Below are 219,834 nucleotides of genomic sequence, written 5' to 3'. Positions count from 1 at the left end.
CGTAGGCCTTCAGGACGATGTCGCGCACCATCTGCTGGTCGTTGACGCTGTGCCCGAAGGTGACCCAGCCGCCCAGCGACACTTCACTGACCCTCAACCCGCTCCTGCCCAGGTTCCTGTATTCCATTCGGCCAATCTAACAGCCGCTTTGCGGGCCTCAGCGTGGGGCAACGCAAGGTTGTGCGCCCAGGGGCTTTATGAGACCTTTACCCTCCAGCGCTCTTTCAGGGTCGGGGTCAGGATGTAGCCGGCGTCCAGCGTTCCGAACAGCTCGCAGCGCTCCGGGAAGCGGTGGGCGTACAGGGCGATGTAGGCGCACATCACGGCGTCCACCTGATCCTCGTGATTCTTGAGCTGGCGGCCCTTCAGGGCGGCCGGGTCGTGGGCCAGCAGCGGCTCCAGCCCGCTCAGTGGCGGCTCGGCGCGGTCCAGCCGGGCCAGGTGGGTGTGGTACGTCGCCCAGTCCTCGTGCATCCGGGCCAGCTCCTGCCGCTTGCGTTTGTATTTCAGGGTCCGGGTCAGCCCGAACAGCGCCACCATGGCCGGGTGCGGGTAGACCTCCACCACGGCCCTGGGCTCGTCCTGCTGCACCTGGGCCGGGTCGTGGACGAAGCCCAGCCGGGCCAGCCGCTCCACCAGCACCTCGCCCCGGATCTGGCCACCGTTGTAGCGGGTGAGGTGCTCGCGGTTGGCCGGGTGCGCCCCCGCCTGATAACCCCCGAACACCCGGGCCAGCGCCAGCTCTCCCGGCCGCTGGGCCGTCAGGTTCGGCACCGCCAGCGGCGCGTCCACCGCGATCAGGCACGGCCCGGCCGGCGCCTGAGCCGCCACGAAGTCCAGCACCTCGTCGTCGCTGCCCAGCAGCCGGGTTTCGGTCAGCACGGCTCCGGTACGGTCGCCGCTCAGTACGGCGGCTCCGGTGGGATTCTTGGACGACCACGCCAGGTCCAGTCCGATGTACTGCATGGGCTTCAGTCTGACCTGGACTCGGCGGGTTTGGGCCTCAGACCCTTCCGAGCGGCTTCATCTGTGCACCGACCACCTGACCGGCCTCCAGCTGCAGGTGGTCGGTCAGCCCCGGCACCACGTCGCTGTCCCGGTGCGCAATCACCATCAGGTGGGTGCCGCCGGCCATCAGGTCCGGCAGCAGGGCCTGCAGACGCCGCTGCGCCGAGCGGTCCAGAAAGTTCAGTCCCTCGTCCAGAATCAGCAGGCGCGGCCGGTGCACCACCGCGCGGGCCAGCAGCAGCCGGCCCAGCTGGCCCTGGGAGAGCGTGTCAGCCGATCTGGCCAGCAATGGGAGCACCCCCAGGTCGGCGGCCACCTGCTCCACCCGCTGCTGCTGCTCTGGCGTGACCGGCTCCGCGAAACCCTCGGTGCCGCCGAACGCCGAGGCGATCACCTGCTCGCCGGTCCAGCCACGCCGGCCCCGGATGCCCAGCTCCGCCCCCACGATGCCGATGTGCCGCCGCCGCTCGCTCAGCAGGTCGCGCGGCAGGAAGTGCCGCTGCACCGTGCCGCCCCGCGCCGGGAAGAAGTCTCCGGCCACCAGCCGCGCCAGGGTGCTCTTGCCGGCCCCGTTCGCGCCGGTCACCAGCCAGTGCTGCCCCTCACGCCACTGCCAGCTGAGCGGCCCCAGGGCGTGGTGGCCGTTGCGGTACACCGACACCTGATCAAGCGTCACCAGCGGCGAGCCCAGGACCGGGGCAGCTGGGGTCGGGAGGCGGCGCGCCCGGGCTGCCTCCGGCGTAGCCTCCCCTGCCCCGCCCAGCTCCAGTGTCCGCCACGCCAGGGCTGGGGCCTCCCGGGGGTGGTGGGTGGCCAGCACCAGCGCCACACCGCGCGCCGCCACCTGCTCCAGCAGGGCCCCCAGCTCCGCGCGGGCCGCGGGGGACAGGCCATCGGTGAACTCATCCAGCAGCAGGGCCAGAGGGTGCGGCATCAAGGCGCGCGCCAGCAGCACCCGCCGGCGCTGCCCGTGCGAGAGGGTCCGGAAGTCGCGCTGCAGCAACGGGGCTACGCCTGTCAGATCCACCACTTCCGACAGCCGTGCCAGCGCCGCCGCGTCCGGCTCCCACAGCCGCAACGTGTCGCCCTCCCAGGCGGCCAGCAGCACGTCCTGCACCGTCTGCACCCAGTCGCGGGTCAGAAACCACGCCTCCTGGTCCGGGCTGACCGTGGCCAAGGCCCGCCTGGCCCGCACGGCCGAGGTGCGCCACTGGCCGTCCAGAAAGTAGCGGCGCTCGCCACTGGCGGGACTGAGCGTGCCGGCCAGCAGCCCCAGCAGCGTGCTTTTGCCGCCTCCGTTGGGCCCGGTCAGCAGCCAGGCGTCTCCCACACACAGCTCGAATGTGAAAGGACCGACGCGCTGCTCTCCCCGCCGTACCGTCACCTCCTGCAATTGCACCAGCACCTGACTCACCCGCGCAGCATAGCGGGCGACATGTGGGGCGGTGCAGACTCCTGCCGGCTTTACAGTCAGTCCATGGCGGATCAGGTGCTGAGTTATCTCGAGATGTGTCAGCGCGAAGGCATCAGCCTGCAACGCGGGATGAATTTCCAGGTGCGCGGCGGCCACTCGGTGGTCCTGATGTCGCTGCAGCCAGGCGCGCCGTACCGGGACCGGCGGACAGATGACGGCACGGTGCTGCTGTACGAGGGACATGACGCGCCCCGCAGGCACGGCGCACCGGACCCCAAGACCGTGGATCAGCCGGGACAGGTTCCTGGCGGTCGGCCCACGGAGAATGGGAAGTTCTACGCGGCGGCCATGAGCGCCCGCCATGGTCTGACACCTCCGGACCGGGTGCGGGTCTACGAGAAGCTGCGGGCGGGGGTCTGGGCCTACAACGGTCTGTTTCACCTGATGGATGCGGCGCTCCAGCATGACGGAAGGCGCCACGTCTACGTCTTCCGGCTGGAACTGGCCCCGGAGGAGGAACCCGGCGACGTCCAGCCCCGCCTCACCGAACCGAGGCGCATCATCCCCACCCACGTCAAGGTGGAGGTCTACCAGCGCGACGGTGGCCGCTGTGTCGTGTGTGGCAGCACGGTCAACCTGCACTTTGACCATGTGCTCCCGTATGCCAAGGGTGGCTCCTCCGACACGGCCGCCAACGTCCAGTTGCTGTGCGCCACGCACAACCTGGCCAAGGGCGATCGCCTGCAGTAACGGGCGCGGCTCAGGCCCCCAGCTCCAGCCGCCGGGTCGCCACCCGCTCCACCAGCCGCCGGTCGTGGCTGGCCAGCAGCACCGTGCCGGGAAAGTCCAGCAGCAGCTGCTCCAGCGCCTCAATGGCGCGCACGTCCAGATGGTTGGTGGGCTCGTCCAGCAGCAGCAGCTGGGCGCGGGTCACGCCCAGCCGGGCCAGCGTGAGCCGGGTGCGTTGCCCGCCCGACAGGCCGGAGAGCGGAAAGGTCGGGTCGGGCGGCAGCCCCACCTGGGCGGCGATCTCGTACAGCTGGTGCGGCGTGAGCTGCACATTGGCGTCCAGCAGCGCGTCCGCCAGGGTGTGCAGGCCCGCCAGCTCCTCCCCGTGCTGACCGGCCCAGGCCAGCTGCAGACCCTGGCCCAGCTGCAGCTCGCCGCCATACGGGAGCGCGCCGCGCACCGCCGCCAGCAGGGTGCTCTTGCCGCTGCCGTTGGGCCCCACCAGCGCCAGCCGCTCGCCTCGGCGCACATCCAGGCTCAGCCCATTGATGACGGCCCTGCCGCCGCGCTCCACCATCAGGTTCCGGATCCGCAGCACCTCGGCCGGCCCCGGCAGTGCGTCCGGCAGGTCCAGCCGCAGCCGGCGGTGGTCGTCGAAGGGCTTCTCGATCACCGTGAGCCGCTCCATCCGCCGTTCCAGCGCCCGGGCCTGACTGGCGTTCACGTTCTGGGTGACCTGGGCCTTGTGGTTGGCCAGAAACTTGTCGTTGTCGCGCGCTCGCTTGGGGTTGAAGGTGTTGGCGCTGTGGGCCTTGCTCTGCCGGCGCCTCGCCTCTTCCTCCAGCGCGGAGCGTTGCCGCTGGTAGGCCGCGTGATCGCGGGCCTGGGCCGCCCGCAGGGTGGCCTTCAGCTGCATGGCCGCCGTGTAGGTGCCGGGGTAGAGCGTCAGCTGACCGCGCTCCAGTTCCGCCACCTGCCCCGCCACCGCGTCCAGAAAGGCCCGGTCGTGGCTGGCGATCACGAAGGCCGCAGAGGACGCGCGCAGCCAGTGTTCCAGCCATTCAGTGGAGGCCGCGTCCAGGTGGTTGGTGGGCTCGTCCAGCAGGTAGAGGTCCGCCGGGGCCAGCAGCAGCCGCGCCAGCATCAGCCGCCGGGCCTGCCCGCCGGACAGCCGGGCCGCGTCGGCCTGCGGGTCCAGGCCCAGGCCGCTGAGCACGCTGGCCGCCCGACCCTCCCAGTCGTAGCCGCCCAGCTGCCGGTACTGTTCCTCGGCCGCCGAAAAGCGCTCCAGCGCTTCTGGAGTGCCAGTCGCCAGCCCTTCAGTGGCCCGGGCGAAGGCCACCTGAGCCCCGCGCAGGTCCGGCGGTGTCACGGCCTCCAGCAGGCGCCCACGGCCCGTGTCGTTGGTCTGGGTCAGCAGCGCGGGGCGGCTGTCCAGGCGTACCGTGCCAGCGTCCGGCAGGTCCAGACCCGCCAGCAGCCGCAGCAGGGTGCTCTTGCCGCTGCCGTTCTCGCCGATCAGGGCCAGCCGCTGGCCGGGAGCCAGCTCCAGGGAAACATCCTCAAAAACCACATCGTCGCCGTACCCCTTGGCGACACCATTCAATATCCAGCTCACACACCCTCCGACAGGTCAAGGAAGCGGCCCGGTAGACGGGGCCGTCAACGCAGAACGATCTGATCAGAGGGTGGGACGCACGCTGGACTGCACTCCTTGAATGGGGGAAGGGCCGCACGCCAGGCATTCCGGGCGATCAGGACCAGCGTACGGTGACGCGGCCGCCCCGGCATCTGCCATCTGGCGGATGGGCGGCTCCAGGGCAGCCGCTTACACTTCCAATACACCCTTCGCGGTGGTGATTCACCATGTCAATTCTCCTGCGCTGAGCGCCTCTTCCCTGTTCCAAGGTCCGTCCGGCGGGCCGCCGGTCGTCTGCCGGCGCGCCGCCTGACCGCTCTCTTCGCATCAGCCACAGGAGTGACATGCTGTTTCAGACCACCCCGGTCCGGGCTTACCTTGCCCTGACCTCCATTCAATCGCTGGCGTTTGCCCTCGCGTTTACCCTGCAGGGCCTGTATTTCATTCAGGTGGCTCACCTGACCCCCCTTCAGCTGCTGCTGGTGGGTGCCGTGCTGGAAGGCGCCGTCCTGCTGCTGGAAGTCCCGACCGCCGTGGTGGCCGACCGCTTCAGCCGCCGGCTGTCCGTCATCCTGGGTTGCCTGTGCCTGGGCGTGGCCATGCTGCTGGTGGGTGCGGTGCCCGTGTTCTGGGCGCTGCTGCTGGCCCAGCTGGTCGCCGCCGCCGGCTACACCTTCCTGTCGGGGGCCGAGCAGGCGTGGCTTGCCGACGAGGTGGGCGAGGCCCCGGCCGCCCGCCTGTTCCTGAGCGGCAGCCAGTATGGCCGGATGGCCGGCATCCTGGGCGTGCTGGGGGCGCTGGCGCTCTCGCGCTGGGGCCTGCAGTGGCCGGTGCTGGCCGGCGGCCTGCTGATGCTGGCCCTGAGCGCCGCCCTGGCGCTGTGCATGCCGGAACGCGGCTTTGCCCCGGACCCGCACGCCGGAGAGGGCCAGTGGCGGGCGATGGCCTCCACGCTGCGCTCCGGCGTGCGCGAGGTGCGGGCCAGCCGGGTGCTGACCGTGCTGATTGGGGTGGCGATGCTGCACGGCGCCAGCAGCGAGGCCATTGACCGGCTGCGGGAATACCAGCTGATCGTGACCACCGGGCTGCCGGGTGGGCTCAGTGGCCCCACCGTGTTCGTGCTGCTCAGCTTGGCCGGACTGGTGACCGGGATGATCGTCACCGAGCCGCTGCGCCGGCGGCTGGACCCCAGCGATGCCCGGCAGCTGCGGCGCACCCTGAGAACGCTCAGCCTGCTGATGCTGCTGTGTCTGCTGGCCTTCGCGCTCGCGCCGGGCTTCTGGTGGGCGGCCTCGGCGCTGCTGGCGCTGGGCGTGCTGCGCGGGCTGTACGGCCCGCTCTACAGCGGCTGGCTCAACCAGGGCCTCGCCTCCGGAACCCGCGCCACCGTCAACAGCCTCGCCGGGCAGGCCGACGCGCTGGGGCAGGTGAGCTTCGGGCCGCTGTTCGGGCTGCTGGGCAATCTGGCGGGGGTGCGTACGGCGCTGGGGCTGGCCGCGCTGATCCAGCTGCCGGTGCTGTGGCTGCTGAGGCGACCGGCACCGGACCCCGCCCCCGACGCGCCCGCTAGCGCGCCGTGACCGCCCAGATGCCGGCATAGCCGACCAGCTGGCGGTCGCCGCGCTCCGGGGTGTAGATGGTGCTGATGCTGCCGTCCAGGTACAGCGCGTCCGGGCAGCCCAGCCGGTCCCGGAAGAACACCGCAAAGTCGTGGAAGTTGACCGGCGCCTCACTCAGCACGAACTTCACCGTTCCGCCGGCACACACGCCCACCCCGCTGCGCAGCTTCAGGCTCTGGCTGCCCGCCCGGAACTCCGGGTGCAGCCGCCCGTGCTGCACCAGCAGCGGCCCAGACTGGGTGGCGTACCGGGGCCGGCGCCCGCTGCGCTCGAAGGCCCGCGACTCCATCACGCCCGCCTGCGCGCCGTCCAGCCAGAACACCCCGTTGGGCAGCAGCGCAAAATTCCCGCCGGAGCGCGCGCGGTTCAGCGGCACCAGCGTCCGCCCCGCCTCCACGTGCAGGCCCAGCGGCCGGAAGCCCGGGGCGTAGATGCCGCTGTTGGTGGCAAACAGCAGCCGCTCGCCGCGCCGGGTCAGCTCGGCCTTCAGCGCGGCCACCGTGCCGTACGGCTGGCCCTGCGCGTCCTGCCAGTACAGCCGCAGCTGCTCCTGGGCCGGGTTCAGTGTCACCACCGTGTAGGCGGCGTTGCGGTAGGTCAGGGCGTCGTCGCGGACCGCCTGGGTCGGGGCGCAGGCGGTCAGCAGGATCAGGGCAGCGAGGCGGCGCACAGCTCGATGATGCCCGAACCGCATGAGGGAAGGGCCGCCCGGCTCCTCAGGCTAGACTGGCGGGCATGCGCCTGCTCCTGCCGCTTCTGCTGCTGTCCGCCGCCACCGCCCAGGCCGCGTGGGTCACGGTCCCGCCGCTCACCGACCAGCCGGTCCGCTCGTTTCTCGGACCGAAGTGGGTCATTGATCCGGCGAAGCACTACCACGCCGTGCTGACCACCAGCAAAGGGACCGTGACGGTGGAGCTGGACGCAGCCGCCGCGCCCACGACCGTGAACAGCTTCGTGTTCCTGAGTCTCAACCGCTACTACGACGGCACGCCCTTTCACCGGGTGGTGGAAGGCTTCGTGGCGCAGGGCGGCGACCCCACCGGCAGCGGCACCGGCGGTCCCGGCTACAGCTACTACACCGAGGTGACGCCGGACCTGACCTTCAATGCGGCGGGGGTGCTGGGCATGGCCCGCAGCCAGAACACCAGCAGCAACGGCTCGCAGTTCTTCATCACACTGGCACCGGCGCCCTTCCTGAACGGGCAGTACACGGTGTTCGGCCGGGTGCTGAGTGGACAGGCGGCGGTGAATGCGCTGACCCGCACCGAGAACGGCGCCACGCCCGACACCCTCACCCGCGTGACCATCCAGGTGGACGACGGCAAGTAACCGCGCCCGTACTGCCTGCCGCCACAGAAGCGGCCCTTCCCTATCCGCTAGCATCGGCGCATGACCGTTTCCAGCGACCAGCCGATCATCGACCTCAGAAGCGACACCGTCACCACCCCTACCCCGGAGATGCGCCGGGCGATGGCCGAAGCGCTGGTGGGCGACGACGTGTACGCCGAGGACCCCACCGTCAACGAACTGCAGGCGGAGGCCGCTCAGCTGCTCGGCTTCGAGGCGGGCCTCTTCATGCCGTCCGGCACCATGACCAACCAGGTGGCCATCGCGGTGCACACCCAGCGTGGCGAGGAGGTCATCTGTGCCGAGGGCAGCCACATCTACGAGTGGGAGCTGGGCATGATGGCCACCTTCAGCGGCGTGGTCCCGCGCTTCGTGCCGGCCCCCGGCGGCGTGCCGGACCCGGAGCAGCTGCGGCGGGCGGTGCGGCGCAGCATCCACCAGTCGCCCAGCGGCCTGATCAGCCTGGAGAACACCCACAACAAGGCGGGCGGGACGGTGCTGCCGCTGGAGGTGATCCGTGGCGCCCGTGAGGTGGCGAGCAGCGAAGGGCTGCCGCTCCACCTGGACGGCGCCCGCGTGATGAACGCGGCGGCGGCGCTGAATGTTCCGGTGCGCGAGATCACCCAGCACTTCGACTCGGTCAGCCTGTGCCTCTCCAAGGGGCTGGGCGCCCCGGTGGGGAGTGTGCTACTGGGCAGCCGCGCTTTCATCGGGCGGGCGCACCGCTACCGCAAGATGATGGGCGGCGGCATGCGGCAGGCGGGAATTCTGGCCGCCGCCGGCCTGATCGCGCTGCGCGAGGGGCCGGCCAAGCTGCAGGATGACCACCGCCGGGCGCGGGTGCTGGCCGAGGCGCTGCTGAACGCGGGCCACGACGTGGACCTGAACACCGTGCAGACCAACATGATCTACGCGACCATCCCGGACGCCCAGACGCACGTGGACCGCTGGGCGGCCCAGGGGCTGCGCTCGTCGGCCCTGGAGCCCGACCGGGTGCGCTTCGTATTCCACCACCAGATCACCGATGAGCTGCTGGAGCGGGCGGTGGCCATCGTGGGCGGTCAGGCCAGCTGAGCCGGCCGCCGAACAGCTTCACGTCAGCTTCTCCCGGTACGCTGGAGCCATGCGCCGCTCTGCCGTGCCCCTGCTGCTCGCCAGCCTGGGGCTGACCGCCTGCGCGCCCGCGGCCCTGCGGGGCCAGCCGGGTGCCCGTCTTCAGCTGTCCACCACCTTCCCTGTGCCGGAGGTGCGCCCCGGGTACTTCCGCCGGCCCGGTCCTGTGGCCGTGCAGGCCACGTCCAACGCGGACGCCTACGTGTACGGCCTGCTGCTCCCCGAGCACGGAGCCACCCAGCTGCTCGCTCCTGCGGATGGCCCCTTCACCCGCGCGGGCGTGCAGCGGCAGCTGGCTCTGCCCCCGCTGTCCGGCTTCACCCAGCTGTTCACGGTGGCGAGTCAGCAGCCGCTGGACCTGCAGGGCGCGGTGGGCACCACCAGCGTGAGTGCGCTGGGCGCGGCGGTGGCGGCGGCCACCCGCACCCTGCCCGCCGGCAGCTGGAACGTGGCCACCGACGTGTTCCGGGTCAGCGACTTCGGAACGCTGAGCGTGACCGGCTCACCGCTGGACGCGCGGGTCACAGTGAACGGCGAGGTGCTGGGCCGCACCCCGCTGACGGACGTGCCGGTGCCGGCCGGCAGCGTGACGGTGCGGGTGGAGCGTGACGGCTACGTCACCTTTACCCAGACCGTCACGATTAACCCGGACCAGCGCCTGACCTTGACCCCGGCGCTGCGCCCGGTGCCATTGCGGCTGGGACGGCTGGTGGTGGAGAGCAGTGTGCCGGCGAGCGTGGCGCTGGATGAGGTGCCGCTGGGGGTCACGCCGCTGCTGGTCCAGGTCAAGGCCGGCAACCATACTCTGCTGATCAGCCCGCTGGACGGCCAGCCCGGCCAGCGCCTGCCCGTGAGCCTCCGCAGCGGGGCCACCCTGACGGTCGGGTGCGACGCGGCGAGCGGCAGCTTCACCTGCACCCTGCGGTAACACGGCACAGCAAGGGGGCCGGACCACGGTGGTCCGGCCCCCTCCCCTTTTGGCTTCAGTTGCCGGTGATGGCCTTGAGCGGGTTCACCAGGCCGTAGCCGTAGTAGTTGTCCTTGCCGGCCGCGCCCAGGTCGGTGGCGGTGCTGGTCAGCTGGGTGGTCAGCTGGGCCGGCGTCAGGGTGGGCTTGGCGGCCCACACCACGGCGGCCGCGGCGCTGACGTGCGGGGTCGCCATGCTGGTGCCGTCGAAGTACTCGTAGTCGGCGGCGGTCACGGCCACCGTGCCGGTGGTCGGCAGCTTGGCCAGGGTGGCCTTGCCGTCGGTCTGGGTGATGCCCACCACCGGGATGCTGTAGCTGTTGGTGAGGCTCATGCCCAGCGCTCCGGCCACGTTGTTGTAGACCATGACGCCCTTGGCGCCGCTGGCCACCGCGTTGGCCACCTTCTCCTCGAAGCTGCAGGTGCCGCGCCCGATCAGGGCGATGTTGCCGCTCAGCGCCGTGTTGCGGGTGCTGGTGCCGCAGAACTCGTTGCTCCCGGCGGTGCCGGTGCCGGCGCCGGCGGCCACGATGTTGCCGCTGAAGGTGCCCCTGCCGCTCTTGTCCGCGCCGCTCACGTCGGTGAAGGCCGCCACGCCCGTCGCACTGGCCGAGGCTGCGCTGCCCTGGCCCAGCGGCACGCTGGAGAGCACGTGCACGCCCGGTCCGACCAGCGCCACCTTGCTGCCGAAGTTGCTGAAGCTCGCCACCGTGCCGGTGTCGTCAATGGCGCCCACCGCCAGCACGTTGGTGTAGGCGGCCGGGTAGCTCACCGCCGCGCCGTCGTTGCCGGTGGCCGCCACGATCAGGGCGCCTGAGTTGTAGGCGGCGGTGTAGGCGCGCTGCTCGGTCTGGCTGGCGCTGCCGCCGCCCAGCGAGAGGCTGATCACCACGTGAGCCTCGGTGCCGCCCTTGCTCTTGAGCTGCGCCGCGCACCAGTTCACGCCGTTAATGATCTGGCTGCTGCTGCCGCTGCCGGTGTCGCCCAGCACGCGCGCCATGTAGAGGTGCGCGCCGGTGGCCACCCCACCCACCCCGTTGCTGCTCTCGCCCGACTGCAGGCCGCTGGCGCCGGTGCCGGCGCCGTACTGCGCGAAGATGGTGCCGGACACGTGGGTGCCGTGGTGCGACACGTCGTTGAGCTGGTAGGCGTCGTTGCGGTTCGTCTCGCTGGTCACGAAGTTCTTGAAGCCTTGGAGGCGGCGCTGGAACTCCGGGTGGTTGCCGTCGATGCCGGTGTCGCCCACGCAGACCGCCACGCCGGCCCCGGTGTAGTTGCTGCTCTGCAGACTCGGCACCCGCAGGGCCGTGTCGCCCCAGGTGGTCTCGCCATTGGCCGTCCACAGCGGGGTAGACGAGGTGCTGACGGGGGCAGGGGTGGGAGCGGGAGCTGGGGCCGGCTTGCCTTTGGCCGCCTGCGCGTCGGTGGCGCCGCTCCGCATGCCCAGCGCGTGCCGCTGGTAGTCCGGCTCCACGTACTCCACGCTGGGATCGGCCTTCAGCTTCGCCACCTGTGCCGGGGTCAGCCGGGCCGCCACCGCCGCGAGGTTGCCCCACTGTGCCCGCACCTGGCCGCCCGCCTGCTCCACCCGCTGCGCCTGGGAGTTCACCGAGAGCGCGGCGATGCCCCCCTGCCGGAAGCCCACCAGGTAGGCGTCCGGCTCGGCGGGGTCAGTGGTGGCCACCGGCGCCGGCGTGCTGGTGCTGGGCTGCGGGGCAGTGGCGGAGGGAACAGACGGAGTGCTGGGCTGTCCGCAGGCGGCCAGGATCAGGGCAAGGGTGGTCAAGGCATAGGGCAGGGAACGGGCGTTCTTCATGCAAACCTCCGGGCGCGTGCTGGCCGCTGTCACGATCAGCTGATCTGAATTGATTGGCCGAATGTAGAGCAGCCGTTATGCATGAGCCAGGACCTGTCTAGGCAGATTTATGTGGATTCAGGCCGTACTCTCCACGTCGTGAAAGAGATGTGACACGCGTGCTCACCGCTGAATCCTCGCTGTCACTTGAAGCGATCAGCCTTCTACGTCACGTCTTCACAGATCTTGAATCCTGGTGAAGCAAGGTGCATACCTCATGAATAGCAGCGCATATCACAGACGGGCGGCCCTCGAAGGGGCCGCCCGTCCGCTGTATTCGCCGGAGGTCAGAAGCGCTCGGTGACCGCCTTGAGCTGCATGAAGTTGCCCAGGTACTCAGGGCCGCCCGCCTTGCTGTCGGTGCCACTCATGTTGTAGCCGCCGAACGGCTGCACGCCCACGATGGCCCCGGTGATCTTGCGGTTGAAGTAGAGGTTGCCCACCTCGAACTCGGCGCGGGCCTGCTCCAGCCGCTCACGGCTGCGGCTGCACACCCCGCCGGTCAGCCCGTACTCGGTGCTGTTGGCGATCTCCAGCGCGTGCGCCCAGTCGCGGGCGCGCAGCACCGTCACCACCGGCCCGAAGATCTCCTCCTGGGCAATTCGGGCCTGGCTGTCCACATCCCCGAAGATGGTGGGCGTCACGTAGTACCCCTGCTCGCCCTTCAGCTCGCCGCCGGTCAGCAGCTTGCCCTCGCCCTTGCCGATCTCGATGTAGCTGGCGATCTTGTCGAAGCTCTCCTGGTTCACCACCGCTGTCACGTTGGCGTTCTCCTCGCCGGTGCCGATCTTCAGCGCCTCGGCGCGCTCCACGAAGCGGCTCACCACCTCGTCATACACGGCGTCCACCACGATCAGGCGGCTCATGGCGCTGCACTTCTGGCCGTTGAACCCGAAGGCCCCCTGCACGGCGGCGGTCACGGCCACGTCCAGGTCAGCCGTCTCGTCTACGATCAGCGCGTCCTTGCCGCCCAGCTCCATGATCACGCGCTTGATCCAACGCTGACCCGGCTTGGGCTTGGCCGCCACCTCGTTGATGTGCAGGCCCACGCCGCGGCTGCCGGTGAAGGTGATGAAGCGCATCTTCGGGTGCTGCACCAGATACTCGCCCACCTCCTCGCCCACACCCGGCAGGAACTGCAGCACGCCGGCCGGCAGCCCCGCCTCGCGCAGGATGTCCACCATGAAGCCGGCGATCATGCCGCTGTCCTCGGCCGGCTTGGCGATCACGCAGTTGCCCACCACCAGCGGCGCAGCCAGCATGCCCACGAAGATGGCGCACGGGAAGTTCCACGGCGAGATGCTGACGCCCACACCGAGCGGCAGGTACATCAGGCCGTTCTCCTCGCCGGCGTACCAGGTGGTCTCGGCGGCCCCGAAGCCCTCGTACTTCATCGCCTCGCGGGCGTAGTACTCCAGGAAATCAATGGCCTCCGCCACCTCCACGTCGGCCTCGGCGTAGTTCTTGCCCACCTCGATGCTCATCAGGGCGCACGCTTCCAGCCGGCGGCGCTTCAGGATGGCGGCAGCCTTCAGCAACACGCGGGCGCGGGCGTCCATGGTCCAGCGCTTCCACTCGGGCCACGCGGCCCAGGCGCCCTGCAGCGCGTCCTCGGCGTCCTGGATGGTGGCCTGGGCGGTACTGCCGACCACTTCCCGGGTGTCGCAGGGGTTCAGGCTCTCGATGCGCTGCGGAGTGTCGCGCTCCTGCCCGTCAATGATCAGCGGATAGTGCTTGCCGAGCAGCTCCGACCGCACCTTGCTGAGCGCGACCTTGTAAGCCTCGACATTCTCGGGGCGGGTGAAATCGGTGAAGTCCTGCGGGCGGTACTGTTCAATTTTCAGCATGGAAACATCCTTTGTCAGCAATGGTCATAGAGGCGGAGGGTGTCTTGGTTGTCATACGTCCATTCAACGTTCTGATATCCGCTCAGGGCGTGCTGCCTGCCCGAAGAAAGCCAGTCGTAGAACTGTAGGAACAGCTCAGCCGGATTGTCCGATAAGGTGATCTCTCGGTCATATAAAGAAGCGGTTCTGAGGTTGATGCCCCGTAGCCAGATCTCGTCCGAATCAACGACCATAGTCATGGCCAGGGCGTCAAGGATAAGAATCTGCTGAAACGTATTGAACCTGCTGAAGGCAGGGGCGAGGCCTTTTGCATAAAACAGTTCAACACTCGATTGGTTCGACAAGCTGAACACGTCGAAGAAGGTTTCTTCCCAGGGGTCAAAACGATACTCTTTCCGGCGACTCAGCCAGTCATGAGCAGAATCCTCAGCCCAATCAACAAACTCTTTCAACCAGTACAGATTGACGTAGCCGAGTGGATTCACTCCTTTGCTTCAGCCCTTGAGCATGCCGCGCAGCACGAACATCACGTTGGCGGGGCGCTCGGCGATGCGGCGGCTGAAGTAGGCGTACCAGTCGCGGCCATACGGGATGTAGGCCCGCACGGTGTAGCCCTGCTGCGCCAGTTCGCGCTGCAGGTCGCGGCGGATGCCGTAGAGCATCTGGAACTCGAACTGCGTCTTGGGAATGCCGTGGGCCAGCACGAAGTGCTTGACGTCCTGGATGATGCTCTCGTCGTGGCTGGCCACGTTGGTGTAGTTGCCGGCCTTCAGGTGCGCGTACACCAGCCGGCGGTAGCTGGCGTCCACGTCCGCCTTATCGGGCATGGCGACGCTGGCCGGCTCCAGGTAGGCCCCCTTGACGATCCGCAGGTTCGGCTGCAGGTCGTCCAGGCTGGCCCGGTCTGCCTCGGAGCGGTAGAGGTAGCTCTGCAGCACGGTGCCCACCGTGTCGTGTCCGAACTCATTGACCAGCACCCGGAACTGCTCCAGCGTCTGGTCCACCCGCGGATGGTCCTCCATGTCCAGGCACACGAAGCCGCCCAGGCGCTTCGCCTGACCCACGATGCGGCGGGCATTGGTGAGGCCCAGGTCGGCGCCTTCCACCGTCTGCCCCTGGCCCACGCTGCTCAGCTTCACCGAGACGTAGGGCCGGATGCCGGCTGCCGCCGCCTGCGTCTGGAGCGCCAGCACCTGCTCTGCGAACGTGTTGGCCGTCTCGGGGCTGCTCACGAACTCGCCCAGCAGGTCCAGATTCCCCAGGATGCCGTCCTGGGCCAGCTCCTGCACGGCAGCGATGGCGGTGCTGCTCTCCTCGCCGGCCACGAAGCGCTGTGCCACTCCCCAGGCCCGGGTGCGGACCAGCTGTTCAATCGGCTTGCGCCCGGCCACGCCGAGCACGGTGGAACGGTAGATACGGTCAATCATGAGGGTCTCCTTGGCTGAGTGGTGGGGTCATCGCTGCGGCCGGCTTCCAGGTTGCCCATCACCAGACCGGCGAAGGTCCGGACGTGCAGGGCAGCGGCGGCGCGGGCCGCCTCCGGGTCGCGGGCCAGCACCGCCGCCAGAATCGCGTGGTGCTGCGCGCTGGTCTGCGGGTGCTGGTTGTAGACACGCGTCTGATGCTTGATCAGCGCCACCCGCTGCTCCAGATCGCGCGCCAGGTCGTTCAGGGCGCTGTTGTGGGCCGCCTGGGTCAGGCGGCGGTGAAAGGTCAGGTCCAGGCGGGTCTGCTCGCGGTAGTCGTCGTCGGGGGCAGCTTCCAGTTCGCTCAGGGCGGCCCGGAGCTGCGCGGCGTCCTGCTCGGTGTGGGCCAGCGCCGCCAGCGAGGCGGCCAGCCCGTCCAGCGTCTCGCGCACCGTGTAGGTGTCGCGGGCCTCGCCGGCGCTCACCACCCGCACCCGCACGCCCCGACCCGGCAGGCCCTCCAGCAGGCCCTCCTGGGTGAGCCGCTGAATGGCCTCACGGATCGGGGTGCGGCTCACGCCGAGGCGCTCAGTCAGTTCCACCTCGCCCAGCCGCTCCGCCGGCGCGAACTCACCGTTCAGGATCGCCTCGCGCAGATGGGCATACACGCCATCACGAATCAGGGTGGGTCGCTCGAACATTATGGATATTGTATACAAAAAATTGCCAGGATGTGGAGCGAAGCAGGCGACGACTGTATTTAGTCGTCGCCTGCCCTCCCTCTTCGTTCTGACAGCTGCTGCCTCTCTACTCCGGGCTGCCCACGCCGCCGCCCATCACCCGCGCGGCCAGCGCTTCCAGGCCGTGGGTTCCGGCCCGGCGCTGGCAGTGCTCGGTGTTCAGGCAGAGCGTCAGGTACATGTACAGCCGTTCGCCGCTGCGGGCCCGGAAGATGCCCACATCGCTGCGCGAGCGGGTCACGTGACACAGGTCGCAGTGGGCGGCCTTGCTGCCGCGCTGCTCCAGCGGCTCCAGCTCGGCCAGCTGCCCGCCGCTGATCAGGGCCATCCGCCCATCGGCCACCGGGTACAGGCCCAGGGTGACGCGCGGCGGTTCGTGGTCTCCGAACAGCTCCCTGGCTGTTCCCGGAAAGAGTTCGCGCAGCACGTCGCGCTCGCTGTGGTCGCTCATGGAGGCCAGTGTACCGGGTGGGCCCGGGGCCAGCCGCCCAGACCGTCACAGTTCGCCGGGACACCCCGCCCTGACCTGCCCGCTAGACTGCCCGCATGAAGTGGCTGACCGCAGTGCTGCTGGCGCTGGCCGCCGTGATGGGCGGGGTGCTGGCTTGGCGCACGTATGGCCCGCACGAGCTGCATGGCACAGCGCTGGAACGGCCCCGCGTCATCAGCAGCGTGCCGCTGACCCGCGACGACGGCCAGCCGCAGGACCTGCACAACAGCCAGGGTCGGCTGCGGCTGGTGTTCTTCGGGTACACCCGCTGCCCGGACGTGTGCCCGGCCACGCTGGGCATGCTGGCGCGCACCTACGAGGCGCTGAGCCCGGCGCAGCAGGCGCGGCTGCTGGTACAGCTGGTCACGGTGGACCCGGCCTTCGACACGCCGGCCGTGTTGCGCCGCTACCTTGCCAGCTTCAACCCGGACTTCCAGGGGCTGACCGGCAGCGCCGGGCACATCCGCGCCGCCGAGCAGGCGCTGTACGTGTACGCGGCACCCGGCGACACGCCCATCAGCATGGTCCACGGCGACGGCGTGGCGCTGGTGGACCGCGCCGGGCAGTTTATCCGGGTCTACAACAACGAGGCGGTGGCGCGCGGCGACCTGGGCGCCGACCTGCCCACCCTGCTGCGCGAGTAGAGCTGCTGGTGTTTTTTTCGTAAATAGCATAATATAGACGGCATGTCTGCTCCCGAGACCACCGATGCCGCCCTGCGCCCCAAGACCCTGGCCGAGTATGTCGGTCAGGTGCGGCTCAAGGAGAAGCTGAGCGTTTATCTGCAGGCGGCGCGCGGCCGCAAGGAAGCGCTGGACCACACCCTGCTGTTCGGGCCTCCTGGCCTGGGCAAGACCACCCTGGCGCACATCATCGCGCACGAGCTGGGCGTGAACGTGCGCGTCACCTCCGGGCCGGCCATCGAGAAGCCGGGCGACCTGGCCGCCATCCTGACCAACAGCCTGGAAGAGGGCGACGTGCTGTTCATTGACGAGATCCACCGGCTGGGCCGGGTGGCCGAGGAGCACCTGTACCCGGCCATGGAGGACTTCAAGCTGGACATCGTGCTGGGCCAGGGACCGGCCGCCCGCACCATCGAGCTGCCGCTGCCGCGCTTCACGCTGGTGGGCGCCACCACCCGCCCGGGCCTGATCACCGCCCCCATGCGCAGCCGCTTCGGCATCATCGAGCACCTGGAGTACTACACCGCCGAGGAGATCGGCGTGAACCTGCTGCGCGACGCCCGGCTGATGGGCTTTGGCCTGGACGAGGAGGCGGCCATCGAGATCGGGGCCCGCTCGCGCGGCACCATGCGCATCGCCAAGCGGCTGCTGCGCCGCGTGCGCGACTACGCCGAGGTGGCCGGTGAGCCGCACATCCACCTGCCGCGCGCCCACGACGCCCTGGACAAGCTGGGCCTGGACACCGCCGGCCTGGACGACCGCGACAAGAAGTACCTGGAGACGCTGATTCACCGCTTCGCCGGCGGTCCGGTGGGCGTGGATACCCTGGCGACCGCCATCAGCGAGGACGCGCTGACGCTGGAGGACGTGTACGAGCCGTACCTGATCCAGCTGGGCTTCATCAAGCGCACCCCCCGGGGCCGCGTCGCCACCGCCCACGCCTATGACCACCTGGGCCTGCCGGTGTCGGGCAGCGCGGAGCAGGAACTGGGGCTCGGCAGCTTCAACTGAAGAAAAGTCACTCCACAGGAGGCCGGTGACCGGCCTCCTGTCTTTTTGCCTATACTCGGTGCAATTCCAACCTGAGGGGGCGACACATGGACGCAGTGGTGTGCAGGGCCTGGGGACCGCCGGAGTCGCTGACCGTGGAGACGTTGCCGGACCCGGTGCCGGAAGCCGGCGAAGTGGTGCTGCAGGTGCGGGCCGCCGGGGTCAACTTTCCGGACGTGCTGATCGTGCAGGGCAAGTACCAGATGAAGCCGGAGCTGCCGTTCACCCCCGGCTCGGAGGTGGCCGGCGTGGTCACGGCGGTGGGCGAGGGCGTGCGGCACCTGAAGCCGGGCGACCACGCCATGGCCTTCCTGAACGTGGGCGGCTTCGCCACCCATGCCAAGGCCCCGGCCAGCATGGTGCTGCCGATGCCGGAGGGCCTGGACTTCGACACGGCCGCCGCCTTCACGCTCGCCTACGGCACGTCGTACCACGCGGTGGTGGACCGGGCGCGGCTGCAGGCGGGCGAGACGATGCTGGTGCTGGGCGCGGCGGGTGGCGTGGGACTGGCGGCCATCGAGATCGGGAAGCGGCTGGGCGCGCGGGTGATCGCGGCGGCCAGCACGCCGGAGAAGCTGGCCATCTGCCGCGAGCATGGGGCCGACGAGACCATCGACTACAGCCGTGAGGACCTGCGCGCGCGGCTCAAGGCGCTGACCGGCGGCCAGGGGCCGGACGTGATCTACGACCCGGTGGGCGGTCCCTACGCGGAGCCGGCCTTCCGCAGCATCGGCTGGGGCGGGCGCTACCTGGTGGTGGGCTTCGCCGCCGGCGACATTCCCAGCCTGCCGCTGAATCTGGCGCTGCTCAAGGGGGCGTCGCTGGTGGGCGTGTTCTGGGGCGAGTTCGCCCGCCGCGACCCGCGCGCCAACCTGGCCAACCTGCAGACGATGCTCGGCTGGATCCGTGACGGCAGCCTGCGCCCGCTGATCTCGGCGCGCTACCCGCTGAGCGCGGTGCCGCAGGCACTGAACGACATGGCGGAGCGCCGCGTCACCGGCAAGGTCGTGATCATTCCGTAGCGGGCGTGGGGGCCTCGCCGGCCCCCTCCTCCACCACGGTCAGACTCCGCAGTGTCTGGCCCTGGTGCCAGCCGTAGCTGGGATTGTGCAGGTCCAGCACCGCGGCGATGGCCTCGGCGGCCTCCATGGTCGGTTCGCCCTCCAGCTGGAACAGCAGGAAGCGGCGCCCGCCCGGCGCGATGCGGATGAACAGGTCGTTCGGGAGCTCCACCTGCTGGGTGCGGCCCCGCTTCGCGGCCCGCTGCTGGGCGAATTTGAGGGCCTCGCGCACCTTGTAGGTGGCGGTGGGGTTGCTCATGGTGGTCATGGCTGGCTCCTCAGGCCGTCCAGCAGCATCTGCCCGAACTGGTCCACCACCTGCCCCGGCGTCAGCGAGCCTCCGGGACGGTACCAGGTGTAGGCCCAGTTCACGGCGCTCAGCACCAGATAGGCGCTCATCTTGACGTCCAGGTCGGCGCGGAAGTCGCCACTCCGGATGCCCTCCTGAATCAGCTCGCGGTAGAAGTGGTCAATGGTGTCGCGCCAGGCGGTCACGCGCTGGTAGGCGGGCGGGCTCAGGTGCTTCCACTCGTGGAAGAACACGGTGGCGCTGTCCATGTTCTGCGCCACCACCTCCAGGTGCCGGCGCATCGCTTCGCGCAGCTTGGCTTCCGGCGGCAGGTCGGCGGCGCTCAGGCTGAACAGCGCCTCGTCGAACTGATGGGCGGCCCGTTCCACCAGTTCCACCAGCAGCTCCTCCTTGCTGGCGATGTGGGCATAGAGGCTGCCGCCCTGAATGCCCAGCCGGGCGGCCAGATCGCGCATGCTGGTGCCGTGGTAGCCGCGCTCGCTGAACAGCTGCCCGGCCACCTCGTAGATCTGTTCGCGGCGGGTCTTGAGCGGTGTGGTCTCGGCGTCTGGGGTTCTGGGCATGAGTGGGAAGGCGCGGAGCCTGTTCGTCTATGGTACACCGGCCACCGGCCGGTCCGGCCTGCGGGGGTATCATGCGGCCCATGACCGAGGCTGCCCTTCCCTCCCCCCTGCTGGGCGGCGTGCGCGACGCGGTGCGCGCCACGCCCGCCTATCCGTTCACCCCGATTGACGCTCCCATCAAGCTGGATCAGAACGAGAGCCCCGAGGACTTCCCGGCCGAGCTGAAGCGGCTGGCCGCAGAGCGGATGCTGGCCCGCGAGTGGAACCGCTACCCGGACCTGCACGCCGACACGCTGCGCCACCGCATCGCCGAGTACGAGGGCTGGGACCCGGAGGGCGTGGTGGTCACGCCCGGCAGCAACGTCATCATCAAACTGCTCACCGAGGTGGGCGGCATCGGGCAGCGGGTGCTGCTCAGCCAGCCGAACTTCTCGGTGTACGTGTTGGAAGGTCAGCTGCTGGGCGCGGCCCTGACGCAGGTGCCGCTGCGGCCCGACTTCGGCCTGGACGTGCCGGCCATGCAGCGCGAACTGCGGGCCGGCGGCCCCGGCGTGCTGTACCTGCCGCAGCCGCACGCGCCCACCGGGTTCCTGGACAGCGCCGCCGACCTGCGCGCGGTGGTGGAGGCCGCCGGCGACGAGTGGCTGGTGGTGATTGACGAGGCGTACCACCAGTACTCCGGCAGCGACTTCCGGACCCTGGTGCGCGAGCGGCCCAACCGGCTGAGTCTGCGCACCTTCAGCAAGGCCTGGGGGCTGGCCGGGCTGCGGCTGGGCTACGCGCTGACCAGCCCGGAGCTGGCCAGCAACCTGCAGAAGGTGACCAGCGCCTTCAACGTGAACGCGCTGACCCAGGCGGCGCTGGAGGTGGCGCTGGAACACCCGGCATACGTGCAGGAGCGCGCCCGTCAGACGGTGCAGGAGCGAGGGCGGGTGCTGGCGGCGCTGCAGGACCTGAAGGTGCTGCACGCCCACCCCAGTCAGGCGAACTTCTTCCTGCTGCGTACCCCGGACCCGGACCGCGCCTACCGCTTCCTGCTGGAGCGGGGGCTGCTGGTGCGCCGCCAGGACAAGCAGCCGATGCTTCAGGGCTGCCTCCGCGTGAGCATTGGCACGCCGGAGCAGAACGACCGGCTGATTCAGGCGGTGCTGGAGCTGGACCGGGCCTAGGCGGGCAGGTCCGCCAGGGCCAGCAGCCGGTCCACCACTTGCGGCACCGTCAGGATGGAGGTGTCCAGCTCCAGTGTGGCCCGGCGGCGTAGCAGCGGCTCCACCCAGCGGACGTGGTCGGTGATCTGCTGCCGCTCCTCAGCGCTCCTGCCGTAGGGGTTGGTGGTGCGGGCGGCCACCCGCTCCAGCAGCAGCTCCAGCGGGGCCGTCAGCAGCACCACCGCCTCGAAGCGGTCGTAGAACTGCCCCTGGTTGCTCTTGCAGCCGCTCACGAACAGGGGGTCTCCGGGCGGCGCGGCCAGCAGCCGGGCCATGCGGTCCTCGCGCCAGACCCAGTCGGGGCCGTCCTCGCCGGTCTGCCACACGCTCCAGTCGTCGGTGTCGGTGTCCAGGGCGCTCAGGCCACGCCCGGACAGCGCCTGGATCACCGACGACTTGCCGGTGCCGGACATGCCGGTGATCAGCACCCGCTTCATGCCCGCAGCGTACACGGAAGCGGCCCGCCGACCATGGTCGGCGGGCCGCGTCTGAAGGTCTGCCGTTACCGTCTCGGGGCGTAGCGCTCGCCGGCCGTGACGCCCTTGGGCGCGATCTCGTCCAGGTGACGCAGCTCGTCCTCGCTCAGCTGCACCTGCAGCGCGCCCAGGTTCTCCTGCAGGTACTTCACGCGCTTGGTGCCGGGAATCGGGGCGAAGTCCTGCGGCCCCTGGGCCAGCACCCACGCCAGCGCCAGCTGCGCGGTGCTCACGCCCTTCTGCCGGGCCAGTTCCTCGATGGCCGTGACCACCTGCAGGTTCTTCTGGAAGTTCTCGCCCTGGAAGCGCGGGTTGTGGCGGCGGAAGTCGTTCGGCTCGAAGTCGTCCGGCGACTTGATCTGCCCGGTCAGGAAGCCGCGTCCCAGCGGGCTGTACGGCACGAACCCGATGCCCAGCTCACGGATGGTGGGCAGGATCTCGCCTTCCGGGTCCCGGCTCCACAGGGAATATTCGGTCTGCAGCGCGGTGATCGGGTGAACGCTGTGCGCCCGCCGGATCTGCTCGGGGGTGGCCTCGCTGAGCCCCAGGTAACGCACCTTGCCCTGCTGTACCAGTTCGGCCATCGCGCCCACCGTCTCCTCGATCGGCACGTTGGGGTCTACCCGGTGCTGGTAGTACAGGTCGATGGTCTCGATCCCCAGCCGCTTCAGGCTGCCCTCCACCGCCTGATGCACGTACTCGGGCCGCCCGTTGATACCCAGGAAACTGCCGTCCTGACCGCGCATGTTGGCGAACTTGGTGGCGATGATGACCCGGTCGCGGACTGGTCTCAGCGCCCGGCCCACCAGCTCCTCGTTGACGAAGGGGCCGTACATGTCGGCAGTGTCGAAGAAGGTGACGCCGCCGTCCAGCGCGGTCTCAAAGACCCGCAGGTTCTCGGCGTCGTCCGAGGCGCCGTAGAACTCGCTCATGCCCATGCAGCCCAGCCCCAGCCGGCTGACTTCCAGACCCTGCCGTCCCAGTGTGATGGTATCCATTCAGTTCACTCCCTCGGTCCGCCCGGTAAGGCGGTCGTAGATCTCCAGCTTGCGCCGGATGGCCCCCAGGTCGTGCTGGAGGGTGCGGATCTGCTCGGTGACGGCCTGCTGGTGTTCCAGCAGCAGGGCGCGGCGCTCCGCCACGGTCCCGTCGCCCTGGCCGACCAGCCGCATGTAGCGCCGGATCAGGGCCATGGACATGCCGGTGCCGCGCAACGCCAGCAGAAAACGCAGCCGCTCCAGCTCCTGTGGACCGTAGCGGCGCTGGGCGCTGTCCAGGCGCGGTACGCTCAGCAGGCCCTCGCGCTCGTAGTAGCGCAGGGTATGCACGCTGACGCCCAGCTCAAGGGCTGCCTCCCGGATGCTGTAGCCGATTGCTGTTGCTGCCGTCACCCCATCACCCTAAGACTTCGAGCGCGCTCGAAGTCAAGCGGGAGGGGCCGTCACCCGGTCCCTCCCGCCGGCCGACCTTGCCTCACATGCCCAGGTAGGCGCTCCGCACCCGGTCGTCATGCAGCAGCTCATCGCGGCTGCCCTGGATCGTGACGTGCCCGCCCTCCATCACGTAGGCGCGGTGGGCAATACTCAGGGCCGCGAAGGCGTTCTGCTCGGCCAGCAGCACGCTCACGCCCGCCTCGTTCACCTGCTGCACCGCCCCGAACACCTGATCCACCACCAGCGGGGCCAGCCCCAGGCTCGGCTCGTCCAGCAGCAGCACCTTTGGCCGCGCCATCAGGGCCCGCCCGATGGCCACCATCTGCTGCTGCCCGCCCGACAGGCTGCCGGCCGGGTCGTGGCGCTTGTCGGCCAGGATCGGAAATAGGCTGTAGACGCGCTGCAGTTCCGACTCGTTGCCCCTGGCCTCGCGCCGGTGCACGAACGCGCCCAGCCGCAGGTTCTTCTCCACGCTCAGCTGCGGAAACAGCAGCCGGCCTTCCGGACACTGCGCCACCCCCAGCGCCACGCAGCGCTCCGGGCGGCCCAGCGTGAGCGGCTGGCCGCCGTACAGCGCGTCGCCGCTGCTGGGCCGCTGCAGCCCCGAGAGCGTGCGAAACAGGCTGCTCTTGCCGGCCCCGTTGGCCCCCAGCAGCACCACGATCTCGCCGGGATGGACCTCCAGGCTGACGCTGTGCAGCGCCGTGTAGGCCCCGTAGCGCACCGAGAGCCCGCGCACCTCCAACGTCTGCCCCTGGCCTTCACTCATGCGGCGCTCCCCTTCCCTGCAGCGCGGCGGCGTCCTGCACCAGATCGGCGCGCAGCTCGTCCCGGATGTGCGGCGCGGCGTGGCCGCCCAGGTACGCCTCGATCACGGCCGGGTCGCGGCTCACCTCGGCGGGGCTGCCCTCGGCGATCTTCTGGCCGTGGTGCAGCACCATGATGTGGTCGGCCAGCGTCATGACCATGCTCATCTTGTGTTCGATCAGCACCACCGTCAGCCCGGACGCCGCCAGCTCACGGATGGTGCGCGTCAGGTTGACCGTCTCCTCCGGATTGATGCCGGCGGCCGGTTCGTCGAGCAGCAGCACCTTCGGGCCGGTGGCCAGCGCCAGCGCGATGCTGACCCGCTTCTGGGCCTCCTGGGTGAGCGAGCCGGCCGGCAGGTGCGCCTGTCCCTCCAGCCCCACCCGCGCCAGCGCGGCGTGGGCGGCCTCCAGGCTGGCCCGCGACTCGCGGCGCTCGCGGCCACTGCCGAGCAGCGCGTCCCACAGCCCGGCGCGGGTGCGCACCCGGTGGCCCAGCAGCGCGTTCTCCAGCACGCTCAGCTCCTTGTAGATGGTGGTGGTCTGGAAGGTGCGCGCCACCCCCTGCGCCACCACCCGGTGGGTGGGCCAGCCGGTGATGTCCTGCTCCCCGAAACGGATGCGCCCGCTGGTGGGCTTGTAGAAGCCGCTCAGCAGATTGAAGAAGGTGCTCTTGCCGGCCCCGTTCGGCCCGATGATGGCGGTGATGACGCCCGGCTCGATGCGCCCGGTCACGCCCTGCACCGCCTGATTGCCGCCGAAGCGGATGCCCAGGTCCTCAAATGCCAGCATCCTGCACCCCCTTGCCCTTGCGCGCGGCAAACGCGGAACGGCGGCCCTGCAGCTGCCCCCACACCCCGGCGAGCCCCGCCGGGAAGAACAGCACCAGCAGCACCAGCAGCGGCCCGAACACGATGTACTGGTAGTCCTGCAGGCCCTGCACACTCTGCTGCAGCACCCGGATGATCAGGGTGCCGAGCAGCGGTCCGGCCAGCGTGCCCACGCCGCCCACCAGCAGATACAGCAGGATGGTGAAGGTGGTGGTGGGGCCGGTGATGGCCGCCCCCAGAAAGCCGATGTACACGGCGTACAGCCCGCCCGCAAACCCGGCCAGCGCGGTGGAGAGCATCATCACACTCAGCTTGTGGGTGTACACGTTGATGCCGGCGCTGCGGGCCAGGTCCTCGCCGCCGCGGATGGCGATCAGCGAGCGCCCGAACAGCGAGGCGCGCACCCGCGCGACCAGGAACACCGTCAGCGCCAGACTCAGCAGCGCCAGATAATAGAAGGTGCCGGACTTGCCGAAATCCAGGCCCGCCAGCTTCGGCACCGCCACCCCGTTGAGACCGTCGTTGCCGCCGGTCAGGGCGTCCCACTTGTTGATCACCTGGGTGATGATGACGCCCACCCCCAGCGTGAAGATGGCGAACACGTCGTCGCGGGTGCGGAACGCCACCAGCCCCAGCAGCAGGCCCAGCACCGCACACAGCGCCACCCCGGCCGGCCACGCCAGCCAGAAGTTCCAGCCGGCCTTCAGGGTCAGGATGCCCACGGTGTACGCCCCGATGCCGAAGAACCCCGCGTGCGCCAGCGGCAGCAGGCCCGCGTAGCCGAGCATCACGTTCATGCCGTAGGCGGCGATGGCGAAGATCATGACGTTGATGGCGATGTCGAAGAGGTAGCTGCTGTGCACCACCAGCGGCAGCAGGGCCGCCAGCACCAGCAGCACCAGCCAGGGCCAGCCGCGCACCGGCAGCGCCTTCACGCGGTCCTCCGGAACAGGCCCTGCGGCCTCAGGGCCAGCACGATCACCAGCACCGCAAAGCCCACCACGTCCGCAAAGTTGGCCCCCACGAACACGCCGCCGAAGGTCTCAGCGAAGGCCAGCAGAAAGGCCCCGACAATGGCCCCCGGCACGCTGCCCATGCCGCCCAGCACGATAATGGCGAACACCTTGAGGTTCATCACCTCGCCCATGCTGGGCGACACCAGACTGGTCGGCGCGTACAGGGTGGCGGCAATCGCGGCCAGCGCGCCCGAAATGAAGAAGGTCAGGCTGGCGACCCGGCTCACGTTGATGCCCACCAGCCGCGCGCCCTCGCGGTTCTGCGCCATCGCCTCGATGGTGGCCCCGGTGGTGGTGCGCTTCAGGAAGTAGAACAGCGCCAGCATCACCACCACCGACGCCCCGATGATCAGCAGCCGCTGTCCGGTGATGCTGACCCCGCCGAACGCGACATTGGTGGTGATGGGCGACGGCAGGATCTTGAAGTCGGCGCCGAACACCTGCGGGTGCGCCACCGCCGCCTCCAGAAAGAACAGCACCCCGATGGCCGCGATCATCGGATGGATGTGCGGCGCGTTCCGGAGCGGATAGAACACCACCCGCTCCAGCAGCATGGCCACCAGCCCCAGCGTCACCGCCGACAGGCCCAGCGCCAGGAAGTACGGCACGCCCAGGTTCGTCAGCAGCGCCCAGGTCACGTAGGCGCCCAGCATGTACAGCCCGCCGTGCGCGAAGTTGGGAATTTTCATGACGCCGTACACCAGCGTCAGGCCCAGCGCCACCAGGCTGTAGGCTCCGCCCAGCGCCAGGGCGTTCAGAATCTGTTGCAGATAGATGGTCAAGGCAGCGCCTCCAGGGTGGCCGGAATGCTTCAGGCCGCGTTCCCCACTGGACGGAGGAGCGCGGCGCAGAAGTCAGGGGCGAGGACAGGTGGGCATTCCGTCCGGTTCCAGACCTCCGTGAACGGCACCCGGAGGTCTTCCATTTCCCGGAACGCGCGGGGGGCCCGCTCGCTCCGCTCGGGTGGCGTCCAGGCTGGCCCGGACGCCACCGGAAGAGGCCTTACTTCAGCAGCGTGGTGGGCAGCCGCAGGCGGGTGAACTTCCCGCCCTTGACGTAGGCGGCCAGCACGTCGGCATCCACGTGGCCCTGCGGCGTCACGCTCTTGATGGCGAAGATGCTCTTGCTGCGCGGCAGGGTGGCGGCTGCACCGGCCAGCTTGCCTCGGATCGCCACCGGGTCCTCGGTGGTGCCGGCAGCGGTCATGGCCGCCGCGATCAGGTTCATGCCCATGTAGTTCAGGGCCGCCTCGCTGGTGGGAATCTTCTTGTACTTGCGGCTGTACTGGTTGACGAACACCTGGGTGCCGGGGAACTCGGCAATCGGCAGCACGCCCACTGCGCCTTCCAGGTAGCTCTGCGGCACCACCTGGTTCATCTGCTCGAACTTGGCCTGATCCATCACGATGAAGCCGCCCTTGAAGCCCTGCTCGCGGGCGGCCTTGACCACCAGCGCGGTCGGCTGGCTGGGCCCGCCGATGAACAGCACGTCCGGCTTGTCCGCGAGCGCCTTGGTCACGGCCGAGGAGTAGTCCACGGTGGTGCTGTAGTCCACGCCGTTGTCGGTGCCCACCGTCCCGCCCTGCTTCTTCCACTCGGCGCTCACCACATCGGCCCAGGCCTTGCCGTAGGCGCTGGTGGTGCCCACCAGGCCGAGCTTCTTGCCGAAGGTGGTCATCTCCTGCTTCACGAAGGGCGCCACGTAGTTGTCGTAGCGCGGCGGCAGCATCAGCGTCAGCGGGTTGTTGGCCTCCAGGATCTTGGGCTCGGAGCTGTAGGCCACCAGCAGGAAGTTCGGGTCACGGCCGGTGAGCGGCTGCACCGTCAGGATACCGCCCGCGTGCGGCACGAAGATCACGTTGATGCCCTGGCTGGTGAGGCGCTTGACGTTGGTGGCCGTCTCGTTCGGCAGGTAGCGGTCGTCGAGCGAGGTGAGTTCGAAGGTGACCTTCTCGCCCTTGACGGTGATGCCGCCCGCCGCGTTGAGCTCGTCAATGGACATCTGGATGCCGCTCTGCACATCCTTGCCGTAGAACGCCGCGCCGCCGGACAGCGGGCCGGAGTACCCGATCTTGACCACACGCGCCTGGGCGGCACCGGCCAGGGTCAGGGCAGCCAACGAAAGCATAAGGAACCGGGCTTGTTTCATAGCAGCCTCCAGGAACATCCGTAGTCTCTCCAGCCACACTGGAGAGCAACCAATTGAAAAGTTGTGGTGCGGCCAGAATGGCATGCGCTAAAGATGGTGTCAATCCAAAATTTTCCGGCCGGCTGTTCATGAACCGGCCGGTCAGATCAGGCGCGGAGGCGGAGGGGCGACCAGGCCCTTCCCTCAAGAGCGGCCCGCTCGGGTCACGTCTTCCCTCGTCAGGCCAGCAGGTCGCGGGCGATGATGACCTTCTGAATCTCGCTGGTGCCCTCGTAGATGCGCAGCAGCCGCTGGTCACGGTAGAAGCGCTCGATCGGGTACTCCTTCATGTAGCCCATGCCGCCCGCGACCTGCACGGCCTTGTCGGCCACCCGCGAGAGCGCCTCGGTGGCGTGGTACTTGGCCACGCTGGCCATCCGGCGCACGTCCTGGCCCTGGTCCACCATCCAGGCCACCTTCTGCCACAGCAGCCGGCTGGTCTGGATGTCCACCTCCATCTCGGCCAGCATGAACTGCACCGCCTGGAACTCTGCAATGGGCCGCCCGAACTGCTCGCGCGCCTTGGCGTGCTGGATGCACAGGTCCAGCAGCCGCTGCATGGCTCCGGTGGAGCGCGCCGCGATGCCCACCCGCCCGTTGGTCAGGATGCCCAGCGCCTCGCGGTAGCCCAGGTCCAGCGGCCCCAGCAGGTTTCCGGCCGGAATGGCGGCGTCCTCGAAGATCACCTCCGACGACAGGCTGCCCTTCTGCCCCATCTTCTCGTCAATGCGGCCCACCCGCACGCCGGGCGTGTCCATCGGCACCAGAAAGGCGCTCATGCCCCTGGTGCCCTTCTCGGGCGAGGTGATGGCGATGACCGTGAGCAGCCCGGCAATCGGCGCGTTGCTGATGTAGTGCTTGGTGCCGTTCAGCACGTAGTCGTCGCCGTGACGCGTGGCCCGGGTGCGGATGTTGGCCGCGTCCGAGCCGCTGGTGGGCTCGGTGATGGCAAAGCCCGCGATGATGTCGCCGGCCGCCATGCCCGGCAGGAACCGCCGCTTCTGCTCCTCGGTGCCGAGCCGCACGAGGCCGCTGGTGCCGATGCTGGCGTGGGCGCTGACCATGCCGCCGAAACCCATGTGCCCGTGCCCCAGCCCCTCGTAGGCAGCGCAGCGGCCCAGGGTGCTCAGGCCAGTGCCGCCGTATTCCTCGGGAATGCTCAGCCCGAACAGGCCGAGTTCGGCGGCCTGCCGCGTTAGTTCCGGCGGAATGCGGTTGGTGTCCTCGATCTCGTGTGCGCGCGGCTCCACCACGTCCAGCATGAAGCTGCGGATGGTGGTCTGGATGTCCTGCAGATCGGCGCTCAGCGTGAAGTCCATAGCTTGCCTCCAGGTGCGGTGATGGTGAGGCGGCCAGTCTAGCGGCTCGGCTCCGGGCATGGCGCCTCCGCCGGACCCTGACTGCCGGATGAAGCCCTTCACGGCCCGCCACTCAGCCGGGCATTTATACTGAGTCCACCCACAGCGCAGGACCCGACAACCCACCCGATCCCACACGGTATCTGCCAAGGAGGCTTCCATGACTGCCACTGAATCCACCCCGTCCCAGCGCTACTGGCCGCCGAACAAACCGCAGACCCTGGCGGTGCCGCGCACCAGCCTCTACGACAACCTGCAGGTCTCGGCCCGCCGCTACCCGGACAAGCTGGCCATCCGCTTCTATGGCCGCACCCTCACCTACCGCGAGCTGCTGGAGCAGGCGGACCGCTTCAGCGGCCACCTGGCGGCGCAGGGCATCGGGAAGGGCGACCGGGTGATGCTGTGCCTGCAGAACAGCCCGCAGTGGGTGGTGGCCGCCCACGCGATCTGGCGGCTGGGCGGGGTGATCATTCCGCTGGCGCCGATGCTGGGGCCGAAGGAGTTCGGGTTCTTCGTGCAGGACGCCGGCATCAAGGCGGGGATCGTGGCGGCCGAACTGTACGCCCACGCCAAGGCGGGCGGGCTGCAGCACGCGGTGGCGGTCACGCTGGCGGACGGTGTGGAGGGCGGCCTGATTCCCTTCCCGCCGGGCATGCACGTTCAGCCGGAGCTGCAGCCGGGCGACGTGACCTGGGATCAGGCGCTGCAGGCCGAGCCGGCTCCCCTCTGTGAGGTGGGCTTCGACGATCTGGCGGTCATGCCGTACACCAGCGGCACCACCGGCTTCCCGAAGGGCTGCATGCACACCCACGGCACGGTGCAGGCCAACGTGGTGGGCGGGGCGGTGTGGAGCGGCAACAGCAACAACGAGCAGATTCTGGCCACCCTGCCGTACTTCCACGTGACCGGCTTCGTGAACAGCATGCTGATTCCGCTGTACGGCGGGAGCACCATCCTGATGCTGGCCCGCTGGGACCGCGAGTCGGCCCGCATCCTGATCCGCGAGTACCGGGCGACCGTCTGGACCAACACCGCCACGATGGTGGTGGACCTGCTGGCCAACCCGGAGCTGCAGCCGGACGACCTGAGGAGCCTGCGGATGGTAACGGGCGGCGGCGCGTCCATGCCGGAAGCGCTGGGCCGGCGCTTCAGCGAGATGAGCGGGACCACCTTCCTGGAAGGCTACGGCCTGTCCGAGACGATGGCCCAGAGCCACAGCAACCCGCAGGAGCACCCCAAGCTGCAGTGCCTGGGCATTCCGCTGTTCGGGGTGGACGCGCGCGTCATCGACCTGGACACGCTGCAGGAGCTGCCGACCGGGCAGACCGGCGAGATCGTGATCCGGGGGGGGCAGGTGTTCAAGGGCTACTGGAACCGTCCGGAGGCGAGCGCGGAGGCGTTCACCGAGCTGAACGGCCAGACCTACTTCCGCACCGGCGACCTGGGCTACGTGGACGAGGAGGGGTTCTTCTTCTTCGTGGACCGGCTGAAGCGGATGGTGAACGCCGCCGGCATGAAGGTGTGGCCTGCCGAGGTGGAGAATGTGCTGCACGCCCACCCGGCGGTGCAGGAGGTGGTGGTGATTGCGGTGCCGGACGAGCGCAGCGGCGAGAAGGCACGGGCGCTGGTGGTGCTGAAGCCGGGTGAGGCGCTGACCGAGGCGGAGTTCATCAGCTGGGCGCGCAACCAGATGGCGCACTACAAGGCCCCGCGCGAGGTGCGCTTCGTGGACAGCCTGCCGCGCAGCCCCACCGGCAAGGTGGCGTGGCGTCCGCTGCAGGAGGCGGCGCGGGCCGAGTACGAGGCGGGCCGGGCCTGAAGCGGGGGTGCAGCCTGGGTGCTGACGCCCACTTGGAACCGGCGGAATTTGTTATACTCAGTTCAAGTTATTGAACCCAATTCACCCCGGAGGACCAGCCATGCCCAGTTATAAAGCCCCGCTGCGCGACATGAAATTCCTGATGCAGGACGTGCTGCAGGCCGAGCAGACCCTTGCCGGCATCCCCTTCTACGCCGAGAACGAGACGCACTCCGCCGATCTGGCCGAGCAGATTCTGGAGGAGGCGGGCCGCTTCGCCAGCAACGTGGTGCAGCCGCTCAACATGAGCGGTGACGCCGAGGGCTGCACCGTCCAGGACGGCGTGGTGACCACGCCCCAGGGCTTCAAGGAAGCGTACCGGCAGTTCGCGGCGGCCGGCTGGACCGCGCTGGACGGCGATCCCAAGTACGGCGGCCAGGGTGTGCCGCACGTGGTGGGCAACGCGGTCAGCGAGATGATGATCTCGGCCAACATCGCCTGGAGCATGTACCCGGGCCTGTCGCACGGGGCCTACACCGCCCTGCACGCCTACGGCAGCGACGAGACCAAGGACATCTACCTGCCGAAACTGCTCTCCGGCGAGTGGACCGGCACGATGTGCCTCACCGAGCCGCACTGCGGCACCGACCTGGGGCTGCTGCGCACCAAGGCCGTGGACAACGGCGACGGCACCTTCAGCATCACCGGCACCAAGATCTTCATCTCGGCCGGCGAGCACGACTTCACCGACAACATCGTGCACCTGGTGCTGGCCCGCATCGAGGGCGCGCCGCAGGGCACCAAAGGCATCTCGCTGTTCCTGGTTCCGAAGTACACGGTGAACCCGGACGGCTCGCTGGGCGAGCGCAACGGCGTGATGTGCGCCAGCCTGGAACACAAGATGGGCATCAAGGCCAACGCCACCGCCGTGCTGAACTTCGACGGCGCCCAGGGCATCCTGGTAGGACAGGCCAACAAGGGCATGCAGGCGATGTTCGTGATGATGAACGGCGCCCGCCTCGGCACCGGCATGCAGGGCCTAGGCCTGGGCGAGGTGGCGTACCAGAACGCGCTGGCCTACGCCAAGGACCGCATCCAGATGCGCCACGAGCCGCGTGTGGTGGCCTCCGAGCCGGCCGACCCGATCATCGTGCACCCGGACGTGCGCCGCATGCTGCTGACCGCCAAGGCCTACACCGAGGGCGCGCGCGCCCTGACGCTGTGGCTGAGCCTCAACCTGGACATCGAGCACCACCACCCGGACGAGCAGGCCCGCCAGGACGCCGCCGACATCGTGGCGCTGCTGACCCCCATCGCCAAGGCCTTCATGACCGACAACGGCTTCACGAGCACCGTTTTGAGCCAGCAGGTGTACGGCGGCCACGGCTACATCAAGGAATGGGGCATGGAGCAGTTCGTCCGTGACGCCCGCATCGGCCAGATCTACGAGGGCACCAACGGCATCCAGGCGCTGGACCTGCTGGGCCGCAAGGTGCTGGGCGACGGCGGCAAGAAGCTGCAGAAGCTGGCCGGCATGCTGGAGCAGTTCGTGGAGGAGAGCCAGGACATCGAGGAACTGGCCCCCTACCTGGAGACGCTCGGCAAGGCCGCGCAGCAGGTGGGCACCCTCACCATGGTGATCGGTCAGAAGGCCATGCAGGACCCGGACGAGGCCAACGCCGCCGCCGTGGACTACCTGCGCTACGTGGGTCACGTGACCTACGCCTACCTGTGGGCGCTGATGAGCCGCGCCGCGCTGCGGCAGATCGCGTCCGGCAACGACCGCGACGGCTTCTACAAGGCCAAGCTGCAGACCGCCCGCTTCTACTTCGAGAAGCTGTTCCCCGAGACCCGCGCCCTGGCCGCCACCATCAAGGCTGGCAATGCCCCGCTCGCGGTGGACGACGTCGCGGTGTTCGGCTTCGAGCAGAGCCTGGTGAACGCCTAAGGCAGTCAGTTCCAGTCTCTGTGGTGCCCCGGGCCTGAACAGGCCCGGGGCATTACTGTGGCTCCACCAGCCCCCGGCACAGGGCGGTGAGGGCGTCCTGCAGGGTCGGCAGGAACTCCAGCCGCAGCGCTTTCAGCTGCGGGTCGTCCAGCACCTGCTGCACGCTGGCCGCCGGGTCGCTCATGGGCTGCAGGCCGGCAATCAGCGCCTGGGTGTAGGTCAGCAGCCGCCACCCGGCGCCCGGCGGCAGTCCTGGCAGTGCCTGCTCCAGCAGCGTCGCCAGCGTACCGGCGCGCTCCACCAGCCAGTGCTTGTAGTCGCGGGCCCGCTCCACCCCGATGTTGCGCTCGAACAGCATCGAGAGCAGCGGCATCAGGACCATCAGCTCAGGGCGCTCCCGCAGCAGCGTGACCATCAGGCCCGCCAGGCTGCCCGGAGTATGGCGGGCCCCCAGCCGCAGGTGCTGCTCCAGCGCGGCCAGCCACTCGCCCAGCACCTGCTGGGTCAGGCTGAGGAACAGCTCCTCTTTGGTAGGAAAGTACGCGTAGAGGGCCGGCTTGCTGAGCCCGACCTGCTCGGCCACCTGCTGCAGCGTGAGGTCCGGATAGCGCACGGTGGTGGCCAGCCGGCGGGCCTGGGCCAGAATCTCGCTGCGCCGCTCCAGCTTGGCCTCCTCGCTGCGGGCGCGCACCTGCTTAACCATGGGTCAGTTATAGCACGCAGCCACACGCAGCGTTCTCTTAGCGCCTATCCGGCATCTCTTGACTTACTTACCCTCGGTCACTTACTCTGAACTGACCGAGGGTAAGTTAACCCCGTCAGGAGACCCCATGACACAGCCCGCATCCGACCCCCGTCCCACCGCCCTGATCACCGGAGCCAGCGGTGGCATCGGTGAAGCCATGGCCGTTCAGCTGGCCGCCCGCGGCATTCACCTGCTGCTGGTGGCCCGCTCGGAAGGGCGCCTCCAGACGCTGGCCGACCGCCTCTCGGTCCAGCACGGCATCCGGGCCGACGTGGTGGCGCTGGACCTCTCAGACCCGCAGGCCCCCGCCCGGCTGCAGCAGACGGTGGAGGAGCGCGGCCTGAAGGTGGATTTCCTGATCAACAACGCGGGCTTTGCCAGCTACGGCGAGTTCTGGACCCTGGAGCGCCAGCACGAACTGGACATGATCCAGCTGAACATCACGGCCCTTACGGAGCTGACCCACCGCTTCCTGCCCGGGATGCTGGAGCGGGGCCGGGGCCGGGTGCTGAACGTGGCGAGCACCGCCGCCTTCATGCCGGGGCCGCTGATGGCGGTGTACTACGCCAGCAAGGCCTATGTGCTGAGCTTCTCGGAGGCGCTCAACGAGGAGGTGCGCGGCACTGGGGTGGCCGTCACGGCGCTGTGCCCCGGCCCGGTGCAGACCGGCTTCCAGGCCCGGGCGCAGATGGAAGCGTCCCGGCTGCTCTCCACCCCCAGCCGCAACCCGATGCTGCTCAGCGCCGAGGAGGTGGCGCGGCAGGGCCTGGACGCGATGTTCCGGGGGCAGGCGGTGCAGGTGACGGGCGCCGCCAACCAGCTCCTGACCGTGCTGCCGCGCTTCGTGCCGCGCCGGGTGGTGCCGGGGCTGGTGCGCCGCGCCCAGGACCGGCAGGCGTAAAACCACACCGGGCCACCCTGGAGGGGTGGCCCGGTACCAACACTACTTACTCGGCGTTGCCCAGCCGCGAGGAGCGTTCCAGCTCCAGGTCGTCCTTCGGCTCCGGCGGGCTGCCGTCCAGGTGCAGCCGGCGCAGTTCCGGCACCTTGGCGGCCACGATGCTGACCACCCCCAGCGTCACCAGCCCGCCCAGCCATACGCTGCGTACCGTGCCAAGCCAGCCGGCCGCCAGCCCGCTCTCGAAGGCCCCGATCTCGTTGCTGGACCCGATGAACAGCAGGCTGACACTGGCCACCCGTCCGCGCAGGTGATCGGGGGTCCGCAGCCGCAGGATGGCCCGGCGGATCACCATGCTCACGCCGTCGAACGCGCCGCTGAAGAACAGCGCGGCCAGGCTCAGGTACAGGTTGGTACTGAGCGCGAACACGATGATGCTGACCCCGAAGCCCGCAATGTTCAGCAGCAGCGTGCGGCCCGCGTTCCGGACCGGCGGCCGGTGGGTGGCCCACAGCATCACCAGCAGCGCGCCCACGCTGGGCGCGGCGATCAGGAACCCCAGGCCCCTGGCCCCGACATTCAGGATGTCGCTGGCGAACACCGGCAGCAGCGCCACCGCCCCGCCGAACAGCACCGCGAACAGGTCCAGGGCCATGCTGCCCACCAGCACCGGATCGCGGGTCACGAACTGCACCCCGGTGCGGATGCTCTGCCCAATCGGTTCCTGCTCGCCCTCCGGTTGCACCACCGGCTTGGGCGCGATGCGCTGCACGCTCAGCCACGCGATCAGCTGGAAGGCCGCGATCAGCAGGTACGCGCCGCGCACCCCCAGCAGGTCGAAGGCGAAGCCGCCCAGCGCCGGCCCCACGATGCTGGCGCCCTGCCACGCGCTGCCCAGCCACGATGAGGCGTTTACGTACGCCTGCATCGGCACCACCTGCGTCTCGAAGGCGCTGGCGGCCGGGTCACCGAAGCCGCGCGCCAGGCCGGACGCGAAGACCAGGGCGTACAGGCCCAGGATGTTGGGCGTGGCCCCGGAGAGCAGCGCCATCAGCACGGCGCTGATGATCAGGATGCTGCGGGTGATCAGCAGGATGCGGCGGCGGTCGTGCCGGTCCGCGAAGTGCCCGCCCACCAGCGCCAGTCCCAGAGCCGGCACCGCCTCCACCAGCCCCAGCCAGCCGAGCGCCAGCGGATTCTTGGTGATCTGGTAGATCTGGTAGCCGATCACCACGGCCAGGGCGCGGCTGGCAAAGGTGCTGCTGATGCTGGAGGCCAGCAGCCAGCGGAATTCCGGAAAACGCAGGGCCGAGGTCTGGGCAGGGGCACTCACCGCGCCACTCTACCGGGGCAGCCCCCCGCCGTCGGTGCCCTGCACCCTAATGCTTTCAGATGAAATGACTGGCGGCCGATCCTAGCGCGGCCCGGCCAGCCAGTCGCGGGTCAGCAGCAGGTCCGTCTGGGTCAGGTCGTGGCCGGCGGGCAGCGTCTGGGCGGTCACCTGCGCGCCCAGGCCCTGCAGGTGCGGCGCGATTGCGGCCCCGGCGGGCCGGAACGGATCACGGGCGCCGTCCAGCAGCAGCACCCGCTTGCCCTCCAGCGGCGCAGCCGGCAGCGGCTGGAGCGGCACCACCGGACGCAGCAACACCGCTCCAGCCAGCGCGTCCGGGTGCAGCAGCAGCAGCGCCAGCCCGATGTTGGCCCCGTTCGAGAAGCCCAGCGCCGTGACCTGCTTCGCCGCGAAGCCGTACTGGGCCGCCGCGTCCTGCAGGAAGGTGGCCAGCGCGGCCGACTCGCTGCGGATCTGGTCCTGGTCGTAGGTCAGGGCATCGAACCGCCGGAAGAAGCGGGGAAACCCCTCCTCCAGGCTGCGGCCCCGCACGCTCAGCACGTTCCAGCCAGGGGCCACCTGGGGGGCCAGCGGCAGCAGGCTCTGTTCGTTGCCACCGGTGCCGTGCAGCAGAAACAGGGTGGGGGCGTCCGGCTGACCCGCCTGATAGATGTGGTGCCAACCCAGCTCCGGGGTGACGGCCGTCACGTCGTCACCTCCAGGGGCGTCAGGGCCGCCTCGATGCGGGCTCGCTGTGGCTCCAGGAAGGGCGCCAGCACCAGCCGCTCGCCCAGGTGCGCCGCGTCCTCGTCGGTGGCGAAGCCGGGACCATCGGTGGCCAACTCGTACAGGATGCCGTCCGGACCGCGCCAGTACAGGCTACGGAACCAGTGGCGGTCCACCTCACCGCTGGTCTGCAGGCCCAGCGCGTCCAGCCGGGCGGTCCAGGCGTGGTACTGGGCCTCGTCCGGAATCCGCAGCGCCACGTGGTGCACCGCGCCCGCACCCTGCCGCGCCCGGGGCAGGTCCGGCCGGATGTGCACGTGCAGCTCAGCGTCCGCGCCGCCCTCGCCGGCCTGGAACACCCGCACCTCGTGCTCCGGGCTGTCCGGGTCCGGGTAACTCCCCGCCTCCTGCAGCTGCAGCACCCGGATCAGGGCGTCCCGGGTGGGCGCCGGGTCTGGCACCGTCAGGTGCACCGGCCCCAGGCCGCGAATCTGATGCTCCGCCGGCACCGGGCTCCCAGCCCACACCTCGCCGGGTCCCCGGCCACCATCCGGCACCAGCGCCAGCCGCTGGCCTTCCGGGTCCTCGAAGTTGAGCACCGGGCGGCCGTACTCCTCCCGGACCGGCTGGACCGCTGCGCCCGCCGCCTGCAGGCGCTCGGCCCACCACGGCAGGCTGCTTTCGCTGGCCACCCGCAGGCTGGTGCGGCTGATCTCGTTGTTGCCTCGGTGCTGCCGGGCCGCATGCGGCAGATCGAAGAAGGTCAGGTCGGTGCCGGGGCTGCCCGCCGCGTCGGCGTAGAACAGGTGGTACATGGTGGGCGAGTCCTGATTGACGGTCTTCTTGACCAGCCGCATGCCCAGCACCCCGGTGTAGAAGCGGTGGTTGCGGTCGATGTGCGCGGTCAGCGACGACACGTGATGAATCCCGGTCAGCTTCATGCGTTCTGCTCCTTCAGTGAACGGGGGTCATACTTCAGCGGGGTCAGGCCCGCCTCGATCTGGGCGCGGTGCGGCTCCAGGAAGGGGGCCATCACGACCTTCTCGCCCAGCGTCTCCAGCGGCTCGTCGGTGGCGAAGCCGGGGCCGTCGGTGGCCAGCTCGATCAGGATGCCCTGCGGCTCGCGGAAGTAGATGCTCCGGAACCAGTGCCGGTCCACCTCGCCGCTGGTGCGCAGCCCCAGCCCCGACAGCTTCAGGTGCCACGCGCGGTAGTCCTCGTCGCGCACCCGCAGCGCCAGGTGATGCACCGCGCCCGCGCCGGACTGGGCCGGCTTCAGGTCCGGCCGCACCCGCAGGTGCAGTTCGGCGTGCGCGCCGCCCTCCCCCATCTGGAACACGTGCACCGTATGCGCAGGGCTCTCCGGGTCCGGGTAGCTGCCGGCCGCCGTCAGGCCATACACCTTGCTCAGCACCTGGGAGGTGGGAAACAGGCTGGGGATGGTCAGCTCCGACGGCCCCAGGCCACGAATCTGGTGCTCGGCCGGCACCGGGCTCAGGTCCCAGGGGTGGGCCGGGTCACCCAAGCCCCCGTCCACCACCAGCGCGAGCCGCTGGCCCTCCGGGTCCTCGAAGCGCAGGGTGGGACGGTCCAGGATCTCAGTAATGGGTTCGGCCTGCACCCCGTGCTGCTTCAGCCAGGCCGCCCACCACTCCAGGCTTTCCTGGCTGGCCACCCGCAGGCTGGTGCGGCTGATCTCGTTGTTGCCGCGCTGCTGGCGCGGCAGCCGCCACTCGAAGAAGGTCAGGTCACTGCCGGGGCTGCCCACCCCGTCCGCGAAGAACAGGTGGTAGGCCGACACATCGTCCTGGTTGACCGTCTGCTTGACCATGCGCAGGCCCAGCACGCGGGTGTAGAAGTCCAGATTGGCCTGGGCATTGGCGGTGACGGCGGTGACATGGTGCAGGCCGTGGGGGATCAGGGTGGTCATACGTTCACTCCTTTGAATCGGTGGGATGCAGGCGGCGCAGCAGGGCGGTCAGCTGAGCCTGTTCTTCAGGGCTGAGGGCGGCGAACTGGCGGGCGTGCAGGTCGCCCTGCTGGGGCGCTGCCCGGTCGTGGATCGCCTGACCGGCCGCCGTCAGATGCAGGGTGTTGGAGCGTCCGGCGGGCCGCCGCTCCAGCAGGCCGCGCTCCTCCAGCTTGCTGACCTGATAGGTCACGTTGCCCTGGCTCACGAACAGCCGTGAGGCCAGGTCCTGCTGCGTCAGGCCGGGCCGACCGGCGACGTGCGCGAGAATGTCGAACTCCATGCCGCTCAGGCCGTGGTCCCGCACGCTGGCCTCGGTCTGCAGCAGCAGCGCCTGATAGGCACGCCCCAGCCGTGCCCAGGCCAGCACGGCGCGGCGACGCTCGGAATCAGTGGTGGGAGGGTGAGGTGCCGTGGTCATGTCGCCAGTTTAAATTTAAATTCAAATTTAAAGCGTGATGTAGCTTACATGGTGGGTCAGTTCTGCGGGGCTCTAGACCCGTTCCAGCGGGACCCACGGCTCGGGCGGCAGCGTGACCTGAACTGCGTCGCCCGGAGCCACCGTTCCGCCGGCGCAGACCACGCCCATGATGCCCGCCTTCCGGATCCAGCGGCCGTCCGGTGCCTGCTCCAGCACGGCGGCCAGCAACCCCGGCTGGAACGCCTCGATCTGCCCGCAGGGATTCCGGAGGCCAGTGACCTCCACCACCGCCGACGCGCCCAGCTGCAGCCGGGTGCCGCGCGGCAGGGCCAGCAGGTCCAGGCCACGCGTGGTGATGTTCTCGCCCAGGTCGCCGGGCCGTACCGTGAAGCCGCGCTCGTCCAGCTCATCGAACAGCTCGGCATGCATCAGGTGCACCTGACGCAGGTTCGGCTGATCCGGATTGACCGCCACCCGTGAGCGGTGCTGCACCGTGACGCCCGCATGGGCATCCTGGGCCACACCCAGGTGGGCCACCAGCTCCACCGACGCCACCGGCACCTTGCTGAAGTGATGCTCCCCGCTTCTGGCCACCGCCGTGACTGTTCCCTGCATGGGCCCATGGTAACCAACACCGCCGGATACCGGCACAAAAAATCCGCCCTCTCAGGCGGTGATAAAAATAATATAGCGTGCTATGCAGCGGCAGTCAACCGTATGCAGGCTCCGCGTCCCCGAACAGCGGCGGCTGACTCACCCGGCCCGGCAGCTCCAGCCCGGCGGCCGTGAGCCCCACCAGCCGCACGGCCCGGCCGCCCAGCAGCTCCGGCTGGACCAGGGCGGCGCCGTAGCGCTCCAGCTCGTCCGCATGTCGAAGCGGCTGAGGCACGGTCAGGCGGCGCGTCTGCAGCCGGAAGTCGCTGAACTTGACCTTCAGCACCAGCACCCGGCCGGCCACCCCGGCGCGGGCCAGCCGCTGCTCCAGCGTGGCGGCCAGCGGCGGCAGCACCGCCCGCACCGCCTGGACCCCCCGCAGGTCCTGCGCGTAGGTCTCCTCCACCCCGATGCTCTTGTGCGGGCGGTCCGGCTCCACCGGCCGGTGATCCTGCCCGCGCGCGATCTGGTAGAAGTGCTCCCCGGCCCGGCCGAACCACCCGACCAGCGTGTCCTGCGGCACCGCGCGCAGGTCGGCCCCGGTGTGGATGCCGTGCTCCTCCATGCGCGCGGCGGTCACCGGCCCGATGCCGTGGAACGCCGACACCGGCAGGCGGGCCAGCAGCTCCGGCGCCTGTTCCGGCCGGATCACTGTCAGGCCGTCCGGCTTGTGCAGCCCGCTCGCCAGCTTGGCCAGGAACTTGTTGCTGCTCACGCCGGCCGTGCAGGTGAGCCCGGTGGCGTCCCACACCTCGGCCCGGATCTGCTGGGCCAGCCGGCCCGCGCTGAACGGCACGCCCGGCGGCGGCGTCACGTCCAGGTACGCCTCGTCCAGCGACAGCGGTTCCACCAGCGGCGTGTGCTGCCGCCACAGCGCCCGCAGCTGCCGGCTCACCTCCTGGTAGGCCTCGAAGCGCGGCGGCACCACCAGCAGCCCCGGGCACAGCCGCAGCGCCCGCCGCAGCGGCATGGCCGAGCCCACCCCGGAGGTCCGCGCCGGATAGCTGGCGGTCAGCACCACGCTGCGCTCGCCACCCCAGGCCACCGCCACCGGGCGCCCGCGCAGGCGGGGGTCGTCGCGCATCTCGACCGAGGCGTAAAAGGCGTCCATGTCGATGTGGATGATCTTGCGCGGCGGCACGTCCATGTTGCTTCTGTCTGAAGCGTAACACGGACCGCCCTGGAACGGTGTCCGCATCCGAGGGGACCGTCGCCCATGAAGCGCCCTCTGCGGCTGGCCGTGCTCCTGCGCGGCCGCGCTACTGGTCGTAGACCTTGACCTCCACGTCCAGCACGCCCCGGGTGTTGCCGTGGTAGTGGCCGCTGATGGGCGACACATCGCTGTAGTCGCGCCCGTGCCCGATCTTGACGTGCGCCTCCACCACGGCCGTGTTGTTGGTGGGATCGTACCCGGTCCAGCCGCTGCCGGGAATGAACGCCTCCACCCAGGCGTGGCTGGCCTCCGCCCCCACAAAATCGGCGCCGGCGTAGATGTATCCGCTGACGTAGCGGGCCGGAATGCCCACGGTCCGCAGGATGCCCAGCATGGCGTGGGCATAGTCCTGGCAGACCCCGCGCCCGGTGCCCGCAAAATCCGAGAGCGAGGTGCGGACGTCGGTGGCGCCGGGGGTGTACTGGAACCGCCGGTACAGGTAGCGGGTCAGGTCCAGCAGGAAGGTGGGCAGGTCGTCGTCCGGCTGTGGCCGCCTCGCCCCGAACACCTCCGGCCAGCTGCCGGTCGGCACCCGCGGCGAGGCCAGCAGGTACTCCACGTGCGGCTCACGGTGCGGCGTCAGGCTGGACACCGGCGCTGGGGTCGGCGGCCGGGACGGGTAGGTCACCACCAGCGTGCGGGCCTCGATGCGCAGCAGGGTGTGCGGCTCGTGGACGTGCACGTGGTGGATCAGGCCGCCGAAGTAGTCGCGGTGCACCGTGACCGGCACGTCCGGGGTGACGCGGATGTCGAAGGCCAGCACGTTCTGCCGCTCGTCACGGGCTGGATGCAGCCGGATTTCATTGAACGAGTCCCAGACGGGCTCGGCGTACCTGTACTCTGTGACGTGCCGGATCTCTGCGCGCATACCTAGGGGCTCCGGAGTTCAGGGTAGCGCCCTAAGCCTGCCGCAGACCTGACAGGCCGCCTAAAGGAAGCGTGCATCAAACCGTGAAGTAGGCGGCGTGAATGGCGGACCCCAGCGCCGCGAAGTCGCTGAGCAGCGTGTCCAGGCCCTGATGGTCGCCGCCCAGCACCTCGTCGATGCTGGCGTGCTGCAGCCGGGCACACAGCCACCGCGCCTCACGGGTCAGCTCCGGGTGAATGCCGGGGTGTGCCCGCTCGATCTGGGTCAGGGCGTCCAGCAGGTTCTCGGCACTGTAGGCCACGCTGCGCGGAAACGCGGTCTCCAGCACCAGAAACTCCGCGATGGTGCGCGGGTCCAGCCCGCTATGGCGGCGTTTGCGGTAGGCCTCGTAGGCGCTGACCGTCTTGAGCACCGCCACCCAGCGGTGGTTATGCACCGCCAGCTGCGGCAGGTCGCCGCTGCGCTGGCGGTAGCGCACCTGCATCAGCCGCAGCACGTTGTCGCCGCGCTCCAGCGTCTGCCCGGCCCGCAGGAACGACCAGCCCTCGTCTCTGGGCAGCGTGGCGAAGGCGATCCCGAAGAACAGGTGGCTGGCGTCGCGGGCGGCCACGCAGTACTCGTGCAGCTCGTCGCGGTCCAGCACGCCGGCATCCTGGAAGCACAGGCCCAGGTAGGCCCGGTTGATCGCCTCCCACATCTCGCTAGGAATCCGGTCGCGCAGGCCGCGCGCGTTCTCGCGGGCGCGGGCGATACTCGACACGATGCTGCCGGGGTTGGCCCGCTCGAAGGCCAGCCACGCCGGCACGCTGCGCCCGTCCGCGCGGCCCATCTGCTCGCGGAACCCGTCCTCGCTGCCGCAGATCGAGAGCAGCGGACTCCACTGCTCCGACACCACCCCGGCGGCTTCCAGGGTGGCGTAGTAGTTCACGTCCAGCAGGCGGGCGGTGTTTTCGGCGCGTTCCACGTAGCGCCCGATCCAGAACAGCGACTCGGCGACCCGGGAGAGCATTACTTGCCACCTGCCTTTTTGCGCGGCTTTTTGGCCGGGGCGGCCGGAGGGAGAGCGTCCACCTTCTTGCGCGTGCCGGAGGTGGTGACGCCGGAGCGGCCCACCCGTCGTGCCCCCTGCCCCTCGGCCTTGCGCCGCCGGGCCGTCTGCACCACCACCTGCGCGATCTCGTCCGGGTCGGTGAGCCCGGCCGTCTTGCTGGCCAGCTCGTCGGAGGCGGCCATGTCGGCCTCGGAGGCGCCCGGCTGGTTGATGGGGGCAATGGGCGGCTCGTCGGTGTCCAGCACCCAGGTGTCCTTGCTGCCGCCCCCCTGCGAACTGTTCACCACCAGCGAGCCGCGCGTGAGCGCCACCCGGGTCAGGCCACCGGGAATGATGGTGATGTTCTGGCCCACCAGAATGTACGGGCGCAGGTCCACGTGGGCCGGCTCCAGCCGCCCGGTATCCGGGTAGAAGGTGCCGTGCCGCGATAAGGCCACCAGCGGCTGCCCGATGTAGTTGCGCGGGTTGGCGCGGACCTTCTCCAGAAATTCTGTGCGCTGCGCCGCCGTGGCCGCCGAGCCGATCAGCATGCCGTAGCCGCCCGCCTCGCCCACCGCCTTGATGGCCATGCTCTCGGCGTTCTGGACCATGTGCTCCAGGTGGTCCGGGTTGCTGCCCAGGTAGGTGGGCACGTTGCGGATCAGCGGGCGCTCGTTCAGGTAGTACTCGATCATCTGCGGCACGTAGGCGTACACCGCCTTGTCGTCTGCCACCCCCGCCCCGATGGCGTTGGCCAGCGCCACCCGCCCCTGGCGGTACACCTCCACCAGCCCCGGAATGCCCAGCGCGCTGTCGCGGCGGAAGGTCAGCGGGTCCAGGAAATCGTCGTCGATGCGGCGGTAGATCACGTCCACCTGCTGCCGCCCGGCGGTGGTGCGCATCCACACCCGCCCCCCCTCCACGAACAGGTCGCGGCCCTCCACCAGTTCGATGCCCATCTGCTGCGCCAGATAGGCGTGCTCGAAGTACGCGGAGTTGTAGATGCCGGGCGTCAGCAGCACCACCGTGGGCTCCACGTCGCGGGGGCTGAGCGAGCGCAGCAGCTCCAGCAGGGCGCTGGTGTAGTGCTGCACCGGCCGCACCTCCTGGCACTCGAACATGCCGGGATAGATGCGGGTCATGGCCTGCCGGTTGGCTAGCAGGTAGCTCACGCCGCTGGGCGAGCGCAGGTTGTCTTCCAGCACCAGATACTCGCCGTGCTCGTCGCGGATCAGGTCGGTGCCGACGATGTGGGTGTACAGGCCCAGCGGCACCTGCACCCCATGCACCTCGCGCCGGAAGTGGCTGCTGGTGTACACCAGCTCCCGCGGCACCACCCCGTCCTTCAGGATCTCGCCAGGGCCGTAGATGTCGCGCAGGAAAGCGTTCAGCGCCAGCACCCGCTGACGCAGGCCGCGCTCCAGGTGCGCCCACTCGCTGGCCGGAATGATGCGCGGCACCGGGTCGAAGGGAAACGTCCGCTCGGTGCCGGATGCATCTCCATACACCGTGAAGGTGATGCCCTGGTTGCGGAACGCCAGGTCCAGCAGCGCGTGGCGACGTTGCACCTCCGCCGCGCCCAGCCGGTCCAGGTACGCCTGCACGCCGCGGTAGTGCGGCCGGACTGTCCCGTCCGGCAGGTAGATCTCGTCGAAGAAGGCGGCGTCCGGAGTGTAGCTCAGCATCGGTGGTCCTCAACCCGCTCTGTCAGCCTGCCTGCCATGCATCACGATAGCGGAAGGCGAAAATATATGCATCACCTGAGGGTGACCACCCGTTCTGGCACTCAAAAGAAAGCAGGAGGCCCCGGTGGGAGGCCTCCTGCCCTGAGCCGCCGGGACGGTCACCCGGCTGGCTGACCGCCCTTCAGTCGGCCGCCTGCTCCTGCGCGCCCTCGGCCGGGTAGACCTCCAGCACGCCGGCCGCGCCCATGCCGCCGCCGATGCACATGGTGACCAGACCCTTGCCGCCGCCGCGGCGGCCCAGCTCGTAGATCAGGCTGGTGGCCAGCTTGGCGCCGCTGCAGCCGAGCGGGTGGCCCAGCGCGATGGCCCCGCCGTTCACGTTGGTCTTGCTCTCGTCCAGACCCAGCGTGCGGATGACCGCCAGGCTCTGCGCGGCAAAGGCCTCATTCAGCTCGATCAGGTCGATGTCGTCGAGGGTCAGGCCGGTCTGGGCCAGCACCTTGGGAATCGCCTTGACCGGCCCGATGCCCATCAGCTCCGGCTCCACGCCCGCCACCGCAAAGCCCACGAAGCGGGCCAGCGGCCTCAGGCCCAGTTCCTGGGCCTTCTCGGCGCTCATCATCAGCAGGGCGGCGGCGCCGTCCGAGAAGGGGCTGCTGTTGGCCGCACTGACGCTGCCGCCCATCTTGAAGGCGGGGCGCACCTTGGCCATGTCGTCCAGGTTGGCGTCGCGGCGGATCAGCTCGTCGTGCTTGAACGGCACCACCGTGCTGGTGACCTTGGTGCCCTTGAGCTTGTCCACCCGCACCGGCACCGCCACCGTCTCGGCGTCGAAGCGGCCCGCGTCCTGGGCGGCGGCGGCGCGCTGGTGGCTGCGCAGCGCGAAGGCGTCCTGGTCCTCGCGGCTCACACCGTACTTGGCCGCCACGTTCTCGGCGGTCAGGCCCATGCCGATGTAGGCGCCGGGCCGGTCGTCCACCAGCTCCGGGTTGGGGCTGGGGTTGTGGCCGCTCATCGGGACCATGCTCATGCTCTCCACGCCGCCGGCCAGCATCACGTCGGCCTGCCCGGTCTGGATGGCGGCGGCGGCCATGGCGATGGTCTGCAGGCCGCTGCTGCAGAAGCGGTTGATGGTCACGCCGCCCACCGTGTCGGGCAGCCCGGCGCGCAGCGCGGCCATGCGAGCCACGTTCAGGCCCTGCTCGGCCTCGGGAATGGCGCAGCCCATGTACACGTCTTCAACGAGCGCGGCGTCCACGCCCGCCCGCTTCACGGCCTCGTCCAGCACCAGCGCGGCCAGATCGTCGGGGCGGGTGTTGGCGAGCGTGCCCTTCACACCCCGGCCCACCGGGGTCCGGACCGCAGAAACAATTACAGCGTCACGCATTCTGATTCTCCTTGTTGCTCGGGGCGGCCTGGGGTTCGCGTCCACTGCCGGAAACGTCCAGCATGCGGCGCACAAAGCGCTCCACGGCCTCTTCGTAGCGGGGGGGGTCCATGTTCCAGGTGCGCACGTGCTGCGCGCCCTCGAAGCGGTGATACTCCACGATGTCCGGGCGGGCCTGGGCGAAGGTTTCCACCTGGCTCACCGGCACCGTCTTGTCGATGGAGCCGTGCATCAGCAGGATGGGCGTGTCAAAACGGTCCATCACGCTCAGGTGATCCACGGCGTTGAAGTCCTGTTTGGCCTTGAATTCCGTCAGCCACTCCACCACCCGGGCCAGCACCACCGGCAGGCGGTAACGCACCGCGTGGTGCTTGATCAGGCTGCGCCACTCCAGCGCGGGCGAGTCCAGCATCACGCCGGTCACGCGCCGGGCCAGCCGGCTGTAGCGCAGGAACGCCAGCGAGATACTGCCGCCCATGCTGAAGCCGAACAGCAGGATGCGCCGCGCGCCGTGCTGCTCGGCGTACTGCACCGCACATTCCAGGTCCTGCCACTCCTCGGCGCTCAGGCGGTGCACCTTCTCCGGGGTGCGCGGCGCGCCCTCGGCGTTGCGGTAGGTGATGGTCAGGCTGGTGAGGCCCAGCCGCTGGAAGGTGGGCAGAATCCGCAGGGCGTCCTGCCGCAGTCCGCCGTAGCCGTGCGTCACGATCACCCAGTCGGTGCCGGACGCGGCGGCCAGGGTGTCACCGCTGGCCGGAATCAGCCACGCGGGCATCGGGCCGTGCTCGCCCGGCACCGTCACGTCCAGCTGGGCCATGCCCCGGTCGGCGGGCGTGCCCAGGCCGATGGTGCTGGCCCGCACCGTCAGGCCCACCGTCAGCGGCACGTCCGCGTGCCGCAGCGCCCGGGTCACGCTGACCCGCGTCTGTGACAGCACCGGACCCAGCTGACCGCGCTGAATGCCCGCCGGGCTGTCCCACTCCAGCGTGATGATGCCGGGGCGCAGGGTGGTGGGCGTGCGGGTGAGCGTGACGTGCTGGCTGCCGTCCGGCTGCTGCTCCAGCCGCTGGATGCGGGTGGGCCACACCGGTCGGCGCACCGGGCGCACGTGCACCAGCCCGTCGGCGAAATACCAGCCCACGGCCAGCAGGGCCGCCAGCCCCAGCCCGGTCCCGGTGAGGGCGAGCTGGAGAGCGGAAGGTCGGCGATTGCGTGCAGCGGGTTTGGTCATGGGTACCTCGGAAGGGGGGCGGGAAGGGCGGTCACGGACAACAGCTGTAATACGGCTGCAGGGCCGCGCGCGTTCCTTCCCGGCTTCAGTTCCGCAGCGGCTTGCCGGTCTTGAGCATGTGCCCGATGCGCTGCTGGGTGCCCTTCTTGCCGAGCAGCGTCAGGAAGGCCTCGCGCTCCAGGTCCAGCAGGTGCTGCTCACTGACCTTCGCGGTGCGGTTGTTGCCCACCCCGCCCGACAGCACCCGCGCCAGCTGCTCGCTGACCACCAGGTCGTAGTCGGTGATGTAGCCGCCCTGGTGCATGCCGTACAGGGCGCTCTTGATGGCCGCGATGGCCGCGTCACCCATCACCGGGATGTCCTGGCGGGGAGTCGGCTGCACGTAGTCGGGGGCCAGGGCCAGCACCTGCCGCTTGGCCTCCTCCAGAATGCGGCTGCGGTTCATGGCGATGGTGTCATGGTCACGCAGGAAGCCGAGCGAGCGGGCCTCGGCGGCGCTGGTGCTGACCTTGGCGGTCCCGATCAGCTCAAAGGCGCGCTGTACGGCCGGCAGCAGTGGCTGTCCCGCCTGCAGCTGGTCGGTGAAGCGCAGCAGCATTTCCTTGGTGCCGCCGCCGCCGGGAATCAGGCCCACGCCCACCTCCACCAGCCCCATGTACGTCTCGGCACTGGCCACCACGTGGTCGGCGTGCAGCGTAAACTCGGCGCCGCCGCCCAGCGTCAGCCCGAAGGGCGCGACCACGGTGGGGTGTGGGCTGAAGCGCAGGCTGGTGGTGGTCTTCTGGAACTCCTTGATGGCGGCGTCCAGCTCGTCCCACTCCTCGTCCTGCGCCTGCGAGAGCACCAGCGGCAGGTTGGCCCCGGCGCTGAAGTTCTCGCCCTGGTTGCCCACCACCAGACCGGCGTAGCCCATGCTCTGCACGGCCTTGTGGCCTTCCTGGATCATCCGCAGCTGGTCCTCGCCCAGCGCGTTCATCTTGGCGTGCCACTCCACCAGCAGCACCCCGTCGCCCAGGTCCAGCAGGCTGGCGCCCGGCTTCTTCTTGATAACGCGGGTGGCGTCTTTCTTGAGGTCGGTGAGGATGAAGTACGGCGCCTGGTAGGCGGTGGGCTGGCCGGCGGGCGTGACCGTCTCGGCACCCTGGTAGAACGCCTCACGGCCGCTGTCCTTCATGGCCTGCAGCAGGGGCGGCAGGGTGCGGCCCTCGGCCTCCAGGTTGGCGATGACCGTCTGCACGCCCAGCGTGTCCATCGTCTCGAAGGGCCCCTGCTCCCAGCCGAAGCCCCACTTCAGGGCGTTGTCGATGTCCTGCAGGCGGTCGCTGACCACACCGGCCATCTTGCTAGCGTACCAGAAGCCGTCGTTCATGACGCCGCGCAGGAAGTCGCCTTCCTTGCCCTGCGCGGTGTACAGCGCCTTCACCCGGGCGGCCAGCGGCTGGTTCTTGACCGCCTCCACGGCGTCCACCTTCACCTTGCCCCGGTCCTCGTACTCCAGGGTATCGAGGTTGAGGCTCAGGATCCTGGTCTTGCCGCCTTCGCCCTTGGTCTTCTTGTAGAAGCCGCTGCCGGTCTTGTCGCCCAGCCACTTTTTCTGCTCCACCAGCGTGCGGAACGTGTCGGTGAGGCTGAAGTCCTCGTCGGGCGGCGTCACGGCCCCGATGTCGTTGGCGACGTGGTAGATGATGTCCAGGCCCGACAGGTCGGCGGTGCGGAAGGTGGCGCTCTTGGGGCGGCCCAGCACCGGCCCGGTCAGCTGATCCACCTCATCGGGGGTCAGGCCGGCCTGCTGCATGTGGGTCATGGCGCGCACCATGCCGTACACGCCGATGCGGTTCGCCACGAAGCCCGGCACGTCGTTGGCCACCACGATGCCCTTGCCCAGCCGGTGATCCCCGAACTCGCTGAAGGCCTTCACCACCTCGGGGTCGGTGTGGGCGGTCGGAATCACCTCCAGCAGGTGCAGGTAGCGCGGCGGGTTGAAGAAGTGCGCGCCCACGAAGCGCCGCTGGAAGTCGTCGCTGCGGCCCTCCACCTGCAGGTGCATCGGGATGCCCGAGGAGTTGCTGCTGATGATGGCGGTCTTCTTGGCCACCTGCTCCACCCGCTGCCACAGGTCGCGCTTGGCGTCCAGCTTCTCGATGATCGCCTCGATGATCCAGTCGGCGTCCTTGAGCTTGCTCAGATCGTCTTCCAGGTTGCCCACGCTGATCAGGGACGCGAGCTTGGGGTCCATGAACGCGGCGGGGCGGGCCTTGAGGGCGCGCTGCACGCCATTCTTGGCGGCGGCGTTGCGGTCGGGGTTGCCGTCCAGCACGATGTCAAGCAACAGCACGGGCACGCCCGCGTTGGCAAGTTGCGCGGCGATGGCGGCACCCATCACGCCCGCGCCGATGACGGCAGCTTTCTGAATCTTCATTGGGCCTCCTGCGGCAGCATAATTGAACCGAGTTCAATTTTAGACGCCCCCGGCAGGTTTGTCCAATCGGCCTGCTATTCCAGCGCGTTCAGGCCGGTGATGTCGCGGCCCACGATCAGGGTGTGGATGTCGTGGGTGCCCTCGTAGGTGTCCACGGTTTCCAGGTTGAGCATGTGCCGGATCACCGGGTACTCGGTGGTGATGCCGTTGCCGCCGTGCAGCTCACGAGCCAGCCGTGCCCCTTGCAGCGCCACCCGTACGTTGTTGCGCTTGGCGAGGCTCACCTGCCCGAAGTTCATGTGGCCACCATCCTTGAGGCGGCCCAGCTGAACGGCCAGCAGCAGACCGGTGGTGTGGTCGGTGATCATACGGACCAGCTTGTCCTGCACCAGCTGCCGCGCCGCAATCGGCTTCCCGAAGGTGCTGCGCCCGGTGGTGTACTCCAGGGCCGCCGTGTACACCGCCTCCAGCGCCCCCATCGCGCCCCAGGCGATGCCGTAGCGGGCGCTGGTGAGGCAGCCGAGCGGGCTCTTCAGGCCGCCGGACCCGGGCAGCAGGTGGTCGGCCGGAATGCGGCAGTCCTCCAGCACGATCTCGCCGGTGAGTGAGGCGCGCAGGCTCATCTTGCGCTTGATGGCCGGGGTGCTGAAGCCGGGCGCGTCCCTCGGGACGAGAAAGCCGCGCACCACACCCTCCTCGTCCTTGGCCCACACCACGGCCACGTCGGCGGCGGGGCTGTTGGTGATCCACATCTTGTTGCCGTTCAGCACCCAGTCGCCACCGTCGCGCCGCGCGCGGGTGAGCATGGCGCCAGGGTCGGAGCCGCCGTCCGGCTCGGTCAGCCCGAAGCACCCGATCAGCTCGCCGCTGGCCAGTCCCGGCAGGTAGGTGCGCTTCTGCTCCTCGCTGCCGTACACGTTGATCGGGTGCATCACCAGCGACCCCTGCACGCTGGCGGCACTTCGCAGCCCGCTGTCACAGCGCTCCAACTCATACATCATGGCCCCGTAGGCGCTGTAGCTGGCCCCCGAGCCGCCGTACTCCTCGGCCACGGTCGGGCCCAGCAGGCCCTGGGTGCCCAGCTGACGCATCACCTCGCGCACCGGCAACTGCCCCTCATCCCACCAGTCCGCAATGTGCGGCATCAGTTCGCCGTCCACGAAGGCACGTACACTCTGCTGCACCAGCAGTTCGTCGGGGCCGAGCAGGCCCGCCGCCTGGAAATAATCGAGCATGATGGCCGCAGTCTAGCGGGGAAGCGGGTGAGGAGGCGGGCCGGAAGGATCGGAAAACGCCGGCGTCTGCGGCAGAGGGAGGCGCCGGTCGGTTCAGCTGAGCCGCAGGGTCCGCGACGCCATCAGGCCCTCTGTTCACGCCTCTGGTGCATGACGCGCGCCTTCAGCTCCGCTTCTATGCTCTCTGCGTTACCAGCCCTCGATCTGTCGGCCGGCCTCGAACGCGGCGATTCCGGCCGCGACCGCCAGGTTCAGGCTGCGGCCGCCGCCCGGCTGCGGCAGCTTCAGCTTCGGCAGGGCGTCGCGCAGCCACACCGGCAGCCCCCGCGACTCCGGCCCGAACAGCAGGTAGTCGCCACGCTGGAATCCGGCGCGGGTGTGCAGGTCGGTGGCGTGGGTGGAGAAGGCCCACACCCGGGCACCCGTCGGCAGGGTGGCGGCAAACGCGCTCCAGCTGGCGTGCTCCGTGAGCGTCACGCCCTCCAGGTAATCCATCACGGCGCGCCGGAACTCGCGGTCGTGCAGGCGGAACCCGAACGGCCGGATCAGGTGCAGGTCCGCGCCCAGCACCGCGCAGGTGCGGGCCACGTTGCCCACGTTGCCCGCCTTCTCCGGCTCGAACAGCACCACATGCAGCAGCGGAGTGGGTTCCGTCATTGGCCGCTCTGGTGCCCCAGCAGCACCGTGCAGCGCACCTGCACATGATCCGGCGCCAGCCCTTCGCTCGTCTTGAACGACACGCCCACCTCGCTGGAGGCCAGCCCCAGCAGCGAAGCCAGCGCCTGGGCGATCTGTCCCCGCCGCACCCCAAGCTTGGGCTGATCCAGCGTGACCACCACCGCCACGTTCAGGGGCCGGTAGCCCTGCTCGGCCACCAGCTCCAGGCAGCGCTGCAGGATGTGGCCGGACGCCAGCCCGGCCCACTGCGGGTCGGTGTCGGGAAAGTACTGGCCGATGTCGCCCAGCGCCAGCCCGCTCAGCAGCGCGTCCGACACGGCGTGCAGCACCGCGTCGCCGTCCGAGTGGGCCACGGAGCCGCGCGGCGCGTCTTCAATCTCGGTGGCGGCCAGGATCAGGGGCCGGCCCACCTCCAGGCGGTGGGCGTCCTCGCCGTAGCCGATCCGGAGAGGCAGCAGAGCAGCAGCAGTCATGCCGGAAGTCTAGAGCAGCCGCCCGCCTCAGGGCTGCTCCCCGGACGCGGTCCGTCCGGCGGTGAGCTGCTCGGCCTCGTCCACCTCGCGCGCCTCCACCCGGCCCTCCTCACTGCCGTCCTCGAACAGTTCGCGGCGGGCCCTCAGCTTGGCGGCCGGCTGCAGCAGGCGCTCGCCTCCGTCGCGGCTGACCCGCTGGAAGAACACCAGCGCTCCCACCGCCAGGGCCAGCGACGCTCCGAAAAACAACGTCGCCTGGGGGTCCTCCCAGGCGACGAAGTGCTCCAGAAACGTGACCGACAGAATGACGATCACCACGCTCACGACCTTCTGCTCCAGGTCCGCGAGGCTCTCCACCCCCAGCGAGGACGCGAGGTTGAGCGGCGCGATGAACAGGCTGTAGAGCCCCAGGCCGATGAGGTAGAACACCACCGCCTTGAGCATCACGCTCACGATCTCCAGGAACTGCACCGCGACCTTCTGCCCCACCACCTGCTCGGTGTCCTGAATGCCATCCACGATGTCGCGCCAGGAGGTGTAGATGGCCAGCACCGCCTGCAGGGTGCCCTGCAGGAAGAGCGAGAAGGCCACCAGCAGCACCGCCACCACGGCCACCACCACCACAAACCGGGTCCGGCCGATGAACTGCGTGAAGAAGGACGGGCTGGCCGGTGGGGGCTGAGGGGCGCGGCTCATGGCTGCATGGTGGCAGAGTGCCGCGCCCCTGCGGCAGCGGCTCAAGGCCGTCTAAATGCGGCGTTACTTGTAGGTGGCGGTCTTGGCTGAACTGCTCACCACGAAGCCGATGTACTGCCCGCCCAGGCCGTGCCCCGGCACGCCGCACACGATGTTGTAGGTGCCGGCCTTGCTGGCCTTGAAGGTCACCTTCTGGGCCGACGATCCGCCCGGCAGGCCGTCGGTGAGGTGGGTGGTGTAGGCCTTGGCGAACGCGGCGTCCTTGGCCGTGATGGTGGAGGGGGGCGTCTTGCCGGCCGTCACGATGGCGCTGTGCGGCATCATGCCGACGTTCTTGAACTGCATCTGTACCGTCCAGCCGGCCGGCACGGTGAACTGCGTTTTGGCATGGTCGCTGCCGTTGAAGTTCAGGCCACCGTTGTCATTGCCCTCGCCGGCATTCACGATGATGGTCACGGTCTTGTGGGCCGCGTCGTTCTTGACATAGCTGGTCGGCGTCTGCGCCGCAGCGCTGCTGATCAGGGCCAGGGTGGTCAGGGTAAACAGTATTCGCATGTCAGGTCTCCAGGGGTCCAGCCGCCCTCAGCGGTACCGGCTGAACTGAATCGGCAGGGTGAAGCTCTTGCCGGTCGGGTCGTTGAAGTTCAGGGTGGCGCTGCCGCGCAATTCGGCGGCGCTGGGGTGAAACAGATAGGTGACGGTGCCGACGAAGCGCTCCCCGATCTCCCCCGGCGTGTGCGGGTACTGCGAGAGGTCGGTGCCGCTCTTCTGCACCTGGCCCGGCAGCAGGGTCCGGCCCGGCAGCACCAGCCTGACGCCGGTGAAGCCGTTCAGGAACTCCTGATCGGCCGGTTTGCTGCCGTGGGCGAAGATCAGCACGCTGACCCAGCCGTCCGGCAGGCGGGCGCGCTCGCGGGCCTGCGCCGGGGTGAGCGTCTCGTCGCCGCTGGCCGCCAGGAAACTCTGGTAGCGCGTTCGGTCGAAGGGGGTGCCCACCACCACCGCGTCCACGTCCCCGTTGGCTGGTTCCAGCAGCAGCGAATCCTGGGTGTGGTAGAGGGTATAGGGGAGCAGCGGATAGCCACCCTCGGGGTCCTTGGCCAGCTTCACCCCGCCCTGATACGCCTCCTGCAGCTGCTGAGCGGTGAGGCCGGGCAGCACCGCCAGCACCGGCGCGCCGCCGAGCGCCAGCACCGTGGTCAGGAACCAGCGGCGCGTGTTCACTGCTTCAGCCCGAACACTTCGATGGTGGCGGCCCCAGTGGTCTTCCAGATGCCGCGCGACGCGTTGCCGCTGGCGACCGCGACGTACTGCTTGCCGTCCACCGCGTAGGTCGAGACGCCGCCGCCGACCGCGCCGCCGGTGTTGAAGGTATACAGGGTGTGGCCGTCCTTGGCGTCCAGCACCAGGAAATTGCCGTTCTGGTCGCCGGTCATCACCACGCCGCCCGCCGTGGGCGTCACGCCCGCGACCATCGGGGTGGCCATCTGACGCGCCCAGACCTGCTTGCCGCTGGTGGCGTCAAAGGAGCGCAGCCAGCCGCTGGCCTTGCTCAGCGGGTCCTGCGAGAAGCTGCCGCCGCTGTAGGCGCCGCCCTGAATGTAACGGGCCTCGCCCAGCTTGACGGTGCCGCACCACTCCACCGAGTTGACGTACAGCCGGTTGCTGTCGCTGTCCAGCGCCGGGCCGTTCCACTCCGCGCCCCCGATGGTGCCGGGGCAGGCGTGCCGGGGCGTGGTCGAGGACGGGATGTTCTCGTTCTCGTGTGTGGAGATCTCGCTGCGCTGCACCAGCTTGTGCGTCACGCGGTCGTAGACGTACAGCCAGCCGCCCTTGGTGGCCACCGACATGTACTTGCCGCCGTTCAGGTCGTAGACCACTGGAGCGGCCGCCGTGTCCCAGTCGTGGGTGTCGTGCGCCACCTGCTGCACGTACCAGCCGAGCTTGCCGGTGTTGGCGTCGAGCGCCACCACCGAGTCGGTGTAGAGGTTGTCGCCCGGGCGCATCGCGCCGTTGAAATCCGGGGCCGGGTTGCCCACCGAGGCGTAGATCAGGTGATTGGCCGGGTCCAGCGTCAGGGTGGTCCAGATGGAGCCGCCGCCGTACTGCGAGCCCTTCTGCCACGTTTCGGCGCCCGGCTGCTTGCCGGTCGGAATCAGGTCGAAGGTCCACAGCGGCTTGCCGGTCTTGGCGTCGAAGGCGCGCACGTGGCCGTTGGCGCCCCAGTCAGCGCCCGCCTCGCCCATGAACACCTTGCCGTCGTAGGCGATCGGGGCCGCCGACAGGAAGTAACCTTTGCTGCTGTCGGCCACCCAGGTATCCCAGATGGTCTTGCCGGTCTTGGCGTCCAGCCCCAGCAGGTGCCCGTCGCCGGTGCCGCGGAACACCATGCCGTCGTACAGCGCCACGCCACGGTTGTTCGGGAACGGCTCCGGTCCGCTGGCCGAGTACGTCACCGACCACTTGGTGCGGCAGGTGGCGGCGTTCAGCGCGAAGGTGCTGCTGGGCGTCGTCACATACATGGTGCCCTGGTAGATCACCGGCGAGGTCTGGAACGGCCCGGTTTCACCCAGCTGAATCAGACAGACCGGCTGCAGGTTGGCGGCGGTATCGGTGGTGATGTCCTTCAGGGCGGAGAAGCGCTGGCCACGGTAGTCGCGGTTGTACATCGGCCAGTCGCCGTCCGCCGGGGTCATCAGATCGTCGTTGCTGGGGCCGGTGCCGGTGGTGGCGGTGGTGGCCGCCTTGACCACGCGCGGCAGCGTCCCGACCGCCTGGGTCTTGCCGGCGCTGGACCCGGCCGCCCCGGTGCTTCCCGGGCTGCTCAGCTTGACCTTGATGGCCTGGGCATCCAGCGGTTTGCTGCCGGCCGCATACCCGTTTTTGGACAGCACGTACGCCGTGATGGACAGGTACTGCTGCTGCGACAGGCTGCCGGGTGCATTGAGCGGCATCTGCTTGGAGATGACGGTGTACAGGTCGCTGAGCGGTTTGCCGTTGGCCCACTTGGCCAGGAACTTGCTGCCGGCCAGCGCCGGGCCGGCCCCACCCTGCAGGTTGGCGCCGTGGCACCCGGCGCAGTTCTGGTTGTAATTGGACTGCCCCTGCTGCGACTGCCCGCTGGTGAACTGCGGCCCACTCCCACTGCTGGTGCCCGGTTTGCTGGTGGTGGGGGTGGCCACGCCCAGGCCCACCGTGATGACCAGCAACCCCAGACTCGACCCGGCCCAGACCATTCCTCTACGTTTCGAACTCTCCATGCTGCCCCTTTCCGTGTGCCTTGAAACGGGGTGCCGTTCGGCTGCCGGTAGCAGCGAACGACAGAGCGTATTTGGCCTATTCGTTATAGGCTCGTGACCCGACATCTGCCAGAGACGGAAGTGCTTCCTAAAGGAAGCCTGAATTAATTAATAGTGCCACCGTGTAATCAATATGTTCCCGGTAAAGACGTTTATCATTTCCCCTATACGCTAAGCGCTCAAAAGAAAAGAGAGGCCACTTGGCCTCTCTTTTCTTTTGACCTGCTTCGAATCCAGCTGTTATTTCCCCTGTTGGCTGAGGCGCAGGTAGTACGCGCTCGCCTTGTCGTTCGGGTCCAGCAACACGGCCTGAGTGTAGGCTTCGGTGGCCCCAGTGTAGTTCTGCTGCTCGTAGCGGCTGCGGCCCAGCCAGCTCCAGGCCTTGGCATAGCTGGGGTTGGCGGTGGTGGCCGCCAGGAAGCCGGCCTCGGCACCCACCTTGTCGCCCGCCGCGTACTTGCTGTAGGCGTCGCGGAACGCCTTGACCGCCGGCAGTCCCACCACCGCCCCCTCATCCGCCACGCTCTGGTTGTAGCGGTCGGCGGCACTGGCGCCCGGCAAGGCGGCTGCGGCATCGTAGGCGGCCTTGGCGCTCGCCGCGTTGTTCAGTTCCAGCGCCAGCCGACCCTGCTCACGCAGCGCCTCGATGAAGTTCGGGGCCGAGGCGGTGGCCGCCTCGAAGCCGCTCAGCGCCTCCTGCTTGCGGCCGGCGTCCAGCGCCTGATACGCGCGGCTGAACGCGGCGGTGGCGGCGGGACCGTACTTGCCGGCGTTCTGGGCCACACCCAGGAAGTACGGGGCCACCTTGTCCGACCCGTTCAGCGCCACCGCCTGCTGATACAGGTTCACTGCCTCCGGGAAGCGGCCGCTCTCCAGCGCCACCCGGCCGCCCCACAGCGCGCACTGGAACTGTTTGGGGTCCAGGGTCAGGCAGCGGGTGAAGTTGGCGGGCGCGCTCCCCAGGTCACCCCGGGCATACGCGGCGTACCCCAGGTTGTACTGGGCGATGGCGGCCTGACTGCGGGCCGCCGCATCATCCGGGGCCAGCTTCAGGTACGCGTCCCAGGCGAGTTCCGCCTGCTTCCAGAAGCCCACCTCGGTGTAGATGGTGGCGCGCAGCCGCAGCGCCGGCTGGCTCTGCGGGGCCGCCTGCACCGCCGCCTCGGCGGCCGCAGCGGCCTGCTTCCAGCGCGCGTCGTCGATGTTGCGGCTGGTCGTGGCGCGCGCCTGCTGCTCCAGCGTCTGGGCCTGTTGCAACAGCGCGGCGGGGTCGGCCGGCGTGGAGGGCGTGGACGGGGTGGTCTGGGCCTGGGCCGCGCCGAGAAGCAGCGCAGAGACGGTCAGCAGGGCGGCTCTATTCATGCCTCCACAGCACCACACCATGATGAGAGCGGCCGGGCGGCCGTGTGACTGCCGGATTTAGACTGCGGACGAAGTGAAGCCCTGGCCCTCACTTGAGGGTGATCGGTACACTCACCAGCGTGGGGTTCGGGCTGGCGGCCTCGGTGGAATAGCGCAGCTCGTATTCGCCCGGCTCGGCCGGCAGCTGCAGCTGTCCCGGGTTGCCGTCGCGGGTGTAGAAGTAGGTGGTGTAGGTGCCCACAGCGGCCCCCTTCTTCACGATGGTGACGTACTCGCCGGGGGTGTTCGGGCCGGTCCAGCGCACCTGGATGGTGCTGCCCGCCTTGGCCTCCCTGGGCGCGTCCAGGCTGTAGCGGCCGGCCGTCAGGGTGATCGGCACGCTCGCCAGCGTGGGATTCGGGCTGGCGGCTTCGGTGGAGTAACGCACCTCATACTCTCCGGGCGTGAAGGGCAGTTGCAGGGTGCCGGGATTGCCATCACGCGTGTAGAAGTAGGTGGTGTAGGTGCCGACCGGCGCGCCCCTGGGCACCACGGTTACATACTCGCCGGGGTTGTTGGGGCCGCGCCAGCTCACCTGAATCCGGTTGCCGGCCACGGCGGTGGCGGGCGCCTGCACGCTGTAAGTGGCCGCGCCCACCTGCAGCGGCCGGCTGACCACCACCCGGTTGTTGGCGCTGACGTAGCGCAGCTCGTAGTCGCCCGGCTGCACCGGCAGCTGCACCGTGCCGGGATTGCCGTCCCGGGTATAGAAGTACCCCAGGTAGGCCCCCGGATCGGCCCCGACCGGCACCACCGTCACGAAATCTTCCGGGTTGTTCGGGCCGGTCCAGCCGACCTTCAGGGCCGAGCCGGCCAGCGCCGACGCGGGCGCGTCCAGGGTGGCGGCCACCCGGCGCGGGGTGAAGGCGGCGCTGCGCCCGATCACCCGGCTGCTCCCGTCCGGGTTCGCCTGGTGGTAGCGGGCCTCCAGCGCGTTCTCCTCGTCCGGCACCCGCAACGTCAGGGTGCCGGAGGCGGCGCGGGCCGGGCTCCAGTCCAGGTACACGCTGTCCGGGTCGGTCTTGCGGGCCAGTTCCACCCAGTCGTCCTTGCCGCCCGGCGCCCCGCTGTACGTCACCTGCACGCTGCTGCCGGCCACCGGCGCACTGGGCGTCACCTGCAACGTCACCGGCTGGGCGCTGCCGACCTCAAAGGCGTAGCGGTTGGGCTGTCCGGCGCTGACCGTCAGGCCGCTGAAGGTCTGGGTCCCGCTGCTGGTGCGGACGGTGGCGGTGTAGGCCCCCGGCAGCAGGGTGCCCTGGTACACCCCGTTCTGGTTCTGAAGTGCCTCGGCGCTGCCGCTCCCGAGGCTGCTCTGGAACGACACGGTGGGGCCGCTGGCGAGCGGCTGGCCGCCGCTGGTCAGGGTCACGCTCACCGGCAGCCGGGTCTGGCTGGGCGGGGCCACCTGCTGCACCGCCTGCCCGAGGGCCGCCGCGAGTTCACCGGCGCTGCGGGCGTTCACGAAATGCCCCACCCCGGCAAATGACGCCTGGGCCCGCGCCGACAGATCAATGCCGACAATCTGCAGGTCCACCTCGATGCCCCTTGCCCGGAAGGCGTCCAGGGCGCTCTTCAGGTCGCCGCCACACGACTCCTGCCCGTCGGTGACCAGCACGATGACCTTGCGGCCTGCCGTGGCGGGAAAGTCCTGAGCGGCCTGCTGCAGGCTGTACACGATCGGGGTGGCCCCACGCGGCCGGGTGCGGTTCACGGTGCTGAGCAGGTCCTGACGCGCCACCCCCTTCATGGGCAACACCAGCGCGCTGTCCTGACAGGCTTTGGCGTCGGTGGCATTGGTGGTGGCGCCGTACACCCGCAGCCCCACATTCAGGTTCGGGTCGTCCGGCAGCCGGCCGATCAGGTCTGTGAGCACCCGCTGCGCCACGGCAATCCGGGTTTCGCCGCTCTCCAGCCGGGTGTACATGCTGCCGGACACATCCAGAATCAGCTGCAGCGACGTGGGACCGCTGCCCTGGGCCACGGCAGGCGTGGCCAGCAGCGACATCAGCAGACAGGCGGACACGAACCGAAGCGGGCGGAACGGCACTGGCTTCATGAGGTCTCCTTCCAGCATGCCGGCATGAGCGCTGGGTGTGGCCTGCCTGGATGTTCTGATGGTACCTGTTCATGCCCCGATTGACCACAACCGGAGAGGCGCCGCTGCTCCACCCATGTTGGGTGAGCAGCGGCGCCTCGCTTTTTTCGTTACTGGAGGGTGCGCTTGAGCAGCGTCACGTTGACCGTGACTTCCTTCTTGTTGCGCCAGACCTTCAGCGCCGCCACCTGACCGGGGCGCTTGGCCGCCACCGCCCGGATCACGTCGTAGCGGCTGGTCACGCGCCGGCCGTCCACCGCCACGATCACGTCGCCCAGCGGGCTGAGCAGCTGCCCCTTGCTGTTGCGCAGCGAGCCGCGCAGGCCCGCCCGCGCCCCAGCGCTGGCGGCCGGCACCTCGTCCACCAGCGCGCCCTCGTTGCTGGTCAGGCCGGCCAGCTGACGCAGCGCCGGGTCCAGGTCGTCGAGGTTCACCAGCGTCACGCCCAGGGTGCCGCGCTGCGGCACGCCCACCTTCTCCAGGTCCGAGAGCGACTGCTTGGTCAGGTCGCCCGGCACCGCCGCGCCGATCACGCCCGGCAGCAGGCTGTTGGCGCTGGCGTTGGCGTCCGCGATGCCCACCACCGCGCCGCGGCTGTCCAGCACCGGCCCGCCGCTGCTTCCCCCCTGAATGGTGGCGGTGGTGAGCAGGTAGCTGCCCACCTCGTCCCCCAGGCCGTCCGAGCGGTCCAGGTCGCGGGTGGTGGCGCTGAAGATGCCGGTGCTGATGAAGTTGTTGTACTTCAGCGGCGTGCCGATGGCGATCAGCTTCTGCCCCGGAATCAGCCGGTCGCTCTCACCGAAGGCCAGCGTCTTGGGTGCACTGACCCCCGACACCCGCAGAATGGCGATGTCGATGCCGGGGTCCACCCCCTCGATCTTGGCCGTCACGCGCTTGCCGTCGTAGAGCGTGACGGTCAGGCTCTCCTGATATTGCACCACGTGGTAGGCCGTCACGATCAGGTTCGGCTTGTAGAAGAAGCCGGTGCCGGTATCGTTCGGGTCCTCACCCGGCTGCAGCTGGTCGCGGCGAATGCGCACGTCCACCCGCACCACGGCCGGCAGGGCCTGACGCGTCACCTCCACCGTGTTGATCTCGTCGGTGGTGACCAGGGCGCGCTGGGCGGTGGTCCGGCCGGTCAGGTAGGCTGCGCCCAGGCCCAGCGTCAGCAGCAGCCCCAGCACCGGCAGGCGTCGCCCAGCGGTCCCGGTCACTCTCCGCCCTTGCCGGACGATCCACCGCTGTCGGAACTGCCACCCTCGCTCTTGCGCGAGTCGGTCACATAGAAGCCGCTGCCCCGGAACGCGATGCCGGGCCGGGACAGAATCCGTTTGATCGGTTGTCCGGTCTCGGGGTGGTGGGTGAAGGGATCGTCGCGCATTCCCTGCTTGAATTCGTAGAGTTCGCCGGTTTCGAGGTTCTTGTATTGATATGTCGGCATGCCTAACGCTCCAGATACAGAATTTATCAGACGGGCTGTGCCGGATGTGAGCCCCGTCTCAACCGTTCGCGGCCGGGGCGCTTCATGAATTTGCAGCGGCCCGCTACAGTCAGGCATGACTTCTGCTCCTGATGCCGCCGTGCTGGAGGAAACGCACGGCCCGGTCCGGCTGCTGCGCCTCCACCGCCCCGACCAGCGCAACGCCCTGTCCGCCGACCTGATCCGGGCGCTGCGGCAGCGGCTGGACGCGGCGGCGCAGGACCCCTCGGTGCGGGCGGTGGTGCTGGCCGGAGACCGCAAGGCTTTCAGCGCGGGCGCGGACCTCGCGGCCCTGCAGCAGCTGCAGCACGCCAGCAGCGAGGCCAACCGCCAGGACAGTCAGCTGCTGGCCGACCTGTTCCAGCAGCTCTACACCGGGCCACTGCCGGTGATTGCGGCGGTGGAGGGCGCGGCGGTGGCCGGCGGCGCCGGGCTGGCCTGCGCCTGTGACCTGACGGTGGCCGGTGAGAGCGCCCGCTTCGGGTACACCGAGGTGCGGCTGGGCTTCGTGGCCGCCATCGTGATGGTGTTTCTGCTGCGGGCGGTGGGCGAGAAGCACGCCCGCGAACTGCTGCTGACCGGGCGGCTGGTGAGGGCCCAGGAAGCGTGGCGGATGGGCCTGATCAATGAGGTGGTGCCGGACGGCGAGGCCGAGCGGCGGGCGCTGGACCTGGCGCGCGAGATTGCGGGCGGCAGCCGCACCGCGCTGGCCACCACCCGCGAGATGCTGAGCGTGCTGCCGGGTATGGGGCTGCAGGAGGCGCTGCGCTACGCGGCCGGCGTGAACGCCTGGACCCGCACCACCCACGACCTTCAGGAGGGCGTGGCGGCCTTTCTGGAGCATCGTCCGCCCCGCTGGACTGTGGACGACTGACCGCCCCCCTGCTCAGGGGAGTATCGTACTCACCCCCCGGCGGCCCGCGCCTGTTACACTGCTGCCAGACCGGCCTGCCGGTTCAGGGAAGCGCAAGGCCCGGTTCCGCCGCTGGCGGCCGGGAGACGAGGTGGAGGTCATCGAAAGCATCTGCGGATGCCTCCAGGGTCGGCTGGACCCTCCCGGAGCGGTTATGCGCCGCTCAAGCAATGCCGAAAAGGCGGGGCAACCCGCGGACAAGGCAGCGCACAGACACCAAATCACGAGGAGCGCGGCCCGGCGGGTCGCTGGCCAACATGGCCGGCCCGGCCCCAGGCCCTGCTCCCAGGAGTCTGTTATGTGTGGAATCGTCGGATATATCGGGATGCGGGATGCTCAGGACGTGTTGCTGTCGGGGCTGGCCAAGCTGGAGTACCGGGGCTATGACAGCGCCGGCGTCGCGGTGCGCGGCGTGGAGCAGATCGAGGTGCGCAAGAAGGCCGGCAAACTGGCCAACCTGCAGGGCGAACTGAGCGGCGCGCCGCTGCCCGGCACCCTGGGCATCGGGCACACCCGCTGGGCCACCCACGGCCTGCCCAACGACACCAACGCCCACCCGCACGCCACCGAGGACGGCCGGCTCGTCATCATCCACAACGGCATCATCGAGAACTACCTGTCGCTCAAGGCGGGGCTCCGGGAGCGCGGGCACGTGTTCCGTTCCGAGACCGACAGCGAGGTGCTGGCCCACCTGATCGAGGAGAAGTACGACCTCACCGGCGGCGACCTGTACGAGTCGGTGCGGCTGGCGCTGGGCGAGGTGCGCGGCGCCTACGGCATCGTGGTGACGCACGTGGACCACCGCGAGATCGTGGCGGCCCGGACCGTCAGCCCGCTGGTGATGGGCGTGGGCGAGGGCGAGATGTTCCTGGCCAGCGACGTGCCGGCCCTGCTGCCGTACACCCGCCGGATGGTGTTCCTGCACGACGGCGACATGGTGGTGCTGCACGACGACGGCTTCCGGGTGACGGACCTGCAGGGCAACACCCTGACGCGCAGCATCGACACCATCGAGTGGGACGCCGAGGCGGCCGAGAAGGGCGGCTACGACAGCTACATGCTCAAGGAGATCTACGAGCAGCCGCAGGCGCTGACCAACACCCTGATCGGCCGACTCCACGACGAGACCGGCGAGGTCAACCTCGACATCAACCTGGACCCAGCCAGCTTCAAGCGCATCAGCATCATCGCCTGCGGCACCGCCTATTACGCCGGGCTGGTGGGCGAGTACCTGATCGAGCAACTGGCGCGCATCCCGGTGGAGGTGGACGTGGCCAGCGAGTACCGCTATCGCGACCCGATCGTCTCGCCCGAGACGCTGGCCATCGTGATCAGCCAGAGCGGCGAGACCATCGACACGCTCGAGGCGCTGCGCGAGGCCAAGAAGGGCGGCGCGCGGACCCTGGGCGTCATCAACGCCAAGGGCAGCAGCATGACCCGCGAGCTGGACGACACGCTGTACATCCACGCCGGTCCGGAGATCGGGGTGGCGAGCACCAAGGCGTACACCAGCATGGTGGGCGCGATGCTGATGCTGGCCCTGTGGCTGGCCCGGGCCCGCGGCACGCTGAGCGAGGAGGCGGGCAAGGAACTGCTGCACGCCACCCGCGAGCTGCCGCGTCTGGTCGAGGAGGCGCTGAGTGAGGAACGCGTGTCGCGCATCCGCGAGGTGGCCGAGCGCTACGCTCACGCCCGCGACTACCTGTTCCTGGGCCGGGGCGTGAACGCCCCTACCGCCTTCGAGGGTGCGCTGAAGCTGAAGGAGATCAGCTACATCCACGCTGAGGGCTACGCCGCCGGCGAGATGAAGCACGGCCCGATCGCCCTGATCGACGCCAACCTGCCGGTGGTGGTGGTGGGCACCGAGAGCCGCCTGCTGGAGAAGACCATCAGCAACGTGCAGGAGGTGCGGGCGCGGGCTGGCCGGGTGATCCTGCTGCTCAGCGACGGCGACACCGAGAACGCCCAGCACGCCGACGACGTGCTGTACGTCCCCAGGAGCCACGAGATGGTCAGCCCCATCGTGAACGTGGTGACGCTGCAACTGCTGAGCTACTTCACCGCCACCCACCTGGGCAAGGACGTGGACAAGCCGCGCAACCTCGCCAAGTCCGTCACGGTGGAGTAAGGCGAACAGGAACAGGCCTGCTGTAGAGCGGTACAGATGCGTCCCCTGGCTACTCCAGGGGACGCCATTCTGGTGTTCGGTCCGGGTCTCGGCACCACACTGAGCGGGAGCCTGCCACTGCTTGGCAGGCTCCCGCTTGCCCCTGGCTTCAGGCGCTCTGGGCGGCCTGCTCCAGCACGGCCAGGTCCAGTTTGTTCATCTGCAGCATGGCATTCATCGCCCGCTGCGCCCTGGCGCGGTCCGGATCGCCCAGCAGCCGGCCCAGGCCAGCCGGAACCACCTGCCACGACATGCCGAACCGGTCCTTGAGCCAGCCGCAGCGGCCCTTCTCTCCCCCATCGGACAGCCGCTCCCACAGGTCGTCCACCTCCTGCTGGGTGTCGCAGCTGATGAACAGCGAGAACCCGGAGGTGAACTTGAAGTGCGCGTCCCCGTTCAGGATCATGTACTGCTGTCCGCCTAGCTCGAAGGTGCCGGAGAACAACACGCTGCCGTCCGGCGACTTCTGAGCGTTGACCATCCTGGCGTCCGGAAACACGGACATGTAGAACTGCAGCGCTTCTTCCGCGTTGCCACCGAAGGTCAGAAAGGGACTGATGCTGGTCATCTGGGCTCCTGTCGTGAGAAGGGGCGGATCATTGGAGCGCGCGGCCTTGACGGTGAACCGGGCGGAGGCCGACCGACCGCGCACGCGGCAGTCCGGCTCCTCATGTTCTACGTTATTTACAGTATCACATCCACATGTTTTTGACTGCCTGAAGTGATCGGCGGCATGGAACGCCCGCACCTCCAGCGGTTCCACCCTCTCCCAAAGGTGCCGGAACCGCTCTGTGCGGGGCCTGCAGGCGCTAAAATCTGCAGGTGAGTTCCCGGACAGCCAACCGCAGCGGCATTGTGATCCGCCGGCACGTCACGCCGGCAGGCGACATCATCGTGACGCTGCTGACCCCGCAGGGCAAGATCAAGGCCATCGCGCGGGGCGGCGTGCGCGGTCCACTGTCGAGCGCCCTCAATCTGTTCCATCACGTGGCGGTGCAGCTGTACCAGACGCCCCAGGCGGACCTGGGCACGGTGCGGCAGGCAGCGCTGGAAGGCGCGCTGCCCACCCTCAGCGAGCCGGAGCGCTACCCCTACGCGCACCTGCTGGCCGAGCTGAGCGACCAGCTGTTTCAGGAGGGTGAGTTCAGTGAAACCGCGTTCGACCTGTTCGCGGGCGGGCTGCGCGGCGTGTCGCGCCACCCGGACCCGGAGTGGGTGGGGCTGGTGATGAGTTACAAACTGCTGGGGCTGGCCGGGTTCGTGCCGCGGGTGGCCCGCTGCGCCCACTGCGACGAGGCCGATCCGGCGCATCCAGACCCGCTTGGAGGTCAGCTGCTGTGCAGCCGCTGCGCCAGCCAGCCGCCGCACAGCGAGCCGGTGCTGACCTTTATGCGGCAGGTGCTGCGCCAGAGCGTCCGCGCCCTGATGGAACACCCGCTGGAGGACGCCGACCGGGACGCCGCGTGGCGGGCACTGGAGCGCTTCGTGGCGGTACAGGTGGGCACGGTGCGCTCGGCCGCCGGCTGGCGCAGCCGCCTGCAGGACGGTCTGCGCGCCCGCGCCTGATGTCCCTGAACGGCGGCTACACCTACCGCGAACAGCTGGAGCCCAAAGCACAGGGCCAGACGGTCCTGTCCTACCTGAGCGCCCGCCACCGGCATTCGTCCGCCGAGGTGTGGCAGGCGCGGCTGCAGGCGGGCGAAGTGCAGCTCGATGGCCAGCCGGCCAGCGGCGGGGAGCGGCTGCAGGCCGGGCAGTGGCTGGTCTGGCAGCGCCCCCCCTGGGCCGAGCCGGCCACCCCACAGACCTATCAGGTGCTGCACCTCGACGACGCTCTGCTGGCCGTCAACAAGCCCAGCGGCCTGCCGACCCTGCCGGGCGGAGGCTTTCTGCAGCACACCCTGCTGTGGCTGGTGCAGCAGGACTACCCGCATGCCGCGCCGCTGCACCGGCTGGGCCGGGCCACCTCCGGTCTGGTACTGTTCGCCCGCAGCTCGAAGGCGGCCCGGCCCATGCTGCAGGCCTGGAGGGAGCATAAGGTGCAGAAACGCTACCGGGCGCTGGCGTCCGGGGTAGTAGCACAGGACCGCGCCACCATCACCACACCGATCGGGCCGGTGCCGCACCCCCGCCTCGGCACCATCCATGCCGCCAGCCCACGCGGCAAACCGGCCCACAGCGTGGCGCAGGTGTTGGAACGCCGCGCAGACAGCACGCTGCTGCAGGTGGACATCCAGACCGGCCGGCCGCACCAGATCCGCATTCATCTGGCCAGCCTGGGCCACCCGCTGGTGGGCGACCCGCTGTACGGCCCGGGCGGCCTGCCGCTGGAGCAGCCGGGGCTTCCGGGCGACGGCGGCTACCTGTTGCATGCCGAGCGGCTGCGCTTCCGCCACCCGCTCAGCGGCGCGGCCACCGACCTGCACGCCCCGCCGCCGCCCGCGCTGGAGGCTACAGGTCCTTGAGCATGTCCAGGTAGACGTCCTCCACCTTCTTGCGCGCCCAGGGGGTGCGGCGCAGGAACTTCAGGCTGCTGTGCACGCTGGGGTTGTCGGTGAAGCAGCGGATCGGCACGCGGCGGCCCAGCTCGGCCCAGCCGTACCGGTCGGCCAGCCGGGTCACGATCTGCTCCAGCGTCACGCCGTGCAGCGGGTCAGTGGGTCGGGAAGAGGTCATGGCTCCAGTATGCCGGGCCTGCTCACCCGTGCCGCTCCGCCAGCAGCCGGTCCACCATCAGGGCGCCGCCCAGCACCGCCGGCAGCCCCCCACCCGGATGCACGCCCGCGCCCACCTGCCACAGCCGCGCCTCCAGGCGATACGGCTGCGGATGGAACGGCCCGCCGCGCCAGGGGGCCAGCGCCTGTCCGTAGATGGCCCCGCCGGGAGCGCCACCCTGGGCATAGAACTGCGGGGTCAGCACCGCGGTGGCCTGGGCCGAGGCCAGCAGCCCCGGCACACCCAGCGTCCGCTCCACCCGCTGCACCTGCGCCTGCACCCAGGGGTGCGCCAGGGTGTACCGCTCACCGGTGGGCGGCGCGGTGAGCAGCAGGGCCAGCCGTCGCCCGTCCGCGTGCACCAGCGCCAGGGTGTCGGGCGGCAGGGCCGGGACCCTCATGGCCGCCCGGAACGTCCGGTAGCTCTGCGGCGTGATCACGCTGGTGGCCGGCAGGGTGGAGGCCTCCGGCAGCGCCGCGTAGATCGCCACCCCGCTCACGGTCAGGGGCGAGCGTTGGACAGTCCGGCCCCGCAGCCGCGCCAGCCGGGCCGGGTCCAGGGCACTCACCAGCAGGTCGTGGGGCGGCAGCTGCGACAGCCGCTCGACGGGCGTTCCGGGGCGCAGCTGCACGCCACGCCGCACGCAGAAGTCCACCAGGGTGTCCAGCAGCGCCCGCATCCCTCCGGCCGGTCGCCAGACATCCCCGGCGATCAGGGCCGGCAGCAGCGCGTACAGGGCCGGCGCGTCCTGGGGCGAGAGGCCGGCGTTGAGCGCGTGCACCTGCAGGGCATGGTGCAGGGCCGGGGGAAAATGCCGGGCGGCCAGCCAGCCAGCGGCGGTGAGGTGCGGCGCAGTCAGCCGGCCCAGCACCGCGCTGGCCTGGAGAAAGGCGCGGCTGGTCAGGTGCGGTGGCGTGGTCAGCAGCGTCTGCAGGTGCGGGCGCAGCGGGCCCACCTCCTGCACGTAGCGCTGCCAGTGCGGCCACAGCGGATGGGAGGTCGGCACCGGCAGCGGCACGGCCCCGTAGGGCGTGTGGTGCAGGCCCAGGCCACCCGGCAGCGGCCTCAGGTCCAGCGGGTCCAGCTCGTTCAGGCGCTGCAGCAGCGCCCGCCATACACCGGGAAAGGTGAACAGGCTGGGGCCGGTGTCCATGCTCAGGTCGCCCACCTGCACACGCCGCAGCTTGCCACCCAGCTGATCTCGCTCGTACACGGTGACGTGTGCGCCGCGCTCGGCCAGCAGCGCCGCCAGCGCGAGCCCGGCGATGCCGCCGCCCAGAATGCCAACGCTGGCGTTCAGTAGAGCCCCCGCACCAGCAGGTACACCAGCTGCACCCCGCTGACCGCGCCCACCAGCCACGGGCTGAGGATGCTCAGCCGGTACAGCCGCCCGGCCTGCACCAGGGTGGGGCGCCGCAGCAGCGCGGCGGCCATGCCACCGCAGACCAGCAGCAGCGCCAGCGCCGACAGGCGGCTGAGTGGCCACAGCAGCGCGGCAGCCACGGTAAACCAGCCGAGCGCGTACAGCGCGGTGCCGCGCACCCCCAGCCGGGTGGCGGTGGTGTGCAGGCCCGCCGCGCGGTCGGAAGCGATGTCCTGAACCGCGTCGAAGGCGTGCTTGCCGACCGCGTAGGCGGACACCGCCAGCAGGGCCAGCAGCGGCAGCGGCCGGCCCAGCAGCAGCGCCGGCAGCACCAGCGGCAGGGCGTAGGCCACGTTGCTCAGCCCGTCCAGCACCGGGCGGGCCTTGAAACGCAGCGGGGGCAGGCTGTAGCCGGCGAACAGCAGGGCGCTGAGCAGCAGCACCAGCAGGGCACTGCCCGGTAGCAGCAGCGCCAGCGCCAGCAGCAGCGGTCCGTTCAGCAGGAGCATCCAGCCGAGCAGCGCCGCGTCCTCACCGCCGCGCAACCGCGCGCCCTGCCAGCCCCCCTTGCGCGCCGAGTGGGCGTCCTCGGCGCGGTCCGAGAGGTCGTTGAGGCCGTAGATCAGCAGATTGTAGGGCAGCGTCAGGTACAGCAGCAGCAGCCACCAGCCGGGGCGGGTGCTCCACAGCTCGCCGGCCAGCCACAGTCCGGTGACGGCCACCCCCACCGTGTTGATCCACAGGGCCGGACGCGAGACGAGCAGCAGTTGCCGCCAGGTCAGCCGGTTTTGCGCGGCCCGCACCCGCTTGCCTGAGTAGCCGCTCCCCTCCATCTGCCGTCCAGTGTAGCGGGCCGTCCGGCGGCGCTTGTCCCGGCGCTCTGCACCCAAAAATACGGTCTTCTCCAGCCGGGCATGGCCTACTCTCTACAGGACACCATGACAGACGCCGCCACTGAATCTGCCCTGTACACCGCCAGCGAAGTCGAGGCCCGCACCGGGGTCCCGGCCACCACCCTGCGGCAGTGGGAACGGCGCTACGGGCTGCCCAACCCCCGGCGCAACGCCAGCGGCTACCGCCTGTACGGGCAGCATGACCTGGACTGCATTCAGTACATCCTGCAGCGGGTGGACGAGGGCGTGGCGGTGGGCCGCGCCGCCGAGCTGGCCCGTGACCACTTCGCCGCGCCGCTCAGCCCGCACCAGACGCTGGTGGACGACCTGACGCGGGCCCTGCTACACCCGGACCATCCACAGGCCGTGCGGCTGCTGGACCACGCGCACTCGCGGCTGAGCGTGGAGGAGGTGCTGATGGGCATCATCCAGCCGGCGCTGGTGCAGATTGGGACACGCTGGGAACGCGGGGAGATCACCATCGCGCACGAGCATCAGGCCTCGGCCTTTCTGCGCGCCCGCATCGGCCAGCTGCTGGACATGGCCGGCAGCAGCGCCTTCGGACCGGTACTGGTGGCCGCGTGCGCGCCCGGCGAGTTTCACGAGCTGGGCCTGATGGTGCTGAGTCTGGTGCTGCGGCGGCGCGGCCTGCAGGTGCATTACCTGGGCGCCAACACGCCGCTGGCCGACCTGGCGATGTTCGCTCGCCAGATGGGCGCGCGGGCGGTGCTGGTGACGCTCAACACCGAGGAGCCGCTGGAGGCGTTCCGGCAGCAGCAACGCGACCTGGCCGGGCTGAACATGCCGGTCTTTCTGGGCGGCCTGCTGATGAACCGCCGGCCCGAACTGGCGCCGGAACTGGGCGGACGCTATCTGGGGCCGAACGCGGTGGAAGCGGCCGAACAGTTGATCCGGGCGCTGCATCTGCCCGGCATACAGGGAGGAACAGCGTGAGTGGAGTGGCCAGCAAACAGCGATTCCGGCGCGGCGAATGGGTCTTCCAGCAGGGTGACCCGGCGCCGGTGTTCTATCAGGCGGAGACCGGGCTGGTGCGCCTGATGCAGAGTACCCTGCGCGGCCGGACCCTGACCGTGCGGCACGTGCTGCCGGGCGATTACTTCGGTGAGGCGGCGCTGGACCCGGCGCCGGCCACCCACCACCACGCTGCCGAGGCGCTCACGCCCGCCACCATCCGGCTGCTGCAGCCGGAGCAGCTGACCGCGGCGACCCTGCTGGACATCTCGCGCAACCTCAGCACCCAGCTGCGCCGGGCGATGCTGCACGAGGTGCACCTGCAGTCCGGCGACCTGCGGCAGCGGCTGGTGCGCTACCTGCTGGAGCTGGCCGACACCCCGCTGGGGGCCGAGGACGCCCAGGACCACCTGTACGTCCGCACCACCCACGAGCTGCTGGCCGAGGGCAGCGGCAGTACCCGCGAGAGCGTCAGCAAGGTGGTGACCGAGCTGCGCGACCTGGGCCTGATCGAGACCGGCTACCGGCACATCACGCTGCTGCACCTGGAGGGGCTGCGCGCGCTGGCCGGTCCCGCGCCGCTTGACCGGCCGGACGTGGCGGAGACCTTCAAGGAGCTGCGCTGATGCGGGTGCTGGTGACGGGCGCCAGCGGCTTCGTGGGCCGCGCGCTGGTAGCGCAGCTGCGGCAGCAGGGCCATGACGTGCGGGCGGCGTCCCGGCAGGGACAGCCGGTGGAGGGCGCGCCGGGCGTGGCGATGGATGTGACCGACCTGGGCAGCGTGCAGCGCGGCTTCGGGATGGCGTTCCCCGGCGCGGAGCCGGAAGCGGTGATGCATCTGGTCGGCATCATTGTGGAGAAGGGAGCGCAGACCTTCCAGACGGTCCATGTGGACGCTACCCGGCACGTGCTGGCCAGCACGCCGCGCGGCGCCCGCTACCTGCACATGAGTGCGCTGGGCGCGGACCCGGCCAGTCCCAGCGGGTACAGCCGCAGCAAGGGCGAGGCCGAACAGCTGGTGCAGGGCAGCGGGCTGGCCGCCACCATCTTCCGCCCGTCGCTGATCTTCGGGCCGGGCGACGACTTCTTCGGGCGGGTGCTGAAACAGCTGGTGAGCCTGCCGCCGCTGGTGCCACAGATCGGCAACGGGCAGTTCCCGTTCCGGCCAGTGGGCATTCTGGACGTGGTCACCGCGTTTGCCGGCGCGCTGCAGCGGCCGGAGACCGCCGGTCAGACGTACGCGCTGACCGGCCCGCAGGAATACACCTTCAGCCAGCTGCTGGAGCTGGAGCTGAGCGCCCTGGGCAAACGCAAACTGATCGTGCCGGTGCCGCTGCCGCTGATGGACCTGCTGGTGCCGGTGATGCAGGTGCTGCCCAGCCCCCCCATCACCCGCGACCAGTACCTGATGCTGAAGGCGGGCAACAGCGCTCCCAACGAACCGGCCCGCACGGTGTTCCAGCTGCCGATGCAGCGGCTGGAGGACGCCCTGCCCGGCATCGTGAACGCGCCATAGTGGGGCGTGCCTGACGTCCTGACGGCTCTGCTGCGCCGAAATGGTCTCCCTCGTGCCGCCCTGAAGCGGCTGGCCCGGGGAGCGACCTCCGAGGTGTACCGGGCCGGCGAGGTGGTGGTGCGGCTGGGTTCACCGTTCAGCAGCTTCCACGCGGACGTGGCCATCCGGCGTCTGCTGCTGGCGGCGGGTCAGCCGGTGGCCGAACCGCTGGACCACGGCACCCTGCCGGACGGCCGACCCTACGCGCTGGACCGGTTCGTGCCGGGTGGGCCGCTGGAGCCCGCAGGCACAGCCCAGGCCCGGCAGCTGGGCGCGCTGCTGGCCGCCCTGCAGCGGCTTCCCTGCACCGGCTACGGCCTGCTGCACCCGGACCGTGACCCGCTGGTCGGGCAGGCGAGGACCCCGCTGGCCGGGCTGCAGACCCGGCTACAGGACGTCTGGCCACTGGGCGCCTCCACCCTGGAGCAGCACCCCCTCACCGCCGGCCAGCCGCGCCTGTGGCCAGAGCTAGAGCGGCTGCGGCCCGACCTGCTGGCCCTGGCCGACGCTCCCGCCGTGCTGAACCACACCGATCTGCATCCGGCCCAGCTGCACTGGGACGCCGACGGCCGGCTGCTGGCGCTGCTGGATTTTGGGGACGCGGCCCGCGGGCCGGCCGGCTGGGACGTGGCGTCCTTCGGGTACTTTCACGGCTGGACGCTGGTGCCGGCCCTGCTGGACGGCCTGGAGGCTCCTGCCGGCCTGGAACGCGAGGCGCAGTTGATGGGAGTGCTGCTGGCCTTCCACCGGGCCAGCCGCGCCACCGCGCAGCGCCGCCCGCCTGCCCTGGAGCATGCCCGCCACGTTCTTCGCCAGATGCTGCGCCTGCTTCATGCCCCGGAGCCACGGCACTAAAAAACCGGACACCTTGCGGTGTCCGGTTTCAGAGGTACTGATCGCTCAGGCGACCTGACGCTTCTTGGTGGTTTCGGGCTTCTGGTCCAGCAGCGCCTGGGCCTCGCGCAGCCGGAAGATCACCAGGCTGCCCACGAAGGTGCAGGTGATCATCTTGTGGGCGTTCAGCAGGCTCAGGGCCGCCATCACGTCCTCGCGGGTGCTGCGCAGTTCCTCGGCCATGTGCAGGGCGCTGTCGGCGCGGCCCTCCAGGTAGGTCCGGACCTTGCGGGCCAGCGGGGTGAGCGGGGTGGCCGGCACGTCGGCGAGGCCGGGGTCGGCCAGGCCATACACCGCGCGGGTTCCGGTGCCCGGCAGACGACGCACGCGGCCCTGGTCCAGCAGGCTCGCCAGCGCGGCGCGCAGGTGGGAGAGCGCGAGACCAGTGGTTTTGGCGAGTTCCGTCTCGACCCATTCGGGCTTGCTGTCCAGCGCAGCGAGCACCAGCTTCTCGTTGGCGCGGCGGGTTTCCTGAAGGTCTTCAACGGTGGGGGGGTTGAACATTCGATTGCCTCCGCACGGCAACTGGGCCGCAGCCCAGGGAGTTATTGATCAGCAGGCTCACAGTGAGCGCAACTTTCCTATTGTTACATACCGGCGGTGAACCTGGGTGAGACAAGTCTTCAGGCGACCGTCATCCAAACCGTGGCGGCCGTCAGAAACCAGTGGTGGTCAGTAGCCGTGATGTGTCAGGACCGCTCCCCGGCGCTGCAGTTCGTCCGCCACCGCACCCACCGCCGCCTTGACCCCGGCGGTGATGACCGGCCCACCGAATTTGGCCAGCCGCACCAGGGTGCTGCCGTCCCGGCGGCCCGTCACGTTGACCAGCACCTCCTGAATCAGCTCGCCCTCCTCCACGTGCGCCAGCACCGTGTACTCGTCGCGGCGCAGGCTGCGGTAGGCGTCCAGCAGCACCACCGTGTGGTGCTCGCCGCGCACGGTGACCCGCTCAAAGTCGCTGAGGTCAAAGGGGTCGGGTAGGGTCATGATCGCGTGCGGCACCTGGGCCTCCTGATCCGGGTAGGGGGTCACGGCGTGCAGCGGCACGGCCGGGTGGGCGGTGGGAACAAAACGGGCATGCTGGGCCTCAATACCCAGGTCGCGCCACTTCAGCGCGTACTTGGTGGCCAGCGCGGCAGCCGGCGGCGGCTCCAGCCGCACCTCCATCACGCCACTCGCCTCGGCCTCGCGGCAGGCGAACTCGAAGTACTCCTGATGGTCGGTGGTGAACAGCACCGCGCCGCCGGGCTTCAGGCGACTGGCGGCCAGCCGGAAGAACGGCGCCCGCAGCAGCCGCTGGTCCAGATGGTCGGCCTTGGGCCAGGGGTCCGGAAAGTTGACGATGATGCCGCTCAGGCGGCCCGGCGCGATCACGCTCTCCAGCATCACGGTGGCCGGCAGCTTGGCCACGTGGGCATTGCGGAGGCCGGCCGCCCTGAGCCGCCGGGCCGCCTTCAGCAGGCTCACGCCCGACAGCTCGACGCCCAGATAGTTGGGCACGTCCGGCAGCCCCTCCACGAAGGCGGGCCAGAAGCGGCCGTCCCCGAAGCCGATCTCCAGGTACAGCGCGCGGTCCGGCGTGTCCGGGAACAGCCGGGCGGCCTCCTCGGGGAAGTGCAGGTCCTGCAGCCGCAGAATCATGAGGCCCCCAGCTCGGCGGCCAGCCGGGCCGCGTCCTGCAGCACCGAGGCGTAGCTGTGCACCCCGCCCACCATCTGGCCCAGCGCATACACGTGGTCGAAGCGGCGCACCGCGAATCCGTCCAGCTCGCCCGCGCCCAGGCTCAGGTAGCGCACCTCATACCCGGGCGTACCCGGCCGGGCCGCTGCGCTGGCCTCGGCCGGCATCAGCCACAGGCCCTGCGCCTGCAGGTCGTCGGCCAGAAAGTCGTAGGCCACCTCCGAGAGCCGCCCGGCATCCTCCATGGTGGTGCCCAGCAGCAGCCGCGCTTTCAGGAAGGCCCCCACCGCCAGCACCGCCCGGCCCGCCTGCAGGGTGGGCCCTTCCCAGGTGGACAGCTGCACCCGGCCGGTCTCCTCCGAGATCGCCGTCACACAGCTCTGCAGCAGATGAATGCCGCTGGTGGCCTCCAGCCGCTGCTTGAGCGCCCGGTGAAACACCCAGCCGTCGGTGTGCGGCTGGATCTCCTGCGCCACCTGGGCGAACAGGCTGCCGGCCGGGAAACTCACGCCCGCGAGGTCCGGTTGGTACAGGTTCCCCAGGTGATCGAGGGCCTGCGACACCAGCAGCACGTCCTGGCCGGCGCGGGCCAGCCGCCAGGCGACCTCGCAGCCGGCCAGCCCGGCCCCCACCACCGCCAGGTCGTAGAGGTGGCCCGGCTGCGGCTGGCTGCGCGGAGGAAGGTCAGGCGTGAACATCGGGGCGGATGATAAAGCATTTGGAGGGCTGCGGTGCGCGGCTCAGCCCGGCTGCTCTCCGGTCTGCACCGGGCGGGCCGGGTCGCTGACCCAGTCGCTCCAGCTGCCGGCGTACAGCCGGGTCTGTGGCCCCGGCTCGCGGCCCACCACAGCCAGCGCCAGCAGGTTGGCGGCGGCGCTCACCCCGGACCCGCAGTACAGGATGGCCGGCTGCTCCCCCAACCCCAGCCGCTCCCGCTGCTGTTCTGTCGGCAGCCAGTGGCCGCCCAGCGTCTGCGCCGCCGACCAGTCGCGGTTGACGGCGCCCGGAATGTGCCCGGCCTTCGGATCGATGGGCTCCACTTCGCCCCGGTAGCGGGCCGCCGCCCGCGAGTCCACCAGCAGGGTCTCCGGAGAGCGCTGCTGCACGTCCTGGGCGCTGGCCAGCAGCTCCGGGTGTGGGTGCGGCGTGTAGGAGGCCGCTTCCGGGGTGGGCACCTCCTGGCTCAGCGTTCCCCCGGCCGCCAGGTACGCCGGCAGTCCGCCGTCCAGCACGTACACCTCCCGGTGTCCCAGCCAGCGCAGCAACCACCACGCCCGCGCCGCGTAGAAACCGTGCCCGCCGGTGGGGTCGTCGTAGGCCACCACCACACGGTCGTTGCCGATGCCCTGCCGGCCCAGCCAGCCCGCCAGCACCGCCGGGTCCGGCAGCGGGTGACGGCCCCCGGCGCCGCCCGTCTGTTTCGGGCCACTCAGGTCGCGCTCCAGGTGGGCGTAGACGGCGCCCGGCACGTGGCCGGCACGGTAGGCAGCCTCGCCGGCCGGCGGGTTCATCAGTTCGAAGCGGCAGTCCAGCACCGCCACCCCTGGATCGTGGAGGTGGTCCAGCAGCCAGCCGGCAGACTTGAGCGGGGTCATGCGGCCAGCATAGGCATCCGGCCCGGCCCTGACCACCCCGCCGGCCTCAGGCCAGCGCGTTCTTGACCAGGAACACCACCACCAGCCCCGCCAGCGCGATCAGCGCGGCCACGCTCAGCCGCCGGTCGTGCCGCCAGCCGCTGAGCATCACGTACAGGGCCGCCAGCACCGGGACCAGCATCACCCACGACACCGCATAGCGGGCGAAGGCCGGCACCAGCAGCGTGATGGCCAGCAGCACCACCGCCACCCAGAAGCCGGCGGGGAACAGCCACGCCGGCAGCCCGGCCTGTTCGGACGGCGGCGCGCCGCTTTGCTTGTTCGGTTCGGTCATGGCTTACCCCCAGTATTTCCAGAGCAGCTGCAGCGCCGTGAAGATCAGCAGCAGGCTGAAGAAGAGTTTCAGGTTGCGGGCGCTGATGCGCGCGGCCAGCCCGGTGCCGAGCCGCGCCCCCACCAGCACGCCCAGCGACACGGCCGCCGCCATCTGGTAGTTCAGCACCCCGCCGGCGCTGTACACCAGCGCGTTGGCCACGGCGGTGAGGCCCATGATGAAGGTGCTGGTGGCGATGGCCTGCCGGATCGGGATGCCGCCCAGCAGGTTCATGACCGGCACCTGCACTGTGCCCCCGCCGATGCCCAGCAGCCCGCTCATGATGCCGGCCAGCGTCATGGCCGGCGGCACCAGCCGGCTCGGCTCCCGCTCGCGCTCCTCGCGGCGCAGGCCCTGCAGCAGGTTGTAGGCGCTGTACAGCAGCAGCACCGCGAACACGGTGGCCACCACCCGGGCCGGCAGCCGCAGGCCCAGCCAGCTACCCACCACGCCGCCCAGAATGGTGTAGGGCGAGAGCAGGTAGCCGGTCCGGGCCCGGATCAGGCCCTGGCGCAGGTAGCCGGCGGTACCGGCCAGCCCGACCGCCAGCACCCCGATCTGGCTGACCGCCACCGCCTGGGTGATGGTGATGGTGGTGTGAAAGTACGGCAGCACGAACTCCAGGGCCGGCACCACCACCACGCCGCCGCCCAGGCCGAGGATGGCCCCCAGCACGCCCGCCAGCAGGCCGATTGCAAGCACAGCAAGAATCACCCGGCCACGCTAACACGGACCGGGTGAGGCAGGCGGTGCAGGGCGGCGTCAGCGAGCGGCGGCCCTGGGCTGCTCCATCTGAGCCAGCGCCGCCTGCAGGGTGGTGTCCTGGCCCTGGGTGGTCAGCTGACTGATGTCGGTGGGGGCCAGCACGTCCGGCTCCAGGTGGTCCGGCAGCGGCTGGCCCGCGCTGTCAAAGGCGCGCAGGGTGGTGAGACTCAGCACGCCCCGGTCCGGCAGCGGCACGAAGTTCACGCCGCTGTTCATGACGCCCTTGGTGGCCTCGCCCACCAGGGTGGCGCCATCCTTGCGGGCAAAGTAGCCGAACACCTCCGCGCAGGAGGCGGTGTTGCCGCCCACCAGCAGCGTCACCGGCCCGTTCTGGTGCACGTTCCACAGCGCGTGCTCCGGCGCGGCCCCCCGCACCATCGGCGGGGAGCCGGGGTGGCCGTCCAGCGCGGCATAGATCATGCTGCCCTGCGTCCAGCGCGCCTGATACATGGTGGGCCCGAAGGCGCTGACCGCCGACACACACTGATCCAGCCGGCCGCCGCCGTTGTAGCGCAGGTCGATGACCAGCCCTTTGGCCCCGCCCTGCTGCGCTTCCGTGAGACGCTTCAGGAACAGCGCGGCGCTGTCGCCCGACAGAAAGGTGGGGTACTGGATCAGGGCCACCCGGCCCTCCGGGCGGTCGAGCCAGCTGAGCACCGGCTCGTCGCGGGCCTTGAGCGGCGCGGTGCCCACGCTGAGCGTCTGGTCCGGCGCGCCCGCCCGCCGCCGCTCCACCGTGAACGGCTGGGCCGCCCGCTCCAGCCGCACGAAGGCGCTGGCGTCCTGGGCACGGTTCAGCCCGGCCGGCTGGCCCTGCACGGTCGTCAGCAGGTCAAATGAGCGCAGGCCCGCCTGATCCGCCGGGCTGCCGGGCATGACGCTCACCACCAGCAGGCCCTGCGGCAGCGACACCACCCGCGCTCCGCTGCGCGGCACCGTCAGGTCCTCCTGCACCTCGCGCAGCCGCTCGGCCGCCTCGGCGTCCTTGACGCTGGTGTGCGCGTCGTGCAGCTCGGCCAGCATCGTTTTCAGGACCGCCCGGCCCTGGTCGTAGCTGCAGGTGTCGCCGGCGGCGGCGCACGCGTCGTCCAGAGTGTGGCGGTAACGCTCCACCAGGGCCGGGCGGTCAAGGTCGGACCAGCCGTAGTAGTTCTGGACCAGCTGGGTGCTGACCGTCTGAAACAGCTCGGTGGCCGGGCTGGCCGCAGCGGCGGGAGACAGCAGCAGAGCGGCCAGGACAGCCGCGCGAACTTGAGTGGGCACGACGTTCACTGTATCTTTACAGCTTCTTCAAAGATGAAATTCAGGCCCAACTTCATGATAAGGGGCCTTCATCGTTGCCGCCTCAGCCGATGGGGGTGGTCAGCACGCCGATGCCCTGCACCTCCACCTCCACCACGTCGCCCGGCTGCAGCGGCCCCACCCCGTCCGGGGTGCCGGTCAGCACCACGTCGCCCGGTTCCAGCGTCAGGTAGCGGGTCACGTAGGTCAGGATCTGCCGCACGTCGAAGATCATCTGGGCGGTGCGGCCGTTCTGGCGCGTCTGGCCATTCACCCGGGTCTGGACCTGCAGGTCGGTGGGGTCCAGCTCGGTCTCGATCCAGGGGCCCAGCGGGCAGAAGCGGTCGGCGGCCTTGGCGCGCACCCACTGCAGGTCGGTCTTCTGCAGGTCGCGGGCGGTCAGGTCCAGGCCACAGGTGTAGCCCAGCACCGCGTCCAGCGCCGTCTCAGGCGTGAGCTCGCGGGCCACCTGCCCGATCACCAGCGCCAGCTCACCCTCGTAATGAAAGCTCTGGGTCCACTCGGGATAGGCGACCGTACCGCCCGGCTCGGCCAGGGTGTTGGGCCCCTTCAGGAACAGGCCCGGCTCCTGCGGCAGCGAGTTGTCCGGCAGCATGTTCCCCAGCTCCCGGATGTGGTCCAGGTAGTTGCGGCCCACACACACGATCTTGGTGGGCTCGGCGGGCGCCAGCAGCGACACGGCCGAAAGCGGGAAGGTCTCGCCGGTCGGCTCGCCCTGCATGCCGGCCGTGACGTGAACGGTGTCGGTGTGGTCCAGCTGGCCCCAGATGGTGCGGCCCTCGGCGGTGCCTTTCACGATGCGCATGCCAGGAGTGTAGTGGACGCTGGGCACCCGGCGGCCGGCGGCGCACACTACCCTGGAGCCATGATTGAGGTGCTGCGCGAACTGATGTCCATTGCCCAGGCGGGCCTGACCTACACCCGCGACCCCTACGACGTGGCCCGCTACGAACAGCTGCAGCGGCTGACGGCCCGCCTGATGGCCGAGGTGGGCACTCTGGACGCACCGGCCGCGCTGGACCTGCTGCAGCTGGAGCGCGGCTACCTGACGCCCAAGCTGGACGTGCGGGCGGTGGTGGTTCAGGCGGGCCGGGTGCTGCTGACCCGCGAGCGCCAGGACGGACGCTGGAGCCTGCCGGGCGGCTGGGCCGACCCGGGCGAGGGACCGGGCCAGATCGCGGTGCGCGAGACGCTTGAGGAGACCGGCTACCCGGTGCGGGCGCTGCGCCTGCTGGCGGTGCTGGACAAGGACCAGCACGGGCACCCGCCGGACCTGTGGAGCGTGTGGAAGGTGTTCGTGGCGTGCGAGCTGACCGGCGAGCCGCAGCCGCAGCCGGACAACATCGAGACGCTGGAGAGCGGCTTCTTCACGCTGGACGAGCTGCCCCCGCTCAGCCTGGGCCGCAACACTCCCGAGCAGGTACGGCGCATGGTGCAGCGCTGGGGTCAGCCGGACGCGCCCACCGAGTTCGACTGATGGGACACCGACGGCTCATGACCGTCTCCTCTACAATCCCCGCATGACCTTCTCCCCCACCCCGGCCACCTCCGGGGGCTTCATCCGCGCCGACGACGTGCTCAACGGAAAACTGTCGGCGCGGCGCAGCATCGAGCTGGAACAGAATTACGGCAACGGCAAGCTGATGCAGCTGCTGGACGTGCTGGGCGTCATCGGCCCGATGCAGGTGCAGAGTCCCTGGGAACTGCAGGACCCCAGCGGCCACGGCGTGATCAACGCCTCCGGGTACGCCGCGCTGCCGTTCGGCGACAACCCCCCGGAGCTGAACCTGTTTCTGCGGCAGGTGCTGGAACACACCGATCAGGTGATGCTCTCGCAGCAGATCGCCACCCCCTGGCGGTCCGCGCTGGAGGCCAATCTGGTGCGGCTGCTCAGCCGGGAGGCGCCCAGCCACAGCACGTCGCGGGTGTTCTTCTCCAACAGCGGCGCCGAGGCGATCGAGGCGGCCATCAAGTTCGCCAAGGCGGCGCGGCCCAAGGCCCGCTACATCGTCAACTTCACGCGGGCCTACCACGGCAAGACGCTGGGGGCCCTGTCGCTCACCCCGAACCCCACCCTGCAGGGCCCCTTCCAGAACCTGCTGTCGCCCAACGTGATCACGCTGCCGTTCGGGGACGCCAGCACGCTGGAGCGCACCCTCAAGCGCATCGGGCCGGACCGGATCATCGCGGTGATCGTGGAGCCGATTCTGGGCGAGGCCGGCGTGCGGATTCCGCCACCCGGCTTCCTGAAGCGGCTGGGCGAGCTGTGCCGCAAGGACGGCATCCTGGTGATCGCCGACGAGATCCAGACCGGACTGGGCCGCGCCGGCCACTGGTTCGAGAGCATTGCGGGCGGGCTGGAGCCGGACATCCTGACGCTGGCCAAGCCGCTGGGCGGCGGCATGGTGCCGGTGGGCGCCACCATCGTGCGGCACGACATCTACAAGCGGATGCTCGGCAGCTTCGAGACGGTCAAGGTCCACAGCAACACCTTCGGCGGCAACTCGCTGGCCATGGCGGTGGGCCTCAAGAGTCTGGAACTGCTGATGGACCACGACTACCCGGCGCGCTCCCGCCAGATGGGCGAGCGCGGCCTGAAGCGGCTGCAGGCGATGCAGCAGCGCTACCCAGCCCTGCTGGAGGACGTGCGCGGGGCCGGCATGCTGTTCGCGATGAACTTCCGGCCGGTGGCGCGGCTGCCGCTGGGCTTCCAGGCGCACCTGATCAGCGAGGCGACCGGGGCGCTGGCCCTGGTGGCGTTCTACCGGCACGGCGTGCTGATGAACTTCTCGCTGAACGCGGCCCGCACCATGCGCCTGACGCCGGCCATGAACATGCCGGACGAGGTGTTCGACCGGATGTTCCGGCAGGTGGAGGCCACCGCCGCCGCGTACCCCAGCAGCCTGAAACTGGTGCAGCGCTACGGCACCACCGACCTGATGCGGCTGATCAAGGCCGCCTTTCTGGAATCGTAATCGTCCCCAACGGCCGGGTGTCACCTGAACAGGAACCGTTCGGGCGCCCGGAGGGGGGGTGCTAGAGTAGGGGCAAATGACGACGACCATTGCCAAGGGGCTGGAAGGGGTGCTCTTCACCGAGAGCAAGCTGACCTTCATCAACGGTACGGAGGGCATCCTCACCCATCTGGGCATTCCGATCCAGGAGTGGGCCGAGAACAGCACCTTCGAGGAACTGAGTCTGGCGCTGCTGCTGGGCCGCCTGCCGAACGCGCAGGAACTGGCCGAGTTCGACGCCGACCTGAAGGCCAACCGCGAAATTCCGGGCGAGCTGGTGGAGGTCATCAAGGCCTTCCCGCGCGGCGTGCATCCGATGCAGGCGCTGCGCACCGCCGTGTCGCACCTGGGCCTCTTTGATCCGCAGGCCGAGGAGACCAGCGAGGCCGCCCGCACCGCCATCTCGCGGCGCATGATCGCGCAGTTCGCCACCATCATCGCAGCCATCAACCGCGCCCAGGAGGGCCAGGAGCCGGTTGCGCCGCGCCTGGACCTGACGCACGCCGGCAACTTCCTGTACATGTTGACCGGTCAGGAGCCGACCGCCGAGCAGGCGCGCCTTTTTGACATCGCGCTGGTGCTGCACGCCGACCACGGCATGAACGCCAGCACCTTCACGGCCATCGCCACCGCCAGCACCCTCTCGGATCAGTACAGCGCCATCGTGAGTGCCATCGGGGCGCTGAAAGGCCCGCTGCACGGGGGCGCCAACGAGGCCGTGATGGACATGCTGGACGAGATCGGCACGCCCGACAAGGCCGCCTCTTACATCACCGACAAGCTGGACCGCAAGGAGAAGGTGATGGGCGTGGGGCACCGCGTCTACAAGTACTTCGACCCGCGCAGCCGGGTGCTGCGCGACTACGCCGCGCACGTGGCCGAGAAGCAGGGCAAGAGCCACTACTACCAGATCCTGGAAACCATCGAGAAGACCGTGGTGGACCGACTGGGCAGCAAGGGCATCTACCCGAACGTGGACTTCTACAGCGGCACCGTCTACAGCGATCTGGGCATCCAGAAGGCCTACTTCACCCCGATCTTCGCGCTGGCCCGCATCAGCGGCTGGTGCGCCAGCGTAATCGAGTACGAGCGCGACAACCGCCTGCTGCGCCCGGACGCCGAGTACACCGGCGCCACCAACCAGCACTACGTCCAGCTGCAGGACCGCTGAGGAGCGGACACGGGGCGGGGGTCTGCGGGCCCCCGCCCCATTGCTGTCCCGGCACGTTCAGGCGAGCAGGGCGAGCAGGCGCTGCAGGTCTGGGTCCGGGGCGGGCGCGTGGTTCAGCGCTTCGCCGAGGGCCGCCCGGGTGTCCTGGGCCGTCACTTCGGGCGCGGTCAGCGTCAGTCCGGCGGCCTGTGCCCGGGCGCTGCTGACGTACATCAGCCCGCTGCGGACGCCGCCCGCGGGCCGGTAGAGCGGAAACCGCGAGAGCGGGATGCCGTGCGCCGCCAGCGTCTCCAGGCCCACCCACACCGGCCGCTCCGCGCCAAGGACGCGCACGAACTCCGCCCAGGTCAGGCGCGGCCCGGCCAGGTTGTACACGCCGCCCAGGTCCGCCTCCAGCACCCGCACCGTGAAGGCGGCCACGTCGCGCACGTCAATCACCTGCAGGTGATCGCTTCCGTCGCCGGGAACGAGCAGCGGGCCTGCCTGGGCAGCGCGTACGAGCCACGGCACGTACCGCGGCGTCGGGTCGCCCGGTCCGGTCACCACCTGGGGGCGCAGCACCGTCAGCCGGTCGCCGAACAGGTCCCGGAGCCGGTCCTCGCAGGCCACCTTCGAGGGGCCGTAGGTGCGGTCATCCAGGTGCTCAACCCGCTGCACCGCGTCCTGTTCGGCCGGCGTCAGGCGCGGCGTGAGGTCCGTTTCGGTGACGGGGCCTTGCGGGTCCCCGTAGGCCGCCGCTGCGCTCACAAACACGTACCGGCCCACCCCGCTCAGGCGCTCGCCGCTGGCCTGCACCTGCTGGGGCAGGTAGCCGCTGAGGTCCACGCAGACGTCCCATTGCGGACCGTCCAGGGCCCGCAGACCGCCGGGGGCGTCCCGGTCGCCGGTCAGCCGCTCCACCCCGGCGGGCAGCGCGGCCGGCGTCTGGCCACGCGCCAGGACGCTCACCCGGTGGCCTGCGGCGGCGAAGGTGCGGGCCAGCTGGCCGCCGATAAACCCGGTGCCGCCCAGAATCAGAATTTGCATGCCGCGAGTGTGCCATAGCCGCCGGGAGCACCATCAGGATCCCGCTGCCCAGTGGCCGCCGATCCGCACCCCATCCGCCCTACTCCAGGTCCAGGACGAACGCGGCCTTCAGTCCGGCCTCGGCGGTGTCGCGGGCCACCTGCGGCACGAAGCCCAGCGCCAGCACCGCCCGGTACGCCCGGACGGCCAGGTCGCGGTCGCCCTGGGCGTCGCGCACCTGTCCCAGCCGGGCCAGCACCAGCCCCGGCAGGCTGCGCGGATGGTCGGCGAGGCTATGAGCGGCGCGCTCCAGCAGCGCCCGCGCGCCCGGCAGATCGCCCACCGCCAGCCGGATCCCCGCCGCCGCGTAATCCAGTTCGGCCCGGGGGGTGATGGCGTCGCCCGTCTCCCGCTCCAGGGCGTCCAGCAACGCGCTCAGGTCGTCGTCCTCGTGCAGCTGCTCGGCACGGTCGGCCAGGGCCCGCAGCCGCGACGCCTCGCCCGGCGCGAATGAGCTGGCGTCCGGCAGCCGGGCCTGCGGCAGCCGTTCCAGCAGGCCCGGCAGGTCGTCCAGCGCGGCCAGCGCCGGCCCACTGTGGCCGTCCAGCCGCTCCGCCAGCGTGTCCAGCCGCCGCTGCTGCCAGCGGGTACCGGGCCCCTCGTCCAGGGCGGCGGCCAGCGCCCGGTGGGAGTCGGCCAGCTGTGCCAGCAGATCGGCGCTGATGAGCCGCTCCAGCGTCAGCGGACCGGTCAGGGCCTGCTGCATCGCCGCCTCCGCCTGCGCCGCCGTCCGCAGCCGCTCACGGCCCTGAGGAAACTGGTTCAGGAACTCCTGCAGCTGCTGATGCTCCTGCTCGGCCCAGGCCCACTCGGGGCTGAGCTCCTGCACCGGCAGACCCGCCGCGCCCAGCGCGTCGCGGACCGGGTGTTCCGGGTCGGGACCGCTCAGCCACAGCACCGCGTCCGTGCCGAGCGTCCGGGCCAGCTCCACCACCGTGGCCGCGTTGTAGTGCGGCTGCAGGCGCAGCAGGTCGCCCAGGTCAGGCAGCAGGACGATGGTGCGGGAGGCGGTCACTCGCTCAGGATTGTAGCGCCGCGCCGCCGCAGTTCGTCCAGCAGGGCGGCCGGATCGGCGGGCGTCAGGTAGTAGGTGGTGTCGCCGCTGGTGAGCAGCAGGGCGGGCGCCTGGGCGGAGGTGGCAACCGCCATCACCTGCCCGTCGGCGGTGGCGTGCAGGCCAGTGTAGTAGCCGGGCAGGCCGGTGCCCATCAACCGCACCCGCAGCAGGCTGCGGGCCGGGGTCACGCTGAGGGTACGGTACGGAAGACGGTCCACACCCAGCCGCCGCCGCACCTCCAGCGCTTCGGGGGTCAGGCGGTAACTCAGCGGCGGCCACGGCCACAGCACCACACCCGCCAGCACGATCAGCGGCAGCGCGATCAGCCAGCTGCGCAGCGGAATGTCACGCGGACGCGGCAGCGTGAAGGTGTCGGTGGAGCCGTTCTGCAGGGCGGTCAGCAGCGCCCCGGGGTCCGCCGGGGTGATGGCCACCGGCCGCCGGCCCGGCACCTGGAACAGCAGCACCTGCGGGGAGCAGTCGGTGTACAGCTCGTAGCGCTGCCCGCTGGCCGCCATAAAGCGGCCCACGCAGGTGCCCCCGCTGGAGGTGCCCATGGTGCGCCTCAGCGGGGGCAGCGTCACCGCCTGCACCGACGTTCCGGCCCGGACACGCCGCTCGGTGGTGATGCTGCGGATGGTCAGGACCCCCCCCTTGACCTCATAGCGCGGGTAGCCGAGCAGCTGAGGCAGCAGCAGCAGCACCGCCACCCCAAGCAGCAGGGCCGCGAGCCCCCAGCGCAGCAGCTGAGGCACCACGCTGCGGTGGCTGGCGGGCCGCACCACGACCGTCGGCGCTGAGGAGGAGGGCGTCATGCTCCGATGCTACCGCCCGCAGCTGAAGATCCGGCGAACGGCAGCTCAAGCGGCTTTATCTCAGCCCGGCGCCACTCGGAATAGTGCGGCCGTTCTTGTTGCCCATCCTCAGCACGTCGCGCACCCCGTCCACCGTCCGGATGCCGTCGGCCAGGCGGGTCAGGTCGGTGTGGTCACCCACGTCCAGCCGCAACAGGATGTGGGCGGTGGGGCCGCGCACCTCCGCCTGCACCTTCAGCGGGCTGCGCCGCTCGTGCACCAGCTGGGCCAGCACGTCGGCCAGCAGACCGGGGCGGTCGTTGGCCACCACGTCCAGATCCACGGTGCTGCGCCCCGGACTGCTGGGATTCCACGACGCCGGGCGGCAGCGGTCCTCCGGCTCGTCCTTGAGCAGCCGCACCATGTTCGGGCAGTCGATGCGGTGGATGGTGTAGCCGCGCCCGCGGGTGATGTAGGCCATGATCTGGTCGCCGGGGATCGGGTTGCAGCACATCCCACGCTTGGCGCTGGTCAGCACCCCTTCCACGTACACCCGCTCCGCATCGGGCGCGCGCGGCACCGGGGTCGGGCGCGGGACCGGCGCGCGCAGTTCCGGCTCGCTGCTGGGGGCCAGCACCCGCGCCACCATCCCGGGCGTCAGCTTGCCGGCATGCAGCGCCAGGTACAAGTCGTCGGGGTTGCGGGTGCCGGCCAGCTTGTCGGTCACGTCCTCCAGCACCTTGGTGCGCATCAGCTGCCGCACCGGCAGCTGCCGCTTGCGCAGGTAACGCTCCAGCAGGTCATGGCCATGCTGCAGCGCCTCGCTGCGCTCCTGGGCGCGGAAGTGGTGGCGGATCTTGGCGCGCGCGCTTCGGGTCACGGCAAAGTTCAGCCAGTCCTTGCTGGGGTTGCCCTGCTTGCCGGTCACGATCTCGACCATGTCGCCGTTCTGCAGCTGGTAGCTCAGCGGCACGATGCTGCCGTTCACCCGCGCGCCCACCGCCGTGTCCCCGATGCGCGAGTGCACGTTGTACGCGAAGTCGATCGGGGTGCTGCCGCTCGGCAGGTCGCGGGTGTCGCCCTTCGGCGTGAACACCACCACCCGGCCGCCCAGCAGGTCGTCCTTGACCGCGTCCACGAAGTCGCTGGCGTCCAGAATCTCGTGCTGCAGCTGCTGCAGCCGGGTGATCCACGAGTCGCGGTGTCGGTCCGAGAGCTTCTCGCCCTGCTTGTACATCCAGTGCGCCGCCACGCCGTACTCGGCCACCTCGTGCATGCGCCGCGAGCGGATCTGGACCTCGATCGGCTGGCCGCTGGGGCTGATCACGGTGGTGTGCAGGCTCTGGTAGCCGTTGGGCTTGGGCACCGCGATGTAGTCCTTGAAGCGGCCGGGAATCGGGGTCCACATGCTGTGCACAATGCTGAGCGAGTGGTAGCACACCCGCTTCTCGCGCACCTCCTCGGCCCGCTCCTGGCGCTTGTTGTCGGCCGGCTTGCCCTGGGGGGCCTGCAGCGGCCGCGGCGACAAGATGATGCGGATCGCCAGCAGATCGAAAATCTGCTCCAGCGCCTTGCCCTCCTTCTGCATCTTGGTGTAGATGCTCCAGAGGTGCTTGCTGCGGCCCGACACCTCCATCTCGTCAATCCACTCGTACAGCTCGATGTCCTCTTCCAGTGCCTCGCGCATCTGCAGCAGCGCGCTCTCGATGTGCGCCTGCCGCTCCTCCTGCCGGGTCCGCAGGCGATCCTGCAGCTCCCGGTAGGCGGCCGGGTCCAGGTACCGGAAGCTCAGGTCCTCCAGCTCCCACTTCACCTGCCCGATGCCCAGGCGGTGGGCCAGCGGCGCGAAGATCTCCATCGTCTCGCGGGCGATGCGCGCCTGCTTCACAGCCGGCATGCTGCCGAGCGTCCGCATGTTGTGCAGCCGGTCGGCCAGCTTCACGATGATGATGCGGATGTCGCTGGTCATGGCGATCAGCAGCTTGCGCATGTTCTCGCTCTGCTCGTCGCTGAGGCTGCGGTCCGGGTCCTGGGCCTTGGCCACCTTGGTCAGCTTGCTGACCTTGGTCTCGCCCTCCACGATGCGCCGCACGTCCGGACCGAAGGCGCGCTCCACGTCCTCCAGCGTGACGGACGTGTCCTCCACCGTGTCGTGCAGCAGGCCGGCCACCAGCGAGTCGGTGTCCATGCCCAGCTCCGCCAGGATGACGGCCACCGCCACCGGATGGGTGATGTACGGCTCGCCGCTCTTGCGGTTCACTCCGGCATGGGCTTCGTTGGCGAAGTCGTAGGCCCGCTCAACTTTCTGACGTTCCTCTGGCGTGCGTTCCTGAATCAGGGGCCAAAGGGCCTCCATGCCGTGCATCCGCGCAGAATACAGGAAACGTAAAGCCGGGAGGCGACCCGGCTCACCAAAAAAAACGCCCCATGAGGGGCGTGGAAGAGGTGGGGGTCAATCAGCGTGAACGGACGCGAACAGGAACCGGCACCGGTTGAGGCTGGGCCGGGCCACGCAGCGCCTCACGCAGCCAGTCAAAAAACTCCTTCAAACCGTTCACACTTTGTACTCTACGCCCCCCACCATGAGAGCAATGCACTCTGCATGACAAGCGCTTGATGATGCCTTGCCTTCCCCCCCAGATGGGGGTGAGGGCCACAGAACGTCAGCCACGCCGGCCACCGAGCATGCCCACCAGGTCGTCGAGGGCGCTGCCGTTTCCATTGCCATCCAGCGTGCGGCTGAGCGTGCTGAGCACGTCATTCTGGCCCTGCCCCTGGCCGCCCATCGGCATCTGCGGCTGGCCGCCACCCAGCACGCCGCCGAGCATGCCGCCCAGTCCGCCATTGCTCAGGCCGCCACCGCCCAGACCGCCCCCCATGGCGCCGCCCAGCACGCTGCCGAGCATGCCGCCCAGCCCACCGCCGCCCATCGAGCCGCCCTGGCGGCTGCGGGCCAGCGCGCCCAGCACCAGCGGCGCCACCGTGCTGAGAATCTGCATGGCGGCCTGCGGATCAATGCCGGCGTGCTGTCCGACCGCGTTGGCCGCCGCGCCAGCCTGCTGGCCGAACACGTGGTTCACGATCTGCTGGCCCTGCTGCGGGTCCGGCAGCTGGCCGTTGCCGTAGGCGTCCAGCACCGAGCCGTCATGCTGTTCCAGCGCCTGTCCCAGGGCCTGCTCGCCCTGCGGATGCTGGACGTTGCGGGTCAGGCCGCTCAGCAGCAGCGGCACTGCCGCCTGCATCGCCTGCTCGGTCTGGGCCGGGCTGGCTCCCACCTGCTGCGAGACGGTGTGGGCCTGTTGGGGAATCAGCGAACCGAGGGTATCGAATAGGGTCATGGTGCACCTCCGTGTGCTGCAGGGTACCGGAGCGGGCCGGGACCGCCCGTGCAGAATTCCTGAGGAAGCGCCCAAGGCCGCCGGAGAAACGTGGCCGCGCGCCCGCCAGCCCGGGCAGTTGCCGCCCGCTGGGGCGCGTGCTACAGTGCTGTCTGCCCGGAAGTCCAGGCTCTCCGGAGAGGTGCCAGAGCGGTTGAATGGGACAGTCTCGAAAACTGTTGTGTGGGCAACTGCACCGTGGGTTCGAATCCCACCCTCTCCGCCAAGCAGCACACGCACCACCACAGCCGTACGCAGCCGTGCCGGAATGCCGCCCCATGTATTCCGGCACGGTTCTGTCTGTGTGGCGGCGGCTTGCCTCTGCCCCCTCAGCCCTGATACACTCGCCTTTAGTGTCTTGAGCTTGGTAGGGCGTAAGACAGCCGGGTGGTTTCCGGGGCACGCGCTGCACCTTCCCCCAAGTCGCGGCGGCGGGCAACAGACCAAATCCCCTTATCAATTGGAGTATCACGGTGAAAACCTACGTTCCTGTCATCACTGACAAAGAGCAGACCTGGGTGGTCGTGGACGCGGCGAACGTGCCGCTGGGCCGCCTCGCCACCGTCGTGGCCAGCCACATCCGCGGCAAGCACCGCCCCGACTTCACCCCCAACGTCGCCATGGGCGATTACGTTGTGGTGGTGAACGCCGAGAAGGTCGCCCTGACCGGCAAGAAGCTGGACCAGAAGGTCTACACCCGCTACACCGGCTACCAGGGCGGCCTCAAGAAGGAAACCGCCCGCGTGGCGCTCGACAAGCACCCGGAGCGCGTCATTGAGCACGCGGTGTTCGGCATGCTGCCCAAGGGTCGTCTGGGCCGCGCCCTGCACACCCGCCTGAAGGTGTACGCCGGGACCCAGCACCCGCACGTCGCCCAGCAGCCCCAGACCCTGGAGATCAAATAATGGAACAGTACTACGGAACCGGCCGCCGCAAGACCGCCGTGGCCCGCGTCTTCCTGCGCCCTGGCGAGGGCCGCATCGTGGTGAACGGCAAGGAATTCCAGCAGTACTTCCGTGGCGTGGTGCGCGCCGTGCACGCGCTGCAGGGCTTCCGTGAGACCGGCACCCTGGGCCGCTACGACGCCGTGATCACGGTGCTGGGCGGTGGCCCCACCGGTCAGGCCGACGCGATCAAGCTGGGCATCGCCCGTGCGCTGCTCAAGATCAACCCCGACTACCGCCAGCAGCTGAAGCCGCGCGGTCTGCTGACCCGCGACCCGCGCGAGGTGGAGCGCAAGAAGTTCGGCCTCAAGAAGGCCCGCCGCGCTCCTCAGTTCAGCAAGCGCTGAAGCCAGGCACAAAACACGGCCCTCCCACATAGGGAGGGCCGTGTTTTGTGCCCCGCCCTCCCCTGCTACACTCGCCGCATGACGCCCCTGCCGTCCGGACCCTGGGTGCTGCAGATGCGCTGGCTGGAGCTGTGCTTCATGCACTGGGCCGTGGACCCGGCGGTGCTGCGGCCCCAGCTGCCGGCGGGCCTGACCCTTGACACCTACGATGGGCAGGCCTACCTGGGCGTGGTGCCGTTCCGGATGGCGGGCGTGCGGCCACGCGGCACGGTGGACGTGCCGGGCGTGTCGGCGTTTCCAGAGCTGAATCTGCGCACCTACGTGACCGCCGGCGGCGTGCCGGGAGTGTGGTTCTACAGCCTGGACGCGGCCCAGCCGCTGGCCGTGCGGCTGGCGCGGTCGCTGTTCCACCTGCCGTACTTTGACGCCCGGATGCAGCTGGAGCGCCGCGGCGACGTGCTGGCGTATGCCAGTCAGCGCACCCACCGAGGGGCCCCGGCCGGCCAGTTCGCCGCCGCCTACCGACCCGTCGGGCCCGCCTTCGAGGCGGAGCGCGGCACGCTGGAGGACTTTCTGACCCGGCGGCTGGCCCTGTACAGCGCCGACCGGCAGGGGCGGGTCTACCGGGGCCACATCCATCACGTCCCCTGGCCGCTGCAGCGCGCCGAGGCCGAGCTCCGCGTGAACACGCTGGCGGAGCCGCTGGGCGTGGCGCTGGAAGGCGCGCCGCATCTGCTGTACAGCCGGCGGCTGGATGTCCAGGCCTGGGCCATCCGGCCGGTCCGGTGACCGCAGCCGGTCTAGCCCGGTCCCCTTGACCGGCCGGCACCGCAGCCCGTACAGTCTGAGGCAATGAACGGTTTCCGCTCGCTTCTTCTTACGCCACTCCGGAGGGAGTAGGGCGTCAGAGCAGCGTCGCCACACCCACCCCCGGAGTGCCGCAAGCCTCCGGGGGTCTTGTTGTTTCGCCTCTCGTCACAGGAGCCACCACCATGACCGAAGCCAGCCGTATCCAGCCCATCCGCATCTTCGACACCACCCTGCGTGACGGTGAGCAGAGCCCCGGCGTGGCCCTGAACCACCAGCAGAAGCTGGAGATTGCCCATCAGCTGGCCCGGCTGGGCGTGGACGTGATCGAGGCGGGCTTCCCCATCGCCTCGCCCGGCGACCTGGAGGGCGTGCAGCGCATCGCCCGCGAGGTGCGCGGCCCGATCATCACCGGGCTGGCCCGCGCCGGCCGCGCCGACGTGGAGGCCGCTGCCCGGGGCGTGGAGGACGCCGAGCGGCCGCGCATCCACACCTTCATCGCCACCAGCCCGATTCACATGGCCAAGAAGCTGAACCTGGAACCGGACGCGGTGGTGGAACGGGCGGTGCAGGCGGTCACGCTGGCGCGCAGCTTCGTGGACGACGTGGAGTTCTCGGCCGAGGACGCCACCCGCAGCGAGTGGCCGTTCCTGGCGCGCATCTTCAAGGCCGTGGTGGAGGCGGGCGCCACCACCATCAACGTGCCGGACACGGTGGGCTACACCACCCCCGACGAGATGCGCGCCCTGTTCGCTTTCCTGAAGGGCGAGCTGCCGGAGCACGTGTACCTGAGCGCCCACTGCCACGACGACCTGGGCATGGCGGTGGCCAACAGCATCGCGGCGGCCGAGGGCGGCGCCCGGCAGATCGAATGCACTGTGAACGGCATCGGGGAGCGGGCCGGCAATGCCAGCCTGGAAGAAATCGTGATGGCCTTCCACACCCGCCGCGACGTGTACCACTTCGAGACCGGCATCCGCACCCGCGAGCTGTACCGCAGCTCCCGAATGGTCAGCCGCCTGAGCGGCATGCCGGTGCAGCCGAACAAGGCCATTGTCGGTGACAACGCCTTCGCGCACGAGAGCGGCATCCACCAGGACGGCGTGATCAAGGCGCGCGAGACCTACGAGATCATGAACGCCGAGCTGGTGGGCCGCGAGGCCGCCGTGCTGGTGATGGGCAAGCACAGCGGCCGGGCCGCCTTCCGCAAGGCGCTGACCGAACTGGGCTACACGGTGCCGGAGGAGCGCATCGGCGACCTGTTCACCCGCTTCAAGGATCTGGCCGACCGCAAGGGGCAGATCTTTGCCGATGACCTGCGGGCCCTGGTGGACGCCCGCACCGACGTGCCGCAGGCGTTCGGCCTCGAGCGCTTCCAGGTGAGCAGCGGCAGCGACATGCAGCCGCTGGCCTACGTGCGTCTGAGCACCCCCGAGGGCGTGCGCGAGGCGACCGCCACCGGCGACGGCGGGGTGGAGGCCATCTTCCACGCGATCAACGCCGCCACCGGCATCGCGCCGCAGCTGGAAATCTACCGGGTGCAGGCGGTCACGAAGGGGGCCGAGGCGCTGGGCGAGGTGAGCATCACCGCCCGCCACAACGAGACCAGCCTGCACGGCACCGGGGTGGACACCGACGTGGTGGCGGCCAGCGCCCGCGCGTGGCTGCGCATCAGCAACCAGATCGTGGCGGGCCTGGGCAAGTCGCGGCAGGTCACGCAGGGCACGGTATAACCGGTCCCATGATCCTCGAACTCGCCACCATCACGCTCAAGCCTGGCAACGCGGACGCCTTCATCTCAGTGATGCCCGACGCCTTTCCCATCGTGGCCAGCACGCCCGGCTACATCCGCCACGAGCTGCACCGGGGGGTGGAACACCCCGACACCTTCACGCTGATGATCTGGTGGGAAACGCTGGAGGCGCACACCGTCACGTTCCGCGAGTCGGAGCGCTTCTCCGCCTGGCGGGCGGTGTGGGGCCACCTGATGGAGCGCTCCGACGTGGTGCACGTCACGCAGGTGTACTGAGCGTCAGCGCGGCCCGGCCGTGTGCTGCCGCTCCAGCGCCTGGCGCTGCTGCTCGGTGTGCCAGGCGCTGGCCTGGGTGTCCGAAGAGGTCACCAGTCCGCCCTGCCCGGGCGGCGCGTCCAGAATCACCAGCTGGGCGGTGTCCACGTAGAAAGCGCCGTAGCGTGGCAGTAGCTCGATTACCTCGCGGATCTGCTCCAGCGCGGCGCGGTGCTCCGGGGCGGGGCGGGTGCCCGGCTGGCCCTGACGCGCCACGTACACCCAGTCGGCCAGCGGGTAGCGGTCGCCGTCGCGGTTGACTCCGAAATACACCGCCGTGATGCCCTGATCGCGCAGCGGGGTGAACGCCTCGTCAAAATCGTCGTGGTAACCGAAGCACAGGCCGCTCAGATCCTGCTCGGCCTCCAGTTCCAGCCGCAGGCGCCGCTTCTGCGAGTGGTACATGCAGGTCATGCCCGGACGTACCTCCACGCTACCGCCCGCCTCATCCAGCTGCAGCAGGGCGCTGGCCACGTCGAAGGTGTATGGCTGACAGTACTTCACGCCCCATACGAACACGTCGGGCGACAGCAGTTCCGGGTAGCGGTCCTGCTCCTCGACGCGGCCGTCCAGGTACTCGGTCACGGCGTAGTCGCTGGGGCGGCTGTCGTCATCGATGAAATCCAGGCCGTAGTGGATGCGGCGGATGCCCTGCAGGTACAGCACGCTGGACAGCTCCAGCAGCATGCTCCTGAAGCGGATGTTCACCTCGCGCAGATCGTCCTGTATGGGGGTCATAACATCTCCTTGAACGGGACAGGGCGGACGGACGCTGCCGCTGGTCTGCCCACCGCCTGCGGGACAGCCCGGAGCAGCCCAGCCGGACCCTCCCCCCGAGATTACGTCAGCAGCAGAACCGCGGCAAGGGTAAGCATGACACTTGCGCTGAGGTCCTTACATGCCTTCTCAAATAATGGTCGCTCTTATCTTTGATCTGATGAGTCATCTTATCTTTAAGCGCATCATCACATGAGCGGACGCCAGCGTTCATTGATCAATGCACGCTGTCTAGGGTCTAGACTGCCCACATGAAGACCATCGGGATCATTGGCGGCATGAGCTGGACCAGCACGGCCGAGTACTACCGGCTGCTCAACGAGCAGGTCACCGCGCAGCGCGGCGGCCTGGAGTCGCCGCCGATCCTGCTGCACAGCCTGAACTTCGCGGAGGTGGTGGAGATGCAGCGTTCGGGCCGCTGGGATGAGGCGGGTGAGCTGCTGGCCCGGGCGGGACAGGGCCTGGAACGGGCCGGAGCCGACTGCCTGCTGGTGGCCACCAACACCATGCACAAGGTGGCCCCGGCCATCGAAGCGGCCACCGGCATTCCGCTGCTGCACATCGCGGACAGCACCGCTGAGGCGATCCGGGCCGCCGGGCTGACACGGGTGGGCCTGCTGGCCACCCGCTTCACCATGGAGCAGGACTTCTACCGCGAGCGGCTGGCGCGGCACGGCATCGAGGTGCTGGTACCCGACGCCGAGGAGCGGGCCGAGGTGCACCGCGTCATCTTCGAGGAACTGTGCTGCAACGTGGTGCGCCCGGAGGCCCGCAGTTTCTATCAGACGGTCATGCAGGGTCTGGTGGCGCGCGGCGCCCAGGGCATGGTGCTGGGCTGCACCGAGATCATGCTGCTGGTGGGGGCGGGCGACACCACGGTTCCGGTCTTCGACACGACCGCGCTGCACGTGGACGCGGCGGTGCGGTTCGTGCTGGATCAGGCGGCCCGCCCGCAGCCCGTCCCGGCCGGCTGAGGCTCCCCTTTCCTTACTTCCCTGTTTGTCTGTCCTTCCCGGCGGCTCGCCGTCCGTCAGCGCCTAGACTGGACAGCATGACCGACACCAAGACCCGCCGGCTGAACTGGAACAGTCACCACGTCACGCAGGGTGACGAGCGTGCCCCGAACCGCGCGATGCTGCGGGCGGTGGGCTTTCAGGACGCCGACTTCCAGAAGCCGATCATCGGGGTGGCACACGCCCAGAGCAACATCACGCCGTGCAACAACGGCCTGGGCGAGCTGGCTGACCACATCACCGGGGCCATCCGCGAGGGCGGCGGCATGCCGCAGGTGTACGGCACCATCACCGTGTCGGACGGCATCAGCATGGGCACCGAGGGCATGAAGTGCAGCCTGGTGAGCCGCGAGGTGATCGCCGACAGCATCGAGACGGTCAGCCGGGGCCAGAGCCATGACGGGGTGATCGTGGTGGGCGGCTGCGACAAGAACATGCCGGGCGCCATGATCGGCATCGCGCGGCTGAACATTCCGGCCGTCTTCGTGTACGGCGGGACCATCAAGCCGGGGCACTACGGTGGCAAGGACCTGACCATCGTCAGCGTGTTCGAGGCGGTGGGGTCGTTCGGGGCCGGCAAGATCACCCGCGAGGAGTTCGAGGCGGTGGAGCGCCACGCCTGCCCCGGCAACGGCAGCTGCGGCGGCATGTACACCGCCAACACCATGAGCAGCGCCTTCGAGGCGATGGGCATGAGCCTGCCGTATTCGTCCACCATGAGCGCCGTGGACGCTGAGAAGGCCGTGAGCAGCGCCGACAGCGCCCGCGCCCTGCTGCGCCTGATTGAGGCCGACATCCGGCCGCGCGACATCCTGACCAAAGAAGCTTTCGAGAACGCCATCACGGTGATCATGGCGGTGGGCGGCAGCACCAACGCCGTGCTGCACCTGATGGCCATTGCGCACGCCGCCGACATCGACCTGACGCTGGCAGACTTTGAGCGCATCCGCGAGCGCACCCCGGTGTTCTGTGACCTGAAGCCGAGCGGCCAGTACGTGGCCACCGACCTGCACGACGTGGGCGGCATTCCGCGCGTGATGAAGATGCTGCTGAAGGCGGGCCTGCTGCACGGCGACTGCCTCACCGTGACCGGCAAGACGGTGGCCGAGAACCTGGCCGACGAGCCGGACGAGCCGAACCCCGGCCAGAACGTGATTCGCGCCTACGACGATCCGCTGTACGTGCAGGGCCACCTGGCGATCCTGCGGGGCAACCTGGCCCCGGACGGCTCGGTGGCCAAGATCAGCGGCCTCAAGAGCATCAAGATCACCGGCCCGGCCCGCGTGTTCGAGAGCGAGGAGGAGGCGATGCACGCCATCATGGCCGATCAGATCCGGGCCGGCGACGTGCTGGTCATCCGCTACGAGGGACCCAAAGGCGGCCCCGGCATGCGCGAGATGCTCTCCCCCACCAGCGCCATCATCGGCAAGGGCCTGGGCGACAGCGTGGGCCTGATCACCGACGGGCGCTTCAGTGGCGGCACTTACGGGCTGGTGGTAGGGCACGTGGCCCCGGAGGCGTACGTGGGCGGCCCGATTGCCCTGGTGCAGGAAGGCGACACCATCGAGCTGAACGCCGAGACCTGCGAACTGACCCTGCACGTGCCGGAGGACGAGATCGGCCGCCGCCGCGCCGCCTGGGTCGCTCCGGAACCGCGGTACAAGCGGGGCGTGCTGGCCAAGTACGCCAAGCTGGTCAGCAGCGCCGCCCAGGGCGCCGTGACCGACTGAGGCAAGTGGATGGAGCAGGGCCGCCCGCCAGGATGGGGGCGGCTTTGCTCATGAGCTAGGCTAAACAGATGGCTGTACCAAACTTCCAGGCATTTTTCCGACCATTTTTGGAGGTGCTGGCTGACGGGCAGGAGCGCTCAGTCAAAGAGATGCGTGTGCTCCTGGCTGTATCCATGCATATCTCAGCAGATGACTTGCTGGAAACCGTCAAGAGCGGCGTACAGACCCAATTCAATAACAGGGTTTCCTGGGCGAAGACATATCTTGCGAAAGCAGGTGTGATCGACAGTCCCAGCCGCGGGATGGTCAGAATCAACGACAAGGGCAGGATGTTGCTATCAAGCGGCGGTAAAATCGATAGCCATTCACTCGATTCCTTCCCAGAATTCTCCGAATTCAAAAAACGGAGTTGTAATGCTCCTGAAGCCACAATTGAGTCTGATGCTCCTCTCAGCATGGTCTCGCCCGAAGAACAGCTGGACGCCCTGTACCGTGAACTCAATACGGCCCTGGCCGATGAGCTGCTGGCACAGGTGATGCAGCTTTCACCTCAGCAGTTCGAGGTGCTGGTGGTGCAGCTGCTGGTGGCGATGGGCTACGGGGGCACCGTGAAGGATGCCGGCGAAGCGCTGGGACGCAGCGGCGACAACGGCATTGACGGCACCATCAAGCAGGACCCGCTGGGCCTGGACCGGGTGTATCTGCAGGCGAAACGCTGGCAGAACAGTGTGGGCAGCCCGGAGATCCGGAACTTTGCAGGCAGCCTGAGCTATCACAAGGCCAGCAAGGGCGTCTTGCTCACGACCTCGGACTTCAGCGCCAGCGCCCGCAGCACCGCGCAGCAGATCGGCAACATCATCCTGATTGACGGCCCGCAGCTCAGCCGCCTGATGATCGAGTACGGGGTGGGGGTGCTGACCCGCAGCACCTATCAGCTGAAGCGCATCGACAGCGAGTTTTTCGAGGAGATCTGAGTCAGGCCACGGCCCTGAAGGGGGCACCTCGGGTCCCCTCAGCTCTGCGCTGGGGACCGCCGCGCCTCCAGCATCAACATCGCCACCAGCAGCACCACACCGAAGGCCAGCTGGACCTCCGTGCCCCAGCGCAGGCCCAGCGGCACGCCGAGCAGCATCAGGGCAGCCACCACCAACCGCAGCCGGCCCGGCCCGATCTGCACCACCCGCCGGTACAGCACGTCGCCCAGCAGGTACAGGGCCAGCCCGGCACCCAGGTTCCAGGCGGCCGCTGCTTCCGGCCGCAGCGGGTCCGCCACCCCCAGCTTCACTCCGGACGCCAGCAGCACGATGCCGGCGATCATCAGGTAATGGCCGTACCCGAAGCCGTTCAGCGCCATGCGGGGCCGCCGCTCAGCCGGGGCGCGGGCCAGCGCCGATTCGGCCAGATGGTCGTCGTGGTCGAAGTAGCTCCACCACAGCGCCGCGCTGAGGGCCAGCGTCAGCAGGGCGGCCAGCAGCACCGGGGCGCTCAGGGCGCGGTCACCCAGCCCCACTCCGATCGCCACGATGCTCTCGCCCAGCGCCACGATGATCACCAGCCCGTGCCGCTCGACAAAGTGCGCCGGGCTGAGCGTGAAGCCGCTCTCGCGCCGGAAGGCCGAGGTGAGCGCCACCACCCCCACGGCAGCCATCCACAGCGCCCATTTCCACGGCGAGAGCGCGAACCCGGCCGTCAGCACCAGAAGCACCGAGGCGAGATTGAAGGGCGCAATCCCCAGGATGGCCCGGCTGCTGCTGCCGGGCGCGCGGCGGAACAGGCCGGCATGCACCAGTGTCACCAGCAGATAGCCCAGCCCGAAGGCCACCCCATCGTGGCCGAACACCTCCGGAATGGCCAGCGCCATCACCAGAAAGCCTGCCATCCCGCCAATGATCAGCAGGCGGTGCTTGACGGCGTCGGTCCGCACGTTGCTGGTGAGCCAGGCGTAACCGCTGTAGATCCACCACGTGACGGCCAGCACCAGGGCCGCCCGCGCGTACCCCTCCGGGCCGTGCGGGTGCGCCACCAGCGCCGAGAGCTGCGTGATGGTGAACACGAACACCAGGTCCAGGAACAGCTCCAGCGTTCCCACCCGCTCAATGGTGGGCGCCTTGGCCGCCTGGACGCCGGACATCTCACTCAGCGTACAGGATGCACGCCACCCGGCCCCACCTGCTGTCCTCACCTACAATCAGGCGCATGTCGCTCGCCGCTGCCCGCCCCCACTCCCGCCACACGCTGGGCCTGGCCCTGCTCATTCTGGTCACCGCCATCTGGGGCAGCACGTTTGCGGTGGTCAAGGACGCCACGGATTCGCTGGCTCCGGCAGTCCTGATCGCGTGGCGCTTCAGCATCGGCACGCTGGCGTTGCTGCCACTGGTGCTGCTGTGGCGCCGCCCAGCGACCACACGGCCGGCCGCTGCCGACGCTTCCACCCCGCTGTGGCGCGACGGCCTGCTGCTGGGGCTGTGGCTGGTGGCCGGCTACGGCACCCAGACCATCGCCCTCACCAGCACCAGCGCCAACCGCGCGGCCTTCATCACGGCGCTGAGCGTGGTGATGGTGCCGCTGTATCAGGCGCTGGTGGCCCGCACCCGGCTGGGCGCCGGGCTGTGGGGGGCGGTGCTGCTGGCAGTGGGCGGCTTGGCGCTGCTCAGCTGGGAGGGCGGCGCGCTGGTGGTGGGCGATGTGTGGGCGCTGGCCTGCGCCATCACCTACGCGGGCTTCATCGTGACGCTGGAACGCACCGCCCAGCGGCACGACGCGCTGCCCTACACCCTGGCCCAGCTGGTAGCGGTGGCGGCGCTGGCGTGGCTGTGGGCCCTGCTCAGCGGCGCCCCGCTGCTGCCCCCGCCGCAGACCTGGGGACCGCTGCTGTACCTGGGCGTGGTGGCCAGCGCCGTCACCACCCTGCTGCAGACGCTGGGGCAACGCTGGGTGAGCGCGGTGGAAGCCAGCGTGATCTACGCGCTGGAGCCGGTGGCCGCCAGCATCTTCAGCTTCTTCCTGCTGGGCGAGCGGGTCGGAGCACGCGGCTTCCTGGGCGGCGCGATGGTGGTGGCGGCCACGCTGCTCAGCCAGCTGGGCAGTGGCCGCCCGGAGGTGCCGGAAGTCCACAGCGAGCCGGAAGAGCAGGGCGCGTAGCCGCCCCGCTGCCCTTCAGCTCAGCCCGAAGTCGAAGACCGTCAGCTCGGCCGGGCAGGCGAGCCGCAGCGGCACGCCCGTCACGCCCAGCCCGTGCGAGATGTACCCGCGAATGGTGCGCGGCGGGGTGCGCGGAATGCTGCCGTCTGCGGCAGACGGCTGGGCGGGGGCAGTGTTCACCCAGCCTTCCAGGAACCGGGTGCCGTACAGGCTGGCCCGCTTGACGGCCCCCAGCAACGGCAACTGCACCTGCCCGCCGTGGGTGTGGCCGCACAGGGTCAGCGAGATCTGCGGCGGCACGTTCGGCAGGAAGTCCGGGTTGTGGCTGAGCAGCAGCGCTGCCCCGCCCTGATACCCGGCCATCATGGCCGCCGTGTCCTGGTTGCCGAACCACCAGTCGTCGGTGCCGGCCAGATACAGGTCCGGGCGCAGCTGAACTCCAGCGTTGTTGATCACCTGGATACCCACCTCCTCCAGCCGCCGGGCAAAGCTGGCGCGGGCCGCCTGGGTGTTCAGGCTGGTCCAGTCGTGGTTGCCGTACACCGCATACACGCCCAGCGGGGCCGACAGGCGGGCGAGTTCCCGCAGCAGCTGGTCCTTGCGGCGCAGGCCCATGCCGCTGTCCAGAAAGTCCCCGGTGATCACGATCAGCTCCGGCTGTTCCTGCAGCACGGCGTCCACCCAGCGCCGCACCGTTCTGGCCCCGATGAAATTGCCGTAGTGCAGGTCGCTGAGCTGCACCACCCGGAGCGGGGTGGTCAGGCCGCGCAGCGGCACCGCCTCGCGGGACACCCGGAAGCGGTAGGCCCCGGAGAGGGCGTACAGCAGGGTGCCGCCCAGCAGGGTGAAGAGGGTCCGGGTGGCGCGGTGGGTCAGGGAGGCAGACATCCAGCCCAGCCTACCGAAGTCCTCTCAGGCGTGTGTTGGCTGCAGCTTGAGCAATACCACCTCGGACGGGCAGAGGTTGCGGACCGGCAGCCCCGACACGCCAAGCCCGCGCGACACGAAGGCCCGCACCGGATCATGAATCCAGCCCTGGGCGAAGCGCTGGCCGTAGCGGCTCGGCACCACCGGCGCGCCGATCAGCGGAAAGCGCACCTGTCCGCCGTGGGTGTGGCCGCAGACGGTCAGGCCCAGCCCGGCGGGCAGCTGCGGCAGCAGGTCCGGGTTGTGAGTCATCAGCAGGGTGGCGCTGCCGGCCGGGGCCGCCTGCAGCGCCGCCCCCACCGCCGGCTCGCCCCACGACAGATCGTCCACCCCGGCCACATACAGGTCCGGCCGCACCGACACGCCCTGGTTGGTCAGCACCCGGATGCCGGCCTCGGCCAGCTGGGCCTGCAGCCGGGTCCGCTCCCGCGCCCAGTCGGGGTTGGCCGGCCCGCGCCGGGCGTTGCCGTAGCGCCCGAAATACCCGTAGTCGTGGTTGCCCCACACCGCGTATACGCCCAGCGGCGCGGACAGCCGGCCCAGTTCGGCCAGCAGCAGGTCGGCGGGTCCGCGCATCCGCTCGTCCAGCAGGTCACCCGCCAGCAGAATCAGGTCCGGGCGAGCCGACCGGGTGCGCTCCACCCAGCCGCGCACCTGCGCCGTGTGAATGTACGGCCCGTAGTGCAGGTCGGTGAGCAGCGCGACCTGCAGCGGGGCCTGCAGGCCCGCGAGCGGCGCCACGTGGACATTCAGCTGCGCCGGCGCGTAGGCCTGGGCGGTGGCCATGCCGCCCCCCAGCAGGCCGGCCCCACCCAGGCCGAAGACGGCGCGGCGGATCAGCTGGCGGCGGGTCAGGTCAGGCACCGTTTCATGGTAGACGGCCCGGCTGACGGCAGATGAGACGCGCCCGCCCGCCGGGCCTCCCCCTCCAAAGCATGAGCCTGCAAGCTGCTACCCTGACCAGCATGACCGCTGCAGCCCTGACCGTGATTCTGGCCGACGTGCAGACCCTGGACCCCGCCCAGCCGCGTGCCGAGGCGGTGCTGGTGGGCGGCGGGCGGGTGCTGGCGGTGGGCGATCACACCGAGATGCGGGCGCTGGCCCCCCAGGCGACCACCCTGGACCACCGGGACCGCCTGCTCACCCCCGGCCTGTGCGACGCCCACACCCATCTGGTGAGCTACGGCTTTTCGCTATCGCAGCTGAACCTGCACGGGGTGAGCAGCGTGCCGGAGGTGCAGCGGCGGCTGGAGGAACGTTGCGCGACGGTGCCGGCGGGGCAGTGGGTGGTGGGCGGCGGCTTTCTGCTGTCCCAGCTGGGGCTGGACGGATACCCGGACGCGGCGCTGCTGGACCGGGTCAGCCCGCACCACCCGGTGCTCCTGTACTCCCGCGACCTGCATCTGGCCTGGGCCAACTCGCTGGCGCTGCGGCTGGCCGGGGTCCACGAGGACACGCCGGACCCGGAGGGTGGGCAGGTGGTGCGGCCGCTCGGCACGCTGCTGGAGCACGCCACCGGGCTGGTGGCGCGCGCCATTCCGGCGCCCGACTGGCAGGGCACGCTGGAGGCGGCGCAGCGTGGCGCGGCCGACCTGCGCTCCCGGGGCTTCGTGAGCACCCACACCATGGCCTACGAGTCGCCTGAGTCGCCCCGGGCGCTGGCCACCCTGGCGCACCAGGGCGAGCTGCCGCTGCGGGTGTGGGCCTGCCTGCCGCATGACCGGCTGACGCTGGCCCGCGAGCTGGGCCTGGGGCCCGGCAGCGGCGGGCGCTTCGAGTTCGGAGGGGTCAAGTTCTTCGCGGACGGGGCGCTGGGCAGCCGCACCGCCTGGCTGCACGCGCCGGGTTTTGCCGACGGCAGCGGCACCGGCATCGCCCTGGATTCGCCGGAGCTGATCCGCGAGCTGGGCCGGGAGGCGCTGCAGCTGGGCTTCACGCCGGTCACGCACGCCATCGGGGACCGGGCCAACACCGAGCTGCTGAACGCCTACGACGACCTGAGAACGCTGGCGGCCCAACGGGGCCTGCGGCTGCGGGTGGAACACGCCCAGCACCTGCGCCCCGAGGACATCGCGCGCTTCGAGGGGCTGACCGCCAGCGTGCAGCCGATTCACCTGCAGGCCGACGGCCAGATGATCCGCACGCTGCTGCCGCACCTGGAGGCCGGCAGCTATCCGTTCCGGCGGCTGCAGGACGCGGGCGCGCTGCTGGCCTTCGGTTCCGACGCGCCGGTGGCCGCGCCGGACGTGCAGGCCACCTTCCGGGCCGCCACCACCCGCCTTGCAGACGACGGCCTGCCGCTGGCTGCAGACGAGGCGCTCACGCCGGGCGAGGTGCTGCACGCCTACACCCGGAGTCCGGCCCTGGCGGTGGGCTGGCACGACGAGGGCCACATCGTGCCGGGCGCGCGGGCGGCCTTCACCCTCTGGGACACGCTGGGCGGTCAGGCGGAGGCGCTGGTACTGGACGGCGGGCGGTAACGCTCAGCCGAACACCCGGTCGCGGTGCTCCTCCAGGGCCTCCCGCTCCAGCACCGCAACAAATGGCGCGAGCTCGGCGTCCAGCCGGGCGGACTGCTCGGCCGACAGCATCACGGTTCCCGGCTGCGGCCACGCCTCCACCACCTGCATCCGGTCGGCGGTGGGCGGGTGGGAGGCGTCCAGTCGCAGCCGGTCCTGCCGCCGCCTTGCCCGCATCCTCTCCCACTGCGCTTCCGGCAGGTGCTCGAACATGTGCTGCAGTTCGGCAAAGGCGTGCGGCCGCTCCGGCATCATCCGCTGCTTGTGCAATGCGCTCTCCAGCAGGTGACCGAGGTGCAGCTTGTCCAGCGCGGCCCGTTTCGGCGCCGAGCCGGCCACCCGCGACGCCAGCAGGTCGGCACGGTACTCGGCCGCCTGCTGGTCCGCCCCTACCAGCCCCAGCAGCAGCTGCAACAGCCCCCAGGGCAGCAGCGCCACCGCCTTCGTGATCATCATCGCAGTCAGCGCGATCAGCCCGGCCTGCGCCTCCATCAGCGGGTCGGGCCACAGCCCGTCCACCGCGCTCGACAGCACCCGCAGGGCCGCCCACACCGCGCCCTGGCGGGTCGGATCGCCGTTCTTGAGGTGCGCCAGCTCATGGGCGATCACGGCCACCCGTTCCTGTGGCCGCAGGGCGTACCACAGGCCCAGGCCCAGCCCCAGGGTCGGTTGACGCCGCCACCCGTGCATGCCCATGAAGGCGTTCATGTCCGCGTTGAGCACCACCCGCACCGGACGGTCCACCCCCATGTCCTGGCTCACCCGCCGCACCAGTGTGTGCAGCTCAGGAGTGTCCTGCGGGGTCAGCTCCAGGCCATCCAGCCGGTTCACCCGCGGCCAGGCAATCCAGGCGAACGTCAGCAGCGGCGCGGCCACCATAAAGGCCATCAGCCGCGCCAGCACGTTCGCGTGGCCCCTGCCGACAACAATCAGCGCGAACCACACGCCCAGCAGTGTCAGCAGCCCGAACACCACCAGCACCAGCACCGACAGCACCTGGGCCAGCACAGCGCGCGCCGGCTGCACCGGAGCCTCCTGCGTCACGAACAGGTCGCGCAGCCGCTCGGATTCGCGGTCGGCCACCCGCTGCCACGCCTGCTCCAGCACCGTCTGAGGCTGCATCTGGTCGGTCATGTTCCGCAGCATAGGGGGAGTTTCCGGGGCCAGGGCCCACATGTGCGCTACCCTCCCCCCATGCAGCTGCACGACCTGGCCCGCGCCCTGAATCTTTCCCAGCCGGCGGAGAACCCGCACGTCACCGGCATCACCCACAACGCCGGGTGGGTGCAGCCCGGAGACGCGTTCGTGGCGATCCGGGGCGCCCGGGCGGACGGCCACCACTTTCTGGCGCAGGCCGCCGAACGTGGGGCTGTGGCGGTGCTGGGAGAAGGGCTGCCGGACGGCCTGACCTCGCCGCTGCCGTATCTGACGGTGCCGGACGCCCGCGCCGCCCTGGCCGACGCCGCCGCCGCGCTGAGCGGCCACCCCAGCCGTCAGCTGCAGGTGGTGGGCGTGACCGGCACCGACGGCAAGACCACCACCTGCTGGCTGACGGTGCACCTGCTGCGCTCGGCGGGGCTGGCCTGCGGGCTGCTCAGCACGGTGGGCTATCAGCTGCCGGACGGGCAGACCCGCCACTTTCCGGCCCACTTCACCACGCCCGAAGCGCCGCAGGTGCAGGCCACCCTGCGGGCGCTGGTGGACGCTGGGCGCGCAGGCGGCGGTGCTGGAGGCCAGCAGTCACGCGCTGGCGCTGGAGCGGGTGCGGGCCGTGGCGTGGGACGTGGCGGTCTGGACCCAGCTGACCAGCGAGCACCTGGACTTTCACGGCACGCTGGAGCAGTACTTTGCGGAGAAGCGCAAGCTGGTCGAGCGCGCGCCCTTCGCGGTGCTGAACCTGGATGACCCCTGGACCGCGCAGCTGATGCACCTGGGGCCGCACGTCACCTACGGCGAGGCAGAGGGGGCCGACTGGCGGGCCAGCCACCTCCAGGAGCGTCACGACGGGCTGCACTTCCGGGTGGACTCGCCGCTGGGTGAGCTGCAGGCCATCCTGCCGATGATCGGGCGCTTCAACGTGCACAACGCGCTGGCGGCCATGGCCGCCGCCGCGCGGCTGGGCGCCACCCCGTCACAGCTTCTGGCCGGACTGGCCAGCTTCGGGGGCGTGCCGGGTCGGATGGAGCTGGTGCCGGGGGGCCAGGGGCGGCGGGTGGTGGTGGACTTCGCACATACGCCGCCCAGCCTGGAGAAGGCGCTCAGCACCCTGCGGGCCACCACGCCGGGCCGCCTGATCGTGGTGATCGGCTCGGCGGGCGGCCCCCGCGACCCGTCCAAACGCGCCCCGCTGGGTGAGGTCGCCACCCGGCTGGCCGACCACGCCATCTTCACCGAGGAGGACCACCGCGATACCCCGCTGCAGCAGATTCTGGACGAGATGGCGGGTGGGGCGGCGGGGCGCAGCAACTATGAGCTGATCGGCGACCGGCAGCAGGCGATCCAGCGGGCGGTGCAGCTGGCCCGGCCCGGCGACACAGTGCTGCTGGCCGGCAAAGGGCCCGAGGACACCCTGGAGCGCGGCGACCGGACCGTGCCGTGGAACGAGGTGGCCGAGGCGCGGGCAGCGCTGGCTCAGCTCAGCGGCGACCCGGCCTGAAGCGGCCCCCGTTCACTTCGGCTGGCTTTCCGTCAGAAACTCGTCCACGAACAGCGACCACTCCAGCGGCTGATACCCGACGGCGGTGGCGGCGTCGCCACGCTGGCCCAGCGTGGCCATCAGGGTGCTGCCGGCCTGCTGGTACTGCTGGATCAGCCGCGTGAAGGTCGCCCGGTCAAAGGAAGAGCTGCCGTCCGGTTTCCAGGCGCGCAGCTTCGCCACCCGCTCGGCAAAGACCTCGCGCGCCAGCCGCAGTTCCTGACTGTAGCGCGCCCCGGTCTGCCCGCCCAGCGGGCTGCTGGCGAGCGTGGCGAGCGCCCGCAGGCGCGCCTCGGTTTCCGGCTCGCTGCGCGGGACGGCGTGGGTGTACATGGTGCCGCCGCCCATCATCATGTAGGCCAGCTGGCCCTCCAGGCTGCGCAGCTGACGGTACTGGGTGCGCAGCTGAGCGATCCGCGCGCTCAGTTTCGGCTGGGCCTTCAGGTCACGGGTCAGCCCGGCCGCGAGGCAGCCCGCGTAGGTGGCGGCGGCCTCGTCGTTGTCGAGCTCGCTGCTGCGGTAGCCGGCCATCAGCGTGTAGCTGTCCAGGTCGAGGTGCTCGGCCACGCTGCACGGGACCGGAGTCGTCTGGGCCAGCACCGGTGAGAAGGCCAGGGCCAGCAGCATGCTCAGCAACGTCTGGGGGCGCATACCGCCAGTCTATTCCGCCCGGCCGCGCCGCCCCATCAGGTCGGCCACCCCCTGCTGCGGCGTCAGCTCCCCCGACACCACCTGCGCCACCGCCCGCACGATCGGCAGGTCCTGGCCGTGTTCGGTGGCCCAGTGCTCCAGCAGCCCCGCCGTGCGGATGCCCTCCACCACCTTGCCGCCCTGGGCCGGGCTCTGGCCGCGTGCGATGGCCTCGCCCGCCGCCCGGTTGCGCGAGTGCAGGCTGCCGGCGGTGGCCACCAGGTCGCCCAGACCGGACAGGCCGTACACGGTGGCGGCGTCCGCCCCCTGCGAACTGAGGTAGCGTCCCATCTCCAGCAGCCCGCGCGTGATGATGGCTGCCTTGGCGTTGTCGCCCAGCGCGAGGCCGTCGATCAGGCCCGCGGCCAGCGCGATCACGTTCTTGAGCACCCCGCCCAGTTCCACGCCCGCCACGTCGCCGGAGGTGTAGACCCGGAAACTGGGGGTCATCAGGGCCGCCTGCACTCCGGCCGCAAAACCGGCGTCGGCGCTCGCCACCACCGTCGCCGCCGGCAGCCCCCGCCCAATCTCCTCGGCGTGGTTGGGGCCGCTGAGCACCGCGACCCGCCCGAAGCCCAGCCGGGCCGCCAGGGTGGTGAGCCGGTCGCCGTCCGGGGCCAGCCCCTTGGCGCACAGCACCACCCCCAGCGTGCGCGGCAGCGCCGTGAGCAGCTCCGGAATGCCCACGCTCGGCACCATCAGCAGCGCCCAGTCCTGGCCGGCGGTGGCGGCGGTCAGGTCGGCCGTCACGCCCACCGCTGCGGGCAGCGGCACGCCCGGCAGGTAGTCGCGGTTCTCGCGCTCCTGCTGGAGTCGGGTGGCCACCTCTGGCCGCCGCGCCCACAGCACGCTCGGCTGGCCGTGCTGGCCCAGCATCGCGGCCAGGGCGGTGCCCCAGCCGCCAGCGCCCAGCACGCACACGGTCATGAGGGCTCGGCCCGGGCAAACACCCAGATGCGCGGGGTTTCGGGCCACGGCTCGGCGTAGTCCGGGTACTCCAGCGCCTCCCAGGAGGCGAAGCCGGCCGCCTCCAGCAGCGGGGCCAGATCTGACGGGTCATAGCCACGCTCGGTGTGCAGTTCCACGAACTCCTGCGCCTCGCCACTGTCGTCCACCACCCGGCAGAAGGCCTGCACGGTGCCGAGCTCGCTGGCCGCGTCGTAGTGGTGCGACCAGTGGTAGTGCACCTCGCGGCCCTCCGCCAGCGGGGCCACGCCCTCGATGGCCTCGCCGTCCCACAACTCGCGCACCCCGAGGCGGGTGTTCACGTCAAAGGCCAGCAGGCCGCCCGGCTTCAGGTGGGCCCGCATGCGCGCCAGGGCCCGGCCCAGATCGGCCGGCTCGGTCAGGTTGTTGAGGCTGTCGAAGACGCAGGTGATCAGATCGAAGCGCATCCCCAGCTCGAAGTCGCGCAGGTCCGCCTGCACAAAGCCCAGCTGTGGCAGCCGGGCGCGCGCCACCGCCAGCATCTCGGCGCTGCCGTCCAGGCCAGTGACGTTCAGGCCGCGCCGGTCGAACTCGGCGGTCATGGCTCCGGTGCCGCAGGCCAGGTCCAGCACCCGCGTCACCGGCACCTGCTGGTCACGGGCGTAATTCAGGACAAAGTCGGCCCAGTCGTCGTATTCGATGTCGGCCATGATCGCGTCATAGACGGTGGCCAGCGCCGAGAAGGGAACGTGTTGCACCCGGCCATTATGCGGCGGCGGGCCGCTGCGTGAACGTCCGGTCAGCTTTCCCGGCATCCCGGGGCCCCTTGTGAAGGGCGAGTGAGCCGCATGACAACGGAGTCGGGCTGGCCGCTGGCGGCCACCGGGCGTAGCCTGAGCACGTCAGATTGCATTCGCGCGCACCATTCCGCGTGCCGCACACAGCACGGGAGGCTACACCATGAACAAGATTCTTGCCCTGTCTGCCCTGTCAGTTGCCCTGTCGGCCTGCACCCTGGTCGGCAACCCGCTCTCCAAGGATGTCAGCGGTCAGCTGCGCGGCTTCCCCAGCGGCCAGGACCTGCGTCTGGCCATCGTGGGCTACAGTAACGGGCGGTACACCGCCGACGGCTCCGAATCTCAGATCGTGGACAAGTACCTGACCGGCGGCTTCACGCTGGACCTGCCCAAGACGCTCGGGACCGGTACCTACCGCGTGGTGGTCTACACCGACGTGAACCGGGACGGCCGCTTCTCGACCGGCGACCGGGTGGTCAGCCGCGACAACGGCAAGCTGCTGGTCAACGCCCAGCGCAGCGGTCAGTTCTACCCCGGCATCAAGGCCGGCTGGAACATCTACAACACGGCCACCCGCGAGAGCTCCAGCCTGGCACTCACCAACTACGACCTGGACTACGCCGGCCAGTAAGGCTGCGGAAACCGTCAGGGCCGCCTGTGGGCGGCCCCTTCTGTTGGGCGGGCCTGGGAGTGGGACAGCCCGACGCCCAGCAGGACCGGAATCCCCGCCAGTAGCAGCAGGCCCAGCGCCAGCGGAACCGTGACCGGGGCCGTGTGCAGCGGCGCGATCAGGACCGCGTGCCACGTCAGGGCGAACAGCAGGCCCAGCACCAGCACCCGGAGCGCCAGCAGCAGCGACGGCCGCCGGGGGTCCCGGGCCGTCCAGGCCAGCCCTCCGAGCAGCACGTACACCAGGAGTTGTAGCCACCAGAAGCTCCAGAGTTCGCCCGGAGTGCCCGGGACGGGCGCGGCGCCCAGCCGCCACTGCACCTGAATGGTGGCGGGCAGCTGCGGCAGCTGACGCCACAGCAGCAGAAGGGTCACGAGCAGCAGAACGACGGCCAGCGCCTCAAGCCAGCGGAAACGGCTGATCATTCCAGCCGGAAGGGGCGGGGCGCGTCGTCTTCCGGCACGGTCCGTTCGTCCGGGTGCAGGTCATGGCCGCCGAACAGTCCACGGGCCGCCAGCCCGGCGCCCAAGGGATCGGCGGTGGCTCCGGCCGGTCGGATGCGGAACGACAGCACGATCAGAACGATCGGCAACACCACGAACAGCAGCCAGGGAATCATGCCCGGCTCCGCGACTGAGGGGTCATGCTGAATCTTACTGCAGCAGAGCGCAGGCTATGTGGACAGTCTGCCGCAGGGGACTCATCATACTCATAAAGCTTTATAGCAATTATGAGACATATGATTCCCTCTCTCCCGACCCGCCCGCGCCGCAAGCGCACCTTCGGTGTCTACATCGGCCGCTTCGAGCCGCCGCATCTCGCTCACCTTGCCGTGATGCAGGAAGCGCTGCAGGACGTGCAGAAGCTGATCGTGGTGCTGGGCAGTGCCCGCTCCGCCCGCAGCACCAAGAACCCCTTCACGGCGGAGGAACGCCAGGAGCTGATCTCGGACATGCTGCACGAGGCGGGCGTGGCGCGCAGCCGGGTGCTGTTCGCCCAGGTGCGCGACTACTACTACAACGAGTCTCTGTGGCTCTCCGAGGTGCAGAGCGGCGTGGCCGCCCACGTGCGCGGCAGCAGCGACGTGGCACTGATCGGCCACTATAAGGACGAGAGCAGCTACTACCTGCGCTCGTTTCCCGCCTGGGAATTTCTGCCCACCCACGTGGTCAGCCCGCTCTCGGCCACCGGGGTGCGCCGCGCCTACTTTGAAGATGAGCTGGAAGCGACGCGGGAGATGCTGCCGCCCAGCGTGGACCGCTTCCTGAGCGCGTTCCGCCAGACGCCGGAATTCGCCGCGCTCCAGGCCGAGTACCGCTACCTCAAGCAGTACCGGGCCGCCTGGGCCAGCGCCCCCTACGCCCCCATCTTCGTCACCACCGATGCGGTGATCACCCGCAGCGGCCACGTGCTGCTGGTGCGGCGGGCCGGTCAGCCGGGTCAGGGGCGGCTGGCGATGCCCGGCGGCTTTCTGGAGCCCAGCGAGACGCTGCTGACCAGCTGCCTGCGCGAGGTGCACGAGGAAACCGGCCTCAGCCCCGCCACGCTGGAAGGCCGGCTGCGCGCCCAGGCGGTCTTTGATTACCCGGACCGTTCGCTGCGCGGCCGCACCGTGACGCACGCCTTCCACTTCGAGCTGGGGTTGGGCCAGCTGCCGACCCTGAATGCCGGCACCGACGCCGCCGACGCCTTCTGGATGCCGCTCAGCGAGGCGCTGGCGCAACCGGAAGCCTTCTTCGAGGACCATCACGCCATCATCGAACACTTCGTGTTGAAGGGATAAGCCATGACCGACGACCTAGACCGCGTGCGGGGCCTGATGTACGGACTGGCCTACGGTGACGCCCTGGCCGCGCCCACCGAGTTCATCCGCGATCTGCCGGAGATCCGTCGCCGCTTTCCGCCCGCCGGCCCCACCACCCTGCACCAGGGCCGCGTGACCGACGACACCCAGATGGCCCTGGCGGTGGCCCGCGCCCTGCTGGCCACGCCGCAGCTGACCGCCGGGGCCGCCGTGGAGCCGCTGCGCCAGGAATTCGTGACCTGGCTGCACGACCCGGACAACAATCGTGCCCCCGGGATGACCTGCCTGACCGCCTGCCGGCGACTGGAGGCGGGCGGCCCGTGGACGCGGGCCAGCGTCACCGAATCCAAGGGCTGCGGGGCCAACATGCGGGTGCAGCCGGCTGGAGTTCTCCCGGACGCCGACGCACGCGCTGGCTACGCGCAGCTGCAGGCGGCCCTGACGCACGGCCACCCCACCGCCCTGGCCGCCGCCGAGCTGACCGCCGAGGCCATCTGGCTGCTGCTCGGCGGGATGGCCCCGGCCGCCCTGACGGACGCACTGATCGCCCACGCGAGGGCGCAACGCACCACCTACCGCGCCGAGTGGTTGGGCGAACTGTGGCAGGTGGCGGGTGCCCGCAGCCCGGAAACGTTCATCCAGTTCGGCTGGGACGAGTGCCTTGCCGTGCTGGAGCGCCTGCGGGCCGCCCTGGACACCCCGCCCGCCCCCGACACGGATGTCTGCGACCTGACCGGCGAGGGCTGGATTGCCGAGGAGGCGCTGGCCAGCGGGCTGCTGTGCTTCCTGCTGACGCCGGAGGAGCCGCTGGAGGCGCTGCGCCGCGCCGCCGTCACGCGCGGCGACAGCGACAGCCTGGGGTGTCTGGCCGGCAGCTTTGCCGGCGCCCACCTGGGCCTGGGTGCCTTTCCGCCGGAGTGGGCTCAGCAGATCGAATACCGGGACGAGCTGGCCGCCTGCGCCGACGCCCTGACCAGGAGGTTCGCATGACTACCATCAGCACCAGCCTCAACAATCCGCTGAAGGTGAGCTGGATCGCCGCCCCCTGGCCCGGACAGCTGGGCCTGACCATCGCGCCGGGCAAGCAGGGTCAGGCCCCGAAGCTGCGGCACGAGCGCGACCTCGGCACCGATTTTGCCGCCCTGAAACAGGAAGACGTGACCCTGCTGGTCAACCTGATGGAAGCGGACGAGCAGCGCCGCTGGGGGATGGCGGCCTACCCCGCCGAGGCGCACAGGGCGGGCCTGAACACGCTCGCCTTCCCGATTCCGGACGTGAGCGTGCCGGCGGATCCGGACGCCTTCGCGGCCCTGGTGGAACAGCTGCACACCCGGCTGCAGGACGGCCAGCGGGTGGTCGTTCACTGCCTGGGCGGGCTGGGCCGCTCCGGGACACTGGCCGCCTGTCTGCTGATCCGCGCCGGTCAGCCCAACCCGGACGAAGCCATCCGCACCGTCCGTTCCTTCCGCCCCGGCGCGGTCGAGGCGGACCAGCCACAGTTCGTTCGCACCTATGCCGCTCGCCTGAACGCCTGATCCACCCTTCAAAGGAGTTGAGTTCCCATGACACTGTTGCACGACACCAACCTGATTCTGGACACCGACAGCTACAAGGCCAGCCACTTCCTGCAGTACCCGCCGCACACCGAGCGGCTGTTCAGCTACCTGGAGTCGCGCGGCGGCAAGTACCCGGCCACCCGCTTCTTCGGACTGCAGTACATCCTGAACCGCTACCTGACCCACCGGGTGACGCTGGAGGAGGTGGAGGAGGCCCGGGCCGTGATCGAGGCGCACGGCGAGCCGTTCCCCACCGAGGGGTGGCGGCGGGTGGTGGAGCACCACGGCGGGCGGCTGCCGCTGGAGATCCGGGCGGTACCGGAAGGCACGCTGGTCCCCACCCACAACGTCCTGATGACCGTCACCAACACCGACCCCGAGCTGCCGTGGCTGGTGGGCTGGTTCGAGACGATGCTGATGCGGGTGTGGTACCCCACCACGGTCGCCACCCAGAGCTACTTTCTGAAGCAGATCATCCGGGAGGCGCTGGAACAGACCAGCGACCGCGCCGCCGAGGAACTGCCATTCAAGCTGCACGACTTCGGGTCGCGGGGCGTGAGCAGCCGCGAGAGCGCCGGGCTGGGCGGGCTGGCGCACCTGACCAACTTCATGGGCAGCGACACGCTGGAAGCGCTGCGGGTGGCGCGCAACCACTACGGCGCCGAGATGGCCGGCTACAGCATTCCGGCCGCCGAGCACAGCACCGTGACCAGCTGGGGCAAGCCGCACGAGGTGGACGCCTACCGCAATCTGGTCCGGACCTTCGGCAAGCCGGGTGCCGTGTTCGCGGTGGTGAGCGACAGCTACGACCTGAAGCACGCCATCAACGTCCACTGGGGCGAGACGCTGCGCCGCGAGGTCGAGGAGAGCGGCGCGACCCTGGTGGTGCGCCCGGACAGTGGCGATCCTGCCGCGATGGTGCGGATGTCGATACGGGCGCTGGACGCCAAGTTCGGCAGCGACGTGAACAGCAAGGGCTACCGGGTGCTGCGGCACGTGCGGGTGATCCAGGGCGACGGCATCGACGAGGACAGCATCCGCGAGATCCTGGCGAACGTGATCGGCGACGGCTACTCGGCCGAGAATGTGTCGTTCGGGATGGGCGGAGCGCTGCTGCAGCAGGTGAACCGCGACACCCAGAAGTTCGCCTACAAGGCCAGCGCCGCGCTGATCGGGGGCCAGTACCAGCCGATCTACAAGGACCCGGTCACCGACCCGGGCAAGCGCAGCAAGGACGGGGTGCTGGACCTGGTAAAGGAAGGGCCCCGCTTCGTGACCCGGCAGTATCAGGACTTCGACACGGCCTACCCGGATTCGGTGCTGCGGACCGTGTACCGCGACGGCGAGCTGCTGGTGCGCGACACGCTGGAGGACGTGCGGGGCCGCGCGTGAGCCAGCAGCTGGAGCGCCTGCTGCCGGTACTGTCCGCCATTCCAGGCGTCAACATTCCGGCCACGGTGCTGCAGGGCGCGTCCATCGCCGCCAGTCAGCGAAAAATCGAGCTGCTGGAGCAGGCGCTCCAGCTCGAGGTGAGCCTGCTCCAGCAGCTCATCGAGAACGGCACCGTCCAGCTGGACCACGACCACCTCCGCTCGGACGCTTTTACGGCCAATGTGATGCAGGCGCTGCGGGCTGCGGAGGTGGCCGAGTCTGAATACAAACTGCGGTTCATCGCCCGCGCCCTGGCCGGGTGCGCCCTGAGCTTCCCGCCGCCCAGGCTGGACAGGGTTCAGACCATGCGCATCATCGAGGGGCTGTCGGAGCGAGAGTTGCGGGCATTCACAGGCCTGTTCGCCCTGCTCGACCCCATAGATCCATATGCAGACGGATTGGCGGTAGGCAGCCCGATCACGGTCGCGGGGCTGACCCGCCAGGAGTTCACGGCGGCGCTGCTGGGCCTGCAGCAGCTGGGGCTGTTGACCCGGGCGCAGGCGCCTGCGGAGCCGTGGGCTGAGCCTGCCGCGTCCACCCCCGTCTGGCAACTCACTCCGCTCGCCCAGCAGGTGGCGGTCCTGAGCCGCCTGCACCGGGAGTGACCTCTCTGACCTGAAGGAGCATGCCCATGACCCCTCCCCCCATCCGCTTCTACAACCTCGACCAGCCGTACGGCGAGTTCAGCAACTTCAGCCGCCACCCGCTGGAGCTGGACGGCCAGCGCTGGCCCACGTCCGAGCATTACTTCCAGGCGCAGAAGTTCGTGGGCACTCCGTTTGCCGAGGAGGTGCGGCAGCAGCCGCGTCCGATGCAGGCCGCCCAGATGGGCCGCCGCCGTGACCTTCCACTGCGCCCCGACTGGGAAGCGGTCAAGGACGACGTGATGCGGCGGGCGCTGCATGCCAAGTTCACGCAGCACCCCGAGTTGAGGGCGCTGCTGCTCTCGACCGGCGACGCCGAGCTGATCGAGCACACCGTCAACGACCGGTACTGGGCCGATGGCGGGGATGGCAGCGGGCGCAACCGCCTGGGCGAACTGCTGATGGAGCTGCGGGCCCAGCTGAAGGACGAGCAGTGAACGCCCTGCTCAGCGCCCTCCCCTCCTGGCTGCTTGACCTCTCCGGGGGCCTGTGCGTGCTGGTCAGCCTGTACGCGCTGTTCGCCAAACGCCGCAGCTACTGGCACTGGAGCAACGCCAGCCTGCTGCCGTACTTCCTGCTGTTCGTGGGCGGCAGCCAGTGGATGCTGGCCGGGCTGCAGGTGTGTTACCTGCTGTTCGGGCTGCACGGCCTGTACCTGTGGAATCTGGAGGAGCGCCGCGACCGGGGCGAACTGACCTTCAACGAGCCGCTGTGGTACGGGGTGACCTGGGTGGCCAGCCTGCTGATCTTCGGGTACACCGTGCTGGTCACCGACTTTTCGGCCGTCTGGAACTGGGTGCAGTTCGCGTCGGTCGCGCTGGCGCTGGTGGCCAACTTCGCCACCACCCGGCGCTGGAGCTGGTCGTGGCCGGTGTGGATTGTGGTGAACGCCGTCCAGGCGGTGTACTTCTGGCATACCGCCTACTGGATGCTGTTCGGGCTGCAGTTCGTGCTGGCGGCCATGAGCGTCTACGGCTGGCAGCAATGGCGCCGCGACGACCGCGCCCAGGCGCAGGGAGCGGCCCTTGCCTGAGCCGCTTCCCTTCCGGCACGGTCTGATCGTGGGCAAGTTTGCGCCGCTGCACCACGGTCATGAGCTGCTGATCCGCACATCGCTGGAGCAGTGCGAGCAGGTCAGCGTGTGGTGCTACGCCCGGCCCGACTTTCCCCACATGCCGTCTCCCCTGCGACGCGGCTGGCTGCGGCAGGTGTTTCCGGCGCACCTGTACCCGCAGCTGCACCTGCTGCCGGACGCTCCGAATCCGCCGCTGGACAGCGCCGGCAGCCAGGAGCATTTCGCTTACTGTCAGACGATACTCTCCAGGTGGCAGGTCCGGCCGGACGCTGTGTTCAGCTCGGAGGGCTACGGCGACGGGCTGGCCGCCGCCCTGGGCGCCACCCACCGGTCGGTGGATCCGGCCCGGCGGCAGGTGCCCGTTTCCGGTACCGCGCTGCGGGCCGATCCCCATGGCCTTCGTCACCTCCTGAATCCGCTGGTCTACGCGCACTTTCTGGAGCGGGTGGTGATCCTGGGGGCTGAAAGCACCGGCAAGAGCACCCTGACGGCCGCCCTGGGCGAGGCGTTCGGAACGGTGGCGGTGCGCGAGTACGGCCGAGACGTGTACGAGCGCGAGGACGGCCAGCTGACGCCCGACCACTTTCTGGAGATTGCCCTCGGGCACCGGGCGCTGGAACAGGAGGCGGCCACCAGCCGCAAGGCGCACCGTTACGTGTTCAGCGATACGCATGCCGCCACCACCCTGATGTGGAGCTATCTGCTGACCGGCACCGCCCTCCCGGAACTGCATGCCCTGGCAGAGGCCTGCCGGACACGCTACACCCACACGTTCGTCTGCGCCGACGACCTGCCGTTCGAGCAGGACGGCTGGCGCAGCAACAAGGCAGTGCGGTCGGTGCAGCAGGCGTTCATCCTTCAGGACCTGCAGACGCGCGGCGTTCCGTATGTGCTGCTCCACGGCACCGTAGAACAGCGGATAGAAACCGTTTGGGCCACCCTGCAGCAGCGTCTGTCATCCGCTGAAAGTGCAGAACATTCAGCTTCACTATAAATTTACTCAATTCTCACGAGAGTAACAGGCAGCAACCTCTGGCCGGCCCAGGCCGTACTTGTCGCTGGAGGAACATTCCATGACCGATCCAAAGGATCCGCAAGGCCGCCCCGACGCTCCGCGCTGGATCGATGAGGTCACGCCCCCCCAGACGCCCCACACCCCGGCCGACGCCACCGGCCCTCGCCTCAGCTTCGAGAAGCGGCCGGAAGGGCCGGGCGCAGCCAGCCCGACGTCTGATCCCTGGAGCCAGATGGGGGCCGCGGGCAGCGCAGGCCCACACCCCGCCACCAGCGACGTAAGCAGCCGCAAACTGATTGCCGGTCTGCTGGGCATCTTCCTGGGCAGCCTGGGCGTTCACAAGTTCTATCTGGGCCAGACCCAGGCGGGCATCATCATGCTGGCCGTCACGCTGGGCGGGTGGTTCCTGGGCATCATCGGCAGCCTGATCATCGTGGGCGCGGTGTTCTTCCTGCTGCCGTTCGCCATGAGCGTGGTCGGGCTGATCGAGGGCATCCTGTACCTCACCAAGTCCGACGCCGATTTCGAGCGTGAGTATCTGGTGGGCAAGAAGCCCTGGCTGTAGTGTCAGGCTGCATGCGCGCCAGCGGGGGCATCCCTGCTGGCGCGCGTCCTGTGAATGCTCAGGGATTCTGACCGTGCCCTGAACCGGCATAAACGTTTTCTCGCGCTCTGCTCATGGCGCGTCAAGTGGCCCCACGTAGGCTGCAGTCCAGGAGGAACACCCATGAAGAAGCTCCTTACGTTGTCCACTGCCCTGAGCGCTGCCCTGATTCCGGGCGTCGCCGCCGCAGCTCCCAAGATCAGTGCCCAGAGCATCATCGTGAACCCCGCGCCCAGCAACCTGGTGGTGCGCGTGTACGTGGACCGCGACACCAGCGGCCAGCAGACCCCTGACTATCAGGTGGGCGACCCGATCAAGATCACCACGGTGGTCAACCAGGACGCCTACGTGTACCTGTTCAACCTGGACGGCACCGGCAAGGTCACCCAGATTCTGCCGAACAAGTTCGCGAGCGGCGGCAACTTCCTGAAGGCCAACACCAGCAAGACCTTCCCGGCCGCCGGTGACAACTTCACCTTCACCGTGGACGAGCCCGCCGGCCTGAACAAGGTGCTGGCCGTGGCCTCCAAGACGCAGCTGAACCTCTCGCAGATCACCGAGTTCCAGGCGAGCCAGAACGGCGGCCAGCTCGCCGCCGGCAAGGTCGAGGGGCAGCAGCAGCTGGCCCAGGCGCTGAGCATCGTGGTCAACCCGCTGCCTCAGAACAGCTGGGTGACCGACACCGCGCTCTTCAACGTGGCCCCGGCCCAGGCGGTCACCACCGGCAGCCTGTTCGTGGGCAGCAGCGTGGCCGGCAGCATCGTGTACCTGAACGGCCGTCAGGTGGGCGCCGCGAACACCACCTACACCAATCTGCAGCCCGGCACCTACCAGCTGCGCGTGGCCACCCCCGGCTACAGCGACTTCGTGAGCAACATCAGCGTGCGCTCCGGCGCCCTGGTGAACGTGAACGTGGAGCCCACCGCCGTGGCCGCGCCGGCCCCGGTGCAGCCGGTGCGCCCGGCCCGCGCCACCCTGACGCTGCGCAGCAGCGTGACCGGCGCGGTGGTGTACCTGGACGGCCGGCAGGTCGGCACCATCCAGAACGGCGGTCTGAACATCACCACCACGCTGGGCAGCCACGAAGTCGTGGTCATCGCGCCCGGCTACCGCACCTTCAGCAACGTCTACAACGTCACCCAGAGCGGCACCATCACCATCAACCCCACCCGCTGAAGTCTGCACAGCACAGCGCCCCCGCTTAACCAGCGGGGGCGCTGTGCTTGTTCTTTCAACCGGGCAGCCGCCGCACCTCGTTCTGCAGCGCGTCCAGCTCCTGCCGCAGCTCACTGCTGCGCCGCTGGGCATCCTGTAGCCGCTGCTGCTCGCCCTCGATGAAACGGGTGAAGGGGCTCATCGCGTCGCGCAGCCGGGCGTCGGCACGTTCCTGCTCGCGGTCGTACTCGCGCCGCACGATGGCCTCCAGCGACTCGCGCAATTCGGCCACCTTGACGCGCAGCTGCCGCAGCGTCTGCAGCCGCTTGCTCGGCAGGATCAGCAGGCCCAGGCTACCGATGGCCAGCCCGCTGAAGATGAAGGTGGCGTCGGCGGCCAGCGTGCCCATGATGGCGGCCCCGATCACGCCCAGTCCGATCCCGCCCGCTCCGATGCCAATCACGCCCTTCATGGCCTCCTCGGCGTCGCTGGCCAGTTGCCGGGTCAGCTGCGACTCGGTCACCTCCTCGATGTGGCGGCTGGCGCTGCCGGCGATGCCCTCCAGCAGGGCGTGACGGTCGTAGGAAAAGCGGGTCCGCGCGATCTCGCCGCTCGGCTGGCGCCGGATCAGGAACGCCTGCACGTCCTCCCAGAAGTGCAGGTTGGCCTCCACGAAGCGGTCGATCATGGTCCCGAACTGCCGCTCGACCGCTTCCGGTAGGTCCCCCACCGCCTGTTCGCGGAAGCGCTGCTCCAGCAGGCGGCTGTTGACCAGCTCGCGGAAATGACTCAGCCTCAGCGTCTCGTCAATGAACTTGTCGGCCCGCACCTCGAATTCGCTCAGGATGCGGCCCACCCGGTTCAACTGGCCGTCCAGCTCGCCGCGCATGGTCTCGCGGTGACGCTCACGTTGCGCTTCCAGGCTCTGCAGGGTCTCCAGGTCGCTGCTCAGCAGATCACGGGACGCCTGGGCGCGCCGCTCCTCCCCGCCCAGGATCTCGGCGGCGGCGGCCAGCGGACTCTGCAACTTGAGTCGGGTGCGTTCGGTCTCGCCCAACCGCTGCTGCAATGCGGCGCGCAGCGCCCGGAACCCCTCGTCGCCGCCACGCTGCTCCCGCCGCGCCGACACCAGGTAGACCGGTGGCGTCAGGTTCAGTTCGGCCCGGGCCCCCGCCTCCACGAAGGCGCGCACCTCCTCCTGCTGCTGCGGCGTCTCCAGCAGATCGGCCTTGTTCACCACCATCACCACGCTGCGGCCCCAGCGGGCGGCCAGGCTCAGGAACTGCCGCTCCGACTCGGTGAACGGCCGGTCGGCGCTGGTGAGAAACAGCAGCAGGTCGGCACGCGGCAGAAAGCCCTCGGTCAGCACCTGATGCTGCCGAACGATCGCGTTGGTGCCGGGCGTGTCCACCAGCGCCACCCCGTCCAAAACGGTCAGCGGCACCCGCAGCCGCACCACGAACGGGTCACGGGTGGCTTCCGGCTCGCTGCGTTCACCGTGCAGCAGCACATAGATGCGGTCGGTGGTGGGGGTCACACCCTCAGGCAGGACCGCGTCACCCAGCAGGGCATTCACGAAACTGCTCTTGCCAGCGTTGAATTCACCCACCACCACCAGCAGGAAACTCTCGTCCAGATTCGCCACCGCCTGACGGGCGTGCTGCACCGCCTCCGGAGGCGCACCCTGCGCGCTCAGAAAGGCCTGCAGGTCCGCCAGAAGGCTGCGCTCCCGCGCCAGTACCCTCTGCACCACATCAGAAACGAGCATACGCACAGCTTAGAGTCTGCCGCCACGCGCCCAGCCTTATAAACGGTGAACGTTCCGCCCGCCCGCCGGCCCGGTCAGCTGCTAGCCTGCCTCTATGAGCGCTCCCAGCGGCATCCGCTTCGCCTTAGAGGGCATAGACGAGCCGACCTTTGCCCGCGTGCTGCGCGACCTGATGCAGGACCCGGCCTTTGCCCGGCCGCTGCAGGTGCAGGCCCAGCCGCCCCGGCCCGGCGTGAGCGGCGTGCTGACGCTGGTGTTCCAGGATGAACACCGAACCCAGGCAATCGCAGCCATGCAGCGACTCAAAACCATCATGCTGCGCTATGGGGTGCAGATCGACAGTATTCGCACGCCGTAGCGCGGCTCAGTTGTCCAGCTGCGGTGTGCCGATGTTACGAGGATAGACCGTCACGCTGTAGCGAGTACCGCTGCCCGCGCTGTTGCTGTTGGTGGGGTCTGGCGGAACGCGTACGGTGCCACCCCCGCGTGAGGCCTGCTCAGCCGCCAGGTTGACCGTCACGCTGACGGTGCCGGGTCCTTCGGTCGTAGGCGGCGTGGTGGGCGTGTCGCTCTGGTCAAACAGCATTTGGGTGGGAGTGGGCGGCACGGTAAGTGGCACTGGACGTAGGTAGTCCAGCAGTACCCGGCCTTCCACGCCAGTCGCCGGAATATCTGTGGTGACCTCGCTATAGGCTTTGCCGCTTATGGCGCTGGGCACGTAGCGTCCGCGGAACTCCATCAGCACCCAGGCATTATTGTTGGCTGGATCAGCCCCCGGATCGTTGGAACCGCTGGTACCGCTCACCACCACAGACCGCAATACCGGGTAGTAGGCGTAAAAGTAATAACATTTCGCGGCAGTGGTGACATCCGAGGTGCAGCTGCCCGCTGCCACATTTTGGTCCTTAGGCGGCACGATAAAGGCCAAAATCGGATCGGTGCCTACCAGCCAGTTGCTGGTGCTAGTGCGCGGATTACGGGTGGTGGGCCCGTTGGTGCTGCTAAGCGAGACCGTATCACCTTTACGAAACACATACACGGCGGTCTGCAGCCGCGAGACCATGTAGTTCTGGGCGTTCTGGGTTTCGGCCAGCAGGCTGGTGCGCGACTGCAGGCTGGCGGTGCTGCGCCCGGTGCCCACATTGAGCGTCAGGATAGCGGTCATGATAATGCCGATCAGCACCATGCCCACCAGGAGCTCAGGCAGCGTGAAGCCGTAGCTGCGGTGCGCGCTCACCGGGCCACTTCCAACGTCTGGGTGGAACTGGAACCGTTCACGGTAGCAGTCACCGTCAGGCGACGCAGCGGAGGTGCGTTGTTGGTCTGGGTGGCAGTGGCGGGCGTAGTAGAGCAGGTCGCGCTGACATTTGGATTAGGAGTAGGCGCAGTAAGGTTAATAACACTCCCGATCAGGTTGCCGGACAGGTCCTCGCCCTGCGTAGTCACCGTCACGCCGCTCGGCAGCGCCGTGTCGATGCATGCCTTGTCATAGCGAACGTTTCTCAGCCATTGGCCGCGCACTTGTTCGATCGCCCGCTGGGTCAGGTTGGTGGCACTTACCTGGCCGGTGGTACGCTGGTTCAGACCGAACAGACCAGTCAGCGGCGTCAGCACCACCAGAATGATGACCGCAAACAGCGTCAGCGCTACCAGCACCTCGATGATGGTGAAGCCGGCCTCACCCCGCTTTGTGTGTTGCATCGTTCGCGCCTGCTCAGTCGTCATAGGAGGAAGTCACCAGCACCTTTCCGGTCACGCCGACCGCCTTCACGAACAGCGACTCGTTCAGCGCCGGACTGGTCACACGCCACACCACGCCATCCACGTCCAGTGTGCCGTAGGGCGCTGTGTATGTCAGGGAAGTACTGCCAGCCGCGGTCGTGGCGCTGCTCATGGCCGCCACTGTCAGGTTATAAGGCAGGGTACGGGTGATGGCTGCCGCACCACGCCACTGGGTGGTGTACCGGTTGGCATTGCTGCTCACCAGCGCCACCACGCTGCTCTGCGAACTCAGCTGCGCCTGTGCACGCGCTCGGCTCAGGTCGGTGGCCAGCTGACGGGCGCCTTCCTGCAGCTGCTGGCGGTTGCGCGCGCGCAGCAGGCTCAGGAACACCACGGTCGCCAGGACGCCTACGATGGCCATCACCACCAGCAGCTCGATCAGGGTAAAGCCCTGCTGGACGCGCACACGATGACGCGGCACCTAATTGCCCCCCTGAATCTGGGTACCGCCAACCCGAATCGGCACCGCAAATGTCCCTGTCGTGTTCTGCACTTTGACGTTCCATGCTTGCTGGGTTGGGAAGGCAGGGGGCGCGATGCCGTCACTGGTGCGGGTGTCATAGATGTAGTTGCGGCCGAAGCCGGTACCGTTGGTCACGCCGAACGCCCCGTAGTAGTTCTCAATGATGCCGCCGAGCAGGTTGACACTGCCGAGCGAGTTGTTGGCGGGCCCGGCGCCGTAGCCGTTGACCCAGACCTTGCCGGTGGTGCCGGTGGCCATCATCACCGCCTGAATGGTGACGTTGGGCGGCGCATAGGTGGTGCGCGTACCGTAGGTGCCGCTGCTGCTGCACTGAACGACGCCGCTGGTGGTGCAGTAGTACTTGCTGTCGATCTGCACGTCACCGCCTGCCGAATACAGCCCCAGAATATTCCTGGCGCTCTTGTTGGTGCACTGCGGGTCCAGAGCGCTGGTGCCGGTGCAGGGTGGGTCCTCGTACTTCAGGTCGCTGGTGATATGAATGTCGCCGCTTGAGGCCAGGGTCATCTGGGCAAAGTCGGCCACAGCCGGGGGAGCAGTGGTGGGATCGCTCGCCGTGGTGCGAGCCGGGCCGTTCAGGTTGCTCACGCCGCTCTGGGCATAGATCACGCCGTTAAAGATGCCCTGGGCAGCGGCGGTGCTGACCGCCCAGCCGCCGCCGCTGGTCGCGCAGGGGGCAGTGGTGCCGGTCTGAACCAGTGGCACGCACGGCACCTGGGCCGCCGGCTGCCAGCTGCCACCGGAAAAGATGTACATCCGGTTGTTGGCACCGAAGGCCAGCTGGGTGGTGGTGCCGCCCGCCGTATAGGTAATCAGCTGGGCTTTGCCGGTCACGCCGCCCAAGGACAGGCTGCTGTTCACCGCAAAGCTCAGGTTGCTGGTGGTGCCGGGAATGTACAGGCCGCCGTTCTGGGAAGCACTCAGCTGGTTGTTGCTGTTGACGGGCAGCGAGATAAAGTCGTGGGACCAGTCGGGCGTACCCCTCAGGTCCGGAGTCACGCCGTTAACGACTGGGTCATTGCGGGTAGAGCCGTTCCCGGCCGAGTCCATCTGGGCCGGCGTGGTGAGAGTGGTGGACGACCCGAAGTAGGCGCCTGCATTGGCCCCCGAGTTGCAGTAGTCGCCGTTGGTGCCGGTCCGGATCTGGTTGGCCGGACAGCCGGCGGAGGTGAAGTCGCCACCGAAGTAGGCGTTGCCCTGGAAGGTCACGTTTTGGTTGCTGTGCACCGGCCCCGAAAATTTTGTGTTGGCGGTGAACACGATGCGGCTGTTGTTCGTCTCAGCTGTGGGGTCCGAGAAGTGGTGGTTGGTGAACAGGGCGAACTCGGCAAAACTTCCCCGGCCGACCCGCAGGGTATAGACCGGTTCGGTCACGTCCACTTTTAGCTGACGTGACGCCCCAGTGGAGGCGCTGCCGGTGCTGGTCACGTCCGGAACCTGCACGAAGATGCGGTACTGGTCGGTGGCGTCGCGCACCACGCCTAGCAGCTTGGCCTTGACGCTGGTGGCAATGCTGTCGTTGGCAGCTGACGTCAGCGAACCGTTCAAGGAAACGCCCGCGTCGCTGAACAGCGATTTGAAGAAGGCCGCTTTGGTGTTGGTGCTGTTGACGGTGTAGCCGCGCGCGGCCATCTGAGCATCGCTGAGGTAAGCAGTAAAAAGGCCGTAGCGGGCGTCCGGGCCGACCGTGCCCAGCAAGTTACTGGCCGCGCTGATGGTGCTGTCGCTGGCCGTACTGGCGTCGATGCCACAGATGACGCCGGTGGTGGGCAGCGTGACGGTGGTACCAGTGCACAGCTGGCTGACGTAGTTCTGGATTTCGGTGGTGCCGGTGCTGGCCGGCGGCTGCATATCCTTGCTCAGCAGCAGGCTCAGGGCATTGAGCCGTGCCTGGGCCCGCGACACGCCCGACTCGGCGGCGTACTGCACCCGCACGGTGGATTCCTGATCGCTGCTGTTGCGCCGTGCAGCGATGGTCAGCTGGCTGGTGACGACGATGACGGCTGCCATCAGCAGCAGCACCATCAGGACGGTCAGCACCAGCGTGGCGCCTTCCGTTTTCCGCGACACGTTCATACGGTCAGTCTTCACTGTCCGGGGGGAGAATGTCAGCCCCACCCTGGGGGGGCTCCCCTGCCCAATGCCGCTGCCGCCATGCTGGACCCGTTCCATTCGCAGCCGGCCACCCCCGCTATACTGCCGTGCATGACGGCTTCCGCACCCCTGACCACCGCCCAGATCCGGGAAAAGTACCTGCAGTTCTTCGAGAGCAAGGGCCACCTGCGTCTGCCGGCCCACAGCCTGATCGCGCCGGACCCCACCACCCTCTTTACTGTGGCGGGCATGCAGCCGTTCAAGCCGCAGTTCATGGGCGCCCCGGCCCGCTTCGAGGGTCATGCGGGCGAGCACAAGCGCGTCACCACCGCCCAGAAGTGTCTCCGGGTGGGCGACATCGAGAACGTGGGCCGCACCTTGCGGCACTGCTCGCTGCTGGAGATGCTCGGCAACTTCAGCTTTGGTGACTACTTCAAGCGCGAGGCGCTGACGTGGGCCTGGGAGTTCCTGACCAGCCCCGAGTGGATGGGCATGGACAGAGATCGTCTGTACGCCACCATCTATGAGGACGATCAGGAAGCTTTTGAGATCTGGACCCAGGAGATCGGCCTGCCGGAGGACCACATCCTGCGCTTCGGGGCCGACGAGAACTTCTGGCCGGCCGACGCGCCCGCTTCGGGCCCCAACGGGCCGTGCGGTCCCTGCTCCGAGATCTTCTACGACCGTGGCCCCGCCTACGGCGACGACACCTGGCAGGACTATGCCCAGACGCGCGAGAGCGCCCGCTTCCTGGAGATCTGGAACAACGTCTTCCCGCAGTTCGACCGGCAGGAGCCGCAGCCGGACGGCACGCCCACGCTGGTGGACCTGCCGTTCAAGAACATCGACACCGGCATGGGCCTGGAGCGCATCGCCTCGGTGGTGCAGGATGTCTTCGACTTTTACAGCAACGACGTCTTCTCTCCCCTCATCGCGCGGGTGGCCGAGCTGAGCGGCCACCCCTACGAGGGCGTGCGGAGCGTCTCGCACCGGGTGGTGGCCGAGCACATCCGCTCGGTGAGCATGGTGATCGCCGACGGGGTGACGCTCTCCAACACCGGACGCGGCTACACGGTCCGCAAGATCCTGCGCCGCGCCAGCCGCCACGCCTACCTGCTGGGCCTGCGTGAGCCGGTGCTGCACAGCCTGGTGCCGCTGGTGGTGGAGAAGATGGGCGGCGCTTACCCCGAACTGGTGCAGAACCAAAGCCGCATTGAGGCGGCCGTCCGCACCGAGGAGGAGCGCTTCCTCAAGACGCTGGAGAGCGGCACCCAGCGGCTGGACGCGCTGCTCGGCACCCTGGAGAAAGGCGGCACGCTCAGCGGCGAGGACGCCTTCACGCTCTACGACACCTACGGCTTCCCGATTGACCTGACCAAGGAGATTGCGGAGGAGTACGGCGTCACGGTGGACGAGGCCGGGTACGCCGAGAGCCTGGAACGCGCCCAGGAACTGGCGCGTGCCGGCAGCAAGTACGGCAAGAGCGAGCTGTTCGGCGGGGCCGAGCACGCGCTGGACGGCCTGAACCCCACCGAGTTCGTGGGCTACGACGCGCTGGACACCCAGGGACAGGTGCTGACCCTGCTGGCCGGCGGTGAGAGCGTGGAGCAGCTTCAGAGCGGCGACGAGGGCCAGGTGGTGCTGGACCGGACCCCCTTCTATGCCGAGGGCGGCGGCGAGGTGGGCGACATCGGGCTGCTGGACTGGGCGGGCGGCGAGGCGGTGGTGCGCGACACCCGCAAGACGCCCAAGGGCGTGTTCCTGCACACGGTGGAGGTGCTGCGCGGCACCCTGAAGTCGGGCGATACAGTGCGCGCGCTGGTGGACCCGGCGCGGCAGGCCACCGAGCGGCACCATACCGCCACCCACCTGCTGCAGGCGGCCTTGCGGGCGGTGCTGGGCGACACGGTGCGTCAGGCGGGATCGCTGGTGGCCCCGGACCGGCTGCGCTTTGACTACACCCACGCGGCGGCCCTGACCCCCGACGAGCTGAGCCGCATCGAGCTGCTGGTGAACCGCTGGATCACGGCGGACAGCCCGGTGAACTGGCAGACCATGCCGATTGCGGAAGCGCGGGCGCAGGGCGCCACCGCCCTCTTCGGCGAGAAGTACGGCGACGTGGTTCGGGTGGTGACGGTGGAGCAGGGCGTGCCCTACGGCGCCACCACCGTCACCAGCAAGGAGCTGTGCGGCGGCGCTCACGTCACGCGCACCGGCGAGATCGGCAGCTTCGTGATTGTGTCGGACGAGAACGTGGCGGCGGGCGTGCGGCGTCTGGAAGCGCTGGCGGGCGAGGCGGCGGTGACGTGGGTCCGGACCCAGCTGCAGGGCGTGCAGCGGGCGGCAGCGCTGCTCAACACCTCGCCCGACGCCCTGGGCAGCCGCATCGAGAGCCTGCAGGCCAGCCAGCGCGCGGCGGAGAAGGAGTTGGCCGGCCTGCGCCGTCAGCTGACCCAGGCGCAGCTGGGCGGCGGTCAGGCGAGCGCCGCGACCCGCGACCTGGGCGGCTACCGTGTGGCGGCGCTGCGGCTGAGCGGCATCGAGGGCAACGAGTTGCGCGGCGCGGCCGACACGCTGCTGGAACAGAGCAAGGCTGATCTGGTGGTGATCGCCTCGGACCGCGGGCTGGTGGTCAAGGCCAGCAAGGACGCGGTGGCGCGTGGCGTTCACGCCGGTCAGCTGGTCGGCAAGCTGGCGGCGGCGGCGGGCGGCAAGGGCGGCGGCCGTCCCGACATGGCCCAGGCGGGCATTCAGGACCCGGACGCGGCCCTGTCGGCGCTGGACACCGCTTTCTAGAGGAACTCCAAGGAAAGGAGCCGCCCGATATTGGCGGCTCCTTTCCTTGTGGCTCAGTCCTGGGCGTTCGACTGCTCAGCCACTACCGGGCCGCTCCACAGCACCCAGCGCAGGGCCAGCGCGGTGCCCAGGCCTATCAGCATCAGGGTCAGCCACGGCAGGGCCGGGCGCTGCAGCTGTTGACCCACGTCCACCAGGGCGCCGCCCACCACGCTGCCCACCCCGCCTCCAATCCCCAGGCTGAGCGCCCCGAAGCCGAAGTAGCTGCCGTAGCGCCCGGCCGGGCTCATCAGGGCGGTGAGGCTCTGCTGGGTGGGGAACACCAGCATGGTGCCCAGCGAGAACAGCACGGTGCATGCCAGCAGCTGCACGAAGGTGGTGGTGAGGCTCATCAGGCCCAGCGCCAGCGACGCCAGCATGACGCCCAGCACCAGCACCTGCCGCTGCGACAGGAAGCGCTCCGCCGCGCGCAGCAGCGGGTACTGCAGCAGCACCGCCAGCCCCGCCTGAATACCGTAGAGCGGGCCGGTGGCCTGCGGGCCGTACAGCGACACCGCCTTGAGCGTCACAGCCACGTTGATCTGGGTGCTGAGCAGGAAGTAGCCGCTCATCGCCACGGTGAAGCGCCGGAAGGGGGTGTCCCGGACCGCCTGCCACAGGCCGGCGAAACCCGATTCCGCCCCCAGGCTGCCCGGCACGCGCGGCACCACCGCCAGCAGCACCGCCAGTGCGATCAGGTATGCGCAGGCGGCCAGCAGCGCCACCGTGCGGAATTCGTAACGCGACAGCCACGCGCCGACCAGCGGCCCGGTCACCATGCCGAGGTTCCCGGCCACCCCCATCAGCGAGTAGACCCGGCTGCGGTCCTGGGGCGAGGTCAGGGCGGTGACGGCGGCGTTTTTGGGCGCGTCGAACAGGCTGCCGCCCACCCCGGCCAGCACCGCCGAGGCCAGCAGCGTCCAGAAGGTGGTGGACAGGCCCATACACGCGAAGCCCAGCGACCGGGTGAACAGGCCGGCCGCGATCAGCGGGCGCGGCCCGATCCGGTCGGCATACGCGCCGCCGAACACCGTCAGGCCCTGCTGGGTCAGCTGGCGCACCCCCAGCACCAGCCCCACGCTGGCAGCGGCCCAGCCCAGCTGCGACACAAAATGGACCGTCACCAGCGGGATGATCATGAAAAACCCGCCCCACATCAGGAAATTGTTGAACATCAGGGCCAGCTGGGCGGCACTGGGACGAAAGGGGGCAGCAGTCACAGAGGCCAGTCTAGACCTCTCCATCTGGTTGACATCAGGAGGTTCTGCGCTGGGAGGGCTTCAGGAAACCGTTAGACAAGGGTACGAAATCGGTTTCGTTCTTTGCTTCAGGATGTGTTACTGTACGCCCATCAACTTCGTTTTCAGTTCGCGTTCATCGTCTCGGTGTACGGCGCTCTGCCCTGCACACAGGAGGTTCTATGAAGAATTTGCTCTGGCGTGGTCTGCTTTTTACCGGTCTGGCTCTGGGTGCTGGCTCTGCTGCGGCGAAGGACATCGTGGTGGGCGTGAGCTGGTCAAACTTCCAGGAAGAGCGCTGGAAGACCGACGAGGCGGCCATCAAGACCAAGCTGGCCAGCCTGGGCGCCAAGTACATCAGCGCCGATGCTCAAAGCAACAACGAAAAGCAGCTCTCCGACATCGAGGGGCTCATCACCAAGGGGGCCAACGTGCTGATCGTGCTGGCCCAGGACAGTGAAGCGGTGCTGCCGGCCATCAGCCGCGCCAAGGCCGAGGGCATCCCGGTGATCTCGTACGACCGCCTGATCGAGGACCCGTGGGCCTTCTACATCTCCTTCGACAACCGGGAAGTGGGCCGCCTGCAGGCCCAGATGGTGCTGAACACCAAGAAGAGCGGCAACTTCGCGTTCATCAAGGGCAACAGCGCCGACCCGAACGCCGACCTGCTGTTCGCCGGACAGATGGACGTGCTGGGCGCGGCCATCAAGGCCGGCACCATCAAGAAGGTGGGCGAACAGTACACGGACGGCTGGAAGCCGGAAGTGGCGCAGCGCAACATGGAGCAGATCCTGACCGCCCAGAACAACAAGGTGGACGCCGTGGTGGCCAGCAACGACGGCACGGCGGGCGGCGCCATCGCCGCGCTGGCCGGCGTCGGACTGGCCGGCAAGGTGCCGGTGAGCGGCCAGGACGCCGACAAGGCCGCCCTGAACCGCATTGCCCGGGGCCTGCAGACCGGCACCGTCTGGAAGGACTCGCGCACGCTCGGCACCAAGGCCGCCGAGATCGCGGTGCAGCTGGGCAACGGCACCGCCGTGAACAAGGTCACCGGAGCCAAGCCGTTCAATGGCGGGCCGCGCAAGGTCAACGTGAGCGGCCTGCTGCTCAAGCCGATCGTGATCACCAAGACCAACCTGAACGTCATTCTGGACGCCAAGTGGGCCACCAAGGCCGAGGTGTGCGCCGGCGCCACCGGCGCTGCCGCGCCCGCCGCCTGCAAGTAAGCCCACGCCTGCCTCGCCTGGCCCCTCCTGCTCCAAGCAGGGGCCAGGTGCTTCACGGAGTACTGACATGACCCGAACCACACGCATTCAAACGGCCCGCGGCGGTCTGTCGCTGGCCAACCTGCAACTGGACGGGCGACTGGTGTTCATGATGCTGGCCATCGCCGGCATCGGGGTGGTGTTTCACCTGCTCACCGACGGCGCCTTCCTGTCGGCCCGCAACCTCTGGAACCTGTCGGTGCAGACCGCCAGCGTGGGCGTCATGGTGAGCGCGATGGTGCTGGTGATCGTGATGCGCCACGTGGACCTGTCGATCGGCTCGGTGCTGGGCTTCACCGGCATGCTGATGGCGGTGCTGAGCGCCCGGGTGCTGCCGCCGGACGCCTGGTGGTCCACCCCGCTCACCCTGCTGCTCGGGCTGGCCGTGGGCGCGCTGATCGGGGCCTTCCAGGGTGCCTGGGTGGCCTACCTGGGAGTGCCGGCCTTCATCGTGACTCTGGGCGGCCTGCTGATTTACCGGGGCGGCGCCTGGCTGCTCACCGCCGGTCAGACGGTGGCGCCGCTCAGCGACAGCTTTCAGGTGCTGGGCGGCGGTCTGAGCGGCGCCATCGGCGGCCCCCTCACCTGGCTGCTGGGCGCGCTGGCCCTGGTGGCGGTGCTGGTCAACGACGCGCGGACCTACCTTACCCGGCAGCGGCGCGGCCTGCCCACCCGCAGCCTGCCGCTGCAGCTGCTCGTGACCGGCCTGGTCGTGCTGCTGATCGTGGGCTTCGTGGAGGTGATGAACGGCTACCCGGATCCGCGCAGCGGCCTGCCGCGCGGTATGCCGGTGCCGGTGCTGATCATGATCGTGGTGACGCTGGTGATGATGTGGGTGGTGCGCGCCACCCGCTTCGGGCGCTACGTGTTCGCCTACGGCGGCAACCCCGAGGCGGCGCGGCTGGCCGGCATCAACACGGCGCGGCTCACCACTCTGGTGTTCGCGCTGATGGGCGTGTTCGCGGCGCTGGCGGGCGCCATTCAGACGGCCCGCCTGAACGCCGGCACCAACAGCACCGGCACCCTGGCGGAGCTGAGCGTGATTGCGGCGGCCGTGATCGGCGGCACCAGCCTGTCCGGCGGCACCGGCAGCATCCCCGGGGCCTTCCTGGGCGCCCTGCTGATGTCGAGCCTGGTCAACGGCATGCTGCTGCTGGACCTGCCGAGTGCGTGGCAGAACGTGGTGCAGGGCGGGGTGCTGATGGTGGCAGTGCTGCTGGACGTGATCGCGGCCCGTGGGAGGGCCCGGTGAGCGCCCCCGTCACGCCGCTGGTGCAGATGCGCGGCATTCACAAGGCCTTCGGTGGCGTTCACTCGTTGCAGGACGTGAGCGTGGACCTGTACCCCGGCGAGGTGGTGGGGCTGCTGGGCCACAACGGCGCCGGCAAGAGCACCCTGATCAAGGTGCTGTCCGGGGCCTACACGCCCGACAGCGGCCAGATCCTGCTGGACGGCCAGGAGGTGCGGGTCACCAGCCCCCGGGTGGCGCAGGCGCACGGCATCGAGACCATTTATCAGAACCTTGCGCTGGCCGACAACCTGGACGTGCCGGCCAACATCTTCCTGGGCCGCGAGCTGCGGCGCGGCGCGGCGCTCGACGAGGACAGCATGGAGTCGGCGGCCCGGCAGGTGCTGGACCGGCTGCGCGTCAACATCCCGGACCTCAAGAAGCCGGTGTTCAACTTCTCGGGCGGGCAGCGGCAGAGCATTGCCATCAGCCGGGCCATTCACTTCCGGGCGCGGGTGCTGATCATGGACGAGCCCACTGCCGCGCTCGGTCCCCAGGAAACCGAGCAGGTCAACGCCCTGATCCAGACGCTCAAGCAGGAGGGGGTGGGCATCTTCCTGATCAGCCACGACCTGCACGACGTCTTCGATCTGGCCGACCGGCTGACCGTCATGAAGACCGGGCGGGTGGTGGGCACCGTGCGCACGCGCGACGTGACCCAGGACGAGGTGCTGGAGATGATCATCGCCGGAAAGCTGCCGCGGGTACTCACAAGCGCCTGAGCGCAGGATATCGGGGCCGGAGGGGAGCGGTTCCCTCCGGCCCCGTCAGTTCACCGGCCTGAGCCCGCTGGCCACCCGGCCGCGCTGCAGCCACGTCAGCAGAATGCGGTTGAAGCGCTGCGGGTGCGACAGGGGCCAGGTGTGCAGCATGCCCGGCACCAGCCGCGCCTGACCGTGGGGCAGCAGGCGTTCCAGCTGCCGGGCGCTGCGGCGGATGATCGGCAGCTCGCGGGCGCCGGCCAGCACCAGCACCGGCACCTGCAGATGGGCCAGCTGCCCGGGTGGCCGGAACGTCAGGTTGGCACGGGTCATCTGCAGGTGGCCGTCCAGGGACATCCGCCGGGCGTCCTCGGCCAGTTGAGGCCCCAGCCGGGCCGGCAGCTCCAGGGTCAGGCGGTTCAGCCACAGCGGCAGCCGGGCGGTGCGCTGCGGCCAGTACCACGCCAGCAGGGTTCGCAGCGGCCCGGAGAGCATCACCCCCCCGCCCGGCATCGGCGCGGCCAGCGTGCCGGTCAGCAGCGCCGAAACGAACAGCTCCGGATGGTCAGCCAGCAGCTGCAGCCCCAGCTGGGCGCCCAGCGAGAAGCCCACCACCCGGGCCGACCCTCCCTCCTCCCGGAGCAGCCGCGCCACCTGAGCGGCGGCGTCCTCCATGTGAAAGGGGCCGGGGCTCTGGCCGTGTCCCGGCAGGTCCGGCACCAGCACCCGGTAGCCGGCCCGCCGCAGGGCCGGCAGCTGATCCTGCCAGCTCCAGCCGGCCGTGCCGCCCCCGTGCAGCAGCAGCACCGTGGGCGCGTCCGGGGGACCGTGGCGCTCCACATGCAGCGTCATGCAGGCAGGCTACACCGGTAGGCTGAACCTATGCCTCTGCTTCCCCTCACCGAAGACAGCTTTCTGTTTCCCGGCGCCGTCAACTCGCTGGTGCTCAGCAACGGCTCCGGCGGCGCCCTGCTGGTGGACACCGGGCTGGACGAGTCGCACGCCCGCAAGCTGCTGCGGGAGGTTCAGGCGGCGGGCCTGACGCCCAGCGCCGTGCTGAACACCCACAGCCACGCCGACCACCACGGCAGCAATGCGTTCATCCTGAAGCGCTTTCCGGAGCTGACCATCTGGGCGCCTCCACTGGAGGCGGCCATCATCCGGTATCCGATGCTGGAACCGCTGTATCTGTATGGCGCGCTGCCCCCCCGGGAACTGCAGAGCAAGTTTCTGCTGGCGCCCTCCAGCCCGGCGCAGGCGCTGGAACCGGGCACGCACACGCTGGGCGGCGTGGAGGTGGAACTGCTGCCGGTGCCGGGCCACGCGGTCGAGATGTACGCGGTGCGGCGAGCTGAGCTGCTCTACGCCGCCGACGCGCTGTTCGGGCCGGAGCCGCTGCAGAAGCATCCGCTGACCTTCTGTGCCGACAGCGCCCTGCAGAAAGACAGCGCGCGGCGGCTGGGCACGCTGGAGGGCATCTCCATCACGGTTCCGGGCCACGGCGACCCCACCGGGCAGCTGGACCCGCTGGTGGCCCTCAACCTGCAGAGCCTGGAACGCACCACCGCAGCGGTGTTAGACGCCTGCAGCGAGCCCGGCACCGCAGATGAGCTGCTGGCGCGTGTCTGTGAGCAGCTGCAGGTGAGCATGAACAACGCGGGCGCGGTGGTACTCAACCGCAGCGTGGTGAGCGCTCACCTGACGGAGCTGCTGGCTTTGGGCCGCGTACAGCTGCAGGTGCAGGACAACCGGATGCTGTTTGGCCGCACGGGTGCGTAAAGACCAGCTTATGAGCGCATCATGCTGACCTGATGGGGCCAGCGGTACGGTGCAGCCATGACCAAGAAGAGTGGTGGCAAGAAGGCCGGCGCCAACCCGGTGGGCAAGACCGACGCGGCGCACCAGGAAGGCGTGAACAACCAGGAGGCGAAGTTCGCGCAGCTGATCGACCACAGCTACCTGGACGAGCAGGGCTTTGACGTGGTGGCCGAGAGCCTCCAGCGCAACCTGACCACCACCATCTGCCTGTACCTGAAGCTCAAGAAGTTCCACTGGGACATCCGGGGCCGTCACTTCCGCGACCTGCACCTGGCCTACGACGACTTCATCGCCAAGATCTTCCCCAGCATCGACGAGCAGGCTGAGCGGCTGGTGATGCTGGGCGGCAGCCCGGTGTCGGCCCCGGCCGATCTGGAGCGCTACAGCACCGTGCGGGTGCCCACCGAGACCATCCACGACGCCCGCGAGCAGCTGACGGCCCTGGTGGACGACTTCACCCGCGTGGCCCGCGGCTACCGCGACGACAGCAAGGCCGTGGACGACGCCGGCGACCCGGCCACCAGCGACATGTACAACGCCATCCTGCACATCATGGACGAGGTGCGCTGGATGCTGCAGGCGATGCTGGACGACGCCCGGATGGACTGAGGCAGATGTGGGCCGGCCTGTCTGCCGTGCCCTGCTCAGGCATATCGGCCGCTCTGCTGAACACCGTCTCCTGCCGCTGCGGCGCGGTCTGGCGATTTCGCGCCCATCCGCGCAGCCTGATTGCTGATCAGAACACGTGGCCGGGCCGCTGGAAGCCCTGGCGGGAGGTGTGGCCCAGCACCCTCACCAAGTCCCGTTGCACCCGCTGCAAGCGCCAGCTCCAGCCACGCTGAAGCTGGCCTGAGACCACCCCTCCTGTATGGCCAAGTTTGATTACAGCCTCGACTACGCCCGGCTCGACCTGCGGGCCCATCCGGAACTGTACCGGGTGGGCGTGGGTGAGCAGGGCGTGTTGCTGGTGCAGCCATACAAGAGTGAGCTGCTGCCGCACTGGCGCTTCCGCACCCCGGAACTCGCCCGCGAGAGCAGCGAGACGCTGTACCGGATGTTTCTCGCGTATCTGGAGGCGGGCGACTTGGTGGGCGCGGACATGGCCCGCAAGTTCATTCAGATGGGCTACACCCGGTCCCGCCGCTACGCCAACCACCGGGGCGGCAAAAAGTACGACGGTCCCGTCCCGGAGGAACAGAAGGGCCGCAGCGGCGCCCACGGTCGTGACGAGTTGCCGCGCAGCCCGGAGGACCCGGAGAAGGCCGAGGCTGCCCGCATTTTCAAGGCCAAGTGGGACGAGGCCCGCGCCAATCCGGAGTACCGGCGGCTGCAGGCCGAGCACAAGGCAAAATACGGCTGAACTTCGGGCCGAGGCACGGGTCCGTGCCGACTCACGACTTCCCCGTCCACCCTCTGGCTTTACAGGGCGGCAGCGACCTTCCGGAACAGGGCCGGCACCTCCGGCGCCTCCCGGCCATCGGCCCAGCGGTAGCGCAGGTCCCACAGCGGACCGTGCTCGCCCACGCCCATGCCGGCAGGGAACGCGGCGCGGTAGTCCAGCGAACCGTCCACGGGCTCTCCCCCGAAGGCGGCCATCACCCGCTCCACCTCACGGACATGGCCGAAGTGCACCGCGTGCAGCATGGACCCGTCCTGCCACAGGAAGCGGGGAAGCGCCTCCGGGGGCTGGTCCAGGGTGCCGGGGCGGGCGTGGTGGGCGTACCCCAGCCCCGGACGCAGCCGCACCGTGACCTGCTGCGCCTCACCCAGCAGCCCGAAGCTGCCCACGAACGGCCGCGTCAGGTCGTAGCCCTGCACGTTCTTGACCACCCGTCCCCCGGCCCGGATCAGCCGGCCGCTGGGAGCACGGAAACTCAGACCCAACACTTCGGCCCCAAAGAAGAACGTCTGGGCAAACCCGCCCCGCGTGACCAGACCGCCCAGGCCGCCCGGCAGCTCCACCGGCGGAAACGGCGGATACAGCCCGATCGGCAGCGCCGCCCAGATGTCCAGCAGGGGCGTCTCGGCGCTGGCGGTGCAGACCTGATCGTCGGCGGAGATCTCAAGCATCACTGGCCTCCGGCTGCGGCAGGACTTTGCCGGGATTCAGCGCCATGCCCGGATCCAGCGCCCGCTTCACGTCCCACAGCGCCGCCAGGGTCGTGGGGTCCACCGCCTCCTGCATGAACGCCACCTTCATGCTGCCGATGCCGTGCTCGCCGCTCAGCACGCCGCCGTAGCGGATTGCCACCCGCGCCACCTCATGGGCCAGCTGATGCACCGCCTCCGGTGAATCCTGACGCGGGTCGAACAGGATGTTGGGATGCAGGTTCCCGTCTCCGATGTGCCCGAACTGCACCATATGCAGCCCCGACGCCTGTCCCAGCCGCTCGATCTCGCGCACCACGTCCGGCAGCACGCTGCGGGGCACCACGATGTCCTCGTTCATGCGCTGCGGCCGGATGCGCCCCAGCGCAGGCGACACGCTGCGCCGCGCCCGCCACAGCGCCGCGCTGTCGGCCTCATCGGCGGCGCGGCGCACGGTGCCGCAGGCCCGCATGCAGGCCTGCTCCACCAGCTCCAGTTCATGTTCCACCGTCTCCAGATCGTCGCCGTCGGTGTCCACCACCAGCACCGCGCCCGCCTCGCGGGGCAGCCCGATCTGCAGGTAGTCCTCGACGGCGTTCACGCAGGCCCGGTCCATGAATTCCAGCTTGCTCGGCACCGCGCCGCCGGCAATCGCGGCACTCACCGCCTCGGCCGCCTGCCCCACCTCCGCGAAGTGACTCATCAGGGTGCGGGTGTAGCGCGCGGGCGTGGTGAGCCGCAGGGTCGCCTCGGTGACGAGGCCCAGCGTGCCCTCCGACCCGATCAGCAGGCCCGCCAAGTCGTAGGCGTCGCGGGTGAGCCGGTGCACCTCACCGTCCGCGTCCACAAATTCCAGCGCCTTCACGTAGTCGCCGCTGACCCCGTACTTGAAGCACATCGGGCCGCCCGCGTTCTCGCCGAGGTTACCGCCGATGGTGCTGGTGCGGAAGCTGGCCGGGTCCGGCGGGTACACCAGCCCGTGCGGCCGCGCCGCCTCGCTCACCTGCAGCGTCACCACGCCCGGCTGTGCGCGGGCCTCGCGGCGCAACGGATCGATGTGCAGGCGGGTCATGCGGGTGAAGCTGATCACCAGCCCTTCCTGGGCCGGGGCCGCTCCGCCGCTCAGGCCGCTGGCGGCCCCGCGCCCGACAATCGGCACCCCGGCCTGCCGCGCGGCCCGCACCGCCGCTACCACGTCGGCGGTGCTCTCCGGCAGCACCACCGCCAGCGGCGTGGCCCCAAACTGGATGGCGTCGTAGCGGTAGTTCAGCCGCTCACCCAGCGTGCTCAGCACCTTGCCGTCCCCCAGCAGGCGGGTCAGGTCACGGGCCAGCCCGGCCCGGTCCGGGGCCCCGGGCCGGGCCGGGCCGCTGACCGTCACAGCTCGCCCCGGTACGCCAGGTCCAGCAGTTCGATGGTGTGCATCACCCGAACGGGGCTGCCCAGCCGGGTCAGGTGGCTCTGCAGCTGGGTATGGCAGCCCACGTTGCCGCTCACCACGATGTCTGGCCGCACCGAGAGCACATTCCTGGCCTTGCGGTCGCCCAGCCGCCCGGCCAGGTCCGGCTGCTCGATGTTGTACGTGCCGGCCGAGCCGCAGCACAGGTCACCTTCCGGAATGTCCAGCAGTTCCACCCCCGGAATGCTGCGAATCAGGGCGCGCGGCTCGGCCTTCACGCCCTGGGCGTGCGCCAGATGGCAGGCGTCGTGGTAGGCCACCCGCAGCGGCCGGGTGGTGGGCATGAACGGCTCCAGCCCGCCCGCCGCGCTCAGCTCCGCGAGGTACACGCTGATGTCCTGCACCTTGCTGGCGAGCCGCCGGGCCTGCCCCTCCTCCGGCTCGCCGGCCAGCAGCATCGGGTATTCCTTGAGGCCCGCCCCGCAGCCGGCGGCGTTGCTCAGAATGGCGTCCACGCCGGCCGGGTCGAAGGCGTCCAGGTTACGGCGGGCCTGCTGGAGCGCCAGTGGCCGCGCTCCGGTGTGCATGGCGGCGGCCCCGCAGCAGCCCTGCCCGGGCGGCACCACCACCTCAATGCCGTTGCGGCTCAGCACCCGCACGGTGGCCGCGTTGAAGTTGGGCGTCAGCACCTGCTGGGCGCACCCCTCCAGGAACGCCACCCGGCCGCGCTTCGGGCCGTGCGCCGGCGTGAAGGCCGGCAGCGGCTGGGCCGGCTGGACCGCACTGGGCAGCAGGTCCAGAGGAGCGCGCAGGGCCTGCGGCAGCAGCGGGGCCAGCGGCTTGGCATACTTGCCGACCGTGGCCCCCGCGCGGAACAGGGCCGGGCGCGGCAGCATGGTCAGCACGGCCGAGCGGGTCAGCCGCTGGATCACCGGGCGGCGGCGCTGCGGCTCGGCCCAGCCGCGGAAGCCGCTGATCAGCTCGCCGTAGGGCACGCCGCTGGGGCAGGCGGTGACACAACCCAGGCAGCCCAGGCAGCGGTCCAGGTGCGGGGCCGCGTCCAGCAGCGGCAGCTCTCCCTCCAGCACGCTCTTCATCAGCACGATGCGTCCGCGCGGGCTGTCCATCTCGTCGCCCAGCAGGGTGTAGGTGGGGCAGGCCGGCAGGCAGAAGCCGCAATGGACACAGGCATCCACCGCATGGGCCATCAGCTGGCCCTGCGCGTCGGGATGCTGCGCGGCAATGTCGTTGTTCATGAGTGAGCTCCTGTCAGGGAATCCGGAAATGGGGAACGGCAGGCGCCGGGCCGCAGCCCTGGCAGGTCTTTTTGGACTCTAGCGTCTGCCCGCGCCTTCGATGGTGGCGCAAGGCAGCCGTCTGCGCGCCGCCACTGTCCACACAGCCACGCGTGTCCGGAACACTTCACGCTTGACCAAGCCGCCCGCAGCTTGACCTGGAGTGCACTCCAGGTTGCATGCTGAAGCCATGCCCGAGCTGATGCCGTCAGAGCTGAGCATTCAGGAGGCCGCCCGTTCCACCGGCCTCAGCCCCGATACGCTGCGCTATTACGAGCGCATCGGGCTGCTGGAGCCGGTCAGCCGGCATTCCAGCGGGCACCGCCGCTACCACCCGCAGGACCTGCACCGGGTGGGCTTCCTGTCGTGCCTGCGGGCCACCGGCATGAGCATCCGGCAGCTGCAGGCCTTCACCGCTCTGGCCAGCGAGGGTCCACACACCGTGGACGCGCGGCTGGCGCTGCTGGAAGCGCACAAGGCTCAGGTGCGGGCGCGCATCGCCGAGCTGGAACACGCCCTGAGCACCATCGACCACAAGATCACTTACTACCGCAGCACCGGAGGACACGCATGACCACGTACCGCAAACTGGGCCGCAGCGGCCTGCACCTCTTCCCGATCGGCCTGGGCAGCATGCAGTTCGGCTGGAGCGCCGACGAAGCCACGTCTCAGCAGATCATGGACCGCTATTACGCGGCGGGCGGCAACTTCATCGACACCGCCGACATCTACACCACCTGGACCGCCGGCAATCCGGGCGGCGTGTCGGAGGAGATCATCGGGCGCTGGATGAAGGCGCGCGGCAACCGCGACGACATCGTGATCGCCACCAAGGTGCGCGGCGCGATGGGCGAGCGCGGCGCAGAAGGCCGCAAGAGCATACATCAGCGCGAGGGGCTGTCGCGGCGCTGGATCATCAAGGCCTGCGAGGACAGCCTGCGCCGCCTGCAGACCGATCACATTGACCTGTATCAGGCGCACGCCATCGACAACCAGACGCCCATCGAGGAGACCCTCTCGGCCTTCACCGAACTGGTGCAGCGCGGCTACGTGCGGTACATCGGCTGCAGCAACTACAGCGCGTGGCGACTGATGCAGGCGCTGTGGACCAGCGACCGCAAGGGGCTGGAGAGCTTTGTCAGCATTCAGCCGGAGTACAGCCTGCTCACCCCCACCCGCGCCAACTTCGAGCGTGAGCTGCAGCGGGTGTGCGTGGAGTACGGCATCGGCGTGATTCCGTGGAGCCCGCTGGGCGGCGGCATGCTGACCGGCAAGTACAAGCGCGGTCAGCCGCTGCCCGAGAGCGTGCGGGCCGACGAGAACGCCGCACGCCGCTTCAGCGACCGCAACTTCGACGTGGTAGAGACGCTGGAGACGGTGGCGCAGCGCCACGACGCCAAGCCGGCCCAGGTGGCGCTGGCGTGGCTGCTGTCCACCCCGGCCATGACCGCCCCGATCATCGGCGCCAACAGCGTGGCGCAGCTGGACGACCTGCTCGGCACCGTGAACCTGACGCTGAGCGAGGACGACATCACGGAGATCAACAAGGCCAGCGACTGGGAACGCGCCCGCACCGAACTGGAGTTCTGAAGGTCAGGCGCGGAGGGGAGGCCGGGAGAATCATGCCCGGCCGCCCCTCCGCTTTCGGTTGCCGGGCGGAGGGGCAGCAGATACTTCAACCGCTCAATGCGCCCCTCACCCGGCGAACAGGGCCGGCTGGGGCGCGGCCAGCAGGGCCAGCGCCTTGTGGTCCAGCCGCGACAGGGGGCGCCCGCCCACAGCGGTCAGCGGCTTGGCCGCCTGCGCCCGATACACCCGCAGTTGAATCTGCCGGTGGGTCATGGTGTGGTTCACCACGCCCAGCCACTCGGCCTCCGTGGCGTTCAGCCGCTGCTGCAACCGGTTCAGCGCGCCGGCCACGTCCACATCCCGCACCTCCTCCAGCGGCAGGCCCCACAGCCCGCCCAGCAGGGTGCCGGTTCGCTGCTCCAGATACGCCTGCTCCCCGTCCCCGATCAGCAGCGCCACCGCCACGGTCACCTGCACGGCCGCCCGCTTTTTCGGAGCCGGGTACTGGGCCGGATCGCCGCTGGCGAAGGCGGCGCAATGCGTCTGGAGCGGACAGACCGCGCATCTGGGGCTTTTCGGGGTGCAGATGGTGGCGCCCAGGTCCATCAGCGCCTCGTTCCAGTCGCCGGGCCGCTGGGGGTCCAGCAACACGTCCGCCTGCTGCTGGGCCCAGCGGTCGGTGGGCTCCCGGACGCCAGAGAGGCGGCTGAGCACCCGCCGCACGTTGCCGTCCATCACCGCCTGCCGCTCCCCAAACGCCAGCGACGCCACTGCCGCCGCCGTATACGGCCCGACGCCCGGCAGCGCCAGCCAGCCCTGGTGGGTGGTGGGCATGCCCGAGGCCGCCATTTCCCTGGCCGCCCGGTGCAGGTTGCGGGCCCGGGCGTAGTACCCGCAGCCCTCCCAGGCCTTCAGCACCGCCTCTTCCGGGGCGGCGGCCAGCCGCTCCACGTCCGGGAAGGCCGTCAGGAAACGCTCGAAGTACACCAGCCCGCGCGCCACCTGCGTCTGCTGCAGCAGCACCTCGCTGATCCAGACCCGGTAGGGGTCACGGCGGCCGTCCGGGCGGGTCAGGCGCCACGGCAGCGCGCGGGCATGCCGGTCGAACCACGAGAGCAGCAGCGGGCGCACGGCAGCGGGGTCAGGCACCCGGCGAGTGTATCCACTCTGAAGCCGGCGCGCCGTGTCAGGGTTTACGCTGAAGGCATGACCGGTGCGGCAGTCCAGAAGGCGATGACCGAAGCCAGTTACAGCACCAACACCGCCAACGCCCTGATCCATCTGTACCGCGCCGAGGTGGGCAAGACCACCGCCTACCGCCAGCGGCTGGACATGACCACCAACTGGGCCATCGTGACCACGGCCGGTCTGGCGAGCTTCGCGCTGGGCGACAACAGCAACAGCCACGCCACGTTCCTGTTCGCCATGTTTATGGACTACTTCTTTCTGCATCTGGAGGCGCGGCGCTTCCGCATTTTCGAGATCAGTCACCACCGGGTGCGGCTGATGGAACGCTTCTTCTATCCGGCGATGCTGGGCGACCGGGTGGACCCCGGCTGGCATCAGCTGCTGCTGGCCGAGCTGGGGCGCCCGCGCAGCCCGATGAGCCGCTGGGATTCGCTCGGCTGGCGGCTGCGGCGCAACTACCTGTGGATCTACGCCGCGGTGCTGATGGCCTGGCTCGCCAAACTGGACATTGTGCGGTCCAAGGACGTGAGCTTCTCGCCGCGCACGCTGGTGGACATGGCCAGCATCGGGAACCTGCCCGGCTGGCTGATTTTTGGCGCGGTGGGGGTGTTCTACGGCTACCTGATCCGGCTGGCCGTGAACGCCACCCGCGACTATCCGATGGAAGAAGGCTGAACAGCGGCCACCATCCGGTTCGCCGCGCCCGTATACACTGCCCGCATGTCGATTCCTCCTCACGAATTCCGCCAGACCCTGGGCCGCTTCGCCAGCGGGGTGACGATCCTGACCGCCGCACACGGGGGCGAGTACCGGGGCATGACCGCCAGCGCCTTCATGTCGGTGAGCCTGACGCCGCCGCTGATCGTGGCGAGCGTGGACAAGCACGCCAGCATGCACGCCGTGCTGGAGCAGGAGGAGCGCTTCGGAGTCAACATCCTGAGCTGCCATCAGCGCTCGCTGAGCGATCACTTTGCGGGCCGCCCCTCGCAGACCCCGGTGCCGTGGATGCTGCACGAGGGCCTGCCGCTCGTCAGCGGCGCGGTGGCCCAGCTGGTGTGCCTGAAAACCCAGACGGTGGACGCCGGCGACCACACCCTCTTTATCGCGGAGGTGGAGTACAGCCGCTACACCGACGACGATCCGCTGGTGTACTTCCGCGGGCAGTACCACGAGCTCGGCTGAGGCCGTGGCCCCGGAGGCTATGGTTATACTCGGTCCATGAACTTTGAGACCGTGAGTCTCACCCGCACGGGTGAGGTCGCCACCCTGACCATCACCGCGCCCAAAAGCGCGCTGGGCCCACTGTTCTGGCAGGAGATGCCGCAGGCGCTCACCCAGCTGCAGGGCGTCCGGGCGCTGGTGGTGCGCGGCAAGGAGCAGTTCAGCGTGGGCCTGGACGTGAAGGCCACCGCCGCTGGGCTGGAGGGGGCACTGGGCAACCGCGCGCGCTTCCGGGCGCTGGTGGCCCCGATGCACGCCAGCATCGAGGGGCTGGCCCGGCTGCCATTCCCGGTGATCGCGGCGGTGGACGGCTGGTGCATCGGGGCCGGGCTGGAACTGGCGCTCGCCTGTGACCTGCGGCTGGGCAGCGCAGCGGCCCGCTTCAGCCTGCCGGAGGTGCGGCTGGGCATCGTGGCCGACCTGGGCGGCCTGCAGCGGCTGCCCCGGCTGGTGGGCCAGGGCTGGGCGCGTCAGCTGGCGCTGACCGGCGAACCGCTGGACGCGGCGACGGCCCGGCAGATCGGGCTGGTGACCGAGCTGCACGACACCCCCGAGCAGCTGTACGCGCGTGCCGCAGAATTGGCCGGGCGGCTGGCCGGGCTGCCGGCCGCCGCGCTGGAAGGCACCAAACGGGTGCTGAACGCCGAACTGCCGCACCAGGACAGCCTGATGATGGCCGTGGACTGGAACGCCGACCACATGACCCCCGAAGCGCTCGCCAGCGTCCTGAAGCGCTGAAGTTCCCTGACCCGAAAGGATTCCCATGACCCAGCCCGCTTCTGCCGACTCCACCTTCCGCCCCGACCTGCTGCGCGGCAAACACGCCCTGATCACCGGCGGCGGCAGCGGCATCAACCTGGGCATCGCCCAGAGCTTCGCCGCCCACGGCTGCCGCGTGACCATCCTGGGCCGCAGCCTGGAGAAGGCGCAGGTGGCGGCCCAGGGCATTCAGGACGCCGGCGGTGAGGCGCTGGGCGTCAGCGCCGACGTGCGCGACGTGGAGGCGCTGGGCCGCGCGGTGGAGGCGGCCACGGCCCGGTTCGGCCGCTTCGACATCGTGCTGTGCGGCGCGGCTGGCAATTTTCCGGCACCGGTGGACGGCATCTCGCCCAACGGCTTCAAGACGGTGGTGGACATTGACCTGCTCGGCACCTACAACACCATCAAGGCGGCCGCGCCCCAGCTTCAGGTGCCGGGCGGCTCCATCCTGAGCATCAGCGCCTACGGGGTGCCGGTGCCGATGCAGGCGCACGTGGTGGCGGCCAAGGCGGGCGTGGACGCGCTCACCCAGGTACTGGCCATCGAGTGGGGACTGCGCGGCGTGCGGGTGAACGCGATTATCCCCGGCCCGATTGACGGCACCGAGGGGATGCGCCGGTTGGCCCCCGACGAGGCCACCCGGCAGCAGTTCACCCGCACCGTGCCGCTGGGCCGCTTCGGGGTGCCGCAGGACATCGCCAATGCCGCGCTGTTCCTGGTCAGTGACGCCGCGAGCTACATCACCGGCGCGATTCTGCCGGTGGACGGCGGTCAGAACATGCTGGGCGGCGCGCCTCAATATCAGATGATGCTCAACATGATGGAACGGCCCAGCTAAATGAGGCTGATTATCATAATCAACATCCAATTCTCAAGGTGAGATGATGTTCTTGACTACCGGTTGGACTGATAAAATGAAGGTATGACACTGCAAGCCGCCCATATTCTTCTGGTCGAGGACGATCCAGGGGACGTGATGTTAACCCGGGAAGCGTTCAAACAGACGGAGATGGTCAGCGAGATCAGTGTGGCGGCCGACGGCATCGAGGCGCTGGAGTTCCTGCGGGGGCAGGGCGACCACCCGGCGGCCCAGCGTCCGGACCTGATCCTGCTGGACCTGAACATGCCGCGCATGAACGGCCTGGACTTTCTGTCGGCGCTCAAGGGCGACAGCGAGCTGAAGCGCATTCCGGTGGTGGTGTTCAGCACCTCCACCGCCGACGCGGACGTGGTGGCCAGCTACGACCGCTACGCCAACAGCTACATCTCCAAGCCGGTGCATTACCACGAGTACAGCGACGTGGTGAAGTCGGTCGAGGAGTTCTGGCTGCGCATCGCCAAGCTGCCGCAGGACTGAGGACAGTTCGCCCACCGGGCCGGCAGTATGCTGCCCGAATGCTCAGACGCTTCCTGCTGCTGGCCGTCCTGCTCACCGCCTGTGCCGAACGCCCGCTCAGTCAGGTGCGCGGCGAGGTCCACGGCCGGACCGGCGGCCCCGGCACGGTGGCTGTATTGGACCCAGACGGCCAGCGGCTGACGAGCGCGCCGCTGGACCGGGTAGGGCGCTTCACCCTGCCGCTGCCCGAAGCCGCGGCGCTGGACGGGGTGCTTCGGCCGAGCGTGGCGCCCGCGTTGCCCGGCTGCACCAGCCAGATCACGGCCAGCGTCCCCGCCGCCCGCTACTGGGTTCAGGACCGGCTAACCGCCTTTCCCACCGGTGGCCCCGCCAGCGGGGTGCCGCTGATCAGCGAGGACCGCAGCAGCGGCCAGACGACGCAGCGGCTTATCCACCGCATGTATGTGTACGCCAGCGCCGCCACCCGGGTGACGGGACAGTCGAGCTGCCCGGCTGCGCCAACCACCCGCTACCAGATGGACCTGAAGGCCGGCTGGAACACCGTGGCGGCCCAGCAGACGCGCGGCAGCGATACCGTGCTCATCAGTGTGGGCGACGACGGGTTCGAACGCTGGAGCGTGGCTCCCTAAAGCCTCCGCAATTGCGCAGGCGCGCTCAGCTGCACAGACATCAGGAGGCGCCGCTGAGAAAAGTCCCCACACCTGTGCCCCCTGGCCCGGCTCAACATGATGCCTTACGTGTCAGGGAGGTCTGAAGGGTTAGGCGGGGAGACGATCTCCCACTGCAGGTGAAGGGCGCTGTCTACCCAGGACTTATAGCTACGACGCAGCTTGGGCGTGAAGGTAAGCCAGGACACCCGCCCTTCCCGAACGCGGAAGGACCAGCTTTCGAACCACCATTGCTCCACGTTTGCATTGAATTCACGTAGACGTCGGTCACCTGGTTGATAACGAAGATCAAGCGCTTCGACAAATGGCCGCAACTGGGCAATGTCACCGCGGCTGATGAGTTGCTGCACCCGCACCTGAATGGCAGCCAGAATATCTATGGTGAAAGGACCGGAGCGTCCCCTACTGCGGTTCAAATCCGCTCTGAGGTCAGGAATGGCTTCTCCAACATCTTGCAGAAACTCAGCCATCCAGCGGTTATTCAGGCCCACGTTTCCATGCTATCGGTCAGCAGGTCGTAGGCTTGCTTATGTGACCGGTCGCATAGCCCCTAGCGCAGCAGGGCAAGGGCCTGCCGGTCCACCGGCCCCAGCCCCTGCGGCAGCCGCTCCGGGGCGAAGAACCGCAGTTCGCTGCCCTCGTCGCCGTCGGCCATCGGGGTGCCGGTCCAGTCGCTCACACGGTACACGGCGGCGTACTGATAGAACTCGTCGCCGTTGGGCAGCCGGACAAAGGTCTCCGGGCCACTCACGACGGTCAACAGCTCGGCCTGCAGCACCCGGATACCCGCCTCCTCCTGCACCTCGCGGCGCAGGGCGTCGTCCAGCCGTTCGCCCAGTTCGCACAGCCCGCCCAGCGTGCCCCAGCCGCCAGTATCGGTGCGGCGCTGCAGCAGCACCTCACCTGAGTGGTTCAGCACCAGCGCGCAGACCCCCACCCAGTTGACCGGGCGCGGCCCGACCAGCGCCCTCAGCTGCCGCACGTAGCTCACCGCGTCAGCCCGCCGAGCCGCTGCAGCTCAATCCGGAGCTGTTCCGGCTGGCCCTCGGCCAGGTACTCGTGGGTCAGATACGTCAGGGCCGGGGCGCGCTCCATGGTCCAGGCCAGCAGCGCCCAGTCGTCCTCCGAGAGCAGCTGGTGGCGGTCACGCAGCCCGTCCTGCTCCAGCCGTGGCCCCGACACGTGAATCTCCCGGACCCGCTCCAGCGGCAGCTGCTGCAGGTACTCCTGCACGTCCTGGCCCAGGTGCCAGCAGGCCACCCGCGCGTGGGCCAGGTCCAGCAGCAGGCCCGCCTGCGCCGCCTCCAGCGCCCGCCGGATGAAGGCCGGGTCCACCCCCCAGCCGGGCTTCTGGCGCCACGGATACCACGGCATATTCTCCAGCAGCAGCGGCACGCCGCTCAGCTGTCGCAACTGCTCTGCCTGCGCCGCGACCCGGCGCAGCAGCTCCGCCTCGCTCAACGCCCCGTCCAACGCGGGCGCGGGGTCCAGATGCACCGACAGGTGAGGGGTGCCGCTTCGGGCGCTCAACGCTCGCAGCAGTTCCGGTTCCGGCAGCTCCGGGCGCGTCACCGAGTAGCGTGGCGGGCCCCAGCCATGCAGCAGCACCGGGCGCAGCGCGAGGGCGCGCTCCACCTCCGGGCGGCTCTGCGGGCTGAGCGGACATTTGATGTGGTCCAGCGGCAGCGCCTCTTCCTGCTCCAGCACCGCATACAGGTCCGGGATACCGTTGGCGGCCAAACTGATACTCATGTGAGCATCTTACACACGTACAGCGGCGATCACGGCGGCGGCCACCGCGTCCTGCACCACGGCGCTGAGCAGCATCGCGTCGGCCGGCGGCCGGGTGCCGCTGCTCAGCACGAAGGCGCTGTCGCCGTCCCAGAAGGTGTGGCTGGGCCGGATCACCCGCGCCAGGGCGGTCTGGGCGGCGTCGGCGAGCCGCTTGGCATCCGCCTTGCTGAGCGTATGCTCGGTGGCCACCGCGATCAGGGTGGTGCTCTCAACCTCGCCGGGTGTGAAGGCCATGGCGCCCGGTCCCTGGCCCGGCCCGGCCAGCAGCCGCCCCTCCTCATCCAGCACGTCGCCGATCGGGTTCACCACCGCCAGCGCCCCCACGCTGACCCCGTGCCGCGTCACGAAACTGCTGCCCAGGCCGCCCGGCGCGGTGTGGCCCGGCCCCAGGTACTTGCCGCAGGTGGCCCCGGTGCCGGCGCCCACCCGGCCCAGCGGCACCGGGTCACTGCTGGCCTCCTGAGCTGCGCGATACCCGTGCTCGTCCAGCGGCCGGGCGCGCGGGTCGCCGCTGCCCAGGTCGTAGATCACGGCGGCCGGCACCAGCGGCACCCGCGCGAACGGGGTGGGGTGTCCCACGCCCTGCTCCTCCAGCCAGCGCACCACCCCGTTGGCCGCGCCCAGCCCAAACGCGCTGCCTCCGGTGAGCAGCAGGGCGTGGACCCGCTCCACCTTCTTGTCTGGCGCCAGCAGCACGCCTTCGCGGGTGCCGGGGCTGGGGCCCAGGAAGCTGGCGCTGGCCACCGCCCCCTCCGGCGGACACAGCAGCACGGTGCAGCCGGTCCGGCCCACCGGATCGGTCCAGTGGCCCACCCGAAAGCCGGGAATGGCCGTGAGGGTGCGGTTGCCGCTCACAGCCGCTCCCCGGCACGGATTTCCGCTACCAGCACGTTCTGTGGTGGGGCCAGCGGGCAGCTCCAGCGCGGGTCGTGGAAGCACGACGGGTGGTAGGCGAAGTTGAAGTCCAGGATCAGCCGTCTGTCCCGGCTGCCCAGGTCAGCACTCTTGACCGTATCCAGCAGGTAGCGCCCGCCGCCGTAGCTGGTGTGGCCGGCGCTGGCGTCCCGGAACGGAATGAACAGGCCGCCGCCGTACACCTCGATCCAGTAGGCGTCCAGCGTGCCCAGGTCGTGGTAATCGTTGTGCAGGGGCAGCCGGCCCAGTCGGCGCAGCGGCAGGTCATGGCCGGCCGAGGTCTGCACCACGAACGCGTCCTCGGGCAGCCCGCCCAGCAGCGGCGCCTCGAAGGCGTAGGCCAGGTCATAGGGCCAGACCGGGAGGTCCATGAAGCTCGACCGGCGCTCCGGGGGCAGTGGCGACTGCGGATGCTGCCGGTACAGCTCCGCCCGCACCCGCTGCCAGTGGGCGTGGGCGGCCGCCGGGTCCGTGGCGTACCCGGCACGGACCTCGGCGTACAGGTCGGCCAGCCGGCGCCGCCAGTCAAGCAGGGTCAGGTCAGCGAGCGGCGGAGCCGGGGCAGCGTCAGGAACCATACGGTCATGCTACCCGCCGCCGGGGCTATGCTCACGTATGCCCCAGGACCAGATGATCTCGTTCGCGGCCGGGTCGCGGACCCTCCAGGCCTACGTCGCTCGCCCGCAGGGAGCCGGGCCGCATCCGGGCGTGCTGGTAATCCACGAGATCTTCGGGCTGCGCGACGACATCCGGCGGGCCGCCGACCGGATGGCCCAGGCCGGCTACGTGGCGATGGCGGTGGACCTGTTCACCGATCAGAACCGGGCGGTGTGCATGACCCGGATGCTGGCGGGCATCTTCCTGAACAGCCTGGAGCACCAGGGCATCCGCGACACCCGAACGGCGCTGGGGGTGCTGGGTACGCTGGAAGGCGTGGACGCTTCACGGCTGGGCGCCATCGGCTTCTGCATGGGCGGCAGCCTGGCCGTGGCGCTGGCCTGCAGCGACGACCGGGTGCGGGCGGTCGCGCCGTATTACGGCTTCAACCCCAGGCCGCTGGAGGCGGTGCGGCGCAGCTGTCCGGTAGTGGGCAGCTACCCTGGCCAGGACGTGACCCGGCAGCAGGGCGAGCGGCTCCGGGCCGAACTGGACGACGAGGGCATCCCCAACGACATCCGGATCTACGAGGGCACCCGGCATTCGTTCGCCAACGCCGGCCCCTCCTTTGACGCGGTGGCGAGCGTGGACGCCTGGAACCGGGTGCTGGCCTTCTTCGACGAGCATGTGCGTGGCGAGGAGAACCTCGCAGGCCGCTGAAGAGTGAGGGGCTGTGAACTTGAACGGCCGTGCACCAGAGCGTCCGCGGATGTCTCCCCCGGAGCTCGAGAAGCTCACGTTCCGGATGTGATCGGCCAGCGGCCCAACTTGAGGCTCTGCACGCTGTCATCCATGTGATCATCGAAAAGCCATCACGTATTGATTCAGCCGGTGCGCCTGCAGGCCCAGATTGTCGGACGCAGATTGATGCCGGGCGACGTGGAAACCTGCCAGTAATTGCCACAGAACTGCAGCCCGGGATAGGCCCCTGATCCTGGACCCCCACGTTGTTCTGGCCTGCTTAGCGCTCACATGAGAAACTGCCCGGCCTCCACACAAGCCCAGCTCAAGAAATGCTGCGGAGCGGGATCATCCTCATGCTTTTCACTGTTCCTATCCTGGGGTTGACAGCCTCCCCTTCCTGATCTGCGTCTTCACCGGGTGGACCAACGCCGCGCGGCCTCCCCCTTCTGTGCCCGCCGACGTACGCGGCCTGCCCCCGGCAGGCGGCCGGGTCCGGGTTGTCGCAGGTGACGCTGCCGCCTCTGGCCCCCGGGCCTATATCCATCCGGCAGCGCACGAGGAGAAGGGCCATGACAACACATCTCAGAAACTCACTCGGCTGGAGCGTGGCGCTGGGGCTGCTGCTGGCCGCCTGCAGTCAGCCTGTCACGCCGCCACCTTCAGGAGCGGAACCTCGTCCCTGGACCTACAAGGCCGAGGCCGGGGGCCAGAAGCGCCTGACGCTGGCCGCCGGCAGCATCAGTCTGGTGGACGGGCCGCTGCTGTCGGCCCGCAACGGCTCCGGTCCCTTTGAGCGCAACCGCAGCAACGGCAGCAGCACCGAGGGTGACGGCGCCGCGCTCACCGTGAACGGTGTGCGGTCCGCGACCGGCCTGGGCGTGCATGCCCACAGTGAACTGAACTACGCGCTGCAGAGCACCACACAGCTGGGCTGCACCTTCAGCGCCAGCGTGGGGGTGGATGATGAGGTGGGCGATGACGGATCGGTGGTGGTTCAGGTGGCCGTAGATGGCGTCCCCCGGTACACCAGCCCGGTCCTGACCGGCCGCAGTCCCGCCCGCAACGTCTCAGTGCGGCTGGATCAGGCCAGCACGCTCACGCTGAGCGTCACCGACGCGGGCGACGGAGCCGACCACGACCACGCCGACTGGCTCAATCCGGTGATCCGCTGTACCGAGACGGTCGCGGCGACAGCGGGCCGGCCGGACCCGACCTTCCAGACCGGCGGGTTTGGCCGCCCGGCCAGCGTAACCGCCCTGCAGCCGGACGGCCGCATTCTGGGCTTCGGGGTGGAACCGGCCCCACCTGACGAGCAGCCTCAGAAGTTCTTCGTGGCGCGGCTGCTGCCGGACGGCAAGCCGGACGCCAGCTTCAAGGCGCCCGCACTGTCCTTCTCTGCAGCGAACACCGCGCTGAGCGTGGCCGTGCAGCCGGACGGCGACGTCCTGCTGCTGGGCCGGGCCAGCCTCCCCAGGAGCCCGCTGCCCGACCTGAGCAACGACAATTTCCTGTTCCTGCAGCGGCTGCTCCCGGGCGGTCAGCCGGACCCCAGCTTCGGGAACGGAGCGGATGCGGGGTACCCCGGCACGCTGTTTCTGGAGTGGCCGGGCGACGCCCGCGCCCTGACGGTCCAGCCGGACAGCCGAGTGCTGATCGGCGGCAGCCAGGGCAGCGCGTTTGTGGTACGGGCGCTGCTGCCGGACGGTCAGCCGGACGCCAGCTTCGGCGTGGAGGGTGAGCGCGTGCTGGACCTGGGACCAGCGGCCCGGCTGGAAACGCTGACGACCCTGCCGGACGGCCGCTTCCTGGCCGCCGGCCGCAGCGGCGACCAGGGAGGCCAGCCCACCGTGGTACGGTTCACGGCCAGCGGCGCACCGGACCCGACCTTCGGCGCGGCCGGCGTCACCCGACTCGACGACCCGGCAGCGACCGTGCATGCCGCGCTGCTGCGGCCCGGCGGTCAGGCGCTGCTGGCCGGAACGGTCCAGGTGGGCGCCGCTCAGGTGTGTGCCCTGTGGCAGCTGACCCCGGACGGCGCGCCCGACAGCACCTTCCACGCCTCGCCGGACCTGACCGTGACCGCCCCGGCGGACCAGCCCACTTCTCTGGCCCTGCAGGCCGACGGGCGCAGCATCATGGGCGGCTGTGCCATGAACGCTGCGCCCGCACTGTTCCGATTCTTGGACAATGGGACGGCCGATTTTAGCTACGGCGGCCCCGCCGGCGCAGCGGTGCAGGACAGCCGCAGCGTCCTGCTTCAGCCAGGCAGGGGTGCGGTCAGCGGGCTGACTCAGCTGAGCCGGCTGCTCCCCTGAGGTCCGGGGTCAGCGCTGACCCAGCCGCGTCTGAATGGCGCTCATGAACTCGGCACGGGTGCGCTGATCGCTTTTGAAGGTGCCGCGCATGGCGCTGGTGGTGGTGGTGCTGTTCTGCTTCTGCACGCCGCGCATGGCCATGCACAGGTGGATGCCTTCCAGCACCACCGCCACACCTTGCGGCTGCAACAGTTCCTGCACCGCCTCCGCAATCTGGGTGGTCAGGCGCTCCTGCACCTGCAGCCGGCGGGCGTACAGGTCCGTGATGCGGGCAAACTTGGACAGACCCAGAATCTGGTTGCCGGGAATGTAGCCGATGTGGGCGCGGCCATAGAACGGCAGCATGTGGTGTTCGCACATCGAGTAGAACTCGATGTCCTTGACCACCACCATCTCGCTGCCTTCCGCCTGGAAGACCGCGTCGCCGGCCACCTCCGCCAGCGTCTGACGGTAGCCGCCGGTCAGGAAGCGCCAGGCCTTCTCCACCCGCTCGGGCGTCTTGATCAGGCCCTCGCGCTGCGGGTCTTCCCCGATCAGGCTGAGCCACTGCCCGGTCAGGTCGGCGAGGCCGGTGGCGTCTGCCGTGGGGTTCAGGGCCTCATTGGTGTTGGGAATGGGCATACCTTCTAGTGTATCGAGTGGCAGGGTCACAGGCGGGGTCCTCCTTGAATGAAGGAGAGTGTAGAAGCCCGGCGCCCTCCAGACTGTCTGTCTTGCAGCAGTGCCGCCCCGCTCTCCCGCGCCGCTCTCAGGACCAGCTCACCTCACCGTAGGTCTGCTCGCGGGCCGGGCCGGCCGAGAAGATCACCACCGGGCAGTTCACCGTCTCCTCGATCAGGTCCAGGTAGGCCTGCGCCTCCTTGGGCAACGTGGCGCGGCTGACGGCCCCCTCGGTGGTGCTCCAGCCCTTCATCTCGCGGTAGACCGGCTGGCCCTCGCTGCCGTAGGCCACGCAGACCTTAAGGGTATCGATGCCGGCCAGCACGTCCATCTTGTTGATGACCAGCCCGTCCATGCCGTTCACGTCCACCGCGTAGCCGAGCAGCGCCAGGTCCAGCCAGCCCACCCGGCGGGCGCGCCCGGTGGTGGTGCCGAATTCGTCCCACGGCTGAGAGCCGTCGCCGCGCAGCCGCTGCTCCATCTCCCCGAACACCTCGGTGGCAAAGGGGCCGTGTCCCACCCGGGTGTTGAAGGCCTTGGCCACGCCGTACACCCGGTTGATGGCCTTGTGGCTCACGCCGGTGCCCACGATGATGCCGCCCACAGTGGGATGACTGCTGGTCACGAAGGGGTAGGTGCCGTAGTTCAGGTCCAGCAGGGTGGCCTGCGCGCCCTCGAACAGCACGTTGCGCCCGGCCTTGACCGCCTCGCGCAGCTGCGCTCCGGTGTCGTGGACAAACGGCGACAGCTGCTCGCGGATGGGCGCCAGATCCTTCAGGGCCGCGTCCACGTCGGTCCAGCCGGCGTCACGGGTACTGTTGGGCTTGGCTTCCAGCAGCCGCTCCACCCGCTCGCGCAGCACCGCCTCGTCCAGCAGGTCGCCGAACCGGATGCCCACCCGCCGCGCCCGGTCCGCGTAGGCCGGACCGATGCCGCGCCCGGTGGTGCCCACGAAGTCCTTGCGGCCGTCCACGTACTTGTGATGCGGCAGCACCAGATGCGCGCGGTCCGAGATGCGCAGGTCCGGCTGCAGACCGGCCGCGAGCAGGTTGTCGCGCTCCTCGATGAACTTCATCGGGTCGATGACCATGCCGTCGCCCAGCACGCTCACGGCGCCCGGGTGCAGCACCCCGCTGGGCAGCAGGTTGAGCTTGAAGGTCTGGCCCTTGGCCGTGACGGTGTGGCCCGCGTTGGCGCCGCCCTGATAGCGCACCACGAACTCGGCCTGAGGGGCCAGGAAGTCGGTGATCTTGCCCTTGCCCTCGTCTCCCCACTGCGCCCCGATGATTGCGATTCCAGGCATTGATGCTCCCACCAGCCACGCACTCGGTATTGGCCTCCACGCTGCCACCGGAGTGACGGCAAAAAAAAGCACGGTGCGCGGCACCGTACTTCAGAGTATCAGGCTATTGGGGCCAGCGGGGGGGCGGCACCCTATGCAGGGCAGGCGGCTGGAGGCGAACCCAGATCACCCCGCCGACTAGGCCGAGCAGCAGCGCCAGCACCAGCACGATCAGCCCAGTGTCCCAGACCCGGTCCAGAAGCGTGTCCGGCTTGGGGGAACAGCGGTCATAGAAGTCATCCTCGGACAGCCAGGGCAGCGGCTGGCCCGCCGACACGCCCAGCGTTCGGCGCAACTGGACCTCGTCCGGCAGGGGCTGCAGCGACCGGGCCTGGGCGTGGACCACGATGTACCCCTCGCCCATCTGCAGGAATGCCTGCCCCTTCAGACAGCCGAAGCGCCGCACCTCGTTCTCGGGGCTCATGGAGGTCCCCCCCCGCCCCGCCTGATCCAGGTAGGCCGGCCCCTCGGTCGTGTCGATGCGCGTGGCGTAGTATCCGCCGCCCAACGGGGTCCGGAACAGGTCGGACCAGCCGGTGTCGGCGTCACTGTCGCTGCGCCAGAACAGCGGCACGATCATGGCGGCGCCGGTCAGGCCCACCAGGATGAACGGAACAGCGACGGCCGCCATCAGCACAGCGGTATGACCAGGCCGGCCCCGGGTGAGCCAGTGAACCAGCAGACCCAGCAGCCCGGCAATCGGCACCGCGACCACCCCCAGGAGAAAGACCCCGAACAGCATCATGCGCCGAGCGTAGCGCGCTCGCCGGTGCTCACCCCGCGCACTTGTGGCCTACCTCGCTGCCGTTCACACAGAATTCACACAGGCTCCCAGCGGCCTTCACAGGGTCCGGCCTACCTTGCATGCACGCAGGGCAGTGGATTCCGCCCGGCACAGGAGTGAACACATGGACGTCATCATCAACAACCCGCCCGCCCAGACCTTCCAGACCCAGGCCGTGCCCAGCTACCCGGCCGGCTATTACGCCCCCCACGACCACGGCGGCCCCGGCTTCCTGCTGCCGCTGCTGCTGATCGGCGGCGCGGTGCTGTTCTTCCGGGGCCGGGGCCGCCGGCACTGGCGCGAACGCCGGATGATGATGGGAGCGGGCAACGGACGACGGCTGGGAGGCGCAGACGGACGCCAGCAAGGACGACGGCGACTGGAGCGAGAAGCTGCGGCGTGGACGGGACCGCTTCTTCAGCGACGGCGCGCTGAACATTGCCCGCGAGCGCTATGCCCGCGGCGAGATCGACGCCGAGCAGTATGAGGCGCTCCGGCGTACCCTGGGCGACCCGACCGCGTCGGCCGCTCCAGAGCGCTCGTAACGCTGCCATCGTCTGTCAGGATGGTCCACAGGAGATCACTATGTCCCAGACCATCCTGATCGTGGAGGACGAGCCGCGCCTGGCCGACATCCTGGAGCAGTACCTGCGGCGCGAGGGCTACCACACCGAGCGGGCCGGCAGCGGGCTGCGCGCCCTGGAACTGTGGCGCGCGGCGCGCCCGGCCCTGCTGCTGCTGGACCTGATGCTGCCGGAGATGGACGGCCTGGAGGTGGCGCGGCGGGTGCGCGCCGAGTCAGAGGTGCCGATCATCATGCTCACGGCACGCGACGAGGAGGTGGACCGGCTGGTGGGCCTGGGCATCGGGGCCGACGACTACGTGGTCAAGCCGTACAGCCCGCGCGAAGTGGTGGCGCGGGTACGGGCGGTGCTGCGCCGGGCCCAGGGCAGCGCGCCGCAGCCCACCCGCTTTCAGGTGGGTGAGCTGCGGCTGGATCTGGCCGCGTTCGAGGCGCACTGCGGCCCGGAGCCGCTGGACCTGACGGTGGCCGAATTGCGGCTGCTCTCGGCGCTGGCCCGCGAGGAGGGTCACGTGCGCACCCGCACCGAGCTACTCTCCGCGCTGGGCGGCCTGGAGCGCGGCACCGACGAGCGCGCCGTGGACGCCCACGTCAAGAACCTGCGCCGCAAGCTGGGGTCCTGCGGGGCGCAGCTGGAGACGGTGCGCGGCGTGGGCTACCGGCTGAGGGCATGAGGGAGGAACGGCGCGAGCGCAAGCGGGCGGCCCGTCGCCACCGGCGGCGTCCCACCGGCCTGCGGGCGCGCCTGACCCGCACCTTTGTGCTGGTGGCGGTGCTGGCGGTGGCGCTCACCAGTTTCCTGACGGTGGGCTCAGTGTTTCGGGTGCTGCGCCAGGAGCAGCTCAGCCCGACCAGCCTGGACGCCACGCCGGCGCGCACCGCCGGTCAGCAGATCACCAGCAGCGCGGTGCGGGCCGGGCTGCTGATCGCCGGGCTGGCCAGCGTCGTGGCGGCGGGCGTCACCCGGCAGATCACCCGGCCGCTCTCCTCGCTGACCGAGGCGGCGCGGCGGCTGGAGGCTGGCGAGCGCGGCGTGCAGGTGCCGGTGCCGCCGCGTGCCGACGAGGTGCAGACCCTGATCCTGACCTTCAATGCCCTGACCACAAGGCTGGCCCGGCAGGAAGCGTGGCGACGCGGGCTGGTGGCTGACATCGCCCATGACCTGCGCACCCCGCTGGCGGTGCTGCGCAGCGAGATTGAGGCAATGCAGGACGGGCTGGTCTCGCCGGACGAGGCGGGGCTGGCGCGGCTGCACGGTGAGGTGCTGCTGCTGGCCCGACTGGTCAGCGACCTGCGGACCCTCTCGCTGGCCGAGAGCGGCGCCATGAGCCTGAACATGCAACCGCTGGACGCCGCCCTGCTGCTGCGTTCAGCGGTGGACGCGCACCGGGGCCGCGCCGGGGCTGCCGGGGTGCAGCTGACCCTGGACGCGCCCGGACCGGTGCCGTTCCACGCGGACCCGGACCGGATGACCCAGGTGCTCAACAACCTGATCGACAACGCGCTCCGGTACGCCGCGCCGGGGCCGCTCGATCTGCAGGCGGGCCAGGAGGGTCAGCGGGTGGTGCTGCGGGTGCGCGACCACGGTCCAGGCTTCCAGAGCGGTGACCTGTCGCGGGCGTTTGAGCGGTTCTTCCGGGCCGAGGCGAGCCGCACCCGCCACACCGACGATCAGGGCCGGGCCAGCAGCGGTCTGGGGCTGGCCATTGCCCGCGCGCTGGTGGAGGCGCAGGGCGGGCACATCGAGGCGCGCAACCATCCGCAGGGCGGCGCGGAATTCGTGATGCAGTTTCCGGCCGACACGCCGGGCCGCCCCTAGCCCTGCTCGGTCATGTCCAGCGGCCGGACCCAGGTGAGCCACATCGGTTCCGGCCGGTACCCGAGCCGCTGATTGACCCGCAGCATCGGCAGGTTGGCCACGCTGCCTCCGGTGCTGGCCCGGGTGTACCCTTCCGCCCGGGCCCAGCCGAGCGAGGCGGCCTTCACCACCGTGGCGAGCCCCCGGCCCCGGTGCGCGCGGTCCACCACGGTGTGTTCGGTGTCCACACTGTCACCGGTGGGAGTGAGGCGGGTGCTGGCCACCGGCTGCCCCTTCCAGCGCACCAGAAATACCACCTCCTGCTGCAACTGGCTGCGGAATGTCTCGGGGCTCAGCGGATCCGGCGTGGTGGTGGGGTTGCGGGGCGCGTCCTGCACGCCCTGTTCCCACAGCCGGTACAGGCTGGCCAGATCGGCGGCCGGGGCGGGCCACGCGAGCCGCTCGGTCTCGTAACCCGCCAGATACAGCCGCTCCTCCAGCGCGTCATACCGGGTGAGGTCCAGGTCGGGCAGCGCCAGGTGGGCACCCCACGACTGGTGGGCGTTGCGGAACCCGGCGGCTGTCAGGAAGGCCACCTGATCAGCGTGGTCCTCGCGCACCACGCTGATCAGCTGCCGCACGTCTGGCGCGCTGGTGGCCACCCAGCTCAACGCCGCCAGATACAGCGGGGTGGAGGCGGACGGAACGCCGCACCACTGCAGCCGCACTGCGGCGGGCGCCGTCGGAAACCCAGAGGCCAGCACGCCGGCCTGCACCGCACCCTCGGCTTCAGCGACCAGCACGAAGTGGTTGGGCCCGGCCGCGTCCATCCGGGCCACCAGCTGTTCGGGCGTGGTGATCCACTGGCCCAGATAGGCGGCGCTGACCAGCGGCGCCAGCGCTTCGGCATCGGCGGCGCAGGCCGCACGGACAGTCCATTCAGGCATACAGGCAGCCTGACAGCTCCACTCCAGCCGGACAAACCGGGCCACTCCGCCATCTGGCCTAGATACGACATACAACCGGTATGCAGCGAATCACATTCTTCTAATTCGCTCCAGGCGTAATATGTTTATACCGGAATGGAAGTGCCGTCGGCGCACTTGTCCTCCAGCTTCGGCCAGGCACCCGCCAACCAGTCCGCCCCTGCTGAAGCTTCAGCAGGGGCGGACGCTGTCCATGGGCTTACAGCGGACTGGGCATCGGCATGCCGGGGGTATCCGGGTTGGGGGTGGGGTCCGGCATCGGCATGCCGGGGGTGTCCGGGTTCACCGGCGGGTCATTGACCGGCATCGGCGTATCGTGGCCGGGCATCTGTTCGGGCATCGGCAACGGGGTATCGGTCGGTTCGGATGCCGGGGCGGGCGGACGGTCGTAGGGTCCGGTCATGCGCTACCTCCTGTGCAGTGCTGGCAGTATGCCTCCGGCACATGCCACCGGCGCGAGAGGCACATGAAGGGGCCTGAAGGTGCCGGTCTGCCCCTGACGGTCAGCGGGCCGGCTGACCATCGTCCAGGCTGCTGCCCTGCTGTTCCGGCATCCGGCTGAGCACCAGCCCCACCAGCACGGTGGCCAGCAGCGAGAACACCGCGCCCATGAAGAAGGCCGCGCCCGGCACCCGCGCCTGCGGATTGGCGGTGAAGTGGGCGAAGACCCAGGTGGCCAGCAGCGGGCCCACCACCCCCACCAGACTGTTCAGGCCGGTCAGCGCGCCCTGGACGCTGCCCTGCTCGCGCTCGTCCACCGAGCGGCTGATGCGGCCCTGGAGCGCCGGACCGGCGATGCCGCCCAGGCTGCCCACCACGATGGCGATGTACATCATCGCGTCGCTGCGCGCCAGCCCCATCAGCACGAACTGCACCGCGCCGATCAGCAGGCCCGCCAGGATGGCCCGACGCTCACCCAGCACCCGCATCGCCACCCCCACCAGCACCGCCTGAACCAGCGCCGTGGTGACGCCCACCAGCGCCAGGCCCAGCCCGTTCTGCGCCGGGGTCCAGCCGAGCACATCCTCGGTGAACAGCACCCAGGTGCTGAAGATCACCTGCTGCGCCAGCCCGAACAGCACGAAGCTCCCGGCCAGGCTGCGCACCAGCGGATAGCGGCCCAGGTTCGCCAGCGGCGCGAACGGGTTGAGCACGTTCCTGGCCACCGTGCCGCGCCGCTCCGGCGGCAGCGACTCGGGCAGCACCAGCAGGCCGTACAGGGCGTTGAGCAGCGCCAGTCCCGCTGCGAAGGCGAACGGCAGCCGCAGGTCCACGTTGCCCAACACGCCGCCCAGCACCGGCCCCAGGATGAAGCCCACCCCGAAGGTCGCGCCCAGCAGCCCGAACTGCCGGGCACGGTCCTCTGGCCGTGACACGTCGGCGATGTAGGCGTTGGCCACCGTGATGCTGGCACTGGTCACGCCCGCGATCAGGCGGCCCAGCAGCAACCACCACAGGTTGGGCGCGAAGTACAGCAGCAGGTAGTCGAGCCCGGTGCCGAGCAGGCTGCCCAGCAGCACCGGACGGCGGCCGTAGCGGTCCGAGAGCGCGCCCAGCAGCGGGGCGCACACGAACTGCATCAGGCCGAAGACGGCCGCCAGCACACCCAGCATCTGCGCGCCCGCCACCTCCGAACCGGCCAGCCGCTTGATCAGCTGCGGCAGCACGGGAATGATCAGGCCGATGCCCATCACGTCGATCAGCACCGTGATCAGGATGAACGCCAGGGCCGCCGGTCGTTGAGGTCGCATACGACTGAGCTTAAACCACAAGTGTCTGTTCTGCCTCCGCCAGATGATCTAGGGCCTGTCCGCTACTTGCCGACGCAGAAATTGCGGAACACGCCATCGATCACGTCCTCCTGCACGTCGCGGCCGGTCAGCTCCGAGAGCGCCTGCAGCGCCTGCTCCAGCTCGTAGCTGGCCAGCTCATCCGGCAGGGTCGTAGCCGCCTCCAGGTGCTGCAGGGCGCGGCGGGCCGCGTCCACCTGCCGCTCGCTGCCGAGCCACACCTCGCTGCGGGCCGCGTCACCCAGCAGCGCCGCGCGGATCGCCTCGCGCAGCTCTGCCAGCCCCTCCCCGGTACGGGCACTGACCGTCAGGGCGGCCGGGTCCTGCCACACCGGCGGCAGATCCTGCTTGGTCTGCACCCGCAGCATCGGCAGCCCCTCCAATTGCGGCAGCGGGTCGCGCGGCTGGTGGCCGTCCTCCAGCAGCAGCACCAGATCGGCGTGGCGCGCCAGCGTCTCGGCCTGCCGCACCCCGGCCGCCTCGATCTCGTCGTCGGTCAGGCGCAGCCCGGCGGTGTCCACCAGCGTGATCGGCACGCCGGCCAGCTCCAGCTGCGCTTCCAGGTAGTCGCGGGTGGTGCCGGGGCGGCTGGTCACGATGCTGCGCTCATACCCCAGCAGAGCGTTGAGCAGGCTGCTCTTGCCCGCGTTCGGCCGCCCCACGATGGCCAGCCGGGCCCCGCGTGTGGCGAGCCGCCCCGCCCGGCTGGTGGAGATCAGCGTGCGCAGCTCGGCCATCGCCTGCCGCAGAGGCCGGTCGCGTTCCTCCTCCGGCACGCCCTCCTCCGGGTAGTCCAGCAGCGCCTGAATGGCGCTCAGGGTGCGCGTCACCTGCCGCTGCACCGCCGCGATGCGCTCCGACAGCGCCCCCTGCAGGCCCAGCGTCGCCTGCCGCCGGGCCGTCTCGGTCTGGGCGTTCACCAGGTTCAGCACCGCCTCCGCCTGCGAGAGGTCCAGGCGGCCCGCCAGGTAGGCCCGCAGCGTGAACTCGCCGGGCCGGGCCGCCCGCGCGCCCAGTTCCAGCGCCCGGGTCAGCACCCGCTCCAGCACTGCCGGGCTGCCGTGCGTCTGCAGCTCGGCCACGTCCTCGCCGGTGTAGCTGTGCGGCCCCCGGAACACCAGACACAGGCCGTCGTCCAGCGCTTCGCCCTGCTCGTCCAGCACCTGCCCGTACAGGAAACGGCCCGCCGGGGTGCGGCTGGGGGTGCGGCGGCCCGCGAACAGCCGGTCGGCCAGCGGCAGCGCGTCCGGGCCGCTGAGCCGCACCACCCCCACCCCGGCATGGCCGGGAGCGGTGGCGACGGCGGCGATGGTGTCTTGAAGGCCGAGGCGGGTCATGCGCCGAGCATAGCGGCTGGCCCCGGCCCGCTTCAGTGCTCGATGTGGACTTTGGGCAGGAGGCGGTCCAGCCACGCGGGCAGCCACCAGTTCCAGTCGCCGGCCAGCCGCAGGAAGCCCGGCACCAGCACCAGCCGCACCAGCGTGGCGTCCAGCAGCACCGCCACGGCCAGCCCCAGGCCCACGCTCTTGTTCACCACCACCCGCCCCACGATGAAGGCGGTGAACACGATGAACATGATCAGCGCCGCGCTGGTGATGATCCGGGCGGTGCGCCCCACCGCCCGCACGATGGCCTCCTCGTTGCTGGCCCCGGCCAGGTATTCCTCCTGCACCCGTGACAGCAGGAAGATCTCGTAGTCCATGCTCAGCCCGAACAGCACCGCGAACAGCACCAGCGGCAGCGAGCTGTCCAGCACCCCCACGTCGGCCGGAATGCCCAGCGGCCCGGCCAGCACACCCTTCTGGACCACCAGCACCACCACGCCATAGGTGGCCCCCACCGTCAGGGTGTTCATCAGAATGCTCTTGATGGGCACCACCAGGCTGCGGAAGGCCACCAGCAGAAGCAGGAAGGTGGCGGCAAACACCACCCCGATCGCCAGCGGCGTGGCGTTCACCAGGGCGCGGGTGAATTCTCGCTCGCCCACCGGCGCGCCGCCCAGCAGATACGGGTGCCCGCTGCCGTCCAGCACGCGGCGCACCCGCTGCTCGAACGGATCGATGTGGTCGGCGCGCAGATTGCTCTCCGGAATGACCGTGACGCGCAGATACTGCCGGTCCCGGCTGACCGAGCGCTGCGCCAGCGCCGCCAGCTGAAAGGTGCGGTCCAGGCCGGTCCCCTGCGCCGTGCCCAGGTCGCTGGCCCGCACGAACGGCGAGATCACGGCCGCCACGCCCGGCAGCCGCTGCAGCTGCTCCACCAGCTGCCGGAACTGTGGCCGGGTGGCTGGCCCGTAGCGCTCGGCACCCAGGTCCACGATCACCTCGAAGCTGCTGAGCAGGCCGCCGGCCCCCAGCCGCTGCACGTCCGTCAGGGCGTCGCGCGACTCGACGCCCGGCGTCAGCCCGAAGGCGCCCGCGTAGCCGGTCTTGAGCTCCAGGGCGGGCGACGCCAGGGCCAGCAGCAGCACCGTCCCAGACAGCACCGACAGCCACGGCCGGGCGGTCACCCGGCGGGCGAAGCGCGTCCAGGCGGCGCTGGCCTGCGGGCTCTGGCTCCAGCTGAGCCGCAGCAGGCGCGGGCTGTTGACCCGCTCGCCGAGCAGCACGAAGCAGGCCGGCAGCGCCGTCAGGCTGGCCAGCACCGTCAGCACCACCACCAGCACGCCGCCCAGCCCCATGCCACGCACAAACGACAGCGGCGGAATGATCAGCGCGGCCATCGCGATGGCCACCGTCAGGCCGCTGAAGGCCACCGACCGCCCGGCGGTCAGCACGGTGCGGCGGGCCGCCTCCCGGGCGTCGCCGTGCCGGGCCAGTTCCTCGCGGAAGCGGTTGACCATCAGCAGGGCGTAGTCGATGCCGGCCCCCAGCCCCAGCAGCGTGATGACGCTCTGCGCGAAGGTGCTGACGGTGGTGAGCTGAGTCAGCCCGTACAGCCCGGCCATGGCCACCGTGATGCTCAGCACGCTCATCAGCAGCGGCAGCCCGGTGGCCACCAGCGCCCCGAACACGAACAGCAGCACGACGGCCGTCAGCGGCAGCGCCGCGAACTCGCTGCGCTTGGTGTCGCTCTCGGCGTAGGTGGTGAAGTCGTCGGCGATGGCCTGCCCACCCGTCACCCGCACCCGGAACGGCAGGTCTTTCTGCGCGGCGACATACGCCCGCACCGCCGAGAGTGCGGCCGAAGCGCCTTCGCGCAGCGGAATCTGGGCCACCGACAGGGTCAGCAGGCCATCCGGGCTGACGGTGCGGTAGGCCTGCTGGGCGTCGTAGCGCACCGTGCGCGACACGCCCGGCACCTGCGCCAGCCCCGCCATGAAGCGGGTATAGGCCGCCTGAAACGTGGGGCTGCCCTGCGGCACACGGCCCTCCAGCACCAGCAGCACGGTGTTGGTGTCGGCCTCCCCGAAGCGCTCCTTCAGCAGCTGGGTCACGCGGACGCTCTCCGAGACCTGCAAGGCGCCGGGGTCGGCGCTGAGCCGGCGAGGGGCCTGGGCCGCAAACGGCAGGCAGAGCAGGACCAACACTCCCCAGAGGGACAGCACCAGCCAGGGACGGCCGGTCACGAAACGGGCGAGCGATGGCATCCAGCGCAGTAGAGCAGAAGCGGGACGTGGGCATACCATGCCCCGGCTTCATGTGGAGCAGCTCAGCCGGGCACCAGCAGCAGGACCCAGCCGGTCAGAGGAATCTGGACGCGCAGGCGGGGCCAGCGCCGGGCAGGGCGGCAGGCGGCCAGCTCCCGGACCTCACGGTGCAGCGACTCCAGACGAACTTCAGCGTGCTGGTGGAGCAGGTCGTGGTTCATGGAGGTATGGTGCGCGGCGTGCTACTCGCACCGTAAGATACGGCCGTGAGTAGCGCGCTGCACGTCACTGACCCTGCCGCCATCCGTTTGTTGCTGCACCCCCGGGTGCGGGAGGTGCTGGGGCAGTTCCTGGCCCAGGAGGCGAGCATTGCCGCCGTGGCCCGCCGGCTCCGCACCGATATCCGGCAGGTGCACCGCGACGTGCTGGCGCTCGTGCGGGCCGGGCTGCTGGTGGTGACGCGCCAGGAAGCGCGGGCGGGCCGCCCGATCCGCCACTACCGAAGCAGCGCCCCAGCGTATTTCGTGCCGCGCGCCCTGACGCCGGACGCCGACTTCGGGGAGCACTTTGAACGGCAGTTTCTGCCGCTCGACCGGCTGCTGGCCCATGCGCTGGGCCGGGAGTTCGAGCGGGCGCTGGCCGAACAGGCCGCCGGACGCGAGTGGGGCCTGCGGCTCTACTGGGACGGCCAGCGGGCGCAGACCGACGAGGGCTACGCCGACGCCGAACTGCGCGACGTGCTGACCGGCTGGCAGGGGCCGGACCTGAACGCCTTCACCGGGCTGGCAGCAGGCCTGCTCACCCCCGAGCAGGCGCACACGATCATGGCCGACTTCGTCCGGCTGATGCAGCAGGTCCATGACTGGACGCGGGACAACCGGTCCAGCGGGCACGGGCAGACCTTCGCGGTCCGGGCGGTGCTGGCGCCCATCACGGCCGAGGAACTGCGGGCGGTCCGGCCCTGACACAGCTGGCCCGGCCTGTGCAGGCCGGGCCAGCTCCTCTGAAGCGCTGTGCTACGCCTGCTGGGCCCGCTCAATGGCGCGGCGCGCGATCACGCCCACCAGATGCGCGCGGTAGTCGGCGCTGGCGAACCGGTCGCCCAGCAGCTCGTCCGGCGAGATGGCCTGTTCGGTGGCCCGCTGCACGTTCTCCGGGCTCAGGTCGCTGCCCAGGGCCGCCTCCGCCGCGCTGAGCCGCACCGCGTTGGGGCCGGCGCCCGTGAGGCCCAGCCGCACGCCGCCGTCCGTCAGGATGGCCGCCACCCCCACGATCGCGTAGTGGCTGGCCGGGTGCGGGAACTTCTCGTAGGCCATCTTCGCGCCCTGCAGCACCGGGATGTGAATCTCGGTCAGCAGCTCATCGGGCCGGGCCGCCGTCTCGAACATGCCGTGGAAGAACTCCAGGGCCGGCACCACCCGCTCACCGTCGCGGCTGACCAGCTTCAGCTCGGCCTCCAGCGCCACCATGCTGGCCGGGTAGTCGGCAGCGGGGTCGGCGTGGGCCAGCGCGCCGCCGATGGTGCCGCAGTTGCGGACCATCGGGTCGCCCACGTAGCGGGCCGCGTCCGGCAGCAGCGGGCACAGCTGCGCCAGCAGCTCCGAGTGCAGCAGCTCCGCGTGGGTGGTGCCGGCCCCGATGATGATCCGGTCGCCTTCCTGGCGAATGCCCCTCAGTTCCTCCACCCGGCTGATGTCGATCAGGGCGGTGGGCGCGGCGAGGCGCAGCTTCATGGCCGGCACCAGCGAGTGCCCGCCGGCCAGCAGCTTGGCGCCTTCATTGGCGGCCAGCAGCTCCAGGGCGTCCTGAACCGAGCCGGCGCGGTGGTAGTCGAATTCGGTGGTGTACATGCAAACCTCCGGAGAAGGGGGGAAAGAGGGTGGAACGGAGCGCCGCCCGGTTCAGTCGTCGGCAGCCTGCGGCTGGCTCTTGCGGGCGTCCTGAATGGCGCGCCAGACCTTCTCCGGGGTGTAGGGCATGTCCAGATGGTGGATGCCGAACGCCTCCAGCGCGTCCACCACGGCATTGGCCACCGCGGCGGTGCTACTGATGGTCCCGGCCTCCCCGATGCCCTTCACGCCCAGCGGATTGTGCGGGCTGGGCGTCACCGTGTGGCCCACCTGAATCTGGACCATGTCCTCGGCGCGCGGCATGGCGTACTCCATGAAGGTGCCGCTCAGCAGGTTGCCGTCCTCGTCGTAGACGGTCTCCTCCAGCACCGCCTGACCGTACCCCTGCGCGATGCCGCCGTGCACCTGACCCTCGGCGATCATCGGGTTGATGATCGGGCCGCAGTCGTCCACGGCCACGTACTGCCTGAGTTTCACCTTGCCGGTGTCGGCGTCCACCTCCACCACCGCGATGTGGGTGCCGAAGGGGTACACGAAGTTCTTGGGGTCGTACATGTACTGTTCTTCCAGGCCCGGCTCCATGCCTTCGGGGAAGTTGTGCGCCAGGTGCGCCATCAGCGCCACGTCGAAGAAGCTCTTGCCGCCCTCCGGCACGCCCTTCACCCGGAACGAGCCGTCCACCTGCTCCACGTCCTCGGGTGCGGCTTCCAGCAGGTGCGCGGCGATCTTGGTGGCCTTGGCCTTCACCTTGCCGAGCGCCATCTTGAGGGCGCTGCCGCCCACCGCCGCGCTGCGCGAGCCGTAGGTGCCCCAGCCGAACGGCATCTTGCCGGTGTCGCCGTGAATGATGCTCACGTCCTCCATCGGAATCTGCAGTTCCTCGGCCACGATCTGCGCGAAGGTCGTTTCGTGGCCCTGGCCGTGGCTGTGCGAGCCGGTCAGCACCTCCACCTTGCCGGTGGGCATCACCCGCACCACCGCGCTCTCCCACTGCCCCGCCTGCGCGCCCAGCTGTCCCACCAGCGCGCTGGGGGCCAGCCCGCACGCCTCCAGGTAGGTGGAGAAGCCGATGCCGATGTACTTCTGCCCGGTCCGGCGGCCCTCGGCCTGCTCCTGGCGCAGCTGAGTGTAGTTGACCATGCCCAGCGCCTTGTCGAGCGCCGGCTCGTAGTTGCCGCTGTCATACACCAGCGCCACCGGGGTCTGGTACGGGAACTCGTCCGGCTGAATGAAGTTCCGGCGCCGGATCTCGCTGGCATCCAGCCCCAGTTCGGCGGCGGCCTTGCTCACGATGCGCTCCAGCAGGTAGGTGGCTTCCGGGCGGCCCGCGCCGCGGTAGGCGTCCACCGGCACCGTGTTGGTGAACACGCCCGTCACCTCGGCGTGAATGGCCGGGAACTTGTAGACCCCGTTGAGCAGCGTGCCGTACAGGTAGGTGGGCACCGCCGGCGCGAAGGTGGTCAGGTAGGCGCCCAGGTTGGCGATGGTCTTCACGCGCAGGCCCATCATGCGGCCGTCGTTCATCAGGGCCAGTTCGGCCTCCGACTCGTGGTCGCGGCCCTGCATGTCCGTGACGAAGGCCTCCGAGCGCCGGGCCGACCATTTGACCGGCCGCTTCAGCCGCTTGGCCGCGAACAGCACGATCACCTCTTCCGGGTACTGGAAGATCTTGGACCCGAAACCGCCGCCCACGTCCGGCGAGATGACCCGCAGCTTGTTCTCGGGAATGCCCAGCACGAAGGCCGCCAGCAGCAGCCGGTGGATGTGCGGGTTCTGGCTGGTGGTCCAGAGCGTGTACTCGTCCCCGGCGGCCTGATACTGCGCCAGACTGGCGCGCGGCTCGATGGCGTTCGGCACCAGCCGGTGGTTGCGCAGCTTGAGCGTCACCACCCGGTCCGCCTGAGCAAAGTGCGCGTCGGTGGCGTCCTTGTCGCCGATCTGCCACTGGAACGCCACGTTGCCCGGCGCCTCCGGATGCACCTCCACGGCGCCGTCCGCCAGCGCCTGGCTGCCGAGCGACACGGCCGGCAGCGGCTGCAGGTCCACATCAATGAGCGCCACGGCGTCCTCGGCGATGGCGCGGGTGTCCGCGATCACCACCGCCACGATGTCGCCCACGTAGTTCACCTCGCCGTGCGCGATGGCCGGGTGCGGCGGCACCTTCAGGTCCGGCAGCAGCCAGCCGGTGGGAATGCTGCCCACCCCGGCGTCCGCGAGGTCCTGGCCGGTCAGCACCGCCCGCACGCCCTTGACCGCCAGCGCGGCCGAGGCGTCGATGGCCCCGATCTTCGCGTGGGCATACGGGCTGCGCAGCATGGCCGCGTGCAGCTGACCGTGCAGGTTGATGTCGTCGGTGTAGTGGCCGGTGCCGGTCAGAAAGCGGGGATCTTCGACGCGCTTGATCGCCTTGCCCATGAACTTCTGGGGCGAGGTCGGCTCTTTGTAGTTGGAATCGGGAAGCTCGGTCATGGGTGGCTCCTCCATCAACAGGCAGCGGGGCTCAGAAACAGCCGGAACACGGGCGCGGGCAGCTCAATCGTCGGCGGCGCTGGACTGCGGCTGAGCTCCGGCCGCCATGGCCCCGGCCGCGTGCTGCACGGCCCGCACGATGTTGTGATAGCCGGTGCATCGGCAGAAGTTGCCCTCCAGCGCATGCCGGATCTGGTCCTCGCTGGGGTTGGGATTGGTCCGCAGCAGCTCAGCGCTGCTCATGATCATGCCGGGCGTGCAGAAACCGCACTGCAGGCCGTGTTCCTCCCAGAAGCCGGTCTGAAGCGGGTGCAGTTCCCCCACTGCCCCGATGCCCTCGATGGTCAGCACCTCGCGTCCGTCCGCCTGCACCGCAAACAGGGTGCAGCTCTTGACCGCGTGGCCGTCCAGATGCACCGTGCAGGCCCCGCACTGGCTGGTGTCGCAGCCCACGTGGGTGCCGGTCAGCTCCAGTTCGTCGCGCAGGAAATGCACCAGCAGCATGCGCGGTTCCACCGAAGCCTGCCGCTGCTCACCATTGACCGTGACCGTGATGTCCATTGTGCTCATGCCTGTCCTCCGTGGAAAGTGGAAAGTCGGTGCCGACGCTTCGGAAAAAGAACGCTCAGGCGGTCTGCGCCTGGGCTTCCTTCTCCAGGTTGCCGAAGAAGATGTCGGCCTGCTGCTTGCTGATGCCGCCGATCAGGCGACCGGCCAGGCTGGCGATCATGCCCATCAGTTTGGGGTCGCCCACCCAGTCCACCCGGGTGCTCGCGCCCTGGTCCACCAGCGTCAGCGTACCCACCGCGTTCACCATGCCGGTGGGGGCCTTGGCCTCCACGCCCAGCGTCATGCGCTCGGGCGGCTGCTGGTCGCTGACGCGAATCTTGGCCTTGAAGGCCCCCTTGACCGGCCCCACCGCCACGTCCATCACGGCGCGGTAGGTGCCACCCCCCTCATCCACCATCTCACGGACGCCCGGCACACAGCGGGCCAGCACGTCCGGGTCCTGCAGCAGCGCCCACACCCGCTCGCGTGGTGCCTGAATCACGTTGGTTCCCTGTACCTGCACGTTCGTACCTCCGTCCGGAGCCCGCCCACGCACGATTGACCCACGCCGGGTTCCCGCCGTCCGAACGGTCTCCGATCTGCCACCTTGAGATGCAGCGATCTTAACACGTCGAACCTTCGCGCTCTGCCGTCTCCCCCGTCCGGTCTGGCTCGGCCTGACCGCAACTGTCGCTTGACAGACACTCAGGGTTACCGGTAACGTTACGCATATCCAAGTTCGACCATGCGGTTCAAAGGAGTCCGATGCGCTCTGCTGTCACGCTTGCCGACATCGCCAGCCACGCGGGCGTGTCCAAAATGACCGTGTCCAAGGTGGTGAACAAACAGCCCGGCATCTCTGAGGCCACGCGGCAACGGGTGCTGCAGGCCATTGAGGACCTGGGCTACACCGCCAACGCCTCGGCCCGCGCCCTGGCCGGCGGCCGCACCAACACGCTGGGCGTGGTGGTGCCGTCCATCGGGCCGCAGTACATCAGCGAGGTGGTGCGCGGCGCCAACCTCACCGCCTACGACGCCGGCCTGGACCTGCTGATCTCCACCACCCAGGAGGACACCATCCACGAGCGGCAGAACGTGGGCCGGCTGACACGCGGGCTGGTGGACGGCCTGCTGATGGTGCTGCCGCGCTCGCTGGACCGCTACGCCGAGGCGCTGCAGCAGGCGCGGGTGCCGGTGGTGGTGGTGGCGTCGGCGGATTCGGCGGTGCCGTTCCCGCTGGTGGACGCCGACCACTACCACGGGGCGCGGCTAGCCGTGTCGCACCTGCTGGAGCTGGGGCATCAGCGCATCGGGTTCATTGCGGGCCGCCGCGAGACCAGCGCCAGCCTGGAGCGGCTGCGCGGCTACCGCGAGGGCCTGCTCACCGCCGGCCTGCCGTTCGACCCTGGGCTGGTCCGGCCCGGCGAGTACACGCAGCCGGGCGGGTTCGCGGCGGCGCGCGCCCTGCTGGACCTGCCGCAGCCGCCCACCGCCATCTTCGCGGCCAACGACCTCTCGGCCTTCGGCGCGATGGAGGCGATCAAGGACCGCGGCCTGCGCGTGCCGGACGACCTGTCGGTGATCGGCTTCGACGACATTCCGCACGCGGGGCAGGTGCATCCGGCGCTCACCACCATCCGGCAGCCGCTCGTTGAGATGGGCACGGCCGGCACCCGCATGCTGCTCAACCTGCTGCACGGCGGCCTTCCCGTCACCGAGCGGCTGGTGCTGCCCACCGAACTGGTGGTGCGGGCCTCCACCGGACCACCTCCGGCCACGTGACCTGAGCTGTCCGGGCCCCGGGAAAGGCGGGGCTCTCCCACCACCGTCAAGTTCAGCCTCTCCCCTCCGGACGCCCCCCGCGTTCGTCCGGACACTATTGCCTCCAGGAGCCTGCCATGAATCACAAGCGCGTTCGTGCCCTGACCGCCCTGCTCGCCGCCAGCACCACGCTCGCCCAGGCCCAGACCACGCTGGACCTGTGGCACATCCAGACCACCGACAACGGCAAGAAGATCATTCAGGACGCCGTGAACCGCTTTCAGAAGGCCAACCCCGGCGTCAACGTCAACGTGGTGGTCACGCCCAACGACACCTACAAGACCAAGCTTAAGATCGCGGTGGGCGCCGGCAACGCCCCGTGCGTGTTCATGTCGTGGGGCGGCGGACCGCTGTACGAGTACATCAAGTCCGATCAGGTGCTGGACCTCACCCCCTTCCTCAGCAAGAACGCCGCCTTCAAGAACCGCTTCCTGCCGGCCGCCTGGAGCGCCGTCACCTTCGACGGCAAGGTCTACGGCATTCCGGCCGAGAACACCGGTGTGGCGGTGGTGCTGTACAACAAGGCCCTGTTCGCCAAGTACAACCTGCAGGTCCCCAAGACCTGGCCGGACCTGCTGAAGGTGGTGGCCACCCTCAAGCAGCACAACGTGGCGGCCTTCTCACTCGCCAATAAGGCCAAGTGGCCCGGCAGCATGTTCTACGGCTACCTGGTGGACCGCATCGGCGGCCCGGACGTGTTCAAGAACGCCGTGACGCGCACCAAGGGGGGCAGCTTCGCCGACCCGACCTTCGTGAAGGCCGGCCAGATGCTGCAGGACCTGGTGAAGGCCGGAGCCTTCGTGCAGGGCTACAACGGGCTGGACTACGACAGCGGCGTGTCGCGGCAGCTGCTGTACTCGGGCCGCGCCGCCATGGAGCTGATGGGCACCTGGGAGCTCGGCACCATCAAGAACGAGAACCCGAACTTCCTGAAGAACGTGGACTTCTTCTCGTTCCCCACCGTGCCGGGCGGCAAGGGCAACGCCAACACAGTGCTGGGCACGGTGGGCGACAACTTCTACAGCGTCTCCAAGACCTGCAAGAACCCCGATGCGGCCTCCAAGCTGCTCACCTACCTGATCGACGATCAGGCGGCCCAGGACCGGGTGGGCGACAACCGCCTGCCGCCGGTGAAGGGCCTGAAGGTCACCGATCCGCTGCTGCAGCGCATCCAGCAGCTGGTCAGCAAGGCCCCCAGCGTGCAGCTGTGGTACGACCAGGACCTGGCGCCTCAGCTGGGTGAGCTGCACAAGGACACCAGCCAGGCGCTGCTGGGCCTGAGCGTCACCCCGCAGGCCGCCGCTGACCAGATGGAAACGCTGGCCAAGAAAATCCTGAAGTAATCGCGGCGCGGGCGCCGGCCGGAAGCGGCCCCGGCGCCCGCGCTCCACCGGCCAAGGAGTCGCCATGAGCCTCATCACCCCCGCCAAACCGGTCCGTGTGCCGTCACGGACGCGTCAGGTGCGCAGCCAGAACTGGGTGGCGGCGGCCTTTCTGCTGCCGGCCCTGCTGACGCTTGTCGTGTTCCTGGTGTACCCGCTGCTGTCGAGCTTCCGGCTGTCGCTGCTCAACTGGAACGGGCTGGGCAACACGGCCCGCTTCGTCGGCCTGCAGAACTGGGCCGACCTGCTGCATGACCGGGTGTTCCTGACCGCCATCCGCAACAACGGCGTGCTGGCCGGGCTCTCGATCCTGGTCCAGATCCCGCTGGGGCTGGTGCTGGCCTTCCTGCTCGACCGGGCCGGCCGCGCCTCCAGGGCGCTGAAGGTGCTGTATTTCCTGCCGCTGCTGATGTCCAGCGTGGCCATCGGGACGGTGTTCCGCAGCATCTACGACCCGAACTTCGGGCCGCTCAACAGCGTGCTGCGTGCCCTGCACCTCGATGTGCTGGCCCAGGACTGGCTGGGCGACCCGCGGCTGTCCCTGATCGCGGTGATCGCGGTGGTGTGCTGGCAGAACGTGCCGTTCTACATGCTGCTGTTCCTGGCCGGGCTGTCGAGCATGCCGGCCGAACTGCGCGAGGCGGCCACCCTGGACGGCGCCACCGAGCCGGTGATCTTCTGGCGCATCACGCTGCCGTTCCTGCAGGGCACCATCCGCAGCGCCATGGTGCTGTCGCTGATCGGCTCGCTGCGCTACTTCGACCTGGTGTACGTGATGACCGGGGGCGGGCCCTCCAACAGCTCGGAGGTGATGGCCACCTACATGTACCGGACCGTCTTCAGTTCGTTCAACATCGGCTACGGCGCCGCCATCTCCAGCGCCATGTTCATCATCGTGGCGGTGGTGGCGGGCCTGACGCTGCGCGCCACCCGCCGCTTCGAGACGGAGGTCTGACGTGACCGCCACCCGTCCCCGTTCCTCGCGGCCCAGCCGCACCCTGGTGGTGCTGGCGGCGGTGGTGTGGCTGCTCATCACCACGCTGCCCTTCGTGTTCATGGTGCTCACCAGCGTCAAGAGCCAGAGCGACATCTACTCCACCCCGGTGTGGGCGCTGCCGCGCACCCTGGACCTGAGCAGCTACCTGGCGGTGCTGCATGGGCCCTTTTTCGGCTACCTGAAGAACAGCATCTTCGTGGCGGTGGTGAGCATCGTCCTGACGCTGCTGCTCAGCAGCATGGCCGCCTTCGCCTTTGCCCGGCTGCGCTTCCGGCTGAACGGCCTGCTGTTCAGTCTGGTGGTGGCGGGGCTGATCGTGCCGGTGCACGTCACGCTGATTCCCATCTACCTGATGTCGCGCGCCATCGGCGTGTATGACACCCCCTTCGCCCTGATCGGGCCGTACGTGGCGTTCGCCCTGCCGATCAGCATCTTCATCCTGACCGAGTTCATGCGCCAGATCCCCCGGGAACTGGAAGAAGCCGCCCACATTGACGGTGCCGGCCCCGCCACGCTCTACGGCCGCATCTTCGTGCCGCTGTGTGCGCCGGGCCTCGCCACCGTGGCGATCTACAACGGCATCGGCATGTGGAACGAGTTCATCTTCGCGTATGTGCTGACCTCCAACCCCCAGAACCGCACCCTGCCGCTGGCCATCTGGGACTTCCAGGGGCAGTACAGCAGCAACGTGCCGGCCATTCTGGCGGTCGTCACGCTCACCACCCTGCCGCTGATCGTGGCGTACATCTTCGGCCAGGAGCGCATCATCCAGGGCATGATGGCCGGCTCCGTCAAGGGCTGAAGGCCAACCCCGGCCCCGCTTCTCCCCGCACCTCAAAGGATCCACCATGACCACTGCCTACCTCAGCCACCATGCCCCCTGGGGCGCGTACGCCTCCTTCGTGCTGGGCACCCACGGACACGGCGGCGGCTTTGCCGTCTCCGACGTTCATGCTCCGGAGCAGAGCGTCTACGTGGGGTACCGTACCGGCCAGCAGGCGGTGCAGCTGCTCCCCTTCCTGAGCGCCCCGCTGGGACTGGGCGAACTGGCCTATCAGGCGAACGCGGACGGCGTGGCCCGGGCGGCCCCGGAGGTCCGGACCGTGCCGGAGCAGGAGCTGGAACGCCGGCTCGGCTGGGCCTCGGACGAATGGCGGCACGGCCCGCTGCGGCTGCGGCTGCTGAGCCCCTTCGGGGAGGTGCCGGCCCCCGGCCAGGATGACGAGGCCCTGCGGCTCGCGGTGTGCCCGGTGGTGCTGGCCGAACTGGAACTCGACAACCGGCACGCCGACGAGCCGGCCACGGTGCTGTTTGCCCTGGAGGGCGTCACACGGCCGCTGTCCGACACCACCGGCGGTCAGCTGCTGGGGTCGGCGTCCGGACGGCTGTGGGGGGTGGCGGCGCTGCCGGGGGCCGGCATTGAGGAGGTGCAGGACTTCGACGTGATCGGCGCGGCCTTTGGAGAGCGCCGCCCGCGCATGCGGCGGCTCGGCAACACCGGCGGCGTCATGCTGACGGTGCCGCCCGGAGAGACGGGCCGGCTGGTGCTGGCACTCGGCACGTACCAGGGGGGGCCGGTCACCAGCGGGCTCGACACCACTTTTCTGTACACCCGCTGGTTCTCCGGGCTGGAGGAGGTGCTGGACTTCGGGCTGAAGCACGCCGGGCATTACCGGCAGCTCAGCGACCTGCGGGACGAGGAGCTGCGCGCCAGCGGCCTGAGTCCGGAGCGGCAGTTCCTCCTGGCGCACGCCACCCACGGGTACCTCGCCAATACCCAGCTGATGCAGCGGGACGATGGCCGCCCGCTGTGGGTGGTCAACGAGGGCGAGTACCGCATGATGAACACCCTCGACCTGACCATCGACCAGCTGTTCTGGGAGCTGCGCTACCACCCCTGGACCAGCGCCAACGTGCTGGAGCTGTTCCTGGAGCGCTACGCCTACACCGACGAGGTGAAACGCGGCATGGAGCGGTGGCCGGGCGGCCTGAGCTTCACCCACGACATGGGCGTGGCGAATACCTTCTCGCCGCCGGGCCTGTCGTCGTACGAGACCGAGAACCTGAGCGGCTGCTTCTCGCACATGACCTTCGAGCAGCTCACCAACTGGACGCTGAGCGCCGTGGTCTATGGCCTGCTGGCCGACCCGGCGTGGCTAGAGCAGCATGGAGACGCGCTGGAACAGTGCCTCACCTCGCTGCTGGCCCGCGACCTGGACCACGATGGGGTGATGGACGTGGACAGCGCCCGCACCGAAGGCGGCGCCGAAATCACCACCTACGACAGCCTGGACGCCAGCCTGGGGCAGGCGCGCGGCAACCTGTACCTGGCGGTCAAGACCTGGGCCACGCTGGTGTGCCTGGCCCACGCGCTGCAGACGCTGGGCCGGGATGGGCAGGCGGCAGCGGCCCAGGCGGCCAGGGTCGCGCGCAGCGTCAAGGCGGCCTTCGACGAGCGGCGCGGGTACATCCCGGCCCTGCTGGAGGGGGGCAGCGACGCCTGCATCATTCCGGCCATTGAGGGGCTGCTCTACCCGCTGCTGCTGGGCCTGCAGGACACCCTCAGCGAGCAGGGGCCCTACCGCGACCTGCTGCTGGTCCTGCGGCGGCACCTGCACACGGCGTTGCAGCCTGGCGTCTGCCTGGACCCGCAGTCGGGCGGCTGGAAGCTGTCCAGCACCAGCGACAACACCTGGATGTCCAAGATCTTCCTGTGTCAGGTGGTGGCCGAGGAGGTGCTGGGCGTGCAGCCGGACCCCCGCTGGGACGCCGCTCACGTGGCATGGCAGCAGGTCGGGTCAGCGGCCCACGGCCCCACCGATCAGGTGCGCTCCACCGATGGCGCCGACCTGGGCAGCCGGCTGTACCCGCGTCTGGTGACGGCCGTGCTGTGGCTGCCGCGCCGTCAGGCCGCGCTGCTGCCGGAGCCGGTTCAGGAAGCGGCGCGCTAGCACCGGCCGGAACGAACGGCGGGAGGCGGGGAGCCCAAACCAAGCTCCCCGCCTCCCGCGGTCTGCCGTGGGTTGCGCTCCTGCCTTCAGATGTCCTCGCTGCCGGTGTCCATCCGCACCACCTGCGGCTGAAAGCGGCCCAGCACCTCCACCAGCGGCTGCTGCGCGGCGATCACCTGCTCGATGCGCTTGTAGGCCTGCGGCGCCTCGTCAATGCCGCCGCCGATCAGGGTCACGCCGCGCTCCTTCAGGTACTGCTGCACGTCGCGCTTGTTCAGGCTGCGCTCGGCGGCCTTGCGGCCCAGCTGACGGCCCGCCCCGTGGGAAGCGCTCTCCAGCGCCGCCGGTTCGCCGCGCCCGCGCACCAGAAAGGCCGGGTCAGCCATGCTGCCGGGAATCAGGCCCAGCTGTCCACGTGCCGCCGGGGTCGCGCCCTTGCGGTGCACGATCAGCTCGCGGCCATCCACCATCTGTTTCCAGGCGAGGTTGTGGCTGTTGCTGACCGACAGCAGCGGCGTCATCTTCAGGGCGCGGCTGATGCGCTGATGAATCTGCTCGTGGTTGGCCAGCGCGTAGCGCCCGGCCAGATTCATGGCCGTCCAGTATTCCTGGCCTTCCTCGCTGTCCAGGCTCAGCCACGAGAGCTTCTTGGCCGCCGGGTCCAGGCCGGGTCGGGCTGCCTCGGCCAGCCGGGTATAATGCCCGGCCACCTGCGCCCCGAAGCCGCGCGAGCCGCTGTGGGTCAGCAGCGCCAGGTAGTCACCGGCCGGCACCCCATTCTGCTCCTGCTCCAGGGTGAAGCGACCGAACTCCGCGAAGTGATTGCCACTGCCGGAGGTGCCCAGCTGCGTCACGGCCTTGTCGTGGAGGTGGCGCAGCAGCGGCAGCGCCTGCCAGTCCGGGTCGTCCAGCACCTCGTGGGGCAGCCGCTCACGACGGTCCCAGCCCACCCCGGCCCCGAAGCGGGTGTGCCGCTCCAGCAGTTGCTGGGCTTCAGCAGTGGACAGGCTGCCGCGGGCGAACACCGACAGGCGCATGCTGCACCCGATGTCCACGCCCACCCCGTAGGGAATCACCGCATTCTCGGCGGCCAGCACCCCGCCAATGGGAAGGCCGTAACCCACATGCGCGTCGGGCATCAGGGCGCCGGAGCGGCTGACCGGCAGGCGCATGGCCACGTCCATCTGGGCGCGGGCACCCTCCTCAATCAGCTCGGCGCCATACACGGTGTAGGGCTGGGGCCGCTCGTGCAGCTGATCCGCGAGCTGATCGATCTCCTCCTGCAGCTGCGCTTCCAGGCTGCGGGCCAGCGTGTCGTAGGTGCCGCCCAGGTAGCCGGCCGGGTTCTGACGCACCAGCGCCAGCTCCGCCAGAATCTCGTGACGGGTCAGGCCCATCGCCTCACGGCGGCCCGCCGCGTCCAGCGCCAGCCGGATGTCTGCTCCCGTGAATCCCAGGTTGGTGATGTGCTTGCCGTTCATACCGAATGTTCCCCGTTCCGCGTGCAGGCACGCAGGACCCAGTGTGCAATCTGGAGACTCGGTAAACATCCGGCAGGTGGCCTGCAGCAGACTAGGCCAGATGGCTGGACGGCTCAGCGCCCGTGGGACACCAGCCGGATGCCGGGCAGACCCAGAAACAACGCGAGGTAACGATTCTCGAGCTGCCGCACGTTCACGTGGGAGTCGCTGGCGGTGGCGCTGAGTCGGACGCTCAGCAGCGACCCGCCCAGGGGCCTTAGCTCCCACATCAGCTGCACGGTGTTCCGGCCCTGCTGCTGGATGGCATACCAGGGGAACTGAAGAGGGGGCGACTCCCCGGTGGAACCCGGCCGCCCGGTGCTGGTCTCGCTATCCGGAATACTGAACCCAGAAAAGCAGGCCCGGACGACGGGAGCGTCGCGTGGGCAAGCGCTCGACGTGTAGCCGGGCACCGGCGTCTTCCACGCCCTGGACTCCAGCTCCCTCAGGTCGCGAAAGCCCATCAGGAGGGTCTCCTCCGGGCTCACCCGGCCCCCGTCCTGCAGCTGCACTTCTACGATCACCTCACCATGCGCTGGCCTGGGGGCGAGCGTGATCTGGAGAGCGTGGGCAGAGGCAGCCACCAGCAGCAGCCCCAGAGCGAGATGCTTCATCTCCTGCACCGCGAGGAGCGCGTCTCTGAGCCTTGCTGAATGACGAACATGGCGATTCAGCGCCCGCTGGCCACGAGCCGGACGCCCTCCATGTTCAGGAAGGCGTTCAGGTAGCGGTCTTCCACTTGGCGCACGTTCAGGCTGGGGTCGGAAGCGGTGCCAGTCACCCGGACGGCCAGCAGGGAGCCGCCCACGGGCCGCGAGTCCCAGACCAGCTGCACGGTGTTCTTGCCCTCCTGCTGGGCGGCCTGCCAGATCATGTGAACGTGGACCGGCTCGCCCTTGGCACTCCGCAGTTCGATGCCCTTGCCCTGTTCTTCGTTCCCTTCGTCCGGGAAGTGGAACGCCGCGTAGCCGGGCAGCGGTGACCGGAACTGGTTGATCAGCAGCGCCGTGAGATCGGCGAAGCCCACCACACCGGCCTCGTGTTCGGGCTCCAGCTTGCTGCCTCCCGGCACCTGGGAGTGGACCTCCACGATCACCTCGCCGGGGGCCGGTGTAGGCGTAGTGGACATGGCGGGGGCACAGGCGGCGAGCAGCAGCGGAAGGGCTAGGAGAAGGCGCTTCATCTCCGGCACCCTAGCCGAAAGATGAAGCGCCCATGAGCAATGTTGTGGCCCGCCTTCTTACTCGTCGGTGCTCAGCACCGCCAGGAAGGCCTCCTGCGGCACCTCCACCGTGCCGATCTGCTTCATGCGGGCCTTGCCCTTTTTCTGCTTGCTGAGCAGCTTCTTCTTGCGGCTGATGTCGCCGCCGTAGCACTTGGCGAGCACATCCTTGCGGAACGCCTTGACCGTGGCGCGCGCGATGATCTTGCCACCGATGGCGGCCTGCACCGGCACCGCCCACATCTGGCGCGGAATCACCTCGGCCATCTTGTCCACCACCTTGCGGCCCAGGCTGTAGGCCTTGCTCTCGTGGACGATCACGGCCAGCGCGTCCACGATCTCGCCGTTCACGTAGATGTCCACCTTCTGCAGGTCGCCCTCGCGGTAGTCAATGATCTCGTAGTCCATGCTGGCGTACCCGCGCGAGATGCTCTTGAGCCGGTCGTGGAAGTCGTACAGGATCTCCGCGAACGGCACCTGATACACCAGCTCCACCCGCTTGCCCATGTAGTTCATGGTGACCATGCTGCCGCGCCGCTCCTGCAGCAGCTGCATCACCGGCCCCACGTGCTCCTCGGGCAGCATCACGCTCATCTTGATGTACGGCTCTTCCACCAGTTCGATGCGGTCGCGGGTGGGGAATTCGGCCGGGTTCTGGGTCACGATCACCTCGCCGTTGGTGAGCGTGATCCGGTAGATCACGGCAGGGGCCGTCGCGATCAGGTCCAGGTCGAACTCGCGCTCCAGGCGCTCCTGCACGATCTCGGCGTGCAGCAGCCCCAGGAACCCACAGCGGAACCCGAAGCCCAGCGCCTCACTCGTCTCCGGCTCGAAGCTGAAGGCCGCGTCGTTGAGCTTCAGCCGCTCCAGCGCCTCCCTCAACTTGCGGTAGTCCTCGGTGTCGGTGGGGTACAGTCCCGAGAACACCACCGGCTGGGCCGGCTTGAAGCCGGGGAACGGCTCCAGGGTCGGGTGCTCACGGCTGGTCACGGTGTCGCCCACCTGAGCGTCCTGAATGTCCTTGATGCCGGCGGCGATCCAGCCGACCGACCCGGCGGCCAGCACGTCACTCACGATCAGCCCCGGCGTGAAGGTGCCGACCTTGTCCACCTCGAAGTCCTTGCCGGTGTTGAACAGCGTCACGGCGTCCTTGGCCCGGACGGTGCCCTCCAGCACCCGCACGAACAGGATCACACCCTGGTAGGCGTCGTAGAAGCTGTCGAAAATCAGCGCCTTGAGCGGCGCCTGCGGGTCGCCGGGTGGCGGCGGAATGCGCTCCACAATGGCTTCCAGGATCTCCGGCACCCCGGCCCCGGTCTTGCCGGACGCGAAGATGGCGTCCTCGGCCGGGATGCCCACCACCTCTTCCAGTTCCTGGGCCGCGCCCTCCGGATCGGCGGCCGGCAGGTCAATCTTGTTCACCACCGGGATGATGGTCAGGCCCGAGTCGATCGCGAGGTAGGCGTTCACGATGGTCTGAGCCTCGACGCCCTGGGAGGCATCCACCAGCAGCAGCACGCCCTCACAGGCGGCCAGCGAGCGGCTGACCTCGTAGCCGAAGTCCACGTGCCCGGGCGTATCGATCAGGTTGAAGACGTACTGCTCCCCGTTCGGGCGGGTGTAGTTCAGGCGCACCGGGGTGCTCTTGATGGTGATGCCGCGCTCGCGCTCCAGTTCCAGCGTATCGAGCGTCTGGTCGCGCTTGTCGCGTTCGCCCATCGCGCCCAGGTGCTCCAGGATGCGGTCGGCCAGCGTGCTCTTGCCGTGGTCGACATGGGCGATGATGGAAAAGTTCCGGACGTTCACGCCGGGCATTCTAGCGGCCTGCCCCCGCTCACAATAGGAGCACGTGCCGGAGTGCGGCTGCGTCCGCACTTCTGCCCCGGATGTTGGCTGCGCTACAGAGCCTGGACCCGCCACACGTCGGCGTCTTCACATTTGCCGTTTTCTCATTTCCGCTATACCTTTGCCCTCCAACACTCGTTCAATGTGAAGCTGTTTCACACATTGCCACGGCCTGGGAGGGCGCAATGAGCGATTATCAGCAGGATCTGTTCCGTTATGTTGCTGAGGAATTTGCAGAGGACTTCCACCAGGGAGAATTGCCGCGCCGGGAGTTTCTGCGCCGCAGTGTGCTGCTGGGCGGCTCGGTACCGGGCGCCCGGCTGCTGCTGGCGACCCTGGGGGTCACCGGTGTGAGTGCGGCCGAACTGGCGGCCGCCCAGACGGCGGCCCCGCAGAACGAGGCGGCCACCAACAGCTACCACGTGGACCCGGCCGACACGGCGCTGGAGGCCGGCCCGGTCACGTATCAGGCGCTGGGCCGCACCAACTACGCCTACGTCGCCCGCCCCAAAGGCATCGCCAGCGCCCCGATCGTGATGATCATCCACGAGAACAAGGGCCTGCAGCCGCACATCGAGGACGTGGCGCGGCGCATGGCCAAGGCCGGCTACATCGCAATGGCCCCGGACTTCGTCTCCATCGATCCGGGCAGCCGCGACGGTGGCACCAAGAAGTACAGCGACATCGCCCAGGTGTCGGCCATCATCGCCAAGCTGGCCCCGCCGGATCTGGCCGCCCACGGCCTGGAAGCAGTGAAGTTCCTGAAGGCGCAGCCCGGCGCGCAGGCCGAGCACTTCGGCATGGTGGGCTTCTGCTGGGGCGGCGGCATGACCTGGACCATGAGCACCCTGCTGCCGGACCTCAAGGCGGCCGTGCCGTTCTACGGCCCCTCGCCGTCCTTCACCGACATTCCCAAGATCAAGGCGGCGGTGCTGGGCATCTACGGGGGCCAGGACGCCCGCATCACCAGCAATGCGCCGGCCACCGACAAGGCGCTCACCGATGCGGGTGTGAAGCACGAGTTCAAGATCTACGCCGACGCCAACCACGCCTTCCACAACGACACCGGGGCCAACTACAACAAGGCCGACGCCGAGAACGCCTGGGCCAGCACCCTGGTCTGGCTGCGCGCCAACCTCTGAAGCGAGGGCCACAGCGGCCCGAAAGAACGGGGGCCCTGCTGGTGAAGTTCGGCGGGGCCCTCGTGCTGTTCGGACGCTCAGACCGGGTCCGGCTTCAACGCACGTGGAACACGGGCGCGGAACGCCGGGCTGGCCAGCAGCGCCGCCAGCAGCACCAGCCCGCCACCCATCGGCCCCAACCACAGCAGGTGCGTCCCGGCGACCAGCCCGCCCAGCGGCGCGCCCAGCGCCTGCCCCAGGTACAGGGCGCTGGCATTCAGGGCCAGGGCTACGCCCGGCGCGTCGGGACCCAGCTCCACCACCCGGCTCTGCTGCGGCGGGTTGATGGCCAGCGACGCGACGCCCCACACGGCGCACAGCACCGCCACCGCCCACGCCGAGGGGGCCAGCACCGGGAACAGCAGCAGCACGGCCGCCGTCAGCAGCAGCCCCAGCAGCAGGGTGCGCGGTCCGCTCCACAGGTCGTTGAGCCGGCCGCCCAGCAGGTTGCCCAGCAGCCCCGCCGCACCGAAGCCCAGCAGCAGCAGGGTGACGCCCAGGGTGCCGAGTCCGGTCACGGTGCGCAGTGTAGGGGCCAGATACGGGTACAGCGCGAACTGGCCCATGTACAGCAGCAGCATCACCAGCAGGGCGCGGCGCAGGGCCGGACGCTGCAGCAGCTGCAGCCAGTGGGCGGTGGGGCGCGGCACCTCCACGCGGCGCACCAGGAGGGCCACCCCGGCCAGCGCCACCACACTCAGGCCCACCACCAGCCAGAAGGCCGCCCGCCAGCCGAAGGTCCCGCCGATCCAGGTGCCGAGCGGCACGCCCAGCACCGTGGCCACCGGCACCCCCACGAACACCAGCGCCAGCGCCCGGCCCCGCAGCTCCGGCGGCACCAATGCGGCCGCCACCCCGGACGCGACCGGTGTAAACAGAGAGGCGCCCACCGCCGACAGCACCCGCGCGGCCAGCAGCAGCGGAAAGGTGGGGGCCAGCGCTGCACCCAGGTTGCCGAGCGTGAACAGCAGCAGGGCAACCAGCAGCAGTGGCTTGCGCGGCAGGCGACTGGTCAGGCTGCCCAGCAGCACGGCGCTGAGGGCGTACGTGAGTGAGTAGGCGCTGACCACCGCGCCGGCCGAGCCGAGCGGCACGTGCAGGTCGCCGGCCAGCACCCCCAGCAGGCCAGCCACCACCAGGGCGCTGGTGCCGATGGCAAAATTTCCGAGCGCAAGAATCCACAGAGAACGAGGCATGTCAGGAGCATGCGCCGGGTAGTATGGTGGTACAAGGGTGTGGTTATCCTGGTAGTCGCACTCCTCCCCTTTCCGAGGTTTCCATGACGACAGCCGCCCACTCCGGACTTCAGCCCCCGCCAGAACTCAACCTCACCCTGGACCGCCGTGCCGAACTGGCCGACTTTCTGCGGACCCGGCGAATGCGCCTGTCACCGGAACAGGTGGGGCTGGGTGGGGCCGGCCGTCGACGCACGCCCGGGCTGCGGCGCGAGGAGGTGGCGCTGCTGGCCGAGACCAGCACCACCTGGTACACCTGGCTGGAGCAGCGCCGCGACATCCGGGTGTCGGCCCCGCTGCTGGACCGGCTGGCCCGGGCGCTGCTGCTGGACCACGGAGAACGCACCCACCTGTTCGCCCTGGCGGGGCTACCGCTCCCGCTGAGCACCGAGCTGCATGAGGACGTGTCACCGGCCGTGGAACGCTTTATACACGGCCTGAGCCAGCCGGCCTACGTGCTGGGGCGGCGCTGGGATTACCTGACCTGGAATGCGGCCGCTGAGGCGGTGTTCGGGAGCCTCTGGCTGCTGCCGCCGGAGGAGCGCAACATCCTGCGCCGGCTGTTCCTGGACCCGGAGCGGCGCCTGTTTCACACCGACTGGCACTGCGCCGCGGCCGGGCTGGTGGCCCGCTTCCGCGCGGACAGTGCGCCCTTCCTGGAAGAGCCCTGGATGGCGGCCCTGATCGAGGAACTGCAGACGCGCAGCCCCGACTTCCGTCGGCTGTGGGCCCGTCATGATGTGCGGGGCGATCCGGACGGCCTCAAGGACTTCCAGCACCCGGAGATGGGCCGCATGATCTTCGAGCACCTGATCCTGCGGCTGCCCGACGCGCCGGACCTGCGGGTGGTGGTGTACACCGCCCTGCCCGAGTGGGACACCCCGGCCAAGCTGCAGCGGCTGCTGGCCGCGCCCCGGACCCCGCCGTCAACCGTGGTGGCCACCCTTTGAGTGACCCGGCCCGGCTGTGTTACACTAGCAAGGCTTGCCCGGCGGCGGCGGCTCACCCAAGACGTGAGCGTGCCCCAGGCTGAAGAAGGAGTATCAGTTATGGCGAAAGTGTGCGAAATGTGCGGCAAGGGGCCCATCGTGGTCAACTCGGTCATCCGTCGCGGTAAGGCCCGTGCGGCCGGCGGCGTGGGTCGCAAGGTCACCGGGATCAGCAAGACCCGTCAGGTGCCCAACCTCCAGAAGGTCACCATCCGCAAGGAAGGCGCCAGCGTGCGCCTGCGCCTGTGCACCAAGTGCATGCGCGCGGCGACTGCGGCCTGAAGCTCGTTCAGGCAAGCAGCGGCCCCCGGGACATCCCGGGGGCCGCTGCCGTTGCTGCCGCCCGGACAGTGGTAAGCCTCGGCCTGCCCCTGAGGCGTGGAGCCCGCCGGGTCTCAGTGCGGCTGGACCGGGTGATGCGGTTGCAGATTGATGCCCAGCACCACGGCGGTGTGGTGCTGACGGGACAGGCGCAGGCGCGCAAAGCTGGTGTCCTCAAACTGAAACCAGGCGCGGCTGGCGCCCAGAAGCTCACCCAGCACCGCATTGAGAAAGCCGCCGTGTGAGACCACCAGGAAGTTGCTGCCCGGCAGAGCCCACAGGTCGTGGAGCGCCGCCAGGGCGCGTGCCCGGAACTGGACCTGCGACTCTCCACCATCCTGGGTGAAGGGCGAGAAGTCATGACGGAAGCTGGGAATGGGATAGCGCTGGGCCGATTCCTGCCGGGACATGCCCGCCAGAGGGCCGTTGTCGAATTCACGCCATAACGAGCTCACTTGCGGCGTGAGCCCCAGCGGAGCACAGACGATCCGGGCCGTTTCGGAAGCGCGGCTCAGATCGGAGCAGACCACTGTGTCAAAGCCAGGGGGATGGGCCTGCCAGTAGGCGGCGAGCCGCTGCGCCTGCTGGCGACCCAGCTCGGTCAACGGGCTGTCGTAGCGCCCCTCATGCACCTGTTCGTCATCCGCCCGGCTCCGGCCATGCCGCAACAGGATCAGCTGCACCTGACTCTCCATGTCAACCTGCTCTTCCCGTGGGGACTGGGCGCCAGGCTCAGGCTTCAAGAACAGACCTCAAGCGAACGCGACCGGAGCTGGAAGACCATATGAACCACGCCACCGACGTCCTGGCTGATCTTCAGGGCCGGGGGCCGGCCATGCCCTGCGGGCGGCGCTCCGGCAGGAAGCTCAGCACGATCAGCAGCAGGGTGCCCACAACCACGCAGCTGTCGGCGATGTTGAAGATCGGGAACTCGCCGGCCCGGAAGGCGCGGGTCACGGCTGAGAGCGCCGGCGACACGATCATGTCGGTCACGCGGCCCCGCCACAGGCCATCGATGGTGTTGCCGATGGCCCCCGCCGCGATCAGCGACAGCACCACCGCCAGCAGGCGCGGCTGGGGCCGCCGGAACAGGTAGGCCAGAATACCCAGCCCCACCAGCAGCCGCAGGATCGCCAGCGGCACCGTGGCGCCGGACAGCAGGCTCCAGGCGGCCCCGGTGTTGTAGGTCAGCTGCCAGCTGATCAGGCCAGGGACGAACGGTTCCGGCGCGGCGCCGAGCGTCAGGTGGCTGCGCGCCCAGGCTTTGAGCAGCTGGTCTGCCACGATCAGCACGGCCGCGATCAGCAGGGCGGTCCAGCCGGACAGACGCGGCCGGGTGGTCAGGGGGTCAACATGCACCCGGTCAGTATAGGGGGGCGTGAGCGAGGTGCTGGTCTGGGCACGCGGAACCCGCCAGAATGGGTGGATGGCGAACGTTGAATCCTTCGATCTGGACCACACGAAAGTCAGGGCCCCCTACATCCGACTGGCGGGCCTGAAGCGGACGCCGCACGGCGACGCCATCAGCAAGTACGACCTGCGGCTGCTGCAGCCGAATGTGGCCGCCATTGACCCGGCCGCCATTCACACGCTGGAGCACCTGCTGGCCGGCTACCTGCGCGACCACCTGCCGGATGTGGTGGACGTGTCCCCGATGGGCTGCCGCACCGGCATGTACATGGCGGTGATCGGGGAGCCGGACGAGCAGCGGGTGCTGCAGGCCTTCGAGTCGGCGCTGCAGGACGTGGCGGGTCATGACCGTCCGATTCCCGGCGTCAGCGAGCTGGAGTGCGGCAACTACCGCGACCATGACCTGGATGCTGCGCGCGGCCACGCCCGCGACGCGCTGGGCCAGGGCCTCAAGGTGCAGCCGACCATCCTGATCGAGCGCTGAGCGAACACGCCAGAGGGCCCAGGCACGTTGTCTGGGCCCTCTTTCCTGCTACCTGTTGCTACTCCGCCTGATAGTCGCCGCTCTTGCCGCCGCTCTTGGAGAGCAGGCGCACGTCCTCAATGCGGATGGCTTTGCTGGCGGCCTTGAGCATGTCGTAGACGTTCAGGGCCGCCACCGTGACGGCCGTGAGCGCCTCCATCTCCACCCCGGTCTGCCCGCTGGTGCGGACGGTAGCCTGCACCCGCACGCCGCGCTCCAGCAGCTGCACGTCCATCTCGACGCCCTGGATCGGCAGCGGATGACACAGCAGCACCACGTCGCTGGTGCGCTTGGCCCCCTGGATGCCGGCCAGCCGGGCCACCGTGAGCGGGTCACCCTTGCGGTTGTGCCCGCCATCCAGCGCGGCGCGGGCCTCCGGCGGCAGCACCACCCAGCCCTCGGCGGTGGCCGTGCGGGCGGTGCTGACCTTGGCGCTCACGTCCACCATGCGCGGCTGGCCGTCGGTAAAGTGGGTCAGCTCCGGCGCCTCGGCGGCCACCCTCAGTCCTCGGGGAGCTTGAGGCCCTTGAGGGCCGCGAACGGCGTCTGCCGGGCGTGCTGATCGCTCAGCGGCGCGCCGAGCTCATGGGCGTGCGCGTCCTCGATCGGCACGGCGGCGCTGTGCTCGCAGGGCCCCTCGTTCAGGTCGTGGCCGCACACCTGACACAGGCCCTTGCAGGCCTCGTCGTGCAGCACGCTCAGCGGCGCGGCCAGAATGGTCATCTCGGCCAGGTAGCCGCTCAGGTCCAGGTCCGGGTTCCCGAACACCAGCAGTTCCTCGCCGGTCTCGGCCTCCTCCAGAAACGGCTCCTGCACCGCCGGGCGATACTGCATCAGGGTGCCGAGCCGCAGCTCCAGCGGCACCTGCACCGGCTTGAGGCAGCGCGAGCACTCCTGCTCCAGGGTGGGTTCAAAGTGGCCCTGCAGCCACAGCTCGTCACCCTGCAGGGTGTTCACGTCAATGTCGTAGGGGGCGGGGCCGGCAAACTTCAGCGTCTGTGGCCGGCCGCCCTGCTCGTAGGTCAGCTGCGTGACCTCACCGCTGGCGCTGGCGTCGCCGGGGGCGCGCAGCAGGCTGCCGAGGTGGATGCGGGGGGCTTCCGATGTCATAGCAGAATCATAGAGCCTGCCGCCCCCCGGAATCAGGAGCGCGGTGTCAGTTCGCGCACGGCAGCCCTCACATGGCGGCGCTAGAATGCCCCGCGTGTCCCGCAAGCTGCCGCTCTACGTCCTGCGCGAGGTGCTGCCCTGGTACCTGGGCGGCCTGCTGCTGTTTCTGTCGTTGCAGATGACCGACTCGCTCACCAGCACGGTGGGCTACCTGATCACCTACCGGGTGGGCCTGGGCCAGGGCCTGCTGCTGTTTCTCAATCAGCTGCCGCTGATCTTCAACCGCTGCCTGGTGCTGGCGGTGCCATTCGCGGTGCTGCTGGCCTTCGGGCGGCTGGCCAAGGACAGTGAGTTCAAGGCGATGTTCAGCGCCGGCGTGGCCCCCACCCGGGCGTTGTGGCCGCTGCTGCTGCCGGCCGCCGTGATCGGGGTGTTCGCGTGGTACAACGCCGGCTGGCTGACCCCCGCCACCCAGGCGCGCTGGTGGAACGCCTGGTACGGGGTCTACGGCGTACAGCCGCCGCCGCCCAGCCAGGACCGCTACGCCTTCGCGCAGGGCGACACGCTCTTTACCGCCGGGCGGGTCCAGAACGACCGGCACAGCCAGAGCGCCCAGCTGATCGGGGTGCTGATCCAGCGCGGCCAGGAGACCTACACTGCGTCGTCGGGGGTCTGGGACGCGGCCAAGCAGACCTGGAGCATCTCCAACGGCTGGGTGGTCGGGCAGGACGGCGTGCCGCGCCAGATGGTGGCCCCGCTGACGCTGCCGCAGCATGACGTGCTGAAGCAGCCGCCCACGCCGCCCAACCAGACCAGCACCCCGGCGCTGCGCGCCCGGCTGGCGGCTGACCAGACCGACAGCCCCGACCGGCGCGACGCCGCCTTCGAGCTGAGCCGCCGCAGCGCCGACCCGGTCACGCCGCTGGCCTTCGCGCTGGCGGCCGGCGCCCTGGGCCTGCTGATCCGCAATCGCGCCTGGGCCGCCGGCTCGGTGATCCTGTTCATCTTCTCGTTCTACGTGCTGTGGAGCACGGTACCGCAGCTGGCCCGCGAGGGCGCCCTGACGCCGGATCTGGCCGCGTGGCTGCCGAACCTGGTGTTCATCAGCCTGGGTCTGCTGCTCACCTGGAGGCTCCGGTGAGCGCCGGCCCCACCCCGGAACCGCGCGCCGAACTGCCCCGCCTGCGGGTGGGTCGCCGGTTCCGGCGCCCGCAGCTGCGCCGCTTTGACCGCTACGTGCTGGAGGAACTGCTGCCGTACCTGCTGGCCGGGCTGGCGGTGGTGATCCTGCTGCTGCTGCTGGCGGCCCTGCAGAGCGTGATCGCGCCGCTGCTGGCCAAGGGCGCCTCGCCAATGCTGGTGCTGCGGCTGGTGGCGCTGCAGGTGCCGGAGGCCATCGCGCGCGGGCTGCCAATCGCGCTGCTGTTCGCGGCGCTGCTCGGCACCTCGCGGCTGGCCGCCGACGCCGAACTGAAGGCCGCGCAGGCCAACGGCATCCCCGGTACCCGGCTGTTCGTGCCGATCATGGCGCTGAGCGCCTCGGTGGCGCTGATCAGCTTCGTGGTCTCGGAGACGGTGGTCCCGCGCGCCAAGGTGCAGGCGCTGAGCGTGCAGCGCGAGATCGTGCTGGACAACCCCCGGGTGCTGGGCCTGGGCACGGCGGGCGTGGTGCTCAAGGACGCGCTGGGCCGCGCCATCAGCGTGCAGGAGGTGCACAGCGGCGGCGTGCTGCAGGGCCTGCGAATCGTGACTCAGGCGGACGGCCAGACCGCCCGTGAAGTGATCACCGCGCGCCAGGGCCTCCTGATTCCCGGCAGCAACGTGCTGGCCCTGCAGGACGGCCGGCGCATCACCTACCAGGACACCCGCCCGATCACGGTGGTGGAGTTTGAGCGCGGCACGCTGCCGGTGCAGGACCTGCAGGCCAGCCTCAGTCAGCAGGACCAGCTGCTGCCGATCTACCTGACGCTGCCGGCCCTGATTGAGCGGATCCGCGCCTACCGCGCCCAGCACATCAGCGCCCCGGCCGACTTCACCGCGCTGCAGCGCAAGTTTGCCGAGCCGCTGGCGGCCGTCACCATGGGCTTTTTCGCGGTGGCGCTGGCGGTGTTCAGCTTCCGCAGCGGCGTCAACATCGGGCTGGTGTGGGTGCTGATGCTGACCTTCGCGTACTACGCCACCTGGAGTGTCTTCCGGGTGATGGGCGAGAACGGGGCGATTCCGCCGGAGGTGGCCGCCTGGGTGCCGACCCTGCTGTACCTGGTGGCGGGCCTGGGTCTGCTGACCGCCGCCCGCCGTTAAAGCGGCTTGGGTCACGGTTCATTTTTATCAGGACAGAATGACGCAGTCGGAATTGCGCACCACTGAACATTGCCCGCTGCATGGAGCTTTCCTCAACGCAGAAGCTGCGCCAAACCTTCTTCACCTCGCATTCATGGCTGCGGTGAGGTGTCTACACTGAAGCCAATCATGAATCGCCCGCCCACTGACATCGTGACCCTGCGCGTGGCCCACTGCCGCGCCGAACACGCCGCCAATGGCGAGCAGTACCACCTGGCGGTGCTGCACTACCGCATCTGCCTGGAAGCGGCCGAGCGCCGCGAGGACTGCCAGGCGATGCGCTTCTTCGCCCTGCGCCTGAGCGACTGCTACCGGCAGATGGGGCTGATGGACAAGGCCCGGCAGTTCCGCGACCTGGCCGACTGCGACACCGGCCTGATCAGCTGAACCGCAGCGGCCGCACTACAGTAGAGCCATGACTGCTCCCACGCTCAGCCCGGCCGCCCAGCTGGCCCAGGCGCTGTTCAGCCCGGCCTCCCTGCAGGACCCGTACCCGCTCTACGCCCAGGGGCGCCGTATGGACGAGCTGCTGTGGGTACCGGAGTGGAACGCCACCCTCCTGTTCTCGTATGCGGCCACGAATGCTGTGCTGCGCTCCCCGGCCGCCCTGAGCGGTCAGGCCATCGGGGCGCAGCTCGCAGACTACCCGGAGGCCGGCACGCTGCTGCGCAACATGATGCTGTTCCAGAACGGCATCCCGCACACCCGCCTGCGTGGGCTGGCCCAGGCCGCCTTCACGCCGCGCGTGATCGAGGGCCAGCGCGAACTGGTTCAGGAGCAGCTGGACCGGCTGCTGCAGGCCGCCGCACAGCAGCCGGACTTCGACGTGGTCCGCGACCTGGCGGTGCCGCTCCCGGTGGGCGTGATTACCCGGATGCTGGGCCTGTCCGGTCAGGACGAGGCGCAGTTCCGGGCCTGGAGCGGCAGCATCGCCGATCTGCTGGGCGGTGCGGAGCAGGGCGAAACGCTGATGCAGCGCATTGAACACGACGCGGCCGAGATGCGCGGCTACTTCCGCGACCTGGCCAGCGAGCTGCGCCTGAACCCTCAACCGGGCCTGCTGAGCGCCCTGGCCGCCGCCGAGGACGGGGGCGAGCGGCTCAGCGGCGACGAGCTGCTGGCCAACGCGGTGCTGCTGCTGGCGGCCGGCCATGAGACCACCACCAACCTGATTGCCGGGGGCGTGCTGACGCTCTCGCAGCAGCCGGAGGCGTGGCAGGGACTGGTGGCCCGCCCGGAGCTGGCACTGCAGGCCACCGACGAACTGCTGCGGCTGGTGGCACCGGTGCAGATGACCGGCCGCTCCCTGAGCAGCGACGTGGTGGTGGAGGGGCGCACCCTGCCGGCCGGCAGCCACGTCCAGCTGATCCTGGCGGCCGCCAACCGCGACCCGCGCGTCTTTCCGGATCCGGACCGCCTGGACCTGCAGCGGCCGGGCGCGGCGCGCCACCTGTCGTTTGCCAGCGGCCCGCATTACTGCCTGGGCGCCAGCCTGGCCCGGATGGAAGGCGAGCTGACCTTCCGGACCCTGGCCGAGCGCCACCCGCAGCTGCAGGTGCCGGCCCAGCCGGTCACCTACCGCCCCAACTTCGTGCTGCGCGGCCCGGCCCGGCTGCAGGCCCGGCTGAACTGAGCGGCGAACGGGCGCCGGTTCGCGCTCGGGCAGCCCGCTGAACCAGCGTATGGTCCACGCTGCGCCTGGACCCCGGTTCACTCCCTGTAGCTACGGAAGACCCGCCTTGACCTTCGGGCGGGTCTCCTGAGCATGATGTGCTTATTCCTGCAGGCGCTTCCCTGCTCGGGTTGTGCTGCTCAGCGGGTGCCGATCCAGGTCACGTCGGTGGGGCCGTCATCGGTGGCTCCGCCGGTCACCACCAGCTTGGTGCCCAGCACACCCGCTACCGGCGACTGGCGTGGGGCGGGCAGGTCGGTCAGGCGGGTCCACTTGTCGGTCTTGGGATCATAGTCCAACACCGTGTTTGACTCCTTCCCCTCCACGTCGTCGGGCGCCGGGTTTTCGGCCAGCGTCACGCCGCCGGCCACCACGATGTGGCCGTTCCAGACCACGGTGGAGGCCATGGTGTGGCCCAGCGGCAGCGGCAGGTTCTTGCGGGCACTCCAGCGGTCGGTGGCCGGGTCATACACCTGCACGTCCGGCAGGTCACCGGCCACCTCGTCTCCCAGGTGCTGGCCGCCGATGGCGTAGATCAGGCCGTCCAGCGCGATGCCTGATAGGTGGTTGCGGGGGGTGGGCAGCGGAGCAGCCTCGGTCCAGTCACCCGAACCGTCCAGGTCCAGCACCCAGTGGGTGCCGAAGTCCTGGGTGTAGTCGTGCAGTTCAGTCGCATCACGCCGGGTGCCGCCGAAGAAGTGCAGCTTGCGGCCCACCAGCGCCAGCGCCCCCGCACCCCGGGGAGCCGGCAGGGACGGACCGGCGCTCCAGCGGTTGGTGGCCGTGTCATAGATCCAGACGTGGTCAGTCTCGGGGCCGGGGTGGTCCCCGATGAACCCGCCGGCCAGATAGACCTTCGACCCGACCGCAACGGTGGCGGCGTGGGTCACCGCCTCCGGCATGTCGGCCAGCTGGTTCCAGCGCCCGGAGGCCGAGTTGTAGACCGAGGTCCGGACCGTGACGAGCGGTTTGTTGTTGAGCAGGGTGTAGAAGCCGCCGAAGACGTACAGCCGGCCATCGATGCTGGCGCCGGCCGCTTCGTACTGGCTGATGGGGGCAGGGGCCGCCGTTTTCCAGGCGAGCGGACCGGGAGGGGTGGGGCCAGAGCCACTGCCGGGCGGCGGAGTGGATGGTTCGGCACACGCGCCCAGGGTCAGCAGCAGGGCGCCTGCCAGCCACAGGCGTCGGAGGGGAAGGACGGCGTGTCGATTGGTCATGTGGGCTCCTCAGGCTGCCGGCGGTCGCGCCGCAGGGCAGTGCAGCCAGTCTTATGTGGCTGCGGCGCATAAACCACTCAGACGCCCGGAGCATTCACGCTGACTTAAGCCAGCAGCAGCCCCAGGCGTAACCAACAGACTAGGATAAGGCATGAGCATAACTCCCAACTACCTGAGCTTCACGGTGGCCGATCTGGAACGTGCCCTGGACTTCTACCGGACGCTGGGCCTGCCGATTCCGGCCGGTGCCCACCTGAACGCCCAGGGAGACGCGGAGGACCATGTGGAGATCACGGTGGGCGGTCTGCGGATCGCGTGGGAGAGTGAGCGGCTGATCCGGCAGCTGTCGGCCGGGTGGACGCGGCCCAGCGGCCAGAGCATCGGGCTCGGCTTTCAGCTGGACCGGCCCGAGCAGGTGGACCAGACCTGCCAGCGGATGACCGGCGCCGGTTATACGGTCGTGGCCGCCCCCTACGACGCTTTCTGGGGGCAGCGCTACGCCACCGTGCAGGACCCGGACGGGCATACGCTGGACCTGTACGCCTGGCTGGAGCAGCAGGCATGAGCCAGCGTGTGCTGCTGATGGACGTGGACGGCGTGCTGGTGACGCCGCCGAGCATGTACGGCAGCGTGATGCTGCAGCGCCATCCGGAGACGATGCTGCGGTTCTTCAAGGGGCCGTTTCTGGAGGCCTCGTGTGGCCGGGCGGACCTCCCCGACCTGCTGCCTCCCCTGCTGGCCGAGCTGGGGTATACCGGCACCCGTGAGCAATTCATGCTCGACTGGTTCCGGCACGAGGATCACCTGAACCGGCCGCTGCTCGAGGCGGTGCGGGCGCTGCGGCAGGACGGGTGGCCCTGCTACCTTGCCACCAACCAGGAGCGTCACCGGCTGCACTACCTGCTGCACGACATGCAGCTCAGTGAGGTGGTGGACGGCGAGCTGGCCAGCTGCAGCGTGGGCGTGCGCAAACCGGACCCCGCGTATTACCAGCGGGTGACCGAGCGGCTGCAGCGCGCGCCCGGTCAGATCGTGTTCTGGGACGATGATCCTGGCAACGTCCAGGCCGCGCAGGCCGCCGGCTGGCAGGCGCACCTGTACCGGGACGTGGCACAGTTCCGCCAGACCATGAGCCGCTCTGAGGTGCTGCTGCCCTGAGCTGTCCGGACCGGCCCTGCAGCCTGCTCATGGCCGGCCCGTATACTCCGGCTCATGAACGCACCGGCTTCGTCGACTCCCCAGAACACCCCCGAGCCCCGCTACGCCCAGCTGGTTCAGGAGGCCGCCCATCAGCTGGTCGCGCACACCGGTCCGGTCGTGATTCTCAGCCACGTGGACCCGGACGGCGACGCCCTGGGCAGCTGCCTGGGCCTGCAACGGGCCCTCAAGGCGGTGGGGTGCAGCGCCTGCACCTACATGGACGTGCCACACTACCTGCGCTTCCTGGCGGAGCCGGGCGAGGTGGAAACGCGGCTGGACGAGTGGCCCGAGAACGCGCTGCTGGCGGTGCTGGACGTGGACAACAACGACCTCAACCGGGTGGCGGGCGCCGACCTGAGCCGGTTCCAGGGCCGGGTCGTCAACCTCGACCACCACGGCACCAACCTGCGCCGCGCCGACCTGAGCCTGGTGGACCCCAGCCAGGCCGCCACCGCCAGCATCGTCACCGACATCGTGGACGTGATGCTGCAGGAGGCGGGCGTGGCCTGGACCGCTGCCATCGCCACGCCGCTGCTGACCGGCCTCAACACGGACACCGGGTCGTTCCGCTTCGCCAGCACCACCCCGGCGGTGCTGCGCTGTGCGGCGCGGCTGGTGGAGCACGGCGCGCAGCTGGCCTGGATCAATGAGCGGCTGTCGCAGAACCCGCCGCGCTACTACCTGCTGCTGCGTGAGGTGCTGGAGAGCCTGCAGTTCAGCTTCGGCGGCCTGCTGGTGACGGCCCGCATCGACCAGACCATGCTGGACCGCGCCGGAGCCCAGTGGGACGACGTGGAGTCCTACGTGAACACCATCCGCAGCGCCGAGGGCACCGAGCTGGCCACCATCTTCAAGGACTACGGCGACCGCGTGAAGCTCTCGATCCGCTCCAGGGGCCGCGCCAGCGCCCAGAACATCGCGGTCAGCCTGGGCGGTGGCGGACACTTCCCGGCGGCGGGCGCCACCGTGGAGGCCCCCTACGCCGAGGTGCAGCCGCGCTTCGAGGCGGCCGTCCAGGCAGAGCTGCAGCGCTGCGGCCTGCTGTAACGACAAAGAGAGCGGCGGCCCCACCTTCAGGGCCGCCGCTCTTCTTGTTTTGTCTAACCTTTGTAGAAGGTCAGATGCCGGCCAGGGCCCGCAATGCCGCCTCGTTGGACAGCGTGATGCAGCGGTAGGCCGGGCTGAGCAGGCCGTCGTCGCGCATTTCCCCGATCAGCTTGCTGACGCTCTCACGGGTGGCGCCGGTGCCCTCGGCGATCAGCTCGTGGGTGGCCCGCACAAACAGCTGGCCGCCTGCGTGGCGTCCGCCCAGGCTGCTGTCCGAGAGGTTGAGCAGGTAACGTGCGATGCGCTCGCGCAGTTCGCCGTCCTGAATGTGCACGCCGTCGGTCATCACACGCTGCAGCTGGGCCGAGAGGCTGCGGGTCACCTGCCACAGCTCCTCGCCGCTGAGGTGCTGCATGTGGATGGCCTCCACGCTCGCGTCGGTCAGCGCGATCACCTGGTGGGTGCGGGTCAGCCCGTGCAGGGCCTCCTCACCGAAGATGTCGCCGGGGCGGATGTGCCGGACCGTCAGGTTGCGGCCCTGTGGAGTGAGGCGCACAGCGCGCAGCAGGCCACTCTCCAGCCGGTAGAGCGTGGGGCTCTGGTCGCCGGCGTAGTAGAGGGTATCGCCGCGCCGGACCGGGCGACCGTGCAGTTCGGGGTGGAGGGTGGACAGTCCTGCAGGAATCGGCATCGTCATGGTGGGCTCCTAGGGTGGCCCACACATGGGCCGGAAGGGGAACACAGGGAGGGGATATCCCGTGGTTGATCTGACCGTACAAGGTTTGTACAACCCTCAACTGTGAACTTCAGACAATGTAAAGAAAGTACAGATCAGGCCGCTTTCCCTCGGCAGCGGCCCAGTGGTGGTTCAGGACCCACAGCGCCAGATGGGTGAGAACAGGTCTTCAGATTCCGGGGGAAGCCACAGAGGTTTGGGCCGGGCCACCGTAGAGTTCCAGGCCCTCCAGCACCACGCTCACATGTGCCTCGATGGTCAGGGCGTGGTCGCGGTTGTACCCTCCGGCGGCCATGCTCACCAGCGGCACGTCACGCTCCCTGGCCCAGGTCAGCACCTGCCGGTTGCGCTCCCGCACCCCGTCCAGGGTCAGGGCAAAGCGACCGAAGCGGTCGCCGGCCAGCACGTCGGCCCCGGCCAGATACAGCAGCAGGTCCGGGCGGAACCGGTCAAGCGCCGGCAGGGCCTGGGTCCGCAGCACCTCCAGGTAGGTGTGATCGCTGACCCCGTCCGGCAGGCCAATGTCCAGGCTGCTGCGCTCCTTGCGAAACGGATAGTTGCGCTCGCCGTGGACGCTGAGCGTGTAGGCGCGCGACTCTGCCCCCAGCAGCGCTGCGGTGCCGTTGCCCTGGTGCACGTCCAGGTCCAGCACCGCCACGCGCCGGGCCAGCCCGTCGTCCAGCGCCACCCGGGTCAGGATCGCCGCGTCGTTGATCAGGCAGAAGCCCTCGGCCCGGTCGCGGAAGGCGTGGTGGGTGCCGCCCGCCAGGTTGATGCCCCAGCCCACCGAGAGCGCGTCGTGCAGCGCCGCGAGGCTGCCGCCGGCGGCCCGCCGTGCCCGCTCCACCACGCCCTCACTCCAGGGCAGGCCAAAGGCGCGCTCCTCACTGTGTTCCACCTCGCCGCGCCGCCAGCGCCGCAGCCACAGCGGGTCGTGGACCCGGCCCGCCGTGGCCCACGGCAGGGCCGGCGTGTCCAGAATCGGCAGCCGCCCGCTCAGGCGCGCCACCATGCCCCGGTACTTGTAGTACGGAAACCGGTGACCCTCCGGCAACGGAAAGTCGTGGGCAGCGGGCGTGTAGGCCCGGAACGTCATGCGCGGAGTGTAGCGGGCGGGTGCACGGCACATCGTGTGAACGGCTGGGAAGTCGGAGCGGCCTGTGGCCCGGCTGCGCCATCTGGCCTATTTTACCCGGTAGATATTGACAGCCGTCATTTTACCCGGCAAGAATAGCAGCATGACCCCGCACCCCACCTACAGCAGTTTCCAGGGCCACACCCACATCGTCACCGGCACCCTCACCGACATGCTGCACCGCACCCAGCGGTATGCCGAACAGCCGGGCGGCGCGCCGCTCCTGATTTTCGAGGACCACACCGGTCGGCAGCTCGACTTCGACTTCCGGGGCGACATCAAGGCGATCCTGGCCCGCGAGGTGCCGCCCGCGCCCCGGGCCGGACCGGGCCGCCCGAAGCTGGGCGTGGTGTCGCGGGAGGTCTCGCTGCTGCCGCGTCACTGGGACTGGCTGGAGCAGCAGCGCGGCGGCGCTTCGGCCACACTGAGGCGGCTGATCGACGAGGCGCGCCGACACGACGCGGGTCCCGAGCGTGAGCGGCAGCGCCAGGAAGCGGCCGGCCGGGTCATGACCGCCCTGGCCGGCGACCTGCCCGGCTACGAGGAAGCCTCGCGCGCGCTGTACGCCGGCCGGACCGACCTGCTGGCCGAGCACACGGCCGCCTGGCCGCCGGATGTGCGGGCATATGTGCTGCGGCTGGCGGCAGGAGAGAGCCGCCCGGCCTGAGCGGGGCCCGCTCCCCCTCTGCCTACCGCTCGCGCAGCGATCGCAGCAGCCAGAAGCCCAGCGCGTCCAGCAGGCCCAGCATCAGCAGCGTGCTGAGGCTGCTCCCCCACTGACCGTGACCCAGGCTCAGCCCCAGGCTGGCCAGCCCGCCCACGTTCAGCAGCAGCAACATCAGGGCCAGCAGGCCCAGCATTAGCCGTCTCCGCGCAGCACTGCGAGCAGCTCGTGATGCAGCCGCTCATTGGCCGCCACCAGCATCTCGCCGTGTGGGCCGGGGTGGCCGTGCACGTCGCTGACCAGACCACCCGCCTCGGTCACGATCAGCGCGCCGGCCGCGCTGTCCCAGGGTTTCAGCCCGATCTCCCAGTAGCCGTCCAACCGCCCGCAGGCCACGTAGCACAGGTCCAGCGCGGCGGCGCCGGGGCGGCGCAGCGGCACGCCGCCGGCCAGGAGGCGCTCCAGCGGGCCCATGAAGCGCCGCTCGGTCGCGTCGTAGGGAAAGCCGGTACTGATCAGGGCCGGAGCCCGCAGGCTGGCGGTGGCCGAGACGTGGATGGCCGCGCCGTTCAGGTGGGCGCCTCCGCCCAGCGTGGCGGTGAACAGCTCGTCCCGGGTGGGATCATAGACGGCTCCGGCCAGCCGCTGGCCGTGGTGCTCCACCGCCACCGAGGCGCAGTACACCGGAAATCCGTGGGCGTAGTTGACGGTGCCGTCCAGCGGATCCACCACCCAGCGGTACTCGCCGTCACCCTGCTGCCCCTCCTCCTCGCCCAGTACCGCGTGGTCCGGATAACGGGCCGCCACCACCTCGCGGATGGCGGCCTCGGCCAGGGCGTCCACCTCGGTCACTAGGTCACTGAAGGTGGTTTTGCTGCGGACCTCGAAGGCGCGCCCGGCATACTGCTGGTGGATGCGTCCGGCTTCACGGGCCGCCTGCACCGCGACGGCCAGCAGGTCGGTGAGGAGGGGAGCACTCATGGCTTCAGTGTAGCGGGGCGCTGGCCTCCAGACAGCCGCGTCTGCGAGCAGGGACGCAGGCGCTACCCTGAACCCCATGATCGACCGTTACAGCACCCCTGAACTCAGCCGCCTGTGGAGCGAGGCCAACAAGTACCGTGCCTGGCTGCGGGTAGAACTCGCGGCCATGGAGGCCCAGTCGGAACTGGGCGAGATTCCGCGCGAGGCCTTCGACGACCTGACCCGCCGCTCGGCCGCCGACCCGCTCGATGAGGCCTTTGCCGCGCGGGTGGCCGAGATCGAGGCGGTGACGCGTCACGATATCGTGGCCTTCACCACCGCCCTGTCGGAGCGCTACGGCGAGTCGGCGCGCTTCATTCACCACGGCCTGACCAGCACCGACGTGGTGGACACCGCCCAGAATCTGCTGCTCGACGAGGCGCTCGGCACGGTGCTGGAGGACGCCAGCCGGCTGCGCGAGGTGTGCCGCGCCCAGGCGGTGCAGTACCGCCACACCCCCACGGTGGGGCGCACCCACGGCATTCACGCCGAGCCGATGACCTTCGGCCTGAAGTTCCTGAACTGGATGAGCACGCTGGACCGCGACCTGGAGCGGCTCACGGCGGCCCGCGTGCGGGTGCGGGTCGTGATGCTCTCCGGGTCGGTCGGCACCTACGCCCACGTCTCCCCCGACGTGGAGGAGCGGGTGGCCGAGCTGTGGGGCTGGCGGCCGGCCCCGGTCACCAACCAGACGCTGGCCCGCGACCGTCACGCGGAGGTGCTCTCGGCGCTGGCCATCTTCGGCACCACGCTGGAGAAGATCGCGGTGGAAATCCGGCACCTGCAGCGCAGCGAGGTGCGCGAGGCGATGGAGCCGTTCGGCAAGGGCCAGAAGGGCAGTTCCTCCATGCCGCACAAGAAGAACCCGATCCTGACCGAGAACGTGACCGGCCTGACCCGGCTGCTGCGCGGCTATCTGGTGACGGCGATGGAGAACGTGCCGCTGTGGCACGAACGCGACATCTCGCATTCCAGCGCCGAGCGGGTGATCCTGCCGGACGCCACCCAGGCCGCCAGTTACGCCGCCCGCCGCCTGACCGGGGTGCTGCGCGACCTGGTGGTGTTCCCGGAGCGGATGCTGCGCAACCTCAACGACCTGGGCGGGCTGGTGTTCAGCCAAGCGGTGCTGCACCGCCTGATCGACGAGAAGGGCATGGCCCGCGAGGCCGCCTACGCCATCGTGCAGCGCAACGCCCTGACCAGCTGGGAAACCGGCGAGGGCCTGCGCGACCTGCTGGAACGTGACCCGGAAAGCCCGCTCACCGCGGAAGACCTGGACGCCGCCTTCGACCTGAACTGGTACCTGCGTCAGGTGGACCGCATCTACGCCCGCTTCGGCCTGTAAGCGGCAGCAACCCTGACTTCTCTTCCTGAGCCGCCCCGGAGTCGGCTGCTACTCTGAACGTATGGCTCATTTCCTCATCAAGCTGGTCGTCAATGCCCTGGCGCTCTGGCTGACCGCCCGCATCTACGGGGGGCTGTCGTTTCAGCCGGGCAGCGGCGCCGGGGGCGTGCTGGTGGCCGCGCTGGTGCTGGGCATCGTCAATGCGCTGATCCGGCCGCTGCTGCTGCTGCTGTCGCTGCCGGTGAACCTGCTGACGCTGGGCCTGTTCACCCTGGTGGTCAACGGGGTGGTGCTGAGCATCGTGGCGGCCGTGACCAGCCTGAACGTGGCGGGCTTCGGGGCCGCCATCGTGGGTGCCCTGATCCTGACGGTGGTGAGCTGGCTCCTGGACGCCGTGCTGAACGCGCTGGGCGTGGACCGCCAATGAAGCTGATGACCGAACCGACACCCGGGCTGCCGCAGGCCGAGCCGCAGCTGATCCGGACGGTGGCTGACCTGCGAAGCGCGCTTCACGGCCACGCCAGCGTGGGGCTGGTGCCGACCATGGGCTACCTGCACCAGGGACACGCCCAGCTGATCCGGCAGGCCCGCGCCGAGAACCGGCTGGTGGTGGTGAGCGTGTTCGTGAATCCGCTGCAGTTCGGGGCCGGAGAGGACCTGTCCCGCTACCCCCGCGACCTGGATCACGACCTGCGGCTGGCCGGGGCAGCGGGCGCCCAGCTGCTGTTTGCGCCCACGCCGGAGCAGATGTACCCGGACGGCTTTGTCACACAGGTGCAGGTGGGTGGGCTGGCCGGGCGACTGGAGGGCGCGTCCCGACCCGGCCACTTCGACGGGGTGGCCACGGTGGTGCTGAAACTGCTGAATCTGGTGCAACCGCAGCGCGCCTACTTCGGGGAGAAGGACTGGCAGCAGCTGGCGGTGGTGCGCCGGATGGTGCAGGACCTGAACCATCCGGCGCAGATCGTGGGCGTCCCGACTGTCCGGGAACCGACCGGGCTGGCGCTGAGCAGCCGCAACAGCTACCTGAGCCCGGAGCAGCGGGCCCGGGCGGCCGTGCTGTCGGCCGGGCTGCGGGCGGTGCAGGCGGCCTGGGCGGCGGGAGAGCGGCAGCCGGAGGCGCTGCTGCAGGCGGGCCTGTGGGCGCTGCAGCAGGAACCGGAACTGCAGCTGGACTACCTCAGCGTGGTGGACGCCGAGCTGAACGTGCTGGCCCAGCTGGGGAGCAGTGTGCCCAGTTCTGAACAGACAGCCGCCACCTCCGTCCTGCACAATACGGACATGACCACGGCGACTGCAGCGGCGGCCCGGCTCCTTATCGCAGCCCGGATGTTCGGTGTCCGGTTGATCGACAACATGCCGCTGATTCCGGTGCAGCCATGACCGGGGTGCGTCCGGCGGCCGGGGCCGGGCACGTCACGGTGGAGGAACTGCTGTCGCAGATGGTGGCGCGGCGAGTCAGCGACGTGCACCTGCAGGCAGGCAGCCCGCCGATGGGCCGGGTGGACGGGGTGCTGGTGCCGTTCGGGACCGTGACGCTGATGCCGCCCGACACCCAGGCGATGGCCAAGTCGCTGCTGACCCAGGACCAGTGGGAGGACTTCGAGTACCGCAACGAGCTGGACACCGCGTACTCACTGACCGGGGTGGCCCGCTTCCGCTGCAACATCTTCCGGCAGCGCGGCGCGGTGGGCATCGTGATGCGGGTGGTGGGCGACGCGATTCCCAGCTTCGAGGCGCTGGGCCTGCCGGTGCAGACCATGCGCGACTTCACGGCCGCGCCGCGCGGCCTGATCCTGGTGACCGGTCCCACCGGCAGCGGCAAGAGCACCACCCTGGCCAGTCTGGTGGACCACATCAACCGCACGCTCGCCTACAACATCATCACCATCGAGGACCCGATCGAGATCCTCCACAAGAACAAGAAGAGCATCGTGGTGCAGCGCGAGGTGGGCTCCGACACCCGAGATTTCCGCAGCGCCCTGAAGTACGCGATGCGGCAGGACCCGGACGTGATCATGATCGGCGAGATGCGCGACAAGGAAACGGTGGAGGCGGCCATCACGGCGGCGCAGACCGGCCACCTGGTCCTGAGCACGCTGCACACGCTGGACGCCATCCGCACCGTGAATCGCATCATCGATTTCTTCCCGCCGCACGAGCGCGACCAGATCCGCATCCTGCTGGCCGACTCGCTGGTGGGCATCATCAGCCAGCGGCTGCTGCGCCGCGCCGACGGGGTGGGCCGGGTGCTGGGCAGCGAGCTGATGGTCAACACGCCGCTGATCCAGGACTACATCAAGGACGAGCACAAGACGGCCCAGATCAAGGACGCGATGATGGAGGACAACATCCGCGGCATGCACACCTTCGATCAGCATCTGGTGGAGCTGTACCGGCACAGCCTAATCACGCTGGAAGAGGCGCAGGCTTCGGCCAGCAGCCCGCACGAGGTGCGCATGATGATCACCCGCCAGGGCATGACCTTCTGAAGCCACGCCACAGAGCGGGGCGGGCCAGTGAATTAGGCCCGCCCCGCGCGTTTCTTCTTACTTCCAAGCGTTGATGCACTCGGCCAGCAGCACTTCGCCTTCTTCCCATTCGCCGTGGCCGCTCAGCACGTTGATGTGGCCCGCCTCGCCGGCCGTCACCAGTTCGGCCTCCCAGGCTGCGGCCATCTGCTCGGCGCGGGTGAACGCGCTGTACGGATCGTTCTCGCTCGCCACCACCAGGGCTGGGAACGGCAGCGGCTGCAGCGGCACCGGCGCGTAGGGCCGCACCTCGTCCAGCATGTCCGCCTGTTCAGCGTCGGTGGGTGCCACCAGCAGGGCGCCCAACACCCGCGCCGGGACTGCATGGGTGCCGGCCCAGTGGACGATGTTCAGCACGCCGCAGCTGTGGCCCACCAGCACCAGCGGCCCCGGCGTGGCGTCCACCACCTCCTGCAGCCGCTGCGACCACAGCGCCGGCACCGGATGGTCCGGGTCGTCCTGATGCACGCGGGCGGCGCCGTACTTGTGCTCCCAGAGCGTCTGCCAGTGCTGCGGGCCGCTGTCGTTCAGGCCCGGCACGATGATCAGGGTAGGCGTCATGCGGGGCAGTCTAGCGTGGCGGGCAGAACCAACCAAAAAGCAGGTGGCCCTCCCGCACGGGAAGGGCCACCTGCAGGTCTGGACTCAGACCAGTTCGATCAGGGCCATGGTGACGCCGTCGCCACGACGCACGCCGACCTTCAGAATGCGGGTGTAGCCGCCGGTCCGCTCCGCGTACTTGGGAGCGATCTCGTCCATCACCTTGCGCAGCACGGCGTTGTCCTGCACGTCGCGCGCCACCAGACGGCGGTCGTGCAGGGTGCCGCCCTTGGCGGTGGTGATCAGCTTCTCCACGTAGGGCCGCAGTTCCTTGGCCTTGGTGAGGGTGGTCTGGATGCGGCCCTCGCGCAGCAGGGCGGTGGCCTGCGCGCGAGCCAGGGCCGTGCGGCTGCTGCTGTTGCGGTTAAGTTTGCGACCGGAACGTCCGTGACGCATGGTGTGTCTCCTTTGGGGTCAGGCTTCGCCAGGCACCCTGGCGGTTTCTGCCCGGAAAACCGCCCGGCCCCTCTCGGGGCGCAGGCGGCGTGGGTTTAGTCCTTGAGCGCCAGCCCGAACTGGGCCAGCTGCTGCTTGATCTCGTCGAGGCTGCGCTCGCCGATGCCCGGCACCTTCTTCAGGTCGCGGTCCGACAGGGCGCACAGGGCGTCCACACTGTCGATGCCCTCTTCCTTCAGCGAGTGCAGCACGCGGGTGGTCAGGCCCAGGCCCTCCAGCGTGACGCCGGGGTTATCCAGGTCGCTGGGGTACGGCTGCGGGTTGATGCTGAGCGCGGGGGCGGGGTTCGGCTCGTACACGGCGGCCGGAATCACCGGAGCGGGCGCGCTCTCGATGGTCACGGTCTCCACGTTGCCGAACACCGACAGCTCGTCGCGCAGAATCTCGACAGCCTTGTCGAGGGTGCTCTGCGGGTTGGCGCTCCCGTCGGTCCAGACGCGCAGGATCAGCCGGTCCAGGTCGGTCTGCTGACCCACGCGAGTGTTCTCGACGTGATAGGCCACACGCTTGACCGGGGTGAACACCGCGTCCACCGGGATGCTGTTGATGCGGTCCTTGGTGGCGTGCTTGTCGGCGGGCACGTAACCCTCGCCTTCCTCCACGCGCACTTCCATGACCAGCCGGCCATCCTCGGCGAGGTTGGCGATCACCAGGTCCGGGTTGACGATCTCGGCGTCGGACGGCACCTCGAAGGCGCTGGCCCGCACCACACCCTGGCCCTGGGCACGCAGCGTCAGGGTCTTGGGGCCGGGGGCGTGGAAGCGCACCACCAGTTCCTTGAGGTTCAGGATCAGACGGATCACGTCCTCCTGAACGCCAGGAATGGTCGAGAATTCGTGCAGCACGTCCTCGATGTACACGCTGGTGACCGCCGTGCCGGGGATGCTCGACAGCAGGATGCGGCGCAGCGGGTTGCCGATGGTGACGCCGTAGCCGCGCCGGAGCGGTTCCAGGGTAAATTCGCCGTAGTCGCCGTCGACACGGGCCTTGAGCTGGGGACGCTTTTGATCCACGCGAACCTCCTTAACGCGAGTAATACTCGATGATGAAGTTCTCGTTGATGGGCAGCGCCAGATCCTCGCGGGCCGGCAGGCGCACGAAGGTGCCGCTGAAGGTCTCAGCGTTCACTTCCAGCCAGGGGCTGACGCGGCGGCGCTTGCTGGCCTCGGCGTTCTCCTGGATGAAGCCCATCTGGCGGCTGCGCTCGACCACGGTCAGTACGTCACCGATCTTGACCCGGTAGCTGGGGATGTCCACGCGCTTGCCGTTCACCAGGATGTGGCCGTGCCCGACGAACTGACGGGCCTGCCGGCGGGTGCTGGCAAAGCCCATGCGGAACACGACGTTGTCGAGGCGGCGCTCCAGCAGCTGCAGGAACACGGTGCCGGTCACGCCGGGAATGCTGGCCGCTTCCTCGAAGAGGTTGCGGAACTGCTTCTCGTTCATGCCGTACAGGCGGGCCAGCTTCTGCTTTTCACGCAGGCGCACGCTGTAGTCGCTGGGGCGACCACGGCCACGGCGCTGGCCGTGCTGGCCCGGCGCGTAAGGGCGCTTGTCGAGATACTTCTGAACTTTTTCGGTCTCCGCCAGGTTGATGCCTTCCCGGCGGCTCTGCTTGGTGATGGAACCACGAAAACGACCCATTGCACTCCTGTGCCGCAAAGCGGCGGCGCCGTGCATCTGCCGGGGGCAGACAGGCGCAAGCTGGCCCTCTGAAGGGCGTCCAGGTCAGCGGACGCATCAGGTGGGCCAGGGCTGGTTTTAGAGACGGAACTTCTTCTTGGGGCGGCAGCCGTTGTGCGGCACGGGGGTGTCGTCCATGATGCTCTTGACGTCGATGCCCGAGGCCTGAATGGCGCGGATCGCCTGCTCGCGGCCGGAGCCGCTGCCGCGCACGATCACATCCACGATGCCCATGCCGAAGCTCTGGGCCTTCTTGACCGCGTCGGCGGCGGCCAGCTGGGCGGCGTAGGGGGTCCCCTTCTTGCTGCCCTTGTAGCCGATGGTGCCGCCGCTGCTCCAGGCCACACTGTTGCCGTCCACGTCGGTGATGGTGACGATGGTGTTGTTGTAGCTGGCGTGGATGTAGGCGCGGCCAGCGCTGATGTTACGGCGGACCCGGCGGGGGGTCTTGCCCTTCTGCTGCGTCTTAGCCATTACTTCCTCGTCGCCTTCTTCTTACCAGCCACAGTCTTGCGCGGCCCCTTGCGGGTACGGGCGTTGGTCTTGGTGCGCTGACCGCGCACCGGCAGGCCACGGCGGTGGCGCAGGCCACGGTAGCTGCCGATGTCCATCAGCCGCTTGATGTTCTGACCGATCTCACTGCGCAGGTCGCCCTCGACCTTGTAGGTCTTCTCGATCACGTCGCGCAGGGTGCTCTGCTCGGCTTCGGTCAGGTTCTTGACGTCGGGTGTCGGGGCTGATGCCCGTCTGGGCCAGCACATCCTTGGCCCGGGTCAGGCCGATGCCGTAGATGTAGGTCAGGGCAATCTCGACGCGCTTCTCGCGCGGCAGGTCAACGCCAGCAACGCGAGCCATCAGCCCTGCCTCTGCTTGTGCTTCACGTTCTCGCAAATCACGATCACGCGCCCATGGCGACGAATGACCTTGCACTTGTCGCACATCTTCTTGACGCTACTGCGTACCTTCATACTTCCTCCTCGCGCCGCCTTCTGCTGACAAACCAAACAGCCCATCGTGGCGTTGGCAGACGCTCGACCCTCCCGGGGGGAGAATCTCCTGCGGGCGGCCTGAGGCCCCCCGCCCTGCTCGTGGTGCTCCGTCACACAGCCGTTTCAGGACTGGCTCGAACGGTCCAGCGGCGCCGCTACTTGCGGTAGACGATGCGCCCGCGCGTGGTGTCGTAAGGGGAAATTTCCAGCACCACCCGGTCTCCAGGCAGAATCCGGATGTAGTGAATCCGCATCTTGCCGCTGATGTAGGCCAGGATGTCATGCCCGCTGTCCAGCAACACACGGAATGTGGTGTTGGGCAGGGCCTCCACGACCACGCCTTCGGCGCGGACGGTGTCGGTGTCCTTCTCCTTGCGTTTGCCTTCGCGCTGTTCTGGTGCCCTTCTTCTCGCCACGTACCCTCCAGGCTCTATGCAAGCCAAAGATAAAGTTATCATGCGGTGACCAGGGGAGCAAGGGGCGGGCACCGACCCTCACCGGTCTACGCCGGCCCGCCGCAGGCCACGGGCAAACCCCTTACACTTGCCTGCATGCAGTCTCTCGTTGAGGCCATTCGACAGCGCGGCGCCATCCTGCCGGGCGGCATCCTGAAGGTGGACGGGCTGGTCAACCACCAGCTGCTCCCCACCCTGACCGCCGAGATGGGCCAGCACTTCGCCCAGTATTTCCGCAGCGAGCGGCCCGACAAGGTGCTGACCATCGAGGTGAGCGGCATCGCACCCGCGCTGGTCACGGCCATCGCGCTGGGCGTGCCGATGGTCTATGCCCGCAAGAAACGGCCCATCACCATGCACGAACGCGCCTACCACGCCCAGAGCGTCAGCCGCACCAAGGGCGGAGTGGTGGATCTGTACGTGTCGGGCGAGTACCTGGGGGCCGGCGACCGGGTGCTGGTGATCGACGACTTCCTGGCGAGCGGCCGGACGCTGCTGGCCCTCAACAGCATCATTCAGGAGAGCGGCGCCACGCTGGTCGGCCTCGGTTGCGTGATCGAGAAGGCCTTCGAGGGCGGCCGGGCTCAGCTGGCCGATCTGGGTGTGCCGGTGCATACCCTCGCGAACATCCTGCGGATGAGCCAGGACGAGGGCATTGTGGTGGAGGCGGGAAGCTAAACCGGCCTTGGCAGGCGCCTCAGCGCAGCCGCTGCTGTGGCCCGTAGGGTGAGGTATGAGCCAGCCTTTCTCCCCCCAGCAACAGCAGCTCGGCCGACTGCCCGACAACCGGAACCGGGTGCAGGTCGCCAGTTTTGAGCAGTACCTGGAGGCGCAGCGGGCGGTGGACTACCTCTCGGACCACAAGTTTCCGGTGGAGCGCACGGCCATCGTGGGCGAGGGGCTCAAGATCGTGGAGCAGGTGACGGGCCGGCTGGACTGGAACCGCGCCCTGACGCTGGGCATGAGCCAGGGTGCGGTGACCGGCGTGTTCATCGGCCTGATCTTTGGCTTCCTGGGCTTCGGAGGCCGTAACTTCCTGGCGCTGCTGCTGGACGGCCTGCTGCTGGGCGTGATCATCGGCGCGGTGTGGTCGCTGCTGGCCTACGCGCTGTCCGGCGGGCGGCGCGACTTCACCTCGGTGGGGGGCATGCGCGCCGACCACTACAACGTGCTGGTGGACCCGGAGGTGGCCGAGCAGGCCCGCGAGCTGCTGGCCCAGATGCGCTAGGCCCCCTTCAGGCCGGGGCTTCGGTCAGCCACAGCCGGCCGTAGGGCGCCAGCGTGAGCAGCGGCCCGTGCAGGTCCAGCGTCTCGCCACTGATGCGGTCACGGGCGCGCTGACCAAAATGCGGGCGCAGGGCGGCCACCTCGAACGGCTGCGGCTGCGGACTGAAGTTGTAGAGGCACAGCAGCGTGCCCACCGGGTGCAGCCGCGCCAGGAACAGCACGTGCGGATTGGGGCTGCGGAACACCTGCGCCTCCACGCTGGCGTGCAGCTGCGGCGCCCCCTGCCGCGCCCGGATCAGCCCCGTGAGGCCCTGGTACATCCGGCCCTCGTCGGTGGTGAGGTCGTGGCGGCGCTCGGCCCTGGCCCAGTCCATCAGCGGGCGGTGGACCCAGCGGTTGTCGGCGGCATGCTCGGGAGTGGTCATGAACATCAGGTCGTTGAGCATGGCCTGCTCATCGCCCATATACAGCAGCGGCACCCCGCCAAACGCCAGCGCCACCGCGTGCAGCAGCAGCAGCCGCTCCAGCGCCAGGGTGCGGTCGAGCGGGCTGCGGGCGCTCTCCAGCCCGGCCAGACTGGCCGCCGAGCCGCTGATGCGCCGGTCGCCAGTGCGCGGGTTGTGCTGGAACACCAGCCCACGCGCGAAGCTGCCGGGATACTCGCCCGAGTAGAAGTCGCTCAGGAAGCGGCGGTGCGCGTCGCCGGAGCGCCCGGCCCGCTCCGCGTCGCTGTCCAGAATGGCCCACCCGATGTCGTCGTGGCAGCGCACGTAGGTGCCCCAGGTGGCGCTGGCCGGCTTGGGCGGCATGCTCAGCAGCGCCTCCTCGAAGAGCCGCACCTCCTGGCTGGCCAGGCTGCTCCACAGCTGCACCATCAGGCTGTTGTGGTAGGCCAGGTCCGAAAGGCGGCCGTGATGCACCCCGCGCCCCAGGTAGTGAATCAGCTGGGTGGGGGCCACGATCGCCTCGGCCTTGAACGCCACGGCCGGGGCCACGATCCGCAGGGCCGCCCGCAGCGCCCGGGTGAGGACGTGCACCTCCGGCTGGTTCTGGCTGTCGGTCCCGAGGCGCTTCCAGATGAAGGCGATGGCGTCCAGCCGGAAAATCTCCACGCCCCGGTTGGCCAGATAGATCAGGATCTCCACGAACTCCAGAAACACCTCGGGGTTGGCCCAGTTCAGGTCCCACTGATAGGTGTTGAAGGTGGTCCAGACCCACTGGCCGCTCACCTCGTCCAGCGTGAAGTTGCCGGGCGCGAAGTCCGGAAACACCTCCGGCAGCGTGCGCTCGTACTGGTCCGGCACCGTGCGGTCCGGGTACATGTGGAAGTAATCGCGGTAGCGCGCCTCGCCGGCCTGTGCCCGCAGCGCCCACTCGTGCTCGCGCGCCACGTGATTGAGCACCAGATCCAGGCACAGGCTGATGCCGCGCTCCCGCAGCTGCCGGGCCAGCGCGGAGAGGTCATCCATGCTGCCCAGGTCCGGACGCACCGAGCGGTAGTCCTGCACCGCGTAGCCGCCGTCGTTCTCGCCTTCGCGTGGGCGCAGCAGCGGCATCAGGTGCAGATAACGGACGCCCAGGTCCGAGAGGTAGTCCAGATGCTGGCCCACCCCCCGCAGGTCACCGGCGTACCGGTCGGCGTAGGCGACGTAGCCGAGCATCTGCTCGGTCTGCAGCCAGTCGGGGCGCAGCAGGCGGGCCTCATCCAGGCGCCTCAGGTCGGCGGGGCGTTCGTGGAAGCCCATCAGCAGCGTCTCGGTCAGCCGCTCCATCAGCTCACCCGCGCCGTACACCGTCTCCAGGCTCTCCTGCAGCTCCGGGCCGTAGCGGTCCAGCCGCAGCAGAAAGGTGTCCGCGTCGCGGTCGTCGTCGAAGGCGGCCCTCAGGCGGGCATTCTGGGCAGCGTCTGGCATAACTGCATTGTAGAGGCCGCCCGTTTGCTCGCCCGACGTATGCTCTGCACATGCGCGCCGTTCAGATGGATACGCCGGGTGGCCCTGAAGTCCTGAAGCTCCGCGAGGTGCCGCTGGCCGCCCCCGCCGCCGGTGAGGTGCAGTTGCAGCTGCGCTATGCGGGCCTGAACTTCATTGACGTGTATCACCGCTCGGGCCTGTACCCGCTGCCGATGCCCGCCACGCTGGGCCGCGAGGGCATGGGCACTGTTGAGCAGCTGGGCGAGGGGGTCAGCGGGCTGAGCGTGGGCCAGCGGGTGGCCTTCGCGATGCACCCCGGCAGCTACGCCGAGCGGGTGAATGTGCCGGCCTGGCTGCTGGCGCCGGTCCCGGACGCGGTCAGCGACGAGGTGGCGGCGGCGGCCATGCTGCAGGGCCTGACCGCCCAGTTCCTGACCCGCACCACCTGGCCGCTGGCGGCGGGTCAGCTGGTGGTGGTGCACGCGGCGGCGGGCGGCGTGGGTGGGCTGCTGGTGCAGCTCGGCCGGCTGCTGGGCGCCACCGTGCTGGCCACCGCCGGCAGCGAGGCCAAGCGGCAGCTGGCCCGCGAGCTGGGCGCCCACGAGGTCGCCAGTTACGACGAGTTTGCCGAAGTGGCCCGGGGGCTGGGCCGCGCCCACGTGATCTACGACGGCGTGGGGCAGGCCACCTTCCGGGCCGGGCTGGACGCGCTGCGCCCGCGCGGCATGATGGTGCTGTACGGGGCCGCCAGCGGTCCGGTGGAACCGCTGGACCCGCAGCTGCTCAACCAGAAGGGCAGCCTGTTCCTGACCCGCCCCAGCCTGGGCGCCTACATTCAGGACGCGGCAGAAGTGCAGCAGCGGGCCGCCGAGCTGTTCGGCTGGATCGCGGCCGGGCAGCTGCAGGTGCGGGTGGACCGGGTGTTTGACCTGTCGGAGGTGGCCGAGGCGCATCGGCACATCGAGGCGCGCGGCACGCTCGGCAAGGTGCTGATTCGTACCGGGGGCTGAGCGGCCCCATTCGGTAGCCATTCGTCCTGCGGTCTCATCCGCCGCTGCGGTAGCGTGCAGCGTGCGAAGCAAGGATTTGTGGCTGATGGCGTGGCGCGGCCTGACCCGGCGCCCGGTGCGGACCATCCTGACGGCGCTGGGCATCACGGTGGCGGTGGCCAGCATGGTGATCTTCCTGTCGCTGGGCGAGGGCCTGAGGAAGGTGTTCACCAGCGAACTGGGCGGCATCGGCCCGGACATTCAGGTGTCGCTCAACGGCTTCACCCAGGGGCTGGCCCCCGCCCCCAGCCTGCCGGACCGCACCGAGGCGGACGTGCGGCAGCTGTCCCAGGAGCTCGGCATCGTGCAGGTGACGCCGGTGGTAATGGCGCTGCGGACCAGCCTGGACCCGTCGCAGAGCGTGGTGTTCTACGGCCTGCCGGCCGATCAGGGCATTCGGGCAGTGTTTCCCAAGGTGACGGTGGTGCAGGGCCGCGCGCTGACCCAGGCCGACGAGGGCCAGCCGGTGGCGGTGGTGGGCGCCAAGGCGGCCGAGAACCTGAAACTGAAAATCGGCTCGACCCTGCGGCTGAACCGCCGCGCCGCCGTGCGCGTGACCGGTATCCTGAACCCGGAAAGCGGCCTGACCGATTCCTTCGTGTTCCTGCCGCTCAGCACGCTGCAGAAGGACATCGGCGCCGAGGGCAAGCTGTCGCTGGTGGCAGTGAAGCTGAGGGACCCCCGGCAGGCGCGCACCGTGGCCACCCAGCTGGCCAGGCGGCTGAACCTGGAAGCGCAGACCCAGTCGGACTTCCTGAGCTTCGTGGAGCGGGCGCTGCGCATCAGCGACGCGGTGCGCTTCGGCATCAGCCTGATCGCGCTGATCGTGGGCGGGCTGGCGGTCGCCAACACCGTGATGATGGGGGTGTTCGAGCGCACCCGCGAGTTCGGCACGCTGCGGGCCATCGGAGCGCGGCCCGCCTTCGTGCGGGCGCTGGTGCTGACCGAGAGCCTGCTGCTGAGTCTGGTGGGCGGGGTGTTCGGCATCCTGCTGGGGCTGGTGGGCATCTGGGGTGTGAACGTCTACACCCAGAATCTGGCGGGCATTGACGCGGCGGCCCTGACCGTGCGCCTGACGGTGCTGGCCTTCGGCATCTCGCTGCTGCTGGGGCTGGTGGCGGGGCTGATTCCGGCCCGCACCGCCGGCAACACCCAGATCACCGACGCCCTGGGGCGGGCATGAGCGCCGGGCCTGTGCAGCTGCGCACCGAGCAGCTCAGCCGGGTGTATCCCAGCGGCGAGGGCTCGGTCACCGCGCTGTCCAGCTTCACCCACACCTTCGCACCGGGCATGACGGCGGTGGTGGGCCCTTCGGGCAGCGGCAAGAGCACCCTGCTGAACCTGCTGGCCGGCTTCGACCGGCCGACCGGTGGCACCGTGCGGGTGGGCGACACCGACCTGAACCGCCTCTCGGAAGCGGGCCGCGCCGACTTCCGGCTGAAGCACTACGGCTTCGTGTTCCAGAGCCACAACCTGGTGGCGATCCTGAGCGCGCTGGAGAACGTGGAGTTTCCGCTGATGCTGACCGGGATGCCGGCCCGCGAGCGGCGTGAGCGGGCGCGGACGCTGCTGGAGCAGGTGGGGCTGGGGCAGCGCGCCCACCACATGCCGGCCCAGCTGTCGGGCGGAGAGGCGCAGCGGGTGGCCATCGCCCGCGCGCTGGTGGGCGACCCGGACGTGCTGCTGGCCGACGAGCCCACCGGCAACCTGGACTCGCGCAGCGGCGAGACGGTGCTGAACCTGCTGATGGCGCCGGCCCGCGCTGGCCGGACCGTGGTGCTGATCACCCACGACGCGGAGGTGGCCGCCCGCGCCGACCACACGCTGCGGGTGCGCGACGGTGAGGTGCACGTGGAGGTGCCGGCATAGCGCCGCCGCAGGAGCGGGTGGAGCGGCTGCTGAAGGAGGCCAGATTGGGCCCCTTGCGCGGCTGGTCCACCCTGAGCGGCGGGCACGCCAACGACCTGTACCGCTTGCAGCTAGACGGCCCCCTGCCCAGCGTGGTGCTGCGGTCCTGGCGGCGCGCTCCGGACCGGGCCGCCACTGAGCTGGCCGTGATGCGGCGGGCCTCCGCCGTGGTGCCGGTGCCGGACGTGCTGGCCCAGGACCTGGACCCCGGGGCGCCGCTGGCCCTGCTGGAGGACGTGGCCGGCGTCACGGCCGAGGAGGCGCTGGCGCAGGACCCGCAGGCGGCCCAGTTCATCGGTGAGCGGCTGGGCGACGCCTTCGCCCGGCTGTCTCAGATCCAGTTCGCGGCGGCGGGCCTGATTCCCGATGCCCGGCTGGAGCCGGACCCCTGGCCTCCAGCGTCGGCGGCCGAGCAACTGCTCGGGTTCGCGCACCCCCGCGTCTGGAGTGAAGCCGTACGCGCGTCATTGGGCCCGGCGCTGCAGCGGCGCTGGTGGACACTGATCGAGCAGCACGCCCCACTGCTGAGCGCCGTGGACGACGAGCGCTCGCTGGTGCATGCCGACGCCAACCCCAAGAACGTGATGGTGCGACGGGACCGCTCTGGTTGGAGCGTGGCGGCGGTGCTGGACTGGGAATTCGCGCTGAGCGGCCCCAGCCTGATGGACCTGGGCAACCTGCTGCGCTACGAACCGCGCACCGGTTCCGCGTTCGCATCCGGGGTTCAGCGCGGCTGGCAGGACGCGGGCGGCCCCACCCCACCGGACTGGCTGCGCGTGGCCCGGACGCTCGACGTGTACAGCCTGCTGGACTTCGTGACCCGGCCCGGCCATCCGCTGCACGGCCCGGTGGTGCAGCTGATCCGCAGCGCGGCAGATCAGAACACGCTCTGAGCGGTCAGGAGGCCGGGGTCTGCGGTTTGCGCCGCGACATCACCAGCCAGATGATCAGGCCCACCACCACGCCGCCGCCGATCACGTACCACTGGTAGCGGTGCCACAGCTCGATGAACACGCTGCCGAAGTACCACAGCCCGATCTGCCACGCGGCGGTCCAGCTCAGCGCCCCCAGCAGCGAGTACAGCGCGTAGGTGCGCAGCGGCATGCCGGCCGCCTTGGCATACAGGATGAAGGGGGTGCGGATGGCCCCGAACCAGCGGCTGATGATCACTACCCACGGGCCGCTGCGGGCCATCCAGCGCTGCACCTCCGGTACGCCCATGCTGCCGCGCAGCCGCTCCGGCAGCCGGTTCATGATGCGTCCGCCCAGTTCAAACCCGATCAGGTTGCCGACCCAGTTGCCCAGCCCCCCCCACAGCACGCTCTCCAGCAGGGTGGTCTGGTGCTGGTGCACCAGCAGGCCGCTCGCCAGCATGCTGATCTCGAAGGGAATGCCCGGCAGCCCGATGCCCTCGGCCACCAGCAGCAGGGCGTTCACCACATGCACCCACAGCGGGTTGAGCGTGTTCAGCCAGTGCAGGAAATGGTCCAGCGAGAACACCTGCGAGAGGGCGTGCAGATCCATGCCGGGCCGCGCTCAGCGGCGTCGCGCGATGGGGGTCTGGGCGCCGTACACCTGATCGCCCACGCCCACCAGGAAGTCCAGGTCCTCGCTGAACACGAACAGGTCCACCTGCGAGCCGCGCTCGATGAAGCTGATCTTCTGCCCGGGCCGCACCGTCTCCCCCACCTTGATGTAGGTGCTGATCTTGTTGACGAACTTGTCGGCGATCTCGACCATCGCGACCTTGAGCGGACGTCCGCCCAGCTGACCTTCCAGAAACACCGTCTGGCGCTCGTTCTCCAGCGCGTAGCGCTTGGCGAACAGGTCCACGGCGCGGCGCAGGTAGGTGAGCTGCACGTACTCCCACAGGTCCACCATCGGCAGGTTCAGCTTGGCCCCGTTGTGCGCGATGCCGCTGACCGTGGCACTGAGCGGCGCGTAGTTGAAGTGCACGTCCAGCGGGCTCATGTAGATGCCGATCAGCCAGCCGGTGCCGGGGGTGGTGCCTTCCGGCCACTCGGCGTGCGTGATCTCGCTGACCCGGATCGACTCGCCCAGCTTCTGCGAAGTGATCTCACCGTTCTCGACCCGGCGGATGTACACCACCTGCCCGTCGCAGGGGCTGATCAGCAGGTCGTCGCCCTTGGGCGTGACCCGCACCGGATCACGGTAGAACCAGATGCGTTGCAGGAAATACAGAACCGCCGCCCACACGGCAGCGATGGGCAACAGCACGCGCAGGACCCTCGACACTCGCTTCATGGGGCGAGTCTAGCAGGCCGCCTCCCCCGCTCCCGCTATACTCCCGGCCATGCCCAGCACCGTGCCGCCGCCCACCCTGGGCCTGGAAGAGGAAGTGTTCGTGCTGTACCAGGAGACCAGCGGCACCTTCCGGACCAGCACCGCCAGCTTCCAGGGACTGGCCCGGCTGCTGTGGCGGCACCCGTCGCGCAACCTGGGCGGCACCGCCAGCAATTTCCGGCGCGGTCCGGCGGCCCGGCGCGAGCTGATGAGCAGCGTGGAGATCTCCACCCCGGTCCACGCCCACCCCGACACCCTGCTGATGAGCGCCCTGAGCCGCCGCCGCGAGCTGAGCCGCGCGCTGCCGGACGGCCTGATGGTGCCGCTGGGCCTGCTGCCGGACAGCGACAGCTTTCATACCGCCGGGCTGCACGTGCATGTCGGCGTGCCCCCGGAGCGTCTGGCCACGGTGTACGGCAACCTCGCCCGCTACCTGCCGGTGCTGACCCACGCCAGCGCCAGCAGTCCGTGGTGGCAGGGCCAGCCGGGCGGACCGCTGGAGCGGGTGCAGCACAGCTTCGCGCTGGGGCCGCTGATCTCAGACCCGCTTGCCCGCTTCCAGGACCTGATCGTGACCCGGCGGCTCGGCACCATTGAGCTGCGGGTGCTGGACCCGATCGCCGACCCCGAGCGGCTGCGGGCGGTGCTGCACGCCATCTGGAGCGTGGCCCGGCTGGACGAGGCGCTGCCGTGGAGCCGGTCCACCTACAACCGGCTGCGAGAGGGCTACCGCACCGGCCCGGACGACGAGGTGCGGGCACTGGCCGGCGAGCTGCAGACGATCAGCGGCTTCGACCCGGCCTGGCTGGACCACACCGCTGCCCGGCAGGTGCGGGAGAGCTGGCAGCGGGACGGCGAGGCGGCCACGTTCCGGGCGCTGGACGGAGCCTACCGCAGCGGCGCCTGGGGCGACCTGGGCACCCGCTCCGGCCGGCCGGCCCGCTGGCGCGGCGTCGCCGGGTTTGCCGGGTACTACCTGCCCAAGCTGCCGTACATGGCCCGCAAGGTGCGTGCCGAGCACCACGCCGCGCTGCCGCAGGGGCCGCTGGACATTCCGGACCGCCCCTGACCGCCCACAACCTGGCCGCGCCGCCCGGCATGCCGGGCGTATACTCGCTACGCCATGTTTTCCCGACGTGTTCCGGCCCTGCACCGGCGGCCCCGGCTGCCGGCGGCCCGGCGTCGTCATCTGGCGGCAGGACTGGCGCTGCTGCTGGGCCTGTTGAGCGGGGCGGCCATCAACGGCTGGCGCTGGCTGCCCACCGGCAACGTCGTGATCGGGCAGGTGCAGGGGGGCGCCGCCGGCCTGCCGGAGAGCGCGCCGCTGTCGGGGCGGGTGCTGGTGATCTCGCCGCACCCCGACGACGAAACGCTGGCGGTGGGCGGCATCATTCAGGACGTGCTGAACCGCGGCGGTCAGGTGGACATCGTCTTTCTGACGAGCGGGGACGGGTTCGCCTGGGACGCCCGCGCCACCGAGAAGAAGCCGGTCGTCCGGGCCAGTGACCTGCTGCGGCTCGGCGAGGCGCGCATGAATGAGGCGACCCAGGCCGCACAGGTACTGGGGGTGGACCGCGCGCACGTCACGTTCCTGGGCTTCCCCGACAAGGGCCTGCAGCGCATCTACCTCCAGAACTACCTCACGCCCTACACCAGCCGGCAGACCGGGATGAACCGGGTGCCGTACCAGCGCGCGCTGCATCCCGGCACCCCCTACACCGGCCAGGAGCTGGAGCGTCAGATGAACGAGCTGCTGACCCGGCTGCACCCGGACATCGTCCTGGCCCCCAGCGTGCGTGACCATCATCCGGATCATCAGGTGGCGGCGTTCCTGGCCGGACGGCTGGCCCCGCAGCACCACGCGCGGCTGTACGCCTACATGGTGCACGGCGGGGTGGAATGGCCGCTGCCCAAGGGCAACCATCCGCAGCTGCCGCTCAGCCCGCCCAGCCGCAGCGTGGACGGGCAGTCGTGGCAGCGCTATCCGCTGAGCGCAGCCCAGGAGCAGCGCAAGGCCCAGGCGGTCAGCATGTACCACAGCCAGCTGCAGATCATTCCACGCTTTATGCAGGCGTTCGTGCGGACCAACGAACTGCTGCTGCCGGTGCCGGTGCAGCCCTGAGCATGGAGCGGCAGCGCACCCTGGACGGCAGCTGGACCGTCTACAGCCCACAGCATGCCCAGACCTACGGCTCGCGCCACGGGGCGGCCACCCAGGCGCGGGAGGTGTTCCTGAGCGGCAGCGGCACCGCGCAGCACCCGGCCCCGGCGGTGCTGGAGGTGGGCTTCGGGCTGGGGCAGAACTTCCGCGTGACCCTGCAGGACACGCTCCGCCGGGGCGTGCCGCTGCAGTACCTGGCCTACGAACAGGCCCCGGTGGACGAGCAGACGCTGCGCGAGGTCTCAGCCGACGACCCGCTCGCGCAGCATCCGGTGTGGCAGCAGCTGCTCACCCGGTGGGGCGGCCCGCTGCAGATCGGGACGCCGGCGCTTCAGCTGGAACTGCGGTGCGCCGACGTGACCACCGTGGCGCTTCCCTGCGGCTGGGCCAGCGCCGTGTATCTGGACGGCTTCAGCCCGGCCTGCAATCCGGAGGTCTGGACGCCGGACTTCCTGGCTCGGCTGGCGGCCACCCTCAGACCCGGCGGCGTGCTGGCCACCTACAGCGCAGCCGGCCGGGTCCGGCGCGGCCTGATGGCGGCGGGGCTTCAGGTGCAGCGATGCCGGGGACCGGCCGGCAAGCGGGAAGTGCTGCGCGCCATCCGGCCCGTCTGAACCCGGAAGGCCGTCATGCCCTACCCTGATCCGGTGAAGCTGCTGGTGATTGGGGGGGGCATTGCGGGCGCGAGCGTGGCGTATTTCGCGGCTCAGGCCGGGCTGCAGGTCACCGTGATCGACGCCGCCGAGGGCCAGGCCAGCCGGGTGCCGGCCGCGCTGCTGAATCCGGTGCGCGGCCAGAGTGGCCGGGTGGACCCGCGCGCCCTGGAGGGGCTGCAGCTCACCTGGCAGCTGATCGAGACCCTCTCCCGTCAGGGCCATGCCATCCCCCATGCCCGCAGCGGCCTGCTGCGCCCGTTGCCGGACGACCGCACCCGCCAGAAGTTCGAGTCCGGGCTGCCCACCGACCTGCCGCACCACTGGCTGACTCCGGACACCTCGCCGGTGCCGCTGGCCGGCGGCTGGGCCCACGTGCTGCACCTCCCCGACGCGGGCTGGCTGGACGGCGGCGCGCTGACCGACGCCCTGATCAAAGCGTCTGGAGCCGTCCGGCGACCGGGCCGAGCCCGCCACTGGGATGCCCAGACCGTCACGCTGGAGCACGGCGAGCGGCTCCAGGCGGACGCGGTGGTGTGGTGCGGGGGCAGCCGGGGCGCGGACTGGGCCGGCCTGGAGGCGGTGCACCGGGCCGGCAGCGTGCTGACCCTGGACCGGCCCGCCAGCGCGCTGCCCCTCAGCTACGGTGCGTACCTGATCCCGGCGGCCCGGGGCGGCGTGCTGGGCGCCACCTTCGAGGCCCCCAGCGCCCGGCACCACGCGGGCGGCCCGCCGCTCCGTTCGCTGCAGTGGCTGCTGCAGAAGGGCGCGGCCCTGACTGCGGACTTCTCCCCCACCGTGACCGGCCTGTGGACCGGCGTGCGGCTGTCCGGCGAGCGGTCCGGGCGGCAACCGGGCGGCTGGTTTGCCCTGAGCGGCCTGTCGAGCAAGGGGTTTCTGCTGGGGCCGCTGCTGGCCCGCCGCGTGGTGGCCAGCCTCGCCGCCGAACGTCCCTGAACCGGTGACAGCGCCCGGGCGGCCGAGCCGGAAAGCGGCGGCAGATTTCCACTAGACTGACGGCACTATGGCGAAGTACAGAATCTGCTTGATCGAGGGAGACGGCATCGGCCACGAAGTCATCCCCGCCACCCGCCGGCTGCTGGAGGCTGCCGGACTGGACGCCGAGTACGTGACGGCCCAGGCCGGGTACGAGTACTACCTGGACCACGGAACCAGTGTGCCGCAGGCCACCTACGACGCGGTCGAGACCACCGACGCCACGCTGTTCGGGGCCGCCACCAGCCCCAGCGGCGAGAAGCCGCCCGGCTTCTTCGGGGCCATCCGGCACCTGCGTCAGAAGTACAGCCTGTACGCCAATGTGCGGCCCACCAAGACCCGGCCGGTGCCGGGCGCCTACGACAACGTGGACCTGGTGATCGTGCGAGAGAACACCCAGGGCCTCTACGTGGAGCAGGAGCGCCGCTATGGCGACACCGCCATAGCTGACACGGTCATCACCAAGGACGCCAGCGAGCGCATCGGCCGCTACGCCGCCAATCTGGCGATGCAGCGCGGCAAGAAGCTGACGGTGGTGCACAAGGCCAACGTGCTGCCGGTCACCCAGGGCCTGTTCCTCAACAGCATCCTGGACCTGACCCGCCCGATGACCGACCTGAACACCAGCACCATGATCGTGGACAACGCTGCCATGCAGCTGGTGCGCAACCCGTCGCAGTTCGACGTGATGGTCATGACCAACATGTTCGGCGACATCCTCTCTGACCTCGCGGCCGGGCTGGTAGGCGGTCTGGGCATCGCGGCCAGCGGCAACATCGGCGACAAGTTCGGCATCTTCGAGTCGGTGCACGGTTCTGCTCCCGACATCGCCGGCCAGGGCGTGGCCAACCCTACCGCCAGCATGCTGGCCGCCGTGCTGATGCTGCAGCACATCGGCGCGACCGACGTGGCGGCCCGCATTGATGAGGCGGTCAACACGGTGCTGACCGAGGGGCCGCGCACCCGCGACCTGGGCGGCAGCGCCGGAACCGAGGAGTTCACCAACGCGGTGATCGCCCACCTGAAATAGGCTCACAAACTCCACATTTTCAAAGTTTTTCACAGTTCGGCGGCCTCCAGGCCGCCGTTAACCATTCATCTCCTCTTTATCTCAGGGGGGGAGCATTCAGGGGTACTGACAAAGGCCCCCTCAGGAATTTGCCTTGTCAGACTTCTGAAAGCCATGCGGTGATGTTATGGAACCCACGTTGGAGGGCCAATCCAATCCTGCTTCTTCTCCGGCCCACACTGGCAACTGCGGCGATTTGATGAGGAAATGCTAAAATCGGCCGTAATGTAATCCTGGAGGCAGAATGTCGAGTGTCCTGCAACGCCTACTCAATCCACGGCCCAATGCCATCGGCGTCGAGATCGGCACCAGTGCCATCAAGGTGGTGGCCCTCAAGCCTGGGTCCCCCCCGATCCTGCAGCACGCGGTGACGATTCCGACCCCCATCGGCAGCATGCGAGACGGCCTGGTGGTGGAGCCTCAGGCGGTGGCGAACGAACTCAAGAACCTGCTGGCCCAGCACCGGATCACCACGCGTCAGGCCGTGACCGCCGTGCCGAACCAGTCGGCGGTCACCCGCAACATCATGGTGCCGCGCATGGAGCGCAAAGACCTGCAGGACGCCATCAAGTGGGAAGCGGAGCGCTACATCCCCTACCCCATCGACGAGGTGTCGCTGGACTTCGATCTGCTGGACGACCCGGCCAACATCCCCGAGGACGGTCAGATGGAGGTGGTGATCGCCGCCGCGCCCAGCGAGGCGGTGGCCCGCCAGATCGAGGTGCTGCAGTTGGCCGGCCTGGAGCCGGTGATCGTGGATCTCAAGAGCTTCGCCACCCTGCGCGCGCTGCGCGGCAACCTGGCCGGCGAGCACCTGACCCGCACCACCCTCACCACCAACCCCTATGACAGCCACGGTGAGGTGGCGCTGGTGCTGGAAATCGGCGCGAGCAGCAGCGTGATCTCGCTGGTGCGCGGCGAGCGGGTGCTGATGGCGCGCAACATCGGGGTGGCCGCCGACGACTTCACCACCGCGCTGCAGAAGGCCTTCGACCTGGACTTCAATGCCGCCGAGGAGGTCAAGGTCGGCTACGCCACCGCCACCACGCCCACCGAGGACGAGGAGGACCTGCTGAACTTCGACAGCGCCCGCGAGCAGTACAGCCCGGCCCGCGTGTTCGAGGTGATCCGGCCGGTGCTCGGCGACCTGATCACCGAGATCCGCCGCTCGCTGGAGTTCTACCGGGTCCAGAGCGGCGACGTGGTGATTGACCGGACCTTCCTGGCCGGCGGCGGCGCCAAGATGCGCGGCATCGCGGCGGCCATCAGCGACGCGCTGGGCTTTCGGGTCGAGGTGGCCAGCCCCTGGCTGAGCGTTCAGACCGACCAGGCCGGCATCGACACCGGCTACCTGACGGCCAACGCCCCTGAATTCACTGTGCCACTCGGCCTGGCCCTGAGAGGTGTGCTATCCCGTGGTTGAGATCAATCTGCTGCCAGCGCAGTACCGCAAACGCAATGAACCGAACGCCTGGCGCTACGCCAGCATGGCACTGGTGCCACTCACGGTGCTGGGCCTGCTGATCCCCAGCGTGGTGAT

The 219,834-nt window shown here is 69.5% G+C and carries 228 protein-coding genes, 1 tRNA gene and 3 pseudogenes (2 of these 232 cut by a window edge); 104 read left to right on the top strand and 128 right to left on the bottom strand.

Annotated features, from left to right (window positions below):
• The 3 genes from ABOD76_RS14105 to ABOD76_RS14095 all read right to left on the bottom strand — a co-directional run.
• Positions 1-127, bottom strand: the 5' portion of a protein-coding gene (locus ABOD76_RS14105) for an aldo/keto reductase family protein (RefSeq protein WP_350242599.1). The gene continues 815 nt to the left of window position 1, outside the view; 127 of the gene's 942 nt are visible here — the first part of the coding sequence; it begins with the start codon at positions 125-127; its stop codon lies off the left edge, out of view.
• 68 nt (positions 128-195) lie between these two features.
• Positions 196-966, bottom strand: a complete 771-nt coding sequence (locus ABOD76_RS14100; protein ID WP_350242598.1) for a DUF429 domain-containing protein — start codon at positions 964-966, stop codon at positions 196-198.
• A 37-nt stretch (positions 967-1,003) separates the two neighbouring features.
• Complete coding sequence (locus tag ABOD76_RS14095; RefSeq protein WP_350242597.1) at positions 1,004-2,422, bottom strand: ATP-binding cassette domain-containing protein; 1,419 nt, start codon at positions 2,420-2,422, stop codon at positions 1,004-1,006.
• Between the two features lie 63 nt (positions 2,423-2,485).
• Between ABOD76_RS14095 and ABOD76_RS14090 the strand changes: the two genes are divergently transcribed.
• On the top strand, positions 2,486-3,172 hold the full coding sequence (locus ABOD76_RS14090) for an HNH endonuclease (RefSeq protein ID WP_350242596.1): 687 nt from the start codon (positions 2,486-2,488) through the stop codon (positions 3,170-3,172).
• Positions 3,173-3,182: 10 nt separating this feature from the next.
• Here ABOD76_RS14090 and ABOD76_RS14085 read toward each other — a convergent pair whose 3' ends face one another.
• Entirely contained in the window at positions 3,183-4,769 is a 1,587-nt protein-coding gene (locus ABOD76_RS14085) for an ABC-F family ATP-binding cassette domain-containing protein (RefSeq protein ID WP_350242595.1), read from the bottom strand.
• 365 nt (positions 4,770-5,134) lie between these two features.
• Here ABOD76_RS14085 and ABOD76_RS14080 point away from each other — a divergent pair, with 365 nt between their 5' ends.
• Positions 5,135-6,370 (top strand): MFS transporter, encoded by a 1,236-nt coding sequence (locus ABOD76_RS14080; RefSeq protein WP_350242594.1) that lies wholly within the window; start codon positions 5,135-5,137, stop codon positions 6,368-6,370.
• Here the strand turns inward: ABOD76_RS14080 and ABOD76_RS14075 are convergent.
• A complete protein-coding gene (locus tag ABOD76_RS14075) occupies positions 6,357-7,079 on the bottom strand; it encodes a phosphodiester glycosidase family protein (RefSeq protein WP_350242593.1) in 723 nt (240 codons plus the stop codon). The two genes, ABOD76_RS14080 and ABOD76_RS14075, sit on opposite strands and share 14 nt — an antisense overlap.
• Positions 7,080-7,144: 65 nt before the next feature.
• Between ABOD76_RS14075 and ABOD76_RS14070 the strand changes: the two genes are divergently transcribed.
• From ABOD76_RS14070 to ABOD76_RS14060, 3 genes are read left to right on the top strand one after another with little or no spacing between them, the layout of a single operon-like run.
• A complete protein-coding gene (locus ABOD76_RS14070; RefSeq protein ID WP_350242592.1) occupies positions 7,145-7,738 on the top strand; it encodes a peptidylprolyl isomerase in 594 nt (197 codons plus the stop codon).
• Positions 7,739-7,798: 60 nt separating this feature from the next.
• Positions 7,799-8,830 carry a threonine aldolase family protein gene (locus ABOD76_RS14065; protein ID WP_350242591.1) on the top strand — a complete coding sequence of 344 codons (1,032 nt, stop codon included), beginning with the start codon at positions 7,799-7,801 and terminating at the stop codon, positions 8,828-8,830.
• Between the two features lie 49 nt (positions 8,831-8,879).
• Entirely contained in the window at positions 8,880-9,797 is a 918-nt protein-coding gene (locus ABOD76_RS14060) for a PEGA domain-containing protein (RefSeq protein WP_350242590.1), read from the top strand.
• Positions 9,798-9,852: 55 nt separating this feature from the next.
• Here ABOD76_RS14060 and ABOD76_RS14055 read toward each other — a convergent pair whose 3' ends face one another.
• From ABOD76_RS14055 to ABOD76_RS14030, 6 genes are all read right to left on the bottom strand, one after another.
• Positions 9,853-11,652, bottom strand: a complete 1,800-nt coding sequence (locus tag ABOD76_RS14055) for a S8 family serine peptidase (RefSeq protein WP_350242589.1) — start codon at positions 11,650-11,652, stop codon at positions 9,853-9,855.
• Between the two features lie 326 nt (positions 11,653-11,978).
• Positions 11,979-13,538, bottom strand: a complete 1,560-nt coding sequence (pruA, locus tag ABOD76_RS14050; RefSeq protein WP_350242588.1) for an L-glutamate gamma-semialdehyde dehydrogenase — start codon at positions 13,536-13,538, stop codon at positions 11,979-11,981.
• Positions 13,539-13,552: 14 nt separating this feature from the next.
• Positions 13,553-14,023 carry a hypothetical protein gene (locus ABOD76_RS14045; protein ID WP_350242587.1) on the bottom strand — a complete coding sequence of 157 codons (471 nt, stop codon included), beginning with the start codon at positions 14,021-14,023 and terminating at the stop codon, positions 13,553-13,555.
• Positions 14,024-14,032: 9 nt separating this feature from the next.
• Entirely contained in the window at positions 14,033-14,965 is a 933-nt protein-coding gene (locus ABOD76_RS14040) for a proline dehydrogenase family protein (protein WP_350242586.1), read from the bottom strand.
• Positions 14,962-15,645 carry a GntR family transcriptional regulator gene (locus tag ABOD76_RS14035; RefSeq protein WP_350242585.1) on the bottom strand — a complete coding sequence of 228 codons (684 nt, stop codon included), beginning with the start codon at positions 15,643-15,645 and terminating at the stop codon, positions 14,962-14,964. Before ABOD76_RS14035 ends, ABOD76_RS14040 begins: the two co-directional genes overlap by 4 nt.
• A 106-nt stretch (positions 15,646-15,751) precedes the next feature.
• Entirely contained in the window at positions 15,752-16,135 is a 384-nt protein-coding gene (locus ABOD76_RS14030; protein ID WP_350242584.1) for a hypothetical protein, read from the bottom strand.
• Positions 16,136-16,230: 95 nt separating this feature from the next.
• On the opposite strand from ABOD76_RS14030, the gene ABOD76_RS14025 reads away from it, so the two are divergent.
• From ABOD76_RS14025 to ABOD76_RS14015, 3 genes are all read left to right on the top strand, one after another.
• Positions 16,231-16,818: an SCO family protein gene (locus tag ABOD76_RS14025; protein WP_350242583.1), complete on the top strand. Its 588-nt coding sequence runs from the start codon at positions 16,231-16,233 to the stop codon at positions 16,816-16,818.
• Positions 16,819-16,860: 42 nt separating this feature from the next.
• Complete coding sequence (gene ruvB / locus ABOD76_RS14020) at positions 16,861-17,868, top strand: Holliday junction branch migration DNA helicase RuvB (protein WP_350242582.1); 1,008 nt, start codon at positions 16,861-16,863, stop codon at positions 17,866-17,868.
• Between the two features lie 86 nt (positions 17,869-17,954).
• The gene (locus ABOD76_RS14015) at positions 17,955-18,929 is read left to right on the top strand and encodes an NADPH:quinone oxidoreductase family protein (RefSeq protein WP_350242581.1); all 975 of its coding nucleotides are present in this window, start codon (positions 17,955-17,957) and stop codon (positions 18,927-18,929) included.
• Here the strand turns inward: ABOD76_RS14015 and ABOD76_RS14010 are convergent.
• A complete protein-coding gene (locus ABOD76_RS14010; RefSeq protein ID WP_350242580.1) occupies positions 18,919-19,236 on the bottom strand; it encodes a hypothetical protein in 318 nt (105 codons plus the stop codon). The genes ABOD76_RS14015 and ABOD76_RS14010 overlap by 11 nt on opposite strands.
• On the bottom strand, positions 19,233-19,841 hold the full coding sequence (locus ABOD76_RS14005; protein WP_350242579.1) for a TetR/AcrR family transcriptional regulator: 609 nt from the start codon (positions 19,839-19,841) through the stop codon (positions 19,233-19,235). The genes ABOD76_RS14010 and ABOD76_RS14005 overlap by 4 nt, the downstream gene beginning before the upstream one ends.
• 80 nt (positions 19,842-19,921) lie before the next feature.
• On the opposite strand from ABOD76_RS14005, the gene ABOD76_RS14000 reads away from it, so the two are divergent.
• The gene (locus ABOD76_RS14000) at positions 19,922-21,010 is read left to right on the top strand and encodes a pyridoxal phosphate-dependent aminotransferase (RefSeq protein ID WP_350242578.1); all 1,089 of its coding nucleotides are present in this window, start codon (positions 19,922-19,924) and stop codon (positions 21,008-21,010) included.
• On the opposite strand, the gene ABOD76_RS13995 is transcribed toward ABOD76_RS14000, so the two are convergent.
• From ABOD76_RS13995 to ABOD76_RS13955, 9 genes are all read right to left on the bottom strand, one after another.
• Positions 21,007-21,486, bottom strand: coding sequence for an AAA family ATPase (locus ABOD76_RS13995; RefSeq protein WP_350242577.1), 480 nt, complete (start codon positions 21,484-21,486; stop codon positions 21,007-21,009). The two genes, ABOD76_RS14000 and ABOD76_RS13995, sit on opposite strands and share 4 nt — an antisense overlap.
• Before the next feature lie 65 nt (positions 21,487-21,551).
• Complete coding sequence (locus ABOD76_RS13990; protein WP_350242576.1) at positions 21,552-22,523, bottom strand: aldo/keto reductase; 972 nt, start codon at positions 22,521-22,523, stop codon at positions 21,552-21,554.
• Positions 22,524-22,916, bottom strand: a complete 393-nt coding sequence (locus ABOD76_RS13985; protein WP_350242575.1) for a MerR family transcriptional regulator — start codon at positions 22,914-22,916, stop codon at positions 22,524-22,526.
• A gap of 82 nt (positions 22,917-22,998) precedes the next feature.
• Positions 22,999-23,727 carry an ABC transporter ATP-binding protein gene (locus ABOD76_RS13980; protein WP_350242574.1) on the bottom strand — a complete coding sequence of 243 codons (729 nt, stop codon included), beginning with the start codon at positions 23,725-23,727 and terminating at the stop codon, positions 22,999-23,001.
• Entirely contained in the window at positions 23,720-24,556 is an 837-nt protein-coding gene (locus tag ABOD76_RS13975) for an ABC transporter ATP-binding protein (protein ID WP_350242573.1), read from the bottom strand. The genes ABOD76_RS13980 and ABOD76_RS13975 overlap by 8 nt, the downstream gene beginning before the upstream one ends.
• Entirely contained in the window at positions 24,543-25,529 is a 987-nt protein-coding gene (locus ABOD76_RS13970; protein WP_350242572.1) for a branched-chain amino acid ABC transporter permease, read from the bottom strand. Before ABOD76_RS13970 ends, ABOD76_RS13975 begins: the two co-directional genes overlap by 14 nt.
• Positions 25,526-26,392, bottom strand: a complete 867-nt coding sequence (locus ABOD76_RS13965; RefSeq protein WP_350242571.1) for a branched-chain amino acid ABC transporter permease — start codon at positions 26,390-26,392, stop codon at positions 25,526-25,528. The genes ABOD76_RS13970 and ABOD76_RS13965 overlap by 4 nt, the downstream gene beginning before the upstream one ends.
• A 220-nt stretch (positions 26,393-26,612) precedes the next feature.
• Complete coding sequence (locus tag ABOD76_RS13960; protein WP_350242570.1) at positions 26,613-27,758, bottom strand: ABC transporter substrate-binding protein; 1,146 nt, start codon at positions 27,756-27,758, stop codon at positions 26,613-26,615.
• A 218-nt stretch (positions 27,759-27,976) separates the two neighbouring features.
• Positions 27,977-29,116, bottom strand: a complete 1,140-nt coding sequence (locus tag ABOD76_RS13955) for an acyl-CoA dehydrogenase family protein (RefSeq protein ID WP_350242569.1) — start codon at positions 29,114-29,116, stop codon at positions 27,977-27,979.
• A gap of 199 nt (positions 29,117-29,315) precedes the next feature.
• On the opposite strand from ABOD76_RS13955, the gene ABOD76_RS13950 reads away from it, so the two are divergent.
• Positions 29,316-30,974, top strand: a complete 1,659-nt coding sequence (locus ABOD76_RS13950) for a long-chain-fatty-acid--CoA ligase (RefSeq protein WP_350242568.1) — start codon at positions 29,316-29,318, stop codon at positions 30,972-30,974.
• A 100-nt stretch (positions 30,975-31,074) separates the two neighbouring features.
• Positions 31,075-32,901 (top strand): acyl-CoA dehydrogenase C-terminal domain-containing protein, encoded by a 1,827-nt coding sequence (locus ABOD76_RS13945; protein WP_350242567.1) that lies wholly within the window; start codon positions 31,075-31,077, stop codon positions 32,899-32,901.
• 52 nt (positions 32,902-32,953) lie between these two features.
• Here ABOD76_RS13945 and ABOD76_RS13940 read toward each other — a convergent pair whose 3' ends face one another.
• Positions 32,954-33,604, bottom strand: a complete 651-nt coding sequence (locus tag ABOD76_RS13940) for a TetR/AcrR family transcriptional regulator (RefSeq protein ID WP_350242566.1) — start codon at positions 33,602-33,604, stop codon at positions 32,954-32,956.
• A 127-nt stretch (positions 33,605-33,731) separates the two neighbouring features.
• Between ABOD76_RS13940 and ABOD76_RS13935 the strand changes: the two genes are divergently transcribed.
• Positions 33,732-34,547: an SDR family NAD(P)-dependent oxidoreductase gene (locus tag ABOD76_RS13935; protein WP_350242565.1), complete on the top strand. Its 816-nt coding sequence runs from the start codon at positions 33,732-33,734 to the stop codon at positions 34,545-34,547.
• Positions 34,548-34,593: 46 nt separating this feature from the next.
• Here the strand turns inward: ABOD76_RS13935 and ABOD76_RS13930 are convergent, their stop codons facing one another.
• The 24 genes from ABOD76_RS13930 to ABOD76_RS13815 form a co-directional block, all read right to left on the bottom strand.
• Positions 34,594-35,877, bottom strand: a complete 1,284-nt coding sequence (locus ABOD76_RS13930) for an MFS transporter (RefSeq protein WP_350242564.1) — start codon at positions 35,875-35,877, stop codon at positions 34,594-34,596.
• A gap of 81 nt (positions 35,878-35,958) precedes the next feature.
• Positions 35,959-36,582: an alpha/beta hydrolase gene (locus ABOD76_RS13925; protein ID WP_350242563.1), complete on the bottom strand. Its 624-nt coding sequence runs from the start codon at positions 36,580-36,582 to the stop codon at positions 35,959-35,961.
• Positions 36,579-37,541: a ring-cleaving dioxygenase gene (locus tag ABOD76_RS13920; protein ID WP_350242562.1), complete on the bottom strand. Its 963-nt coding sequence runs from the start codon at positions 37,539-37,541 to the stop codon at positions 36,579-36,581. Before ABOD76_RS13920 ends, ABOD76_RS13925 begins: the two co-directional genes overlap by 4 nt.
• Complete coding sequence (locus tag ABOD76_RS13915; protein WP_350242561.1) at positions 37,538-38,530, bottom strand: ring-cleaving dioxygenase; 993 nt, start codon at positions 38,528-38,530, stop codon at positions 37,538-37,540. Before ABOD76_RS13915 ends, ABOD76_RS13920 begins: the two co-directional genes overlap by 4 nt.
• A 4-nt stretch (positions 38,531-38,534) precedes the next feature.
• Positions 38,535-38,990 (bottom strand): MarR family winged helix-turn-helix transcriptional regulator, encoded by a 456-nt coding sequence (locus ABOD76_RS13910; protein ID WP_350242560.1) that lies wholly within the window; start codon positions 38,988-38,990, stop codon positions 38,535-38,537.
• Positions 38,991-39,062: 72 nt separating this feature from the next.
• Positions 39,063-39,605, bottom strand: coding sequence for an MOSC domain-containing protein (locus ABOD76_RS13905; protein ID WP_350242559.1), 543 nt, complete (start codon positions 39,603-39,605; stop codon positions 39,063-39,065).
• A 94-nt stretch (positions 39,606-39,699) separates the two neighbouring features.
• On the bottom strand, positions 39,700-40,791 hold the full coding sequence (gene dinB, locus ABOD76_RS13900; RefSeq protein ID WP_350242558.1) for a DNA polymerase IV: 1,092 nt from the start codon (positions 40,789-40,791) through the stop codon (positions 39,700-39,702).
• A gap of 112 nt (positions 40,792-40,903) precedes the next feature.
• The gene (locus ABOD76_RS13895) at positions 40,904-41,725 is read right to left on the bottom strand and encodes a transglutaminase family protein (protein ID WP_350242557.1); all 822 of its coding nucleotides are present in this window, start codon (positions 41,723-41,725) and stop codon (positions 40,904-40,906) included.
• Between the two features lie 76 nt (positions 41,726-41,801).
• On the bottom strand, positions 41,802-42,734 hold the full coding sequence (locus ABOD76_RS13890) for an alpha-E domain-containing protein (RefSeq protein ID WP_350242556.1): 933 nt from the start codon (positions 42,732-42,734) through the stop codon (positions 41,802-41,804).
• A complete protein-coding gene (locus ABOD76_RS13885; protein WP_350242555.1) occupies positions 42,734-44,440 on the bottom strand; it encodes a circularly permuted type 2 ATP-grasp protein in 1,707 nt (568 codons plus the stop codon). Before ABOD76_RS13885 ends, ABOD76_RS13890 begins: the two co-directional genes overlap by 1 nt.
• Before the next feature lie 181 nt (positions 44,441-44,621).
• On the bottom strand, positions 44,622-45,827 hold the full coding sequence (locus tag ABOD76_RS13880; protein WP_350242554.1) for a thiolase family protein: 1,206 nt from the start codon (positions 45,825-45,827) through the stop codon (positions 44,622-44,624).
• Positions 45,820-47,058: an alpha/beta hydrolase gene (locus ABOD76_RS13875; RefSeq protein WP_350242553.1), complete on the bottom strand. Its 1,239-nt coding sequence runs from the start codon at positions 47,056-47,058 to the stop codon at positions 45,820-45,822. The genes ABOD76_RS13880 and ABOD76_RS13875 overlap by 8 nt, the downstream gene beginning before the upstream one ends.
• An 85-nt stretch (positions 47,059-47,143) precedes the next feature.
• The gene (locus ABOD76_RS13870; protein WP_350242552.1) at positions 47,144-49,477 is read right to left on the bottom strand and encodes a 3-hydroxyacyl-CoA dehydrogenase/enoyl-CoA hydratase family protein; all 2,334 of its coding nucleotides are present in this window, start codon (positions 49,475-49,477) and stop codon (positions 47,144-47,146) included.
• Positions 49,478-49,551: 74 nt separating this feature from the next.
• Positions 49,552-50,712, bottom strand: a complete 1,161-nt coding sequence (locus tag ABOD76_RS13865) for an acyl-CoA dehydrogenase family protein (RefSeq protein ID WP_350242551.1) — start codon at positions 50,710-50,712, stop codon at positions 49,552-49,554.
• 189 nt (positions 50,713-50,901) lie between these two features.
• Positions 50,902-51,369, bottom strand: a complete 468-nt coding sequence (locus ABOD76_RS13860) for a tRNA (cytidine(34)-2'-O)-methyltransferase (protein ID WP_350242550.1) — start codon at positions 51,367-51,369, stop codon at positions 50,902-50,904.
• Positions 51,366-51,863 carry a 2-C-methyl-D-erythritol 2,4-cyclodiphosphate synthase gene (ispF, locus tag ABOD76_RS13855; RefSeq protein WP_350242549.1) on the bottom strand — a complete coding sequence of 166 codons (498 nt, stop codon included), beginning with the start codon at positions 51,861-51,863 and terminating at the stop codon, positions 51,366-51,368. Before ispF ends, ABOD76_RS13860 begins: the two co-directional genes overlap by 4 nt.
• Before the next feature lie 27 nt (positions 51,864-51,890).
• Positions 51,891-52,559: a YqhA family protein gene (locus tag ABOD76_RS13850; RefSeq protein ID WP_350242548.1), complete on the bottom strand. Its 669-nt coding sequence runs from the start codon at positions 52,557-52,559 to the stop codon at positions 51,891-51,893.
• Positions 52,560-52,622: 63 nt separating this feature from the next.
• On the bottom strand, positions 52,623-53,114 hold the full coding sequence (locus ABOD76_RS13845) for a sulfocyanin-like copper-binding protein (protein ID WP_350242547.1): 492 nt from the start codon (positions 53,112-53,114) through the stop codon (positions 52,623-52,625).
• A 27-nt stretch (positions 53,115-53,141) separates the two neighbouring features.
• Positions 53,142-53,783 (bottom strand): hypothetical protein, encoded by a 642-nt coding sequence (locus ABOD76_RS13840; protein ID WP_350242546.1) that lies wholly within the window; start codon positions 53,781-53,783, stop codon positions 53,142-53,144.
• On the bottom strand, positions 53,780-55,819 hold the full coding sequence (locus tag ABOD76_RS13835; RefSeq protein ID WP_350242545.1) for a PQQ-binding-like beta-propeller repeat protein: 2,040 nt from the start codon (positions 55,817-55,819) through the stop codon (positions 53,780-53,782). Before ABOD76_RS13835 ends, ABOD76_RS13840 begins: the two co-directional genes overlap by 4 nt.
• Before the next feature lie 279 nt (positions 55,820-56,098).
• Positions 56,099-57,220, bottom strand: coding sequence for a tetratricopeptide repeat protein (locus ABOD76_RS13830; RefSeq protein WP_350242544.1), 1,122 nt, complete (start codon positions 57,218-57,220; stop codon positions 56,099-56,101).
• Positions 57,221-57,308: 88 nt separating this feature from the next.
• Complete coding sequence (locus ABOD76_RS13825; RefSeq protein WP_350242543.1) at positions 57,309-59,318, bottom strand: VWA domain-containing protein; 2,010 nt, start codon at positions 59,316-59,318, stop codon at positions 57,309-57,311.
• A 149-nt stretch (positions 59,319-59,467) separates the two neighbouring features.
• On the bottom strand, positions 59,468-60,547 hold the full coding sequence (locus tag ABOD76_RS13820) for a S1C family serine protease (protein ID WP_380129706.1): 1,080 nt from the start codon (positions 60,545-60,547) through the stop codon (positions 59,468-59,470).
• 20 nt (positions 60,548-60,567) lie between these two features.
• On the bottom strand, positions 60,568-60,798 hold the full coding sequence (locus tag ABOD76_RS13815) for an FmdB family zinc ribbon protein (protein ID WP_350242541.1): 231 nt from the start codon (positions 60,796-60,798) through the stop codon (positions 60,568-60,570).
• Positions 60,799-60,913: 115 nt separating this feature from the next.
• Here ABOD76_RS13815 and ABOD76_RS13810 point away from each other — a divergent pair, with 115 nt between their 5' ends.
• The gene (locus ABOD76_RS13810) at positions 60,914-61,711 is read left to right on the top strand and encodes an enoyl-CoA hydratase/isomerase family protein (RefSeq protein WP_350242540.1); all 798 of its coding nucleotides are present in this window, start codon (positions 60,914-60,916) and stop codon (positions 61,709-61,711) included.
• Between the two features lie 337 nt (positions 61,712-62,048).
• Positions 62,049-63,878 carry a glutamine--fructose-6-phosphate transaminase (isomerizing) gene (glmS, locus tag ABOD76_RS13805; RefSeq protein ID WP_350242539.1) on the top strand — a complete coding sequence of 610 codons (1,830 nt, stop codon included), beginning with the start codon at positions 62,049-62,051 and terminating at the stop codon, positions 63,876-63,878.
• Positions 63,879-64,026: 148 nt separating this feature from the next.
• Here the strand turns inward: glmS and ABOD76_RS13800 are convergent, their stop codons facing one another.
• Positions 64,027-64,485 carry a VOC family protein gene (locus ABOD76_RS13800; RefSeq protein ID WP_350242538.1) on the bottom strand — a complete coding sequence of 153 codons (459 nt, stop codon included), beginning with the start codon at positions 64,483-64,485 and terminating at the stop codon, positions 64,027-64,029.
• 254 nt (positions 64,486-64,739) lie between these two features.
• Here ABOD76_RS13800 and recO point away from each other — a divergent pair, with 254 nt between their 5' ends.
• Together recO and ABOD76_RS13790 are read left to right on the top strand one after the other, a co-directional pair.
• On the top strand, positions 64,740-65,483 hold the full coding sequence (gene recO, locus ABOD76_RS13795) for a DNA repair protein RecO (protein ID WP_350242537.1): 744 nt from the start codon (positions 64,740-64,742) through the stop codon (positions 65,481-65,483).
• The gene (locus ABOD76_RS13790) at positions 65,483-66,382 is read left to right on the top strand and encodes an RluA family pseudouridine synthase (protein ID WP_350242536.1); all 900 of its coding nucleotides are present in this window, start codon (positions 65,483-65,485) and stop codon (positions 66,380-66,382) included. Before recO ends, ABOD76_RS13790 begins: the two co-directional genes overlap by 1 nt.
• Here ABOD76_RS13790 and ABOD76_RS13785 read toward each other — a convergent pair.
• From ABOD76_RS13785 to ABOD76_RS13775, 3 genes are read right to left on the bottom strand one after another with little or no spacing between them, the layout of a single operon-like run.
• The gene (locus tag ABOD76_RS13785; protein WP_350242535.1) at positions 66,369-66,593 is read right to left on the bottom strand and encodes a VF530 family protein; all 225 of its coding nucleotides are present in this window, start codon (positions 66,591-66,593) and stop codon (positions 66,369-66,371) included. The two genes, ABOD76_RS13790 and ABOD76_RS13785, sit on opposite strands and share 14 nt — an antisense overlap.
• A 22-nt stretch (positions 66,594-66,615) precedes the next feature.
• Positions 66,616-67,992, bottom strand: coding sequence for a phytoene desaturase family protein (locus ABOD76_RS13780; protein WP_350242534.1), 1,377 nt, complete (start codon positions 67,990-67,992; stop codon positions 66,616-66,618).
• Entirely contained in the window at positions 67,929-68,828 is a 900-nt protein-coding gene (locus ABOD76_RS13775) for a UbiA family prenyltransferase (RefSeq protein ID WP_350242533.1), read from the bottom strand. Before ABOD76_RS13775 ends, ABOD76_RS13780 begins: the two co-directional genes overlap by 64 nt.
• A 105-nt stretch (positions 68,829-68,933) precedes the next feature.
• Here ABOD76_RS13775 and ABOD76_RS13770 point away from each other — a divergent pair, with 105 nt between their 5' ends.
• From ABOD76_RS13770 to ABOD76_RS13755, 4 genes are read left to right on the top strand one after another with little or no spacing between them, the layout of a single operon-like run.
• Entirely contained in the window at positions 68,934-69,842 is a 909-nt protein-coding gene (locus tag ABOD76_RS13770) for a MerR family transcriptional regulator (RefSeq protein ID WP_350242532.1), read from the top strand.
• On the top strand, positions 69,839-70,486 hold the full coding sequence (locus tag ABOD76_RS13765; protein ID WP_350242531.1) for a Crp/Fnr family transcriptional regulator: 648 nt from the start codon (positions 69,839-69,841) through the stop codon (positions 70,484-70,486). Before ABOD76_RS13770 ends, ABOD76_RS13765 begins: the two co-directional genes overlap by 4 nt.
• Positions 70,486-71,376, top strand: coding sequence for a complex I NDUFA9 subunit family protein (locus ABOD76_RS13760; RefSeq protein ID WP_350242530.1), 891 nt, complete (start codon positions 70,486-70,488; stop codon positions 71,374-71,376). The genes ABOD76_RS13765 and ABOD76_RS13760 overlap by 1 nt, the downstream gene beginning before the upstream one ends.
• A gap of 6 nt (positions 71,377-71,382) precedes the next feature.
• Positions 71,383-72,270, top strand: coding sequence for an aminoglycoside phosphotransferase family protein (locus tag ABOD76_RS13755; protein ID WP_350242529.1), 888 nt, complete (start codon positions 71,383-71,385; stop codon positions 72,268-72,270).
• Positions 72,271-72,315: 45 nt separating this feature from the next.
• Here ABOD76_RS13755 and ABOD76_RS13750 read toward each other — a convergent pair whose 3' ends face one another.
• The 8 genes from ABOD76_RS13750 to ABOD76_RS13715 all read right to left on the bottom strand — a co-directional run bounded on the left by ABOD76_RS13750 (position 72,316) and on the right by ABOD76_RS13715 (position 78,829).
• Entirely contained in the window at positions 72,316-72,813 is a 498-nt protein-coding gene (locus tag ABOD76_RS13750; RefSeq protein WP_350242528.1) for a transcriptional regulator, read from the bottom strand.
• Between the two features lie 168 nt (positions 72,814-72,981).
• Positions 72,982-73,950: a tRNA (guanine(46)-N(7))-methyltransferase TrmB gene (gene trmB / locus ABOD76_RS13745; RefSeq protein WP_350242527.1), complete on the bottom strand. Its 969-nt coding sequence runs from the start codon at positions 73,948-73,950 to the stop codon at positions 72,982-72,984.
• The gene (locus tag ABOD76_RS13740) at positions 73,947-74,687 is read right to left on the bottom strand and encodes an FAD-dependent oxidoreductase (RefSeq protein ID WP_350242526.1); all 741 of its coding nucleotides are present in this window, start codon (positions 74,685-74,687) and stop codon (positions 73,947-73,949) included. Before ABOD76_RS13740 ends, trmB begins: the two co-directional genes overlap by 4 nt.
• Positions 74,688-74,729: 42 nt before the next feature.
• A complete protein-coding gene (locus tag ABOD76_RS13735) occupies positions 74,730-75,584 on the bottom strand; it encodes a sulfurtransferase (RefSeq protein ID WP_350242525.1) in 855 nt (284 codons plus the stop codon).
• 46 nt (positions 75,585-75,630) lie between these two features.
• The gene (locus tag ABOD76_RS13730; protein ID WP_350242524.1) at positions 75,631-75,918 is read right to left on the bottom strand and encodes a hypothetical protein; all 288 of its coding nucleotides are present in this window, start codon (positions 75,916-75,918) and stop codon (positions 75,631-75,633) included.
• Positions 75,919-75,921: 3 nt separating this feature from the next.
• A complete protein-coding gene (locus tag ABOD76_RS13725; protein WP_350242523.1) occupies positions 75,922-76,671 on the bottom strand; it encodes a sulfite exporter TauE/SafE family protein in 750 nt (249 codons plus the stop codon).
• Between the two features lie 48 nt (positions 76,672-76,719).
• A complete protein-coding gene (locus ABOD76_RS13720; RefSeq protein ID WP_350242522.1) occupies positions 76,720-77,985 on the bottom strand; it encodes a S41 family peptidase in 1,266 nt (421 codons plus the stop codon).
• An 82-nt stretch (positions 77,986-78,067) separates the two neighbouring features.
• The gene (locus tag ABOD76_RS13715) at positions 78,068-78,829 is read right to left on the bottom strand and encodes a fumarylacetoacetate hydrolase family protein (protein WP_350242521.1); all 762 of its coding nucleotides are present in this window, start codon (positions 78,827-78,829) and stop codon (positions 78,068-78,070) included.
• A 60-nt stretch (positions 78,830-78,889) separates the two neighbouring features.
• On the opposite strand from ABOD76_RS13715, the gene ABOD76_RS13710 reads away from it, so the two are divergent.
• From ABOD76_RS13710 to ABOD76_RS13700, 3 genes are all read left to right on the top strand, one after another.
• Positions 78,890-79,501, top strand: coding sequence for an NUDIX hydrolase (locus tag ABOD76_RS13710; RefSeq protein ID WP_350242520.1), 612 nt, complete (start codon positions 78,890-78,892; stop codon positions 79,499-79,501).
• 43 nt (positions 79,502-79,544) lie between these two features.
• Complete coding sequence (locus ABOD76_RS13705) at positions 79,545-80,999, top strand: aspartate aminotransferase family protein (RefSeq protein WP_350242519.1); 1,455 nt, start codon at positions 79,545-79,547, stop codon at positions 80,997-80,999.
• A gap of 76 nt (positions 81,000-81,075) precedes the next feature.
• Positions 81,076-82,209, top strand: a complete 1,134-nt coding sequence (locus ABOD76_RS13700) for a citrate/2-methylcitrate synthase (protein ID WP_350242518.1) — start codon at positions 81,076-81,078, stop codon at positions 82,207-82,209.
• 57 nt (positions 82,210-82,266) lie between these two features.
• Here the strand turns inward: ABOD76_RS13700 and ABOD76_RS13695 are convergent, their stop codons facing one another.
• The 5 genes from ABOD76_RS13695 to ABOD76_RS13675 form a co-directional block, all read right to left on the bottom strand.
• Positions 82,267-83,235 carry an NAD-dependent epimerase/dehydratase family protein gene (locus ABOD76_RS13695; protein WP_350242517.1) on the bottom strand — a complete coding sequence of 323 codons (969 nt, stop codon included), beginning with the start codon at positions 83,233-83,235 and terminating at the stop codon, positions 82,267-82,269.
• Positions 83,236-83,314: 79 nt separating this feature from the next.
• Complete coding sequence (locus ABOD76_RS13690; protein ID WP_350242516.1) at positions 83,315-84,289, bottom strand: hypothetical protein; 975 nt, start codon at positions 84,287-84,289, stop codon at positions 83,315-83,317.
• Entirely contained in the window at positions 84,286-85,146 is an 861-nt protein-coding gene (locus tag ABOD76_RS13685) for a PH domain-containing protein (protein WP_350242515.1), read from the bottom strand. Before ABOD76_RS13685 ends, ABOD76_RS13690 begins: the two co-directional genes overlap by 4 nt.
• Positions 85,147-85,201: 55 nt before the next feature.
• Positions 85,202-87,481 carry a RelA/SpoT family protein gene (locus tag ABOD76_RS13680; RefSeq protein ID WP_350245271.1) on the bottom strand — a complete coding sequence of 760 codons (2,280 nt, stop codon included), beginning with the start codon at positions 87,479-87,481 and terminating at the stop codon, positions 85,202-85,204.
• 307 nt (positions 87,482-87,788) lie between these two features.
• The gene (locus ABOD76_RS13675; protein WP_350242514.1) at positions 87,789-88,463 is read right to left on the bottom strand and encodes a DUF937 domain-containing protein; all 675 of its coding nucleotides are present in this window, start codon (positions 88,461-88,463) and stop codon (positions 87,789-87,791) included.
• A 175-nt stretch (positions 88,464-88,638) separates the two neighbouring features.
• Here ABOD76_RS13675 and ABOD76_RS13670 point away from each other — a divergent pair.
• The 6 genes from ABOD76_RS13670 (at position 88,639) to ABOD76_RS13645 (ending at position 92,629) form a co-directional block, all read left to right on the top strand.
• Positions 88,639-88,728: transfer RNA gene (locus tag ABOD76_RS13670), tRNA-Ser, on the top strand.
• Between the two features lie 247 nt (positions 88,729-88,975).
• The gene (gene rplM, locus ABOD76_RS13665; protein ID WP_350242513.1) at positions 88,976-89,407 is read left to right on the top strand and encodes a 50S ribosomal protein L13; all 432 of its coding nucleotides are present in this window, start codon (positions 88,976-88,978) and stop codon (positions 89,405-89,407) included.
• Complete coding sequence (gene rpsI / locus ABOD76_RS13660) at positions 89,407-89,793, top strand: 30S ribosomal protein S9 (protein ID WP_350242512.1); 387 nt, start codon at positions 89,407-89,409, stop codon at positions 89,791-89,793. Before rplM ends, rpsI begins: the two co-directional genes overlap by 1 nt.
• A gap of 78 nt (positions 89,794-89,871) precedes the next feature.
• A complete protein-coding gene (locus ABOD76_RS13655) occupies positions 89,872-90,582 on the top strand; it encodes a YqjF family protein (protein ID WP_350242511.1) in 711 nt (236 codons plus the stop codon).
• 203 nt (positions 90,583-90,785) lie between these two features.
• Positions 90,786-92,333 carry a 2-isopropylmalate synthase gene (locus ABOD76_RS13650; RefSeq protein ID WP_350242510.1) on the top strand — a complete coding sequence of 516 codons (1,548 nt, stop codon included), beginning with the start codon at positions 90,786-90,788 and terminating at the stop codon, positions 92,331-92,333.
• A gap of 8 nt (positions 92,334-92,341) precedes the next feature.
• Positions 92,342-92,629 (top strand): antibiotic biosynthesis monooxygenase family protein, encoded by a 288-nt coding sequence (locus tag ABOD76_RS13645; protein ID WP_350242509.1) that lies wholly within the window; start codon positions 92,342-92,344, stop codon positions 92,627-92,629.
• Positions 92,630-92,632: 3 nt separating this feature from the next.
• On the opposite strand, the gene ABOD76_RS13640 is transcribed toward ABOD76_RS13645, so the two are convergent.
• Positions 92,633-93,406 carry a hypothetical protein gene (locus ABOD76_RS13640; RefSeq protein ID WP_350242508.1) on the bottom strand — a complete coding sequence of 258 codons (774 nt, stop codon included), beginning with the start codon at positions 93,404-93,406 and terminating at the stop codon, positions 92,633-92,635.
• Between the two features lie 290 nt (positions 93,407-93,696).
• On the opposite strand from ABOD76_RS13640, the gene ABOD76_RS13635 reads away from it, so the two are divergent.
• The 4 genes and pseudogenes from ABOD76_RS13635 to ABOD76_RS13620 all read left to right on the top strand — a co-directional run bounded on the left by ABOD76_RS13635 (position 93,697) and on the right by ABOD76_RS13620 (position 97,162).
• Positions 93,697-94,419, top strand: coding sequence for an aspartate/glutamate racemase family protein (locus ABOD76_RS13635; protein ID WP_350242507.1), 723 nt, complete (start codon positions 93,697-93,699; stop codon positions 94,417-94,419).
• Positions 94,420-94,496: 77 nt separating this feature from the next.
• Positions 94,497-96,188, top strand: a complete 1,692-nt coding sequence (ilvD, locus tag ABOD76_RS13630) for a dihydroxy-acid dehydratase (protein WP_350242506.1) — start codon at positions 94,497-94,499, stop codon at positions 96,186-96,188.
• A gap of 68 nt (positions 96,189-96,256) precedes the next feature.
• Positions 96,257-96,469: pseudogene (locus ABOD76_RS13625) on the top strand (winged helix-turn-helix domain-containing protein); the annotation flags it as partial.
• A 174-nt stretch (positions 96,470-96,643) separates the two neighbouring features.
• A complete protein-coding gene (locus tag ABOD76_RS13620; protein WP_350245270.1) occupies positions 96,644-97,162 on the top strand; it encodes a restriction endonuclease in 519 nt (172 codons plus the stop codon).
• A gap of 38 nt (positions 97,163-97,200) precedes the next feature.
• On the opposite strand, the gene ABOD76_RS13615 is transcribed toward ABOD76_RS13620, so the two are convergent.
• The gene (locus ABOD76_RS13615; protein ID WP_350242505.1) at positions 97,201-98,319 is read right to left on the bottom strand and encodes a low temperature requirement protein A; all 1,119 of its coding nucleotides are present in this window, start codon (positions 98,317-98,319) and stop codon (positions 97,201-97,203) included.
• Between the two features lie 65 nt (positions 98,320-98,384).
• Between ABOD76_RS13615 and ABOD76_RS13610 the strand changes: the two genes are divergently transcribed.
• Positions 98,385-99,329, top strand: coding sequence for a DMT family transporter (locus tag ABOD76_RS13610; protein ID WP_350242504.1), 945 nt, complete (start codon positions 98,385-98,387; stop codon positions 99,327-99,329).
• Positions 99,330-99,344: 15 nt separating this feature from the next.
• Here the strand turns inward: ABOD76_RS13610 and ABOD76_RS13605 are convergent, their stop codons facing one another.
• Positions 99,345-100,217: a metallophosphoesterase gene (locus ABOD76_RS13605; RefSeq protein WP_350242503.1), complete on the bottom strand. Its 873-nt coding sequence runs from the start codon at positions 100,215-100,217 to the stop codon at positions 99,345-99,347.
• Between the two features lie 24 nt (positions 100,218-100,241).
• On the bottom strand, positions 100,242-101,120 hold the full coding sequence (locus ABOD76_RS13600) for a metallophosphoesterase (RefSeq protein ID WP_350242502.1): 879 nt from the start codon (positions 101,118-101,120) through the stop codon (positions 100,242-100,244).
• A gap of 101 nt (positions 101,121-101,221) precedes the next feature.
• Between ABOD76_RS13600 and ABOD76_RS13595 the strand changes: the two genes are divergently transcribed.
• Positions 101,222-102,736 (top strand): amidohydrolase, encoded by a 1,515-nt coding sequence (locus tag ABOD76_RS13595; RefSeq protein ID WP_350242501.1) that lies wholly within the window; start codon positions 101,222-101,224, stop codon positions 102,734-102,736.
• Positions 102,737-102,739: 3 nt separating this feature from the next.
• Here ABOD76_RS13595 and ABOD76_RS13590 read toward each other — a convergent pair whose 3' ends face one another.
• Positions 102,740-103,909 (bottom strand): M48 family metalloprotease, encoded by a 1,170-nt coding sequence (locus tag ABOD76_RS13590; protein WP_350242500.1) that lies wholly within the window; start codon positions 103,907-103,909, stop codon positions 102,740-102,742.
• A gap of 60 nt (positions 103,910-103,969) precedes the next feature.
• Between ABOD76_RS13590 and ABOD76_RS13585 the strand changes: the two are divergent.
• Positions 103,970-105,431, top strand: a pseudogene (locus ABOD76_RS13585) (UDP-N-acetylmuramoyl-L-alanyl-D-glutamate--2,6-diaminopimelate ligase).
• A gap of 12 nt (positions 105,432-105,443) precedes the next feature.
• On the opposite strand, the gene ABOD76_RS13580 reads toward ABOD76_RS13585, so the two are convergent.
• From ABOD76_RS13580 to ABOD76_RS13570, 3 genes are read right to left on the bottom strand one after another with little or no spacing between them, the layout of a single operon-like run.
• Positions 105,444-106,121: a hypothetical protein gene (locus tag ABOD76_RS13580; protein WP_350242499.1), complete on the bottom strand. Its 678-nt coding sequence runs from the start codon at positions 106,119-106,121 to the stop codon at positions 105,444-105,446.
• 9 nt (positions 106,122-106,130) lie between these two features.
• Positions 106,131-107,087 (bottom strand): NAD(P)H-dependent glycerol-3-phosphate dehydrogenase, encoded by a 957-nt coding sequence (locus tag ABOD76_RS13575; protein WP_350242498.1) that lies wholly within the window; start codon positions 107,085-107,087, stop codon positions 106,131-106,133.
• Positions 107,084-107,845, bottom strand: a complete 762-nt coding sequence (locus ABOD76_RS13570) for a class I SAM-dependent DNA methyltransferase (protein ID WP_350242497.1) — start codon at positions 107,843-107,845, stop codon at positions 107,084-107,086. Before ABOD76_RS13570 ends, ABOD76_RS13575 begins: the two co-directional genes overlap by 4 nt.
• A gap of 202 nt (positions 107,846-108,047) precedes the next feature.
• On the opposite strand from ABOD76_RS13570, the gene ABOD76_RS13565 reads away from it, so the two are divergent.
• Entirely contained in the window at positions 108,048-108,515 is a 468-nt protein-coding gene (locus tag ABOD76_RS13565; protein ID WP_350242496.1) for a hypothetical protein, read from the top strand.
• A 14-nt stretch (positions 108,516-108,529) separates the two neighbouring features.
• Here ABOD76_RS13565 and ABOD76_RS13560 read toward each other — a convergent pair whose 3' ends face one another.
• Positions 108,530-108,979: a hypothetical protein gene (locus tag ABOD76_RS13560; protein ID WP_350242495.1), complete on the bottom strand. Its 450-nt coding sequence runs from the start codon at positions 108,977-108,979 to the stop codon at positions 108,530-108,532.
• Positions 108,976-109,173 (bottom strand): hypothetical protein, encoded by a 198-nt coding sequence (locus ABOD76_RS13555; protein ID WP_350242494.1) that lies wholly within the window; start codon positions 109,171-109,173, stop codon positions 108,976-108,978. Before ABOD76_RS13555 ends, ABOD76_RS13560 begins: the two co-directional genes overlap by 4 nt.
• A gap of 120 nt (positions 109,174-109,293) precedes the next feature.
• On the opposite strand from ABOD76_RS13555, the gene ABOD76_RS13550 reads away from it, so the two are divergent.
• The 10 genes from ABOD76_RS13550 (at position 109,294) to ABOD76_RS13505 (ending at position 117,859) form a co-directional block, all read left to right on the top strand.
• Positions 109,294-110,337: a bifunctional nicotinamide-nucleotide adenylyltransferase/Nudix hydroxylase gene (locus tag ABOD76_RS13550; protein ID WP_350242493.1), complete on the top strand. Its 1,044-nt coding sequence runs from the start codon at positions 109,294-109,296 to the stop codon at positions 110,335-110,337.
• A 3-nt stretch (positions 110,338-110,340) separates the two neighbouring features.
• Entirely contained in the window at positions 110,341-111,348 is a 1,008-nt protein-coding gene (locus ABOD76_RS13545) for an ADP-ribosylglycohydrolase family protein (RefSeq protein WP_350242492.1), read from the top strand.
• On the top strand, positions 111,345-111,893 hold the full coding sequence (locus tag ABOD76_RS13540; RefSeq protein WP_350242491.1) for a cyclin-dependent kinase inhibitor 3 family protein: 549 nt from the start codon (positions 111,345-111,347) through the stop codon (positions 111,891-111,893). Before ABOD76_RS13545 ends, ABOD76_RS13540 begins: the two co-directional genes overlap by 4 nt.
• A 27-nt stretch (positions 111,894-111,920) precedes the next feature.
• Positions 111,921-113,306: a nicotinate phosphoribosyltransferase gene (locus tag ABOD76_RS13535; protein ID WP_350242490.1), complete on the top strand. Its 1,386-nt coding sequence runs from the start codon at positions 111,921-111,923 to the stop codon at positions 113,304-113,306.
• Positions 113,303-113,950 carry a hypothetical protein gene (locus ABOD76_RS13530; RefSeq protein WP_350242489.1) on the top strand — a complete coding sequence of 216 codons (648 nt, stop codon included), beginning with the start codon at positions 113,303-113,305 and terminating at the stop codon, positions 113,948-113,950. Before ABOD76_RS13535 ends, ABOD76_RS13530 begins: the two co-directional genes overlap by 4 nt.
• Before the next feature lie 26 nt (positions 113,951-113,976).
• The gene (locus tag ABOD76_RS13525) at positions 113,977-114,426 is read left to right on the top strand and encodes an NADAR family protein (RefSeq protein WP_350242488.1); all 450 of its coding nucleotides are present in this window, start codon (positions 113,977-113,979) and stop codon (positions 114,424-114,426) included.
• Positions 114,423-115,022, top strand: a complete 600-nt coding sequence (locus tag ABOD76_RS13520) for a nicotinamide mononucleotide transporter family protein (protein ID WP_350242487.1) — start codon at positions 114,423-114,425, stop codon at positions 115,020-115,022. Before ABOD76_RS13525 ends, ABOD76_RS13520 begins: the two co-directional genes overlap by 4 nt.
• A complete protein-coding gene (locus tag ABOD76_RS13515) occupies positions 115,015-116,058 on the top strand; it encodes an AAA family ATPase (protein ID WP_350242486.1) in 1,044 nt (347 codons plus the stop codon). The genes ABOD76_RS13520 and ABOD76_RS13515 overlap by 8 nt, the downstream gene beginning before the upstream one ends.
• 79 nt (positions 116,059-116,137) lie before the next feature.
• Positions 116,138-116,644: a TM2 domain-containing protein gene (locus ABOD76_RS13510; RefSeq protein ID WP_350242485.1), complete on the top strand. Its 507-nt coding sequence runs from the start codon at positions 116,138-116,140 to the stop codon at positions 116,642-116,644.
• Positions 116,645-116,806: 162 nt separating this feature from the next.
• Positions 116,807-117,859, top strand: a complete 1,053-nt coding sequence (locus ABOD76_RS13505; protein WP_350242484.1) for a DUF4384 domain-containing protein — start codon at positions 116,807-116,809, stop codon at positions 117,857-117,859.
• Between the two features lie 55 nt (positions 117,860-117,914).
• On the opposite strand, the gene ABOD76_RS13500 is transcribed toward ABOD76_RS13505, so the two are convergent.
• On the bottom strand, positions 117,915-119,606 hold the full coding sequence (locus tag ABOD76_RS13500; protein ID WP_350242483.1) for a dynamin family protein: 1,692 nt from the start codon (positions 119,604-119,606) through the stop codon (positions 117,915-117,917).
• Between the two features lie 94 nt (positions 119,607-119,700).
• On the opposite strand from ABOD76_RS13500, the gene ABOD76_RS13495 reads away from it, so the two are divergent.
• On the top strand, positions 119,701-119,964 hold the full coding sequence (locus tag ABOD76_RS13495) for a hypothetical protein (protein WP_350242482.1): 264 nt from the start codon (positions 119,701-119,703) through the stop codon (positions 119,962-119,964).
• A gap of 6 nt (positions 119,965-119,970) precedes the next feature.
• Here the strand turns inward: ABOD76_RS13495 and ABOD76_RS13490 are convergent, their stop codons facing one another.
• Genes ABOD76_RS13490 through ABOD76_RS13475 form a run of 4 tightly spaced genes read right to left on the bottom strand, consistent with a single transcriptional unit; the run spans position 119,971 to position 123,945 of the window.
• Positions 119,971-120,843 carry a PilW family protein gene (locus ABOD76_RS13490; protein WP_350242481.1) on the bottom strand — a complete coding sequence of 291 codons (873 nt, stop codon included), beginning with the start codon at positions 120,841-120,843 and terminating at the stop codon, positions 119,971-119,973.
• Entirely contained in the window at positions 120,840-121,331 is a 492-nt protein-coding gene (locus ABOD76_RS13485; protein ID WP_350242480.1) for a prepilin-type N-terminal cleavage/methylation domain-containing protein, read from the bottom strand. Before ABOD76_RS13485 ends, ABOD76_RS13490 begins: the two co-directional genes overlap by 4 nt.
• On the bottom strand, positions 121,321-121,809 hold the full coding sequence (locus ABOD76_RS13480) for a type II secretion system protein (protein WP_350242479.1): 489 nt from the start codon (positions 121,807-121,809) through the stop codon (positions 121,321-121,323). The genes ABOD76_RS13485 and ABOD76_RS13480 overlap by 11 nt, the downstream gene beginning before the upstream one ends.
• On the bottom strand, positions 121,810-123,945 hold the full coding sequence (locus ABOD76_RS13475) for a DUF4900 domain-containing protein (protein ID WP_350242478.1): 2,136 nt from the start codon (positions 123,943-123,945) through the stop codon (positions 121,810-121,812).
• Positions 123,946-124,074: 129 nt separating this feature from the next.
• Between ABOD76_RS13475 and alaS the strand changes: the two genes are divergently transcribed.
• Complete coding sequence (gene alaS, locus ABOD76_RS13470; protein WP_350242477.1) at positions 124,075-126,759, top strand: alanine--tRNA ligase; 2,685 nt, start codon at positions 124,075-124,077, stop codon at positions 126,757-126,759.
• Between the two features lie 53 nt (positions 126,760-126,812).
• Here alaS and ABOD76_RS13465 read toward each other — a convergent pair whose 3' ends face one another.
• Positions 126,813-128,018 carry an MFS transporter gene (locus ABOD76_RS13465; RefSeq protein WP_350242476.1) on the bottom strand — a complete coding sequence of 402 codons (1,206 nt, stop codon included), beginning with the start codon at positions 128,016-128,018 and terminating at the stop codon, positions 126,813-126,815.
• 200 nt (positions 128,019-128,218) lie between these two features.
• On the opposite strand from ABOD76_RS13465, the gene xylF reads away from it, so the two are divergent.
• The 3 genes from xylF to ABOD76_RS13450 all read left to right on the top strand — a co-directional run bounded on the left by xylF (position 128,219) and on the right by ABOD76_RS13450 (position 131,311).
• Positions 128,219-129,262 (top strand): D-xylose ABC transporter substrate-binding protein, encoded by a 1,044-nt coding sequence (xylF, locus tag ABOD76_RS13460; RefSeq protein ID WP_350242475.1) that lies wholly within the window; start codon positions 128,219-128,221, stop codon positions 129,260-129,262.
• A 67-nt stretch (positions 129,263-129,329) separates the two neighbouring features.
• The gene (locus tag ABOD76_RS13455; protein WP_350242474.1) at positions 129,330-130,553 is read left to right on the top strand and encodes a sugar ABC transporter permease; all 1,224 of its coding nucleotides are present in this window, start codon (positions 129,330-129,332) and stop codon (positions 130,551-130,553) included.
• The gene (locus ABOD76_RS13450; RefSeq protein WP_350242473.1) at positions 130,550-131,311 is read left to right on the top strand and encodes an ATP-binding cassette domain-containing protein; all 762 of its coding nucleotides are present in this window, start codon (positions 130,550-130,552) and stop codon (positions 131,309-131,311) included. Before ABOD76_RS13455 ends, ABOD76_RS13450 begins: the two co-directional genes overlap by 4 nt.
• 45 nt (positions 131,312-131,356) lie before the next feature.
• Here ABOD76_RS13450 and ABOD76_RS13445 read toward each other — a convergent pair whose 3' ends face one another.
• Positions 131,357-132,142 (bottom strand): alpha/beta fold hydrolase, encoded by a 786-nt coding sequence (locus tag ABOD76_RS13445; RefSeq protein ID WP_350242472.1) that lies wholly within the window; start codon positions 132,140-132,142, stop codon positions 131,357-131,359.
• A gap of 30 nt (positions 132,143-132,172) precedes the next feature.
• On the opposite strand from ABOD76_RS13445, the gene ABOD76_RS13440 reads away from it, so the two are divergent.
• From ABOD76_RS13440 to ABOD76_RS13430, 3 genes are all read left to right on the top strand, one after another.
• A complete protein-coding gene (locus ABOD76_RS13440) occupies positions 132,173-133,069 on the top strand; it encodes an MBL fold metallo-hydrolase (RefSeq protein WP_350242471.1) in 897 nt (298 codons plus the stop codon).
• Between the two features lie 57 nt (positions 133,070-133,126).
• Positions 133,127-133,717 (top strand): Dps family protein, encoded by a 591-nt coding sequence (locus ABOD76_RS13435; RefSeq protein WP_350242470.1) that lies wholly within the window; start codon positions 133,127-133,129, stop codon positions 133,715-133,717.
• Between the two features lie 259 nt (positions 133,718-133,976).
• Positions 133,977-134,468 carry a DUF4385 domain-containing protein gene (locus ABOD76_RS13430; RefSeq protein ID WP_350242469.1) on the top strand — a complete coding sequence of 164 codons (492 nt, stop codon included), beginning with the start codon at positions 133,977-133,979 and terminating at the stop codon, positions 134,466-134,468.
• A 59-nt stretch (positions 134,469-134,527) separates the two neighbouring features.
• On the opposite strand, the gene ABOD76_RS13425 is transcribed toward ABOD76_RS13430, so the two are convergent.
• From ABOD76_RS13425 to glcF, 3 genes are read right to left on the bottom strand one after another with little or no spacing between them, the layout of a single operon-like run.
• Complete coding sequence (locus ABOD76_RS13425; RefSeq protein WP_350242468.1) at positions 134,528-135,178, bottom strand: FAD-binding oxidoreductase; 651 nt, start codon at positions 135,176-135,178, stop codon at positions 134,528-134,530.
• Positions 135,171-136,577, bottom strand: a complete 1,407-nt coding sequence (locus ABOD76_RS13420; protein WP_350242467.1) for an FAD-binding oxidoreductase — start codon at positions 136,575-136,577, stop codon at positions 135,171-135,173. Before ABOD76_RS13420 ends, ABOD76_RS13425 begins: the two co-directional genes overlap by 8 nt.
• Positions 136,574-137,851 (bottom strand): glycolate oxidase subunit GlcF, encoded by a 1,278-nt coding sequence (gene glcF, locus ABOD76_RS13415; RefSeq protein ID WP_350242466.1) that lies wholly within the window; start codon positions 137,849-137,851, stop codon positions 136,574-136,576. Before glcF ends, ABOD76_RS13420 begins: the two co-directional genes overlap by 4 nt.
• A gap of 229 nt (positions 137,852-138,080) precedes the next feature.
• On the opposite strand from glcF, the gene ABOD76_RS13410 reads away from it, so the two are divergent.
• Positions 138,081-138,464 carry a MerR family transcriptional regulator gene (locus tag ABOD76_RS13410; RefSeq protein WP_350242465.1) on the top strand — a complete coding sequence of 128 codons (384 nt, stop codon included), beginning with the start codon at positions 138,081-138,083 and terminating at the stop codon, positions 138,462-138,464.
• Positions 138,461-139,480, top strand: coding sequence for an aldo/keto reductase (locus ABOD76_RS13405; protein WP_350242464.1), 1,020 nt, complete (start codon positions 138,461-138,463; stop codon positions 139,478-139,480). The genes ABOD76_RS13410 and ABOD76_RS13405 overlap by 4 nt, the downstream gene beginning before the upstream one ends.
• A gap of 105 nt (positions 139,481-139,585) precedes the next feature.
• Here ABOD76_RS13405 and mutY read toward each other — a convergent pair whose 3' ends face one another.
• Positions 139,586-140,608, bottom strand: coding sequence for an A/G-specific adenine glycosylase (gene mutY / locus ABOD76_RS13400; protein ID WP_350242463.1), 1,023 nt, complete (start codon positions 140,606-140,608; stop codon positions 139,586-139,588).
• 57 nt (positions 140,609-140,665) lie between these two features.
• Here mutY and ABOD76_RS13395 point away from each other — a divergent pair, with 57 nt between their 5' ends.
• The 6 genes from ABOD76_RS13395 to ABOD76_RS13370 all read left to right on the top strand — a co-directional run bounded on the left by ABOD76_RS13395 (position 140,666) and on the right by ABOD76_RS13370 (position 144,613).
• On the top strand, positions 140,666-141,322 hold the full coding sequence (locus ABOD76_RS13395; RefSeq protein WP_350242462.1) for a DUF2270 domain-containing protein: 657 nt from the start codon (positions 140,666-140,668) through the stop codon (positions 141,320-141,322).
• Between the two features lie 45 nt (positions 141,323-141,367).
• A complete protein-coding gene (locus ABOD76_RS13390; protein WP_350242461.1) occupies positions 141,368-141,829 on the top strand; it encodes a flavin reductase family protein in 462 nt (153 codons plus the stop codon).
• Between the two features lie 36 nt (positions 141,830-141,865).
• Complete coding sequence (locus ABOD76_RS13385; RefSeq protein WP_350242460.1) at positions 141,866-142,606, top strand: enoyl-CoA hydratase-related protein; 741 nt, start codon at positions 141,866-141,868, stop codon at positions 142,604-142,606.
• 25 nt (positions 142,607-142,631) lie between these two features.
• A complete protein-coding gene (locus ABOD76_RS13380; RefSeq protein ID WP_350242459.1) occupies positions 142,632-143,465 on the top strand; it encodes an SDR family oxidoreductase in 834 nt (277 codons plus the stop codon).
• Positions 143,466-143,549: 84 nt separating this feature from the next.
• Positions 143,550-143,984, top strand: a complete 435-nt coding sequence (locus ABOD76_RS13375) for a response regulator (RefSeq protein ID WP_350242458.1) — start codon at positions 143,550-143,552, stop codon at positions 143,982-143,984.
• A gap of 38 nt (positions 143,985-144,022) precedes the next feature.
• Complete coding sequence (locus tag ABOD76_RS13370) at positions 144,023-144,613, top strand: hypothetical protein (RefSeq protein WP_350242457.1); 591 nt, start codon at positions 144,023-144,025, stop codon at positions 144,611-144,613.
• Positions 144,614-144,717: 104 nt separating this feature from the next.
• On the opposite strand, the gene ABOD76_RS13365 is transcribed toward ABOD76_RS13370, so the two are convergent.
• From ABOD76_RS13365 to ABOD76_RS13345, 5 genes are read right to left on the bottom strand one after another with little or no spacing between them, the layout of a single operon-like run.
• Positions 144,718-145,143 (bottom strand): hypothetical protein, encoded by a 426-nt coding sequence (locus ABOD76_RS13365; RefSeq protein WP_350242456.1) that lies wholly within the window; start codon positions 145,141-145,143, stop codon positions 144,718-144,720.
• Between the two features lie 59 nt (positions 145,144-145,202).
• Positions 145,203-145,643, bottom strand: a complete 441-nt coding sequence (locus ABOD76_RS13360) for an NUDIX hydrolase (RefSeq protein WP_350242455.1) — start codon at positions 145,641-145,643, stop codon at positions 145,203-145,205.
• Positions 145,640-146,404 (bottom strand): multinuclear nonheme iron-dependent oxidase, encoded by a 765-nt coding sequence (locus ABOD76_RS13355; RefSeq protein ID WP_350242454.1) that lies wholly within the window; start codon positions 146,402-146,404, stop codon positions 145,640-145,642. The genes ABOD76_RS13360 and ABOD76_RS13355 overlap by 4 nt, the downstream gene beginning before the upstream one ends.
• A gap of 9 nt (positions 146,405-146,413) precedes the next feature.
• Entirely contained in the window at positions 146,414-147,301 is an 888-nt protein-coding gene (locus ABOD76_RS13350; protein ID WP_350242453.1) for a P1 family peptidase, read from the bottom strand.
• Positions 147,298-147,939 (bottom strand): DUF1684 domain-containing protein, encoded by a 642-nt coding sequence (locus ABOD76_RS13345; RefSeq protein ID WP_350242452.1) that lies wholly within the window; start codon positions 147,937-147,939, stop codon positions 147,298-147,300. Before ABOD76_RS13345 ends, ABOD76_RS13350 begins: the two co-directional genes overlap by 4 nt.
• A 37-nt stretch (positions 147,940-147,976) precedes the next feature.
• Here ABOD76_RS13345 and ABOD76_RS13340 point away from each other — a divergent pair, with 37 nt between their 5' ends.
• Positions 147,977-148,678 (top strand): dienelactone hydrolase family protein, encoded by a 702-nt coding sequence (locus tag ABOD76_RS13340; protein WP_350242451.1) that lies wholly within the window; start codon positions 147,977-147,979, stop codon positions 148,676-148,678.
• A gap of 593 nt (positions 148,679-149,271) precedes the next feature.
• Positions 149,272-151,017: an NPCBM/NEW2 domain-containing protein gene (locus ABOD76_RS13335; protein ID WP_350242450.1), complete on the top strand. Its 1,746-nt coding sequence runs from the start codon at positions 149,272-149,274 to the stop codon at positions 151,015-151,017.
• 9 nt (positions 151,018-151,026) lie between these two features.
• Here ABOD76_RS13335 and folE read toward each other — a convergent pair whose 3' ends face one another.
• The 3 genes from folE to ABOD76_RS13320 form a co-directional block, all read right to left on the bottom strand.
• Positions 151,027-151,638, bottom strand: coding sequence for a GTP cyclohydrolase I FolE (gene folE / locus ABOD76_RS13330; protein WP_350242449.1), 612 nt, complete (start codon positions 151,636-151,638; stop codon positions 151,027-151,029).
• A gap of 127 nt (positions 151,639-151,765) precedes the next feature.
• The gene (locus ABOD76_RS13325) at positions 151,766-152,980 is read right to left on the bottom strand and encodes an adenylosuccinate synthase (protein WP_350242448.1); all 1,215 of its coding nucleotides are present in this window, start codon (positions 152,978-152,980) and stop codon (positions 151,766-151,768) included.
• Between the two features lie 103 nt (positions 152,981-153,083).
• Positions 153,084-153,764: a hypothetical protein gene (locus tag ABOD76_RS13320; RefSeq protein ID WP_350242447.1), complete on the bottom strand. Its 681-nt coding sequence runs from the start codon at positions 153,762-153,764 to the stop codon at positions 153,084-153,086.
• A 163-nt stretch (positions 153,765-153,927) separates the two neighbouring features.
• Here ABOD76_RS13320 and ABOD76_RS13315 point away from each other — a divergent pair, with 163 nt between their 5' ends.
• From ABOD76_RS13315 to ABOD76_RS13300, 4 genes are read left to right on the top strand one after another with little or no spacing between them, the layout of a single operon-like run.
• Entirely contained in the window at positions 153,928-154,290 is a 363-nt protein-coding gene (locus tag ABOD76_RS13315) for a hypothetical protein (RefSeq protein ID WP_350242446.1), read from the top strand.
• Complete coding sequence (locus ABOD76_RS13310) at positions 154,241-154,348, top strand: SHOCT domain-containing protein (RefSeq protein WP_350245269.1); 108 nt, start codon at positions 154,241-154,243, stop codon at positions 154,346-154,348. Before ABOD76_RS13315 ends, ABOD76_RS13310 begins: the two co-directional genes overlap by 50 nt.
• A 40-nt stretch (positions 154,349-154,388) precedes the next feature.
• The gene (locus ABOD76_RS13305; protein ID WP_350242445.1) at positions 154,389-155,060 is read left to right on the top strand and encodes a response regulator transcription factor; all 672 of its coding nucleotides are present in this window, start codon (positions 154,389-154,391) and stop codon (positions 155,058-155,060) included.
• A complete protein-coding gene (locus tag ABOD76_RS13300; protein WP_350242444.1) occupies positions 155,057-156,205 on the top strand; it encodes an ATP-binding protein in 1,149 nt (382 codons plus the stop codon). Before ABOD76_RS13305 ends, ABOD76_RS13300 begins: the two co-directional genes overlap by 4 nt.
• Here ABOD76_RS13300 and ABOD76_RS13295 read toward each other — a convergent pair.
• From ABOD76_RS13295 to ABOD76_RS13270, 6 genes are all read right to left on the bottom strand, one after another.
• Positions 156,202-157,131 (bottom strand): GNAT family N-acetyltransferase, encoded by a 930-nt coding sequence (locus tag ABOD76_RS13295; RefSeq protein ID WP_350242443.1) that lies wholly within the window; start codon positions 157,129-157,131, stop codon positions 156,202-156,204. The two genes, ABOD76_RS13300 and ABOD76_RS13295, sit on opposite strands and share 4 nt — an antisense overlap.
• Positions 157,132-157,369: 238 nt before the next feature.
• Complete coding sequence (locus tag ABOD76_RS13290; RefSeq protein ID WP_350242442.1) at positions 157,370-157,573, bottom strand: hypothetical protein; 204 nt, start codon at positions 157,571-157,573, stop codon at positions 157,370-157,372.
• Positions 157,574-157,673: 100 nt separating this feature from the next.
• The gene (locus ABOD76_RS13285; RefSeq protein ID WP_350242441.1) at positions 157,674-158,921 is read right to left on the bottom strand and encodes a TCR/Tet family MFS transporter; all 1,248 of its coding nucleotides are present in this window, start codon (positions 158,919-158,921) and stop codon (positions 157,674-157,676) included.
• 62 nt (positions 158,922-158,983) lie between these two features.
• Complete coding sequence (gene mnmE, locus ABOD76_RS13280; RefSeq protein ID WP_350242440.1) at positions 158,984-160,297, bottom strand: tRNA uridine-5-carboxymethylaminomethyl(34) synthesis GTPase MnmE; 1,314 nt, start codon at positions 160,295-160,297, stop codon at positions 158,984-158,986.
• A gap of 32 nt (positions 160,298-160,329) precedes the next feature.
• Entirely contained in the window at positions 160,330-162,549 is a 2,220-nt protein-coding gene (locus ABOD76_RS13275) for an MMPL family transporter (RefSeq protein WP_350242439.1), read from the bottom strand.
• Between the two features lie 62 nt (positions 162,550-162,611).
• Positions 162,612-162,770 carry a hypothetical protein gene (locus ABOD76_RS13270; protein WP_350242438.1) on the bottom strand — a complete coding sequence of 53 codons (159 nt, stop codon included), beginning with the start codon at positions 162,768-162,770 and terminating at the stop codon, positions 162,612-162,614.
• Positions 162,771-162,815: 45 nt separating this feature from the next.
• On the opposite strand from ABOD76_RS13270, the gene ABOD76_RS13265 reads away from it, so the two are divergent.
• Entirely contained in the window at positions 162,816-163,514 is a 699-nt protein-coding gene (locus ABOD76_RS13265) for a hypothetical protein (protein WP_350242437.1), read from the top strand.
• A gap of 51 nt (positions 163,515-163,565) precedes the next feature.
• Here the strand turns inward: ABOD76_RS13265 and ABOD76_RS13260 are convergent, their stop codons facing one another.
• The 4 genes from ABOD76_RS13260 to ABOD76_RS13245 all read right to left on the bottom strand — a co-directional run bounded on the left by ABOD76_RS13260 (position 163,566) and on the right by ABOD76_RS13245 (position 167,940).
• Positions 163,566-164,399: a xanthine dehydrogenase family protein subunit M gene (locus tag ABOD76_RS13260; RefSeq protein WP_350242436.1), complete on the bottom strand. Its 834-nt coding sequence runs from the start codon at positions 164,397-164,399 to the stop codon at positions 163,566-163,568.
• A gap of 51 nt (positions 164,400-164,450) precedes the next feature.
• Positions 164,451-166,868, bottom strand: coding sequence for a xanthine dehydrogenase family protein molybdopterin-binding subunit (locus tag ABOD76_RS13255; protein ID WP_350242435.1), 2,418 nt, complete (start codon positions 166,866-166,868; stop codon positions 164,451-164,453).
• Positions 166,869-166,931: 63 nt separating this feature from the next.
• Entirely contained in the window at positions 166,932-167,438 is a 507-nt protein-coding gene (locus tag ABOD76_RS13250) for a (2Fe-2S)-binding protein (protein ID WP_433961774.1), read from the bottom strand.
• Positions 167,439-167,493: 55 nt separating this feature from the next.
• Positions 167,494-167,940: a CoxG family protein gene (locus ABOD76_RS13245; protein WP_350242434.1), complete on the bottom strand. Its 447-nt coding sequence runs from the start codon at positions 167,938-167,940 to the stop codon at positions 167,494-167,496.
• Positions 167,941-168,182: 242 nt separating this feature from the next.
• On the opposite strand from ABOD76_RS13245, the gene ABOD76_RS13240 reads away from it, so the two are divergent.
• From ABOD76_RS13240 to ABOD76_RS13220, 5 genes are all read left to right on the top strand, one after another.
• Positions 168,183-169,199, top strand: coding sequence for a LacI family DNA-binding transcriptional regulator (locus ABOD76_RS13240; protein WP_350242433.1), 1,017 nt, complete (start codon positions 168,183-168,185; stop codon positions 169,197-169,199).
• 116 nt (positions 169,200-169,315) lie between these two features.
• Entirely contained in the window at positions 169,316-170,581 is a 1,266-nt protein-coding gene (locus ABOD76_RS13235) for an extracellular solute-binding protein (protein WP_350242432.1), read from the top strand.
• A 64-nt stretch (positions 170,582-170,645) separates the two neighbouring features.
• Positions 170,646-171,575 (top strand): carbohydrate ABC transporter permease, encoded by a 930-nt coding sequence (locus ABOD76_RS13230; protein WP_350242431.1) that lies wholly within the window; start codon positions 170,646-170,648, stop codon positions 171,573-171,575.
• A 1-nt stretch (position 171,576) separates the two neighbouring features.
• Positions 171,577-172,419 carry a carbohydrate ABC transporter permease gene (locus ABOD76_RS13225; RefSeq protein WP_350242430.1) on the top strand — a complete coding sequence of 281 codons (843 nt, stop codon included), beginning with the start codon at positions 171,577-171,579 and terminating at the stop codon, positions 172,417-172,419.
• Between the two features lie 46 nt (positions 172,420-172,465).
• On the top strand, positions 172,466-174,568 hold the full coding sequence (locus ABOD76_RS13220; protein WP_350242429.1) for a glycoside hydrolase family 52 protein: 2,103 nt from the start codon (positions 172,466-172,468) through the stop codon (positions 174,566-174,568).
• An 86-nt stretch (positions 174,569-174,654) separates the two neighbouring features.
• Here ABOD76_RS13220 and ABOD76_RS13215 read toward each other — a convergent pair whose 3' ends face one another.
• From ABOD76_RS13215 to lepA, 4 genes are all read right to left on the bottom strand, one after another.
• Positions 174,655-176,049, bottom strand: a complete 1,395-nt coding sequence (locus ABOD76_RS13215; protein ID WP_350242428.1) for an RtcB family protein — start codon at positions 176,047-176,049, stop codon at positions 174,655-174,657.
• Positions 176,050-176,162: 113 nt separating this feature from the next.
• On the bottom strand, positions 176,163-176,702 hold the full coding sequence (locus ABOD76_RS13210; protein ID WP_350242427.1) for a hypothetical protein: 540 nt from the start codon (positions 176,700-176,702) through the stop codon (positions 176,163-176,165).
• Positions 176,703-176,758: 56 nt separating this feature from the next.
• The gene (locus ABOD76_RS13205) at positions 176,759-177,271 is read right to left on the bottom strand and encodes a hypothetical protein (RefSeq protein WP_350242426.1); all 513 of its coding nucleotides are present in this window, start codon (positions 177,269-177,271) and stop codon (positions 176,759-176,761) included.
• 57 nt (positions 177,272-177,328) lie between these two features.
• Positions 177,329-179,125 (bottom strand): translation elongation factor 4, encoded by a 1,797-nt coding sequence (lepA, locus tag ABOD76_RS13200; RefSeq protein ID WP_350242425.1) that lies wholly within the window; start codon positions 179,123-179,125, stop codon positions 177,329-177,331.
• Between the two features lie 215 nt (positions 179,126-179,340).
• Here lepA and ABOD76_RS13195 point away from each other — a divergent pair, with 215 nt between their 5' ends.
• The gene (locus tag ABOD76_RS13195) at positions 179,341-180,297 is read left to right on the top strand and encodes a dienelactone hydrolase family protein (RefSeq protein ID WP_350242424.1); all 957 of its coding nucleotides are present in this window, start codon (positions 179,341-179,343) and stop codon (positions 180,295-180,297) included.
• A gap of 77 nt (positions 180,298-180,374) precedes the next feature.
• Here the strand turns inward: ABOD76_RS13195 and ABOD76_RS13190 are convergent, their stop codons facing one another.
• Positions 180,375-181,532, bottom strand: a complete 1,158-nt coding sequence (locus tag ABOD76_RS13190; protein ID WP_350242423.1) for an MFS transporter — start codon at positions 181,530-181,532, stop codon at positions 180,375-180,377.
• 83 nt (positions 181,533-181,615) lie between these two features.
• Between ABOD76_RS13190 and ABOD76_RS13185 the strand changes: the two genes are divergently transcribed.
• Positions 181,616-182,521 (top strand): helix-turn-helix domain-containing protein, encoded by a 906-nt coding sequence (locus tag ABOD76_RS13185; RefSeq protein WP_350242422.1) that lies wholly within the window; start codon positions 181,616-181,618, stop codon positions 182,519-182,521.
• A 99-nt stretch (positions 182,522-182,620) separates the two neighbouring features.
• Positions 182,621-182,842, top strand: a complete 222-nt coding sequence (rpmB, locus tag ABOD76_RS13180; RefSeq protein WP_350242421.1) for a 50S ribosomal protein L28 — start codon at positions 182,621-182,623, stop codon at positions 182,840-182,842.
• A 113-nt stretch (positions 182,843-182,955) separates the two neighbouring features.
• Here rpmB and ABOD76_RS13175 read toward each other — a convergent pair whose 3' ends face one another.
• Positions 182,956-183,576, bottom strand: coding sequence for a histidine phosphatase family protein (locus ABOD76_RS13175; RefSeq protein ID WP_350242420.1), 621 nt, complete (start codon positions 183,574-183,576; stop codon positions 182,956-182,958).
• Positions 183,577-183,697: 121 nt separating this feature from the next.
• Entirely contained in the window at positions 183,698-184,240 is a 543-nt protein-coding gene (lspA, locus tag ABOD76_RS13170) for a signal peptidase II (protein ID WP_350242419.1), read from the bottom strand.
• A 67-nt stretch (positions 184,241-184,307) separates the two neighbouring features.
• Here lspA and ABOD76_RS13165 point away from each other — a divergent pair, with 67 nt between their 5' ends.
• Complete coding sequence (locus ABOD76_RS13165) at positions 184,308-184,775, top strand: S-ribosylhomocysteine lyase (RefSeq protein WP_350242418.1); 468 nt, start codon at positions 184,308-184,310, stop codon at positions 184,773-184,775.
• Between the two features lie 58 nt (positions 184,776-184,833).
• Here ABOD76_RS13165 and moaC read toward each other — a convergent pair whose 3' ends face one another.
• The gene (gene moaC / locus ABOD76_RS13160) at positions 184,834-185,262 is read right to left on the bottom strand and encodes a cyclic pyranopterin monophosphate synthase MoaC (protein WP_350245267.1); all 429 of its coding nucleotides are present in this window, start codon (positions 185,260-185,262) and stop codon (positions 184,834-184,836) included.
• Positions 185,263-185,315: 53 nt separating this feature from the next.
• Positions 185,316-185,924 (bottom strand): YceD family protein, encoded by a 609-nt coding sequence (locus tag ABOD76_RS13155; protein ID WP_350242417.1) that lies wholly within the window; start codon positions 185,922-185,924, stop codon positions 185,316-185,318.
• Between the two features lie 85 nt (positions 185,925-186,009).
• On the opposite strand from ABOD76_RS13155, the gene ABOD76_RS13150 reads away from it, so the two are divergent.
• From ABOD76_RS13150 to ABOD76_RS13135, 4 genes are all read left to right on the top strand, one after another.
• Positions 186,010-187,065, top strand: coding sequence for an LptF/LptG family permease (locus ABOD76_RS13150; protein ID WP_350242416.1), 1,056 nt, complete (start codon positions 186,010-186,012; stop codon positions 187,063-187,065).
• Positions 187,062-188,225, top strand: a complete 1,164-nt coding sequence (locus ABOD76_RS13145; protein ID WP_350242415.1) for an LptF/LptG family permease — start codon at positions 187,062-187,064, stop codon at positions 188,223-188,225. The genes ABOD76_RS13150 and ABOD76_RS13145 overlap by 4 nt, the downstream gene beginning before the upstream one ends.
• 168 nt (positions 188,226-188,393) lie before the next feature.
• Complete coding sequence (locus ABOD76_RS13140; protein ID WP_350242414.1) at positions 188,394-188,651, top strand: hypothetical protein; 258 nt, start codon at positions 188,394-188,396, stop codon at positions 188,649-188,651.
• A 28-nt stretch (positions 188,652-188,679) separates the two neighbouring features.
• A complete protein-coding gene (locus ABOD76_RS13135; RefSeq protein WP_350242413.1) occupies positions 188,680-189,897 on the top strand; it encodes a cytochrome P450 in 1,218 nt (405 codons plus the stop codon).
• A 179-nt stretch (positions 189,898-190,076) separates the two neighbouring features.
• On the opposite strand, the gene ABOD76_RS13130 is transcribed toward ABOD76_RS13135, so the two are convergent.
• Positions 190,077-191,153, bottom strand: coding sequence for a Kelch repeat-containing protein (locus ABOD76_RS13130; protein WP_350242412.1), 1,077 nt, complete (start codon positions 191,151-191,153; stop codon positions 190,077-190,079).
• Positions 191,154-191,304: 151 nt separating this feature from the next.
• On the opposite strand from ABOD76_RS13130, the gene ABOD76_RS13125 reads away from it, so the two are divergent.
• The 3 genes from ABOD76_RS13125 to ABOD76_RS13115 are packed head-to-tail and all read left to right on the top strand — an operon-like array spanning position 191,305 to position 193,400.
• Positions 191,305-191,718, top strand: a complete 414-nt coding sequence (locus tag ABOD76_RS13125) for a VOC family protein (protein WP_350242411.1) — start codon at positions 191,305-191,307, stop codon at positions 191,716-191,718.
• Entirely contained in the window at positions 191,715-192,311 is a 597-nt protein-coding gene (locus ABOD76_RS13120; RefSeq protein ID WP_350242410.1) for an HAD-IA family hydrolase, read from the top strand. The genes ABOD76_RS13125 and ABOD76_RS13120 overlap by 4 nt, the downstream gene beginning before the upstream one ends.
• Positions 192,312-192,365: 54 nt before the next feature.
• Complete coding sequence (locus ABOD76_RS13115; protein WP_350242409.1) at positions 192,366-193,400, top strand: DHH family phosphoesterase; 1,035 nt, start codon at positions 192,366-192,368, stop codon at positions 193,398-193,400.
• Positions 193,401-193,470: 70 nt separating this feature from the next.
• Here the strand turns inward: ABOD76_RS13115 and ABOD76_RS13110 are convergent, their stop codons facing one another.
• Positions 193,471-194,097, bottom strand: coding sequence for a cyclic nucleotide-binding domain-containing protein (locus ABOD76_RS13110; protein WP_350242408.1), 627 nt, complete (start codon positions 194,095-194,097; stop codon positions 193,471-193,473).
• A 208-nt stretch (positions 194,098-194,305) separates the two neighbouring features.
• Positions 194,306-195,232, bottom strand: coding sequence for a histone deacetylase family protein (locus ABOD76_RS13105; protein WP_350242407.1), 927 nt, complete (start codon positions 195,230-195,232; stop codon positions 194,306-194,308).
• A gap of 142 nt (positions 195,233-195,374) precedes the next feature.
• On the opposite strand from ABOD76_RS13105, the gene ABOD76_RS13100 reads away from it, so the two are divergent.
• Entirely contained in the window at positions 195,375-195,938 is a 564-nt protein-coding gene (locus tag ABOD76_RS13100) for a DUF2239 family protein (protein ID WP_350242406.1), read from the top strand.
• A 22-nt stretch (positions 195,939-195,960) separates the two neighbouring features.
• Here ABOD76_RS13100 and ABOD76_RS13095 read toward each other — a convergent pair whose 3' ends face one another.
• A complete protein-coding gene (locus ABOD76_RS13095; protein WP_350242405.1) occupies positions 195,961-196,131 on the bottom strand; it encodes a hypothetical protein in 171 nt (56 codons plus the stop codon).
• Positions 196,131-196,916: an inositol monophosphatase family protein gene (locus ABOD76_RS13090; RefSeq protein WP_350242404.1), complete on the bottom strand. Its 786-nt coding sequence runs from the start codon at positions 196,914-196,916 to the stop codon at positions 196,131-196,133. Before ABOD76_RS13090 ends, ABOD76_RS13095 begins: the two co-directional genes overlap by 1 nt.
• 76 nt (positions 196,917-196,992) lie before the next feature.
• Between ABOD76_RS13090 and purB the strand changes: the two genes are divergently transcribed.
• The 4 genes from purB (at position 196,993) to ABOD76_RS13070 (ending at position 200,792) form a co-directional block, all read left to right on the top strand.
• The gene (gene purB, locus ABOD76_RS13085; RefSeq protein ID WP_350242403.1) at positions 196,993-198,300 is read left to right on the top strand and encodes an adenylosuccinate lyase; all 1,308 of its coding nucleotides are present in this window, start codon (positions 196,993-196,995) and stop codon (positions 198,298-198,300) included.
• Positions 198,301-198,361: 61 nt separating this feature from the next.
• On the top strand, positions 198,362-198,727 hold the full coding sequence (locus ABOD76_RS13080; protein WP_350242402.1) for a phage holin family protein: 366 nt from the start codon (positions 198,362-198,364) through the stop codon (positions 198,725-198,727).
• A gap of 5 nt (positions 198,728-198,732) precedes the next feature.
• Entirely contained in the window at positions 198,733-199,683 is a 951-nt protein-coding gene (panC, locus tag ABOD76_RS13075; protein ID WP_350242401.1) for a pantoate--beta-alanine ligase, read from the top strand.
• On the top strand, positions 199,680-200,792 hold the full coding sequence (locus ABOD76_RS13070; protein WP_350242400.1) for a type IV pilus twitching motility protein PilT: 1,113 nt from the start codon (positions 199,680-199,682) through the stop codon (positions 200,790-200,792). Before panC ends, ABOD76_RS13070 begins: the two co-directional genes overlap by 4 nt.
• 57 nt (positions 200,793-200,849) lie before the next feature.
• On the opposite strand, the gene ABOD76_RS13065 is transcribed toward ABOD76_RS13070, so the two are convergent.
• The 8 genes and pseudogenes from ABOD76_RS13065 to infA form a co-directional block, all read right to left on the bottom strand.
• Positions 200,850-201,392 (bottom strand): RBBP9/YdeN family alpha/beta hydrolase, encoded by a 543-nt coding sequence (locus tag ABOD76_RS13065; RefSeq protein ID WP_350242399.1) that lies wholly within the window; start codon positions 201,390-201,392, stop codon positions 200,850-200,852.
• An 84-nt stretch (positions 201,393-201,476) separates the two neighbouring features.
• On the bottom strand, positions 201,477-201,827 hold the full coding sequence (gene rplQ, locus ABOD76_RS13060; protein WP_350242398.1) for a 50S ribosomal protein L17: 351 nt from the start codon (positions 201,825-201,827) through the stop codon (positions 201,477-201,479).
• A 95-nt stretch (positions 201,828-201,922) separates the two neighbouring features.
• The gene (locus ABOD76_RS13055; protein WP_350242397.1) at positions 201,923-202,900 is read right to left on the bottom strand and encodes a DNA-directed RNA polymerase subunit alpha; all 978 of its coding nucleotides are present in this window, start codon (positions 202,898-202,900) and stop codon (positions 201,923-201,925) included.
• Positions 202,901-202,910: 10 nt separating this feature from the next.
• Positions 202,911-203,531 carry a 30S ribosomal protein S4 gene (gene rpsD, locus ABOD76_RS13050; RefSeq protein ID WP_350242396.1) on the bottom strand — a complete coding sequence of 207 codons (621 nt, stop codon included), beginning with the start codon at positions 203,529-203,531 and terminating at the stop codon, positions 202,911-202,913.
• Between the two features lie 117 nt (positions 203,532-203,648).
• Positions 203,649-204,044, bottom strand: a complete 396-nt coding sequence (rpsK, locus tag ABOD76_RS13045) for a 30S ribosomal protein S11 (protein WP_350242395.1) — start codon at positions 204,042-204,044, stop codon at positions 203,649-203,651.
• A pseudogene (gene rpsM / locus ABOD76_RS13040) lies at positions 204,044-204,425 on the bottom strand (30S ribosomal protein S13). Before rpsM ends, rpsK begins: the two are co-directional and overlap by 1 nt.
• Positions 204,425-204,538 (bottom strand): 50S ribosomal protein L36, encoded by a 114-nt coding sequence (gene rpmJ, locus ABOD76_RS13035; RefSeq protein WP_124869580.1) that lies wholly within the window; start codon positions 204,536-204,538, stop codon positions 204,425-204,427. Before rpmJ ends, rpsM begins: the two are co-directional and overlap by 1 nt.
• A 176-nt stretch (positions 204,539-204,714) precedes the next feature.
• Complete coding sequence (gene infA / locus ABOD76_RS13030) at positions 204,715-205,017, bottom strand: translation initiation factor IF-1 (RefSeq protein ID WP_350242394.1); 303 nt, start codon at positions 205,015-205,017, stop codon at positions 204,715-204,717.
• 93 nt (positions 205,018-205,110) lie between these two features.
• Between infA and xpt the strand changes: the two genes are divergently transcribed.
• Together xpt and ABOD76_RS13020 are read left to right on the top strand one after the other, a co-directional pair.
• A complete protein-coding gene (gene xpt / locus ABOD76_RS13025; protein ID WP_350242393.1) occupies positions 205,111-205,692 on the top strand; it encodes a xanthine phosphoribosyltransferase in 582 nt (193 codons plus the stop codon).
• 55 nt (positions 205,693-205,747) lie between these two features.
• Positions 205,748-206,242: a general stress protein gene (locus ABOD76_RS13020; protein WP_350242392.1), complete on the top strand. Its 495-nt coding sequence runs from the start codon at positions 205,748-205,750 to the stop codon at positions 206,240-206,242.
• A 7-nt stretch (positions 206,243-206,249) separates the two neighbouring features.
• Here ABOD76_RS13020 and ABOD76_RS13015 read toward each other — a convergent pair whose 3' ends face one another.
• Positions 206,250-208,154, bottom strand: a complete 1,905-nt coding sequence (locus tag ABOD76_RS13015; protein WP_350242391.1) for an amylosucrase — start codon at positions 208,152-208,154, stop codon at positions 206,250-206,252.
• Between the two features lie 50 nt (positions 208,155-208,204).
• On the opposite strand from ABOD76_RS13015, the gene ABOD76_RS13010 reads away from it, so the two are divergent.
• The 4 genes from ABOD76_RS13010 (at position 208,205) to ABOD76_RS12995 (ending at position 212,004) form a co-directional block, all read left to right on the top strand.
• The gene (locus ABOD76_RS13010) at positions 208,205-209,164 is read left to right on the top strand and encodes a quinone oxidoreductase family protein (protein WP_350242390.1); all 960 of its coding nucleotides are present in this window, start codon (positions 208,205-208,207) and stop codon (positions 209,162-209,164) included.
• Between the two features lie 61 nt (positions 209,165-209,225).
• A complete protein-coding gene (locus ABOD76_RS13005) occupies positions 209,226-210,386 on the top strand; it encodes an ABC transporter permease (RefSeq protein WP_350242389.1) in 1,161 nt (386 codons plus the stop codon).
• The gene (locus ABOD76_RS13000) at positions 210,383-211,072 is read left to right on the top strand and encodes an ABC transporter ATP-binding protein (protein ID WP_350242388.1); all 690 of its coding nucleotides are present in this window, start codon (positions 210,383-210,385) and stop codon (positions 211,070-211,072) included. Before ABOD76_RS13005 ends, ABOD76_RS13000 begins: the two co-directional genes overlap by 4 nt.
• A gap of 17 nt (positions 211,073-211,089) precedes the next feature.
• Positions 211,090-212,004 carry a phosphotransferase gene (locus ABOD76_RS12995; protein ID WP_350242387.1) on the top strand — a complete coding sequence of 305 codons (915 nt, stop codon included), beginning with the start codon at positions 211,090-211,092 and terminating at the stop codon, positions 212,002-212,004.
• Positions 212,005-212,008: 4 nt separating this feature from the next.
• Here ABOD76_RS12995 and ABOD76_RS12990 read toward each other — a convergent pair whose 3' ends face one another.
• Both ABOD76_RS12990 and ABOD76_RS12985 read right to left on the bottom strand, forming a co-directional pair.
• Positions 212,009-212,635, bottom strand: a complete 627-nt coding sequence (locus ABOD76_RS12990; RefSeq protein ID WP_350242386.1) for a DedA family protein — start codon at positions 212,633-212,635, stop codon at positions 212,009-212,011.
• Positions 212,636-212,647: 12 nt separating this feature from the next.
• Positions 212,648-213,376 (bottom strand): phosphatidylserine decarboxylase, encoded by a 729-nt coding sequence (locus tag ABOD76_RS12985; protein WP_350242385.1) that lies wholly within the window; start codon positions 213,374-213,376, stop codon positions 212,648-212,650.
• A 49-nt stretch (positions 213,377-213,425) separates the two neighbouring features.
• On the opposite strand from ABOD76_RS12985, the gene ABOD76_RS12980 reads away from it, so the two are divergent.
• From ABOD76_RS12980 to ABOD76_RS12950, 7 genes are all read left to right on the top strand, one after another.
• Positions 213,426-214,484 (top strand): glutamate-cysteine ligase family protein, encoded by a 1,059-nt coding sequence (locus tag ABOD76_RS12980; RefSeq protein WP_350242384.1) that lies wholly within the window; start codon positions 213,426-213,428, stop codon positions 214,482-214,484.
• 54 nt (positions 214,485-214,538) lie between these two features.
• Complete coding sequence (locus ABOD76_RS12975) at positions 214,539-215,537, top strand: PIG-L deacetylase family protein (RefSeq protein ID WP_350242383.1); 999 nt, start codon at positions 214,539-214,541, stop codon at positions 215,535-215,537.
• Positions 215,538-215,539: 2 nt separating this feature from the next.
• Positions 215,540-216,190 (top strand): tRNA (5-methylaminomethyl-2-thiouridine)(34)-methyltransferase MnmD, encoded by a 651-nt coding sequence (gene mnmD / locus ABOD76_RS12970; protein ID WP_350242382.1) that lies wholly within the window; start codon positions 215,540-215,542, stop codon positions 216,188-216,190.
• A gap of 33 nt (positions 216,191-216,223) precedes the next feature.
• Complete coding sequence (locus tag ABOD76_RS12965) at positions 216,224-217,186, top strand: NAD(P)/FAD-dependent oxidoreductase (RefSeq protein WP_350242381.1); 963 nt, start codon at positions 216,224-216,226, stop codon at positions 217,184-217,186.
• Positions 217,187-217,253: 67 nt separating this feature from the next.
• Positions 217,254-218,255 carry an isocitrate/isopropylmalate dehydrogenase family protein gene (locus ABOD76_RS12960; RefSeq protein WP_350242380.1) on the top strand — a complete coding sequence of 334 codons (1,002 nt, stop codon included), beginning with the start codon at positions 217,254-217,256 and terminating at the stop codon, positions 218,253-218,255.
• A gap of 283 nt (positions 218,256-218,538) precedes the next feature.
• Entirely contained in the window at positions 218,539-219,717 is a 1,179-nt protein-coding gene (pilM, locus tag ABOD76_RS12955; protein ID WP_350242379.1) for a type IV pilus assembly protein PilM, read from the top strand.
• Positions 219,710-219,834: the beginning of a fimbrial assembly protein gene (locus tag ABOD76_RS12950; protein WP_350242378.1), read on the top strand. The gene runs 562 nt beyond the window's last position; the window shows 125 of its 687 coding nt (coding positions 1-125); it begins with the start codon at positions 219,710-219,712; the stop codon falls past the right edge of the window. Before pilM ends, ABOD76_RS12950 begins: the two co-directional genes overlap by 8 nt.

Origin of the sequence: Deinococcus sonorensis KR-87, assembly GCF_040256395.1 — a bacterium.
Classification (GTDB): domain Bacteria; phylum Deinococcota; class Deinococci; order Deinococcales; family Deinococcaceae; genus Deinococcus; species Deinococcus sonorensis.
This window is presented reverse-complemented; position numbering and strand designations above follow the sequence as displayed.

Excerpts from the sequence above, each read along its gene's own strand:
- xylF (WP_350242475.1), top strand. The coding sequence starts at position 128,219 with ATGAAGAATTTGCTCTGGCGTGGTCTGCTTTTTACCGGTCTGGCTCTG.
- ABOD76_RS14000 (WP_350242578.1), top strand. The coding sequence starts at position 19,922 with ATGACCGAGGCTGCCCTTCCCTCCCCCCTGCTGGGCGGCGTGCGCGAC.
- ABOD76_RS14035 (WP_350242585.1), bottom strand. The coding sequence starts at position 15,645 with ATGTTCGAGCGACCCACCCTGATTCGTGATGGCGTGTATGCCCATCTG.
- ABOD76_RS14090 (WP_350242596.1), top strand. The coding sequence starts at position 2,486 with ATGGCGGATCAGGTGCTGAGTTATCTCGAGATGTGTCAGCGCGAAGGC.
- ABOD76_RS13430 (WP_350242469.1), top strand. The coding sequence starts at position 133,977 with ATGGCCAAGTTTGATTACAGCCTCGACTACGCCCGGCTCGACCTGCGG.
- ABOD76_RS13495 (WP_350242482.1), top strand. The coding sequence starts at position 119,701 with ATGAGCGCTCCCAGCGGCATCCGCTTCGCCTTAGAGGGCATAGACGAG.
- ABOD76_RS13065 (WP_350242399.1), bottom strand. The coding sequence starts at position 201,392 with ATGACGCCTACCCTGATCATCGTGCCGGGCCTGAACGACAGCGGCCCG.
- ABOD76_RS13070 (WP_350242400.1), top strand. The coding sequence starts at position 199,680 with ATGACCGGGGTGCGTCCGGCGGCCGGGGCCGGGCACGTCACGGTGGAG.
- ABOD76_RS13935 (WP_350242565.1), top strand. The coding sequence starts at position 33,732 with ATGACACAGCCCGCATCCGACCCCCGTCCCACCGCCCTGATCACCGGA.
- ABOD76_RS13230 (WP_350242431.1), top strand. The coding sequence starts at position 170,646 with ATGAGCCTCATCACCCCCGCCAAACCGGTCCGTGTGCCGTCACGGACG.
- ABOD76_RS13090 (WP_350242404.1), bottom strand. The coding sequence starts at position 196,916 with ATGAGTGCTCCCCTCCTCACCGACCTGCTGGCCGTCGCGGTGCAGGCG.
- ABOD76_RS13295 (WP_350242443.1), bottom strand. The coding sequence starts at position 157,131 with ATGCCTGAATGGACTGTCCGTGCGGCCTGCGCCGCCGATGCCGAAGCG.
- ABOD76_RS13565 (WP_350242496.1), top strand. The coding sequence starts at position 108,048 with ATGAACAAGATTCTTGCCCTGTCTGCCCTGTCAGTTGCCCTGTCGGCC.
- ABOD76_RS13500 (WP_350242483.1), bottom strand. The coding sequence starts at position 119,606 with ATGCTCGTTTCTGATGTGGTGCAGAGGGTACTGGCGCGGGAGCGCAGC.
- ABOD76_RS13315 (WP_350242446.1), top strand. The coding sequence starts at position 153,928 with ATGGACGTCATCATCAACAACCCGCCCGCCCAGACCTTCCAGACCCAG.
- ABOD76_RS13410 (WP_350242465.1), top strand. The coding sequence starts at position 138,081 with ATGCCCGAGCTGATGCCGTCAGAGCTGAGCATTCAGGAGGCCGCCCGT.
- ABOD76_RS13165 (WP_350242418.1), top strand. The coding sequence starts at position 184,308 with ATGGCGAACGTTGAATCCTTCGATCTGGACCACACGAAAGTCAGGGCC.
- ABOD76_RS13990 (WP_350242576.1), bottom strand. The coding sequence starts at position 22,523 with ATGGATACCATCACACTGGGACGGCAGGGTCTGGAAGTCAGCCGGCTG.
- ABOD76_RS13885 (WP_350242555.1), bottom strand. The coding sequence starts at position 44,440 with ATGCTGAGCTACACTCCGGACGCCGCCTTCTTCGACGAGATCTACCTG.
- ABOD76_RS13940 (WP_350242566.1), bottom strand. The coding sequence starts at position 33,604 with ATGGTTAAGCAGGTGCGCGCCCGCAGCGAGGAGGCCAAGCTGGAGCGG.
- ABOD76_RS13015 (WP_350242391.1), bottom strand. The coding sequence starts at position 208,154 with ATGCCAGACGCTGCCCAGAATGCCCGCCTGAGGGCCGCCTTCGACGAC.
- ABOD76_RS13215 (WP_350242428.1), bottom strand. The coding sequence starts at position 176,049 with ATGAACGGCAAGCACATCACCAACCTGGGATTCACGGGAGCAGACATC.
- ABOD76_RS13675 (WP_350242514.1), bottom strand. The coding sequence starts at position 88,463 with ATGACCCTATTCGATACCCTCGGTTCGCTGATTCCCCAACAGGCCCAC.
- ispF (WP_350242549.1), bottom strand. The coding sequence starts at position 51,863 with ATGACTGCTGCTGCTCTGCTGCCTCTCCGGATCGGCTACGGCGAGGAC.
- ABOD76_RS13650 (WP_350242510.1), top strand. The coding sequence starts at position 90,786 with ATGACCGAAGCCAGCCGTATCCAGCCCATCCGCATCTTCGACACCACC.
- ABOD76_RS14015 (WP_350242581.1), top strand. The coding sequence starts at position 17,955 with ATGGACGCAGTGGTGTGCAGGGCCTGGGGACCGCCGGAGTCGCTGACC.
- ABOD76_RS13435 (WP_350242470.1), top strand. The coding sequence starts at position 133,127 with ATGACCAAGAAGAGTGGTGGCAAGAAGGCCGGCGCCAACCCGGTGGGC.
- ABOD76_RS13345 (WP_350242452.1), bottom strand. The coding sequence starts at position 147,939 with ATGGTTCCTGACGCTGCCCCGGCTCCGCCGCTCGCTGACCTGACCCTG.
- ABOD76_RS13270 (WP_350242438.1), bottom strand. The coding sequence starts at position 162,770 with ATGAACCACGACCTGCTCCACCAGCACGCTGAAGTTCGTCTGGAGTCG.
- ABOD76_RS13300 (WP_350242444.1), top strand. The coding sequence starts at position 155,057 with ATGAGGGAGGAACGGCGCGAGCGCAAGCGGGCGGCCCGTCGCCACCGG.
- ABOD76_RS13020 (WP_350242392.1), top strand. The coding sequence starts at position 205,748 with ATGAGCCAGCCTTTCTCCCCCCAGCAACAGCAGCTCGGCCGACTGCCC.
- glcF (WP_350242466.1), bottom strand. The coding sequence starts at position 137,851 with ATGAACAACGACATTGCCGCGCAGCATCCCGACGCGCAGGGCCAGCTG.
- ABOD76_RS13750 (WP_350242528.1), bottom strand. The coding sequence starts at position 72,813 with ATGTTCAACCCCCCCACCGTTGAAGACCTTCAGGAAACCCGCCGCGCC.
- ABOD76_RS13120 (WP_350242410.1), top strand. The coding sequence starts at position 191,715 with ATGAGCCAGCGTGTGCTGCTGATGGACGTGGACGGCGTGCTGGTGACG.
- ABOD76_RS13115 (WP_350242409.1), top strand. The coding sequence starts at position 192,366 with ATGAACGCACCGGCTTCGTCGACTCCCCAGAACACCCCCGAGCCCCGC.
- ABOD76_RS13915 (WP_350242561.1), bottom strand. The coding sequence starts at position 38,530 with ATGACCACCCTGATCCCCCACGGCCTGCACCATGTCACCGCCGTCACC.
- folE (WP_350242449.1), bottom strand. The coding sequence starts at position 151,638 with ATGCCCATTCCCAACACCAATGAGGCCCTGAACCCCACGGCAGACGCC.
- trmB (WP_350242527.1), bottom strand. The coding sequence starts at position 73,950 with ATGATTCTGCGGCTGCAGGACCTGCACTTCCCCGAGGAGGCCGCCCGG.
- ABOD76_RS13920 (WP_350242562.1), bottom strand. The coding sequence starts at position 37,541 with ATGAAGCTGACCGGGATTCATCACGTGTCGTCGCTGACCGCGCACATC.
- ABOD76_RS13340 (WP_350242451.1), top strand. The coding sequence starts at position 147,977 with ATGCCCCAGGACCAGATGATCTCGTTCGCGGCCGGGTCGCGGACCCTC.
- ABOD76_RS13190 (WP_350242423.1), bottom strand. The coding sequence starts at position 181,532 with ATGCCTCGTTCTCTGTGGATTCTTGCGCTCGGAAATTTTGCCATCGGC.
- ABOD76_RS13560 (WP_350242495.1), bottom strand. The coding sequence starts at position 108,979 with ATGATCAGCCGTTTCCGCTGGCTTGAGGCGCTGGCCGTCGTTCTGCTG.
- ABOD76_RS13235 (WP_350242432.1), top strand. The coding sequence starts at position 169,316 with ATGAATCACAAGCGCGTTCGTGCCCTGACCGCCCTGCTCGCCGCCAGC.
- ABOD76_RS13390 (WP_350242461.1), top strand. The coding sequence starts at position 141,368 with ATGTCGATTCCTCCTCACGAATTCCGCCAGACCCTGGGCCGCTTCGCC.
- ABOD76_RS14025 (WP_350242583.1), top strand. The coding sequence starts at position 16,231 with ATGAAGTGGCTGACCGCAGTGCTGCTGGCGCTGGCCGCCGTGATGGGC.
- ABOD76_RS13950 (WP_350242568.1), top strand. The coding sequence starts at position 29,316 with ATGACTGCCACTGAATCCACCCCGTCCCAGCGCTACTGGCCGCCGAAC.
- ABOD76_RS14010 (WP_350242580.1), bottom strand. The coding sequence starts at position 19,236 with ATGACCACCATGAGCAACCCCACCGCCACCTACAAGGTGCGCGAGGCC.
- ABOD76_RS13730 (WP_350242524.1), bottom strand. The coding sequence starts at position 75,918 with ATGACCGAACCGAACAAGCAAAGCGGCGCGCCGCCGTCCGAACAGGCC.
- ABOD76_RS13825 (WP_350242543.1), bottom strand. The coding sequence starts at position 59,318 with ATGAAGCCAGTGCCGTTCCGCCCGCTTCGGTTCGTGTCCGCCTGTCTG.
- ABOD76_RS13545 (WP_350242492.1), top strand. The coding sequence starts at position 110,341 with ATGACCGACGACCTAGACCGCGTGCGGGGCCTGATGTACGGACTGGCC.
- mnmE (WP_350242440.1), bottom strand. The coding sequence starts at position 160,297 with ATGACCCGCCTCGGCCTTCAAGACACCATCGCCGCCGTCGCCACCGCT.
- ABOD76_RS13850 (WP_350242548.1), bottom strand. The coding sequence starts at position 52,559 with ATGAGCCGCGCCCCTCAGCCCCCACCGGCCAGCCCGTCCTTCTTCACG.
- ABOD76_RS13640 (WP_350242508.1), bottom strand. The coding sequence starts at position 93,406 with ATGACCCCCATACAGGACGATCTGCGCGAGGTGAACATCCGCTTCAGG.
- infA (WP_350242394.1), bottom strand. The coding sequence starts at position 205,017 with ATGATAACTTTATCTTTGGCTTGCATAGAGCCTGGAGGGTACGTGGCG.
- ABOD76_RS13655 (WP_350242511.1), top strand. The coding sequence starts at position 89,872 with ATGACGCCCCTGCCGTCCGGACCCTGGGTGCTGCAGATGCGCTGGCTG.
- ABOD76_RS13590 (WP_350242500.1), bottom strand. The coding sequence starts at position 103,909 with ATGACCGACCAGATGCAGCCTCAGACGGTGCTGGAGCAGGCGTGGCAG.
- ABOD76_RS13195 (WP_350242424.1), top strand. The coding sequence starts at position 179,341 with ATGAGCGATTATCAGCAGGATCTGTTCCGTTATGTTGCTGAGGAATTT.
- ABOD76_RS13605 (WP_350242503.1), bottom strand. The coding sequence starts at position 100,217 with ATGTCTGCCTCCCTGACCCACCGCGCCACCCGGACCCTCTTCACCCTG.
- ABOD76_RS13910 (WP_350242560.1), bottom strand. The coding sequence starts at position 38,990 with ATGACCACGGCACCTCACCCTCCCACCACTGATTCCGAGCGTCGCCGC.
- ABOD76_RS13440 (WP_350242471.1), top strand. The coding sequence starts at position 132,173 with ATGCCTCTGCTTCCCCTCACCGAAGACAGCTTTCTGTTTCCCGGCGCC.
- rpmB (WP_350242421.1), top strand. The coding sequence starts at position 182,621 with ATGGCGAAAGTGTGCGAAATGTGCGGCAAGGGGCCCATCGTGGTCAAC.
- ABOD76_RS13535 (WP_350242490.1), top strand. The coding sequence starts at position 111,921 with ATGACACTGTTGCACGACACCAACCTGATTCTGGACACCGACAGCTAC.
- ABOD76_RS13385 (WP_350242460.1), top strand. The coding sequence starts at position 141,866 with ATGAACTTTGAGACCGTGAGTCTCACCCGCACGGGTGAGGTCGCCACC.
- ABOD76_RS13095 (WP_350242405.1), bottom strand. The coding sequence starts at position 196,131 with ATGCTGGGCCTGCTGGCCCTGATGTTGCTGCTGCTGAACGTGGGCGGG.
- ABOD76_RS13715 (WP_350242521.1), bottom strand. The coding sequence starts at position 78,829 with ATGCGCATCGTGAAAGGCACCGCCGAGGGCCGCACCATCTGGGGCCAG.
- ABOD76_RS14070 (WP_350242592.1), top strand. The coding sequence starts at position 7,145 with ATGCGCCTGCTCCTGCCGCTTCTGCTGCTGTCCGCCGCCACCGCCCAG.
- ABOD76_RS13285 (WP_350242441.1), bottom strand. The coding sequence starts at position 158,921 with ATGCGACCTCAACGACCGGCGGCCCTGGCGTTCATCCTGATCACGGTG.
- lepA (WP_350242425.1), bottom strand. The coding sequence starts at position 179,125 with ATGCCCGGCGTGAACGTCCGGAACTTTTCCATCATCGCCCATGTCGAC.
- ABOD76_RS13620 (WP_350245270.1), top strand. The coding sequence starts at position 96,644 with ATGGTCTCGCCCGAAGAACAGCTGGACGCCCTGTACCGTGAACTCAAT.
- ABOD76_RS13580 (WP_350242499.1), bottom strand. The coding sequence starts at position 106,121 with ATGCGCCCCCAGACGTTGCTGAGCATGCTGCTGGCCCTGGCCTTCTCA.
- ABOD76_RS13135 (WP_350242413.1), top strand. The coding sequence starts at position 188,680 with ATGACTGCTCCCACGCTCAGCCCGGCCGCCCAGCTGGCCCAGGCGCTG.
- ABOD76_RS13210 (WP_350242427.1), bottom strand. The coding sequence starts at position 176,702 with ATGAAGCATCTCGCTCTGGGGCTGCTGCTGGTGGCTGCCTCTGCCCAC.
- ABOD76_RS13220 (WP_350242429.1), top strand. The coding sequence starts at position 172,466 with ATGACCACTGCCTACCTCAGCCACCATGCCCCCTGGGGCGCGTACGCC.
- ABOD76_RS13370 (WP_350242457.1), top strand. The coding sequence starts at position 144,023 with ATGCTCAGACGCTTCCTGCTGCTGGCCGTCCTGCTCACCGCCTGTGCC.
- dinB (WP_350242558.1), bottom strand. The coding sequence starts at position 40,791 with ATGGACGTGCCGCCGCGCAAGATCATCCACATCGACATGGACGCCTTT.
- purB (WP_350242403.1), top strand. The coding sequence starts at position 196,993 with ATGATCGACCGTTACAGCACCCCTGAACTCAGCCGCCTGTGGAGCGAG.
- ABOD76_RS13735 (WP_350242525.1), bottom strand. The coding sequence starts at position 75,584 with ATGACCCCGCTCAAGTCTGCCGGCTGGCTGCTGGACCACCTCCACGAT.
- ABOD76_RS13685 (WP_350242515.1), bottom strand. The coding sequence starts at position 85,146 with ATGACGCCCTCCTCCTCAGCGCCGACGGTCGTGGTGCGGCCCGCCAGC.
- ABOD76_RS13980 (WP_350242574.1), bottom strand. The coding sequence starts at position 23,727 with ATGAGTGAAGGCCAGGGGCAGACGTTGGAGGTGCGCGGGCTCTCGGTG.
- ABOD76_RS14040 (WP_350242586.1), bottom strand. The coding sequence starts at position 14,965 with ATGATTGACCGTATCTACCGTTCCACCGTGCTCGGCGTGGCCGGGCGC.
- ABOD76_RS13880 (WP_350242554.1), bottom strand. The coding sequence starts at position 45,827 with ATGCGTGACGCTGTAATTGTTTCTGCGGTCCGGACCCCGGTGGGCCGG.
- ABOD76_RS13505 (WP_350242484.1), top strand. The coding sequence starts at position 116,807 with ATGAAGAAGCTCCTTACGTTGTCCACTGCCCTGAGCGCTGCCCTGATT.
- ABOD76_RS13335 (WP_350242450.1), top strand. The coding sequence starts at position 149,272 with ATGACAACACATCTCAGAAACTCACTCGGCTGGAGCGTGGCGCTGGGG.
- xpt (WP_350242393.1), top strand. The coding sequence starts at position 205,111 with ATGCAGTCTCTCGTTGAGGCCATTCGACAGCGCGGCGCCATCCTGCCG.
- panC (WP_350242401.1), top strand. The coding sequence starts at position 198,733 with ATGACCGAACCGACACCCGGGCTGCCGCAGGCCGAGCCGCAGCTGATC.
- ABOD76_RS13375 (WP_350242458.1), top strand. The coding sequence starts at position 143,550 with ATGACACTGCAAGCCGCCCATATTCTTCTGGTCGAGGACGATCCAGGG.
- ABOD76_RS13150 (WP_350242416.1), top strand. The coding sequence starts at position 186,010 with ATGCCCCGCGTGTCCCGCAAGCTGCCGCTCTACGTCCTGCGCGAGGTG.
- ABOD76_RS13905 (WP_350242559.1), bottom strand. The coding sequence starts at position 39,605 with ATGCAGGGAACAGTCACGGCGGTGGCCAGAAGCGGGGAGCATCACTTC.
- ABOD76_RS13700 (WP_350242518.1), top strand. The coding sequence starts at position 81,076 with ATGACGACGACCATTGCCAAGGGGCTGGAAGGGGTGCTCTTCACCGAG.
- ABOD76_RS13250 (WP_433961774.1), bottom strand. The coding sequence starts at position 167,438 with ATGAGCACAATGGACATCACGGTCACGGTCAATGGTGAGCAGCGGCAG.
- ABOD76_RS13790 (WP_350242536.1), top strand. The coding sequence starts at position 65,483 with ATGTCCCTGAACGGCGGCTACACCTACCGCGAACAGCTGGAGCCCAAA.
- ABOD76_RS12990 (WP_350242386.1), bottom strand. The coding sequence starts at position 212,635 with ATGGATCTGCACGCCCTCTCGCAGGTGTTCTCGCTGGACCATTTCCTG.
- ABOD76_RS13740 (WP_350242526.1), bottom strand. The coding sequence starts at position 74,687 with ATGTTCACGCCTGACCTTCCTCCGCGCAGCCAGCCGCAGCCGGGCCAC.
- ABOD76_RS13775 (WP_350242533.1), bottom strand. The coding sequence starts at position 68,828 with ATGGAGGGGAGCGGCTACTCAGGCAAGCGGGTGCGGGCCGCGCAAAAC.
- ABOD76_RS13995 (WP_350242577.1), bottom strand. The coding sequence starts at position 21,486 with ATGAAGCGGGTGCTGATCACCGGCATGTCCGGCACCGGCAAGTCGTCG.
- ABOD76_RS13975 (WP_350242573.1), bottom strand. The coding sequence starts at position 24,556 with ATGCTGGCATTTGAGGACCTGGGCATCCGCTTCGGCGGCAATCAGGCG.
- ABOD76_RS13175 (WP_350242420.1), bottom strand. The coding sequence starts at position 183,576 with ATGGAGAGTCAGGTGCAGCTGATCCTGTTGCGGCATGGCCGGAGCCGG.
- ABOD76_RS13425 (WP_350242468.1), bottom strand. The coding sequence starts at position 135,178 with ATGCTTGAGATCTCCGCCGACGATCAGGTCTGCACCGCCAGCGCCGAG.
- ABOD76_RS13240 (WP_350242433.1), top strand. The coding sequence starts at position 168,183 with ATGCGCTCTGCTGTCACGCTTGCCGACATCGCCAGCCACGCGGGCGTG.
- ABOD76_RS13355 (WP_350242454.1), bottom strand. The coding sequence starts at position 146,404 with ATGAGTATCAGTTTGGCCGCCAACGGTATCCCGGACCTGTATGCGGTG.
- ABOD76_RS13380 (WP_350242459.1), top strand. The coding sequence starts at position 142,632 with ATGACCCAGCCCGCTTCTGCCGACTCCACCTTCCGCCCCGACCTGCTG.
- ABOD76_RS13680 (WP_350245271.1), bottom strand. The coding sequence starts at position 87,481 with ATGGAGGCCCTTTGGCCCCTGATTCAGGAACGCACGCCAGAGGAACGT.
- ABOD76_RS13305 (WP_350242445.1), top strand. The coding sequence starts at position 154,389 with ATGTCCCAGACCATCCTGATCGTGGAGGACGAGCCGCGCCTGGCCGAC.
- ABOD76_RS13645 (WP_350242509.1), top strand. The coding sequence starts at position 92,342 with ATGATCCTCGAACTCGCCACCATCACGCTCAAGCCTGGCAACGCGGAC.
- ABOD76_RS13185 (WP_350242422.1), top strand. The coding sequence starts at position 181,616 with ATGACGACAGCCGCCCACTCCGGACTTCAGCCCCCGCCAGAACTCAAC.
- ABOD76_RS13800 (WP_350242538.1), bottom strand. The coding sequence starts at position 64,485 with ATGACCAGCATCAGTCCCTTTCTGACCTTCGGTGGCAACGCGGAAGAA.
- ruvB (WP_350242582.1), top strand. The coding sequence starts at position 16,861 with ATGTCTGCTCCCGAGACCACCGATGCCGCCCTGCGCCCCAAGACCCTG.
- ABOD76_RS13575 (WP_350242498.1), bottom strand. The coding sequence starts at position 107,087 with ATGACCGTGTGCGTGCTGGGCGCTGGCGGCTGGGGCACCGCCCTGGCC.
- ABOD76_RS13140 (WP_350242414.1), top strand. The coding sequence starts at position 188,394 with ATGAATCGCCCGCCCACTGACATCGTGACCCTGCGCGTGGCCCACTGC.
- ABOD76_RS13550 (WP_350242493.1), top strand. The coding sequence starts at position 109,294 with ATGATTCCCTCTCTCCCGACCCGCCCGCGCCGCAAGCGCACCTTCGGT.
- glmS (WP_350242539.1), top strand. The coding sequence starts at position 62,049 with ATGTGTGGAATCGTCGGATATATCGGGATGCGGGATGCTCAGGACGTG.
- ABOD76_RS13955 (WP_350242569.1), bottom strand. The coding sequence starts at position 29,116 with ATGGACTTCACGCTGAGCGCCGATCTGCAGGACATCCAGACCACCATC.
- ABOD76_RS13255 (WP_350242435.1), bottom strand. The coding sequence starts at position 166,868 with ATGACCGAGCTTCCCGATTCCAACTACAAAGAGCCGACCTCGCCCCAG.
- ABOD76_RS13710 (WP_350242520.1), top strand. The coding sequence starts at position 78,890 with ATGATTGAGGTGCTGCGCGAACTGATGTCCATTGCCCAGGCGGGCCTG.
- moaC (WP_350245267.1), bottom strand. The coding sequence starts at position 185,262 with ATGGTGGACGTGAGCGCCAAGGTCAGCACCGCCCGCACGGCCACCGCC.
- ABOD76_RS13540 (WP_350242491.1), top strand. The coding sequence starts at position 111,345 with ATGACTACCATCAGCACCAGCCTCAACAATCCGCTGAAGGTGAGCTGG.
- mnmD (WP_350242382.1), top strand. The coding sequence starts at position 215,540 with ATGGAGCGGCAGCGCACCCTGGACGGCAGCTGGACCGTCTACAGCCCA.
- ABOD76_RS13555 (WP_350242494.1), bottom strand. The coding sequence starts at position 109,173 with ATGATTCCCTGGCTGCTGTTCGTGGTGTTGCCGATCGTTCTGATCGTG.
- ABOD76_RS13405 (WP_350242464.1), top strand. The coding sequence starts at position 138,461 with ATGACCACGTACCGCAAACTGGGCCGCAGCGGCCTGCACCTCTTCCCG.
- rplQ (WP_350242398.1), bottom strand. The coding sequence starts at position 201,827 with ATGCGTCACGGACGTTCCGGTCGCAAACTTAACCGCAACAGCAGCAGC.
- ABOD76_RS13475 (WP_350242478.1), bottom strand. The coding sequence starts at position 123,945 with ATGAACGTGTCGCGGAAAACGGAAGGCGCCACGCTGGTGCTGACCGTC.
- ABOD76_RS13100 (WP_350242406.1), top strand. The coding sequence starts at position 195,375 with ATGACCCCGCACCCCACCTACAGCAGTTTCCAGGGCCACACCCACATC.
- ABOD76_RS14055 (WP_350242589.1), bottom strand. The coding sequence starts at position 11,652 with ATGAAGAACGCCCGTTCCCTGCCCTATGCCTTGACCACCCTTGCCCTG.
- alaS (WP_350242477.1), top strand. The coding sequence starts at position 124,075 with ATGACGGCTTCCGCACCCCTGACCACCGCCCAGATCCGGGAAAAGTAC.
- ilvD (WP_350242506.1), top strand. The coding sequence starts at position 94,497 with ATGACCGACACCAAGACCCGCCGGCTGAACTGGAACAGTCACCACGTC.
- ABOD76_RS14005 (WP_350242579.1), bottom strand. The coding sequence starts at position 19,841 with ATGCCCAGAACCCCAGACGCCGAGACCACACCGCTCAAGACCCGCCGC.
- rpsD (WP_350242396.1), bottom strand. The coding sequence starts at position 203,531 with ATGGGTCGTTTTCGTGGTTCCATCACCAAGCAGAGCCGCCGGGAAGGC.
- ABOD76_RS13455 (WP_350242474.1), top strand. The coding sequence starts at position 129,330 with ATGACCCGAACCACACGCATTCAAACGGCCCGCGGCGGTCTGTCGCTG.
- ABOD76_RS13830 (WP_350242544.1), bottom strand. The coding sequence starts at position 57,220 with ATGAATAGAGCCGCCCTGCTGACCGTCTCTGCGCTGCTTCTCGGCGCG.
- ABOD76_RS13130 (WP_350242412.1), bottom strand. The coding sequence starts at position 191,153 with ATGACCAATCGACACGCCGTCCTTCCCCTCCGACGCCTGTGGCTGGCA.
- ABOD76_RS13080 (WP_350242402.1), top strand. The coding sequence starts at position 198,362 with ATGGCTCATTTCCTCATCAAGCTGGTCGTCAATGCCCTGGCGCTCTGG.
- ABOD76_RS13865 (WP_350242551.1), bottom strand. The coding sequence starts at position 50,712 with ATGCTCGATTATTTCCAGGCGGCGGGCCTGCTCGGCCCCGACGAACTG.
- ABOD76_RS13395 (WP_350242462.1), top strand. The coding sequence starts at position 140,666 with ATGACCGGTGCGGCAGTCCAGAAGGCGATGACCGAAGCCAGTTACAGC.
- ABOD76_RS13960 (WP_350242570.1), bottom strand. The coding sequence starts at position 27,758 with ATGAAACAAGCCCGGTTCCTTATGCTTTCGTTGGCTGCCCTGACCCTG.
- ABOD76_RS13875 (WP_350242553.1), bottom strand. The coding sequence starts at position 47,058 with ATGACCAAACCCGCTGCACGCAATCGCCGACCTTCCGCTCTCCAGCTC.
- ABOD76_RS13845 (WP_350242547.1), bottom strand. The coding sequence starts at position 53,114 with ATGCGAATACTGTTTACCCTGACCACCCTGGCCCTGATCAGCAGCGCT.
- ABOD76_RS14100 (WP_350242598.1), bottom strand. The coding sequence starts at position 966 with ATGCAGTACATCGGACTGGACCTGGCGTGGTCGTCCAAGAATCCCACC.
- ABOD76_RS13485 (WP_350242480.1), bottom strand. The coding sequence starts at position 121,331 with ATGACGACTGAGCAGGCGCGAACGATGCAACACACAAAGCGGGGTGAG.
- ABOD76_RS13635 (WP_350242507.1), top strand. The coding sequence starts at position 93,697 with ATGAAGACCATCGGGATCATTGGCGGCATGAGCTGGACCAGCACGGCC.
- ABOD76_RS13125 (WP_350242411.1), top strand. The coding sequence starts at position 191,305 with ATGAGCATAACTCCCAACTACCTGAGCTTCACGGTGGCCGATCTGGAA.
- ABOD76_RS13105 (WP_350242407.1), bottom strand. The coding sequence starts at position 195,232 with ATGACGTTCCGGGCCTACACGCCCGCTGCCCACGACTTTCCGTTGCCG.
- ABOD76_RS12980 (WP_350242384.1), top strand. The coding sequence starts at position 213,426 with ATGCCCAGCACCGTGCCGCCGCCCACCCTGGGCCTGGAAGAGGAAGTG.
- ABOD76_RS13290 (WP_350242442.1), bottom strand. The coding sequence starts at position 157,573 with ATGACCGGACCCTACGACCGTCCGCCCGCCCCGGCATCCGAACCGACC.
- ABOD76_RS13695 (WP_350242517.1), bottom strand. The coding sequence starts at position 83,235 with ATGCAAATTCTGATTCTGGGCGGCACCGGGTTTATCGGCGGCCAGCTG.
- ABOD76_RS13325 (WP_350242448.1), bottom strand. The coding sequence starts at position 152,980 with ATGCCTGGAATCGCAATCATCGGGGCGCAGTGGGGAGACGAGGGCAAG.
- ABOD76_RS13275 (WP_350242439.1), bottom strand. The coding sequence starts at position 162,549 with ATGCCATCGCTCGCCCGTTTCGTGACCGGCCGTCCCTGGCTGGTGCTG.
- pruA (WP_350242588.1), bottom strand. The coding sequence starts at position 13,538 with ATGCTGAAAATTGAACAGTACCGCCCGCAGGACTTCACCGATTTCACC.
- ABOD76_RS13010 (WP_350242390.1), top strand. The coding sequence starts at position 208,205 with ATGCGCGCCGTTCAGATGGATACGCCGGGTGGCCCTGAAGTCCTGAAG.
- ABOD76_RS13260 (WP_350242436.1), bottom strand. The coding sequence starts at position 164,399 with ATGTACACCACCGAATTCGACTACCACCGCGCCGGCTCGGTTCAGGAC.
- ABOD76_RS13815 (WP_350242541.1), bottom strand. The coding sequence starts at position 60,798 with ATGCCGACATATCAATACAAGAACCTCGAAACCGGCGAACTCTACGAA.
- ABOD76_RS13510 (WP_350242485.1), top strand. The coding sequence starts at position 116,138 with ATGACCGATCCAAAGGATCCGCAAGGCCGCCCCGACGCTCCGCGCTGG.
- ABOD76_RS13705 (WP_350242519.1), top strand. The coding sequence starts at position 79,545 with ATGACCTTCTCCCCCACCCCGGCCACCTCCGGGGGCTTCATCCGCGCC.
- ABOD76_RS13525 (WP_350242488.1), top strand. The coding sequence starts at position 113,977 with ATGACCCCTCCCCCCATCCGCTTCTACAACCTCGACCAGCCGTACGGC.
- ABOD76_RS13445 (WP_350242472.1), bottom strand. The coding sequence starts at position 132,142 with ATGACGCTGCATGTGGAGCGCCACGGTCCCCCGGACGCGCCCACGGTG.
- ABOD76_RS13945 (WP_350242567.1), top strand. The coding sequence starts at position 31,075 with ATGCCCAGTTATAAAGCCCCGCTGCGCGACATGAAATTCCTGATGCAG.
- ABOD76_RS13110 (WP_350242408.1), bottom strand. The coding sequence starts at position 194,097 with ATGACGATGCCGATTCCTGCAGGACTGTCCACCCTCCACCCCGAACTG.
- ABOD76_RS13595 (WP_350242501.1), top strand. The coding sequence starts at position 101,222 with ATGACCGCTGCAGCCCTGACCGTGATTCTGGCCGACGTGCAGACCCTG.
- ABOD76_RS13890 (WP_350242556.1), bottom strand. The coding sequence starts at position 42,734 with ATGCTCTCCCGGGTCGCCGAGTCGCTGTTCTGGATCGGGCGCTACGTG.
- ABOD76_RS13610 (WP_350242504.1), top strand. The coding sequence starts at position 98,385 with ATGTCGCTCGCCGCTGCCCGCCCCCACTCCCGCCACACGCTGGGCCTG.
- ABOD76_RS13810 (WP_350242540.1), top strand. The coding sequence starts at position 60,914 with ATGACTTCTGCTCCTGATGCCGCCGTGCTGGAGGAAACGCACGGCCCG.
- ABOD76_RS13835 (WP_350242545.1), bottom strand. The coding sequence starts at position 55,819 with ATGGAGAGTTCGAAACGTAGAGGAATGGTCTGGGCCGGGTCGAGTCTG.
- ABOD76_RS13870 (WP_350242552.1), bottom strand. The coding sequence starts at position 49,477 with ATGAAGATTCAGAAAGCTGCCGTCATCGGCGCGGGCGTGATGGGTGCC.
- ABOD76_RS13860 (WP_350242550.1), bottom strand. The coding sequence starts at position 51,369 with ATGACGGAACCCACTCCGCTGCTGCATGTGGTGCTGTTCGAGCCGGAG.
- ABOD76_RS13155 (WP_350242417.1), bottom strand. The coding sequence starts at position 185,924 with ATGACATCGGAAGCCCCCCGCATCCACCTCGGCAGCCTGCTGCGCGCC.
- pilM (WP_350242379.1), top strand. The coding sequence starts at position 218,539 with ATGTCGAGTGTCCTGCAACGCCTACTCAATCCACGGCCCAATGCCATC.
- ABOD76_RS12985 (WP_350242385.1), bottom strand. The coding sequence starts at position 213,376 with ATGAAGCGAGTGTCGAGGGTCCTGCGCGTGCTGTTGCCCATCGCTGCC.
- ABOD76_RS14080 (WP_350242594.1), top strand. The coding sequence starts at position 5,135 with ATGCTGTTTCAGACCACCCCGGTCCGGGCTTACCTTGCCCTGACCTCC.
- ABOD76_RS13000 (WP_350242388.1), top strand. The coding sequence starts at position 210,383 with ATGAGCGCCGGGCCTGTGCAGCTGCGCACCGAGCAGCTCAGCCGGGTG.
- ABOD76_RS13760 (WP_350242530.1), top strand. The coding sequence starts at position 70,486 with ATGCGGGTGCTGGTGACGGGCGCCAGCGGCTTCGTGGGCCGCGCGCTG.
- ABOD76_RS13785 (WP_350242535.1), bottom strand. The coding sequence starts at position 66,593 with ATGACCTCTTCCCGACCCACTGACCCGCTGCACGGCGTGACGCTGGAG.
- ABOD76_RS13770 (WP_350242532.1), top strand. The coding sequence starts at position 68,934 with ATGACAGACGCCGCCACTGAATCTGCCCTGTACACCGCCAGCGAAGTC.
- ABOD76_RS13205 (WP_350242426.1), bottom strand. The coding sequence starts at position 177,271 with ATGAAGCGCCTTCTCCTAGCCCTTCCGCTGCTGCTCGCCGCCTGTGCC.
- ABOD76_RS14065 (WP_350242591.1), top strand. The coding sequence starts at position 7,799 with ATGACCGTTTCCAGCGACCAGCCGATCATCGACCTCAGAAGCGACACC.
- ABOD76_RS13320 (WP_350242447.1), bottom strand. The coding sequence starts at position 153,764 with ATGATGCTGTTCGGGGTCTTTCTCCTGGGGGTGGTCGCGGTGCCGATT.
- ABOD76_RS13615 (WP_350242505.1), bottom strand. The coding sequence starts at position 98,319 with ATGTCCGGCGTCCAGGCGGCCAAGGCGCCCACCATTGAGCGGGTGGGA.
- ABOD76_RS13895 (WP_350242557.1), bottom strand. The coding sequence starts at position 41,725 with ATGCGCGCAGAGATCCGGCACGTCACAGAGTACAGGTACGCCGAGCCC.
- ABOD76_RS14030 (WP_350242584.1), bottom strand. The coding sequence starts at position 16,135 with ATGAGCGACCACAGCGAGCGCGACGTGCTGCGCGAACTCTTTCCGGGA.
- ABOD76_RS14060 (WP_350242590.1), top strand. The coding sequence starts at position 8,880 with ATGCGCCGCTCTGCCGTGCCCCTGCTGCTCGCCAGCCTGGGGCTGACC.
- ABOD76_RS12960 (WP_350242380.1), top strand. The coding sequence starts at position 217,254 with ATGGCGAAGTACAGAATCTGCTTGATCGAGGGAGACGGCATCGGCCAC.
- rpmJ (WP_124869580.1), bottom strand. The coding sequence starts at position 204,538 with ATGAAGGTACGCAGTAGCGTCAAGAAGATGTGCGACAAGTGCAAGGTC.
- rpsK (WP_350242395.1), bottom strand. The coding sequence starts at position 204,044 with ATGGCTAAGACGCAGCAGAAGGGCAAGACCCCCCGCCGGGTCCGCCGT.
- rpsI (WP_350242512.1), top strand. The coding sequence starts at position 89,407 with ATGGAACAGTACTACGGAACCGGCCGCCGCAAGACCGCCGTGGCCCGC.
- ABOD76_RS12975 (WP_350242383.1), top strand. The coding sequence starts at position 214,539 with ATGTTTTCCCGACGTGTTCCGGCCCTGCACCGGCGGCCCCGGCTGCCG.